This is a genomic window from Serratia sp. Nf2, from assembly GCF_003028435.1.
Lineage (GTDB): Bacteria > Pseudomonadota > Gammaproteobacteria > Enterobacterales > Enterobacteriaceae > Serratia > Serratia marcescens_L.
The window spans coordinates 170525-399416 of the sequence record NZ_PYTW01000001.1; the positions used below are offsets into that span (position 1 = coordinate 170525).

210 protein-coding genes, 4 pseudogenes, 1 riboswitch and 1 other annotated feature (2 of these 216 cut by a window edge) are annotated in these 228892 nt (G+C 59.6%); of the genes and pseudogenes, 114 read left to right on the top strand and 100 right to left on the bottom strand.

The features are described from left to right. The 3 genes from C9411_RS00765 to C9411_RS00775 all read right to left on the bottom strand — a co-directional run. A protein-coding gene (locus C9411_RS00765) for a diguanylate cyclase (protein WP_063989927.1) crosses the window boundary here: on the bottom strand, positions 1 to 1412 show its 5' portion. It extends 31 nt beyond the left edge of the window; the window shows 1412 of its 1443 coding nt (coding positions 1-1412); it begins with the start codon at positions 1410 to 1412; its stop codon lies beyond the left edge, outside the window. Between the two features lie 320 nt (positions 1413 to 1732). Next, a complete protein-coding gene (locus C9411_RS00770) occupies positions 1733 to 2194 on the bottom strand; it encodes a GNAT family N-acetyltransferase (RefSeq protein ID WP_107226235.1) in 462 nt (153 codons plus the stop codon). Between the two features lie 54 nt (positions 2195 to 2248). Beyond that, complete coding sequence (locus C9411_RS00775; protein WP_107226236.1) at positions 2249 to 3064, bottom strand: alpha/beta fold hydrolase; 816 nt, start codon at positions 3062 to 3064, stop codon at positions 2249 to 2251. Between the two features lie 129 nt (positions 3065 to 3193). On the opposite strand from C9411_RS00775, the gene C9411_RS00780 reads away from it, so the two are divergent. Next, a complete protein-coding gene (locus C9411_RS00780) occupies positions 3194 to 3361 on the top strand; it encodes a hypothetical protein (RefSeq protein WP_233221854.1) in 168 nt (55 codons plus the stop codon). Between the two features lie 47 nt (positions 3362 to 3408). Here the strand turns inward: C9411_RS00780 and C9411_RS00785 are convergent, their stop codons facing one another. After that, a complete protein-coding gene (locus C9411_RS00785) occupies positions 3409 to 5838 on the bottom strand; it encodes a DUF3772 domain-containing protein (protein ID WP_063990351.1) in 2430 nt (809 codons plus the stop codon). A gap of 450 nt (positions 5839 to 6288) precedes the next feature. On the opposite strand from C9411_RS00785, the gene C9411_RS00790 reads away from it, so the two are divergent. The 3 genes from C9411_RS00790 to C9411_RS00800 all read left to right on the top strand — a co-directional run bounded on the left by C9411_RS00790 (position 6289) and on the right by C9411_RS00800 (position 9418). Further along, positions 6289 to 8019: an ABC-F family ATP-binding cassette domain-containing protein gene (locus C9411_RS00790; RefSeq protein ID WP_107226237.1), complete on the top strand. Its 1731-nt coding sequence runs from the start codon at positions 6289 to 6291 to the stop codon at positions 8017 to 8019. A 46-nt stretch (positions 8020 to 8065) separates the two neighbouring features. Continuing rightward, positions 8066 to 8506: a GNAT family N-acetyltransferase gene (locus C9411_RS00795; protein ID WP_107226238.1), complete on the top strand. Its 441-nt coding sequence runs from the start codon at positions 8066 to 8068 to the stop codon at positions 8504 to 8506. Between the two features lie 66 nt (positions 8507 to 8572). Continuing rightward, positions 8573 to 9418, top strand: a complete 846-nt coding sequence (locus C9411_RS00800) for an inositol monophosphatase family protein (RefSeq protein ID WP_107226239.1) — start codon at positions 8573 to 8575, stop codon at positions 9416 to 9418. On the opposite strand, the gene C9411_RS00805 is transcribed toward C9411_RS00800, so the two are convergent. From C9411_RS00805 to C9411_RS00825, 6 genes are all read right to left on the bottom strand, one after another. Further along, positions 9361 to 10737: a cation diffusion facilitator family transporter gene (locus tag C9411_RS00805; RefSeq protein WP_107226240.1), complete on the bottom strand. Its 1377-nt coding sequence runs from the start codon at positions 10735 to 10737 to the stop codon at positions 9361 to 9363. The two genes, C9411_RS00800 and C9411_RS00805, sit on opposite strands and share 58 nt — an antisense overlap. 26 nt (positions 10738 to 10763) lie before the next feature. Beyond that, positions 10764 to 10943, bottom strand: coding sequence for a hypothetical protein (locus C9411_RS00810; RefSeq protein WP_025302915.1), 180 nt, complete (start codon positions 10941 to 10943; stop codon positions 10764 to 10766). A 107-nt stretch (positions 10944 to 11050) separates the two neighbouring features. Continuing rightward, positions 11051 to 11143, bottom strand: coding sequence for a protein MgtS (gene mgtS / locus C9411_RS25455; RefSeq protein ID WP_004938109.1), 93 nt, complete (start codon positions 11141 to 11143; stop codon positions 11051 to 11053). A gap of 132 nt (positions 11144 to 11275) precedes the next feature. Next, complete coding sequence (locus C9411_RS00815; protein ID WP_063989935.1) at positions 11276 to 12298, bottom strand: magnesium transporter; 1023 nt, start codon at positions 12296 to 12298, stop codon at positions 11276 to 11278. 73 nt (positions 12299 to 12371) lie between these two features. Next, positions 12372 to 12545: riboswitch (M-box (ykoK) riboswitch) on the bottom strand. A 142-nt stretch (positions 12546 to 12687) separates the two neighbouring features. Further along, entirely contained in the window at positions 12688 to 14307 is a 1620-nt protein-coding gene (locus tag C9411_RS00820) for an ABC transporter substrate-binding protein (RefSeq protein ID WP_063989936.1), read from the bottom strand. A 175-nt stretch (positions 14308 to 14482) separates the two neighbouring features. Continuing rightward, a complete protein-coding gene (locus tag C9411_RS00825; RefSeq protein WP_033643162.1) occupies positions 14483 to 14752 on the bottom strand; it encodes a hypothetical protein in 270 nt (89 codons plus the stop codon). Between the two features lie 709 nt (positions 14753 to 15461). Here C9411_RS00825 and C9411_RS00830 point away from each other — a divergent pair. From C9411_RS00830 to C9411_RS00850, 5 genes are all read left to right on the top strand, one after another. Further along, positions 15462 to 16037 carry a hypothetical protein gene (locus C9411_RS00830; RefSeq protein WP_107226241.1) on the top strand — a complete coding sequence of 192 codons (576 nt, stop codon included), beginning with the start codon at positions 15462 to 15464 and terminating at the stop codon, positions 16035 to 16037. Between the two features lie 275 nt (positions 16038 to 16312). Continuing rightward, a complete protein-coding gene (locus C9411_RS00835; RefSeq protein ID WP_063989938.1) occupies positions 16313 to 17329 on the top strand; it encodes an iron ABC transporter substrate-binding protein in 1017 nt (338 codons plus the stop codon). Positions 17330 to 17361: 32 nt separating this feature from the next. Further along, on the top strand, positions 17362 to 18945 hold the full coding sequence (locus C9411_RS00840) for an iron ABC transporter permease (protein WP_107226242.1): 1584 nt from the start codon (positions 17362 to 17364) through the stop codon (positions 18943 to 18945). After that, entirely contained in the window at positions 18942 to 19979 is a 1038-nt protein-coding gene (locus C9411_RS00845) for an ABC transporter ATP-binding protein (protein WP_107226243.1), read from the top strand. Before C9411_RS00840 ends, C9411_RS00845 begins: the two co-directional genes overlap by 4 nt. Positions 19980 to 20194: 215 nt before the next feature. Next, positions 20195 to 20740 (top strand): cysteine hydrolase family protein, encoded by a 546-nt coding sequence (locus C9411_RS00850; RefSeq protein ID WP_107226244.1) that lies wholly within the window; start codon positions 20195 to 20197, stop codon positions 20738 to 20740. 50 nt (positions 20741 to 20790) lie between these two features. On the opposite strand, the gene C9411_RS00855 is transcribed toward C9411_RS00850, so the two are convergent. After that, entirely contained in the window at positions 20791 to 22287 is a 1497-nt protein-coding gene (locus C9411_RS00855) for an alpha/beta hydrolase (RefSeq protein WP_107226245.1), read from the bottom strand. A 221-nt stretch (positions 22288 to 22508) separates the two neighbouring features. On the opposite strand from C9411_RS00855, the gene C9411_RS00860 reads away from it, so the two are divergent. Beyond that, positions 22509 to 22757, top strand: a complete 249-nt coding sequence (locus C9411_RS00860; RefSeq protein WP_107226246.1) for a DUF883 family protein — start codon at positions 22509 to 22511, stop codon at positions 22755 to 22757. Between the two features lie 278 nt (positions 22758 to 23035). Here the strand turns inward: C9411_RS00860 and C9411_RS00865 are convergent. From C9411_RS00865 to tssB, 3 genes and pseudogenes are all read right to left on the bottom strand, one after another. After that, a pseudogene (locus C9411_RS00865) lies at positions 23036 to 25711 on the bottom strand (AAA domain-containing protein). Positions 25712 to 25926: 215 nt separating this feature from the next. Then, positions 25927 to 26565: pseudogene (locus C9411_RS00875) on the bottom strand (type VI secretion system contractile sheath domain-containing protein); the annotation flags it as partial. A gap of 31 nt (positions 26566 to 26596) precedes the next feature. Then, the gene (gene tssB / locus C9411_RS00880; RefSeq protein WP_063989950.1) at positions 26597 to 27094 is read right to left on the bottom strand and encodes a type VI secretion system contractile sheath small subunit; all 498 of its coding nucleotides are present in this window, start codon (positions 27092 to 27094) and stop codon (positions 26597 to 26599) included. 860 nt (positions 27095 to 27954) lie between these two features. Between tssB and fusA the strand changes: the two genes are divergently transcribed. Further along, positions 27955 to 30060, top strand: a complete 2106-nt coding sequence (gene fusA / locus C9411_RS00885; protein WP_063989951.1) for an elongation factor G — start codon at positions 27955 to 27957, stop codon at positions 30058 to 30060. 27 nt (positions 30061 to 30087) lie between these two features. Here fusA and C9411_RS00890 read toward each other — a convergent pair whose 3' ends face one another. Both C9411_RS00890 and C9411_RS00895 read right to left on the bottom strand, forming a co-directional pair. Continuing rightward, positions 30088 to 31056 (bottom strand): DMT family transporter, encoded by a 969-nt coding sequence (locus tag C9411_RS00890; RefSeq protein ID WP_063989952.1) that lies wholly within the window; start codon positions 31054 to 31056, stop codon positions 30088 to 30090. Positions 31057 to 31154: 98 nt separating this feature from the next. Beyond that, positions 31155 to 31982 (bottom strand): AraC family transcriptional regulator, encoded by an 828-nt coding sequence (locus C9411_RS00895; protein WP_063989953.1) that lies wholly within the window; start codon positions 31980 to 31982, stop codon positions 31155 to 31157. Between the two features lie 196 nt (positions 31983 to 32178). On the opposite strand from C9411_RS00895, the gene C9411_RS00900 reads away from it, so the two are divergent. Further along, positions 32179 to 33612 (top strand): NAD-dependent succinate-semialdehyde dehydrogenase, encoded by a 1434-nt coding sequence (locus tag C9411_RS00900; RefSeq protein WP_063989954.1) that lies wholly within the window; start codon positions 32179 to 32181, stop codon positions 33610 to 33612. A gap of 48 nt (positions 33613 to 33660) precedes the next feature. Here the strand turns inward: C9411_RS00900 and C9411_RS00905 are convergent, their stop codons facing one another. From C9411_RS00905 to C9411_RS00915, 3 genes are read right to left on the bottom strand one after another with little or no spacing between them, the layout of a single operon-like run. Beyond that, entirely contained in the window at positions 33661 to 34563 is a 903-nt protein-coding gene (locus tag C9411_RS00905; RefSeq protein ID WP_033653098.1) for an alpha/beta hydrolase, read from the bottom strand. After that, positions 34550 to 35446: an alpha/beta fold hydrolase gene (locus tag C9411_RS00910; protein ID WP_107226247.1), complete on the bottom strand. Its 897-nt coding sequence runs from the start codon at positions 35444 to 35446 to the stop codon at positions 34550 to 34552. The genes C9411_RS00905 and C9411_RS00910 overlap by 14 nt, the downstream gene beginning before the upstream one ends. A gap of 25 nt (positions 35447 to 35471) precedes the next feature. Next, positions 35472 to 36527, bottom strand: coding sequence for a sugar phosphate isomerase/epimerase (locus tag C9411_RS00915; RefSeq protein WP_107226248.1), 1056 nt, complete (start codon positions 36525 to 36527; stop codon positions 35472 to 35474). A gap of 140 nt (positions 36528 to 36667) precedes the next feature. Between C9411_RS00915 and C9411_RS00920 the strand changes: the two genes are divergently transcribed. Then, positions 36668 to 37258, top strand: coding sequence for a TetR/AcrR family transcriptional regulator (locus C9411_RS00920; protein ID WP_107226249.1), 591 nt, complete (start codon positions 36668 to 36670; stop codon positions 37256 to 37258). On the opposite strand, the gene C9411_RS00925 is transcribed toward C9411_RS00920, so the two are convergent. Next, positions 37255 to 37557, bottom strand: coding sequence for a cupin domain-containing protein (locus C9411_RS00925; RefSeq protein ID WP_107226250.1), 303 nt, complete (start codon positions 37555 to 37557; stop codon positions 37255 to 37257). The two genes, C9411_RS00920 and C9411_RS00925, sit on opposite strands and share 4 nt — an antisense overlap. 78 nt (positions 37558 to 37635) lie before the next feature. Next, the gene (locus C9411_RS00930; protein ID WP_101426960.1) at positions 37636 to 38568 is read right to left on the bottom strand and encodes a LysR substrate-binding domain-containing protein; all 933 of its coding nucleotides are present in this window, start codon (positions 38566 to 38568) and stop codon (positions 37636 to 37638) included. A 169-nt stretch (positions 38569 to 38737) separates the two neighbouring features. Between C9411_RS00930 and C9411_RS00935 the strand changes: the two genes are divergently transcribed. The 9 genes from C9411_RS00935 (at position 38738) to C9411_RS00975 (ending at position 46170) form a co-directional block, all read left to right on the top strand. Then, positions 38738 to 39688, top strand: a complete 951-nt coding sequence (locus tag C9411_RS00935) for a branched-chain amino acid ABC transporter permease (protein ID WP_063989960.1) — start codon at positions 38738 to 38740, stop codon at positions 39686 to 39688. A gap of 10 nt (positions 39689 to 39698) precedes the next feature. Beyond that, positions 39699 to 40811 carry a branched-chain amino acid ABC transporter permease gene (locus C9411_RS00940; RefSeq protein WP_107226251.1) on the top strand — a complete coding sequence of 371 codons (1113 nt, stop codon included), beginning with the start codon at positions 39699 to 39701 and terminating at the stop codon, positions 40809 to 40811. After that, on the top strand, positions 40808 to 41578 hold the full coding sequence (locus tag C9411_RS00945; protein WP_063989962.1) for an ABC transporter ATP-binding protein: 771 nt from the start codon (positions 40808 to 40810) through the stop codon (positions 41576 to 41578). Before C9411_RS00940 ends, C9411_RS00945 begins: the two co-directional genes overlap by 4 nt. Next, positions 41571 to 42284, top strand: a complete 714-nt coding sequence (locus C9411_RS00950) for an ABC transporter ATP-binding protein (protein WP_107226252.1) — start codon at positions 41571 to 41573, stop codon at positions 42282 to 42284. The genes C9411_RS00945 and C9411_RS00950 overlap by 8 nt, the downstream gene beginning before the upstream one ends. An 82-nt stretch (positions 42285 to 42366) precedes the next feature. Then, positions 42367 to 43470 carry a branched-chain amino acid ABC transporter substrate-binding protein gene (locus C9411_RS00955; RefSeq protein ID WP_369919365.1) on the top strand — a complete coding sequence of 368 codons (1104 nt, stop codon included), beginning with the start codon at positions 42367 to 42369 and terminating at the stop codon, positions 43468 to 43470. Positions 43471 to 43488: 18 nt separating this feature from the next. Then, the gene (locus C9411_RS00960) at positions 43489 to 43980 is read left to right on the top strand and encodes an L-2-amino-thiazoline-4-carboxylic acid hydrolase (protein ID WP_107226254.1); all 492 of its coding nucleotides are present in this window, start codon (positions 43489 to 43491) and stop codon (positions 43978 to 43980) included. Then, the gene (locus tag C9411_RS00965; protein ID WP_107226255.1) at positions 43977 to 45203 is read left to right on the top strand and encodes a Zn-dependent hydrolase; all 1227 of its coding nucleotides are present in this window, start codon (positions 43977 to 43979) and stop codon (positions 45201 to 45203) included. Before C9411_RS00960 ends, C9411_RS00965 begins: the two co-directional genes overlap by 4 nt. A gap of 82 nt (positions 45204 to 45285) precedes the next feature. Beyond that, positions 45286 to 45633 (top strand): helix-turn-helix transcriptional regulator, encoded by a 348-nt coding sequence (locus C9411_RS00970; RefSeq protein WP_004938187.1) that lies wholly within the window; start codon positions 45286 to 45288, stop codon positions 45631 to 45633. Between the two features lie 3 nt (positions 45634 to 45636). Continuing rightward, positions 45637 to 46170, top strand: a complete 534-nt coding sequence (locus tag C9411_RS00975) for an SRPBCC family protein (protein WP_015377962.1) — start codon at positions 45637 to 45639, stop codon at positions 46168 to 46170. Here C9411_RS00975 and C9411_RS00980 read toward each other — a convergent pair whose 3' ends face one another. Further along, a complete protein-coding gene (locus tag C9411_RS00980) occupies positions 46171 to 47199 on the bottom strand; it encodes a transporter (RefSeq protein WP_107226256.1) in 1029 nt (342 codons plus the stop codon). 184 nt (positions 47200 to 47383) lie between these two features. Here C9411_RS00980 and C9411_RS00985 point away from each other — a divergent pair, with 184 nt between their 5' ends. From C9411_RS00985 to pbpG, 4 genes are all read left to right on the top strand, one after another. After that, positions 47384 to 48994: an inorganic phosphate transporter gene (locus C9411_RS00985; protein WP_107226257.1), complete on the top strand. Its 1611-nt coding sequence runs from the start codon at positions 47384 to 47386 to the stop codon at positions 48992 to 48994. A 26-nt stretch (positions 48995 to 49020) separates the two neighbouring features. After that, positions 49021 to 49935, top strand: a complete 915-nt coding sequence (gene ppk2, locus C9411_RS00990; RefSeq protein WP_107226258.1) for a polyphosphate kinase 2 — start codon at positions 49021 to 49023, stop codon at positions 49933 to 49935. 120 nt (positions 49936 to 50055) lie between these two features. Beyond that, positions 50056 to 50481 carry a nucleoside triphosphatase NudI gene (gene nudI, locus C9411_RS00995; RefSeq protein ID WP_063989971.1) on the top strand — a complete coding sequence of 142 codons (426 nt, stop codon included), beginning with the start codon at positions 50056 to 50058 and terminating at the stop codon, positions 50479 to 50481. A 93-nt stretch (positions 50482 to 50574) separates the two neighbouring features. Further along, positions 50575 to 51411, top strand: coding sequence for a D-alanyl-D-alanine endopeptidase (gene pbpG / locus C9411_RS01000; RefSeq protein WP_063989972.1), 837 nt, complete (start codon positions 50575 to 50577; stop codon positions 51409 to 51411). A 12-nt stretch (positions 51412 to 51423) separates the two neighbouring features. Here pbpG and C9411_RS01005 read toward each other — a convergent pair whose 3' ends face one another. After that, entirely contained in the window at positions 51424 to 52515 is a 1092-nt protein-coding gene (locus C9411_RS01005; RefSeq protein WP_107226259.1) for a Zn-dependent alcohol dehydrogenase, read from the bottom strand. Between the two features lie 356 nt (positions 52516 to 52871). Here C9411_RS01005 and C9411_RS01010 point away from each other — a divergent pair, with 356 nt between their 5' ends. Continuing rightward, positions 52872 to 53858, top strand: a complete 987-nt coding sequence (locus tag C9411_RS01010; RefSeq protein WP_107226260.1) for an MsnO8 family LLM class oxidoreductase — start codon at positions 52872 to 52874, stop codon at positions 53856 to 53858. Here the strand turns inward: C9411_RS01010 and C9411_RS01015 are convergent. Continuing rightward, positions 53855 to 55159 carry an aminotransferase class I/II-fold pyridoxal phosphate-dependent enzyme gene (locus C9411_RS01015; protein ID WP_107226261.1) on the bottom strand — a complete coding sequence of 435 codons (1305 nt, stop codon included), beginning with the start codon at positions 55157 to 55159 and terminating at the stop codon, positions 53855 to 53857. The two genes, C9411_RS01010 and C9411_RS01015, sit on opposite strands and share 4 nt — an antisense overlap. 66 nt (positions 55160 to 55225) lie before the next feature. Between C9411_RS01015 and C9411_RS01020 the strand changes: the two genes are divergently transcribed. The 3 genes from C9411_RS01020 to pdxY are packed head-to-tail and all read left to right on the top strand — an operon-like array spanning position 55226 to position 57039. Next, positions 55226 to 55480: a hypothetical protein gene (locus tag C9411_RS01020; RefSeq protein WP_063989974.1), complete on the top strand. Its 255-nt coding sequence runs from the start codon at positions 55226 to 55228 to the stop codon at positions 55478 to 55480. Then, positions 55477 to 56193, top strand: a complete 717-nt coding sequence (locus C9411_RS01025) for a glutamine amidotransferase (RefSeq protein WP_107226262.1) — start codon at positions 55477 to 55479, stop codon at positions 56191 to 56193. The genes C9411_RS01020 and C9411_RS01025 overlap by 4 nt, the downstream gene beginning before the upstream one ends. Positions 56194 to 56196: 3 nt before the next feature. After that, positions 56197 to 57039 carry a pyridoxal kinase gene (pdxY, locus tag C9411_RS01030; protein WP_063989976.1) on the top strand — a complete coding sequence of 281 codons (843 nt, stop codon included), beginning with the start codon at positions 56197 to 56199 and terminating at the stop codon, positions 57037 to 57039. 43 nt (positions 57040 to 57082) lie between these two features. On the opposite strand, the gene C9411_RS01035 is transcribed toward pdxY, so the two are convergent. From C9411_RS01035 to C9411_RS01050, 4 genes are all read right to left on the bottom strand, one after another. After that, on the bottom strand, positions 57083 to 57796 hold the full coding sequence (locus C9411_RS01035) for a flagellar brake protein (protein WP_025302950.1): 714 nt from the start codon (positions 57794 to 57796) through the stop codon (positions 57083 to 57085). A gap of 76 nt (positions 57797 to 57872) precedes the next feature. Then, complete coding sequence (locus tag C9411_RS01040) at positions 57873 to 58655, bottom strand: N-formylglutamate amidohydrolase (protein WP_063989977.1); 783 nt, start codon at positions 58653 to 58655, stop codon at positions 57873 to 57875. A gap of 101 nt (positions 58656 to 58756) precedes the next feature. Continuing rightward, a complete protein-coding gene (gene olsF, locus C9411_RS01045) occupies positions 58757 to 60478 on the bottom strand; it encodes an ornithine lipid synthase OlsF (protein ID WP_025302952.1) in 1722 nt (573 codons plus the stop codon). A gap of 155 nt (positions 60479 to 60633) precedes the next feature. After that, positions 60634 to 62304: a DUF4091 domain-containing protein gene (locus C9411_RS01050; protein WP_107226263.1), complete on the bottom strand. Its 1671-nt coding sequence runs from the start codon at positions 62302 to 62304 to the stop codon at positions 60634 to 60636. A gap of 465 nt (positions 62305 to 62769) precedes the next feature. On the opposite strand from C9411_RS01050, the gene C9411_RS01055 reads away from it, so the two are divergent. The 13 genes from C9411_RS01055 to uspE all read left to right on the top strand — a co-directional run bounded on the left by C9411_RS01055 (position 62770) and on the right by uspE (position 75889). Further along, a complete protein-coding gene (locus C9411_RS01055) occupies positions 62770 to 64023 on the top strand; it encodes a sugar ABC transporter substrate-binding protein (RefSeq protein ID WP_107226264.1) in 1254 nt (417 codons plus the stop codon). A gap of 78 nt (positions 64024 to 64101) precedes the next feature. After that, positions 64102 to 65043 carry a carbohydrate ABC transporter permease gene (locus C9411_RS01060; RefSeq protein ID WP_107226265.1) on the top strand — a complete coding sequence of 314 codons (942 nt, stop codon included), beginning with the start codon at positions 64102 to 64104 and terminating at the stop codon, positions 65041 to 65043. 10 nt (positions 65044 to 65053) lie between these two features. Then, complete coding sequence (locus C9411_RS01065) at positions 65054 to 65872, top strand: carbohydrate ABC transporter permease (protein ID WP_004938251.1); 819 nt, start codon at positions 65054 to 65056, stop codon at positions 65870 to 65872. Positions 65873 to 65893: 21 nt separating this feature from the next. Further along, positions 65894 to 67006 carry an ABC transporter ATP-binding protein gene (locus C9411_RS01070; RefSeq protein ID WP_060439858.1) on the top strand — a complete coding sequence of 371 codons (1113 nt, stop codon included), beginning with the start codon at positions 65894 to 65896 and terminating at the stop codon, positions 67004 to 67006. Positions 67007 to 67025: 19 nt separating this feature from the next. Beyond that, positions 67026 to 68309 (top strand): Gfo/Idh/MocA family protein, encoded by a 1284-nt coding sequence (locus C9411_RS01075; RefSeq protein ID WP_107226266.1) that lies wholly within the window; start codon positions 67026 to 67028, stop codon positions 68307 to 68309. Between the two features lie 17 nt (positions 68310 to 68326). After that, on the top strand, positions 68327 to 69232 hold the full coding sequence (locus tag C9411_RS01080; protein ID WP_063989982.1) for an ROK family protein: 906 nt from the start codon (positions 68327 to 68329) through the stop codon (positions 69230 to 69232). A 332-nt stretch (positions 69233 to 69564) separates the two neighbouring features. Next, positions 69565 to 70335 (top strand): transcriptional repressor AgaR, encoded by a 771-nt coding sequence (agaR, locus tag C9411_RS01090; protein WP_038880262.1) that lies wholly within the window; start codon positions 69565 to 69567, stop codon positions 70333 to 70335. A gap of 25 nt (positions 70336 to 70360) precedes the next feature. Beyond that, positions 70361 to 71527, top strand: coding sequence for an SIS domain-containing protein (locus C9411_RS01095; RefSeq protein ID WP_107226268.1), 1167 nt, complete (start codon positions 70361 to 70363; stop codon positions 71525 to 71527). A 9-nt stretch (positions 71528 to 71536) separates the two neighbouring features. Beyond that, positions 71537 to 72391, top strand: coding sequence for a tagatose bisphosphate family class II aldolase (locus C9411_RS01100; protein ID WP_063989984.1), 855 nt, complete (start codon positions 71537 to 71539; stop codon positions 72389 to 72391). A gap of 307 nt (positions 72392 to 72698) precedes the next feature. Then, the gene (locus tag C9411_RS01105) at positions 72699 to 73010 is read left to right on the top strand and encodes a hypothetical protein (RefSeq protein ID WP_107226269.1); all 312 of its coding nucleotides are present in this window, start codon (positions 72699 to 72701) and stop codon (positions 73008 to 73010) included. A gap of 219 nt (positions 73011 to 73229) precedes the next feature. Next, a complete protein-coding gene (gene ogt / locus C9411_RS01110) occupies positions 73230 to 73754 on the top strand; it encodes a methylated-DNA--[protein]-cysteine S-methyltransferase (RefSeq protein ID WP_107226270.1) in 525 nt (174 codons plus the stop codon). 281 nt (positions 73755 to 74035) lie between these two features. After that, on the top strand, positions 74036 to 74800 hold the full coding sequence (locus C9411_RS01115; RefSeq protein WP_004938278.1) for an FNR family transcription factor: 765 nt from the start codon (positions 74036 to 74038) through the stop codon (positions 74798 to 74800). Positions 74801 to 74926: 126 nt separating this feature from the next. Then, positions 74927 to 75889 (top strand): universal stress protein UspE, encoded by a 963-nt coding sequence (uspE, locus tag C9411_RS01120; RefSeq protein WP_063989987.1) that lies wholly within the window; start codon positions 74927 to 74929, stop codon positions 75887 to 75889. A gap of 55 nt (positions 75890 to 75944) precedes the next feature. Here uspE and C9411_RS01125 read toward each other — a convergent pair whose 3' ends face one another. The 3 genes from C9411_RS01125 to pntA all read right to left on the bottom strand — a co-directional run bounded on the left by C9411_RS01125 (position 75945) and on the right by pntA (position 80399). After that, positions 75945 to 77132 (bottom strand): MFS transporter, encoded by a 1188-nt coding sequence (locus tag C9411_RS01125; RefSeq protein WP_107226271.1) that lies wholly within the window; start codon positions 77130 to 77132, stop codon positions 75945 to 75947. A 332-nt stretch (positions 77133 to 77464) separates the two neighbouring features. After that, a complete protein-coding gene (gene pntB, locus C9411_RS01130; RefSeq protein ID WP_049198296.1) occupies positions 77465 to 78859 on the bottom strand; it encodes a Re/Si-specific NAD(P)(+) transhydrogenase subunit beta in 1395 nt (464 codons plus the stop codon). A gap of 10 nt (positions 78860 to 78869) precedes the next feature. Continuing rightward, the gene (gene pntA / locus C9411_RS01135; RefSeq protein ID WP_063989988.1) at positions 78870 to 80399 is read right to left on the bottom strand and encodes a Re/Si-specific NAD(P)(+) transhydrogenase subunit alpha; all 1530 of its coding nucleotides are present in this window, start codon (positions 80397 to 80399) and stop codon (positions 78870 to 78872) included. Positions 80400 to 80936: 537 nt separating this feature from the next. On the opposite strand from pntA, the gene ydgH reads away from it, so the two are divergent. The 4 genes from ydgH (at position 80937) to C9411_RS01155 (ending at position 84655) form a co-directional block, all read left to right on the top strand. After that, positions 80937 to 81887, top strand: coding sequence for a DUF1471 family protein YdgH (ydgH, locus tag C9411_RS01140; protein ID WP_004938291.1), 951 nt, complete (start codon positions 80937 to 80939; stop codon positions 81885 to 81887). Positions 81888 to 82131: 244 nt separating this feature from the next. Beyond that, a complete protein-coding gene (locus C9411_RS01145) occupies positions 82132 to 83523 on the top strand; it encodes an amino acid permease (protein WP_107226272.1) in 1392 nt (463 codons plus the stop codon). Positions 83524 to 83740: 217 nt separating this feature from the next. Next, positions 83741 to 84226, top strand: a complete 486-nt coding sequence (locus tag C9411_RS01150; RefSeq protein ID WP_107226273.1) for a hypothetical protein — start codon at positions 83741 to 83743, stop codon at positions 84224 to 84226. Between the two features lie 33 nt (positions 84227 to 84259). Continuing rightward, entirely contained in the window at positions 84260 to 84655 is a 396-nt protein-coding gene (locus C9411_RS01155; protein WP_038880295.1) for a pyridoxamine 5'-phosphate oxidase family protein, read from the top strand. Positions 84656 to 84754: 99 nt separating this feature from the next. Here the strand turns inward: C9411_RS01155 and C9411_RS01160 are convergent, their stop codons facing one another. Beyond that, the gene (locus tag C9411_RS01160) at positions 84755 to 85165 is read right to left on the bottom strand and encodes a hypothetical protein (RefSeq protein WP_033634653.1); all 411 of its coding nucleotides are present in this window, start codon (positions 85163 to 85165) and stop codon (positions 84755 to 84757) included. A gap of 184 nt (positions 85166 to 85349) precedes the next feature. Between C9411_RS01160 and folM the strand changes: the two genes are divergently transcribed. The 4 genes from folM (at position 85350) to C9411_RS01180 (ending at position 89708) form a co-directional block, all read left to right on the top strand. Continuing rightward, on the top strand, positions 85350 to 86072 hold the full coding sequence (gene folM / locus C9411_RS01165) for a dihydromonapterin reductase (protein WP_063989991.1): 723 nt from the start codon (positions 85350 to 85352) through the stop codon (positions 86070 to 86072). A 75-nt stretch (positions 86073 to 86147) separates the two neighbouring features. Continuing rightward, a complete protein-coding gene (gene rstA, locus C9411_RS01170) occupies positions 86148 to 86873 on the top strand; it encodes a two-component system response regulator RstA (protein ID WP_049198289.1) in 726 nt (241 codons plus the stop codon). Beyond that, entirely contained in the window at positions 86870 to 88174 is a 1305-nt protein-coding gene (rstB, locus tag C9411_RS01175) for a two-component system sensor histidine kinase RstB (RefSeq protein ID WP_019452643.1), read from the top strand. Before rstA ends, rstB begins: the two co-directional genes overlap by 4 nt. A gap of 34 nt (positions 88175 to 88208) precedes the next feature. Continuing rightward, positions 88209 to 89708, top strand: a complete 1500-nt coding sequence (locus C9411_RS01180) for a carboxypeptidase M32 (protein ID WP_107226274.1) — start codon at positions 88209 to 88211, stop codon at positions 89706 to 89708. 167 nt (positions 89709 to 89875) lie between these two features. Here C9411_RS01180 and C9411_RS01185 read toward each other — a convergent pair whose 3' ends face one another. Then, positions 89876 to 90781, bottom strand: coding sequence for an alpha/beta fold hydrolase (locus C9411_RS01185; protein ID WP_063989993.1), 906 nt, complete (start codon positions 90779 to 90781; stop codon positions 89876 to 89878). 186 nt (positions 90782 to 90967) lie between these two features. Here C9411_RS01185 and asr point away from each other — a divergent pair, with 186 nt between their 5' ends. Further along, the gene (gene asr / locus C9411_RS01190) at positions 90968 to 91186 is read left to right on the top strand and encodes an acid resistance repetitive basic protein Asr (protein ID WP_107226275.1); all 219 of its coding nucleotides are present in this window, start codon (positions 90968 to 90970) and stop codon (positions 91184 to 91186) included. 294 nt (positions 91187 to 91480) lie between these two features. Further along, positions 91481 to 92293 carry a serine protease gene (locus C9411_RS01195; RefSeq protein ID WP_063989995.1) on the top strand — a complete coding sequence of 271 codons (813 nt, stop codon included), beginning with the start codon at positions 91481 to 91483 and terminating at the stop codon, positions 92291 to 92293. A 35-nt stretch (positions 92294 to 92328) separates the two neighbouring features. Here the strand turns inward: C9411_RS01195 and C9411_RS01200 are convergent, their stop codons facing one another. Further along, complete coding sequence (locus tag C9411_RS01200) at positions 92329 to 93108, bottom strand: helix-turn-helix domain-containing protein (RefSeq protein ID WP_107226276.1); 780 nt, start codon at positions 93106 to 93108, stop codon at positions 92329 to 92331. A gap of 101 nt (positions 93109 to 93209) precedes the next feature. Here C9411_RS01200 and C9411_RS01205 point away from each other — a divergent pair, with 101 nt between their 5' ends. Further along, complete coding sequence (locus C9411_RS01205) at positions 93210 to 94367, top strand: MFS transporter (RefSeq protein ID WP_107226579.1); 1158 nt, start codon at positions 93210 to 93212, stop codon at positions 94365 to 94367. On the opposite strand, the gene hrpA is transcribed toward C9411_RS01205, so the two are convergent. Next, a complete protein-coding gene (hrpA, locus tag C9411_RS01210) occupies positions 94345 to 98232 on the bottom strand; it encodes an ATP-dependent RNA helicase HrpA (protein ID WP_107226277.1) in 3888 nt (1295 codons plus the stop codon). The genes C9411_RS01205 and hrpA overlap by 23 nt on opposite strands. Positions 98233 to 98501: 269 nt before the next feature. Here hrpA and azoR point away from each other — a divergent pair, with 269 nt between their 5' ends. Further along, the gene (gene azoR / locus C9411_RS01215) at positions 98502 to 99107 is read left to right on the top strand and encodes an FMN-dependent NADH-azoreductase (RefSeq protein ID WP_015377994.1); all 606 of its coding nucleotides are present in this window, start codon (positions 98502 to 98504) and stop codon (positions 99105 to 99107) included. On the opposite strand, the gene C9411_RS26160 is transcribed toward azoR, so the two are convergent. From C9411_RS26160 to C9411_RS01240, 5 genes are all read right to left on the bottom strand, one after another. Further along, positions 99104 to 99241 (bottom strand): hypothetical protein, encoded by a 138-nt coding sequence (locus C9411_RS26160; RefSeq protein WP_107226278.1) that lies wholly within the window; start codon positions 99239 to 99241, stop codon positions 99104 to 99106. The two genes, azoR and C9411_RS26160, sit on opposite strands and share 4 nt — an antisense overlap. Next, positions 99226 to 99549 carry a YdbL family protein gene (locus C9411_RS01225; protein ID WP_063989997.1) on the bottom strand — a complete coding sequence of 108 codons (324 nt, stop codon included), beginning with the start codon at positions 99547 to 99549 and terminating at the stop codon, positions 99226 to 99228. Before C9411_RS01225 ends, C9411_RS26160 begins: the two co-directional genes overlap by 16 nt. Positions 99550 to 99557: 8 nt before the next feature. Continuing rightward, a complete protein-coding gene (locus C9411_RS01230) occupies positions 99558 to 99755 on the bottom strand; it encodes a YnbE family lipoprotein (protein WP_004930472.1) in 198 nt (65 codons plus the stop codon). After that, entirely contained in the window at positions 99752 to 102364 is a 2613-nt protein-coding gene (locus tag C9411_RS01235; RefSeq protein ID WP_107226279.1) for a YdbH family protein, read from the bottom strand. The genes C9411_RS01230 and C9411_RS01235 overlap by 4 nt, the downstream gene beginning before the upstream one ends. Positions 102365 to 102687: 323 nt before the next feature. Beyond that, positions 102688 to 103512: a LysR family transcriptional regulator gene (locus tag C9411_RS01240; protein WP_107226280.1), complete on the bottom strand. Its 825-nt coding sequence runs from the start codon at positions 103510 to 103512 to the stop codon at positions 102688 to 102690. 140 nt (positions 103513 to 103652) lie between these two features. Here C9411_RS01240 and C9411_RS01245 point away from each other — a divergent pair, with 140 nt between their 5' ends. From C9411_RS01245 to hslJ, 3 genes are all read left to right on the top strand, one after another. Then, positions 103653 to 103943: a putative quinol monooxygenase gene (locus C9411_RS01245; protein WP_063990000.1), complete on the top strand. Its 291-nt coding sequence runs from the start codon at positions 103653 to 103655 to the stop codon at positions 103941 to 103943. Between the two features lie 142 nt (positions 103944 to 104085). After that, on the top strand, positions 104086 to 105078 hold the full coding sequence (locus tag C9411_RS01250) for a 2-hydroxyacid dehydrogenase (protein ID WP_063990001.1): 993 nt from the start codon (positions 104086 to 104088) through the stop codon (positions 105076 to 105078). Positions 105079 to 105128: 50 nt separating this feature from the next. Continuing rightward, positions 105129 to 105557: a heat shock protein HslJ gene (hslJ, locus tag C9411_RS01255; protein ID WP_107226281.1), complete on the top strand. Its 429-nt coding sequence runs from the start codon at positions 105129 to 105131 to the stop codon at positions 105555 to 105557. Positions 105558 to 105586: 29 nt separating this feature from the next. On the opposite strand, the gene C9411_RS01260 is transcribed toward hslJ, so the two are convergent. Together C9411_RS01260 and ssmE are read right to left on the bottom strand one after the other, a co-directional pair. Then, the gene (locus tag C9411_RS01260) at positions 105587 to 105841 is read right to left on the bottom strand and encodes a DUF333 domain-containing protein (RefSeq protein ID WP_015377999.1); all 255 of its coding nucleotides are present in this window, start codon (positions 105839 to 105841) and stop codon (positions 105587 to 105589) included. 499 nt (positions 105842 to 106340) lie between these two features. After that, positions 106341 to 106673: a multidrug efflux SMR transporter SsmE gene (gene ssmE, locus C9411_RS01265; RefSeq protein WP_025302985.1), complete on the bottom strand. Its 333-nt coding sequence runs from the start codon at positions 106671 to 106673 to the stop codon at positions 106341 to 106343. 238 nt (positions 106674 to 106911) lie between these two features. Here ssmE and nifJ point away from each other — a divergent pair, with 238 nt between their 5' ends. From nifJ to C9411_RS01280, 3 genes are all read left to right on the top strand, one after another. Next, positions 106912 to 110445 (top strand): pyruvate:ferredoxin (flavodoxin) oxidoreductase, encoded by a 3534-nt coding sequence (nifJ, locus tag C9411_RS01270; RefSeq protein WP_107226580.1) that lies wholly within the window; start codon positions 106912 to 106914, stop codon positions 110443 to 110445. Positions 110446 to 110674: 229 nt separating this feature from the next. Further along, positions 110675 to 111613 carry a tRNA 2-thiocytidine(32) synthetase TtcA gene (gene ttcA / locus C9411_RS01275; RefSeq protein ID WP_107226282.1) on the top strand — a complete coding sequence of 313 codons (939 nt, stop codon included), beginning with the start codon at positions 110675 to 110677 and terminating at the stop codon, positions 111611 to 111613. A gap of 146 nt (positions 111614 to 111759) precedes the next feature. After that, a complete protein-coding gene (locus C9411_RS01280; protein ID WP_004930496.1) occupies positions 111760 to 112158 on the top strand; it encodes a VOC family protein in 399 nt (132 codons plus the stop codon). 218 nt (positions 112159 to 112376) lie between these two features. Here the strand turns inward: C9411_RS01280 and zntB are convergent, their stop codons facing one another. Next, entirely contained in the window at positions 112377 to 113360 is a 984-nt protein-coding gene (gene zntB, locus C9411_RS01285) for a zinc transporter ZntB (RefSeq protein WP_107226283.1), read from the bottom strand. A 155-nt stretch (positions 113361 to 113515) separates the two neighbouring features. On the opposite strand from zntB, the gene C9411_RS01290 reads away from it, so the two are divergent. The 3 genes from C9411_RS01290 to C9411_RS01300 all read left to right on the top strand — a co-directional run bounded on the left by C9411_RS01290 (position 113516) and on the right by C9411_RS01300 (position 115706). After that, positions 113516 to 114220, top strand: coding sequence for a hypothetical protein (locus C9411_RS01290; protein ID WP_107226284.1), 705 nt, complete (start codon positions 113516 to 113518; stop codon positions 114218 to 114220). Next, positions 114172 to 115263, top strand: a complete 1092-nt coding sequence (locus C9411_RS01295) for a hypothetical protein (protein ID WP_107226285.1) — start codon at positions 114172 to 114174, stop codon at positions 115261 to 115263. The genes C9411_RS01290 and C9411_RS01295 overlap by 49 nt, the downstream gene beginning before the upstream one ends. A gap of 194 nt (positions 115264 to 115457) precedes the next feature. Further along, entirely contained in the window at positions 115458 to 115706 is a 249-nt protein-coding gene (locus C9411_RS01300) for a hypothetical protein (protein ID WP_004930507.1), read from the top strand. Positions 115707 to 115863: 157 nt separating this feature from the next. Here C9411_RS01300 and C9411_RS01305 read toward each other — a convergent pair whose 3' ends face one another. After that, positions 115864 to 117498, bottom strand: a complete 1635-nt coding sequence (locus C9411_RS01305; RefSeq protein ID WP_060439841.1) for an ABC transporter substrate-binding protein — start codon at positions 117496 to 117498, stop codon at positions 115864 to 115866. A gap of 159 nt (positions 117499 to 117657) precedes the next feature. Next, positions 117658 to 118008 (bottom strand): hypothetical protein, encoded by a 351-nt coding sequence (locus C9411_RS01310; protein WP_063990008.1) that lies wholly within the window; start codon positions 118006 to 118008, stop codon positions 117658 to 117660. 206 nt (positions 118009 to 118214) lie between these two features. Between C9411_RS01310 and mpaA the strand changes: the two genes are divergently transcribed. After that, entirely contained in the window at positions 118215 to 118922 is a 708-nt protein-coding gene (gene mpaA / locus C9411_RS01315; RefSeq protein WP_063990009.1) for a murein tripeptide amidase MpaA, read from the top strand. A 3-nt stretch (positions 118923 to 118925) separates the two neighbouring features. On the opposite strand, the gene ycjG is transcribed toward mpaA, so the two are convergent. Then, positions 118926 to 119900 (bottom strand): L-Ala-D/L-Glu epimerase, encoded by a 975-nt coding sequence (gene ycjG / locus C9411_RS01320; RefSeq protein WP_063990010.1) that lies wholly within the window; start codon positions 119898 to 119900, stop codon positions 118926 to 118928. A 225-nt stretch (positions 119901 to 120125) separates the two neighbouring features. Here ycjG and tpx point away from each other — a divergent pair, with 225 nt between their 5' ends. Then, positions 120126 to 120629, top strand: coding sequence for a thiol peroxidase (gene tpx / locus C9411_RS01325; protein WP_063990011.1), 504 nt, complete (start codon positions 120126 to 120128; stop codon positions 120627 to 120629). 57 nt (positions 120630 to 120686) lie between these two features. Here tpx and tyrR read toward each other — a convergent pair whose 3' ends face one another. The 7 genes from tyrR to pspA form a co-directional block, all read right to left on the bottom strand. Next, positions 120687 to 122258, bottom strand: coding sequence for a transcriptional regulator TyrR (tyrR, locus tag C9411_RS01330; RefSeq protein WP_063990012.1), 1572 nt, complete (start codon positions 122256 to 122258; stop codon positions 120687 to 120689). A gap of 312 nt (positions 122259 to 122570) precedes the next feature. Beyond that, positions 122571 to 123632, bottom strand: coding sequence for a YcjF family protein (locus C9411_RS01335; RefSeq protein ID WP_107226286.1), 1062 nt, complete (start codon positions 123630 to 123632; stop codon positions 122571 to 122573). Then, positions 123629 to 125026: a YcjX family protein gene (locus tag C9411_RS01340; protein WP_107226287.1), complete on the bottom strand. Its 1398-nt coding sequence runs from the start codon at positions 125024 to 125026 to the stop codon at positions 123629 to 123631. The genes C9411_RS01335 and C9411_RS01340 overlap by 4 nt, the downstream gene beginning before the upstream one ends. Further along, a complete protein-coding gene (pspD, locus tag C9411_RS01345; protein ID WP_107226288.1) occupies positions 125007 to 125273 on the bottom strand; it encodes a phage shock protein PspD in 267 nt (88 codons plus the stop codon). The genes C9411_RS01340 and pspD overlap by 20 nt, the downstream gene beginning before the upstream one ends. Positions 125274 to 125369: 96 nt before the next feature. Further along, positions 125370 to 125729, bottom strand: a complete 360-nt coding sequence (gene pspC, locus C9411_RS01350; RefSeq protein ID WP_004930552.1) for an envelope stress response membrane protein PspC — start codon at positions 125727 to 125729, stop codon at positions 125370 to 125372. Then, complete coding sequence (gene pspB, locus C9411_RS01355) at positions 125729 to 125956, bottom strand: envelope stress response membrane protein PspB (RefSeq protein ID WP_004930553.1); 228 nt, start codon at positions 125954 to 125956, stop codon at positions 125729 to 125731. Before pspB ends, pspC begins: the two co-directional genes overlap by 1 nt. Positions 125957 to 126018: 62 nt before the next feature. Next, positions 126019 to 126684: a phage shock protein PspA gene (pspA, locus tag C9411_RS01360; RefSeq protein ID WP_025303000.1), complete on the bottom strand. Its 666-nt coding sequence runs from the start codon at positions 126682 to 126684 to the stop codon at positions 126019 to 126021. A gap of 184 nt (positions 126685 to 126868) precedes the next feature. Here pspA and pspF point away from each other — a divergent pair, with 184 nt between their 5' ends. After that, entirely contained in the window at positions 126869 to 127876 is a 1008-nt protein-coding gene (gene pspF / locus C9411_RS01365; protein ID WP_063990015.1) for a phage shock protein operon transcriptional activator, read from the top strand. A 157-nt stretch (positions 127877 to 128033) separates the two neighbouring features. On the opposite strand, the gene C9411_RS01370 is transcribed toward pspF, so the two are convergent. The 5 genes from C9411_RS01370 to folE2 form a co-directional block, all read right to left on the bottom strand. Next, positions 128034 to 129164, bottom strand: coding sequence for an MFS transporter (locus tag C9411_RS01370; protein ID WP_107226289.1), 1131 nt, complete (start codon positions 129162 to 129164; stop codon positions 128034 to 128036). A 30-nt stretch (positions 129165 to 129194) separates the two neighbouring features. Then, on the bottom strand, positions 129195 to 130154 hold the full coding sequence (locus C9411_RS01375; RefSeq protein ID WP_107226581.1) for an SDR family NAD(P)-dependent oxidoreductase: 960 nt from the start codon (positions 130152 to 130154) through the stop codon (positions 129195 to 129197). Positions 130155 to 130540: 386 nt separating this feature from the next. Beyond that, the gene (zigA, locus tag C9411_RS01380) at positions 130541 to 131728 is read right to left on the bottom strand and encodes a zinc metallochaperone GTPase ZigA (RefSeq protein ID WP_107226290.1); all 1188 of its coding nucleotides are present in this window, start codon (positions 131726 to 131728) and stop codon (positions 130541 to 130543) included. 10 nt (positions 131729 to 131738) lie between these two features. Further along, on the bottom strand, positions 131739 to 132299 hold the full coding sequence (locus tag C9411_RS01385; protein WP_049202409.1) for a carbonate dehydratase: 561 nt from the start codon (positions 132297 to 132299) through the stop codon (positions 131739 to 131741). Continuing rightward, the gene (gene folE2, locus C9411_RS01390; RefSeq protein WP_107226291.1) at positions 132289 to 133215 is read right to left on the bottom strand and encodes a GTP cyclohydrolase FolE2; all 927 of its coding nucleotides are present in this window, start codon (positions 133213 to 133215) and stop codon (positions 132289 to 132291) included. The genes C9411_RS01385 and folE2 overlap by 11 nt, the downstream gene beginning before the upstream one ends. 204 nt (positions 133216 to 133419) lie before the next feature. Between folE2 and sapA the strand changes: the two genes are divergently transcribed. From sapA to sapF, 5 genes are read left to right on the top strand one after another with little or no spacing between them, the layout of a single operon-like run. Beyond that, positions 133420 to 135069, top strand: coding sequence for an ABC transporter substrate-binding protein SapA (gene sapA, locus C9411_RS01395; protein ID WP_107226292.1), 1650 nt, complete (start codon positions 133420 to 133422; stop codon positions 135067 to 135069). Next, positions 135066 to 136031 carry a putrescine export ABC transporter permease SapB gene (gene sapB / locus C9411_RS01400; protein ID WP_004930575.1) on the top strand — a complete coding sequence of 322 codons (966 nt, stop codon included), beginning with the start codon at positions 135066 to 135068 and terminating at the stop codon, positions 136029 to 136031. Before sapA ends, sapB begins: the two co-directional genes overlap by 4 nt. Next, positions 136018 to 136908 (top strand): putrescine export ABC transporter permease SapC, encoded by an 891-nt coding sequence (gene sapC / locus C9411_RS01405; RefSeq protein ID WP_004930580.1) that lies wholly within the window; start codon positions 136018 to 136020, stop codon positions 136906 to 136908. The genes sapB and sapC overlap by 14 nt, the downstream gene beginning before the upstream one ends. Then, positions 136908 to 137900: a putrescine export ABC transporter ATP-binding protein SapD gene (gene sapD, locus C9411_RS01410; protein ID WP_019452674.1), complete on the top strand. Its 993-nt coding sequence runs from the start codon at positions 136908 to 136910 to the stop codon at positions 137898 to 137900. The genes sapC and sapD overlap by 1 nt, the downstream gene beginning before the upstream one ends. Position 137901: 1 nt before the next feature. Continuing rightward, entirely contained in the window at positions 137902 to 138714 is an 813-nt protein-coding gene (gene sapF / locus C9411_RS01415) for a putrescine export ABC transporter ATP-binding protein SapF (RefSeq protein WP_033648455.1), read from the top strand. 149 nt (positions 138715 to 138863) lie between these two features. Here the strand turns inward: sapF and C9411_RS01420 are convergent, their stop codons facing one another. Further along, a complete protein-coding gene (locus C9411_RS01420; RefSeq protein WP_063990022.1) occupies positions 138864 to 139121 on the bottom strand; it encodes a hypothetical protein in 258 nt (85 codons plus the stop codon). A 17-nt stretch (positions 139122 to 139138) separates the two neighbouring features. Between C9411_RS01420 and C9411_RS01425 the strand changes: the two genes are divergently transcribed. Continuing rightward, positions 139139 to 140323: a peroxidase-related enzyme gene (locus tag C9411_RS01425; protein WP_063990023.1), complete on the top strand. Its 1185-nt coding sequence runs from the start codon at positions 139139 to 139141 to the stop codon at positions 140321 to 140323. A 454-nt stretch (positions 140324 to 140777) separates the two neighbouring features. Then, positions 140778 to 141326, top strand: a complete 549-nt coding sequence (locus C9411_RS01430) for an inclusion body family protein (protein ID WP_033648460.1) — start codon at positions 140778 to 140780, stop codon at positions 141324 to 141326. Between the two features lie 88 nt (positions 141327 to 141414). Here the strand turns inward: C9411_RS01430 and C9411_RS01435 are convergent, their stop codons facing one another. Both C9411_RS01435 and dacD read right to left on the bottom strand, forming a co-directional pair. Beyond that, complete coding sequence (locus C9411_RS01435) at positions 141415 to 142320, bottom strand: LysR family transcriptional regulator (protein ID WP_107226293.1); 906 nt, start codon at positions 142318 to 142320, stop codon at positions 141415 to 141417. A 64-nt stretch (positions 142321 to 142384) separates the two neighbouring features. After that, positions 142385 to 143554, bottom strand: coding sequence for a serine-type D-Ala-D-Ala carboxypeptidase DacD (gene dacD / locus C9411_RS01440; RefSeq protein WP_107226294.1), 1170 nt, complete (start codon positions 143552 to 143554; stop codon positions 142385 to 142387). Positions 143555 to 143836: 282 nt separating this feature from the next. Here dacD and C9411_RS01445 point away from each other — a divergent pair, with 282 nt between their 5' ends. Next, a complete protein-coding gene (locus C9411_RS01445; RefSeq protein ID WP_107226295.1) occupies positions 143837 to 146143 on the top strand; it encodes an FdhF/YdeP family oxidoreductase in 2307 nt (768 codons plus the stop codon). 15 nt (positions 146144 to 146158) lie between these two features. Here the strand turns inward: C9411_RS01445 and C9411_RS01450 are convergent, their stop codons facing one another. Continuing rightward, entirely contained in the window at positions 146159 to 147013 is an 855-nt protein-coding gene (locus tag C9411_RS01450; protein ID WP_063990027.1) for a LysR family transcriptional regulator, read from the bottom strand. Between the two features lie 99 nt (positions 147014 to 147112). Here C9411_RS01450 and gloA point away from each other — a divergent pair, with 99 nt between their 5' ends. Both gloA and C9411_RS01460 read left to right on the top strand, forming a co-directional pair. Beyond that, positions 147113 to 147640, top strand: coding sequence for a lactoylglutathione lyase (gene gloA / locus C9411_RS01455; protein ID WP_107226296.1), 528 nt, complete (start codon positions 147113 to 147115; stop codon positions 147638 to 147640). 187 nt (positions 147641 to 147827) lie between these two features. Continuing rightward, positions 147828 to 149762 carry an exoribonuclease II gene (locus C9411_RS01460; RefSeq protein WP_107226297.1) on the top strand — a complete coding sequence of 645 codons (1935 nt, stop codon included), beginning with the start codon at positions 147828 to 147830 and terminating at the stop codon, positions 149760 to 149762. A gap of 65 nt (positions 149763 to 149827) precedes the next feature. Here the strand turns inward: C9411_RS01460 and C9411_RS01465 are convergent, their stop codons facing one another. Then, the gene (locus C9411_RS01465) at positions 149828 to 151138 is read right to left on the bottom strand and encodes an MFS transporter (protein ID WP_107226298.1); all 1311 of its coding nucleotides are present in this window, start codon (positions 151136 to 151138) and stop codon (positions 149828 to 149830) included. 29 nt (positions 151139 to 151167) lie between these two features. Further along, positions 151168 to 152331, bottom strand: a complete 1164-nt coding sequence (locus tag C9411_RS01470) for a M20 aminoacylase family protein (RefSeq protein ID WP_107226299.1) — start codon at positions 152329 to 152331, stop codon at positions 151168 to 151170. A 385-nt stretch (positions 152332 to 152716) separates the two neighbouring features. On the opposite strand from C9411_RS01470, the gene C9411_RS01475 reads away from it, so the two are divergent. After that, positions 152717 to 154783, top strand: a complete 2067-nt coding sequence (locus tag C9411_RS01475) for a carbon starvation CstA family protein (RefSeq protein ID WP_048234130.1) — start codon at positions 152717 to 152719, stop codon at positions 154781 to 154783. Between the two features lie 52 nt (positions 154784 to 154835). On the opposite strand, the gene fsa is transcribed toward C9411_RS01475, so the two are convergent. Further along, positions 154836 to 155501 carry a fructose-6-phosphate aldolase gene (fsa, locus tag C9411_RS01480; RefSeq protein ID WP_063990032.1) on the bottom strand — a complete coding sequence of 222 codons (666 nt, stop codon included), beginning with the start codon at positions 155499 to 155501 and terminating at the stop codon, positions 154836 to 154838. Positions 155502 to 155650: 149 nt separating this feature from the next. On the opposite strand from fsa, the gene C9411_RS01485 reads away from it, so the two are divergent. From C9411_RS01485 to osmB, 4 genes are all read left to right on the top strand, one after another. After that, on the top strand, positions 155651 to 156550 hold the full coding sequence (locus tag C9411_RS01485; RefSeq protein WP_107226300.1) for a glycyl-radical enzyme activating protein: 900 nt from the start codon (positions 155651 to 155653) through the stop codon (positions 156548 to 156550). 4 nt (positions 156551 to 156554) lie between these two features. Continuing rightward, positions 156555 to 158987, top strand: coding sequence for a formate C-acetyltransferase/glycerol dehydratase family glycyl radical enzyme (locus C9411_RS01490; protein WP_107226301.1), 2433 nt, complete (start codon positions 156555 to 156557; stop codon positions 158985 to 158987). Positions 158988 to 159037: 50 nt separating this feature from the next. Next, positions 159038 to 159784 carry a DNA-binding transcriptional regulator YciT gene (locus C9411_RS01495; protein ID WP_004930631.1) on the top strand — a complete coding sequence of 249 codons (747 nt, stop codon included), beginning with the start codon at positions 159038 to 159040 and terminating at the stop codon, positions 159782 to 159784. Between the two features lie 271 nt (positions 159785 to 160055). Further along, positions 160056 to 160274 carry an osmotically-inducible lipoprotein OsmB gene (gene osmB, locus C9411_RS01500; RefSeq protein WP_004945176.1) on the top strand — a complete coding sequence of 73 codons (219 nt, stop codon included), beginning with the start codon at positions 160056 to 160058 and terminating at the stop codon, positions 160272 to 160274. Positions 160275 to 160464: 190 nt separating this feature from the next. Here osmB and yciH read toward each other — a convergent pair whose 3' ends face one another. Together yciH and pyrF are read right to left on the bottom strand one after the other, a co-directional pair. Then, positions 160465 to 160791 carry a stress response translation initiation inhibitor YciH gene (gene yciH, locus C9411_RS01505; protein WP_063990035.1) on the bottom strand — a complete coding sequence of 109 codons (327 nt, stop codon included), beginning with the start codon at positions 160789 to 160791 and terminating at the stop codon, positions 160465 to 160467. Positions 160792 to 160801: 10 nt separating this feature from the next. Next, a complete protein-coding gene (pyrF, locus tag C9411_RS01510; RefSeq protein WP_199200106.1) occupies positions 160802 to 161530 on the bottom strand; it encodes an orotidine-5'-phosphate decarboxylase in 729 nt (242 codons plus the stop codon). 329 nt (positions 161531 to 161859) lie between these two features. Between pyrF and C9411_RS01515 the strand changes: the two genes are divergently transcribed. Together C9411_RS01515 and C9411_RS01520 are read left to right on the top strand one after the other, a co-directional pair. Further along, complete coding sequence (locus tag C9411_RS01515) at positions 161860 to 162120, top strand: YdgH/BhsA/McbA-like domain containing protein (protein ID WP_016927533.1); 261 nt, start codon at positions 161860 to 161862, stop codon at positions 162118 to 162120. A gap of 172 nt (positions 162121 to 162292) precedes the next feature. Beyond that, on the top strand, positions 162293 to 162592 hold the full coding sequence (locus tag C9411_RS01520; RefSeq protein WP_015378033.1) for an Arc family DNA-binding protein: 300 nt from the start codon (positions 162293 to 162295) through the stop codon (positions 162590 to 162592). Positions 162593 to 162660: 68 nt separating this feature from the next. On the opposite strand, the gene lapB is transcribed toward C9411_RS01520, so the two are convergent. From lapB to pgpB, 3 genes are all read right to left on the bottom strand, one after another. Continuing rightward, positions 162661 to 163833, bottom strand: coding sequence for a lipopolysaccharide assembly protein LapB (gene lapB, locus C9411_RS01525; RefSeq protein WP_025303023.1), 1173 nt, complete (start codon positions 163831 to 163833; stop codon positions 162661 to 162663). Positions 163834 to 163839: 6 nt separating this feature from the next. Further along, on the bottom strand, positions 163840 to 164142 hold the full coding sequence (locus tag C9411_RS01530) for a LapA family protein (RefSeq protein ID WP_004930650.1): 303 nt from the start codon (positions 164140 to 164142) through the stop codon (positions 163840 to 163842). A gap of 297 nt (positions 164143 to 164439) precedes the next feature. Beyond that, positions 164440 to 165204 carry a phosphatidylglycerophosphatase B gene (gene pgpB / locus C9411_RS01535; protein ID WP_063990036.1) on the bottom strand — a complete coding sequence of 255 codons (765 nt, stop codon included), beginning with the start codon at positions 165202 to 165204 and terminating at the stop codon, positions 164440 to 164442. A 279-nt stretch (positions 165205 to 165483) separates the two neighbouring features. On the opposite strand from pgpB, the gene ribA reads away from it, so the two are divergent. Beyond that, complete coding sequence (gene ribA, locus C9411_RS01540) at positions 165484 to 166077, top strand: GTP cyclohydrolase II (protein WP_019452695.1); 594 nt, start codon at positions 165484 to 165486, stop codon at positions 166075 to 166077. A 53-nt stretch (positions 166078 to 166130) separates the two neighbouring features. Here the strand turns inward: ribA and acnA are convergent, their stop codons facing one another. The 5 genes from acnA to topA all read right to left on the bottom strand — a co-directional run bounded on the left by acnA (position 166131) and on the right by topA (position 173910). Then, complete coding sequence (gene acnA, locus C9411_RS01545) at positions 166131 to 168803, bottom strand: aconitate hydratase AcnA (RefSeq protein WP_107226303.1); 2673 nt, start codon at positions 168801 to 168803, stop codon at positions 166131 to 166133. A 223-nt stretch (positions 168804 to 169026) separates the two neighbouring features. Beyond that, positions 169027 to 169278 carry a hypothetical protein gene (locus C9411_RS01550; RefSeq protein WP_074181211.1) on the bottom strand — a complete coding sequence of 84 codons (252 nt, stop codon included), beginning with the start codon at positions 169276 to 169278 and terminating at the stop codon, positions 169027 to 169029. Next, positions 169271 to 169798: a DUF2778 domain-containing protein gene (locus C9411_RS01555; protein WP_072270247.1), complete on the bottom strand. Its 528-nt coding sequence runs from the start codon at positions 169796 to 169798 to the stop codon at positions 169271 to 169273. Before C9411_RS01555 ends, C9411_RS01550 begins: the two co-directional genes overlap by 8 nt. Positions 169799 to 169977: 179 nt before the next feature. Beyond that, on the bottom strand, positions 169978 to 170952 hold the full coding sequence (cysB, locus tag C9411_RS01560) for an HTH-type transcriptional regulator CysB (protein ID WP_004930690.1): 975 nt from the start codon (positions 170950 to 170952) through the stop codon (positions 169978 to 169980). Positions 170953 to 171312: 360 nt separating this feature from the next. After that, positions 171313 to 173910: a type I DNA topoisomerase gene (gene topA / locus C9411_RS01565; protein ID WP_004930691.1), complete on the bottom strand. Its 2598-nt coding sequence runs from the start codon at positions 173908 to 173910 to the stop codon at positions 171313 to 171315. A 427-nt stretch (positions 173911 to 174337) separates the two neighbouring features. Between topA and C9411_RS01570 the strand changes: the two genes are divergently transcribed. Further along, complete coding sequence (locus C9411_RS01570; protein ID WP_063990040.1) at positions 174338 to 174589, top strand: YciN family protein; 252 nt, start codon at positions 174338 to 174340, stop codon at positions 174587 to 174589. 51 nt (positions 174590 to 174640) lie between these two features. Here the strand turns inward: C9411_RS01570 and sohB are convergent, their stop codons facing one another. Beyond that, positions 174641 to 175687, bottom strand: coding sequence for a protease SohB (gene sohB, locus C9411_RS01575; RefSeq protein ID WP_004930703.1), 1047 nt, complete (start codon positions 175685 to 175687; stop codon positions 174641 to 174643). Positions 175688 to 176046: 359 nt separating this feature from the next. On the opposite strand from sohB, the gene C9411_RS01580 reads away from it, so the two are divergent. Both C9411_RS01580 and cobO read left to right on the top strand, forming a co-directional pair. Continuing rightward, entirely contained in the window at positions 176047 to 176808 is a 762-nt protein-coding gene (locus C9411_RS01580) for a YciK family oxidoreductase (protein ID WP_063990041.1), read from the top strand. Positions 176809 to 176821: 13 nt separating this feature from the next. Further along, positions 176822 to 177412: a cob(I)yrinic acid a,c-diamide adenosyltransferase gene (gene cobO, locus C9411_RS01585; protein ID WP_063990042.1), complete on the top strand. Its 591-nt coding sequence runs from the start codon at positions 176822 to 176824 to the stop codon at positions 177410 to 177412. A 38-nt stretch (positions 177413 to 177450) separates the two neighbouring features. Here cobO and rluB read toward each other — a convergent pair whose 3' ends face one another. The 5 genes from rluB to C9411_RS01610 form a co-directional block, all read right to left on the bottom strand. Further along, positions 177451 to 178356, bottom strand: coding sequence for a 23S rRNA pseudouridine(2605) synthase RluB (gene rluB, locus C9411_RS01590; protein WP_025303042.1), 906 nt, complete (start codon positions 178354 to 178356; stop codon positions 177451 to 177453). A gap of 162 nt (positions 178357 to 178518) precedes the next feature. Then, a complete protein-coding gene (locus C9411_RS01595) occupies positions 178519 to 179316 on the bottom strand; it encodes an alpha/beta fold hydrolase (RefSeq protein WP_063990043.1) in 798 nt (265 codons plus the stop codon). A gap of 149 nt (positions 179317 to 179465) precedes the next feature. Beyond that, positions 179466 to 179825 carry a Rap1a/Tai family immunity protein gene (locus tag C9411_RS01600; protein ID WP_046898939.1) on the bottom strand — a complete coding sequence of 120 codons (360 nt, stop codon included), beginning with the start codon at positions 179823 to 179825 and terminating at the stop codon, positions 179466 to 179468. Between the two features lie 115 nt (positions 179826 to 179940). Continuing rightward, positions 179941 to 180561: an L-threonylcarbamoyladenylate synthase gene (locus C9411_RS01605; RefSeq protein ID WP_063990044.1), complete on the bottom strand. Its 621-nt coding sequence runs from the start codon at positions 180559 to 180561 to the stop codon at positions 179941 to 179943. A 46-nt stretch (positions 180562 to 180607) separates the two neighbouring features. Further along, a complete protein-coding gene (locus C9411_RS01610; RefSeq protein WP_063990045.1) occupies positions 180608 to 181489 on the bottom strand; it encodes a PHP domain-containing protein in 882 nt (293 codons plus the stop codon). A 252-nt stretch (positions 181490 to 181741) separates the two neighbouring features. Then, positions 181742 to 181845 (top strand) — a sequence feature (Trp leader region). 24 nt (positions 181846 to 181869) lie between these two features. On the opposite strand from C9411_RS01610, the gene C9411_RS01615 reads away from it, so the two are divergent. From C9411_RS01615 to C9411_RS01645, 6 genes and pseudogenes are all read left to right on the top strand, one after another. Beyond that, positions 181870 to 183432: an anthranilate synthase component 1 gene (locus C9411_RS01615; RefSeq protein ID WP_107226304.1), complete on the top strand. Its 1563-nt coding sequence runs from the start codon at positions 181870 to 181872 to the stop codon at positions 183430 to 183432. Continuing rightward, positions 183432 to 185028 (top strand): annotated as a pseudogene (trpD, locus tag C9411_RS25935) (bifunctional anthranilate synthase glutamate amidotransferase component TrpG/anthranilate phosphoribosyltransferase TrpD). Before C9411_RS01615 ends, trpD begins: the two are co-directional and overlap by 1 nt. Positions 185029 to 185031: 3 nt before the next feature. Continuing rightward, positions 185032 to 186393, top strand: a complete 1362-nt coding sequence (gene trpCF / locus C9411_RS01630; protein WP_199200115.1) for a bifunctional indole-3-glycerol-phosphate synthase TrpC/phosphoribosylanthranilate isomerase TrpF — start codon at positions 185032 to 185034, stop codon at positions 186391 to 186393. A 41-nt stretch (positions 186394 to 186434) separates the two neighbouring features. Beyond that, positions 186435 to 187625: a tryptophan synthase subunit beta gene (gene trpB, locus C9411_RS01635; RefSeq protein WP_060439813.1), complete on the top strand. Its 1191-nt coding sequence runs from the start codon at positions 186435 to 186437 to the stop codon at positions 187623 to 187625. Continuing rightward, positions 187625 to 188431 (top strand): tryptophan synthase subunit alpha, encoded by an 807-nt coding sequence (gene trpA / locus C9411_RS01640; RefSeq protein WP_060418860.1) that lies wholly within the window; start codon positions 187625 to 187627, stop codon positions 188429 to 188431. Before trpB ends, trpA begins: the two co-directional genes overlap by 1 nt. Before the next feature lie 217 nt (positions 188432 to 188648). After that, positions 188649 to 188963 (top strand): BON domain-containing protein, encoded by a 315-nt coding sequence (locus tag C9411_RS01645; RefSeq protein WP_025303053.1) that lies wholly within the window; start codon positions 188649 to 188651, stop codon positions 188961 to 188963. Positions 188964 to 189007: 44 nt separating this feature from the next. Here C9411_RS01645 and ompW read toward each other — a convergent pair whose 3' ends face one another. Continuing rightward, positions 189008 to 189640 (bottom strand): outer membrane protein OmpW, encoded by a 633-nt coding sequence (ompW, locus tag C9411_RS01650; protein ID WP_016927514.1) that lies wholly within the window; start codon positions 189638 to 189640, stop codon positions 189008 to 189010. A gap of 286 nt (positions 189641 to 189926) precedes the next feature. On the opposite strand from ompW, the gene C9411_RS01655 reads away from it, so the two are divergent. Then, a complete protein-coding gene (locus C9411_RS01655; protein WP_063990051.1) occupies positions 189927 to 190367 on the top strand; it encodes a YkgJ family cysteine cluster protein in 441 nt (146 codons plus the stop codon). Positions 190368 to 190401: 34 nt separating this feature from the next. Next, positions 190402 to 191154 carry a YciC family protein gene (locus C9411_RS01660; RefSeq protein ID WP_063990052.1) on the top strand — a complete coding sequence of 251 codons (753 nt, stop codon included), beginning with the start codon at positions 190402 to 190404 and terminating at the stop codon, positions 191152 to 191154. A gap of 52 nt (positions 191155 to 191206) precedes the next feature. On the opposite strand, the gene C9411_RS01665 is transcribed toward C9411_RS01660, so the two are convergent. Continuing rightward, the gene (locus tag C9411_RS01665; RefSeq protein WP_107226306.1) at positions 191207 to 192910 is read right to left on the bottom strand and encodes a SulP family inorganic anion transporter; all 1704 of its coding nucleotides are present in this window, start codon (positions 192908 to 192910) and stop codon (positions 191207 to 191209) included. A 221-nt stretch (positions 192911 to 193131) separates the two neighbouring features. Between C9411_RS01665 and C9411_RS01670 the strand changes: the two genes are divergently transcribed. Together C9411_RS01670 and yciA are read left to right on the top strand one after the other, a co-directional pair. Further along, the gene (locus C9411_RS01670) at positions 193132 to 193671 is read left to right on the top strand and encodes a septation protein A (RefSeq protein WP_063990054.1); all 540 of its coding nucleotides are present in this window, start codon (positions 193132 to 193134) and stop codon (positions 193669 to 193671) included. Positions 193672 to 193747: 76 nt separating this feature from the next. Further along, complete coding sequence (gene yciA / locus C9411_RS01675; protein ID WP_004932085.1) at positions 193748 to 194176, top strand: acyl-CoA thioester hydrolase YciA; 429 nt, start codon at positions 193748 to 193750, stop codon at positions 194174 to 194176. Between the two features lie 67 nt (positions 194177 to 194243). Here the strand turns inward: yciA and tonB are convergent, their stop codons facing one another. Continuing rightward, positions 194244 to 194987 carry a TonB system transport protein TonB gene (gene tonB, locus C9411_RS01680; RefSeq protein ID WP_016927510.1) on the bottom strand — a complete coding sequence of 248 codons (744 nt, stop codon included), beginning with the start codon at positions 194985 to 194987 and terminating at the stop codon, positions 194244 to 194246. A gap of 236 nt (positions 194988 to 195223) precedes the next feature. Continuing rightward, positions 195224 to 195877 carry an epoxyqueuosine reductase QueH gene (locus C9411_RS01685; protein ID WP_025303057.1) on the bottom strand — a complete coding sequence of 218 codons (654 nt, stop codon included), beginning with the start codon at positions 195875 to 195877 and terminating at the stop codon, positions 195224 to 195226. 175 nt (positions 195878 to 196052) lie between these two features. On the opposite strand from C9411_RS01685, the gene C9411_RS01690 reads away from it, so the two are divergent. Beyond that, positions 196053 to 196349, top strand: a complete 297-nt coding sequence (locus C9411_RS01690) for a YciI family protein (protein WP_063990055.1) — start codon at positions 196053 to 196055, stop codon at positions 196347 to 196349. A 172-nt stretch (positions 196350 to 196521) separates the two neighbouring features. After that, positions 196522 to 197472: an amidohydrolase family protein gene (locus tag C9411_RS01695; RefSeq protein WP_063990092.1), complete on the top strand. Its 951-nt coding sequence runs from the start codon at positions 196522 to 196524 to the stop codon at positions 197470 to 197472. A gap of 208 nt (positions 197473 to 197680) precedes the next feature. Here C9411_RS01695 and C9411_RS01700 read toward each other — a convergent pair whose 3' ends face one another. Next, positions 197681 to 199564 carry a hypothetical protein gene (locus C9411_RS01700; protein ID WP_063990093.1) on the bottom strand — a complete coding sequence of 628 codons (1884 nt, stop codon included), beginning with the start codon at positions 199562 to 199564 and terminating at the stop codon, positions 197681 to 197683. A gap of 173 nt (positions 199565 to 199737) precedes the next feature. Next, positions 199738 to 200067 (bottom strand): annotated as a pseudogene (locus tag C9411_RS01705) (substrate-binding domain-containing protein); the annotation flags it as partial. Between C9411_RS01705 and C9411_RS25940 the strand changes: the two are divergent. Further along, complete coding sequence (locus C9411_RS25940) at positions 199961 to 200224, top strand: amidohydrolase family protein (protein WP_233221857.1); 264 nt, start codon at positions 199961 to 199963, stop codon at positions 200222 to 200224. The pseudogene C9411_RS01705 and the gene C9411_RS25940 overlap by 107 nt on opposite strands. 12 nt (positions 200225 to 200236) lie before the next feature. Here the strand turns inward: C9411_RS25940 and C9411_RS01715 are convergent, their stop codons facing one another. After that, complete coding sequence (locus C9411_RS01715) at positions 200237 to 201103, bottom strand: LysR substrate-binding domain-containing protein (protein WP_107226307.1); 867 nt, start codon at positions 201101 to 201103, stop codon at positions 200237 to 200239. Between the two features lie 91 nt (positions 201104 to 201194). Here C9411_RS01715 and C9411_RS25945 point away from each other — a divergent pair, with 91 nt between their 5' ends. Beyond that, positions 201195 to 201644: a DMT family transporter gene (locus C9411_RS25945; RefSeq protein WP_233221858.1), complete on the top strand. Its 450-nt coding sequence runs from the start codon at positions 201195 to 201197 to the stop codon at positions 201642 to 201644. A 41-nt stretch (positions 201645 to 201685) separates the two neighbouring features. Continuing rightward, positions 201686 to 202150, top strand: a complete 465-nt coding sequence (locus C9411_RS25950; RefSeq protein ID WP_233221859.1) for a DMT family transporter — start codon at positions 201686 to 201688, stop codon at positions 202148 to 202150. 24 nt (positions 202151 to 202174) lie between these two features. Here the strand turns inward: C9411_RS25950 and C9411_RS01725 are convergent, their stop codons facing one another. Next, the gene (locus C9411_RS01725; RefSeq protein WP_063990097.1) at positions 202175 to 203176 is read right to left on the bottom strand and encodes a LacI family DNA-binding transcriptional regulator; all 1002 of its coding nucleotides are present in this window, start codon (positions 203174 to 203176) and stop codon (positions 202175 to 202177) included. 70 nt (positions 203177 to 203246) lie between these two features. Next, positions 203247 to 203801, bottom strand: coding sequence for a D-lyxose/D-mannose family sugar isomerase (locus C9411_RS01730; RefSeq protein WP_063990098.1), 555 nt, complete (start codon positions 203799 to 203801; stop codon positions 203247 to 203249). 228 nt (positions 203802 to 204029) lie between these two features. Here C9411_RS01730 and C9411_RS01735 point away from each other — a divergent pair, with 228 nt between their 5' ends. The 5 genes from C9411_RS01735 (at position 204030) to C9411_RS01755 (ending at position 210183) form a co-directional block, all read left to right on the top strand. Further along, positions 204030 to 205064: an NAD(P)-dependent alcohol dehydrogenase gene (locus tag C9411_RS01735; RefSeq protein WP_033634775.1), complete on the top strand. Its 1035-nt coding sequence runs from the start codon at positions 204030 to 204032 to the stop codon at positions 205062 to 205064. Between the two features lie 4 nt (positions 205065 to 205068). After that, positions 205069 to 206586 carry a xylulokinase gene (xylB, locus tag C9411_RS01740; protein WP_107226308.1) on the top strand — a complete coding sequence of 506 codons (1518 nt, stop codon included), beginning with the start codon at positions 205069 to 205071 and terminating at the stop codon, positions 206584 to 206586. Further along, positions 206583 to 208088 carry a sugar ABC transporter ATP-binding protein gene (locus C9411_RS01745; RefSeq protein WP_107226309.1) on the top strand — a complete coding sequence of 502 codons (1506 nt, stop codon included), beginning with the start codon at positions 206583 to 206585 and terminating at the stop codon, positions 208086 to 208088. The genes xylB and C9411_RS01745 overlap by 4 nt, the downstream gene beginning before the upstream one ends. 76 nt (positions 208089 to 208164) lie before the next feature. Continuing rightward, positions 208165 to 209142 carry an ABC transporter permease gene (locus C9411_RS01750; RefSeq protein WP_016927501.1) on the top strand — a complete coding sequence of 326 codons (978 nt, stop codon included), beginning with the start codon at positions 208165 to 208167 and terminating at the stop codon, positions 209140 to 209142. 33 nt (positions 209143 to 209175) lie between these two features. Then, positions 209176 to 210183 (top strand): substrate-binding domain-containing protein, encoded by a 1008-nt coding sequence (locus C9411_RS01755; protein ID WP_063990102.1) that lies wholly within the window; start codon positions 209176 to 209178, stop codon positions 210181 to 210183. A gap of 139 nt (positions 210184 to 210322) precedes the next feature. Here the strand turns inward: C9411_RS01755 and C9411_RS01760 are convergent, their stop codons facing one another. Next, positions 210323 to 210886 carry a TetR/AcrR family transcriptional regulator gene (locus C9411_RS01760; protein WP_063990103.1) on the bottom strand — a complete coding sequence of 188 codons (564 nt, stop codon included), beginning with the start codon at positions 210884 to 210886 and terminating at the stop codon, positions 210323 to 210325. Positions 210887 to 211012: 126 nt separating this feature from the next. On the opposite strand from C9411_RS01760, the gene smfY reads away from it, so the two are divergent. Together smfY and C9411_RS01770 are read left to right on the top strand one after the other, a co-directional pair. Continuing rightward, positions 211013 to 212485, top strand: a complete 1473-nt coding sequence (gene smfY / locus C9411_RS01765; protein WP_107226310.1) for a multidrug efflux MFS transporter SmfY — start codon at positions 211013 to 211015, stop codon at positions 212483 to 212485. Between the two features lie 200 nt (positions 212486 to 212685). Next, complete coding sequence (locus C9411_RS01770) at positions 212686 to 213177, top strand: Dps family protein (protein ID WP_063990105.1); 492 nt, start codon at positions 212686 to 212688, stop codon at positions 213175 to 213177. A gap of 45 nt (positions 213178 to 213222) precedes the next feature. Here C9411_RS01770 and C9411_RS01775 read toward each other — a convergent pair whose 3' ends face one another. After that, on the bottom strand, positions 213223 to 213399 hold the full coding sequence (locus C9411_RS01775) for a YciY family protein (protein WP_025159792.1): 177 nt from the start codon (positions 213397 to 213399) through the stop codon (positions 213223 to 213225). A 242-nt stretch (positions 213400 to 213641) separates the two neighbouring features. Here C9411_RS01775 and cls point away from each other — a divergent pair, with 242 nt between their 5' ends. Then, positions 213642 to 215102 carry a cardiolipin synthase gene (cls, locus tag C9411_RS01780; RefSeq protein ID WP_038877257.1) on the top strand — a complete coding sequence of 487 codons (1461 nt, stop codon included), beginning with the start codon at positions 213642 to 213644 and terminating at the stop codon, positions 215100 to 215102. A gap of 56 nt (positions 215103 to 215158) precedes the next feature. Next, on the top strand, positions 215159 to 215482 hold the full coding sequence (locus tag C9411_RS01785; protein WP_063990106.1) for an HI1450 family dsDNA-mimic protein: 324 nt from the start codon (positions 215159 to 215161) through the stop codon (positions 215480 to 215482). Between the two features lie 73 nt (positions 215483 to 215555). On the opposite strand, the gene oppF is transcribed toward C9411_RS01785, so the two are convergent. The 7 genes from oppF to C9411_RS01820 form a co-directional block, all read right to left on the bottom strand. Beyond that, positions 215556 to 216557 carry a murein tripeptide/oligopeptide ABC transporter ATP binding protein OppF gene (gene oppF, locus C9411_RS01790; RefSeq protein ID WP_025303071.1) on the bottom strand — a complete coding sequence of 334 codons (1002 nt, stop codon included), beginning with the start codon at positions 216555 to 216557 and terminating at the stop codon, positions 215556 to 215558. Next, complete coding sequence (locus C9411_RS01795; RefSeq protein ID WP_033634782.1) at positions 216554 to 217570, bottom strand: ABC transporter ATP-binding protein; 1017 nt, start codon at positions 217568 to 217570, stop codon at positions 216554 to 216556. The genes oppF and C9411_RS01795 overlap by 4 nt, the downstream gene beginning before the upstream one ends. Positions 217571 to 217581: 11 nt before the next feature. Then, positions 217582 to 218490, bottom strand: coding sequence for an oligopeptide ABC transporter permease OppC (gene oppC / locus C9411_RS01800; RefSeq protein ID WP_063990107.1), 909 nt, complete (start codon positions 218488 to 218490; stop codon positions 217582 to 217584). A 14-nt stretch (positions 218491 to 218504) separates the two neighbouring features. Further along, entirely contained in the window at positions 218505 to 219425 is a 921-nt protein-coding gene (gene oppB / locus C9411_RS01805) for an oligopeptide ABC transporter permease OppB (RefSeq protein ID WP_004932150.1), read from the bottom strand. Between the two features lie 83 nt (positions 219426 to 219508). After that, complete coding sequence (oppA, locus tag C9411_RS01810) at positions 219509 to 221146, bottom strand: oligopeptide ABC transporter substrate-binding protein OppA (RefSeq protein WP_107226311.1); 1638 nt, start codon at positions 221144 to 221146, stop codon at positions 219509 to 219511. 148 nt (positions 221147 to 221294) lie between these two features. Next, the gene (locus C9411_RS01815) at positions 221295 to 222932 is read right to left on the bottom strand and encodes an ABC transporter substrate-binding protein (protein WP_107226312.1); all 1638 of its coding nucleotides are present in this window, start codon (positions 222930 to 222932) and stop codon (positions 221295 to 221297) included. Positions 222933 to 223628: 696 nt separating this feature from the next. After that, positions 223629 to 224273, bottom strand: coding sequence for a YchE family NAAT transporter (locus C9411_RS01820; RefSeq protein ID WP_015378089.1), 645 nt, complete (start codon positions 224271 to 224273; stop codon positions 223629 to 223631). Positions 224274 to 224804: 531 nt separating this feature from the next. Between C9411_RS01820 and adhE the strand changes: the two genes are divergently transcribed. Further along, the gene (gene adhE, locus C9411_RS01825; protein WP_033634787.1) at positions 224805 to 227477 is read left to right on the top strand and encodes a bifunctional acetaldehyde-CoA/alcohol dehydrogenase; all 2673 of its coding nucleotides are present in this window, start codon (positions 224805 to 224807) and stop codon (positions 227475 to 227477) included. Between the two features lie 119 nt (positions 227478 to 227596). Here adhE and C9411_RS01830 read toward each other — a convergent pair whose 3' ends face one another. After that, positions 227597 to 228181 carry a thymidine kinase gene (locus C9411_RS01830; RefSeq protein ID WP_063918455.1) on the bottom strand — a complete coding sequence of 195 codons (585 nt, stop codon included), beginning with the start codon at positions 228179 to 228181 and terminating at the stop codon, positions 227597 to 227599. A 699-nt stretch (positions 228182 to 228880) separates the two neighbouring features. Between C9411_RS01830 and hns the strand changes: the two genes are divergently transcribed. Beyond that, on the top strand, positions 228881 to 228892 hold the 5' end (the start) of the coding sequence (gene hns / locus C9411_RS01835) for a histone-like nucleoid-structuring protein H-NS (RefSeq protein WP_004932170.1). Its footprint extends 396 nt past the window's final position; only the first 12 of its 408 coding nucleotides appear in the window; its start codon is at positions 228881 to 228883; its stop codon lies off the right edge, out of view.

Genomic DNA, 228892 nt, shown 5'->3' on the forward strand with positions numbered 1-228892 from the left:
TCCGGCGTGGCAACCCGGTTACGGCCGGCGTTTTTCGCTTTGTATACCGCCAGATCCGCCAGTTTGAGCAGGTCGGTCAGGCTGTGGCCGGAACCGCCCAGACAGGTCACCATGCCGATGCTGACGGTGATCTGCAGCGGATGGCCGGCCGGCATGGTGATCGATTCCGTCTCAATGCGTTGCCGCAGCCGTTCAGCCAGCAGCAACCCCTGTTGCGGCTGGCCGAGCGTCGAGACGATGGCAAACTCTTCCCCACCCATGCGGCCGAACAGGTCATCGACGCTCAGATCGGCGGCGATGGCGCGGGTAAAGGCCATCAGCGCCTGATCGCCACCGTCGTGGCCGAAACGGTCATTAATCGATTTGAAATAGTCGATATCGAGCATCATGACGCACACCAGCTCACCCTTTTGATCAATCACCCGCTCGCCGCGCTGCATAAACGCATTGCGCGTCAGCACGTGGGTCAGCGCATCGTGATTCGCCACGTGCTCCAGCGTGCGCAGCAGCGCATTGCGCGCATAGTTCATGCTGGCGACGGCGATCGGCCCTAGCGCCAGCAGCGCGATGCCCAGGCGCATCGATACCGTGTTCTGCAGCACCTTCATGTCGAGCGTCGTGCTAAGCAACCCGAAATCGATCGCCAGATGGCACCACAGCACATAAACCAGCACCGCGATCATGGTGCTGAACAGCGAAAAGGACATCGCCAGCCACAGCAGCACCGGCATTGGAAAGATCACTGCGCCGGGGCCGCCGATCAGCACGCTGCAGACCGCCGCCAGCGCCAGCAGCGCCAACACTGCCAGTTTCCCCCCCGCATGCGGCCATTGGCTGCGCTGCATCAGCATGGCGCAGGTCGCGCGCAGGCGATGCCGCCAATCGGCGGGAAACGCCAGAATGAACGGCATCAGCGTGACGTAGTTGGTAAATTCGGACGAGAACCACAGCGCCAGCGAGGTCAAATAGGGCCTGCCGAACAGCCACTGCGAGGCCGCCGCGCCCACCACGCCGGTCGCGGCGGCGGCAGCCAGGCAGATACCGAACAGGTACATGCTGGAGGCGCCACGCTGCAGCGTGCGCGCCGATGGCGACAGCCGCATGAACAGCAGATGCCCCACCACCACGCCGGTCAGATTGGCGGCGTTCAGCAGCAACGCTTTTTGCAGCGAACTGCCGGTCAGCAGATCCGCCGCCAGATACCCCAGCACCGCCATGCCCCAGCCGGCGCGCGTGGCCCACTGCGGACGGCGCACCAGAACCGCCAGCAATACGGCGTTGACCGGCCAGAATACCGCCAAAAATCCGACGGGACGGCTGACGATGCCCAACAGGCAAACTGCGAACACCAATAAAAAGACGGTGAGTGCGGGCCAGATTTTCCGGGTATCGGACAACGAGGTGGTTTGCATCTTGGATCCAGAGACTTCTGCTGCGTAAGGTGACAATTTGTTCGTGTCACAACCGTCGACGATGAGGAGAAGATAAGCGGCCGACCCGCCTATTATTGCCAGTTTTGGCGGCCCGAGCACCTGTTTATTCATTAAGGGAAAATACATTTGTGTATCAATGTATTGATAGCAGTTACTCGTCTGGCGCAGAAACTGCTGAAGCGGCCGCGCCACTCTGAGCATTCCGCGCCCCAGCCGGCCTGTTACCGGCAAAAATCGCCGCCTTTTTCATAAAAAATAAAATAAGATTGGGCAATGAGCGGAGATTTTTTCACCCCACGTCAAAGCGCCTTGCGGTACATCACAAAACCGGGGCGCTCCGCCACCTTGTCGTACAGCCGCATGGCGGTCTGGTTGGTTTCGTGGGTATTCCAATAAACGCGCGGCAACCCCAGCTGCTGCGCACGCTCGTAGACCGCCGCGATCAGCGCCCGTGCTACGCCTTTGCCGCGCACCGTCTCCGCAGTGAACAGATCCTGCAGATAACAGTTAGGCTGCAGTTGGGTGGTACTGCGGTGCAGGAGATAGTGCGTCAACCCGACCACCTGACCCTGATGCTCCGCGACCAGCGCAAACATCGGTTCGTAGGCGTCGAAAAAACGCCGCCAGGTGGTCTGCGTCACCTCGTCCGGCAGCGCCGTTGCTCCCTCACGGCCGTAAAATGCGTTATACCCTCGCCACAGCGCCAGCCAGACGGCGTAATCCCGCGCTTCCAGCGGCCTGACCACGATGCTTTCGCTCATGATGTCCTCTCGATGGTGTCAAAATGCCCCGCCTCCAGCATAGAACAGCGCACGTCAACGCGCAGGCGGCGGCATCACATCGGCGAGAAAATCCAGCAGCACGCGGTTGAACACCGCCGGCCGCTGCAGCGGCGCGAAGTGGCTGACGCCCGGCAGCGTCACCAGACGGGCGCCGGGGATGCTGTCGCTCAGGTAGGCAGCATGCTCGGCGCGGATAAACTCATCGTGTTCGCTGTGAACGACCGTCACCGGCACGCGTATGGTCCCCAATGCCTGCGCGGTGTAGTTTGGCTGGCTGCTCATCATCAGACTCACGGCAGCGACGAATTCATCGAATTCCTCCGGCGTCGGCGACAAGGCGGCATAGTCCTGCACGTGGCGCGCGAAGCAGCGCTCGACGATCGGGTTGGCGGCCGGCGGTTTAACGCCGCTGGGATCCATATTGCAGCCGAAGAAAAAGACGCTGTCCACCCGCTGCGGCGCCCGATGGGCGACGATAAGCGCGACACAGGCACCGTCGCTCCAGCCCGCCAGCGCGGCGTGCGGGATCCGCAACGCGTCCATCACCGCCAACAGATCATCGGCCATGCGATCGTAACGGTAAGGCCGGGCGTCGCGCGTGCTGCGCCCGTGCCCGCGGCTGTCGATGACCAGCACGCTATACCCGGCGGCCAGCAGCGTCGGCAGCTGATGCCCCCAGTTGCCGCTGTGGCCCAGGCCGCCGTGCAGCAGGATCACCGTAGGAGCCGCGCCATAGGCGGCATACCCGATGCGCGCGCCGTCATGTTCGACAAATCCTTGCCAGGAAGTGGGCGGTAACGGCGGCGCGCCCTGCGCAGCAAAGTGGGTCAAATCGTCGTCGGTTTGCATCTTTCCCCCCTCGTTCGCCGGCGCGGTGCGGCGAAACGGTATCAAAGGAGTATAGATAGCACCGGCGAGCGGTGCCGTTCGCTTTCCCGACATATACTTAAAGAAGGAATTGCTATGGAGGACGGTGAGATGAAGAAACTACTTCTCGTGTTTTTGATGCTGATGCTGAGTGGGTGTATCGGCGGTGGCGGCGGCCCGTCGAATGCGCCGTCGGCATCGCCGAATGAGCCTTATACCTGCACCAAATCCAGCGCCAACAGCGACTGCTCGCAATCGGTGGAGCCGTCGATGTACTAGCCGCGTTCGGCGGGCCTTCGCTTAATGGCCCGCCGCCTTAGGAAGGACTAGGAGGAGTGTTCCTCTTCGTTGGCCTGATATCGCGTCGCCTGCTGTTTCATAAACACCACTTCCTGCGGGCTGGACAGGCTCACTTCCTGCGCGCGCAGCAGCTTGAGGATATTGAACAGCAGTTCGCTCTTGGTGGCGCCGACCATGCGCGGGCTCGGCACGTAGCCGGTCACGCTCAGGATAATGCCGTCCGGCCCCAGCTGGCTAAAGCGCACGTAAGGCGCCGGCGTTTCCAGAATGGTTTCGTAGTCGTTATAGGCGCTGAGCAAGATATTGCGCACCTGCTCCGGATCGATAGAGGTCGGGAACGTCAGCGCGATGGTCACTACCCCTTGCGCGTTGCCCATGGTGGCGTTGCGCACGTTCTGCGAGATCAGCTGCGAGTTCGGTACGATCATGGTGGAACGGTCGCTGAGCTGGATTTCGGTGGCGCGCACGTTGATGCGCCGCACGTCGCCTTCCACGCCGCCGATGCCGATCATATCCCCTACCTTCACCGGGCGTTCGGTCAGCAGGATCAGGCCGGAAATAAAGTTCTTCACGATCTCCTGCAAACCGAAACCGATACCGACCGACAGGGCGCTGACGATCCACGCCAGGTTGCTCCACTGGATGCCCAGCGCCGCCAGGGTGATCAGAATCACCAGCACATAGCCGATATTGCTGAACAGCGTCACCAGCGAGGCGCGGATGCCGACGTCCGAGATGGTTTTCGGCAGCAGTTCAGAACCCAGCCAGCGCCGCACCGCGCGCAAAATATAGATGCCGATCGCCAGGCAGATCACGGCGTTGAGCAGGTTACCGGGCACGATGTTGAAACGCTGCAGCCCTTCACCGGTCAGGATGGAGACGATTTTCTCCATCAGCGAGCCCGGCGTGGTGCTGCCGAATGAGCCGTTGAACAACGCGACGATCATCAACAGCAGCAGCGAACATTTGGCCAGCGCGGTGGTGATGATCGCCATCTGCTCCAGATGGCGATCCTTGAAGCTGAGCGTTTTCTTCAGCATCTTGCCACTGACGGTCTGCGGCGAAAACAGCGCGGCGCACAAATCGGTGGCGAACAGCACCATAAAATAGAACGCCATCAGCACCAGCACCACCCAGATCAGCTGGTAGGTCAGGAAGCGGGCGAAAGCGATATAGCCGATGAGCAGAGAAAGCAGGATCACCACCGAACAGACCAGGGTGACGATGTGCACCAGCCCGCCGACCAGCGTGCGTTTTTCCAGGTGCGCGCCCTGCTGTTCCAGCCGGCGACGAATGCGCTGGCCGCGCAGCGGCGCCGCCAGCAACACCATGCCGATCAGCCCCGCCACCAGGCCGTTGCCGAAGATGGTGGTGGCCAATGAGGCGCTGACGACGTTGTTGATCAGCTCCACGGTGCCGAACGCCATCGCCAGGCCGGCCAGCAGCGGCGAGAAGTAACGCAGCCCGGCGGCCACCTCATTGTCCAGCGAAGCCAAACGCCACGACGGGCGATTCAGCGACAGCGCCGCACGCCCCAGCCCGGCGATCAGCGCGCAGAAAATCCCCAGACGGTTGAAGCCTTCGGCGAAGTCTTCCAGCATCACCGGCAGCGGCTGCACGCGAACAAAGACGTAATACAGCAGGTTCAGCGCAATAGAGGTGGTGATCACCGTCACCACCACGGTGACGAGCGCCATAAAGCTGCGGCGCAGACGACCGTCCGGCAGGAAACGGATGCTGACCCAGGCGAGGAAACGCTCGGAGAAATAGCGCCCCCAGGACCAGACAATCACCGCCAGCGCCAACAGCGCCAGCGTGCCGTAACGCCACTCCTCCTGCCAACTGGCATCCCAGGCCGCTTTCATCTCGGCGTTGAACTGATCCAACCGCTGCACGTCATTCTCGGACGGCTGCAGCACCGGCGCCCAGAATTTGATGCCCAAAATGCTGCCGGTATTCAGCGCCAACTGGGTTTTAAAGGCCACCCGGCGCAGATCGCCGATCTGTTGCCCCAGATCGAAAGCGCTGGTCTTGATGGCCTGCGCGCGTTTTACCGCATCGTCCAGCTGTTTCTTGCTGTTGTTCAGCGCGTTGCGCTGCTGGGCTACCGCCGGGGTTTCCGGCAGCGCGCCGGCCGCCGGGGCCGGCCCCAGGACGTCCAGCTGCGCTTTCAGTTTGTCCTGCTCGGGCTGCAGATCGGTGGCGAGCTTTTCCATGCCGGCGACCAGATCGTCGGTCGCCAGCCGCAATTTGCTGAGCTGGGTATCGGTGGTCGCTTTGGAAACCAGCTGCTTCATGCTGTCCAACTGCTTTTGCGCGGCTTTCAGCTGCGTGGCGGGATCGGGCGCGCTTTCGGCAGCGGGATCATCCTGGGTGGCGGCGACGGCGGCGAGCGGCGTCAATTGCAAACCCAACAGCAATAACAACAACAGCAGGAACGGGCGAGGCTTTAACATAAATTCAGTGCTCAGCATCATTATCTGATAGACAGACGAACAGGCGGCGGATGAACCGTCGCTTAACCATAAACGCTAATTATAATAGCTGCTTAATGTCGGCCGAAATACAGTAATTATTCCCATTGTGTGCCACGCGCCCCCGTCGTACTTAGCTTGCTGATTATTCAGGCGCTTTTACACTGGCGGCGCGGCGCAAAGCGCTCTATACTCCTGCCACCGATTAACCTGCAACCAATAAAAGGAGACTGACTATGCTGACGTGTGAATTGTTTTTTCACTCACACTTCTTTGGTAATCGTCGCCGCTCAAGCATTACCGGTATCGTGCTGCGATAACCCAGCTTGAGCGAAGCTTACTAAAATCCAGGATCTTCCCTCCGGCTTACCGGGTTGTCGTCAGCGATGTTTGACGATAGGCATTGTCATGCCTGTAACTCTTGAGTAAGCAATGAGCACACTACTGTCTGCACAATCTGTCGGTTACGACAACGCGTTCGGCACCCTGCTGAGCGAGATTTCCTTCAGCCTGAAAAAAGGCGATCGCATCGGTTTGATCGGCGACAACGGCTGTGGCAAAAGCACCCTGCTGCAATTGCTCAGCGGCGCCCTGCCCATCCACAGCGGAACGGTGACATTGTCACACCAATGCCTGATGGCGCGCATCGAACAACACCTGCCGCCTGAGCTGCACGCCAGCACCCTGCTGGATGCGGTACTGGCGCAGTTGCCCGCGGGCCAACACCTCAGCGAACGCTGGCGCTGTGAAGCGCTGCTTGCCGAACTGGGATTTGAACCAGTGAGCTGGACGTTGACCGCCGGCACCCTCAGCGGCGGCCAGCACACCCGCCTGCTGCTGGCGCGCGCGCTGATCCGTCAGCCCGATCTGCTGCTGCTCGACGAGCCCAGCAACCACCTGGATCTACCCACGCTGCTGTGGCTGGAGCAGTTCTTGCGCAGCTGGAGCGGCAGCTTCGTGCTGGTGTCGCACGATCGCTATCTGCTCGATCAGGTGACCAACTGCACCTGGATCCTGCGCGACAAAACGCTGCAGTTCTTCCGTTTGCCCTGTTCCGCTGCGCGCGCCGCACTGGCGGAACAGGACGCTGCGGACGAGCACCGTCGCCAGGCCGAGCAAAAAGAGATCGATCGGGTGGAAAAAAGCGCCAAACGCCTGGCAACCTGGGGCAAGGTCTACGACAACGAAGATCTGGCGCGCAAAGCCAAGCAAATGGAAAAGCGCGTCGATCGGTTGAAAGACGAACAGACCACCCTGACCGCCGGCAGCCCGTGGCGGCTGCGGCTGCAGGGAGAGGCGCTGGACGCCGATCGCCTGCTGGCGCTGCCGCAATGGGCCGTGCGCCCGGCGCCGGATGCGCCGGTGCTGTTCAGCCTGGAACATCTGCGCGTCAAAAGCGGCGATCGCATCGCCATCGTCGGGCGCAACGGCTGTGGCAAATCGTCGCTGCTGCGCTTGCTGTGGCAGGCGTATCCGCTTCCCTCGGAACGCCCGGCGATCTTCCATCCGCGCGTGCGCATCGGCTATTACGATCAGAGCCTGCAACAGCTGCACGATGAGGACACGTTGAGCGAAGCGCTGGCGCAGTTTGCGCCGCTGACCGAGGAACAGCGGAAAATGGCGCTGATCGGCGCCGGTTTCCCTTACCTGCGCCACCATCAGCAGATCCGTTCGCTGAGCGGCGGCGAGCGTTCACGGTTGCTGTTCGTCGGCCTTACGCTGGCCAACCATTCGTTGTTGCTGCTGGACGAGCCCACCAACCACCTGGACATGGCGGGCAAAGAAGAGCTGGCGGAAACGCTGCGCCAGTTCGCCGGCGCCGTCATGTTGGTCACCCACGACCGGATGCTGATCGAACAGAGCTGCAACCGCTTTTGGCTGATCGACCAGCAAAAACTGGAGGAGTGGCACGATCTGGCGCCAGTGTATCAGCGCCTGGCGGGTGAAGCGCCGACGTTGCCGGCGACGGGCAAGGCCAACGCAAACGCCCCAACGCCACATGAGCGACCGGAAAGCGAAGAAGCGCTGTTGACCGCCCTGTTTGCCCTCGAAAGCAAACTGGAGGACGACCTGGCGCGCAAGCCGAAGCACCAGAAACCGGCGCTTCAGGCGCGTTGGCGCCGCGAGATTGCCGACATCACCGCCCGGTTGAATCTGGGCTAACCCCACAGGCCGCCGAACGGCGGCCTGTTTTTTGACGGAGTGCAACATGACATTTTCCCTGGAGCAAGCCTCGCTCGCGCAGCGGCCGCTGCTGGCGGTCATGCTGTCCGATTGCCTTCACGAGCTGGTCGCCGATGGCGATTACCCCTATTTGCCACTCTACTGGCGCGAGGCCGGCCGCTACCCCTATTTGATTTTGAGCGATCGGCAAACGGCCGGTTTCGCTTTGGTCCGGCGCCTGGACAGCGCCACCGTCGAAATGGCGGAGTTCTACATCAAGCCCGAATGGCGGCGCACCGGGCTGGGGCAACGGGCCGCCCACGCCTTGTTCGCGCAGCACCCCGGCAGTTGGTCGCTGTCGGTCAGCCCGGATAATCCGCGCGGGCTGGCATTTTGGCGCGCGGTAATACCGGCCGGGGCCACGACCGAACCGCTTTCGGCCCCCGATGCCTTGATACAGCTGCGTTTTTCATCCCCGCCGCGCTGAGCGACACATTACCTTCATCCTTTTATGGCAGGGTAAACCGATTCGTTCTTTGCTATCGAGCCTGCCATGACTTCACTTTCCCCACGGGACATCGAGGCGCGCTACCGCTTTGCGCGTGAGATCGCCCGCGCCGCCGCCGATCTCGCCTTCAGCTTTTATCAACGGCGGCAAAGCCTGGCGGTCGACTTCAAACAGGGGCTGCAGGACGTGGTCAGCGAGGCCGATCGCCGCGTCGAGGCACTGATCCGCCGCATGATCAGCCGCCGCTTCCCCCAGGATGGGTTTCTCGGCGAGGAAAGCGGCAGCACCGGCGAAAACGCCGCCTGCGTTTGGGTCGTCGATCCGATTGACGGCACCGCCTGCTTCCTGAACGGATTGCATACCTGGTGTATCGCGATAGGCGTGGTGATCGACGGCGAGCCGACGATCGGCGTGATCTACGATCCCAATCACCGCGAGATGTTCCGCGCCTGCCGTGGCGGTGGCGCCTTCCTCAACGGGGAACCGATCGGCGTGCATGCCGGGCGCAGCGTCGCGGATGGCGTGATGGGCGTCGGGATTTCCCCGCGCGCTTCGGCTACGGAATTCAGCGGCTTTCTCTGTCGCCTGCTGCAGGCTGGAGGGATGTTTGTGCGCAGCGGCTCCGGCGCGTTGATGACCGCCCAGGTGGCCGCCGGTCGGCTGCTGGGCTATTACGAACCGCACATGAATGCCTGGGACAGCCTGCCCGGGTGGGTGCTGACGCTCGAAGCCGGCGGCGTGGCGAATGACTTTATGCACAACGACGGGCTGCGACGCGGCAACCCGCTGCTGCTGGCCAACGCGGCGCTCTATCCACAGTTGGCCGAGCTGATTCAAATGCCGGGCTTGATCGGCTCGACGTGCCCTATCGCGCGCGTGATGGCCGGATAAAGCGAGCGCAGCCGGCGCTCGACCCGATCGACCGCATCGTGCGCGGCGGCGATGGTGACCGCCGGCGACACCCGGCAGTGGAAGTTGACGATGATGCCGCCGTCGCTCTTGCGCGCGCGGACGTTGTGTACGTCTTGCACGCTCTCCCCCTGCTCCAGCGCCGACTGCAGGATGCGACGAATATCGGCCAGCTCCGGCGCATCGACATCCTCGCTGGTCAGCCAATGCGGCGTCTGCGGTTCCAGGTGCGTCTCTATCTCGGTGTCTTCACCGATCGCCTGGCGCAAGATCCCTTCTATCTCCGTGGCGATGTCATGCGCCTGCGCCACGCTGGCGTTGGCCGGCACCGCCAAATCCATGCCGATCGCCATGCGCGTCGGCAGCTGCTGCAAGGTCACATTCTGCACCTGCGCGCCGTGGTTGGCGGCGATCGCCCGAATGCGTGTCGCCATGTCTTCATCGCTGCGGGTCTGCGGCACCGCGATGACGGTGAATTCCGCCCTGGCGTACAGCTCCCGCAGTTGCTCGACGATCTCTCGCTTCAGCGCGTCGATGCGTTCCAGGGGCAAGGTGCGGCACACCGCCACCGTGATTTCGACGAACAGCACCGCGCCGGCGTTGCGAATGCGCACGCTGTCGCAGGCCAGCACCGCCGGAAAACGCGCCAGCGTGGCGCGGATCGCCTCGGTAGCCCCGGCGGGCGCGGCATCCATCAGCGAGTCGAAGGAGCGTTTACCCAGTTTGATCGCGGCGACGAAGATAAAGCCGGCGACGATCAGCGCGGCAATGGCGTCCGCGCGGCCAAAGCCCAGCAGCACAAACACCATACCCAGCAGCACCACGCCGGACGAAAGCATATCGGAGAAGAAATGCAACGCATCCGCTTCCAGCGCCGCGCTGTCGGTCGCTTTGGCGACGCGGTTGAGCGCCCGCACGCGGAAGAAATCGACGCAGATGGAAATCAACAGCACCGCAATCACCACCGGCGCCGCGACGATCTCATGCGGTTGCCCGAGCAGGCTGCTGCCGGCCTCATAGACAATCCAGCCGGCGGCGCCCAACAACAGCAGCACCTCGAACAGCGCCGCCAGGTTTTCCACCTTGCCGTGGCCGAAGTGGTGATCGTCATCGGCGGGTTTATCGCTGATGCGCACCGCCAGCCAGGTGATGCTGGTGGCGATAAAATCGGTAAAAGAGTGGATCCCTTCGGATATCAGGCCAATACTGCCGGTAAAAATGCCGGCGACGAACTTGCCCGTAGCCAGCAACCCGCTGGCAATCATCGAGTTTCTGGCCACGGCCTGTTTTTCATTTTGCATGATGCTGCTCACATTCGAACGGTGATTTATTTTTTTACTTTAGCGGATAATTGCCAGACAAAGGCGATCAGCAGCATACTGCCAGAGAATGTCAGCATGAGGCTAGTAAGAAAATTGGATTTTCCGGTGGAATAAAAATAAATCTCATTAACGCCCACCGAGATCATTAAAATGGCGTAGAGCAATCCCAAAATAAGAATCGTCATTATTATCAACTCCCGTATCAGGCCGCGCGTTCAGCGCGCCACTAAATCCTCCCCATAATAAATAGCGGCTACGGGGAGGATGCATCTAGGCGGATCTTTAGCGTTCATCAATCATCCCATTTGGTGCTCATATAGGCTGCCAACAGGCCCAGCGAGCTGATCATTGCCAGGAATCCCATAAAAATAGTCATGTTTCCCATTATTTTGTCCTCAGGTTAAATGTTATCGATAAAAGCCCCTTGCGTTAAATATCGGGGTTGGTCGGTATCCATGGCTTTTTAACGCCCTCCTCTTTTTTGTCACATTCCCGCCCTGTTTAGTGCGGGAACCGTTTAAATCCCCAAAACGTGCTGGGCGATTTTGAAATAAATAATCAGGCCGGTGCCGTCGATAAAGGTGGCGATAAACGGCGCCGATACCACCGCCGGATCGATGCCGAGCCGTTTCAGCAGCATTGGAATGATCGACGAAACAATGGCGCTCCACACGGTGATCGCCACCAGCGACAGGCTGACCACCAACGTCACCTCCATGCCGACGCCCATGATCCAGGCGCGCACCCAGGCCGCCAGGCCAATGGTGACGGCGATCAGCAGCGAGGTCGTGACCTCTTTGCGGATCACCGCGCCCAGATTGCGCAGGCTGACCTCGCCCAGCGCCATGGCACGCACCAGCGTCGAGGTGATCTGGGTGCCGCTGTTGCCGCCGGTGCCGATCAGCAGCGGGATGAAGAACGCCAGCGCAATCGCCGCTTCGAGCTGTTCTTCGAATGCCTTCAGCACGTTGCCGGTATAGGCTTCGGCGACGAACAGCATCAGCAGCCACACCGAACGTTTACGCCACAGCGCCCACGGGCTGGTCTCCAGATAAGGCTTGTCCAGCGGCAGGCTCGCGCCCTGGCGCTGCGCGTCTTCGGTATTTTCATCCTCGACCAGCCGGGCAATCTCGCGCTCACCCAGTACGCCGACCAGCGTGTTGTTCGCCACGACCGGCACCACGTCCAGGCCGCCCTTGCCGAGCAGATGCGCCACGTCGTTGCGATCGTCGTCGGGTGAAACCTGGAAATAGCTGTGATCCATCATCACGCCGACCGCTTTATCCTGCTCGTCGCACTGCAGCAGTTTTTTCACCGACAGCGTGCCGCGCAGATGATAATCGTCCGCGGTAATAAATACCCGGGTGGGAATTTCGTCCGTTTTAAGCTGTGAAAGTAAATATTCCCGGGCATGATTGACCGTCATCGTCGCGGGAACAGTAATAAAATCGGCGTTCATATAGCCGGCGACCGATGTCTCGTCGAGAGTTTCAGTCGCGCTCAGCGCCGGAGAAGAATAATGTTGATGTGACTTGATCATTGTCAGTCCCTATTTCTGTTTTGAACTTCAACAGCGAATCGCATAGGGGCGTAACCACAGAGGGAGTGCAGACTGCCTATCTCCGCGTCCAGGTTTTAGCACTATACAACGTATCCGAATTGTTGCTCGGAAGTTACTTTGGGCTGAACCTTAATCCGATAAAGCCTGTCTTAACCTTGGGCATCTCTCGATGTCGTCAGATCAGTAACCTGTGTTTGTATAGGAGCCTCGCCAAACGAGATACTGCATATAAACTACCGGCGCAGTATAGGCGGTGTTTTCTTCAGCGGGAAGAAAAGATTGCCCGTCGTTTATGGAGTATTTAGGATAATGTTATTAAACACGAATCTATAAAAGCGGCTGATATAAATCAGCCGCTTTTTTATTTCTCAGTGCTCAAGAATATAGACATTTTTATCGTATAGCGCGCCCTGACGGGTAAAATCGATCCCCTTCACGTAGGGTTTGACCAGCGTGGCGTTGGCCTCGTAGTACACCGGCGCCACCGGCGTATCGGCGGCCAGCACCGCCTCGGCCTGCTGGAAATATTGCTGCACCTGCTGTGGCGTCTGCGCCGCCGTCGCCTGGTGCAGAATGCGGTCATAGTCCGGGTTACGGTATTTGGCGCTGTTCTCGCTGCTGTCGGAACGGAACACGTTCAGGAAAGTAGACGGATCGTTGTAATCCGCCAGCCAGCGGGTAAAGGCCACGCCATACTGCCCGCGGTTGATATTATCCAGCGTCACTTTACGCTCCTGGCTTTGCAAGCTGGCCTCTACCCCAAGGTTCTTTTTCCACATGGCGGCGGCGGCGATGACGATCTTCTTGATGGTGGCGTCGTTGCTGTACAGCACGGTAAAGCGCAGCGGATTTTCGGCGTTGAAACCGGCCTGCGCCAGCAGTTGTTTCGCCTGGGCGTGCCGCTGTTCCGGCGTCCAGCCGGCTGCGGCGCCGGGCTGCAGGCTATAGCCTCCCGCGCCGGTTGGGGTAAAGGTCCAGGCCGGCTGTTGGCCATATCCCAGCACCTTGCCGGCGATAATCTCTTTGTCCAGCGCCAGATTCAGCGCCTGACGCACCCGCAGGTCGTTAAACGGCGCCTGGCGGTTGTTGAAGGCGAAATAGCTGGTAGAGAGCAGCGGATAGGTCACCAGCTGCTGCTCGCCGAGCGTTTTTTTCAGCTGCTGATACAGCTCCGGCGGCGTGGTATACCCCAACTCAACCTCGCCGGCGCGAAAACGCGCCACTTCCGGGAAGCCCTGTATCGGCAAAAACGTCACCTTGTTGAGCACGGTGTTGGCGTTGTCCCAATACTGCGGGTTACGCTCCACCACCACCTTTTCGTTTACCACCCACTGGCTGAGGCGGAATGCACCGTTGCCGACAAAATGCGCCGGTTGAGTCCAGTTCTTGCCGTACTGCTCCACCACCTTACGGTTAACCGGCAAGACCGGGAAATGCACCAGCTGCTTGAGCAGGTAGGAGTTAGGCTCCGACAGCGTCACCTGCAGGGTGTGCGCGTCCAGCGCCTTGACGCCCAGCGCGCTCGGCGGCTTGCTGCCGGCGTTGATCGCCGCGGCATTCAGCACGTAGGCCGAAGCCAGATAGCTGCCGTACGGCGACGCGGTTTTCGGATCGGTGAGGCGCCGCCAGCTGTAGACGAAATCGTCGGCGGTCACCGGATCGCCGTTCGACCATTTGGCCTGCGGCCGCAGATGGAAGGTCCAGACGTTGCCCTGATGCTCCCATTTCTGCGCCAGCGCCGGGATCGCTTCGCCGTCTTTCCCGACGCGCAGCAGGCCTTCGAACAGATCGTTGAAGATGTAGAACTCCACATTGCTCTCGGCCAGATTCGGATCCAGCGTCGCCGGTTCATACCCGTTGGCGCGCACCAGTTCTTGCACCGCCGCCAGTTTAGCGCCCGCCGGCACATCGGCCGCCTGTGCGACCGTCGCGTTAAAAGCCAGGAGGATTAAACCAGCCAAATTCTTGCCATTAAATGAATATTTCACGTCGATATCCCTGTTAAGTGTTTTATCGCGTTCAATATGCAATGTGGCAGTGGAATAAATTAAATCATTAATCGCTATGAGTCATAACCAAAAGCGGTGTTGAATTTCTTTCATTATCAAAGGAATATCCCTCACCGCGCTTTTCGCTTTCAAACCCAATGTGCGTTACCGTCCTCTACTTGATGTTCACGGTCGTGATACCAAACAGCGGCAGGCCTTTAACCGGCTCTGGGCCGGGTTCTCCCCATACCATTAAGGATTTGCCGCTCGCCTGCGCCTGGATCGCCAGATTCACCAGCAATTTCGGATAGGGTTCATTAGCCGCTACCGACAGCGGAAACACGTTTTCGTATAATCCCCCATCGATCGCCATTTCCACATGCACGCAATCATTAGCTACATCGATGACCACGATAGGATTGGTATAAAACGGTCCATTAGACATAGGCACCTCTCTCACGATTTTTTACTGAATATGGCTCGTCATTCGCGTTGACAGTCCGAGTTATTAATACCTGAACGAGACGCTGAAGAACGATATGAAAAGACTGAAGAAAAAGAACGCCAATCGATAACAAGACGTCAACATTGCAACTGCTTAATTGCCATTACAGCGTTGACAAGAAACTGATGTAAGTCAAATGTAAACCCACACTTAACTGTCACCTCCATGAATACACTGACAATATTTAAAAAATAATACACAAAAAAATAATTCAATAAAAATCAACAGGATGAAATATAACAATCAATTAACTCATATTAATTAATTGGTTGCAGAAAAAGATTAACAGTAAAATAATGGACAAGGTAAATCAGTAGCATTTCAATTTAAAAATAACATTAAAAACCTCACTTGATATCTCCATGACACCTAACTACCTTTAAATGGCTTCGAGATATACATGAAGCTACTGCCGGTTGTAAAATCAATAACTGGCGAATGATTGAATCAAAAATAATTACCGAAAGAGCAAACCGGAAATATAAACGCTTGCCGTGAGGATAAGATGCAACGGTCTGCTTGCCATACCGTTTTTCTTTCGAAGGCAATGACTATTTCCATTCAGATGCAATTACCTGTCTGGTGGCTAACCGGATTCAGCGTGATATGCACTTCAGACTGACTCAGCAAAAATAACAGGAGTTTACCTATGCCTTCATTGCAAGATATTACGCCTGAACAGGCTAACGCATTGAATAAACAATCACGTGACGCCTATAGCGCGGAAGTGCAGAGCCGACGGGCGCTGCTCAACCAACATCCGCAATTGAAACCGGCGTTCAACCAGCAAGTGCATCCGCAATCCTTGTGTGGATGCGGGTGCCAACAAAATATCTGCGGCTACTTCAGCTTCCAGGGCTGTGGATGCGGGTGTGGCTGCGCGCCACATGCGGAGACCGTGCAAATTTCCGCACAGCTCGCCAATATTGGTCCCAATGCCCCATCAAGCGGTACATCGGTGCGTTTTATCGGCCAGGCCACCGGCACTGGCTCAGGCGGTAACATCAACATCCCGACGATCTATCTACAAGGCACCGTGCCCGATGCCGAAAATCTGATCGGCGTGCCGTTAACCCTGCAATTGGCCATCAACCCCGGTTCGATCGTCCTGACGCTGCTGGAGAATGGTCGGGTGCTGGCCTCTTTGGTTCATCCGCCGCAGTACGCGGGCAGCATCAACGGGCAATTCTTCGGCGTCGGCAACGGTGAGTTCGTGCCGGCGTGACAAGAAGCAAGCCTGACGGGCGGCCGCCTGCGATGGCAGGTTGGCCGCTCACTGTGAGATAACACGTCCCAATTCTATTCAGGCAATCAATACAGATTATTCCAGCCGAAACTTAACTTATCCTTAGGGCAATTCACTTTGTGAGCGATCGTCAAAAATAATTTAATACGAATCGTTTTCACTATCATTATTGATGTTCTTGGCTAAAATCGGCCTGCTTGCGCTTGCCAGGCGATATTCGTTTTCCTCATTCGAACGCTAAAAAGGATAACTGCATGAAGCTGCGTATTTCATCTCTCGGCCCCGTCGCCCTGCTCGCCTCCTCGATGATGCTGGCCTTCGGCGCTCAGGCGGCCTCCGCCGACCAGGGCATCGTCATTTACAACGCCCAACATGAAAACCTGGTGAAATCCTGGGTCGATGGGTTTACCAAAGATACCGGCATCAAGGTCACGCTGCGCAACGGCGGTGACAGCGAGCTGGGTAATCAGCTGGTGCAGGAAGGCAGCGCTTCGCCTGCCGACGTGTTCCTGACGGAAAACTCCCCGGCGATGGTGTTGGTGGATAACGCCAAGCTGTTCGCCCCGCTGGATGCCGCGACGCTAGCCCAGGTGGAACCGCAGTATCGCCCTAGCCACGGCCGCTGGACCGGCATCGCCGCCCGCTCTACCGTGTTCGTCTACAACCCGGCCAAACTGACCGACGCGCAGCTGCCGAAGTCGCTGCTGGATCTGGCCAAGCCGGAATGGAAAGGCCGCTGGGCCGCCTCGCCGTCGGGCGCGGATTTCCAGGCTATCGTCAGCGCGCTGCTGGCGTTGAAAGGCGAGAAAGCGACGCTGGAATGGCTGAAAGCGATGAAAACCAACTTCACCGCCTATAAGGGCAACAGCACGGTGATGAAAGCGGTCAATGCTGGCCAGGTCGACAGCGGCGTGATCTATCACTACTACCCGTTCGTGGACGGCGCTAAAACCGGCGAAAACAGCAACAACATCAAGCTGTATTACTTCAAACATCAGGATCCGGGCGCGTTCGTCAGCATCTCCGGCGGCGGCGTTCTGGCTTCCAGCAAGCATCAGCAGCAGGCGCAGGCGTTCATCAAGTGGATCACCGGCAAACAGGGCCAGGAGATCCTGCGCACCAACAATGCCTTCGAATACGCCGTCGGCGTCGGCGCGGCCTCCAACCCGAAACTGGTGCCGCTGAAAGATCTGGACGCGCCGAAGGTAGACGCCGCGCAGCTGAACAGTAAAAAGGTGGTCGAACTGATGACCGAGGCGGGCCTGCTGTAAGGCCCGCGGCAAACCGAGAGTAGTTGATCGTTATGTCAAACCTGAGTACCCACGCCGCGCAGACCGCGCGGCGTTATTCTGTTCTTCCCCGTCACCCGCGGCCGGGGGCGATCGTGGTGGCCAGCGCCGTGCTGCTGTCGCTGCTGGCGCTGTTACCGCTGGGATTCGTTATCGGCGTGGCGTTTGAAACCGGCTGGCAAACGGTCAACGCTCTGGTTTTCCGCCCGCGCGTGGCGGAACTGCTGTTGAACACCCTGCTGTTGGTGGTGCTGACGCTGCCGATCTGCGCCGTGCTGGGCGTGGCCCTAGCCTGGTTGACCGAACGCACCACGCTGCCGGGCCGCCGTCTCTGGGCGGTATTGGCCACCGCGCCGCTGGCGGTGCCGGCCTTTGTGCAAAGCTATGCCTGGATCAGCCTGGTGCCGTCGATGCACGGCCTGAGCGCCGGCGTCTTCATCTCGGTGCTCGCCTATTTCCCGTTCATTTACCTGCCGGCCGCCGCCGTGCTGCGCCGTCTGGATCCCGGCATCGAAGACGTCGCTACTTCGCTCGGTTCCCGGCCACCGGCGGTGTTTTTCCGCGTGGTGCTGCCGCAGCTGAAGCTGGCGGTCTGGGGCGGTTCCCTGCTGATCGCATTGCACCTGCTGGCGGAGTATGGCCTGTACGCCATGATCCGTTTCGATACCTTCACCACCGCGATCTTCGATCAGTTCCAGTCGACCTTCAACGGCCCGGCGGCCAACATGCTGGCCGGCGTATTGGTGCTGTGCTGCCTCGGGTTACTGCTGCTTGAGGCTCTCAGCCGCGGCCGCGCGCGCTATGCCCGCGTCGGTTCCGGCAGCGCCCGCAGCCAAACGCCGCGTCACCTTTCACTACCGCTCGCCGCGCTGGCGCTGCTGCTGCCGATTTCGCTGACCGCGCTGGCGCTGGGCGTGCCTTTCATCACCCTGGCCCGCTGGCTGTGGCTGGGGGGATTGGAGGCGTGGCGCAACGCCGAACTGTGGCCTGCGCTGTGGCAAACGCTGTCGCTGTCCGCCGCCGGCGCGCTGCTGATCACGCTGTGCGCCATTCCGATGGCCTGGCTGTCGGTGCGCTATCCGGCCCGGCTGTACCGCGTGCTGGAGGGCTGTAACTACGTGACCAGCTCGCTGCCCGGCATCGTGGTGGCGCTGGCGCTGGTAACCATCACCATTCACAGCTTCCGGCCGATTTACCAAACCGAAATCACCCTGCTGCTGGCGTATCTGCTGATGTTTATGCCGCGGGCGCTGATCAATCTGCGCGCCGGCATCGCGCAGGCGCCGGTGGAATTGGAAAACGTGGCGCGCAGCCTCGGCAAATCGCCGGCGCAGGCGCTGTGGAGCACCACCTTGCGGCTGGCGGCGCCGGGTGCCGCGGCGGGCGCCGCGCTGGTGTTCCTGGCGATCGCCAATGAGCTGACCGCCACGCTGTTGCTGGCGCCGAACGGCACCCGCACGCTGGCCACCGGATTTTGGGCGTTGACCAGCGAGATAGACTACGTCGCCGCCGCGCCTTATGCGCTGATTATGGTGGCGCTGTCATTGCCGCTCACCTGGCTTCTTTATTCTCAATCTAAACGCACGGCGGGACTATGAGCACGCTCGAACTGCACGGTATCGAAAAATCTTATAACGCCATCAGGGTGCTGGAACACATCGACCTGCAGGTTGCCGCCGGCAGCCGCACGGCGATCGTCGGCCCTTCCGGCTCCGGCAAAACCACCCTGCTGCGCATCATTGCCGGCTTTGAAATCCCCGACGGCGGCCAGATCCTGCTGCAGGGGCAAGCTATGGGTAACGGTGGCGGCTGGGTGCCGGCGCATCTGCGCGGCATCGGCTTCGTCCCGCAGGATGGCGCGCTGTTCCCGCACTTTACCGTCGCCGGCAACATCGGTTTTGGCCTTACAGGCAGCAAGCGTGAGAAACAGCGGCGCATCGAGGCGCTGATGGAGATGGTGGCGCTGGATCGCCGTCTGGCCGCGCTGTGGCCGCACGAGCTGTCAGGCGGGCAGCAACAGCGGGTGGCGCTGGCGCGCGCCCTGTCGCAGCAACCCCGGCTGATGCTGCTGGACGAACCGTTCTCGGCGCTGGATACCGGCCTACGCGCCGCCACCCGCAAAGCGGTCGCCGAACTGCTGACGGAGGCCAAGGTGGCGTCAATTCTGGTCACCCACGATCAGAGCGAGGCGCTATCGTTCGCCGATCAGGTGGCGGTGATGCGCAATGGCCGGCTGGCGCAGGTGGGCGCGCCGCAAGATCTCTATCTGCGGCCGGTCGATGAGCCGACCGCCAGCTTCCTTGGCGAAACGCTGGTGTTGACCGCCGAACTGGCGCACGGCTGGGCCGACTGCGCATTGGGGCGCATCGCCGTCGACGATCGGCAACGCAGCGGCCCGGCGCGCATCATGCTGCGCCCGGAGCAGATTCAAATTGGTTTGTCCGATCCGGCGCAGCGCGGCCAGGCGGTGATCACCGGCATCGATTTCGCCGGCTTCGTCTCTACGCTCAACCTGCAAATGGCCGCCGGCGGCGCGCAAATCGAGATCAAAACCGTCAGCCGCGAAGGCCTGCAGCCCGGCGCTCAGGTCAATCTCAACGTGATGGGCCAGGCGCATATTTTCGCCGGCTGACATTGGGGGGAGCCTCTTGACGTCCCCCTCACCACCGCGCATTATCAACGCGATGAAACACTTCGTGCACGTCCTCGCTACCACCACCGCAACCGCCACACAATGGCGGGCTGCACGGGTGCGCATCAGCTAACGATGTATCCCTAAGCCCCGCCAGCCATGGACGGGGTTTTGTTTCTCCGTACTTGCCGGCAATTTCATGACGGAGAATCCCAATGACAACCCTCCCCGCACCGCGCAGCGCCCTGCTGCTTATCGACATGCAGGTCGGCCTGTTTGCCTCACCGAACGATCCGCCGTTCGCCGCCGAAACACTTCTGGCGAAGACCAATGCGTTAATACGCACCGCGCGCTTGGCAAATGCAACCGTGGTGTTTATCCGCCATACGGGGCCGGCAGGTTCCCCCATCGCCGCAAACAGCCCGCTATGGCAGGTTCACCCCAACCTGGAAACCGCCGCGGGTGCCGACTGGTTCATCGATAAAACCCACCCCAGCTGTTTTTACCAGACTGGCCTGGCGGAACGGCTAAAGCACGCCGGCATCGGCCGGCTGGTGATTTCGGGAATGAAAACGCAATACTGCGTGGACACCGCGTGTCGTCGCGGCGCGGAATTGGGATTTGACATAGTGCTGGCCGCCGACGCTCATAGCTGTTCGGACACGGAGGCGCTCAGCGCCGAAGCCATTATCCGCCACCATAACCAGACCCTGTCGGGCCCATTCGTGACGCTGGCGTTGGCGGAAGATGTGAAATTCTAAAACACGGGGCGACTTACTTACCGGTCAGGCCGGGCGGAAGCCCGGCCTCCTCAACGGCAAATCCTGTCGTGGCGCGGCTTTTTCGGCGCCAGCAGATAATCCACCACGCTTTCGTCAACGCAGCTGTCGATGCCGTTCAGCGCCAGCGTATGCCCGTCGCGTTCGCGGGTGATCAGCGGGCTTTTAAAGGCGGCGGCCATCACCTGCGCGTTGCGGTACGGCGTGGTCGGATCGTAGCGCTGCGCGACGAACAGCAGCGGCGGCAACGCGGCGGACGCCACCGGCGTGTGCGGCCGATCTTTGCCGCGGTACGGCCACAGATCGCACATTTCCAGCGGGTATTCGTGCAACGGCAGATAGTGGGCATACAAAGCGGCGGTATTGATCTCCTGCCGCTGCCGGCGCAACAGCTGCGGATCGGCCGTCGGGTTGGCGACGTCGGCGCAGGTGATGACGTTCAGGGCGTCATCGGCATCCGGCGAATAGCTTTCGTCGATCAGATCGGAAACCTGCTGCCCGGCAATGCCGGCATCGAGTTGGCGCAGCACGGTCGCCAACTCGTGCCAGCGCTCCGGCCACAGCAGCAGCGAACGCGTGACCGTCAGCACGTCATCAGCGGAGATTTCATAGCCCGCCGCGGTAACGAACGGCTGCTCATGCAGCTTGCGCAGCAAAGCGTGATAGCGCTGCAGCGCCTGATTGGCGCCCCCGCCCAGCTGGCAGCTGTCGGTTTTGCCGCAGTAGGCGGCGAAGCGCAGGAAGCTCTGCTGGAAGCCTCGCTCCTGATTCATGCGCTGGGTGAAATCGTCCTCCGCCAGGTCCACCACCCCGTCGAGCACCAGCGCGCGCGTCTTCTTCGGAAAACGCTCGGCATACAGCGCCGCCACCTTGGTGCCGTAAGAGTACGCCACCGCCGTCAGCCCCGGTTCGCCCAGCGCGTGGCGGATCGCGTTCAGATCGTTGACCGCTTCGTCGGTGCCGATATGTTGCAGCACGTCCGCGCCGGTCTGTTTGATGCAGGCGGCAATCAGGGTGCGCGTCTGATTCTCCGCGCCGGCCACGTCGTTATCGTCCGGCGTCGGGGTTTCGTCGCCTTCGGCCAGCTGACAAGAAATTTTCGGCGTCGACTGACCGACGCCGCGCGGATCGTAACCGATGATGTCGTAGGATTTTCGCAGTCTGGCGACGTGGGCGTCGTTGCCCAAATAAGGATTGATGCCCGGCAGGCCCGGCCCGCCGCTGATCACCACCACGCTGCCCTTTTTCGGCCCGGTGGCGGGCAGCAGGGTCAGCGCCAAACGCACGGTCTGTTCGCCCGCCTGCGCCGCATGAGCGGGCGGCGTGGCGTAGGCTAACGGCACCTCGAGGTAACCGCAGCGCAGCCCCGCCGGCGGCACCTCATCGAACCACCGTTGAAAACCGCTGTTTAGACAAGATTGCCAACGAATGCCGTTCTCGGCCGTCGCGCCGTGGAGCGCAGGCTTGGCCTGGGCGGGCAAAGCGGCGGCGGTTGCGGCGAGCAACGCCAGAATACGCAGTACTGACATGGGGAGTCCTTTCAACTCAACGAATCGGTCAAAGGTTAACGATACCCGGTTAAACCGCTAGCCAATAGAACACAAAAAGCCGCGCGGGTGAAGCCGTCACCGCGCACCCGGCAAGACGTTTCTCTGCTCGGATTGCTCTTATAACGCACAGAATGCTGCAAAAATTACCGTTCACCTGCTAGGCTTAGGGTTCGTTAACCCACAAGGAACAGGAGAGCAGCATGTTTGGTAAAGCGGAAGACAAAACCAATGAAGCCGCAGGCGCGGTAGAAGAAGCGTTCGGCAAAGCCGTTGATTCGCCGGAACATCAGGTGCGCGGTGCGGCGCGCAAATACGCCTCCCAGGCCAGCTATGCCGCCCGAGACGCAGCGGACAGCGTAAGAACCCAGGTGGAAGCCAACCCGCTGGCCGGCGTGGCCGTTGCGGCAGCGGTCGGCATCGTTTTCGGCTTCTTGCTGGGACGCAAATAAGCGGCGAAGGCGCCGCTCGACAACAGGCCGCTGGCCGTAATCGCCAGGGCCTAAAGAAAAGAGACCGGCATAGAGTTTTGCGTTCTACTGATTACGCTAGCAAAATCAATAAAATCGCTTCTATGCCTGTTTGCGCATCTAGCCTGAAATTTTCAGTGGGGGTTTATCCCCCCTTTTCATCTGTAGCGACAGAATGCCGGGTAATGCCGGACAGCATGATGACCTCCATCGATGTTGGCGCGAACACGCGCCTGGTGTGCCGCGCTTTTGATCCGATTTTAATCCGACAGGCCTGACAGAAATGAATCCAGCTTTCCTGTTATGTCACTGTCTATCGTACGAAGTCTGAGCAGTGGCAGATCGCATTTCTTCAGTATGTCGTTCTTAAGTGCATCGCGCTCAATCTGGGTCTTTTCCCGATGGTAACCGCCATCCACTTCGATAACGCCTAGTGGGATCTTTCCAACCTTATAGTAAATAACAAAATCACAGCTGGCCCCGTTATGCATAAATGAGCGTTCTCTGGGGGAAAAATCCCCTTGCGCCAACGATACCAACTGGTTAAGTGCTATCTGTGAATGGAACATCATGCCTTGGTAGCGCTCCTGCGACAGAATATCCCTTAACAAACTGGCAGTGATCTGCTCTGACTTAAAACGCGAATCATCTGGATTTAACCGACTATTCAGCCGCTCCAATGATTTATCATACTCGCTGTATAACAAATCAAACGCGGATATCACCGGGCTCTCGAAAACCTCTCCGTCGTTAGCGTAGTATTTGATGTAACGAATCAGTGCGGCAATATGCCTACCCTGACTTGCAAAAACATCATCGCCGGTCACCAGCGTAAATTTGTTTCTGGCCCTGGAAACAGCCACGTTCACCAAATTAGGATCATCAACAAATGCGATGTTCCGACTTTGCCGGCTAGCGTATTTTTTATCCAACACGGTAGAAAACACGATTTCATCGCACTCTCGCCCCTGGAATTTATGCACCGTTGACTTTACAAAATCGGCCGGCAGCACCGCCTCCGCCAAATTAACCTGTGCATTATAGGGCGCAATGTACCCTCTGCTACTACCCTCATCCCAGTAATGCCCTTCTATGGATTCAAGCTCCCTGAGGTTTGAAAAATTACGGGTATGATTTCCTTTTGCCGTGATCACTAAAGATAATGAGGCTTCGCCAGAATCTATCGTCAGTGGGATCAGTGCATTGTCATAAAATTGCTTATTACAGAACTGGATGATTTTAGGATGGCAGCGATAGTGCTCTTTCAGCAGCGTAACAGGCGCCGTCTCCCTGAATAACATGCAGAGAGAGTCCAGCAGGCTGTATTTTACGCAATCATAGTGCTCAGCCGGAGGCGTGCTCGGATGTAAGATCGGAACATGTGGGAGTTGTTTGCGATCGCCGACAATAATCACATTACGTGCACACCCCAACCCAAGGATGCCGGGAACAATATCCTGTTGAGAGGCTTCATCGATAATGACATAGTCAAAAATCGCACCTTGACCGATAGAGTTAATAATTGAATGCGTGCTACTGCCGATAACCGGAAAGCGTTTTATAAAACTATCAAAATCATGCCGATATGTATCCGCCAAAAATGAGGTTGCCGCTGGAATGCTCTCCCGAAAATGTCGTTTCAAATAAAGCATGGACAACGATGTCAGCTGCTCCAGTAAAAAATTAAAATCAGCCGACGCCAATAATCCATTGCACTCAGCCAGAGCCTTTTTCTTTTCCTGGATGGCTTTTTCATAATAAAACAGTTGAAGGGAAGTAAAAAGCGCCAGCCTTTTCTCCTGATTGGCTAACGGCTTCACTTTCAAGATCCTGAAATTCAACAGCAAGTCAATCCTGTTTTTCAACCCAATCCGGCGATCGGAAAGATAATGAATGTAAGCCATCAGATCGGTTGTTTTACGGGTGGATAAGCGGTAACTGCCGGCAAAGGAACCTTCCGCCCAAGGATTCTGTTCCTGCCATTGCTGCAGGTATTCATATTCAACACGCAGCTCATTAATTTCGGCCTGCAACGAAGCAACCTGGTTAAGGGTACTTAGGTGTTTTTTCACTTTTTGAAGCACATCATCAATTGCTTGTGCCGGCGGTGAATCTGATAATATCTCATCAAAAAGCGAAGCTGGCGTGGCAAAAAACTGTTGTCTATTCTCTGCGCTCCCCAGCCGGGCTATCAGATACCCCAGCCTGTGCTTGTCCATCTTTTCATAAATGTTACTGACCGCAGTATTATTATTGGATAAAATCGCCACTGTTTTATTCTGAATCAAAATATTGGCGACAATATTGAGAATAGTCTGTGTTTTGCCTGTACCCGGGGGGCCTTCGATAACTGAAACCTGCGAAGAAAATGCCCGTTCTACTGCGAGCAACTGGCTTTCATTAAGACCAAACGGAAAAATCATCTCTCTCGGAGGCTCACGTTTTTTACTCTTCCCTGTACAGTATGCATGCAGAGCCGTATCCGGATGGGGAATAATCTTATTGAGCTGCCGAAGAACATTCTCAGCGATACTCCTGTCGTTTCCAGCGGCATGGGAAATGCGGTCGTTAGCCACACGGATGAAATAATTAAACGCGGCTTGCTCTGTAAATTCAGAGCACACCTGAAAATCGAGCCCTAGCGTTTTCATTACGTAGGGTCTGTTATTTCCAGGGTAATAAACAACCGCATATTTATCGCCATAAACAATCACTCTCTGAGCCAATGAGGTGACAGAGCCCCCCTTCCGCTCGAGTCAAACATTTTGCAGGGGTCTGGTCGGTGTTATCTGGCAGACAGAAAGCGGGCGTGTATATTTTTTCCCGCTACGAAAACGACAGCTCAGCATGAGCTCTCCGCTCTCTTTTCCTGGCCATAACGTCCAGTCCGTAATTTGGTGGGTTTTATTTTCCCCATCGACGCAAATCGTAACCATGTTATTACCCAATAATCGTTGTTTAACGTCAGAAAATAACCGTTAAGGGCACGTCAGGTGCCTTGATATCAGTCACGGTGCCTTTCCTGAGCCAGCGAGTAGATTTGCGCCCGTAGGTGCTGCTCAGCTTGCAGGATCTGCTGCTGGCGCAGCGGTGAATCTTCAGGTAACTGTCTCAACTGTCGAAACCGCTCTTCCACCGGAACGGCCTGTCGGAAACTCGTCTGGGCGGCGGCAGACACTTTCGAGATATTGCGCAACAACGCTACATCCTGCGCAGACGCATCAAACTCGTAAGCGGAAAGCAGCGCAGCAATCGGCTCTCCCCCCGGGGAATCGTATTCTGCGGTATAGGTGTGCTGGTACAATCCGCTCTGAATGATCTCCGGCGCGTCTTCAAAGTCCTGACGCAAGTCCTCCTTTGACAGGTCAAGCAGTTCGATTTTGACGTTCTGACGAAAATCGGTTTTATCAACCAAAGACTTCAGGCCACGCCACAGGCTTTCTATCGCCTGAAAGTCCTCATGGTGCATCACCGCATCCAGCTGGCGACTAATCTGGTGATCCAGCTCCGCGATATGATGGTCAATCAGGGTTTTGTCGAGCTTTTCGACTTTCGAACCTGCTTTGGTCAGGCACTCCAGAAACACCTGCATCCCGGCCGTTAACCGCTCGTCTGCCGTTGCATCCGACATCGCCTGCGCATCCTGCCAGATATCCAGCGCACTCAGCTCAGACACCGGGCTCAGGTTAATTTTTTCAAACAGGGAGGTATACACGCCTCTGGCTTGCGACCGCTCCAACACGATGCTTTCGCCACCCACGGCATTCTCATTTTTTACAGACATCAGCATTTCCTTATTAATCCGTTAAATATCGCGACCGTTATGGCTGCTTCGGCGCCAGCGCGGACAGCTCACTGCGCAGTTCAGCGCTGAGCATCGGGTCGAGCAGGATTTTTTCCAGCGCTTTGCGGAAGGCCTGGTTGTCGAGCAGGTTGGCTTTGAGGTCACGCAGGAGATTGCGCATGGCCAGCATGGCTTTAAGCTGTGGAATTTGACGGGCAACCTGCTCCGGCGTGAAATCACTCATCTCACGGAAGGCCAGGCTGACATTTTCTTCACTGCCATCGCCGGCCAGCGTATTTTCAACGGCCAGGTTTACAGCAGGAGAGAATTCTGCCAACACACTGTCAAAATTGTTTTTATTGACATTGACCTTTTCACGCTCGGACACCGTACGTTGTTCGGCACCGTTGCTGTAATCTCCCACGACCATCAGTTTAAGGGGCAATTCGACCTTCTTCTGAGCACCGCCGGTGTGCAGATCGAGTTTGATATTGACGCGAGCCTTGGGGATCTCGGACTGATAGGAATTAGACATGGCTGTCCCTGTTCTATGAATTAATAGATACGGTCAATGCAAGTGAGAAAAAAATAAGAAAGGCTAATATTGCCACAACAACACCCCGAGTCACGTTATCCAACGCGAATTAAAACTTCGGAGAAAAAAAGCAAGCGCATTCCATTCACTAGCAAGATGACACGATATTTTATGGCATTTTTCTGAAATGAAAAATTCAGATAAAAACCGATAGGCAGGGAGTGTAGAAACATTAGTTAAGCGAGTAAAAATAAAAATATGTAACAAAAATTTACAAAAAATGCATTTAACAAAAAAAAGATCATCCTTATGATTTATAAGATTTTCCTTACTCACCCACTTCAAGCCCCGCGGGACAAAGGTGTTCGCAAATTGATCAATTTAGCTTTGAAATGAGGGTGTGCAAAATACCGTCAGCTGCGTGAGGTTTTTATTTTTTTATTTTTATCAAAAATGAGAGATTGAACATCATCAATATCCATGGGAAATTGACAACACACCTAGAATTTCACTCTCTTTATTATTCAGTTAAATGATGCTTACCTATTGCAATAAATATTATTGATATCAATTGACGGTTTCTTGTCTGCCAATACCCAATGGACTTCATCGGCCTCTCTGTATTTCAACGACAAATGTAGCTGCCGTATGATCATTATCGCCCTTTCCCCCACCGGCACCGTTATGCACGCAAACTTCCATCTATCACAGCCATCGCTTAAAAAAACCAACGCCTTCAACTACGATTAGTTTGTGACCAGAGCGAGGCTCTGCGATCCGGCGGATAACCCTATGAGGATTATCACCATTATTCATGCTGTTTAAGCCGCTCTCCTTCACGCGGCTAAGAAAGGTTGATTATGGCTCGCACCACCCCTATCGAACGTTACCGCAATATCGGCATCTCCGCGCATATCGATGCCGGCAAGACCACCACCACCGAGCGGATTCTGTTTTACACCGGGGTCAGCCACAAGCTGGGCGAAGTGCATGACGGCGCGGCGACCATGGACTGGATGGCGCAGGAACAGGAGCGCGGCATCACCATCACCTCGGCGGCCACCACCTGCTTTTGGAACGGCATGCAGCATAATTATCCGCAGCACCGCATCAATATCATCGACACCCCCGGGCACGTCGATTTCACCATTGAAGTGGAGCGTTCGATGCGCGTGCTGGACGGCGCCGTGATGGTCTATGACTCGGTGGGCGGCGTGCAGCCGCAGTCGGAAACCGTCTGGCGCCAGGCCAATAAATACAAGGTGCCGCGGCTGGCATTCGTCAACAAGATGGACCGCATCGGCGCGGACTTTTTCCGCGTGCGCAAAATGATGATCGAGCGCCTGAAAGCCAATCCGGTGCCGATCGTTATTCCGATCGGTGCCGAAGATCACTTCAGCGGCGTGGTGGATCTGGTGCGGATGAAGGCCATCCTGTGGGACGAGGCCTCGCAGGGCATGAGCTTCAGCTTCGAAGAGATCCCGGCCGAGCTGCGCGATTCGGCGCAGGAGTGGCGCGAAAACATGATTGAGGCCGCCGCCGAAGCCTCGGAAGAGCTGATGGAGAAATACCTCAACCAGGTGCCGCTGAGCGAAGAGGAGATCGTCCACGGGCTGCGGGTGCGCACCGTCGCCGGCGAAATCCAGCCGATGCTGTGCGGCTCGGCGTTCCGCAACAAAGGAGTGCAGCGCATGCTGGATGCGGTGATCGAACTGATGCCCTCGCCGCTCGACGTGCCGCCGATGGAGGGCCACGGCGAACACGATGAAATCATCACCCGCAAAGCCGACGACAACGAAAAATTCTCGGCGCTGGCGTTCAAGCTGATGACCGACCCCTTCGTCGGCCAGCTGACCTTCGTGCGCGTCTACTCCGGGGTGCTGGCCAAAGGCAGCAGCGTTTACAACCCGATCAAGGGCAAAAAGGAGCGCATCGGCCGCATCGTGCAGATGCACGCCAACGATCGTAAGGACATCGACGAGCTGCACGCCGGCGACATCGCCGCCTGCGTCGGCCTGAAGGACGTCACCACGGGCGATACGCTGTGCGACCCCGGCGCCATCATCACGCTGGAACGCATGACCTTCCCCGAGCCGGTGATCGCCCAGGCGATCGAGCCGAAGACCAAGGGCGACCAGGAGAAAATGGGCATCGCGCTGCAGCGCCTCTCTTCGGAAGATCCGTCGTTCCGGGTACGCACCGATGAAGAATCCGGCCAGACCATCATCTACGGCATGGGCGAGCTGCACCTGGAGATCATCGTCGATCGCATGCGCCGCGAGTTCGGTGTGGAGACCACCACCGGCAAGCCGCAGGTGTCGTACCGCGAAACCATCCGCAAGCGGGTGGCCGACGTGGAAGGCAAATTCGTGCGCCAGTCCGGCGGTAAAGGGCAATACGGCCACGTGGTGCTGACCGTCGAACCGAACGAACCCGGCAAAGGCTTCGAGTTCTTCGATGAGATCAAGGGCGGCGTCATTCCGGGCGAGTTTATCCCGGCGGTGAAAAAAGGCGTGCTCGAGGCGCTGAACAACGGCGTACTGGCCGGTTATCAGGTGGTAGACGTCAAGGTGCACCTGACCTTCGGTTCTTACCATGATGTCGACTCGTCGGAACAGGCGTTCCGCATGGCGGCGATCTTCGGCTTCAAGGAAGCCTGCCGCCTGGCGGATCCGGTGATCCTTGAGCCGATCATGTCGGTGGAGGTGGAAACACCGGAGGATTACGCCGGCAACGTGATGGGCGACCTCTCCTCACGCCGCGGTCTGGTGCAGGGTATGGAAGAGATACCGGGCGGCGGCGGCAAGGAAATTCGCGCCAAGGTGCCGCTGTCCGAGATGTTCGGCTACTCGACGACCCTGCGCTCGATGTCGCAGGGCCGCGCCACCTATACCATGGAATTCAGCCACTACGCCGAAGCGCCACGCAACGTGGCCGAAGAGATCATTCACCACAGCAAGCGTTAACCCTCGCGCCCGCCTTCGCGGCGGGCGTCACCCCGGCTTGTCCTCCAACGCCACCACCACCGGCTGCGGCTTGATGCGCATGGCGTACACCACGCCGGCGATCAGGCAGACGATGCCGGCCAGCGTCAGCAGCGGCGGCCAGGCCTGGCGCAGCAGAAAGGTATAGGCCAACCCCGCCAGAATTTCGAACACGATGAGCGGCCCCACCAACACCGTCGGCAGGCGCTGGCTGGCTTCGTTCCAACACAGTGCCCCCAGCCAGGAGCAGAACACGCCGATGATCAGCATCAGCGGGATAAATACCTCAGGGCGCGGGCCGAACGGCAAGGCGAACGCCGGTTCGCTCAGCGCCAATTGGCCGCAGACCGCCAGATAGCCCAGCAGCGCCAGCGGCAGCGTCACCAGCCCCTGCGCCGTGGCCCAGGTGGCCGGCCGCTGCGTCGGGTTCTCCCGCAGCCAGCGCGAGTTGCGTAGCGGGAACCAGGTCCAGCACACCACCGCCAACAATGCCAACCCGAGGCCACTGAGATAGCGCCAGCCATCGACCGGCAGCGCATTGCCGCGCAGCTCGGCGACGTTCACGCACGCTAACCCGCAGACGATCAGCAACAGCGCCGGCGCCAGCTTGCCCCAGGCCAGCCGCCCGTCGTGCCGACCGTAAAACAGATTGGCGCAGAGGGCGATCACCACCGGCAAGGTGCCGATGATCATGGTCGATACCGGTGCGCCGGTACGCTGAATGGCGCTGGCCAGGCACAGGTAGTACAGCAGGTTACCGATGGCCGTCAGCTTGAGCGCCTCCAGCCAATCCTGGCGCCGCAGCTTGCGCAGGCGGCGGCGATCGAGCCAGGCCAGCGGCAAGGTGATCAGCCCGAAGGCCAGATAGCGCCCGGTGGACTGCAGCGCGGCGGGATAATCCGGCACCAGCAGCGGGCCGACGAAGATCAATCCCCACATCAGCCCGGCGGCCAGGGCAAACACAACGCCAATGAACATAACGACTCCGACAAACGGCCGGTGCGGCCAACCCGCCCGACGAGACAGCGGCAGAGTAGCGAAAACGCGGGAAGGAATTATTGTAGCAGGTTGCTGTTTTAGCCCAATTTCACCTGTTTCTGGAAACGCACTGGCGTGACGCCGTAACGATTGGCGAAGGCGCGCGTCAGGTGCGCCTGATCGGTCAGCCCCGCCGCCGCCGCCACCTGTGCGGCGGGCATGCCGCGCTCCAGCATGCGTTTGGCCTGCGACAGCCGGATCGCCATCAGCATCTGCTGCGGCGAAACGTGGTATTCGGCCTTGAACTTGCGCAGGAAATGGTACGGGCTGAGCGACACCAGCTCGGCCAGCTGACTGAGGGTCACGGCCTCGGCGAAGTTGTCGTGCAGGTAGCTTTTCACCACCTCGAAACGGTGCGCCGCCTCGGCTTTTTCCCGCTGCCCGGTGCGGATATGCGGGTGCAGCAGCTCGACCGCCTCCAACAGCAGGCCGTCGAGCGTGAGCGGATCGTCGGTTTGCCACAGCGTGGCGAGAATGGCGGACAGGCGCTGCGCCGCCCGCGGATCGTGGCGCACCGCATCGGTGAACCACTGGCTCCGATCGCCGGACAGCTGCTCCAGCGCCTCGGGCGCCAGATAGAGCATGCGATAACACCAGCCGCCCGGCGTTTCGGCTTCGCCGGTATGCAGCTCGTCGGGGTTCATCAGCACCAGCGCGCCCGGTGCCGCCAGGTGCTGCGTGCCGCGATAGCGGAAACGCTCCGCCCCGGTGTCTACGGTGCCGATGGCGAAGGCGTCGTGGGTATGCGGCTCGAAGGCATAGCGTTCGATATGCGCCTGATAAAGTTCGACGCCCGGCAGATGCGACAAATGCCGGAACTGCGCGCAATCCTTCTCGAACGGAAACTGTTGTGGTACCCCTTGCACCCGACCTCCTCGTCCGTGCTGACAATCTGCTCAGCATAGCCAAAACATCGCCGGTTGAGTAGCCGCCCTGGCGCTTTCGTGCCCCTCGCCTGGACGATCGCCGCCATTCGGCGTAGGGTTAAGGTCCCTGTCCCTTTCAGGCGAGCCGCATCGCGAAGCTCATCGGCCCCTGACACTCCGCAAACAAGAGGCAACAATGTATCCGGATACTCAACTGTATATCGATGGACAATGGCGCAACGCACTGGCCGGGAAAACCTTGCCGGTCACCAACCCCGCCACCGACGAAGTAATCGGTCAGGTGGCGCACGCCGCCGCAGAGGATCTCGATCTGGCGCTGGCCGCCACCGAGCGCGGATTTAGCGTCTGGCGCGACACCGCTGCGCACCAGCGCGCCAACCTGATGCGCAAAGCGGCGGCGCTGCTGCGCGAACGCGCCAACGCCATCGCCGCCGTCATGACGCAGGAACAGGGCAAACCGGTGGCACAGGCCAAAGTCGAAATTCTCAACGCCGCCGACGTCATCGACTGGTTCGCCGGCGAAGCCACCCGCACCTACGGGCAGATCATTCCGTCCCGCGCCCGCGACGTGCAGCAGCAAACCCTCAAACTGCCGGTCGGCCCGGTGGCCGCCTTCACACCGTGGAACTTCCCGATCAACCAGATCGTGCGCAAGCTGTCCGCCGCGCTGGCCGCGGGGTGTTCCATCATCGTCAAAGGCCCGGAAGAAACGCCGGCCTCGCCGGCTGAGCTGATCAAAGCCTTCGCCGACGCTGGGATCCCGGCCGGGGTGATCGCGCTGGTGTACGGCACCCCGGCGGAAATCTCGGAATACCTGATCCCACATCCGACCATTCGCAAGATCTCCTTCACCGGCTCTACCCGCGTGGGCAAGCATCTGGCGGCGCTAGCCGGCCAGCATATGAAAAAGGCCACCATGGAGCTGGGCGGCCATGCCCCGGTGCTGATCTTCGACGACGCCGATCTCGACGCGGCGGCCAAAGAGCTGGCGCAGTCCAAGTTCCGCAACGCCGGCCAGGTCTGTATCGCCCCGACCCGCTTCCTGATCCAGCAAGGCGTTTATGAAGCCTTCGTGGAGAAATTCACCGCCGCCGTGCGTGAGCTCAAACTCGGCAACGGGCTGGAAGACGGCGTGACCATGGGGCCGATGGTGCTGGGCCGCAGCGTCGACAATATCGAGGCGCTGGTGCAGGATGCCGTCGCCCACGGGGCAAAAGCCTGCACCGGCGGCAAGCGCGTGGCGGGCAAAGGCAACTTCTTCGAGCCGACGGTGCTGCGCGACGTACCGCTGAGCGCCCGCGCCATGTCGGAAGAACCATTTGGCCCGGTCGCCCTGCTGCGCCCGTTCGCCACCTATGACGAGGCGATCGCCGAAGCCAACCGCCTGCCGTACGGGCTGGCCGCCTACGCTTACAGCCGCAACATCGCCACCGTCAATGCGCTGGGGCGCGACGTGGAGAGCGGCATGCTGAGCATCAACCACATCGGTTTCGGCCTGCCGGAAACGCCGTTTGGCGGCGTGAAAGACTCCGGTCACGGCACCGAAGGCGGCAGTGAAGCGATCGAGTCCTACCTGGAAACCCGCTTCGTCACCGTCGCCGGCCGTTAACCGCGTGTCGGATGAATGGCCAAAAGCCCCGCTGTGCGGGGCTTTTTTTTACTCGCGAGCCAGTTCGAACAGCCGCCGCGCCGCCGGGGTCAGCCCCAGCATGTGAATGCAGGCATGCACCATGCCCGGCAACCGTTCGCAGCGCACCGGCACGCCCGCCTCGCGCAGCCGCTGCGCATACTGCTCGGCCTCATCGCGCAGCGGATCATATTCGCAGCTCAGGATGGTGGCCGGCGGTAACCCGCGCAACGTGGCGGCGTGCAGCGGTTCGGCGCCGGGATCGCGCCGCTGGGCCAGATACTGCTGCCAACAAAATACCATCGCGTCGCGCGTCAGAAAGTGCCCCTCGGCAAACTCGCGATAACTGGTCGTCGCCATCTCGCGGCTGAGCGCCGGGTACAGCAGCAGCTGGCGCTCGATGTGCGGGCCGCCGCGATCCCGCGCCAGCAGCGCGACCGCCGCCGCCAGATTGCCCCCGGCGCTGTCGCCGCCCACCGCCAGGCGCTGCGCGTCGATCCCCAACTGCGGCGCCTGTTGCGCCACCCAGCAGAGCGCCTGATAGACATCTTCCAGCGGCTGCGGAAACGGGTATTCCGGCGCCAGACGGTAGTCGACCGACAGGATCACCCGGCCGGTGGCGTTGGCCAGCGCCTGACAGGGCCGATCGTACAGCGCCAGCGAACCGAGGCACCAACCGCCGCCGTGGGCGAACAGCATCGCCGGCTGCGCGGCGGCGCGGTTTTCCCCCGCTGGGAGATAGGCGCGCAGCGCGATCCGATACCCATCGGCGGCGACCACCGTAACGTCTCTGACGCCGCCGCTCGGTTCCGCCTCGCCCTGCAGCTGGCGTAAACCGGTTTCCGTGGCCGCGCGCATTTCCGCCAGCGACGCGGGAGGCGGCGCATCGGCCGATGCCGTCAAAAAAGCGGCAATGCGTTCATCGAGCGGCATGCGGCTCTCCTGCCAAGAACGGCGTAATCAGTGTGATAAACGCCTCGTGACACTCCTCGGTAATGAAATGCCCGCAGCCGGCGACCGTTTCGCCCCGCAGATCGTGCGCATTGCCCCGCAGCGTCGTCAGCGGCGCGTCGCCGGTGGCGTGCTCGGCCCCCACCGTCAACACCGGCATCGTCAGGGGCCTGGCGGCGCGCAGGCGGTTCTGCCGCACGGTCTCCGGGATCGCCCGGTAATAGTCGAACCCGGCGCGCAGGCCGCCAGGCGCTGAGTAAGCCGCGATATACACCTCCGCCGCCACCCGATCGCGCCGATAGGACCAGCGGTTGAAGATATAGCCAAGATACTCCCGCTCACGCCCCTGGGTCAGGGTCTCCGGCAAATCCGCCAGCTGATTGAACATGAAATGCCACAGGAAAATGTTCTCCTCCGGTGCGACGAAAATCGGCGGCGGCGGCGCCAGACCGGGGATCACCGCCTCCGTCAGCACCAGACGCTCCACCGCCTGCGGGAAATCGCTCGCCATGGCGTATCCGATCCACATGCCGATGTCGTGGCCAACCAGTCGGTAACGTTCATGGCCCAATTGCGCCATCATCGCGTGCAATGTCGCACCGATGCTGCCGGTGTCATAGCCGCCAGCGGGCTTGTCAGAATCGCCGATGCCCGGCGGATCGACGGCGATCGCCTGAAAACCAGCCGCCGCCAGTGCTTGCATCACATGGCGCCAGGTGTACCAGGTTTGCGGCCAACCGGGGATCAGCAGCACCGGCCGCCCTTCACCGGCCACCACGCAGTGAATGCGTCGGCCGTTGACCTGGAGATAGACGTGTTCCGCCGCGAGATCCGCCAACGGGACCTCGTTCTGTAGGTATTGCATGGGGTGACTCCCTGAAGGATTAGGCTCAGCGAATGCCGAGCAAGGCATTGATCTGTTGTGGGTTGACCGGCGCGCCGGCGAAGTCGTCGAACACTTTGTCGGTGACGCGGATAATGCGATCGCGAATGAAAGCTGCGCCTTCGCGCGCGCCGTCCTGCGGGTTTTTCAGGCAGCATTCCCACTCCAGCGCCGCCCACCCCGAATAGCCATACTGCGTCAGCCGTGAAAAGATGCCGTTGAAATCGACCTGGCCGTCACCCAGCGAGCGGAAGCGGCCGGCGCGATCGATCCAGGATTGATAGCCGCCGTAAATGCCCTGGCGACCGGTCGGATTGAACTCGGCGTCCTTGACGTGGAACATGCCGATAACCTCTTTATAGATATCGATAAACTCCAGATAGTTGAGCTGCTGCAGCACCATATGGCTCGGATCGAACAGCACCCGGCAGCGCGGATGATGGCCGACGCGCTCATGGAACATCTCGAACGTCACGCCGTCGTGCAGATCCTCGCTCGGGTGAATTTCATAACACAGGTTGATGCCCTGCTCGTCGCAGGCGTTGAGCACCGGCAGCCAGCGTTTGGCGAGCTCGTCGAACGCGGTATCGATCAGTCCTTCCGGGCGCTGCGGGAACGGGAACAGATAGGGCCAGGCCAGCGAACCGGAAAAGGTGCCCAGCTCGCTGAGCCCGAGCCGCGCCGACGCCTTCACCACCAACAGCATTTGCTGCCGCGCCCACTCGCCGCGCGCCTGCGGATTGCCCTGCAGCGCCGGCGGCGCAAAGCTGTCAAACAGCGCATCGTAAGCCGGGTGTACCGCCATCAGCTGGCCGAAGATATGGCTGGTCAATTCGCTGACCACCAACCCCTGTTCCGCCAACATGCCGGTCAAATCATCGCAGTAGGTTTGGCTTTCCGCGGCGGTGGCCACGTCGAATAAACGCCGATCCCAGGCCGGGATCTGCAGCGCGCTAAAGCCGGTCTGCGCCGCCCACTCGGCGATGGCGGGCAGGCTGTTGAATGGCGCGTTCTCATCGCTGAACTGCGCGAGATGCAGGCTTGGACCTTTGAGGGTTTTCATCGTAAACTCCTATTGGTTGTCGATTAACAAACAATAGGAGCAAAGTGCGATGACCGCAAGCGAAATTTATAAAGACATTGGTATTCCCGCCGATTTAAGCGATCCTATGTCGCTGAATGGCCGGTAAATTGGAGCAGCGAATGGCAGGCAGACCGCGCGAGTTCGATCGCGAACAGGCGCTATTGAAGGCGCGAAACTTATTCTGGCGCCAGGGTTACGAAGGCACCTCGATGTCGGATCTGGTGGCGGAATTGGGCATTGCTTCCGCACGCATCTACAAGGCGTTCGGTTCCAAAGAACAGCTGTTCCGCGAGGCGATAGCCAGTTATGAAACCGAGGAAGGCGGCTTCGCCGATCGCGCCTTCGCGCAGGAAAGCGGCATTCGCCCGGCGATCAAACGCCTGCTGGAAGACGCCGTGCGGCTCTACAGCCGGCCGGATCTGCCGCAGGGCTGCATGGTGGTCTCCTCCGCCGCCAGCGTCAGTGCGGAAAACGACGGGCTCAAAACCTGGCTGGCTGAGCATCGGTTGCAGCGCACCCAGCAGATCGTCGAACGGTTGCGGCAGGCGGTGCAAGCCGGCGAACTGCCGGCCGGCACCGACGCCGATAGCCTGGGGGACTTTTTCGCCGTCTTCCTGCACGGCCTGTCGATTCAGGCGCGTGACGGCGTCACTGAAACGCGACTATTGGCGGCGGTGAACGTGGCACTCACGGCCTTGGGCGGCGCTTAATCCTCCGGCAGATCGACAATCACCAGCGTGCCTTCGCTGCCCGGCAACACGCGGTGCGGCACGCCGGCCGCGGCCTGATACAGTTGACCGGCCCGCACCACCACCTCTTCCCCCGCCACCTGCAGCCGCAGGTGGCCGCTGATCACCAGCAACCCTTCGCTGTAATCATGCACTTCATCCGCAATGCTGCGCTCATCCATGCGCAGCACTTTGATATTGGCCGCACCGACGCGGCCCAGCACGGCAGAACGCCAGGCCTCGGGCAGTTCGGCCGCCTGCTGGTTTAAGTCGAACAGCATCGTCATACCTTATCGCTACAGAGGAACCGGCACTTTACTGCAAAGCCGCCAGGTGCTGAAAGACGCGTTGGTTGTAGATTATGCCCCGGCGTTCTGAGCCACCGCCTCACGCCGCAGCCATTGCCGCAGGTTTTCGCCCTCCTGCGACAATTCGCTATCCAGGCGGGCGCATAGGTAATAATCGCGGCCGTCGTCGATCGGCAGATCGAACATTTTGATTAACTCACCGCTCTCAAGGTACTGGGCGATTAACGGCTCGCGCATCAGCGCACACCCCAATCCCGCCTGCACCGCCGCCAGCGTCAGCAATCCGTCTTCGAACATCGGCCCGATGCTGCGCAGCGGGCGTTTAACGCCGGCCTGCTGAAACCATTGCATCCAGGTATTGCGCTCTTCGTCGTGCAGCAACGGCAGCGTCGTCAGCTGATCCGGCGTATCGAGCAGACCGTGCAGTTTGCTGAATGCCCGGCTGCACACCGGCACCATTTGGCCGGACATCAGCTTTTCGCTGCGATAGCCGCTCCACTGCCCAACCCCGAAGCGGATCGACAGATCGGCGGCGTCACTCAGGTAATTGCGGTGGTTGGCGTAAACCACATTGATATCGATATCCGGATTCTCGCGCAGAAAGCCGCGCAGCCGCGGAATGAACCAACCCATGCCGAACAGCGGGATCAGGCTGATGGTGACCTGCCGCGACGCGGACTGCTCGCGCACGTGTTCGGTCGCCTGGCGCAGCACGTTAAACGCCGAGCGGATCGAGCGGTAATATTCCCGCCCCTCGCTGCGCAGCACCAGATGGCGCCCCTGCCTTTCGGTCAACGGCATCTGTAAAAATGCCTCCAGCGTTTTCAGCTGATGGCTGACCGCCGAAGGCGAAATCATCAGCTCCTTCGCCGCCGCGCTGATGCTGCCCAGGCGCGCGATGGCCTCGAACGCCCGCACGGCGCGCAGCGGCGGATCGTTCGGCAGCATCGGCAACGGCTCATCGTACTGTTCTGTTTTTTTCATATATCGATTGTTTTATAGAAAATTAGGAAGAAGGGTTTATTTAATATACATAAAAATCAACGCATTAAAATCACTTGTTTTTTGTATAAGAAAGTATTTTTCCGTATTTTACAATTTTTTTAAATTCTCTACTGTGAGCCTCCTGACTCATTATCTCCGGACTCTCCCTATGGATACGCTGGTACAGCAGACCGTCAACGGTTTGATGCTCGGCAGCATCTATGCGCTGATCGCGCTCGGCTACACCATGGTGTACGGCATCCTGCGCATCATCAACTTCGCGCACGGCGACGTGCTGATGGTCGGGGCGCTCAGCGCGCTGTCGGCGATCGGCGTGTTGCAGCATCATTTTCCCGCGCTTTCGCCCTACGCCACGCTGCTGCTGGCGGCCCTGTTCGCCATGGCCGTCTGCGCCATCACCTCGATGGCGATCGAACGTCTGGCCTATCGCCGGTTGCGCACTGCGCCGCGCCTGGCCCCGCTGATCAGCGGCATCGGCGTCTCGCTGCTGCTGCAAACCCTGGCGATGCTGATCTGGTCACGCAATCCCCTGATGTTTCCGCAGCTGTTGCCGATGACGCCCATCGCCCTGACCGCAGGCAGCGCCGAACATGCACCGGCGGTGATCACCGGCACCGCGATCGTCACGCTGACGGTGGCCGTGGCGGTCATGGCCGGCCTCTGGCTGCTGGTCGAACACAGCCGTTTCGGCCGCGCCATGCGCGCCACGGCGGAAAACCCGCAGGTCGCCGGCCTGATGGGCATCAGTCCTGACCGCATCATCGTTCTGACTTTTGCGCTCGGCGGCGCGCTGGCGGCGGTAGCCGGCATCATGATGGCCAGCAATTACGGCAACGCCGGTTTCTCGATGGGCTTTTTGCCCGGCATCAAAGCCTTTACCGCCGCCGTGCTCGGCGGCATCGGCAACCTGCGCGGCGCGATGCTCGGCGGATTGCTGCTGGGACTGTTCGAATCGCTGGGGACCGGCTATCTCGGCGAGCTGACCGGCGGCGTCTTCGGCAGCAACTACCAGGACGTATTCGCGTTTCTGGTGCTGATCGCCGTGCTGGTCTTCCGCCCCTCCGGGCTGTTGGGCGAACGCATCGCCACGCGCGCATAAGGACATCACGATGACCGTTTTAACTTCCACGCTTCCCCTGGCCACGCCTCGGCGCGCCAGGCTGGGGCTCACGCTGTTCATTCTCGCCCTGCTGCTGGCACCCTGGGTAGCGGGCGCCGCCGGCGGCAACTACTGGGTGCGCGTCGTCGACTTCGCGCTGCTGTACCTGATGCTGGCGCTCGGGCTGAACATCGTGGTAGGCATGACCGGATTGCTGGACATGGGCTTTATCGCTTTTTACGCCGTTGGCGCCTATCTGGCCGCGCTGCTGTCGTCACCGCATCTGACGCAGCAGTTCCCGCTGCTGCTGCAGGGGTTCCCCGACGGGCTGCACCTGTCGATGCTGTGGCTGATCCCGCTGGCGGCACTGCTGGCGGCCGTGTGCGGCATTCTGCTTGGCGCGCCGACGCTGCGGCTGCGCGGCGACTATCTGGCGATCGTCACGCTCGGTTTCGGCGAGATCGTGCGTATTTTGATGCGCAATCTCGATCGCCCGGTCAACCTCACCAACGGCCCCAAAGGCATTTCCGGCATCGATCCGGTCAGCCTGTTCGGCCTGAAGTTTTCCGGCATGCATGAGTGGTTCGGCGTGCGCTTCTCCGGCCTGTACCTCTATTACTACCTGTTCGCCGCGCTGCTGCTGGCGATCCTGTTTATCAGCCTGCGGCTGCAAAACTCGCGCATTGGCCGCGCGTGGACGGCGATCCGCGAAGACGAGGACGCCGCGCGGGCGATGGGCATCAACACCCGCAACTTCAAGCTGCTGGCCTTTGCCATCGGCGCCACCTTCGGCGGCGTGGCCGGCGCGCTGTTCGCCGCGTTTCAGGGCTTCGTGTCGCCGGAATCGTTCACCCTGCAAGAGTCGATCGCCGTGCTGGCGATGGTGGTGCTCGGCGGCATGGGGCACATCCCCGGCGTGATCTTGGGCGCGCTGCTGCTGGCCGCCCTGCCGGAGCTGCTGCGCAGCAGCATGGGGCCGCTGCAGCAGGCGCTGTTCGGCCAGGTGCTGATCGACCCGGAAATTATCCGCCAACTGTTTTACGGCCTGGCGCTGATCCTGGTGATGCTGTATCGCCCGGCGGGCCTGTGGCCGGCCCGTCACCTAAGAGGAAACGCCGCATGACGCCTTTGCTCGCTTTACACCACGTCAGCAAACGCTTCGGCGGCCTGACAGCGGTGGATGACGTCAGCATGAGCATCCGCCAGGGGGAGATCTACGGCCTGATCGGACCGAACGGCGCCGGTAAAACCACCTGCTTCAATCTAATCACCGGCCTGTACCGTGCCGACGAGGGCGAGTTTCGCCTGTCGGGCCAGCGCTACAGGCCCCAGGCGATCGATAAAGTGGCGCAGGCCGGCATCGCCCGCACCTTCCAGAACCTGCGGCTGTTCAACGAAATGAGCGTGCTGGAAAACGTGATGGTCGGCTGCCACGTACGTACCCGCAACGGCCTGTGGGCGGCGATCGCCCGCCATCGCCGCGCCAGGGAGGAGGAACAGGCGGTGCGCGACAAGTCCCATGCGCTGCTGGAGTATGTCGGCATCGGCCAATTCGCCCATTACCGCGCCGGCGATCTCGCCTACGGCCACCAGCGCCGTCTGGAGATCGCCCGCGCGCTGGCGACCGAGCCCCGGCTGCTGGCGCTGGACGAACCGGCGGCCGGCATGAACGCCGGAGAAAAAGTGGCGCTGCGCGAACTGCTGCTGCGCATTCGCGACAGCGGCAAAACGCTGCTGTTGATCGAACACGACGTCAAGCTGGTGATGGGCCTGTGCGATCGCCTGACGGTGCTGGATTACGGCAAAGCGATCGCCGAAGGCGAACCGGCGCAGGTTCGGCGTGAACCGGCGGTCATTCAGGCCTATCTGGGAGGCAGCGCGCATGTCTGAAGCCCTGCTGAGCGTTAAACAACTCAACGTGTCTTACGGCGGCATCCATGCGGTCAAAGGCATCGATTTTACGGTCAACGCCGGCGAACAGGTCACGCTGATCGGCGCCAATGGCGCGGGCAAGACCTCCAGCCTGCGGGCGCTGACCGGGCTGCAGCCGTTCGAGGGCGACATCCTGTTCGACGGCCGTTCGATTCGCGGCGTGCCGCCGCACCGCTTGCTGCAGCAAGGGCTGGTGATGGTGCCGGAAGGACGCGGCATTTTTACCCGCCTGACAGTGCGAGAAAACCTGCAGCTGGGCGCCTATGCGCGCCGTGACAAACCGGCGGTGCGGCACGATTTCGAACGGGTATGCGCCACCTTCCCACGCCTGAACGAACGCCTGCATCAACCGGCCGGGCTGCTTTCGGGCGGCGAGCAGCAGATGGTGGCGATGGGCCGCGCGCTGCTCAGCCGCCCGCGCCTGTTGATATTGGACGAACCGTCGATGGGACTGGCGCCGATTGTGGTGGAGGCCATTTTTTCGGTCATCAAACAGTTAGCCCGTGACGGCGTCACGCTATTGCTGGTCGAGCAGAACGCCCGCCTGGCGCTGGAGTCTACCGATCGCGCCTATGTGTTGGACAGCGGTAGCCTGAGCCACAGCGGCCGCTCCGCCGACATGCTGGACGATGAAAAAATCAAACAGATCTATTTGGGTGAATAACCGTTGTTACCTTTAACCGCACCAGGAGTATGACATGCAGCAGAACTTTCGCATCAAGCCGTTGGCGCTGGCCGCCGTGACGATGATCCTGAGCCTCTCGGCGCTGGCGGACGACACCGTGCTGATCGGCCTGGCCGGGCCGCTGACCGGCCCTTCCGCGCGCATCGGCAAAGATCTCGAAAACGGCGCGCGGCTGGCGATCGCCGACGCCAACGCACAAAAGCCGACGCTGAACGGCAAACCGGTCACCTTCAAATTGCTGTCCGAGGACGATCAGTCCGATCCGCGCACCGCCGTGGCCGTCGCGCAGCGTTTGGTCGATGAAGGCGTGGCCGGCGTGGTCGGCCACTGGAATACCGGCACCAGCATCCCGGCGGCGCGCATCTACCACGACGCCGGCATCGCCCAGGTGGCACCGGTCGCCACCGGCCACGGCTACACGCAGCAAGGCTTTGACACCAGCTTCCGCGTGATGGGCCACGACGACGACGGCGGCAACTATGCCGGGCAGTATGCGGTGAAAACGCTGAAAGCCCAGCGCATCGCGGTGATCGACGATCGCACCGCCTTCGGCCAGGGCCTGGCGGACGAGTTCATCAAATCGCTGCAGGCCCAGGGCGTGCAGCCGGTCACCCGCGAGTATGTCGACGACAAGACCGTCGATTTCAGCGCCGTGCTGACCACCGTGCGCAGCAAAAACGCCGATCTGATCTTCTTCGGCGGCGTGGACTCCCAGGCGGCGCCGCTGGCGCGCAAACTGAAACAGCTGGGCATGAACGCGCAGCTGATGGGCGCCGGCGGCTTTGTCAGCCAGACCTTCCTGACGCTGGCGCAGCGAGAAGGCGAAGGCGTGGTGGCGCTGGAGCCAGGGCTGCCGCTGGAACAGATGCCGGGCGGCAAGGCGTTTGAACAAGCCTACCGCGATCGTTACCACACCCACATCGAACTGCATGCGCCCTTCGCCTACGACGCCACCCGGGTGCTGATCGCCGCCATCGAACAGGCCGGCTCGGCCAATCCGGCCGATTACCTGCCAACACTGCGCGCCATACATTACCAGGGCGTGACCGGCGCCATTGCCTTCGATGCGCAGGGCAACCTGCAACAGCCGAGCTTCACCCTGTACCGGGTAGTGGACGGCAAATGGCAGCCGCAAACCGTGTTGGGCGGCGCCAAACCACAATAAATCAAGAGGAGCAAGGCGATGAGCTGTGCAAACAACGAATTGGGCATTTTGGCCCGCAGAAAGATCGAAGCGGAGATCATCAAACCCATCTACCAGATTCTGGTGCGTGAAATCGGCAAGGTGCGCGCTCAGGCGGTGATCGGCGAAGCCATCGAGAATGCCGCCATCGAGGCGGGTAAACGCTTCGCCGCGCAGGAGCCTGGCGGCGCGGATCTGCGCAGCTTCGCCGCCTTGCAGTACCTGTGGGAAAAAGATGATGCGCTGCGCGTCGAGGTGATCAACCAGGATGAACAGCACTTCGACTATAACGTCACCCGCTGCCGCTATGCCGAGATGTATCACGAGATGGGGCTGGGGGAAATCGGCCACCTGCTCTCCTGCGCACGTGACAGCCAGTTTATCGTCGGCTATGCCCCGGAGGTCGAGCTGCAGCGCAGCCAAACCATCATGTCCGGCGCCCCCTGCTGCGATTTCCGCTACACCGCCAAAACGCCGGGAGAAGAGCAATGACGTATCGGGTCAACGGCGAGCGCCTGTGGCAAAGCCTGCACGTGATGGCGCAGTTCGGCGCCATCGCCGACAACGGCGTCACCCGGCTGGCACTCAGCGAAGAGGACCGGCAGGCGCGCGACCAGCTGCGTCTCTGGGCGCTGGAGGCCGGTTGCAGCGTGCGCGTCGATCGGATGGGCAACATGTTCCTGCGCCGCGAAGGCTCGCGGCCCGAGCTGGCGCCGGTGGTTACCGGTTCTCACGGCGACTCGCAGCCCCGCGGTGGCCGTTTCGACGGCATCTACGGCGTGCTGGCCGGGTTGGAGGTTATTCGCAGCCTTAACGATCGGCAGATCGTCACCGAACGCGCAATTGAAGTGATCAACTGGACCAACGAAGAAGGCGCGCGCTTCGCGCCGGCGATGATCGCCTCCGGGGTGTTCGCCGGGGTCTTCGATCTCGAGTACGGCCTGTCGCGCCGCGACGAGCATGGCGTCAGCCTCGGCGACGCGCTGGAACGCATCGGCTACGCCGGCGAACACCCGGTGGGCGGCACGCCGATCCACGCCGCCTTCGAGCTGCACATCGAACAGGGGCCGATTCTGGAAGCGGAACACCTCGATATCGGCGTCGTGACCGCCGCACAAGGGCAGCGCTGGTACGAGCTGGATGTCGTCGGCTTCAGCGCCCATGCCGGTACCACGCCGATGGATCGCCGCCGCGACGCCCTGCTGGGTTTCACCGAGCTGGTGACGGCGGTCAACCGCATCGGCTGGGATTTTGCGCCCGATGCGCGCGCCACGGTGGGCATGGCGCACATCACCCCCAATTCACGCAACGTGGTGCCGGGCCGGGTCTTTTTCAGCGTCGAATTCCGTCACCCTGAGGAGACTACCCTGGAGCAGATGGAGCAACGCCTGCTGGCGGCGGTAAACCAAATCAACGACGGAGGCCTGACCGCTCGCGTCGAGCGCATCTTCCAATATCCCCCGGTCGCTTTCGATCGGGGCTGCATCGGCAGCGTACGCCACGCCGCGCAAGCATTAGGCTATCGCCATCGAGACATGATTTCCGGCGCCGGCCATGATGCCTGTTATCTTAATCGCGTCGCCCCGACCGCCATGATTTTCATCCCCTGCGTGGACGGCATCAGCCACAACGAACGGGAAGACATTACCCCCGACTGGGCCGCCGCTGGTGCCGACGTCTTGCTGAACGCACTGCTGGCGCACACCGGCGCCTGATCCTCGCCCCGGTTTTTCGCCGGGGCAAAAAATATTCAACAAAACGGTTGAATATTAGCCCGCCTGTTCTATATTCAACCATATGGTTGAATTATCTTCCTCACAGCTGGACGCCATTTTTCATGCGCTGGCCGACCCGACCCGCCGCTCGATGTTACGCGCGCTGGCCGGCGGTGAACGCAGCATCGGCGAACTGGCCGCGCCGTTGCAGATGTCGTTCGCCGGCGCCTCCAAGCACGTGAAAGCACTGGAACATGCGGGCCTGGTGCAACGCACCGTGCAAGGAAGAAACCATATCTGCCGGCTCGAACCCGAGCCTATGGCGCAGGCCATGCACTGGCTGCAAACCTATGAACATTTCTGGACTGAACGGCTGGATGCGCTCGAACAGGCGCTGCTGCAGCCCGAACAGCTTCCTCCCAAGGAGTGAACCATGAATGATTACGGCATGATTATCGAACCCGGCACGCTGCGCATCCAGCGCTTGCTGCCCGGCCCCATCGAGCGGGTGTGGGCTTACCTGACCGAATCCGACAAGCGCGCCACCTGGCTGGCGGCCGGCGCCATGAAGCTGGAGAACGGCGCGCCGCTGGAGCTGGAGTTTCGCAACTCCGATCTGGCGGGCGAGCATGAACCACCGCCGGCCAAGTACAAACAGCACGGCGGCTGCGTCAGCAACCGCGGCCACATCACCTGCCTGTTCCCGCCGCGTCTGCTGAGCTTTACCTGGGCCGAGCAGGATCAGGGCCGCCCTTCCGAAGTGACCTTCGAACTGACGGAACAGGGAAACGCGGTGCTGCTGACGGTCACCCACCGGCGCTTGGCCAACCGCGACGAGATGCTCAGCGTCGCCGGCGGCTGGCACACCCATCTGGATATCCTGCTGGATCGCCTGCACGATCGGGCGCCGCAGCCGTTCTGGAGCACCCATGCCCGGCTGGAAGAAGAGTACCGCGCCCGCCTGTAATTACGTCTCGTCCCTGCGCCTGAACGCCAGATAACCGGCGATCAGCGTAAAACTGCCGACCAGCAACACCAGCAGGATAAAACCGTGGTGATTGCTGGCCAGCGGGATCCCCCCCACGTTCATACCGAAGAAACCGGCGACGATATTGATCGGCAGCGCCAGCACGGTGATCACCGTCAACGTATAGAGCGTGCGGTTATTCTGCTCCATCAGCTTGGCGCCCAGCTCCTCCTGCAGCAGCCGGATGCGTTCGGTCAGGCTGGCGAGATCGTTCAACACCACGGTGAACTCTTCGGTAAACTGCCGCAGATCCTGCACCACCTCACGGCTCAGCCAGGCTGGCGGGCGGTTCAACAGGCGAAACAGCGCGGCCGGCTCCGGCGCCAGCAGGCGCTGAAAGCGCAGCAACATGCGGCGCATGCGCCCCAACTCGGCGCGGTTGCGTTTGACGCGGCGGGTCAACAGGCGATCCTCAATGGTATCGACATACTGGTTGGCCTGCCGCACCACCTGCTCCAGCACGTCCTCCTGCTCTTCCAGCAGGTGCGCCAGCAGTTCGGTGGACGAGGCCAACTGCAGCGCCGTCAGGCGGCCGAGCAGCCGTTCAATGAGTCGCACCGGTTTGTGACGCACGGTCACCACCAGCCCGCGGCAGCAATAGAGCCACAGCGTCGCCGTTTCCGGGTTGCTCTCCTCAGGGTGGAAGATCACATCGTTGAGCACCGCGAACAGATCGTCGCCCTGGCGCTCGATGCGTGTGGTGTGGGAGCCGTGGCGGATCTCGTGAAAGAAAAAATCGGAAATGGCGAAATGGTTTTTCAGCCACTTCTCCGCCGCCGCGTGGTTGAGATTGAGGTGCAGCCAGATAAAACCGTCGCCGGGCGGCAGTGCCTGATAGGCCTGACAGACCTGCTGTGAGTTCAGCCGCGCCGGCGGCTCACCGGAACGAAACACGTGGCCGTAGATCAGCCCGGTCACTTCATCATCAAAATCCAGCTTGTGCATCTTTTCTGCTAACATTTGCGCCATAACGCGTTATCTCGCTTACCGCCGTTAACCCAACACTCTCCGCTGTTATAGCAATCTTTAATTGCCTGCGTTAATTCTTTTCATCTTTCTCGATGATTAATATTTTCGTCATAAAAAAGCCACATTCATTCAGAATACTTTTCAGGCGAAAGATACCGCATTCAAACATCTCGGGAAGGTCATTATGAGCGATAACAGCGCCGTTCAAACGGGTGTGCCGGCCGCCTCCAGCCTGCCTAAACTGCATCAAAAGAACAGTCGACTCACTGTTCTTTTTTTTGTGTTCTTATTAATTCTGGGGATCGCGTTCGCCGGGGTGAACTTATTTAACGACGTCAGCGATGCCGGCGCCGTCTATACCAGTTACATTCCGTTTTTATTATTGGGGCTGGCGCTATTGATCGCGCTGGGCTTTGAATTCGTCAACGGCTTCCACGACACCGCCAATGCGGTCGCGACGGTGATTTACACTCATTCGCTCTCGCCGATGGTCGCCGTGGTGTGGTCCGGTTTCTTCAACTTTCTCGGCGTGTTGCTCTCCAGCGGCGTGGTGGCCTTCGGCATCATTTCGCTGCTGCCGGTCGAGCTGATCCTGCAGGCTGGCACCGGCAACGGTTTCGCCATGGTGTACGCCCTGCTGTTCTCCGCCATCATCTGGAACCTCGGCACCTGGTGGCTCGGGCTGCCCGCCTCGTCGTCGCATACGCTGATCGGCTCGATTATCGGCGTCGGCGTCGCCAACGCCCTGATCCACGGCCGCACCGGCACCAGCGGCGTGGACTGGGGCCAGGCGATCAAGGTGGGCTACGCGCTGCTGCTATCGCCGGTGATCGGCTTCGTGTTCGCCGGCCTGCTGCTGCTGGCGCTGAAGCTGTTCGTCAAGAACCGCCAGCTGTACAGCGCCCCTAAAGGCAATACCCCGCCGCCGCTGTGGATCCGCGGGCTGCTGATCCTCACCTGCACCGGCGTTTCCTTCGCCCACGGCTCCAACGACGGGCAGAAAGGCATGGGCCTTATCATGCTGATCCTGGTGGGCACCATGCCGATCGCCTACGCCCTGAACCGTTCGATGCCGCCGGAGCAAATTCCCCGGGTGGCGGCATTGGCGGAGGTGACTAAAAACCAGCTGCTGCACCAGTTCCCGGCCGGCGGCCAAACGCCACCGCGCGAGGTCCTGACCGGCTATGTGCGCACCAGCGAGCTGACGCCGGAGGTGGTGCCGGCGTTGGCGCAGCTGACCGGCGCGATCGGCGATCAAATCCGCCAATACGGATCGGTCGACAAGATCCCGGCGCAGGCGGTGTCAAACACCCGCAACGACATGTATCTGGCGTCCGAGACCATCAAGCACCTGAAGGCAGAGCAACAGCTGCAGATCAATCCTGACGCGCAGCGCAACCTCGACGCGCTGAAGGGCGAACTCGACAACGCCACCCGCTTCATTCCCTTCTGGGTGAAGGTGGTGGTGGCGATTGCGCTGGGGCTCGGCACCATGGTCGGCTGGCGCCGCATCGTGGTGACGGTGGGCGAAAAGATCGGTAAATCGCACCTGACCTACGCCCAGGGCGCCAGCGCCGAACTGGTGGCGATGACCACCATCGGCGCGGCCGACGCCTTCGGCTTGCCGGTTTCGACCACGCACGTCCTGTCGTCCGGCATCGCCGGCACCATGGCCGCCAACCGCTCCGGCCTGCAGATGGCCACTCTGCGCAATCTGCTGATGGCCTGGGTGCTGACGCTGCCGGCCTCGGTGCTGCTGTCGGCGGTGCTGTACTGGATCTTCAACCATTTCTAACACCGGGCTGATACGGAGAAAATCTGATGACCATGCATGAATTCAACCGCGATGACGGTTTCAACCAGCGCCTGCTGCAAGAATTTTACGACAGCTACGACGAAGAGCTGGAAATGGAGCTGGACGATCTGCGCTTCGACGCGACGGAAGTGGACAGCGACCAGAAAAAGGCCTGGCGCAAGCATTACTTCCGCGAGCTGCTGCGCCTGCAGGGCGAGCTGGTGAAACTGCAGGATTGGGTGATGCGCACCGGCCACCGGCTGGTGATCCTCTTTGAAGGCCGCGATGCCGCCGGCAAAGGTGGCGTGATCAAGCGCATCACCCAGCGCCTCAACCCACGCACCTGCCGCGTAGCGGCGCTGCCGGCACCGAACGATCGCGAACGCACCCAGTGGTATTTTCAGCGTTATATCGCACATCTGCCCGCCGCCGGCGAAATGGTGCTGTTTGACCGCAGCTGGTATAACCGCGCCGGCGTGGAGCGCGTGATGGGCTTTTGCAACGACGAAGAGTATGAGGAGTTTTTCCGCAGCGTGCCGGAATTCGAAAAAATGCTGACGCGCAGCGGCATCCAAATCGTCAAATACTGGTTTTCGATCACCGATGAGGAGCAGGAGCTGCGTTTCCTCAGCCGCATTCACGATCCGCTCAAGCAGTGGAAGCTCAGCCCGATGGATCTGGAAAGCCGCCGCCGCTGGGAAGACTACACCGAGGCCAAAGAAATCATGTTAGCGCGCACTAACATTGCCGAAGCGCCCTGGTGGGTGGTTCAGGGCGTCGACAAGAAAAAGGCCCGTTTGAACTGCATCACCCACCTGCTGCAGCAGGTGCCTTATGAGGAAGCTGAAGGCAACGTCATCACGCTGCCGCAGCGCAAACGCAGCCCGGAGTACCACCGCAGCCCGGTGCCGGACAACATGGTGGTGCCGGAAATCTACTGACCTTAGCGCAGAGAGGCGGTTGCCGCTTCTCTGCGCAAATACAACGCGTTGATTTCTCTCATGCTAACGGGCCAAACCCCATGTTAAAGTGGTTGCTTTCCATTTTGACCGGAGTCCTCCATGCGCCAACGCATCATTGTCTGCCCGCTGATTGAAAACGATAACGCCTTCCTGCTGTGCAAAATGGCGGCGCACAAGGGCGTGTTTCCCGGCCAGTGGGCGCTGTCCGGCGGCGGCGTCGAGCCGGGTGAACAAATAGAACAGGCGCTGCGGCGCGAAGTGCGCGAAGAGCTGGGCGCCGGGCTGATCCTCGACAGCATCACGCCCTGGACCTTCCGCGACGACGTGCGCATCAAAACTTACGCCGACGGCAGCCGGGAGCAAATCTACATGATTTACCTGATTTTCGACTGCCAGGCCGCCAACCGCGACGTGACGATCAACGACGAGTTCGACGACTACGCCTGGGTGCCGCGCGAGCGTCTCGCGGACTACGATCTGAACGAGGCCACCCGCTTCACGCTGCGACAAAAGGGATTGTTGTAACAGTTTGAGCGATTATCGCCCTATTTTCTTCACATTTGCCGGGCAGACTCTTTTGATATTTTTTAATCACTTAGGGTCACTATTGCCGCCGTTATGCTTTTATCTCACGCTTTTCTCCGTCTGCCTGCCCGGCGCTTCGGCGCCGCTCTCCTGTTCAGCCTGCTGTTCGTTTTGGCGCCCGTGCATGCCGCTGCACCGCCGCTGGTGCTGAATGCCAAATCGGTGCTGGTCGTCAATCAACGCACCGGAAAGACGCTCTATCAGAAGCAGCCAAACCGCGTGCTGCCGATTGCCTCGCTCACCAAGCTGATGACCGCCATGGTCGCCCTGGACAGTAAACGCCCGATGGGCAGCAGGCTGAAAGTCACCGCCGCCGATCGCGATCTGCTGAAAAAAACCCATTCGCGCCTGACCATCGGCTCGGTGCTCAGCCGCCGCGACATGCTGCACATCGCCCTGATGTCTTCGGAGAATCGCGCCGCTGCGGCGCTGAGCCGCAGTTATCCCGGCGGGCGCAAAGCCTTCGTGGCGAAAATGAACCAGAAAGCGCGCGCCATCGGCATGAAACGCAGCCGCTTCTACGATCCGACCGGGCTGACGCCGCGCAATGTGGCGACCGCCAACGATCTGCTGAAGATGGTCAATCACGCCTATCGCTATCAGTCGATTCGCCGCTTCAGCACCGACAAGCAGCAGATCGTGCGCCCTGGCCGCGGCCAGCTGGTCTACCGCAGCTCCAACGGCCTGATCAACAATCCGGCCTGGAAAATTCAGCTGCAGAAAACCGGCTTTACCGACGAGGCCGGCCACTGCCTGGTGATGCGCACCACCATCAAAGGGCAGCCGGTGGTGATGATCCTGCTCGGCGCGCAGCCGCGCTACGGCCACTACCGTGACGCCATTCGTCTGAAGGCCTGGCTCGAGGGGTGACGGTTCGGCGCGCTAGAATGACGTGATGATGCTGCGGGCGATGGTGCCGCTCTTCAGCGCTTCATAAGCGTCGTTGATCTCGGCGATATTGATCTCTTTCGAGATCAGATCGTCGAGATTAAAACGCCCCTGCAGGTAAAGATTGGCGTACATCGGTATGTCATGTTTAATGTTGGTCGAGCCCATATAAACCCCAGTGACCGATACCTGATTCAGTAAGAGATCGTTCAACACCTCGACGTTAATGGTCGAACCCGGTTTATGGACGCCGATAAGAAAAGCGCCTCCGCCCTTACGCGCCATTTTGATCGCCTGTTCCGACGTCGACTTGAGGCCGATCACTTCGAATGCATGATCCACGCCCCCTGCGGTCAAGGCTCGCACTCGCTCCACCACATCGCCATCACCGGCATTAATGAAATCGGTAGCGCCAAATTTGCTCGCCAATGCCTCCTTCGCCGGCTGCATATCGATGGCGATGATGCGGCCGGCACCCGCCAATCGCGCGCCGGAGATCACATTGAGCCCCACACCGCCGACACCTATCACCGCCACCGTGTCCCCCGCCTTGACGTTGGCCGTATTGATCGCTGCACCGGCGCCGGTCACGCAGCCGCACCCCAGGATGGCCGCCTGCGGAAACGGTAATTCATCCGGCACTTTGACCAGTTGGTTTTCGTGTACCAGCGTAAACTCGGCAAATGCCGATGTGCCGAACACCGGCGTAACAGGCTGCCCATCGCGGCTCAGCCGTTGCCCCTCAGCCTCGTCGCGCAGAGTCTCTTCGGGATGCTCGCACTGGTACGTACGGCCATCTATACAGGCTTCGCAATGGCCGCAGTATTGAATCAGCGAGCCGACAACGTGATCGCCAATCTTGAATTCACGCACGTCGGGGCCGATTTCTTTCACCACCCCGGCCAGCTCATGGCCGAATACGGCCGGCAAGGGCACCCCGAAGTCGCTCTCGGCCATATGCAGATCCGAGTGGCACAGGCCCGACGCCTTCACTTCCACTAAAACTTCGCGCCCTTTCGGTTTATCTATCTGGATATTTTCAACGCTAAATATCCCATTACTCGCATTCAATACGGCAGCTTTCATTCAGCATCTCCTTTACTCATTATTTTCTCCAACGCGTGAACATTGGTCGAATACGGGCACAGAAAGATCCCCCGAGACAGGAACAGCAGGCATAACGATATCCAGGTTAGAGGTTCTTTGCCCCATGAGTAAAGCGGGAAAATATAACATTTTCGCAACAAAAAATGCTTATAATGATAATTATTTTATTGTTAATCATGGAATCCCGCGGCGTGAAGCCCGCGCTTGTTTTACCGTTCTGCGCATATCCAAATTCGTTTTGGATCAATGGAATATCCTATCGCCAATCAGTATTAAGGCGCACGCCGTCCGCATGGTATTTGTCAGGCATATCTGATGAGGAAAGGAGCGGGAAAATGGCTTATGCCTTGAGCATATTGGAAAAGAGTCCGATCGCCGACGGGGAAAGCGCCGCGCAGGCGCTGGCGCGCACGCTGCATCTGGCGCAGCAGGCGGAACGCTGGGGCTACCGACGTTTCTGGCTGGCGGAGCACCACAACACGCAGCAGCTCGCCTGCCCGTCGCCGGAAGTGCTGATCGGCTACCTGCTCGGCCAGACGTCGCGCATTCGCATCGGCTCCGGCGGCGTGATGCTGCAACACTACAGCGCCTACAAGGTGGCCGAAAACTTTAACCTGCTGGCGGCGTTGGCGCCGGGGCGCGTCGATCTCGGGGTGGGCAAAGCGCCCGGCGGGCTGCCGCTCGCCACCCAGGCGCTGCAGGCCGCCCATGACCGGCAACACAAACCGGCCTTTCCACAGCAGCTGTCGCAGCTGACCGCCTATCTGAACGACGACGCCGAACCGGGCCTGAGCGCCACGCCGCTGCCGCCGCATGCCGCCCAGCGCTTCCTGCTCGGCGCCAGCAAAGAGAGCGCGACGCTGGCGGCCGAATCCGGCTGGGCCTTCGTGTTCGCCGCGCATCTGAACGGCAATCCGCAAGATATCCGGGAGGCACTGGCGCACTATGCCGCACTGAGCGGTGGCCGCAAGGCGCTGCTGGCGGTAGCGGCGATCGTGGCGCCAAGTGCGGAACAGGCCGCGGCGCTGGCGGCGGATATACAGCAATACCGCGTACATGTCGCCGGTGAGCAGAGCGTGACCGTCGGCAGCCTGGCGCAGGCGGAAAGTTTCGTGCAGCAGGCCGGCGCCACCGACTACCGCATCGAGCCGCGAGAAAACCATATCCTGCTCGGCACCGCGCAGCAGGTGCATCAGCAACTGGCGCAGCTGCAGCTGCAGTACGGCGTGGACGAGTTCATCATCGACACGCCGATCGCCGAACCGACCGCCCGGTTAACCTCACTACGACAGTTGGCGGAGGAGAACCTGACGCCGGCCTAGTTGATCGCCGCGCGGATCCGCATGGCGTCGGCCAGATCCTGCGCCAACGACGCCAGCTGCGTCGGCACCACGTTGGCCAGGCTGACGCGGATCGCAGGATCGCCCTTCAGGCGGAAAGGCTCGCCGCCCTGCACCAACCACCCCCGCTGCGCCATCAGCTGCGTGGCGGCGGTTTCCGACCGCACCGGCAACCACAGATGCAGCCCTTCACCTACCGCCAGCACCGTATGATTCAGCGCATTGAGCCGCCGCACCAGTTCATCCCTTCTGGCCTGATACGCCTGTTGCGCCCGCTGCAGCTGCCCTTCCTGCAAGGCCTGCCCCCACAGTCTGGCGGCAATCTGCTGCAAGATATGGCTGACCCAGCGCTCGCTGATGTACTGATCGGCGCGCATCGCCTGCAGCAACGTCGGGTTGCCGCAGGCCAGCGCGATGCGCAGATCCGGGCTGAGAAACTTGCTCAGCGACAGCACGTACAGGCCGCCATCGCCGTCGAACGGCAGATGCAGCGGCTGTTGCGACAGCGGCCCCCAGAAGTCGTCGACGATCGCCAGACACTGCGGATTTTCGCTGAGAAAACGCCGCCACTGCTGCGCGCGCTGCGCAGAGAGCGAGGCGCCGGTCGGATTGTGGGCGCGCGGCGTCAGGATCACCGCGCCCGCCGCTCCGCTTTCCGGCAACCGGCACCCCTGTTCATCCATCGCCAGCGGCAGTGGCCGCAGACGCAGGTGGCGCAGCAGCGTCAATAGCGGCGGCCAGCAGGGATCTTCCACCCATACCGCCGCGCCCGGCTGCACATGGCAGCGCAGCGCCTTTTCCATCGCGTCCAGCGCGCCGGAGAACACCGCCGGTTCCCCCAGGCTAACGCCCTGGCGGCCGAGCCACTCACGCCCCAGACCGGTCAATACCGGCAGATCGCCGCTGATGTCATAGCCGTTTTGCTGCGGGAACACCTCCGTCGCACCCAGCGCCAACGCCGGCAACAGGGCGGCATCCAGGTTGCCGCTGGCCAGATCGCACATCCCCGCCGGCACCTGACGCGGCACATAGGCCGCACTCACCGCCGCCAGCGGCGGTTCCAGCACCACCGTTCCCGCCCGCCCGCGCGTCGCCACCAGGCCGGCATCACGCAATCGGGCATAAGCGCTGGCGACGGTATTCGGGTTGACCTCCAGCTCCGCCGCCAGTTGGCGTACCGGCGGCAACAGCTCGCCCGGCCGCAGTGCGCCGTCTTTGATGCGTGCGGCGATCTGCTCGGCAATCTGGACAGCGCCGCCGCCTTTTGCATACAATGAAGTCATACATAAATCCTTTTGTACTAGTTCAAAATAGATTACCCGTTTCCGCGGCCAAAAGTAAGGGGTTCCATGGATAAACATTACGTGCTCGACATTCAGTATGCAGGAAAAGCCTTTGCCCGCCTGCAGATGTTCACGCCCTGGGCGGCCGATCAGCTGGAGCAGGCGTGCGCGCTGTTTCCGGCCGCGCAGGGGTATCAGGTGCAGCTCAGCCAGATCAGCGAACGCCGCATCGTCTACCAGAGCGGCGCGCAAGGCATCACCGTACTGGGCGAGTCGCTGGCGCTGACGCCGTTCACCCACGCTCACGAGGTTAAACAATGAAAAAAGCCGTCGCTATTCGACACGTCAATTTCGAAAACCTGGGCATCCTCGGTTCCCTGCTCTCGCTGCGTGGCTATCAAATCGACTATTACGATGCCGGGCGTGATGATATTCGTGCTATCAATAATGAAGAGACCGATCTGTTGGTGGTGCTCGGCGGGCCGATCAGCGCCGCCCAGCACTTTTCCGGCGCGCTGCGCTATGATTTTCTCGACCATGAATTGGCGCTGGTCAAACAGCGCCTGGCGCAGCGGCGCCCGACCCTCGGGGTGTGTCTTGGCGCCCAGGTGATCGCTCAGGCGCTGGGCGCCGACGTGATCTCGCTCGGCGTCAAAGAGATCGGCTTCGCCCCGCTGACCACGCTCACGGCACAAGACGACTCGGTGCTGGCGCCGCTGGCCGATACGCCGGTGCTGCACTGGCACGGCGATATGTTCATGATCCCGGAGGGCGCCCGCTGCCTGGCCGGCACGGCGGTTTGCCCGCATCAGGCCTTTGACTATCAGGGGTTCGCGCTCGGCCTGCAGTTCCATCTGGAGGCGGATCATCGCGATATCGAACGCTGGCTGATTGGCCATGCCTGCGAGCTGGAACTGGCCGACATCGCGCCCCAGAGCCTGCGCGAACAGGCGGCGCGCCACGGCGCACAGCTGGAACAGCGCGCGCGGCAGGTTTTCGCACGCTGGCTGGATAATAACGAACCAAGGATGTAACTCATGCAACAAACTGCTCCCTTGCGATCACCGTCCATCGATGTGATCAGCATTCAATCTCAGGTGGTCTACGGCAGCGTCGGCAACGGTATCGCCTACCGCGCCCTGTTAAAAAAGGGGCTGGAAGCGCTGCAGGTGCCTAGCGTACTTTTCGGCTGCCCGCCCTATTACGGCAAGCCGCACGGCGGCGTCATCTCCGGCGAGTGGTTCGGCGGCTTTCTCGACGATCTGATCGCCCGTGGCGTGATGAAGCGCACCCGGGCGGTGATTGTCGGCTATCTGGGCGACGCGATGCAGTGCCATATTCTGGCCAACTGGCTGCAGCGGGTGCGCTCGATCAATCCCCAAATAAAAATCTATATCGATCCGGTGATGGGCGATTACGGCGAAGGGATCTACGTGGATGAGCGCATCGTCAGCTGCTATCGCTCGCCGTTCCTGCGGCTGGCCAACGGCCTGACGCCGAACGGCTTCGAACTGGAACAGCTGTGCGGCCGGCAACTGAGCAGCCAAGAGCAGACGCAGCACGCCGCGCAGGCGCTGTTGAACGACACCACCGAATGGGTGCTGGTCACCAGCGCGCCGGGCGTCGCGCAGCACGAAGACGAGGTGGGATTGATGCTGGTCACCCGGCAGGAAACGCAGTGCTTTACCCATCCGAAGGTGAAATCGGCGGTCAAAGGCACCGGCGATCTGTTCGCCGCCTTGCTGGTCAGCCATCTGCTGCACGGCGCCGCGCTCGACGCAGCCGTGGTCGCCGCCGGCGGCGAAGTGTGCGACGTGCTGGCCGAAGCGGCGCATTTCGGTTGGGAAGAAATCGGCAGCCTGCGGGCGTTAAAACCGTAAGGCCTGTGGAGAGTCAGGGGCAGCGTGCCGCCCCTGATAAATATCAGCGTTTTTTCTTTTTGTTGAAATCCAGCTCGAAGGCGAACACCGCGCTCTGAATTTTGCGCTCCATCGCCAGCCCCAGCTTGAGGAAGCGGCACGACAGGCGCGAGAAGTGCACCACCTGGTCGTTATCGTCGGTTTCCTGATCGTCGTTGACCACCACCAGCTCCATGTTGACCTTGAAGCTGCCGTAGCTGCCCAGATCCAACTCCGCTTTCTTGAACTGCAGACCCGGCTGAAAGAAATCCGGCAGCGGGCCGTCGAAACGCAAACCGACGCCGCCGGCGGACAGATCGTGGATCCGCAGCTCATAAGGCGTGCCGTCCGGGTATTCGCCGGTACAGAAGAATTGGCGCCAGTGCGGCGTGGTGATGCGGAACTGGCGACGGCGCTGGATGTAGACCAACTCCTGCGGCAGCCGAGTCGAGCAGGCCTGGACGCCCTGATGTTCGGTCAGTTCCGCCTGGCCGACGGAAAACTCAATTTTGGCGTCGTTGCTTTCAATCACGATGGTGCAGGCGCCGTCGATGGCGTTTTCCGCCTCCTCACCGCTAAACACGATATTGTCCGGCCCGACGCTCAATAACAGACTTTGAAACCGGTGCTGCTGATTTTCTACGCGCAGCGGCGTGCGTTGTTTGCAAATTTCACGCAGAATCGCCAGAACTTCAAAACGCTCCCGTTTGATAAACAGTCCGTTATCGCTGTGCTCCACACGTCTCTCCTGACTTTTTTTCTAATGACGTATTACGTATTCCTTACGGTTATCATCTCTGGGAATATTCCTAAAGTCAAATTTGCCAACGCTGCCAAGCCTGCGGCAACAGGCGTGCGAAACGTTTCGCCCACGCCTGTTGCCCGCGTTCGTCGGCGATCAGATCCTGGCGGATTTCGATGCCGACATAAGGCAAACCGCGACGTTCTGCGTGGACCGGCAACGTGTAGTCAGTGGCGTCGGTCATCGCATAGGGTTCGTTGATCCCCACCTGCAAATCCCCCTCTTCGCGCAACAACTCGGCCAGCAGATGGGCAAATTCCGGGTAGCGGTTAAACAGCAGCCCCACCTGCCAGGGGCGCGATGCCCCTTTGAACACCGGCGTAAAACTGTGCATGGCGATCACCGCCGTCGGCAGTTCGCGCAGTTGGCGTTGCCCCAGATGATCGTCGATGGCGTGGTGATACGGCAAAAACACCTCGCGCTCGCGCGCCAGCGCGTGTTCGGCGTCGATACCGATATTGCCGGGGATCGGCGTCAGCTCGGACAAATGCGGGATCGAGCTGGCAATGCCGGGTGCCCGGTTGCAGTCGATCACCAGCCGTGAGTAACGCTGGTGGATCAGCGTGGCGTCCAGCTGACGGCTCAGATGGCGCGACACGCACAGCGCGCCGATATCCCAGCCGATGTGGCGTTCGATCTCCCCCGGCGGCAAACCGAGATCGCCGAGGGATTGCGGTATCGCCTTGCCGGCGTGATCGCACAGCAGCAAAAAGGGCGCTTTGCCGCGCGGGATTTCAACGGCAGCGGCAGAAGGTTCATCGGCGGACAATAACGGCGGGATAAACGAGTGAGGCATGACGGGCTCCGGCGGTGGAAAGCAAAGCGTTTATCGTAGCGCTATCCCGTCGCCGGCCCCAAGGTCGTGCTTAGATCAAAAAGGCATGAGTCAGACTGTAGTCATGCCGTCTCGGCTGGCTGCGGCTGGTGCACCGCGATATAACGCTGATACCGCGACGGCTTGAGCCGAGTGGTATCCACCAGCACCAGCCCGTCGATGCAGTTGTTGAACGCCGGATCGGTGCCGAAGTCGATAAACTGCACCCCGCCCGGCTCGCACAATTCGGTGTACTGTTTGTACAGCGTCGGGATCGAGCAGCCGATGTTGCTGAGCAGGCTCTTCAGCCGCACCAGATCTTCCTGGTAGTTGTCCCCGGCAAACTGCGCCAGCACCTGCGGCAGCGATGCGGGATAAGGCCGACGCGACTGCGCGAACGCGTGATCCGGCGAGAAATAGAGCCGATAGAAGGCGATCAGCAAATCGCGCGCCGCCAGTGGCATGCCGCCGGAGATCGACACCGGGCCGAACAGATAGCGATACTGCGGGTATTTCGACAGGTAGGCGCCGATGCCCAGCCACAAATAGTCCAGCCCGCGCTTGCCCCAATAGGCCGGCTGAATGAAGCTACGCCCCAGCTCGATGCCCTGTGCCAGGATCGGTTCCATATCGCGGTCGTAGTGGAACAGGCTGTTGCTGTAGATGCTTTCCAGCCCTTTGCGTTCGATTTGTTCGGCGGTGGGGATAAAGCGATAGGCGCCGACGATCTCCAGCTCCTCCTCATCCCACAGCACCAGGTGATAATAGTCGTCGTCGTAGCTGTCCAGATCGCGGCGGCGACCGGAACCTTCCCCTACCGCGCGGAAGGCGATCTCGCGCAGACGCCCCAGCTCGCGCAGGATCGGCGTGCGCGCTTCGTCGCGGCGGCGATAGAGGTAGATGGTTTTACCGTCCGGCGTTACCCCCAACCGTTCGCAGTTCGCCAACGCCTTTTTCAGCTCCAGACGCTCTTCCGGCAGCGCGATCGGCGACTCGCTGGCGAACAGCCCCGGTTTGCCCTGGCCCAGGCGATACACGTGGCGGCGAAAACGCTCCGCCAGATCCTTGGCGCTGGTGTGGCCGTCGTGCCAGCTGGCGAACGGCACACGGCCGCCGACGCGGATCTTGATGCGTCCGCCCCGCTGCTGGAACATTTCACGCACCAGCAGCAGCGTCGACAGCGGCCGGTAAACCAGCGAGGTAAAGTAGAACAGGTTGCTGTTGCGCGCGCTGATGTGGATTGGCACGATCGGCGCGCGCGCCTTGGCGGCCAGGCGCAGAAAGCCGGTATGCCAGTGGCCGTCGCGTATACCCTTCGGGCTCATGCGCGACACTTCTCCGGCCGGGAACAGGATCAGCGCGCCCTGATTGTCCAGCTGCTGCTGCATGCCTTCAATCTGCTTGCGGCTGGTTTTATAAGCGACGTTATCCACCGGCACGAACAGGTTGCGCAGCGGTTCGATGTAGGTCAGCAGTTGGCTGGCCACCACTTTCACATCCGGACGCACCGCTGCGACGGCACGCAGCAGCACCAGGCCGTCGAGCGAGCCGATCGGGTGATTGGCGACGAGCACCACTGGCCCCTGGCTCGGAATGTTTTCCAGATCGCCGTCCACCAGCTCGCAGCTGAGGTTGAAGTAGTCCACCACCTGCTCGATCAGATCGAGCCCTTTCAGGTGGGGATAGTCGGCGGCGAACTGTTTGAATTCTTTTTCGAAGAGAAGGGTTCTTAGCAGGCTGCGCTGCCAGGCAGGGGTATTGCGGTGTGGAAATGCATCTTGCAACAGAGAATCCAGGCTGAACATCGCGTTATCTCCTGACGTAGTCGCTGCAAACTTAAGCCAGAGCCGTGACTCTGACGTGTCAGTTACATGACAATAAAATGAATCCATCGACTATCAGGTATAGCAAAGTAATGGCGATTTGGGGGCGAAAGACGCATTTTCGCCCCCACTTGCCCTCACATCGGCGCCAGCAACGCTTCGATGCGGCGGTTCACCGTTTCGCGCAGACGCAGCAGCGGCCCCGCCTGGTGCGGATAACGCTTGAAGGTGATGCGCATGCCCAGCTCGCGTTCGATCAGCGCCTCCACCGTCGCCCGGTCGGTCAAACTCTCCAGCAGCTGCAGCGCGCGCATGTCCTGCAGCCCCTGGTGCAGCACCCGCAGGCGCAGCGACTCCACCGGCTGCAGATCCTCGCCCGGATAGACCACGAACGGATCGCCGGAGGGAAACGCATGGCCGCTGTCGGTCACCGCGTACGGATTGATACGCTCGCGCGAATGGGCGCTGTTATAGAAGTTGAATCCCCAATGCAGAAAGCCGGCGATGCGATATAGATACAGCTGCACGCCCAATATGCGGTTGCGCGCCGAAGGCTGGGCGAAGAACCGGTTGGCGACCTCGGTCTTCTGCACGCAGCAGTAATAGGCCCACAGGCCGGGCACCCGGTGTTCGATAAAGGGATCGATATGGTCGGTAGCGGCAACCGGGGTTTCCACCAGGCCTTGCTGATAGAAAGCGAAATCCGACAGCGCGTCGAAGGTGCGGAAGCCGTCCAGCAACGGCCGCAGCGCGGCGGCGGCGCACCGGTAGGCCGCCAGGTTGTCCAGCGTCGGCTCATCGGAAACATGGAACCACACCTGCCGTTCCAGCCCTCGTTCGCGGAACCAGGCGGTCAACGCCGGCAGCAGCGCCTGCAGAAAACGCTGATACGCTTCGCCCTGCGCATCGGTATGCCAGCCGAACAGCCGTTGTGGCTCACCCTGCTCTTCCACCTCGATCTTCGGTGCATGCGCCGCGCCCCATTGGGTAAACAGCGGCGCGATTTCGAAGTGCTCGATGCCCTCTTCCTGCGCCAGCGCCACCCACTGCGCCAGGCGGCTGAAATCGAAGCCATACCCCTGCGCCGATCGCGTCACCCTCACCAGCTGCACCGTGGTGCGCTCACCGCCGACGGCGGTATCCAGCGGCGGCGTAAACAGCGGCGTCAGCAGCATATTGACCCCGGCCCGCACCGCACAGCGCACAAAGTGGCGCACCGCGCGCCAGTAATCCGGGCTGAACACCGCCAGACGGTAGTAATCCGCCAGGCAGTCGGTGTGCAACCACTCGGTGTGCAACAGCGTTTGCGGCGGCAACGCCACCGGCACCAGATGCAGCGTGAGCGTGGCCTCGGCCAGCGCCTCGCCGCTCTGGGCATCCAGCAGCCGCAGGGTCAACGGAAAGTCGCCGGCCAGTTGCGCGTCGGCCGGCGGCGTCAGGGTCAACCACAGGCTGCCATAATAGCGGCAGGCGGCGAAAAAACGCCGTTGCGGCAGCGGTATCAGCGGATCGGGAAATAAGCCCGGCTCGGTCGTCAGGTAATTCTCGTCGGTCTCGCGATAACAGGGAAACCCGCTCGGCACCGATTGCACCTGGCGCACGCTGATATACTCCGCCAGCGGCCCGTCGAGTTGATAACACAGCTCATGGCGGGTTTCGTTACCCGGCGTTTGCAAACAGTACACCGCCTGCCAGGAAAGCACCTCGTTATTTAACCCGCTCAGCCGTTCCTCCACGGAAATAGATGGCACGCTGTGGCGGTGAAATACTTTCTCCAGGCAATGGGTAAATACCAGAGACAGGTGCATAATGTTCTGCCCTCTTTATTTTGGACGAATAAACACGGTGAAATTCAGGCTAGCGCCTTTTATCGCCACAGACAATAGCCGGTAATAAAAATCGTTCCCACGCCCTTCTTTGACTGCCGCAATCCGATTTTTTTGTTTATTTGCATCACAAAAATGAAAGAAGCTGATGCTTGCACAATAAAAATGTTTTTAATCCCCATTATGGTGCAAGGGTTATCAGTTATTCCTATGCCGGCGAGGGCCGCTAAATGCCGCGACAGCAGGGAGAAAACCCACCAGCAGGTTAACGAAATGTGAACAAAACAACCTTTCACTTGGCCGTGAAAGCCTTTCGGTTTTAACAACAGTGAAACATTCGCGCCCCATTTTTGGGCATCCGGGGGTGTATTGACACATTGAAAGTTAAGGGATAGAAAGAATTTATGTTGCGAAAAACGTTATTCGTCGCTCACCGAGGGGAAAGCAATGTCACCGATAAAAAATACCGGACGCCTGCTGGCGCACTCTATTCTTGCCAGCGCATTATTATTACCTACCCTGCTCCACGCCGCAGATAAAATAACATTGCGCTATGCCGTTTGGGACAGAAACCAATTACCTGCCGAACAGGAAATCGCCAAACGCTTTGAACAGGCCAACCCGGATATAAAAATAGAAATAGAATTAACGCCCTCTGCGCAGTATTTCGTTAAATTGGATTCTGCTGCCGCCGGCGGCGTGGCGCCGGATATATTCTGGATCAATATGCCTTATTTTGTGCAATACGCCAAAAACGGCATTATGGAGCCGCTGGCGCCCTATATTAAGGACAGCGACCTTAAACTGGACGACGTGGTCGCCAGTTCGGTGAAAGCCTACCAGTACGACGGCCAACAGATGGCCATTCCGCGCGACGTCGACTCCATCGCCGTGTGGTACAACAAAAAACTGTTCGATCAGGCCGGCGTCAGCTACCCCACCAGCGACTGGCGCTGGGACGACCTGAAAAGCAAGGCTACCGCGCTGAAAAATGGGTTGAAAGGCGCCGCCTTCCCGCTGGTGATGGATCTCAGCATCGACGGCCAGGACAGCTACATGAACCTGCTGTTCCAAAACGGCAATCACATCGTGCCGAAAGACGGCCAGCCCACCGACATCGCCAACGACAAATCCATCTGGGTCTACCAGCAGCTGCAGGGCATGATGAAAGACGGCCTGATGCCGAGCGCCCAGCAAATGAGCGAAGTCAAAACCGAGAACATCTTCCAGTCCAACCGCGCCGCGATGGTCTATGCCGGTTCCTGGCTGGCGGCGCCGTTCGCCAACAACCCGCTGATCAACGATCACATCGGCGTGGTGATGATGCCGAAAATCGAACGGCAGTCCGGCGTAGCGCACAGCCTGGCCTTCGCCATGTCGGCCAAAAGCGCCCACAAGCAGGCCGCCTGGAAATATATCGCCTTCATGAGCAGCGAAGCCTCGCAGGCGGAGCTGGCCAAGGTGGTGATCCCGGCCAACAAGACGGCGGCCAAGGTCTGGGCGCAGCAGATCCAGAAAGTCGACGTCTCGCCTTACATCCAGACCCTTGAAGTGACCCAGGCTTACCCCACCGCCGGCACCAATACGCCGAAATGGCAGAACATGTGGATCGCCAGCCTGAAGAAAATCTTTATGGGCGCGGACGCCAAGCAGGAAATGGACAAGTCGGTCAAGAAGATCGCGCGCGTCATGGAGCAGTAATCGCCCCGCTGCGGCGCGCTGCCCCGAGCGTGCGCCGCGGTGGACCCACGCTGAAAGTGATAGGTGAGGAATGGCAACATGTCGCTGGCAGAAACGGCTACGGTCACCCTGAAATCATCCCGGCGCACCGCCCGCCCCGCGCTCAATCGGCTCGAACGCGCCGAACGCTTCTGGGGCTGGGTGATGATCCTGCCGCTGCTGTTAGGGGTCACGGTGTTTTACCTGGTCCCCTTTTTGCAGAACATTTTTTACAGCTTTACCGATCTGAACCAGTTCATGCGCTGGAGCAGCATCAGCGTCGATAACTATCTCAACCTGTTCGAAGACGACGACTTCTACACCGCCGCCGCCAACACCCTGTTCTACGTGGTGGTGTGCGTACCGATCAGTCTGAGCCTGTCGCTGCTGCTGGCGATCGGCCTCAACCAGAACATCCGTGGCAAAGGCCTGCTGCGCACCCTGCTGTTCCTGCCGGCGGTCACCATGCCCGCGGCGGTGGCCATGGTGTGGCAATGGCTGTTCAACAAGGATTTCGGCCTGATCAACCAGGCGCTGGGCCTGCTGCACATTGCGCCGGTCGCCTGGCTGTCCGATCCGGACGTGGTGCGCATCAGCGTGTCCATCATCATCATCTGGTCGTCGCTGGCGCTGAAGATCATCATTTTGCTGGCCGGGCTGCAGAGCATTCCGCGCCAGCTGTATGAGGCGGCGGATATCGACGGTATCGGCACCCTGCGGCGCTTCTTCTGCATCACGCTGCCGATGATGGTACCGACGCTGTTTTTCGTGTCGGTGATGAGCTTTATCGAGATCCTGCAAGTCTTCGACGTGGTGTTCCTGATGTTCGACCGCGCGCTGGTGGAAAACGACGTGATGACCGTCACCAACCTATTCTACAAGTACGCGTTTTACCTGCAGGAAAAAGGCTACGCCTCCGCCATCACCGTGGTGCTGTTCGCCGTCACGCTGGTGATCACCCTGATTCAAATGGCGATCGGCAAGCGCCTGAAAGTCAGCTGAGGAGCTGCTCATGAACGCAAGCAAGAAAACGCTGGTGTACCTGTTTATGGGGCTGGCGGCGCTGGCCTCGGTGGTGCCCTTTATCTGGATGCTAGTGACCTCGTTGAAAACCCAGGCCGAAAGCATCCAGATCCCGCTGACGCTGCTGCCGGCGCACCCCAGCCTGCAGGCCTACGGCCGGGTGATGCACGAAATCCCGTTCGCCGGTTTTTATCTCAACTCGCTGCTGGCGACCTTCTTCACCGTCACTCTGCAGATGGCGATCGCCACCCTGGCCGCCTATGGCTTCTCGCGCCTGCATTTTCGCGGCCGTGACGCGGTGTTCCTGGTGTGCGTGTCGATCCTGATGGTGCCCGGCCAGGCGTTTCTGATCCCGCAATTCCTGGTGGTACAGAAGCTGGGGCTGGTCAACAGCATCACCGGGTTGGTGCTGCCGGGCATTTTCAGCGTCTACGCCACCTTCCTGCTGCGCCAGTTCTTTCTGGCGGTGCCGAAGGAGATGGAAGAAGCGGCCTTGATCGACGGCTACAGCTACTTCGCCATCTTCTGGCGCATCATGCTGCCGCTGATCCGGCCGGGCATTATCGCCTGCGTCATCATCAACGGCCTGTGGAGCTGGAACAACCTGATGTGGCCGCTGATCGTCAATACCACCACCGAGAAGCTGACGCTGCCGGTTGGCCTCGCCTCGCTCTCCAGCCGCGCCGGGGTGGAATACCCGTTGCTGATGGCCGGGGCGCTGATGGCGGTGATCCCGATGCTGATGCTGTTCATTATTTTCCAACGCTATTTCATCCAGGGCATCGCCAGCGCCGGGGTGAAAGGCTAACGCGCAGACAAGGTAAACGACATGGCCGGAATTCAGTTAAACAGCGTTAAAAAAGTCTACCCCAACGGTTTCCACGCGCTGCACGGCGTCAATCTGGACATTGAGGACGGGGAATTTATGGTGTTCGTCGGCCCGTCCGGCTGCGCCAAATCCACCCTGTTGCGGATGATCGCCGGGCTGGAGAGCGTCAGCGAGGGGCAAATCCTGATCCACGATCGCTGCGTCAACGACAGCATGCCGAAGGATCGCGGCGTCGCCATGGTGTTCCAGAACTATGCGCTGTACCCGCACATGACGGTGTACAAGAACATGGCGTTCGGCCTGATCGGCAAAGAGAGCAAGGCCGAGATCGATCGCCGGGTGCGCGACGCGGCGGAAAAACTGGAGATCACCAACCTGCTGCAGCGCAAGCCGGGCCAGCTCTCCGGCGGCCAGTGCCAGCGGGTGGCGGTCGGCCGCGCCATCGTGCGCAAGCCCAAGGTGTTCCTGTTCGATGAGCCGCTGTCCAACCTCGACGCCAAGCTGCGGGTGTCGATGCGCGTGCAGCTGATCGAACTGCACAACCAGCTGAAGCAGGAAGGCGCCGCCGCCACCATGGTGTACGTCACCCACGATCAGGTCGAGGCGATGACCATGGGCGATCGCATTTGCGTGATGAACCGCGGCGCCATCATGCAGGTGGATAAGCCGATCAACCTGTACCACCACCCCGCCAACCGTTTCGTTGCCGAGTTTATCGGCAGCCCGTCGATGAATTTGCACGATCTGGCGATCGTGCGCGACGGCCAAACGGTGCGGCTGCGCATCGGCCTGCAGCACCCGCTCGAGCTGCCGCCGGCGCTGCAACGGCAGTTGGCGGACTATCCGCATGCGCGGGTGTGCCTCGGTATCCGGCCGGAGTCCCTGCGGCTGTGCGCGCCCGGCAGCGCCAATTGCTTCCCGGCGCAGATCGTCACCATCGAGCGCATGGGCAACGAAGAACTGCTGCACTGTGAGCTGGCCGACCTGCGTTTCGTGCTGCGCATGGCGTCGTTGCCGGACTGGGAGCCGCGTCTCGGCGAAAGCGTTCATCTGGCATTCGATCTGACGCGCGCGCATTTGTTCGACGAGCTCAGCGGCCAAAACCTCAAATAACAACAGCGGAGTATCAGCAATGTCGTCAACACAACCCAACAACGTTGCCCAGCGCCCGGTACGGGTGCTGGTGGTCGGCGCCGGCGCGCGCGGTGAAATCTACTCGCGCTATGCGCTGGCGCACCCCGATTTGATGCAGGTGGTGGCGGTGGCGGAACCGCGCGACGCCTACCGCGAGCCGTTCGTGGCGCAGCACGCCATCGCGCCGGAAAACGTCTTCACCGACTGGCGCCAGGCCGCCGATGCCGGCAAGCTGGCCGACGCGGTGCTGATCTGCACTCAGGATCAGATGCACCTGGAACCGGCGCTGGCCTTCGCCCGCCAGGGCTACGCCATGCTGCTGGAAAAACCGCTGTCGCCGGACGCCGACGAGTGCCGCGCCATCGTCGCCGAGGTGGTGCGCCAAAAGCTGATCTTCTCGGTCGGCCACGTGCTGCGTTACACCCGCTATACCCAAAAGCTCAAGCAGTTGCTGCGCGACGGCGCGATCGGTGACATCGTCAGCCTGCAACACCTGGAGCCGGTCGGCTACTGGCATCAGGCGCACTCCTTCGTGCGAGGCAACTGGCGCAACGATCGGCAGGCCGCGTTTATGCTGTTGCAGAAATCCTGCCACGACATCGATTGGATCCGCTACGTGATGGAACAGCCCTGCGAGCAGGTCAGCTCCTTCGGTAACCTGCGCCACTTCCGCCGGGAAAACCAACCGGCTGGCGCGGCGGACAACTGCCTGGATTGCGCAGTGGAGGCGTCCTGCCCCTATTCCGCCAAACGCATCTATCTGGGCGACGACCACAAGGCCACGCCCGGCTTTCTGCGCGTGCTGACGCCGGAACCCGACCAGACGACGCTGCGGGCGGCGCTGCGCGACGGGCCCTACGGCCGCTGCGTCTACCGCTGCGACAATAACGTGGTCGATCATCAGGTGGTCAACATGCAGTTCGCCGGCGGCCGCACCGCGTCGTTCACCATGACGGCCTTTACCCGCCACGAAGATCGCCACACCCGCATCTTCGGCAGCCGCGGCTGCCTGGAGGGCGATGGCCGCCATATCCGCATCACCTCGTTCCTCGACGACGGTGAAACGCATTACGACACCGACGCCGGCCAGGATCTGCACGCCATGGCCGGCCACGGCGGCGGCGACTACTACCTGATGCAGCACTTTATCGCGGCCATTCGCGCCAACGATCCGAGCCAGGTGCTGGCCGGCCCGGCGGAAGCGCTGGAGAGCCACCTGATGGTGTTCGCCGCCGAACGCGCGCGCCGCGAAGCGGCGGTGATCGCCCTGAACGGAGCCTGACCATGAGCACGAGAGAGATGCGTTACGGTTTCGACATCGGCGGCACCAAGATCGAAATGGCCGCTTACGATCGCCGGCTCAATCAGGTACTGCTTCAGCGCGTGCGCACCCCAACCGGCGATTATGGCGAGTTCGTGGCCTGCATCGCCGGGCTGGTCGAGCAGGCGGACCGCGAGCTGCATACGCGCGGCAGCATCGGCATCGGCCTGCCGGGGATCACCGATCCCGTCAGCCGCCGCCAGCTGGCGGTCAACGTGCCCTGCCTGACCGGGCATTGCCTGGCGGATGATTTGACGCAGGCGCTGGCGCGGCCGATCGCCATCGAGAACGACTGCCGCTGTTTCGCGCTGTCGGAAGCCAGCACGCCGCAAACCGCCCATCTGCCGCTGGTGTTCGGCGCCATCATCGGCACCGGCGCCGGCGGTGGTCTGGTGGTGAACCGGCAATTGCACAAGGGGCGCAACGGGCTGGCGGGCGAATGGGGCCATATGCCGATCTCGGCCCAGCTGGCGCAGCGTTACGATCTGCCGCTGTTCGGTTGCAACTGCGGGCTGATCGGCTGCTTTGAACGCTACGTCTCCGGCAGCGGGCTGCTGGCGCTGAGCCGCCACGTTGCCCATCCCGCCGCCGACGTGCCGGCGCTGGTCGCCAGCTACCGCGCGGGGGATCCGCTCGCACAGTGGCTGATGACCGTCTACGTCGACATTCTGGCCAGCGCGCTGGCCGGTTTGCAGCTGCTGCTGGACGTCGATGCCTTCGTGTTGGGCGGTGGGTTGTCGAACGTCGGCGAGCTGTATCGGCTGCTGCCGACGGCGATGCGGCGCTGGCTGCTGCCAGGCGTGGAACCGGCAGCGGTATTCCCGCCGGTGCACGGTGACAGCAGCGGCGTGCGCGGCGCGGCGCTATTACAGGCGGCGGCATAAAAAAACAGTGAAAGCCCGGCGGCTACCGAATTATCGCTGCGGCTTTCGCCGCCGCAGGGCCGAATAAAGCCATCGCGAGAATTGTCGACTGAAAAATAACGAATTTGCCGTTTTCACTTTGCGTTGACACCGCTTTCGGTTGCCGCTCAATCGAAAGCAAAATAAAATATAACCAACTGATAGATATAGATATTTTAAAATTAATCAATTGCATTTCAGTGTTTCGTTTGCTGTAATTCGCCACGAACAACTGAAAGCGCTCCGGTCGGTATCGCTGCGGCTTATTAAGCCGCGGTCGGGCACGGCTACAGGTAAATCAGGAGTCTGCGTTAATGATCAATACCGCAAAACGCCGGGAATTAATTATCGACCAGCTGTGCCGCGAAGGCTCGGTGCGCGTGGAACAGCTCAGCCAGCAGTTTTCGGTGTCCAGCGTCACCATCCGCAGCGATCTGCGCCAGCTGGAAAAGCACGGCTGCGCGGTGCGCGCTTACGGCGGCGCCATGTTGAACAAACAGTTCGCCTTCGATCGCCCGCTGCAGGACAAGGGCCGCATCAATCGCGATGTAAAACACGCCATCGCCTGCGCGGCAGCGGCGCTGATTGAAGACGGCGACGCCGTCATCCTCGACTCCGGCTCCACCACCAGCCAGATGGCGCCGCAGCTGGCGGGGAAAAAGGATCTGGTAGTGATGACCAACGCGCTGAACATCGCCTTCGAGCTGGCCAACAACGAGCAGATCGATCTGATGGTGGTCGGCGGCAGCGTGCGCCGCAAGGCCTGGTCGCTGTACGGCCCCGCCGCCGAACAGCAGCTGCGCCAATACCGGTTCGACAAACTGTTTCTCGGCGTCGACGGTTTCGATCTGGCGGGCGGCATCACCACGCCGGATCCGGGCGAAGCGCAGCTGAACCGCGTGATGTGCGAGGTGGCGCGCGAAGTGATCGCCATCGCCGACGCCAGCAAATTCGGCCGCACCAGCTTTTGCATGATCCGCGAAATCGGCCAGATCCACCGCCTGGTCACCGACAGCCGCATTCCGGAACACTATCTGCAGGCGCTGCACCATTTAGGGATCGACGTGATTATCGCCGACCGTTAACCGAGGCTTTTAAGGAGTTGTCATCATGAACGCGTATTTCTCTTACGAGGCGGATTGGCTGAAGCAGCGCAACGCCTGGCACACCGCCGCAGAGATTTGGCAGCAGCCGGAGCTGTGGGCCGCGCTGCACCGGCAATTGCAGGATCAACAGGCGCAGTGGCAGCCGTTCCTGGCGCCGCTGCTGGCCAATCCGCGCCTGCAAATCGTGCTGTGCGGCGCCGGCAGCTCGGCGTTCGCCGGCCGCGCCCTGGCACCCTGGCTGCGCGAACAAACCGGCCGCGACGTGGCGGCCTACGGCACCACCGATATTGTCGCCAACCCGCGGCAGTATCTCGATCCTGAGCGGCCGACGCTGCTGGTCTCCTTCGCCCGCTCGGGCAACAGCCCGGAAAGCGTGGCGACGGTGGAGCTGGCCGACCAACTGCTGCCGGAAAGCTACCACCTGATGCTGGTCTGCAACCCGGACAGCAAGCTGGCGCAGTATGCGCATCGGCGCGACAACGTCTGTTCGCTGGTGATGCCGCAAGGCTCCAACGATCAGAGCTTCGCCATGACCTCCAGCTTCAGCTGCATGATGCTGAGCGCCGCGCTGCTGCTCGGCCCGCTTTCGCTCGAGGCCGCTCAGGCGCCGTTAAACGCCATGGTGCAGCGCTGCCGCGCGCTGCGCGAAACGCTGCAGCCACAGGTAAAGGCGCTGGCCGCCAGCGGTTTCCGCCGCTATATCACCCTCGGCGGCAGCTGCTTTACCGGCCTGGCGGAAGAGGCCTCGCTCAAGATGCTGGAGCTGACCGCCGGGCGCATCGTTACGCGCTACGACTCGCCGCTCGGCCTGCGCCACGGCCCGAAATTCATGGTCGACGGCCAGACGTTGGTGGTGCTGATGTTCTCCCACGGCGACTATGCCCGCCAGTATGACCGCGATCTGTGGAACGAACTGCAGCGCGACGGGCTGGCGATGCAGTTGGTCGGTTTGACCGGCGAACGCCAACCCCTTTCCGGTGCCCTGCTGCATATGCACGACGCGGCTGACGATATCTGGCTGCTGTTCCCGTACCTGCTGTTCACCCAGATGCTGGCCTTCGAGAGTTCGCTGGCGCTGGGGCTGACCCCGGACAACCCTTGCCCGACCGGCGAGGTCAACCGGGTGGTGAAAGGCGTGACGATTTACCGTTTTCCTTCCCCAGAGCTGTAAGGAGATCCCATGTATCTGATAGCCAACCGAGAAATGCTGCTCAAGGCGCAGCGCCAGGGTTACGCCGTCCCGGCGTTTAATGTCCACAATCTGGAAACCGTGCAGGTGGTGGCGGAAACCGCCGCCGAGCTGCGCTCACCGGTGATCATGGCCGGCACGCCCGGCACCTTCAGCTATGCCGGAACCGACTACCTGATCGGCATTTGCCAATCGGCCGCGCACCGCTACGATCTGCCGCTGGCGCTGCATCTGGATCATCACGAAGCGCTGGACGACATCGAGCACAAGGTGAAAAGCGGCATCCGCTCGGTGATGATCGACGGTTCCCATCTGCCGTTCGAGCAGAATATCGCCAAGGTGGCCGCCGCAGTGGCCCTGTGCCACCGCTATGGCGCCAGCGTGGAGGCAGAACTGGGCCGCCTGGGCGGGCAGGAAGACGATCTGATCGTCGATACGGCGGACAGCTTCTATACCGACCCGGTGGCGGCACGCGAGTTCGTCGCCGCCACCGGCATCGATTCGCTGGCGGTGGCGATCGGTTCCGCCCACGGCCTGTATCACGGCGAGCCGAAACTGGACTTCGAGCGCCTGGCGCTGATCCGCGAACAGGTGGACGTGCCCCTGGTGCTGCACGGTGCCTCCGGCATTCCGGAAGCAATGGTAAAGCGCGCGATCTCGCTCGGCGTCTGCAAGGTCAACGTCGCCACCGAATTGAAAATCGCCTTCGCCGATGCGGTGAAAAGCTACTTTTCACAGCACCCGGATGCCAACGACCCGCGCAAATACATCGTCCCCGGCAAGCTGGCGATGAAAGAAGTGGTGGCGGAAAAGATCCGCATCTGCGGCAGCAGCGGCATGCTGTAAGCCCGCTCTCGCCCCCGGTTTCTGCGGCCGCACCACGGGGGCGAAAACATCCCGCCATGCCCTGCTTTCCTGAGAGAGCGATCACAGCCTTTTACCCTGCCCGCGCCGAAAACCATTAACCGCTCTTCACTATGATCCAAATCATGGTTTTGCTCACCCTACCTCCCTATTATCAAATTCATTGGATGCAGGCAGTAGGAATTTTGCCCATTCGTTTTTATTTCGCCAGGCGAAATAGCTTATTTGATGAAAACAAGCGCGCTTGTTTTTTAATTGGCAGTATTTTTCACTCTAAGAGGAACAGCGTATGAACCATTACTTAGCTGTATTAAGCGCATTGGTCATTCTGCCCTTCGCTCTGCAAGCAAAACCGCTTTCCGGCAGCCAGGTCGCCTCCGGTGTCGTGCGCTTCACCGGCGCCATTACCACCCCGGCCTGCACTATCACACATCAGGATGAACAGCTTATCTCCAACTGCTTCGGTAAAGTGACGGAATATCAGAACGGGTATATTTCCTCTTCGTTAAAATCGATGCCAAAAGAATTAGTCTCTGCCGTCACCAGCGAAATAGTGAATAACGATCCCCATTTAAAGCGCGTGACCATCAGCTATAAGTGACGCCAAAGCGTTAATGTCTGATGAAATAATAAACAAGACACAACTTGCCTTGATGACTTATAAATTTATTTTATAAATTTAACGTGCAATGACTCCCCGGCTTACCCTGAGCCAGCTATTTGGGCAGCCCTGCGGTTGCCCATCAGCATGTCCGAAATCCGCCATCGCTTCCCCCGCTTTCATGCGATAATCGCCACACCAAACCGAGGAGTGATCCAGATGCAGACTTTTTTGATTGATCGTACCGCCACGCCGGTGGGAGAACTGGTGCTGATTGCCGATGAACAGGGGCGCCTGCGGGCGATTGACTGGACCGATCACGAAGCGCGCCTGATGAAGCTGCTGAATACCCACTACCGCGCCGATCGCTTCACCCTGCGCGAGCAGCGCGATCCCAACGGGCTGACCGACGCGATGCAACGCTATTTCGCCGGTGAACTGGGCATTATCGATCGGTTGCCGGTGATGACCGCCGGCACCGAGTTCCAACGCACCGTGTGGCAACAGCTGCGCCAAATCCCCTGCGGCGAGATCCTGACCTACGGCCAACTGGCGCAACGCATCGGTCGTCCGACCGCCTCGCGCGCAGTCGGCATGGCCAACGGTTCAAATCCGATCAGCATCGTGGTGCCCTGCCACCGGGTGATCGGTTCGCAGGGCGCGCTGACCGGCTATGCCGGCGGCGTACAGCGCAAGCAGTGGCTGCTGCAGCACGAAGGTTACCTACCGAAAAGTTTGCTGTAGCCGCGGCGATGAGCTCATCCAGCGCCATTGTTTGGCGCTGCTTAATAAAGCACGTTGCTCTACGCCGCGCTCGTGCCCGCTTTGGCACTATCAATAACCTGTGTGAATAAAACGCATAAGTCACAAATAATACTCATAACTTCAGTCCGATACAGAATAATCGGCGGCATGTGTGCGCAAAATTCGCACACAATACCCCTATTCATGCTAATGCCACCCTTATCAGCTGCAGCAAAAGATGTTAAAATTGACTCATATCAATTATTGAATGAGCGTAATCTATGATCCCGGAAAAACGCGTGATTCGTCGTATCCAGTCTGGTGGTTGTGCGATCCATTGCCAGGACTGCAGCATCAGCCAGCTGTGCATTCCTTTCACCCTTAATGCCCACGAGCTGGACCAGCTCGACAACATTATCGAGAGGAAAAAGCCCATCCAGAAAGGCCAGACCCTGTTCAAGGCCGGCGACGAGCTGAAGTCGCTGTACGCGATCCGTTCCGGGACCATCAAAAGCTACACCATCACCGAGCAAGGCGACGAGCAGATCACCGGCTTCCACCTGGCGGGCGATCTGGTGGGCTTCGACGCCATCGGCGGCCTGAAGCACCCGAGCTTCGCTCAGGCGCTGGAAACCTCGATGGTGTGCGAGATCCCGTTCGAAACCCTCGATGACCTGTCCGGCAAAATGCCTAATCTGCGTCAGCAGATCATGCGGCTGATGAGCGGCGAGATCAAAGGCGACCAGGACATGATCCTGCTGCTGTCGAAGAAAAACGCCGAAGAGCGCTTGGCGGCGTTCGTTTACAACCTGTCGCGCCGCTTTGCGGAGCGTGGCTTCTCGCCGCGCGAGTTCCGGTTGACCATGACCCGCGGCGACATCGGTAACTACCTCGGCCTGACGGTGGAAACTATCAGCCGCCTGCTGGGCCGCTTCCAGAAAAGCGAAATCCTCAGCGTGAAAGGCAAATACATCACCATCGAAAACGCCGACGCCCTGTCGGTGCTGGCCGGTACGCCACGCATCAACGTGACCGTCAACGCCTGATTCCCCTGCCGGATCAACATTTCACCGAAATTGTTGATCCGGCACGCTTCTGTTGTTGTTCTGTTTTTCAATGTTGGGTTACTCTGTAAATTAACAGACTGTTGATTTCAGCTGTAAGGAGGCCCTATGGCGAAGTATCAGAATCTTCTGGTGGCTATTGACCCCAATCAGGACGATCAGCCGGCATTGCGCCGCGCCGTGTACCTGGTGAAACGGAACGGCGGGCGCATCAAAGCCTTCCTGCCCATTTATGACTTCTCTTACGAAATGACGACCCTGCTCTCCCCGGACGAAAGAACGGCGATGCGGCAAGGTGTGATCAGCCAACGCGCCGCCTGGATCAACGAGCAGTGCCGCTTCTATCTCAACGACGGCGTGCCGATCGAAATCAAAGTGGTCTGGCATAACCGCCCCTTCGAAGCCATCATTCAGGAAGTGCTTTCAGGCCAGCATGACCTGCTGCTGAAAATGGCGCACCAGCACGATCGGCTGGAATCGGTGATCTTCACCCCCACCGACTGGCACCTGCTGCGCAAATGCCCTTGCCCGGTGTGGATGGTAAAAGACCAGCCCTGGCCGGAAGGCGGAAAAGCGCTGGTGGCGGTCAATCTGGCCAGCGAAGAACCCTATCACGACCCGCTCAATATCAAACTGGTGCAAGAAACCGTCGAACTGGCGGAAAACGTCAACCAGACCGAGGTTCACTTGGTTGGCGCCTATCCTGTCACCCCGATCAACATCGCCATCGAGCTACCCGATTTCGATCCGAGCGTCTACAACGACGCCATCCGCGGCCAGCATCTGATCGCCATGAAGGCGCTGCGGCAGAAATTCTGCATTAAGGAAGAGTTCACCCACGTGGAAAAAGGCCTGCCGGAAGAGGTGATCCCCGATCTGGCCGAACACCTGCAGGCCGGCGTGGTGGTTCTGGGCACCCTGGGCCGCACCGGCATTTCGGCGGCCTTTATCGGCAACACCGCGGAACATGTGATCGACCATCTGAAATGCGATCTGCTGGTGATTAAGCCGGAGAACTTCAACTGCCCGATCGAGGCGGATGAAGACGATGAGCACGACGACGAAGATTAGCCTGCATAAACGCTGCTTACGCCCCGCAAGCGCACTGCTTCCGGGGCGTTGCAGTTCAATGATCGTTTTCCCGTGACCGCGTCAACATTAAGGCGGCGCTCAGCGCAATTCCGGTCACGATCAACGCACCAGCTAAAATCAGAAACATGACGTTATATCCCCATCTCGATACCAACGGTTGACTCACCAGCGGCGATAAAAACTGCCCGGCAAAGAGCGATGACGTGATCACCCCTGCCACAACGCCACGCCGGCCTGGAGACGCAGCATGGAGCGCGGTCGCCATAAACGCGGGCATCACGAAACCGATCCCCGCACCGGCCAACCCGGCCGAGACGCCCAACCCGCCGATTGAGTGGGTCAACGCCAATCCGGCGAACCCCGACGCCACCAGCAAATAACCGCTCGACAGCGTCACAATCTCCCCCAAATGCGTACGCATGGCCCCATAAAGTACGCCCGATATGCCACCGGTTATCATCAGTGTTCCCAAGACCCAACCCGCCGCTTCTGGATGAGTAAATCCGCGATTCACCAAGTGATAAGGTATTTGCGTAGGAACGACATAATAAACCAGCATCGTAATCAGCACGCCGACTGCCATCATTGCTACGATAAAATAGCCGTTGGATTTACCCTCTAACTCATTCCTGGGTTGTTTTTCATCGTGTCGATGATGGTAAAACTCGGGCAATGCCTTTATAAAAAATGGCAGTAATAATATCGCCAGACCATAAATCCAAAATGGCGCCCGAGGATCATGCGCCGCCAATAATCCGGCGACCGTCACGAAAAGCAAACCGCCAAAATGACTGGCACCCGTCTGATAACCGATAAAACGGCCTCGCATATGCGCTGAGAAATAATCGCCAATCAATGCGGATTGCGCCGTCATAATCGCCGCGACGGCGAGACCGAGTCCCAATCGACTACCTAGAATAGAATATAAATCAGGGAGATATAGACCTGCCGTGCCGCACAATGCATAGAGCAACGTACCGATTAGCAACAGTTTTTTTCGACCAACGTTGTCGACTAATACGCCCATAAACGGCGCCGTCAGCGCCACCACGAGCGAAGGAGCGGGTACCAGTAGGCGTGTCAATAATTCCGCCTGAGGTTGACTGGCGAACAGCGCTTGCAACCCCGGTAACGCTGGAGCGATGGTCGCATTTGACATGATAGTCAAGCTGGCCGCGGCCAATAACGCCCAGGCGCGCGGATCTTTAAAAAGGTTACTCATGGTTTCATGGCCTTTTATTTACTCATCATCAGCGTGTTATAAAAAATATCGAAGGACAACGCATTGGCTGCATAAGCACGACGATCCAGACGTGCTGTGGATCGGCCAGGTATGTCTTGCAGCAAGAAAGACTCACTTGAAGCGCAATGCCATCGGGCGGGTTATGTCAGGGATTTATAAAACCAAATTTCAGGAGTGACTATCTTTTTTTATTTCTTAGGCACGAAATAGAACAAACAGCACGCATACATATGACACGAACGTGTAGTGGAAATTATAAAAAAAATGCCGGCTTAATGGCTTGCCGGCATAAATCACTTTTTCTTAAAACGCTATTTCTGCAATGCCCGCAGAATCGCTTCCACGCTGTCTTTGGCGTCGCCGAACAGCATCTGGGTGTTCTCCTTGAAGAACAGCGGGTTCTGCACGCCGGCGTAGCCGGTGTTCATCGAGCGTTTAAACGCGATCACGTTCTGCGCCTTCCACACTTCCAATACCGGCATGCCGGCGATCGGGCTGCGCGGATCTTCCAGCGCCGCCGGGTTCACCGTGTCGTTGGCGCCAATCACCAGCACGGTGTCGGTATCCGGGAAATCTTCGTTGATTTCATCCATCTCCAGCACCACGTCGTACGGCACCTTCGCCTCCGCCAGCAGCACGTTCATGTGGCCCGGCAAACGCCCCGCGACCGGGTGAATGCCGAAGCGCACCTTCACGCCGCGCGCCCGCAGTTTCTCGGTGATTTCCGCCACCGGATATTGCGCCTGCGCCACCGCCATGCCGTAACCCGGGGTGATGATCACCGAGGTGGAGTTCTTCAGCTGCTCGGCCACCTCTTCCGCCGTGGTTTCACGGTATTCGCCCATCTCTTCGGCGTCGCCGGTGGACGAACCGTCACTGCCGAAACCGCCGGCGATCACGCTGATAAACGAGCGGTTCATCGCCTTGCACATGATGTAAGACAGGATCGCACCCGAAGAGCCCACCAGCGCGCCGGTGACGATCAGCAGATCGTTGCTCAGCATGAAGCCCGCCGCGGCCGCCGCCCACCCCGAATAGGAGTTGAGCATCGACACCACCACCGGCATGTCCGCGCCGCCGATCGAGGCCACCAGATGCCAGCCGAACGCCAGTGCGATCGCCGTCATCAGCAGCAGCGTCACCACCTGCCAGCCCACGCTGTCGGTACGCACGAACGCCACCAGCAGCAGGAACGAGATCACCAGCGCCGCCAGATTCAGCTTGTGGCGGTTCGGCAGCATCAGCGGCTTGGAAGAGATGATGCCGCGCAGCTTGCCGAAGGCGACGATCGAGCCGGTGAAGGTCACCGCACCGATAAAGATGCCGAGGAACACTTCGGTCAGATGGATATTCGCCATCACCGGCTCCATCGGTGCGCCGTGATCCAGGTAGCTGTTGAAGCCGACCAGCACCGCGGCCAGGCCAACGAAGCTGTGCAGCACCGCCACCAGCTCCGGCATTTCGGTCATCTCGACCTTCTTGGCCAGATAGACGCCGATCGAGCCGCCGATGATCATGGCGATGATGATCCAGCCGACGTTGCCGGAATCCGGCCCCAGAATGGTGGCGATCAGCGCGATCGCCATACCGGCGACGCCGAACAGGTTGCCCTGCTTCGACGTTTCATGGCGCGACAGGCCCGCCAGGCTGAAAATAAACAAAATAGCGGCAACAATGTATGCAGCTGTAACCAATCCTCCAGACATTTGTTACCCCTTAGTTCTTGCGGAACATCTTCAGCATGCGCTGAGTGACGGTGAACCCACCGAAAATATTGATGCTGGCGATCAGCACGGCGATAAAGGAGAGGAAACTCACCCAGCCACCATGGCCGATCTGCAACAGCGCACCGACCACGATAATCCCTGAGATCGCATTGGTGACCGACATCAACGGGGTATGCAGCGCATGGCTGACGTTCCAGACCACGTAGTAACCGACCACGCAGGCCAGCGCGAACACGGTAAAGTGCGACAGGAACTCTTTCGGCGCCGCATCCGCCAGCCAGCCGAACAGCAGGATCGCCAGGGCCATCAGGCCGTACTTCAGCCACGGCGAGGTCGGTTTGGCTTCAGGTTTGGCGACCGGTGCGGCGGCGGGCGCCGCTTTCGGCTGGGCGGAGACCTGGATCGGCGGCGCCGGCCAGGTGATTTCACCGCTGCGCACCACGGTAACGCCGCGGATTACCGTATCGTCGAAATCAATGTCGATCTCGCCGTTTTTCTCTTTCGACAGCAGCTTCAGCAGGTTGACCAGGTTGGTGCCGTAAAGCTGCGAAGATTGGGTCGGCAAGCGGCTCGGCAGGTCGGTATAGCCGATGATTTTCACGCCGTTGTCGGTCACGCTAATGGTGTCGGCCACCGTCAGTTCGCAGTTGCCGCCGGTTTGCGCCGCCAGATCGACGATCACGCTGCCCGGTTTCATCGATGCCACCATCTCTTTGGTGATCAGTTTCGGCGCCGGTTTACCCGGGATCAGCGCGGTGGTGACGATGATATCCACCTCCGCCGCCTGCGCGGCGAACAGCGCCATCTCGGCCTTGATAAAGGCTTCAGACATCACTTTGGCGTAACCGTCGCCGCTGCCCGCTTCCTCTTCAAAATCCAGCTCGAGGAATTCCGCGCCCATGCTCTGCACCTGCTCTTTCACTTCCGGGCGGGTATCGAAGGCGCGCACGATGGCACCGAGGCTGCCCGCCGCGCCGATCGCCGCCAGGCCGGCCACGCCGGCCCCGATAATCATCACCTTGGCCGGCGGCACTTTGCCGGCGGCAGTGATCTGGCCGGTGAAGAAACGGCCGAACTCATGCGCCGCTTCGACGATCGCGCGGTAGCCGGCGATGTTGGCCATCGAGCTCAGCGCATCCATCGACTGGGCGCGCGAGATGCGCGGCACCGAGTCCATCGCCAGCGCGGTGACGTTGCGCGCCGCCAGCTTGGCCATCAATTCGGGGTTTTGCGCCGGCCAGATAAAGCTGACCAGCGTGCTGCCTTCGCGCATCAAGGCGATCTCGTCGTCTTGCGGCGCATTGACTTTCAGGATCAAATCCGACTGCCACACTTCGCTTTCGTCGACCAGTGCCGCGCCTGCGGCTTCGTAGGCGACGTCCTCAAAACTGGCCAGTTTGCCCGCCCCGCGTTCAATCGCGACGGTAAAACCCAGCTTCAGCAGTTGTTCCACCGTTTTCGGCGTGGCTGCGACCCGGGCTTCATTGGCCAACCGCTCTCTTGGTACACCAATACGCATAATGTTCCCTTCTCACCTGTCTTGGATGATGTTTATTATTTTCCTGCCCATAGCATGACGCCGCCGGCGAGCGAGGGGTTAACTTGCCCACACTGATTTCAGACGCCAACTATAACCTACTGAAAATAAGGTCGATGATCCATAATTGCTTACGCATTCAGCTCTGTTTTTACATAAAAATGCCGCGCGTGATATGACAAATCGCAATTTACCGTGAAAAAATCCATACATAACAGCATATTCTGCGTGACAAGAGGTTTACGCCCGGCGTAACGATTTATGGCCACGCGCGGCGAAGAAGCATAAAAGTTATCATTTTGTGAATAATTAACATTAATGACACCAGAGCCTTTATTATGGAAACTTATGACGATGGCGCCATCCGTGCGCCCCGTGTCACCGTCGGCGATTTGTCGCACGGGATAACATAAAATGCTGAGACAGTTTTCAGAATTACATGTAATAATCGACGGCTGAATTACACTTAAACAGTTCAGTACGTTATAAACGTTAATGCGCTAGGCGAAAGGATTTTTTATGAAGCTGAAGACCACGATCATCGCGTCAGCCTTGTTATCACTCACCGCGCTGTCTGCTCATGCGGCGCAAGAGTTAACTCCTGAGAAAGCAGCGGCGCTGAAGCCGTTTGATCGCATCACGATTACCGGCCGCTTCAATGCCATCAATGAAGCCGTCGACGCCGTATCCCGCCGTGCAGACAAACTGGGTGCCGATTCCTTCTATATCCAGGACAGCAACAACAGCAACAACGGCGGCAACTGGCGCGTCACCGCAGACCTTTATCATAAAGATGCGCCAGAAGTGAGCAAAACACCAAAATACCGCGTATTTAACGGCGTGAACGAACTGCCTAAAGAGGAAGCCTATCTGCTGGAGCCTTACGATACCGTGAGCGTCAGCGGTTTCTACCGCAGCCAGCCGGACATCAACGACGCCATCTCCAAAGAAGCGAAGAAAAAAGGCGCGGCCTCGTTCTTCATCGTGCGCCAGGTTGACGCCAACTCCGGCGGCAACCAGTTCGTTACCGCCTACATCTATAAGGCCGATGCGCCAAAACGCCGCGTGCAGAGCCCGGATGCCATTCCGGCCGATTCTGACGCCGGCCGCGCCGCACTGGCCGCCGGCGGTGCCGCTGCAGCAAAAGTCGAAATTCCTGGCGTCGCGTCTTCCGGTTCGCCAAGCCGCGAAGTGGGCCGTTTCTTCGAAACCCAGTCCTCTACCGGCCAGCGCTATACCGTCACGCTGCCTAACGGCACCAAAATCCAGGAAGTGAACAACGTGACCGCCGCGCAGATGGTGCCGTTCGATTCCGTCACCTTCACCGGCCACTTCAACAGCATGACCGACGTGTCCACCGAAGTGGCGAAACGCGCGGCCGAGAAAGGCGCCAAGTACTATCACGTCACTCGCCAATGGCAGAACAAGAGCGGCGGCAACCTGACCGTCAGCGCCGATCTGTTCAAATAAAACCCGCTTTTCGGTTTACCATCGGGCAGCCCTTGAGCTGCCCGTTTTTATTGCCATTCTTTTCACCACTCGTTGAATAGTTTTTTGTAAATTCCGCATATTCAATCATTGCATCTCTAAGCATCCCTCCGTAGAATTTGCGCCAATTTTTAGGGCTATTGTCTATTCGCGCAGTGGTTGTTAATACATTGTTGCCGCCAAGCAGTTCCCTTCCAGTTGTTTATTCTGCGTTCAGGATCCGTCATTGGAAAAAAAACTCGGTCTTACCGCGCTAACCGCTTTGGTGCTCAGCTCAATGCTGGGCGCCGGCGTGTTCAGTCTGCCGCAAAACATGGCGCAGGTCGCCAGCCCCGCCGCACTGCTGCTGGGTTGGGGGATCACCGGCGTCGGCATTCTGTTTTTGGCGTTCGCCATGCTGTTGCTTACGCGTTTGCGTCCGGATCTGGACGGTGGCATCTTCACCTACGCCAAAGAAGGGTTCGGCGAGCTGATGGGCTTCTGCTCCGCCTGGGGTTACTGGCTGTGCGCCGTGATCGCCAACGTCTCGTATCTGGTGATCGTGTTCGCGGCACTGAGTATTTTCACCGATCGCGGCGGCAACGTTATTCTCGGTGACGGCAATACCTGGCAGGCGCTGATCGCCGAATCCGCCCTGCTGTGGATCGTGCATGCGCTGGTGCTGCGCGGCGTGCAAACTGCCGCCAGCATCAATTTGGCGGCCACCCTCGCCAAGCTGCTGCCATTGGGAATGTTCGCCGTTCTGGCGGCGATCGCCTTTAAAATGGACGTATTCACGCTGGATTTCAAAGGTATCGCCCTCGGCAAGCCGGTGTGGGAACAGGTCAAGGACACCATGCTGATCACCCTGTGGGTGTTTATCGGCGTGGAAGGCGCCGTGGTAGTTTCCGCCCGCGCCCGCAATAAGAAAGACGTAGGCCGCGCCACCATGCTGGCGGTGCTGTCGGCGCTGGCGGTGTATCTGATGGTCACGCTGCTGTCGCTGGGCGTGGTGCCGCGCAGCGAACTGGCCGACATGCGCAACCCGTCGATGGCGGTACTGATGGTGGAACTGATCGGCCCGTGGGGGGACGTGATCATTGCCGCCGGCCTGATCATTTCCGTGTGCGGCGCCTACCTGAGCTGGACCATCATGGCGGCGGAAGTGCTGCTGCTGGCCGCGCAGCACGGCGCGTTTCCGCGCGTGTTCGGCAAGCAGAACCGCCATCACGCCCCGTCCTCTTCGCTGTGGCTGACCAACATCGCGGTGCAGCTGGCGCTGGTGCTGATCTGGCTGACCGGCAGTAACTACAACTCGCTGTTGACCATCGCTTCAGAAATGATCCTGGTGCCTTACTTCCTGGTCGGCGCGTTTCTGTTCAAGGTGGCTTATCGCCGCCGCGACAAGCGCCTGATCTTCGCCGCGACCGGTGCCTGCGTCTATGGTTTGTGGCTGTTGTACGCGTCCGGGCTGATGCACCTGCTGATGTCAGTGCTGCTGTATGCGCCAGGGCTATTGGTGTTCATGTATGCCCGTCGCGGCCATCGGGATATCAATCTGCTCAACCGCCTGGAAAAGAGCAGCATCTTCTTGCTGCTGGTGGCCACGCTGCCTGCCGGCTGGTTTATGCTGCACTAACATCGCCTGCCAATGTGGCTGCCCGTCAGCCGCATTTCGCTTCCCCTCTTTCCACTTTTTACCTCTCTCCCCGCTGTTGATCGGTCAATTTCCACGCTTGCGATCTTAAATGCAATTAATTATCATTATCATCTAAGTATTAACGGTAAGACGCGAGTGCCCCTGGCGAAAAGCGTCAGGCGGCGGATGAAGACTGGCTGAAAATGGAAGGCATTTCATGGCTGAGAAACTGCTGCACGCATTACCCTTGTTTGCCGCCTGGGAAGCGTTGATCGCCGAGGGCAACACGGAATTCAATCAGCGGCGCGATCGCCTGGCAATGACGCACTATCAGCAGGCGCTGGATGTCGCTCAGGCGATCCTCGCCGAGAAACCCTGGCTGAATGCGGACTATGCCGCCAGATTTGAAGCACTGAATATTTTCGAGTCTGCCCTTGCCGCGCTGATCGTCACGTTCAACAACATGACCCATCTGCGCCTGCGGCAAAAGCCCCTGCGCGGCGTTGAGCCGCACGTGCATCAGGCCCGGCTCGCCATCGAGCAGGTGATGGACGATACCTCGCTGTGCGAACAGATGCAGCAGGTCGCCGAACGGCACCTGCTGCGTTTCCGAATAGAGACGCTGCAGGTGCTGCGCGAGCACCGGCTGCCGGAAACCAGCGTCTGCGCACCCTCGGCAAACCATTCCGCCAACGTGCATTAACAACGACACCACGACCTGAGGGACAATCTGCCAATGAATGAATTGAATGACGACATGAAGAAAATGCTGGCCAAACAGCTGCCTGTGCAGGCAACCAGCAGCCCGAGCGGCGTGCCCGATATCGGCCCCAAGCGTTCTCTGCGCCTCTATGATGACCGTACGCTGATTTACAACGAAAATACCGGTGGCCAGACGCTGCAAAATATCAGGGAAGGATCGAAAATGGCCGTCGTGGTCATCGACCGCGAGGCGCTGGACGGTTACCGCTTCGTCGGCACTCCGGAACTGTTCCTGGCGGGCAAGCCGTTTGACGATGCGCTGGCATTTGCAGAAAAAAATGGAATGAAGCCGCCGAAATACGCGGTGCTGATTCATATAGACAGCATTTATACCCTGCGCTCCGGCCCCAATGCCGGGACCCGACTTTAGAGGCCGAGCGCTACGCGGCGCGGAATATCACGTTCATGGTTAGGCTATCGCGCGAGGTCAATTGCCTAACCATGAACGGGCGGCCGGGTTGATTCCCGGTCAGCTTTTAGAGGGAATGGTGACGGTCATACGCTCACCCACCAGGGCAATCGCGATGCCTTCCGCGCACTCTTTCTGAATGGCCGCCAGCTGTTGCGCTTCCAGCGCATAGGGCAGCTGAATATCAAACACCGTCAGGCCCTGCTGCTGCGCCAGGTCAATCAGGCGCACGATATTGGTTTCATCGCTGACCTGCGTCGACACTACCTGCAGCGCCAGCTCTTTCAACTGCTCTTTGCGCGTTTGTGACGTGGTCACGCGCGATTTCAACACCATGCCGAAGATCGGCATCACACCATAAATAGCATCAACAAAGCGCCAGTGCTTCCTGCACGATGCGGACAGAAAATCCATGTAGTCGAAACAGATTTTCTCACTGCGCGCGATGGATGCAAGGTGATTGCTGTTCATCCCCTTATTCCTCTCATGGCCAGTGTTAACCCGTGGTCTTTCAAGCCGCCGCCGGACGGCAACCTGAAATGCATTGGGGATCTTACATCCAGAAATGGATAATCATGCGAAGCTTTAACGACTTTCCGCCGTATGATGGCATAATTCCCCTATTGTTTGCCAGTCTGTCCAGGAGCTTTAATCAATGGAACACCCCAACTCTGCCCCGGTGCTGATTACCGGCGGCGCGCGGCGCATCGGGCTGGCGCTCGCCAGAGCGTTTCTCGAGCGCGGCGTTCCCGTCATCATCGCCTACCGCAGCGAATATCCGGCGATGGCCGAGTTGAAGGCCCTGGGCGCCTGCTGCATTCAGGGCGACTTTTCCACGCACGAAGGTATCTACCGTTTCGCCGACCAGGTGCGGCAGGTGGCCCCCAAACTGCGCGCGATGATCCATAACGCCAGCGCCTGGCAGGCCGAGTCGCCGGAGGTCCCGCCGGAGCAGGTGATGGCGGCGATGCTGCAAATTCACGTCTACACGCCCTATTTGCTCAATCAGCTGCTCGAATCCTGCCTGACCGGCCAGGGCCAGGCCGGCGCCGATATCATCCATCTGACCGACTACGTGGTGGAAAAAGGCAGCGACAAACACATCGCCTACGCCGCCAGCAAGGCCGCGCTAGACAATATGACCCGATCGTTTGCCCGCAAGCTGGCGCCGGAGGTCAAGGTCAACGCCATTGCGCCGGCGCTGATCATCTTCAATGCGGGCGACGATGAAGCCTATCGCCAGCAGGCGCTGGCGAAGTCGCTGATGAAGGTCGCGCCGGGCGAGAGCGAAGTGGTGAATCTGGTGAACTACCTGCTGGAGAGCCGCTACGTGACCGGCCGCACCCACGGCGTCGACGGCGGGCGGCCGCTGCGCTGAGGCAAAGATCCGCATGGCGCATCCCTGCGGGCCGCGCTATGCTGAAATCCGCTTTTATTATTAAAACACGGGCATATGCATAAAATTGTTTTTGTGGAAGACGATCCTGAAGTCGGCAAGCTGATCGCCGCCTATCTGGGCAAACACGACATCGAGGTGCTGATCGAGCCGCGCGGCGACAGCGCGCAAGCGCGCATCGAGCGCGAGCAACCCGATTTGGTGCTGCTGGACATCATGCTGCCCGGCAAAGACGGCATGACGCTGTGCCGCGATCTGCGCCCCACCTTCCCCGGCCCGATCGTGCTGCTCACCTCGCTCGACAGCGACATGAACCATATCCTGTCGCTGGAGATGGGCGCCAACGACTATATCCTGAAAACCACGCCGCCGGCGGTGTTGCTGGCACGCCTGCGTTTACACCTGCGCCAACACAGCCAACAGCCGAAAGAAGAGTCGGTTCAGCCGCTCACCCAGCACAACGCGCTGCATTTCGGGCTATTGTGCATCGATCCGGTCAACCGGCAGGTCACGCTGGGCGAAGAAACTGTCACGCTGTCCACCTCGGATTTCGATCTGCTGTGGGAGCTGGCGACCCACGCCGGGCAGATCATGGATCGCGAGGCGCTGCTGCAAAACCTGCGCGGCGTGAGCTATGACGGCATGGACCGCAGCATCGACGTGGCGATCTCCCGCCTGCGTCGCAAGCTGTACGACAACGCGCTGGAGCCGTTCCGCATCAAGACCGTGCGCAATAAAGGCTATCTGTTCGCCCCTAACGCCTGGGCATCGGTGCAACAATGAGAAAACTTTTCGTCCAGTTCTTCCTGCTGCTGTTCGTCTGTTTTCTGGTGATGGCGATGCTGGTCGGCCTGGTGTACAAGGTGACCGCCGAGCGCGCCGGCCGCCAGTCGATGGACGATCTGATGAAAAGTTCGCTGTACCTGATGCGCAGCGAGCTGCGCGAAATCCCGCTGAAAGACTGGAACAAGACCATCGCCACGCTGGATCTCAACCTGTCGTTCAAGCTGCATATCGAACCGCTCGGCAAACAGGAGCTGAGCGAGGATTTGAAAAAACGGCTGCGGCTGGGGGAAATCATCGCCCTCGACGATCAGTACACCTTTATGCAGCGCATTCCGCGCAGCCACTACGTGTTGGTGGTCGGTCCCATTCCTTATCTGTTCTATCTGCACCAGATGCGCCTGCTGGATCTGGTGTTACTGGTGTTTATCGGCATGTCGCTGGCGCTGCCGGTGTTTCTGTGGATGCGGCCGCACTGGCAAGACCTGCTCAAGCTGGAAAACGCCGCCCAGCGGCTCGGCGCCGGGCATCTGGATGAACGCACCCACTTCGATCCCACCTCCAGCCTGAGCCGGCTCGGCGTGGCGTTCAACCAGATGGCCGACAACGTCAACACCCTGATCGCCAGCAAGAAACAGCTGATCGACGGCATCGCGCACGAACTGCGCACGCCGCTGGTGCGCCTGCGTTACCGGCTCGAAATGAGCGATAACCTGTCTGAAAGCGAGCAGCAGGCGCTGAACCGCGATATTGGCCAGTTGGAGTCACTGATCGACGAGCTGCTGACCTATGCCCGTCTGGACCGTCCGCAGGTTGCGTTAAACATTGAACCCATCGATCTGCCAAAGTGGCTCGAGGACAAGGTCGATGATATCCGTCTTATTCATCAGGAACGCGACATCCAGCTCGATATCCCGCACGTTGGCGACTTTGGCGGCGTCGATCTGCGCCTGATGGAGCGCGTGCTCGACAACCTGGTCAACAACGCGCTGCGCTATTCCGAACAGCGCCTGCGCGTTGGCCTGTGGTTTGACGGCGACCTCGCCTGCTTGCAGGTCGAGGATGACGGGCCGGGTATTCCGCCGGAAGAACGCGAACGGGTGTTTGAACCTTTCGTCCGTCTCGACCCCAGCCGCGATCGCGCTACCGGCGGCTGCGGGTTGGGGCTGGCCATCGTCCATTCCATCGCCGTCGCCTACCAGGGACAGGTGTTCGTCGAAGGCAGTTCGCTCGGCGGCGCCAGCTTCCGTTTCTGCTGGCCGGTGAAGCCGACATTCAGTTTAAAAGCCGATCTGGCGTAATGCCGCCGGACCTTCTCATTGGAGCCGAATAATAATGACATCTGCACATTCCAACACGTCTGCTTACGATCACCTGCGCGCCCTGTTCAGCCGGCTGTCGCGTTTCGGCCACCTGTCCGCCATCGCCGGTTGGGACATGCAAACCATGATGCCGCCGGGCGGCAGCAAGGCGCGCTCCGAAGCGTTGGCCGAGCTGAGCGTGCTGCAGCACCAGATTTTAACGGCACAAAGCACCGGCGCGCTGTTGGATCGCGCGCAGCAAGAGACGCTGGACGAACTCGATCGCGCCAACCTGCGCGAAATGCGCCGCCAATATGAAGACGCCGTGCTGTTGCCGGCGTCGCTGGTCGAAGCCAAGTCGCTCGCCGGCGCGCGCTGCGAACACGCCTGGCGCGCCCAGCGCCCAGCCAACGACTGGGACGGCTTCGCCGAGAACCTGCGCGAGGTGGTTAAGCTGAGTCGGGAAGAAGCGCAGATCCGCGCACAGGCGGCCGGCACTAGCCGTTACGACGCCCTGCTCAACCTGTATGAACCGGGCATGCGCAGCAGCGATCTCGACCGCATCTTCGGCGATCTGAAAACCTGGCTGCCGGATCTGCTGCAGCGCGTGGTGGCCAAACAGGCCAATGAAGCTTGCCAGACGCCTCAGGGGCCGTTCAATGTGGACACCCAGCGCCAGCTGAGCCTCAGCGTGATGAAGCTGCTCGGTTTCAACTTCGACAACGGCCGCGTCGACGTCAGCGCCCACCCATTCTGCGGCGGCGTGCCGGAAGATGTGCGCATCACCACGCGCTACAACGAGAAAGAGTTTTTGACCGCGCTGCTCGGCATCGTGCACGAGACCGGCCACGCCCGCTACGAGCAGAATCTACCGCGCGATCTGCTCGGCCAGCCGGTCGCCCTGGCCCGCTCCACCGCCATCCACGAATCGCAGAGCCTGCTGTTCGAAATGCAGCTGGCGCGCGGCAATGAATTCCTGAAAATCTTGCGCCCGCTGGTCACTGCGCAGTTTGGTGAACAGCCGGCGCTGGAAGAAGCCAACTTCATTCGCCTCAACCAGCGCGTTAAACCGGGCCTGATCCGCGTCGACGCCGACGAGGTGAGCTATCCTGCCCACGTCATCCTGCGCTACGAGATTGAAAAAGCGCTGATCGAAGGCGAGGTCGAAGTGGAAGACATTCCGGCGCTGTGGAATGAGAAGATGCATGCTTACCTCGGCCTCGACACCATCGGCAATTACCGCAACGGCTGCATGCAGGATATTCACTGGACCGACGGCGCTTTCGGCTACTTCCCGACGTATACGCTCGGCGCGATGTACGCCGCGCAGCTGTTCCACAGCGTGCGTCAGGCGTTGCCTTCGCTGAACGAGGATATCGCCGCCGGCAACCTGCAGCCGCTGTTCCACTGGTTGCAGCACAACATCTGGCGCCACGGCAGCCGTTTCCCGACCGAGACGCTGATCGCCAACGCGACCGGCGAAGCGCTCAACCCACACTACTTCCGTCAGCATTTGGAAAACCGCTACCTGTAATCTCCCCTGGCGCGGCTCTGCCGCGCCCTTTTCCCGCCTGCAAGACCGGATAATGCTTCATAACGCACGTTCTGTGCCGACATCGCCTTGGCCGCAGAGTGGCGGGTAGCCACTCACCATTAGTATGTTGTAACTAAAATAGTGAAAGACGCCGGCGACCCGATCTCTCATCCCAGCGCATGACGGGCGACCATCGCCGCCAGCTGCGGCCTCAACGGAGCAGGCAGGTCATGCCCCATGCCCGGCATAATATGCAATTTGGCGTTGACGACCGTGCGGGCGATCGCGACTCCCCCCGCCTTACGTACCAGCCGATCGCGATCGCCGTGAATGACCAGCGTCGGCGCGGCAATACGCCGGCTGTAGCGACGCAAATCGCCGCTGCCGAGCAACGCGGAAAGTTGCCGCTGCATGCCTTCCGGATCCACGCCCCGCTTCAACAGCCGATGCACCAACGCATCCAGTTCCGCCTCCTCCGGCGGGTAAAATCGGGTACCGAGCGCACGCAGGAAGGTTTTCATCCCCTCGTGGCGCTGCTGCAGCGTCAAATCGGCCGCCGGTCGGCGCACCAACAGCCACAGCAGCGAAGGTGCCGGCGGCGGCAACAGCGGCTGATTGGTGCTGGAGAACAAGATGCATAACGAGGCGACGCGCTGCGGGTATTCGGCGGCCAGCACCTGGGCGATCATCCCCCCCATCGAAGCACCCAGTACGTGAGCCCGCGGGATGCGCAAGTGATCGAGCAGATGCGCCGCGTCCGCCGCCATGTCCGCCAGGGTATAAGGCACCGGCGTTTGCCAACCGAGCTGGGCGCGCAGCATCAGCAGCCACAACGGCTGCGTGCGTTGCGCCTGCGTTTTGCCGGAAAGGCCAACATCGCGGTTGTCATAACGGATCACCCGAAACCCCTTGGCCACCAGTGCGCGGCAGAAGTCGTCAGGCCACAGCAACAGCTGCGCGCCGATGCCCATGATGAGCAGCAGCGGCGGGTGCGCCTCATCGCCCCAGTCCTCATAGGCCAGCGGCACCTCGCCCTGTTCGGTCACGCCACAACGAATCGTTATCTCGTTCATTTTAAATCCCTTTTATCGCGCCTGGCGGTCATTATAGCAGCAATCCCCCTTGCCGCCGCCGCCCTGTACATTAGGTTACAAGCCGAAACCAATCACTCACGGAAAGCCGGGCGCCGTTTGCCTACTATCCTCTCAACGGCCCCGCAGTGGGGTTGATACCCAAAAAGTCATGTTGAGGATTCTGCGATGAAAAAAGTATTAGCTCTGGTTGTTGCCGCTGCAATGGGTCTGTCTTCCGTGGCTTTCGCTGCCGAGGCGGCCACCACCGCACCTGCGGCTACCGCAACCACCGCCACCGCTGCGCCGGCTAAAGCTCAGGTGAAACACCACGGCAAGAAAGCCCCGGCTCAAAAAGCCCAGGCGGCAAAAAAGCACCACAAAAAAGCCAGCCACAAAAAAGCATAATGACGTGAGGGTCCCCTCACCGCTTCAGGCTTGACGTTTACGACACCCGGTTCGCCGGGTGTTTTTTCATCGGGGGATTCTCATTGATGCTGCGCCGCTACCTGTTTGAGATCGTTCTGACCGCCCTGATCCTTTGCGGACTGATCGCCGTCTTTTTTTACCTGTAGCCCGCCGCGTTGACGGCGGGAAATTATTGAAAAATCAATTATTGCCCATCCACATGGCTGCTAAATCAGTCTATAGTTAGCATTCAGTGTGTTTATGGATGATCCGTATTTGTCAGGCAAGAGATCTATGCGCATATCCGTTTTACTGTTGCTGTGCTCACTCCCGCTCATCGCTGCTCAGGCGGCACGCGCCGACGGCCCGTCCAAGGCCGAGCAAACGCGTCTGTTTTTCGGCAAAGATGAACGAATCAAGGTCACGGATACCGCCGCCCAGCCGTGGCAGGCCATCGGCCAGGTCGAAACCGCCAGCGGCAATCTGTGTACCGCCACGCTGATCTCCCCGCACCTGGCGTTGACCGCCGGCCACTGCGTGCTGGCGCCGCCCGGACAACTGGATAAAGCCATCGCTCTGCGCTTCGTGGCAGGCGATAAATCCTGGCAGTATCAAACCGGCAATATCGAGACCCTGGTCGACAGCAAGCTGGGCAATAAGCTGAAGCCGGACGGTGATGGCTGGATCGTCCCGCCCGCCGCGGCCGCTTATGACTTTGCGCTGATCCGTCTGAAAGACAAAAAGCCGCTGCCGATCGCACCGTTGCCGCTGTGGCAAGGCGACAGCAAGGCGCTGACCCAGGCCCTGAAACAGGCCAAACGGCTGATAACTCAGGCGGGTTACCCGGAAGACCACCTGGATGACCTCTACAGTCACCAAAACTGCAAGGTCACCGGCTGGGCCCAGCAAGGCGTACTGTCGCACCAATGTGATACCCTGCCCGGCGACAGCGGCTCACCGCTGCTGTTGAAAACCGCCGACGGCTGGCAATTGATCGCCATCCAAAGTTCGGCGCCGGCGGCGAAAGATCGCTACCGCGCCGATAACCGCGCCCTGGCGGTGCCCGGCATCCGCGAAGCGCTGGACGCCCTGGCGGCAGGCAAATAACCCTCTCACAACGGCGCATTATGCGCCGTTGTGCTTTATCGGCCCCCTTGCATATAGCGCCGTGGCGTGGTGCCGGTGAACTGGCGGAAAAAAGCGATAAATGCGCTGTCGCTGGAAAACCCCAACCGCTGCGCCACCGCGCTAACCGACGGCAACGTCGCCAGCAGTTCGATCGCGCGCATTAGCCGCCACTGCTGGCACCACTGCTGATAGCTCAGGCCGGTTTCCCGCACAAACAGCCGCGTCAACGTTTTGGCGTGCAGATTCAAGCACTGCGCCAACGCCGCCAACCCCGGCAATTCGTCGCGCTCCGGCAGCGTCGCCAGCCAGGCGGCAAGACGCCTATCCTGCGGCAGCCGCAGCTGGGTATTCTCGCGCTGCGCCTCGCTCAGCTCATTGATCAGCACCGCCAGCAAATCGCGCGCCTGGGGCTGCGCCAACGCATAGTCCAGCGGCCAGTGCGCGATGCGCTCGACGATCGCCGCCAACAGCGGGTTCACCGCCAGCGCCGCAGCCTGTGGCGGCATGGCGGCCGTCAGCGCCGGATCGAAATACAGCGAGCGATACGCGACGCGGCCGCGCAGTTGCACCCGATGCGCAATGCCGCCCGGTATCCAGACGCTGCGCGTCGGCGGCAGAATCAACCACTGCTGCGCCAGCGTGACCGTCATGCACCCCTGCGGCGCATACAGCAGCTGCGAACGCTGATGCCAATGCAGCCCGGAGTCGTGCTCCGCCAGTTCAGCCGCAATGCCGAGCACCGGGGCCGGCAGCCGATCCGGGTCGAACGGGTGATGCTGTTGAATCAGCGCCATCAAATTGTCCTATATCTGTTATTTTTTGTCCTAATGATTGTAATCGCACAAAGCGCCGCTCCCTATACTGGCCGCATTAACTTTTAGGGAGAATGTGCATCATGCAACGCTTATCTTTACCGCTGCTCGTCACCGCCATCATGACGCCGCAGATCCTGGAAACGCTGTACAGCCCGGCGCTCACCGCCATCCGCAGCGATTTCGGCATCAGCGCCGCGCAGGCCGGGCAGACGTTATCCATCTATTTCTTCGCCTTCGCTCTCGGCGTCGCCTTTTGGGGAGCCTTCTGCGATCGATTCGGCCGCCGTCCGGCGATGCTGGCCGGCCTGGCGCTTTATCTCGCCGGCGCCGGCATCGCCCTACTGAGCGGCAGTTTCACGCTGTTGCTGGCCGCCCGTGCGCTGATCGCCTTCGGCGCAGCGGTCGGCTCAATCGTCACGCAAACCATGCTGCGTGATGTCTATCAAGGCCCGGCGCTGGGGCGCATGTTCGCGCTGGTCGGCGTCGCGCTCTCCGTCAGCCCGCTGCTGGGAATGTTTGCCGGCGGCGCGCTGGTCGCCTGGGGCGGCAGCGCGGCGATTTTCACCGCGCAGGCGGTCTGGGCGCTGGCGCTGCTGCTGTGGAGCTACGGCACATTGCCGGAAACGCGGCAGCGGCAAACCGCAACGGCCGCCGCACCGGGTATTGCCCTGATGACGATGCTGCGCGATCGGCACATCTGGTGTTCGGCGCTGCTGGTCGCCAGCTTCAATATCATGGTGTTCAGCTACTTCAGCCTGGCGCCGTTCATGTTCGAAAGGCTGGGGTTGAGCAGCCAGCAGTTTGGCTACTCGGGGGTGATGCTGGCTTTAGGCAGCATGGCGGGGGCGCTGTTGAACCGCCACCTGCTGGCGCGCAGCGTCAGCGCCAAACGTCAGATCCTGCTGGGCGGGTTGCTGGCGGTGGCCAGCGGCGTGGCATTATTCTGGTGGCAACACAGCCTGTGGATGCTGCTTCCCTGCGCGCTGGTGATGCTGGCGTTCGGGTTGGCTATTCCGAATGTGCTGAGCCAGGCGCTGAGCCGCTACCGGCAGCAACTCGGCACCGCCGGCGCGTTATTCGGGCTGTTGTACTATCTGCTGATCGGCCTGGGGCTGACGATCGCGGCGCGCGGGCAGGATTTGGCCGCCACGCTGCTGCTGTGCGGCCTGTTGAGCCTGTGGTGCGCCGGCCGCTTGCCGGCCGGTGCGCCCGAGCTTAACCCGAAAGCTGCTCGATAGTTTGCAAAATGCGCTTGTCGGAGATCGGGTAAGGCGTGCCCAGCTGCTGCGCGAACAGGCTGACGCGCAGCTCTTCGATCATCCAGCGCACCGCTTTCACCTCTTCCTCCTGCTGTCGCTTCGGCGGCAGCTTGTTCAGCCACTGCTGCCAGGCCTGCTGCACCTGCTCCACCCGCAGCATCTGCGCGCGATCGCGGTGCGGATCGATAGCCAGTTTTTCCAACCGGCGCTCGATCGCCTGCAGGTAACGCAACGTGTCCGGCAGGCGTTTCCAGCCGTTGCCGGTCACGAAGCCGCGGTAAACCAGCCCGCCGAGCTGGGTCTTGATATCCGACAGCGCCAGCGCCAACGACATGTCCACCCGGCCTTTCAGTCTTTTGTTGATGTTGAAGACCGCCGTCAGGATCTGCTCAACCTGCTTGGCCACCTCGACGACCGTGTCGTTCAGCTCGGCGCGGATCTGCTCCTGCAGGCGGGCAAAGCCTTCCTCTTGCCAGACCGGGCCGCCGTGTTCGGCGATCAGCTTATCGATGCCACACGAAATGCAGTCGTCGATCAGCTCCAGCACCTTGCCGTACGGGTTGAAATAGAGCCCCAGCTTGGCCTTGTTCGGCAGCTTTTCATGCAGGTATTTGATCGGCGAAGGAATATTCAGCAACAGCAGGCGGCGAGTGCCCTGCCACATCGCCTGTTGCTGCTCGCTTTCGCTGTCGAACAGCCGGATCGCCACGCTGTCCTTTTCATCCACCAGCGCCGGGTACGCCTTCATCGAATAGCCACCGCGCTTCTGCTCGTAAAACGCCGGCAATTGGCCAAAGCTCCAGACATGCAGGTTGCTCTGCTCCAGCCCGTCGTCGGCCACCGCCGACAGCGTCTCCTGCACCTTCTCTTTCAGCTGCAGGCGCAAGGCCGCCAGGTCTTTGCCTTCGCGCAGCGTCTGGTTTTTTTCGCCCACTACGCGGAAGGTCATCTTCAGGTGATCGGGCACCTGATCCCACTGCCAGTCATCACGTGACACGGTCACGCCGGTCATGCGTCGCAGCTCGCGCTCCAGCGCGTCTAGCAGCGGCAATTCCAGCGCCGTTACGCGGCCAAGGAACGCTTCTGCGTAGTTCGGCGCCGGCACGAAGTTGCGGCGCACCGGCTTCGGCAGCGACTTGATCAGCGCAATCACCAGCTCGCGGCGGATGCCGGGGATCTGCCATTCGAAGCCCTGCTCCTCCACCTGGTTGAGGATCGGCAGCGGAATGTGCACCGTCACGCCGTCGGCGTCGGTGCCCGGTTCGAACTGGTAGCTCAGCCGCAGCTTGAGGTTGCCCTGATGCCAGAAGTTCGGGTAGTCGAGCGCGCTGATCTTGTTGGCGCCATCTTTGATCAGCATCTCTTTTTCGAAGTTCAGCAGGTCGGGCTGCTGTTTGGCGGCGCTCTTCCACCAGCTGTCGAAATGACGGCCAGAAACCACGTCGTTGGGGATGCGGCGATCGTAGAAGCCGAACAGCGTTTCGTCGTCCACCAGAATGTCGCGGCGGCGCGATTTATGCTCCAGCTCTTCCACTTCGGCGCGCAGCTTTTGGTTTTCGCGGAAGAAGGCGTGGCGCGTCTGCCAGTCGCCCTCCACCAGCGCATGGCGGATAAACAGCTCGCGGCACAGCAGCGGATCGATGGCGCCGTAGTTGACCTGGCGCGCCGCGACGATCGGCAGACCGAACAGCGTGACCTTTTCGCTGGCCATCACCGCCCCCTGCGACTTCGACCAGTGCGGCTCGCTGTAGCTGTGTTTCACCAGGTGCTGAGCCAGCGGCTCGATCCATTCCGGTTCGATACGTGCGGCGATGCGCCCCCACAGGCGGCTGGTTTCCACCAGTTCGGCCACCATGGTCCACTTCGGCGGCTTCTTGAACAGGCCAGAGCCGGGGAAGATGGAGAAACGGGCGTTGCGCGCGCCGGTAAATTCCTGTTTGTCCGCATCCTTCTGGCCGATATGCGACAGCAAACCGGTCAGCAGCGCGGTGTGTACGCTGCGGTAGTCGGAAGGCGTGCTGTTGATCGGCAGCCCCAGCTCTTTCACCACCTGGCGCAGCTGGGTATAGATATCCTGCCACTCACGCACGCGCAGGTAGTTGAGGAAATCGTTGCGGCACAGCCGGCGGAACTGGCTGGAAGAGTTCGCCTTTTGCTGCTCCTGCAGATAATCCCACAGGTTGACGAACGCCAGGAAGTCCGAGTCTTTGTCGGCGAAGCGGCGGTGTTTCTCATCCGAGGCTTGCTGCTTGTCCATCGGGCGCTCACGCGGATCCTGAATCGACAGCGCGGCGGTGATGATCATCACCTCGCGCACGCTGCCGCTCTTCTGCGCTTCCAGCACCATGCGCGCCAGACGCGGGTCGATCGGCAACTGCGCCAGCTGGCGGCCCTGCGGCGTCAGCTGGTAATGGCCGTTGTCGGCGGTGGTGATCGCCCCCAGCTCTTCCAGCAGGCGCACGCCATCCTGAATGTTGCGCTTGTCCGGCGCCTCGACGAACGGAAACGCGGCGATATCGCCCAGTCCCAGCGAGGTCATCTGCAAAATAACCGACGCCAGGTTGGTGCGCAGAATTTCAGGATCGGTAAACGCCGGCCGCGAGAGGAAATCCTGCTCGGAGTACAGACGGATGCACACCCCTTCCGACACGCGGCCGCAGCGCCCTTTACGCTGGTTGGCGGAGGCCTGCGACACCGGTTCGATCGGCAGGCGCTGCACCTTGGTGCGGAAGCTGTAGCGGCTGATGCGCGCGGTGCCCGGATCGATAACGTACTTGATGCCCGGCACCGTCAGCGAGGTTTCCGCCACGTTGGTGGCTAGCACGATGCGCCGGCCGTGGTGCGACTGGAACACCCGGTTCTGCTCGCTGTTCGACAGGCGCGCATACAGCGGCAGCACTTCGGTGTGCGGCAGATTGAGGCGGTTCAGGGCGTCGGCGGTATCGCGGATCTCGCGCTCGCCGCTCATGAAGATCAGAATGTCGCCCGGTCCTTCGCGCCCAAGCTCGTCCACCGCATCGAAAATCGCCTGCAGCTGGTCGCGATCGGTATCGTCGCCGTCGTCGACCACCGGGCGGTAGCGCACCTCTACCGGGTAAGTGCGGCCGGAAACCTCGATGATTGGCGCATTGTTGAAATGGCGCGAGAAGCGCTGCGGATCGATGGTCGCCGAGGTGATGATCACCTTGAGATCCGGGCGCTTCGGCAACAGTTCACGCAGGTAGCCGAGAATAAAGTCGATGTTGAGGCTGCGCTCGTGCGCTTCATCGATGATCAGCGTGTCGTACTGCATCAGCAGGCGGTCCTGCTGAATTTCGGCCAGCAAGATACCGTCGGTCATCAGCTTGACCAGGGTATTTTCTCCCACCTGATCGTTGAAGCGCACCTTGTAGCCGACGCTGCCGCCGAGCGGGGTTTCCAGCTCGTCGGCGATGCGGTTGGCGACGGTGCGCGCCGCCAGGCGGCGCGGTTGGGTATGGCCGATCAGCCCTTTCACCCCGCGCCCCAGTTCCAGGCAGATCTTCGGCAGCTGGGTGGTTTTCCCCGAGCCGGTCTCCCCGGCGACGATCACCACCTGGTGATCGCGAATGGCGTTTAAAATGTCCTGCTTTTTTTGGCTGACCGGCAGGCTTTCCGGATAGGTAATACGCGGGCAAGACGCGGCGCGCGCCTGCACTTTTTGCCGCGCCGCCGCGATGTCGCTTTCTACTTCGGCGGCAACCGCCAGCTGAGCATCGGGATTTTTGATTTTTCGTGCGCCCTGCAGGCGACGACGCAGGCGTTGTTGATCGCGGAGCATCAGCTCACCCAGTTGGGCCGGCAGTGCCTCGAGCGGAGATTTCACGTTCGGTGTTCCTTGTTTCTTCGCCGCCAAGGCCAGGCTTGGCAACGGTTTGGTGTTTTTTTAGCGATTTTTTTGCTTTAGCCGTACAGCCTATCACAAACGGCTTTCTCCCCCTACTTCCGCGAGTAAAGCGTCGCCATGTCATTCAATAAAATCGAACGAAGGTCTCGAAATATTGCGCTATCACTGTGGGGGGAATGTGAATAGCATGTAGTTCATGCAAGGGACGCTGAGTCCTGATGTCACTGTCACAACGTAAGGAATTATCGATGAGCAACGTATTGGTTCTGAAATCAAGCATCCTGGCGACCTACTCTCAGTCTAACCAACTGGCCGATTTCTTCGTAGAGCAATGGAGCAACGCCCACAGCGGCGACACCATCACCGTGCGCGATCTGGCCGCGCAGCCAATTCCGGTGCTGGACGGTGAACTGGTCGGCGCGCTGCGTCCTTCCGATGCGCCGTTGACTCCACGTCAACAAGAAGCGCTGGCCCTGTCGGACGAGCTGATCGCCGAGCTGCAGGCCAATGACGTCATCGTGATTGCCGCACCGATGTACAACTTCAACATCCCGACCCAGCTGAAAAACTATTTCGACCTGGTTGCCCGCGCCGGCGTGACCTTCCGTTATACCGAAAACGGTCCGGAAGGCCTGGTTAAAAACAAACGCGCCGTGATCCTGACCAGCCGCGGCGGCATCCATAAAGGCACCCCAACCGACCTGGTAGAACCTTACCTGCGTCTGTTCCTGGGCTTCATCGGCATCACCGACGTGGAGTTCGTCTTCGCGGAAGGTATCGCCTACGGCCCGGAAGTGGCGACCAAAGCACAGGAAGACGCGAAAGCGGCCCTGTCTCAGGTGGTTGCTGCCTAAGACTCTGCGCAGGGGCGCCAAGCCCCTGCCGGACAAGAGGCAAGTCCTGTCAAACCTGCACTACCCTCATAATAATCATCTATCCGTATCTTTTGGCGCGCCAGACGGCGCGCTTTTTTTATTTCTTCAGCCACTGGCCGTTGATGCCGCGCACATACTCGCCGCTCTGCGCGCGCGTCACCAGCTTCTGCCCGGCCATGCGCGCCACTTCGTCGACGGCGATATGGTTGCCGTCCGCCACTTCCTGATACTTCTCGGTGCGGCCGGCGTTGATGCGCTTCACCAGCGCCAGCGTTTCCGCGTCCTGCTTCACCGGCGCGATGTAGCCGCTCAGGGTTTCGCCCACCCGCCCTTGCTGCTTCGCCTCATCCAGCGTCAGCGCCATCGCCACGCTGCTGAACAACCAGGCGGCGCCGGCCAGCCACAAATAACGTTTTTTCATGTCGGCTCCTAGAACAGACCGCTTTGGGTTTTCAGCAGGTTTTCGACGTCCTTATCCACTTTGATATGAATTTCATGCTCGATCTTGACGTTCATATTGATGGTGATCGGATCCTTCGGCGTCGCCACCTCGATGCGCGGCACGCAGCCGCTCAGCAGCGAAACGCACAGCACCGCTGCCAGCGCCGACACACTCATGATTTTCATTGTTGCTCCCCAGGTTGTGAGAGGGCCTGCTCCAGCCACTCCTGTAAATTGTCGCCGAAGCGCAAACTGCGCCACAGCTGAAACACGTTTTCCTGATGGCGATAGTTCAGGATCACCTCACGCTTGGCGCTCTTCTGCGGGTTGATACCGTCGATGCGCGCGCTCAGCGTCAACTCACCCAGGTTGTCGAGGTCGACCCGGGCGTGCGAACGGTTGATTTCCATATAGCGCAGCCAGTCGATCGCCGCGCCGGTCGCCAGGTTGTTGCTGCCGATGGCGTCGGCCATGTCTTTGTCCAGCCGCAGCGTCAACGTGCCGGCATTGGCGATCCAGCCGTTTTGCACCAGCCACTTGGGGTGGTTCAGGAACAGCGGCAGCTCGCCGTCGACGCGGCCGGACATGGCGAACTGCTTCGGTTTCAGGGCGGTGAACAGCGCGCTGAGATCGACCTTGTCCAGTTTCAGCACCGCAGCGTCATGCTGCGGCAACCGCAGCGCCGACAGGCTGATATGCCCGTTGAGCATGTCCACGCCGACGTTGCTCAACGTCAGCGGCTGCCTTTCGCTATAAGGATAGGTGCCCTGCAGATCGGCGGAAATGTTCTGCATCTCGAACAGGTTGCTGAAAGACTTGATGCGCAGCGACACCGGCTGTTTGGCACCCAGCAGCCACTGATGCTGCTTGAACCGGTACGACAGGATGAAGTCCAGGCCGCTCATCTCGCCGTCCTTCAGCCACATGCCGCCGTTTTTCACCACCCAGTGGCCGCCGGCCTCGAAGCCTTGTTCACGGGCAGCGGAAAACGCCGACTGCGCGTAAAACTCGCCGTCGCGCAGCGTGAGATTGAGATCCGGTGCCAGCAGCGGCTGGAAGACCTTCAGCGACTGTTTCGGCCACCAGGCTTCGCCGCGCAGGCGTTCGCCGTCCCAGCGGCCGCGCAGCGCGATCGGCCCGATCTGCTGCGCCTGCAGTTTGCCCTGCAGCTGGAAACTGTCCGGCGAACGGCCGCTCAGCTGCAGCGCCAGCACCGGCGCCGGCAGATGGCCGCCGTCGCTGAAGCTGACCTTATCCGCCGCCAGCTGGAGTTCGCCGTTGAGCTGCGGGCTTTGTTCATCACGCTGCCAGCGCAGCGGTTGGTTGAGGCTCAGGCGCGGCGCGGCGACCGTCACCAGACCGTACTTCAACTTGTCGAAGCCAGTGGAGAGCTTGTCGAGCACCAGCTCGCTGTCCTGCCAGCGGCCGCTGCCGGCGACGTCCCAGGCAGCCTGCAGCGGCGGCAACCGGCCGTTGCCCCAGTAACGCCACTGCCAGTCGCCCTTGTCCGGCCAGAAATCCTGCGCCTGGCCGTCCAGGTGCAGCTTGAAGCGCCCCCAATAACTGTCGCTGGCGCTCAAAATCGCCTGCAGGCGGCCGGTGATGCCGGCGGCGGTCACCTTCACGCCCGCCAGCGGCAAACGCGCCTCTTCCAGCGTCATTTCCGGCGTCACCTTGCCCCACAGACGGAGCAGCGAACCTGGCTGAAGCACCAGCGTCGGATTAAGAATGCTGCCGCCGATCACGCCCGGGATTGACGCGGTGGTGGAGAAGTCGGCCAGATTGGCCTGGCCGGTCAGTTGGAAGCGCAGATCGCTGTCGGTCAACCCTACCTTGCCCGGCCCGAGGGTGAGCACCGCATTGCCCTTGCCGTTGTGGCCGGCGGTGATCACGTTCAGCCGCGCGCTGATCTCCGTTTCATCCCACCCTTTGCTCCAGTCGTGCAGTGCGATGTTCAGGCCGCCGTTCAACGGCTGCCCGCTGTATGGCCAACGCCACTCGCCCTGCTTGATGCTGACCCGCTGCGGGGTCACTTCCCACGGCAACACCGCCAGCGGCCGATCGTCGCCTTTTTCGCTTACCGTCAACACGCCCTGCTGCTGTTGCCAGCGCATGTCCAGCAATACCGGTTTTTCCAGATAGGCGGTCTGCATTTCCCCCTGCAGCGCGCCCTGCGTCGGCAGGCTGGCCAAATCCAGCGGAAGAGTTATCTTGCCGGCGAGGTGCAGCGGTTGCGCGCTGTTGGGTGGGACGACGCTCAGGCTCTGCAACGTCAGCTGCTGTTTTTCATCCAGCTGTGCCTCGGCGCTGAGATTCGGCCCCCGATAATGCAGGCGTTGCCCGTCAGGGCCGGAGGAAAGCTGCAGCTTGCCGGCATAGCGCTGCCAGGGAATGAGCGTCAGATCATTAATGGTGAGATCCAGCGCCGGCAGTTGCCGCTGCAATTGATCGAGCGCCAGCGGCGCGCTGTTGGCGTCGCCGCTCGGCAGTTTTGACAAACAGGCGCTATCGACGCTGACCTTATCGCTCGACAGCTGCCAACGGCCCTGGCGGTAAGCCAGCCGCGTCGACCCGACGTTGGCCAGCAGGCAATCTTGCGCGGTGAAACGCGCCCCCGCCAGCGTCAGGCCGCCCTGATGCCAATGCAATTTATCCTGCAACTCCAGGCGGCTCCCCGCCGGCAACCAATGCGATAACACCCCCGGCAGCCAGCGCGGCAAAGTTTGCCACAACGCCAGCACCAGAATTGCGCAGCCCGCCACCGTCCCTATGAATACTTTCAATCGCCTGGTCATTAAATGATTGCTTCGTTCCTGAGTTAGGCATCCATTAAGTCTATGCCTGAATTGACAATAATGATGGCACGAATTTGACATAGGGTGAAGCTGAGTGCGGTCGCAGAAGCGATTTGCACCTTTTTGGCGCAAACGTGTGCGGGTTGTAGATTTTCGTTACATATACATCACATAAATAGGACAGTTTTCAGACTTTTGTTATTGTCGTTACCGTTGATGATTAATAGTCTTGCAACCATTCTAATAAAAGTTCAGCTGCTAGCTAACTGTGTACTAGAGAAGCCATTCCCCACACCCCCGTGGGGATTTTTTTGCCGCTAATTTCAAATCACGGCCTCAATAAAAGCCTGTACTATGTGGCTGTCGCTCGCTTTACGCCAGATAGCATAAATATCGCTGCGCATTTCATTCCCGCACTCGATATACGCAACCTCTCGCTGTCGCGCCAGGCTTTCAGGGACAAACGCATACCCCAACCCCGCGGTGACGCAGGCGAATATCACGTCGTAGCATTCCACCTCCAGCAGCGCGGCGGGGATGAGTTGCTGCTTCTGCAACCAGGTATCCACCAGATGGCGATAGTGGCATTGCCGCGAATAAACATAGAGATCGCTTTTTGCCAACAACGCTGGCTGATACGCCCCGCCAATGAAGACCAAACGCTCCTGAAAAGCACGACGGCTCTGCAACTGCGGATGTTCTATCGGCCCATCAGAAAACACCACGTCCAGCGTCCCTTTTTGCAATTGAAACTCCAGATCCAGCGAATAGCCCTGCACCACACTCAACTGAACACGGCGGTTCTGCGCACGGTAATGCGCCAACTTTTGCGGCAGATGATGGCTCAAGGCGATATCCAGCGCGCCAAGCTTCAGTTCACCCTGCACCGGATCCTGTTCAAGCTGCGCTCGCGCCCGCTCTTCGATAGCCAAAAAGCGCTTGGCCTTATGGTAAAGCGCTCGGCCTTCCGGCGTAAGCGACAACCGATTGCGCTCACGATCAAATAGCGTAACGCCACACGCCGTTTCCAACTCTTTTAATTTCTTGGTCACGTTAGAGGGCACGCAAAACAGCCTCTCCGCCGCTGCCGTCAGACTCTCCGACTCCACCACCATGCAAAAGGTGGCTAACTGGGCACGTTTAAACATATCAAGCCTTCACCAAAAGTGAATAACTCACGAACTTTATTTCACTTTTAGTCAGTCATCAAGCCCGTAAAATCCTCGCTGTCAGCACAATGCTGCCCCCTGGAGATATCCAGTTTCATTCCCGACCGAGGAAATAAACCATGATCACGCTTAACGTCTTTTTTCAGGTCAACCCGGCCAAGCGACCCGCGTTTCTCAGCCTGCTCAACACCATGGTGCAGGAATCCAATAAAGAAACCGGCTGCTCTTTTTACCAGCTTTGGCAATGCCAGAACGATGAAAACAGCTATGCGCTGATTGAAAACTGGGACGATAAGGCGTCGCTTGCGGCGCACCAGAAAACACCGCATTGGATCGCCTTTAACGATGCCGTCAACGGGTATTTGACCCATGACTACGATGAGCATCATTACACGGAAATCGCTCGCTAACATCGCGTGAACCGGCCCAATGCGGGCCGGTTTCATTCCGCTGTCTGATCGAACAAACCCCGCACTGGACAAACTGCTAACCAATTGTCGAATTTACTAAAATCTGTTAAATTGATCACAAAATCACGGTGGAGAAACCACGATGAAATTGGCGATATACAGTACCAAACAGTATGACCGTAAATATCTCGAACTGGTGAATCAGCAGTTTGGCTATGAGCTGGAATTCTTCGACTTTTTACTCAGTAAAAAAACCGCCAAAACGGCCGCCGGTTGCAAGGCGGTGTGCCTCTTCGTCAACGACGACGGCAGCCGTGAAGTGCTCGAAGAACTGGCGGCGCTGGGCGTCGAAATTCTCGCCTTGCGCTGCGCCGGTTTTAATAACGTCGATCTGGACGCCGCCCAAGAACTGGGCATCAAGGTGGTGCGCGTGCCGGCCTACTCGCCGGAAGCTGTGGCAGAACACGCGGTAGGCATGATGATGTGCCTGAACCGCCGTATTCACCGCGCCTATCAACGCACGCGCGACGCCAACTTCTCGCTGGAAGGGCTGATCGGCTTTAACATGCACAACCGCACCGCCGGCGTGATCGGCACCGGTAAAATCGGCGTGGCGACGATGCGCATTCTGAAAGGCTTCGGCATGAAGCTGCTGGCCTACGATCCGTTCCCGAGCGAACAGGCGCTGGAACTGGGCGCGGAATATGTCGATCTGAAAACGCTGTACGCGCAGTCCGACGTGATCACCCTGCATTGCCCGCTAACGCCGGAAAACCACCATCTGCTGAATGCCGACGCCTTCGCGATGATGAAAAACGGCGTGATGGTGATCAACACCAGCCGCGGCGCGCTGATCGACTCCACCGCCGCCATCGATGCGCTGAAACAGCAGAAAATCGGCGCGCTGGGGATGGACGTTTACGAGAATGAACGCGATCTGTTCTTCGAAGACAAGTCGAACGACGTGATTCAGGATGACGTGTTCCGCCGCCTCTCGGCCTGCCACAACGTGCTGTTTACCGGCCATCAGGCTTTCCTGACCGAAGAGGCGCTGACCAGTATTTCGCAAACCACGCTGCAGAACATCAGCCAGTTGGATCGCGGCGAAACCTGCCCGAACCAGTTGAACGCCTGAGCGTAACCTCGGGGCGCCCTTGCGGCGCCCTGTTTATTTGAGAGCGCGCGATGAGAAAAACCACGGTAGCCGCCCTTGCGGCGCTGGCCTTAGCGGGGTGCAGCATGAAACCACACACGGCCGTCACGCCAGGCGATCTGTTGCATCACAACTTCGTGTTGCAAAGCGTGGATGGCGAAACGGCGATGTCACCGGCGGGCGGCGGCCTGCTCAATCTGGAGTTCGGCGAGAGCCTGCATGTCTCCGGCGCGATGTGCAACCGCTTCTTCGGCCAGGGGCAATTACGCGACGGCGTGCTGACGGTGAAACCGCTGGCCTCGACCCGCAGGCTGTGCCCTGATGAACAGCGCAACCGCTGGGATCGGGTGATCGGCACCGTGCTGGAAAACGGCGCCGAAGTAACGCTAAACGCCCAGCAACTGACGCTCAACGGCAGCGGCCACACGCTTATCTATACCCTGCGCGATTGGGTGTATTGATCCTGCACGCCAGGCCTGGCGCCGCGGGCTTACCCGGCGCAGCTGCCCAGGCCCAGCGTGCGTTCTTCGCACTGCTTGCCGTTCGGCATCTGGCACATGCGCAGCGCTTCACCGTTCAGGTTGTGCGCGATGGTGGTGACGCCGCCGACCGCCGCGCAACCGGCGCTGGTCTGCAACGTATTGATTCTGGCACTGTTGCCCTGCTGTACTGGCTCTTCGTTATTGCTGCTGCACGCGGCTAAAAGCAGCACGGCGCTGGCAAGCAGCCATTTTGATGTCGTCATTATCCCACTCCTGAACCCGGAACTGCGCTGTGTAAAATCGCCATTGCTGATAACGCGCGTCACTTGGCGGACACGTTTCGCTATCTTTGATGCAAACTTGTTTAATCTAGCTCGATATATAAATAATGAAAATATATTCCAGCCATTATTTGTCATTTTTTTGCACCGGCCGAACATTTATTTTGTTTGCAGAATATTTCCGCACCGGCGCGCGGTGCCAAACGTGACGGCGCCACCCGCTGCCAGGCCCCTGCCGCACGCAGAAAGTGATAACGTCACCGCTGCCGATGAGGAAGTTTCTCTCGCGATATCGGTATTCATTATCTTCGCGTGCTTTGAGTAAGACGGCGCATTTTTTGCTACCGGAGAGAAGGATATTTACGTCTATGCTGGCGGCGCTAAGTAATTAGCATTCCACTATTTTCAGTGAATGATGGCTGAATTCTTCAACCGGCGCGACTTACTGTCACGCCGGCCTTTTTTTACATTAAAATAACACTCAGTGTACCGAGGCTTTGGACAGTAAATTAATCACCAGCACGCCGGCAATAATTAATCCCATGCCGACGATCGCCGGCCAATCCAATTTTTGCTGATAAACGAATACCGCGGCGATCGATACCAGCACAATCCCCATGCCCGACCAAATCGCATACACGATGCCCAGCGGCATGCTCTTGACCACCATCGACAGCCCCCAAAATGCCACGCCGTAGCCCAGCACCACCAGCAGCGACGGCCACAGGCGGGTAAAGCCCTCGGAGGCTTTCAACATGGTGGTGGCGATCACTTCCGCGACTATCGCCATCGTCAAATACATAAATGCGCTCATGGTTTTCTTCTGTCAGTTTGCTGATGCGCAATTATGACGCGCCGGAAATAAATTGTCTTTAAACGGTGAAAACAATTTATTGCCGCCGGTCCCCAATCGGCGAGGAAATACGCCCTTGGCGATTTATCACCCGCCACACAAACACGATAAAGCCACGTTCAAACCCTCTGTTAGACTTTTTCCCATTACTGCGGAAGTGCGCTTTCGCGGCTTTGTGAGCAATGAAAAGGTAATGTCGATGATAACTACAGATGGTAATAACGCAGTCGCTTCCGTGGCCTACCGCACCAACGAAGTGATTGCCATCTACCCTATCACGCCAAGTTCTACCATGGCGGAGCAGGCGGACGCCTGGTCCGGCGATGGCCGGCAAAACATCTGGGGCGACATCCCGCGGGTGGTGGAAATGCAGTCGGAAGGTGGCGCGATCGCCACCGTGCACGGCGCCTTGCAAACCGGCGCGCTGTCGACCTCGTTCACGTCATCGCAGGGTCTGCTGCTGATGATCCCGACGCTGTACAAACTGGCCGGCGAGCTGACGCCGTTCGTGCTGCACGTCGCCGCGCGCACCGTGGCCACGCACGCGCTGTCTATCTTCGGCGACCATTCTGACGTGATGGCGGTACGCCAGACCGGCTGCGCCATGCTGTGCGCCGGCAGCGTGCAGGAAGCGCAGGACTTCGCGCTGATCTCGCAGACCGCCACCCTCAACGCGCGCGTGCCGTTTATCCATTTCTTCGACGGCTTCCGCACCTCGCACGAGATCAACAAGATCGTGCCGCTCAGCGACGATACGCTGCGGCAAATGTTGCCGCAGGCGGCGATCGACGCTCACCGCAGCCGGGCGCTGTCGCCGGATCATCCGGTGGTGCGCGGCACTTCCGCCAACCCGGACACTTATTTCCAGTCGCGTGAAGCCACCAACCCGTGGTATGACGCCACCGGCCAGCACCTGATCGACGCCATGGCGGCCTTCGCCGCCCTTACCGGCCGCCACTATCGGCCGTTCGACTATTACGGCCATCCGCAGGCCGAACGCGTGGTGGTGGTGATGGGTTCCGCCGCCGGCACCTGCGAAGAGGTGATCGACACCCTGCTGACCCGCGGCGAGAAAGTCGGCGTGCTGAAAGTCCGGCTGTTCCGGCCGTTCTCCGCCAAATACCTGCTCGACGCCCTGCCGGACAGCGTGCGCAGCGTCGCGGTGCTCGATCGCACCAAAGAACCGGGCGCGCTGGCCGAGCCGTTGTATCTGGACGTGATGACCGCGCTGGCGGAAGCCTACAGCCGGGGTGAACGCGCCACGCTGCCGCGGGTGATCGGCGGCCGTTACGGCCTGTCGTCGAAAGAGTTCGGCCCCGACTGCGCGCTGGCGGTGTTCCGTGAGCTGGTCCAGCCGCAGCCGCGCCCGCGCTTTACCGTCGGCATCTTCGATGATGTCACCGGGCTTTCGCTGCCGCTGAGCGACGAAATCCTGCCGCAGCGCGCCTCGCTGGAAGCGCTTTTCTACGGTTTGGGCAGCGACGGCTCGGTCTCGGCCACCAAGAACAACATCAAGATCATCGGCAACGCCACGCCGCTGTATGCCCAGGGCTATTTCGTCTACGACTCCAAAAAGGCCGGCGGCCTGACGGTGTCGCACCTGCGCGTCAGCGAGCAGCCGATCAATTCGGCTTACCTGGTCAGCCGCGCGGACTTCGTCGGCTGCCACCAGCTGCAGTTTATCGATAAGTACCAAATGGTCGAACGCCTGAAGCCCGGCGGCACCTTCCTGCTCAATACCCCTTACGGCGCCGACGAGGTCTGGTCAAGCCTGCCGCAGGAGGTTCAGGCGCTGTTGCACCAACGCCAGGCGCGTTTCTATATCATCAACGCCGCCAAGCTGGCGCGCGAATGCCGGCTCGGCGCGCGTATCAACACCGTCATGCAGATGGCGTTTTTCCACCTGACGCAGATCCTGCCGAGCGACGTGGCGCTGCAACAGCTGCAGGACGCCATCGCCCGCAGCTACAGCAGCAAGGGCCAGGAGATCGTCGAACGCAACTGGCAGGCGCTGGGCGCCACCCGGGCCGCGCTGACCGAGATCCCGCTGCAGCCGATCGACGCCAGCAGCCCGATGCGCCCGCCGGTGGTCTCGGACGCCGCGCCGGACTTCGTCAAAACCGTTACCGCCGCGATGCTGGCCGGGCTGGGCGATGCGTTGCCGGTTTCCGCCTTCCCGCCGGACGGCACCTGGCCGGTGGGCACCACCCAATGGGAAAAGCGCAACATCGCCGAAGAGATCCCGATCTGGCAGCCCGACCTGTGCACCCAGTGCAACCACTGCGTCGCCGCCTGCCCGCACTCCGCCATTCGCGCCAAGGTAGTTCAGCCGGCGGAGATGGAGCACGCCCCCGCCTCCCTGCAGTCACTGGATGTCAAAGCGCGCGATATGCGCGGCCAGAAATACGTGCTGCAGGTAGCGCCGGAAGATTGCACCGGCTGTAACCTGTGCGTCGAGGTCTGCCCGGCGAAAGATCGCCAGAACCCGGAGATCAAGGCCATCAACATGGCTTCCCGCCTCGATAATCTGACGGCGGAGAAAGACAACTACGACTTCTTCCTGCAGCTGCCGGAAATCGATCCGACGCAGCTGGAGCGCATCGATATTCGCACCTCGCAGCTGATCACGCCGCTGTTCGAGTACTCCGGTGCCTGCTCCGGCTGCGGTGAAACGCCGTACATCAAGCTGTTGACCCAGCTCTATGGCGACCGCTTGCTGATCGCCAACGCCACCGGCTGTTCGTCGATCTACGGCGGCAATCTGCCGACCACGCCGTACACCACCAACGCCGAAGGGCGCGGCCCGGCGTGGGCCAACTCGCTGTTCGAAGACAACGCCGAATTTGGCCTGGGCTTCCGCCTGACGGTCGATCAACATCGCGCGCGGGTGCTGCGCCTGCTGAATTCGCTGGCACCGCAGCTGCCGGAGCAGTTGGTCAATGCCCTGCAGATGGAAGATGTGGCGCCGGAGCCGCGCCGTAAGCAGATCGCCGAACTACGCGCGCTGCTGGCAAGTCTCGAAGGCGAAGACGCACGCCAGCTGGCGGCCGACGCCGACTACCTGGTGGATAAATCCATCTGGCTGATCGGCGGGGACGGCTGGGCCTACGACATCGGCTTCGGCGGTTTGGATCACGTGCTCAGCCTGACGGAGAACGTCAACGTGCTGGTGCTCGACACCCAGTGCTACTCCAACACCGGCGGCCAGCAGTCGAAGGCCACGCCGCTCGGCGCGGTGACCAAGTTCGGTGAACACGGCAAGCGCAAGGCACGCAAGGATTTGGGCGTCAGCATGATGATGTACGGCCATGTCTACGTCGCGCAGATCTCGCTGGGGGCGCAGCTTAACCAAACGGTGAAAGCGATTCAGGAGGCCGAAGCCTATCCGGGCCCGTCGCTGATCATCGCCTACAGCCCGTGCGAAGAGCACGGCTACGATCTGGCGCTCAGTCACGATCAGATGAAACAGCTGACCGCCACCGGCTTCTGGCCGCTGTACCGCTTCGATCCGCGCCGCAGCGCCGAGGGCAAGGCCGCATTGGCGCTGGACTCACGGCCGCCGAACAGCAGCCTGACGGAAACGCTGCTGAAAGAACAGCGTTTCCGCCGCCTGAACTCGCAGCAGCCGGAAGTGGCCAGCGCGCTGTATCAGGCCGCCGAGAAAGAGCTGAAGGAGAAATACGACTTCCTCAGCCTGCTGGCCGGCAAGGCGGAAAAATCCGCCACTGAGTAATCCCCTTCAGGGCGCGAGCGATTCGCGCCCTGTTCTTTTACCGCCGGCGTAAGCCGCAGCAATAAAACCTGCTGGCATTCCTGCGCGCAATCCGTACCATACAGGCCTCGCGTCGGGCGCGTGGCGGCAGGATGATGAATAATGATCAAAATCGGCCGGTTGAATGGTAAACTCGCGGTCTACAACGCCATGCCCCTAGTGCCCCCCATTGAGAATGAGCACGATTTAAATGTCAGAAAAGCAATCCGTTAGCCAAAAAGAGCAGTACAACCTGAACAAATTGCAAAAGCGCCTGCGCCGCAACGTAGGTGAAGCGATCGCCGATTTCAATATGATTGAAGAAGGCGACCGCATCATGGTCTGCCTGTCCGGCGGTAAAGACAGCTACACGATGCTGGAGATCCTGCGCAACCTGCAGCAGAGTGCGCCGATCAACTTCTCGCTGATCGCGGTCAATCTCGATCAGAAACAGCCCGGCTTCCCGGAGCATATTCTGCCCGCCTACCTGGAAAGCCTGGGGGTAGAGTACAAGATCGTCGAAGAGAACACCTACAGCATCGTCAAAGACAAGATCCCGGAAGGCAAAACCACCTGTTCACTGTGCTCGCGCCTGCGCCGCGGCATTCTGTACCGCACCGCCACCGAACTGGGCGCCACCAAGATCGCGCTGGGCCACCACCGCGACGACATTTTGCAGACGCTGTTCCTCAACATGTTCTACGGCGGCAAGATGAAAGGCATGCCACCCAAGCTGATGAGCGACGACGGCAAGCACGTAGTCATTCGTCCGCTGGCCTATTGCCGCGAGAAAGACATCGAGCGTTTCTCGATCGCCAAAGCCTTCCCGATCATTCCGTGCAACCTGTGCGGCTCGCAGCCTAATCTGCAGCGCCAGGTGATCGGCGACATGCTGCGCGACTGGGACAAGCGTTACCCAGGCCGGTTGGAAACCATGTTCAGCGCCATGCAAAACGTGGTGCCTTCGCACCTGAGCGATATCAACCTGTTCGATTTCAAAGGCATTCACCACGGTAGCGCCGTGGTGGACGGCGGCGATTTGGCCTTCGATCGTGAAGACATCCCGATGCAGCCGGTCGGCTGGCAGCCGGAAGACTCGGACGACGCGCTGCCTGCGCCGGAGCGGTTGAACGTGCTGGAAATCAAATAAGCCCCCTCGCCGCTAGCCATCCTGCGAGCGGCGACATTTCCCTCTCTCGACGATCTCGATCCTGTTCACAGTTTGCGCAAAATTTACTGGGCGGTGCCGTTTTTACCCTATACTGTTTATTTATACAGTCACTTGGAGAGCGCGCAATGAATATTACCCCCTGCCTGTCCCACGTCTCGCTAGGCTCCAACGATTTCGAGGCCGCCGCGGCCTTTTACGATCGTGCGCTGGCCGCCTTGGGTTGCCGACGCGTGTTGGAACATCCTGGCGCCATCGGTTACGGCCGCGATTACCCGGAGTTTTGGCTGCAGGTGCCGATCGACGGCCGCCCGGCCTCGCCCGGCAACGGTACGCACGTCGGTTTTTTCGCCACCAGCAAGCAACAGGTGGATGAATTCCATCGTCAGGCGCTGCTGGCCGGCGCCGTCGATGAAGGCGCGCCCGGTTCGCGGCCGCACTACGGTGAGGCTTACTACGGCTGCTTTGTTCGGGATTTGGATGGGCACAAGATTGAAGCCAGCTTCTGGGATGAAAGCGCGGCCTGAAGAAGTGTGGAAGCCGAATAAAAAAATGCCGGTGATTAAACCGGCATTGTACGAATCAAATGTGCTATGCAGTAATTCAAAAATAAGAAAGTAAGACAATTATGGAGCGCAACGCCCATCGCTTGACGTTGCATTCACCTGCGAGAGAGATCATGCCCCATTTCCCCCAGCTAAATGTTGATATTGCTCAATGTTAACCGGGTTTTCGTCATTTTTGCCTACAGCCAGCGGCTGCGCTTCAACCACCAGGCGACGCCAAGCACCAACCCGACCAGCATCAGGCAAAATGCCGCAAATCCGAGGGGATTACCGCCGCCCGGAATACCACCAAGGTTGACCCCGAACAACCCGGTCAGAAAGGTGGTCGGCAGAAATACCATCGCCAACAATGACATGGTGTAAGTGCGGCGGTTCATCGCGTCGGCCATCACCGTGGTGATTTCGTCGGACAAGATGGCGGTGCGCGCGATGCTGCCGTCCAGATCGTCTAATCCCCGCCCCAGACGGTCGGCGATGTCCTGCATGCGGCGGCGATCGTCATCGCTCATCCACGGCAGGCGGTCGCTGGCCAACCGTGCGAAGACGTCACGCTGCGGCGCCATGTAACGGCGCAACACGATCAGCTGTTTACGGATCAACGCCAGCTGGCCGCGCTCCGGCACCTGCTGCTCCAGCAAGGCGTCCTCCAGATCGATAATCTTGTCGTGCAGATCCTCGATAAATTCGCTGGTGTGATCGGTCAACGCATCGGAAATCTCCACCAACCAGCTGCCGCTGTTGGTCGGCCCGGCGCCACTTTGCAGATCGTTCACCACCTGATCGATGGAATACACCTTGCGGTGCCGCGTGGAAATAATCAGTTTATCGGTGATGTATACGCGGATGGTGACCAGCTGGTCCGGCCGTGAGTTGGCGTTGAAGTTGATGCTGCGCAGGGTGATCATCGTACCTTCGCCCTGGCGGCTGACGCGCGGCCGTGAGCTTTCGCCGGAGAGCGCTTCGCGCACCGAGTCCGGCAGCAGCGGCGTGGTACTCAGCCATTCAGCGCTGGCCGGGTGCGCGTAATCAAGATGCAGCCAGCACGGCGCGTCGCAGGTGATCTTGTCATCCTGCTCGATCGGCGTTACGCCCCCCTTACCGTCCAGCTGATAAGCGTAAACCGCATCGGCGATCTGCAGCTCGCTCCCCTCAATCACATCCATTCATTTATCCCCTCAGTCTTGCTTATGTTGCTGAGTCTAGCGTTAACGCCTTGGAGATCAAAGGCCAAGCTGTAACGCCAGTTTTCACATTGTCCTATAAGCGTGGTCTATACTTCTGCCGCAAGGAACGCAAGACAGCCCGAGAGGAGACTCGCATGTTACAAATCAGCGCCGCAGATATCTTGAAAATCGTCTTACCGACCGTCATTACGCTGTTTATCGCCGTCGTCAAAACCCCTTTTCGCATTCGGCGGGAAAACCACGATAAGCTGCTAAACCTGCTCGAATCCGTCGAGAAGCCCCAAAGCGCTCCCATACGCCTGTTGCGCTTTCGCGACTATATCGGCAACAGCAGCGCCGGCCTTGTTGCGCTGCAGCTGCTGCTGGCATTGCCGGACAGCGTAGCGGCGCTGGAACGCTATCGTTTCACCGGTGGCCGCCAGCAAATCTTGCGCGCCACGTCCGCAGGCTTCGTTTTGCGGCCAAGCGCCAATAACGCTTTCAAACGTTTCCTGCTTTCCTGCCGCTACTTTTTGCTGTATTTGGTGTTCGTTACGCTGCTGGTACTGTTCCCCGCTTTGACTCAATGGGGACTCCAGCAGTTAGGGGTATTGATTACGCCCTATTCACTCAGCTATCTGCCTAATGCACGCATAACCAACGGCTGGCAGCTGCTGTTCCCTGGCTTATTATTTATTATCATTATGCTCAGCCTGACATATCTGACCTTCAGGCAGTTGGCACGCGCGGGTAACCTCAGCTCGGAACGCGCCTTTTATCGCTACTATCAACGAGCGCGTGAGGAACAACGATGCCGGGAGGTTCTGAAACAAATGCGCACTGCGCTGCGCCGGACCTGACGAGGATGCGCCGCCTGCGCTGCATCGCAATGGCCGCTCTGTTGTTGTTGAGCCAATCGGTTCGTGCAGAGCCGCTGTTGGAGCGTCTCGCCACGCCCTATCACGCGCCGACGGCGGCGGGTTCACTGCCTTATTTTGTCGCTCACGCTCAATCCCCCCAGCCACGCACCGCACTGGTGGTGATGCACGGGCATCCACGCGACGCCGCCAAGTCGTTGCAAGCGGCGATCGACGCCGCGCAGGGAGCGGGAGACAACGGCTTGCTGGTCGCCCCGCTGTTCCCGGTGCCGGAAAAACTCGCCGCCCACTGCCATTCCGCCGGTCTGCCCCAGCCGCAAGACGGCGACGCTCTGTGGCGCTGCGGCTCCTGGATCGCAGGCGGTTTGGATAATGACGGCAAAACCGGCTCGTTCAACGCCATGGATAGCCTGCTGGCCGACCTGAAACGGCGCTGGCCGTCGCTGCAGTCGATAACCGTGGCCGGTTTTTCCGCCGGCGCCCAGTTCGTGCAGCATTATGTCGGCTTTGCCCATCCGCCAGGCGGAGTGCGTCTGCGCTATGTGGTAGCCGACCCCGGCAGCTGGCTCTACTTTGATAATCTGCGCCCCCAGCCAACCAACGGGGAGCGCTGCAGCAGTGAAAAAACGTGTCGATTCCGCTGGCAAACGGTGAACGCCGGCCAGTGCCCACAGGCCAACCGATGGAAATACGGGCTGGAAGCGCTTCCCGCTCACCTGCAGCGCACCGCAAACGCGGCCCGCCTGCGCTATGTGGCGGCCGATATCACCTATCTGGCCGCCGCCGAGGATACCGGTACCGCGCCGGGCGCCTACTATCGAGTACTCGACAAATCCTGCGCCGCCCAGCTGCAGGGCCCCTACCGTTTACAACGCGCCCTGGCCTACGCCGACTACGATCGGCGTTATCTGGCGCCGGAGAAGCCGCATCGGTTAACGATCGTTCCCGGCTGCGGGCACAACGTCGCCTGCGTATTTCCCGCCCCGGCGGCCAGGCGGGCACTTTTCCCCATTAATGCAGACTAATAATAACGGCAATGAAATAAACCCTTGCCGATAAATCAGACAATATCGCCGATAAAGCGCTGGCAATGCCGTTATTATTATGACTTAACATATTGCTATCAATTTTAATTCAAAATGATAATAATAAATCAACACAAAGCTGTTTCAGCGCAAATTTTAGGGGCATATACTTTTCTCACTACGAGGAGGTAGTTATGTTACGCGACCATTTAAAAATAAACGCCAGTGACACGCTGGAAAAAATCAGCAATATCCATTTGCAAAACCAGGGCCAGGAAGAGATCAGTGAGTTTGTGGTGAAAAACGCCGCCGGCCTGCAGATTGGCAAGGTCTCCGTCCACGATCGTTTCAGCACTCGCCGCTCTTATCCCACCAGCTATCGCATCACCCAAACCGACATGAGCGGCCGGGTGGTAGTGGATGCCATGCGGGACTGTCTATAAGCGTAACCACTCTCTGAAATAGCGAAAATAATGTGATGATGGCAACCCTGTTTATTATTAAACGGGGTTTATCGCGTGGAGAAATTAATTACCCTCTTCGTTGCACCGTCGAAAAAATAAAGCCCCCGCATTACGCGGGGGCGGAAAATAAGCCCAATCAGTGTTTGATAATATACATCGTTTGGCTATAGGCCACGTCTTCCGGATTGGTGATCGGGTAGCCTTTTACCCACGGTTTGATCAGGCGGCCGTTGGTGTACTGGTAAATCGGCGCGATCGGCGCCTGATCGGCAATGATCTGCTCCATCTTGTTGTAATCGGCGGTCACCGCCGCGGGATTGGTTTCCCGCCCCGCCTGCGCCAGCAGCTTGTCGTAGTCCGCATTCTTGAACTTGGCGATGTTGCCGCTGTGGGTGGAGGTCAGCAGCGACAGGAAGGTCGACGCTTCGTTATAGTCACCCACCCAGGAGGCGCGGATCACGTCGAAATTGCCGGTGTTGCGGCTATCGATATAGGTTTTCCACTCCTGGTTTTGCAGCTTGACGTCAATGCCGAGCTTCTTCTTCCACATCGAGGCCACGGCGATGGCGATCTTCTGGTGGCTTTCCGAGGTGTTATACAGCAGCGTCAGCTTCAGCGGGTTGTTCGGGCCGTAGCCGGCCGCCTGCAGTAACGCCTTGGCCTGCGCGTCCAGTTCCGCCTGCGATTGCTGTTGCAGCAAACTCGCCTCCGGTTTGAACCCGGCGGTCACGTCGGGCGTGAAGTGATAGGCCGGTTTTTCGCCGGTGCCCAACACTTTTTCCGCGATAATCTTGCGATCGATGGCGTAGGACAAGGCCTGGCGCACCCGCACGTCGTTGGTCGGCGCGCGCTGGGTGTTGAACGCGTAGTAATAGGTGCCGAGCTGGTCCGGCGTGTACACCTGCCCCGGAATGTCTTTCAGCAGCTTCTGATACATGTTTTTCGGGAAGGATTCGGTGATGTCGATGTCACCCGCCAGGTAACGCTTGGTGGCGTTGGATTCCTGGTTGATCGGCACGAAGGTCACTTTGGTCAGCACGGTATGCGCATGATCCCAGTAATGATCGTTAGGCGTCAGCACCAGCTTCTCGTTCACCACCCGCTCCTGCAGTTTGAACGCGCCGTTGCCCACCAGATTGCCGACCTTGGTCCAGTCGTTGCCGTATTTTTCCACCACCGCCTTATTCACCGGGAACAGACTGAAGTTGGCCGTCAGGCTGACGAAGTAAGGCACCGGTTTGTCCAACTGCACTTTAAGCGTGTAGTCGTCCGGCGCCGACACGCCCAGGCGATCGGCCGGCAATTTGCCGCTGATGATCTGTTCGGCGTTCTGGATCCCCGCCAGCTGTGCGAACCAGGCGAACGGCGACAGATTTTTCGGCTCTACCAGCCGCTGCCAGCTGTAGACGAAATCCTTCGCCGTGACAGGGTCACCGTTTGACCATCGCGCGTCTTTGCGCAGATGGAAAATGTAAGTCTGGTTGTCGCTGGTCTGCCAGCGTGTGGCGACGCCGGGGATCACTTTCCCGTTGGCGTCCTGATTGACCAGCCCTTCGAACAGATCGCGCGCCAGCTGGGCCTCCGGCAGGCCAACCGCTTTGATCGGATCGAGCGAGGCCGGTTCGTCTTTAATGTGGCGCACGATTTCCTGTTTGGCCGCCAGCGCGGTGCCCGGGGGAACCTGCGCCGCCATGGCGCTGCTCATACAGGCGCCGATCGCCGCCGCGCAAAGCGCCAAACGAAAACCCCGTTGCATTTTTCTTCCCGTCATTATGATGTTCCCCCGTTAACCATCTGAATTTTTTATCATATAGCACAAGATCCGTCCGGCCTAGCGCTCACGGCCGAGAAGTTGCAAAAAGTGCGATTCAGGCGATAAAAAAACCCGTGCGGCGCAGGGCGGCACGGGCGGTGTTTGCAGCAGCGACCGTCAGTCGTACAGGTGGATGCTGTCGATGCGGTAGCTGAACTCTTCGCCCTCTTCTTCATCGAACACGGTGAAAAAGCCTTTCTCAGCCAGCGGACGGGCCGAAATATCGGTTTTTTGCAGCTGACGCGCGTCGGCGTCGTCGTAGCCGTAATCAAGGTAGAAGACATCTTTCTGGTAATCGATATGCAGGGTGAACGGATAGTTCGATTCGTCCCCGCGCCCGTCGTCGTTTTTCACCACGCCGAACCACTCCCCCTGGCGGATCTGGTTTTCAGCGTCCACGCCGCACAGCAGCGTGATGGTATCATTTTCATTTTCGCTATAGCTGGCGATGATTCTGGCTACTGGCATGTTAAATCCTCTTGCGGGTGATTGGCTTAGCACTGCCGTTAGTATAACAACAGCGTCAGGCCAGGTGCGGTTTAATTGGCGTTTTCGCCGCCGCCGCGTCACAGATCGCGCAAACGCCGCACAATTGCGATGGGAAAGATGCCTCAAAGCGTAATACACTGAATAAAATGACAATGACTCTCGGCCTTTTACTCAGGGACAACACCATGACCGAACATCGACCGCGCAGTGAACGTGGCCAGTTGGCCGTCGCAGGAGAGAATTACGGCAGCTCGCTGCTGGGCGCGCCGCTGCTCTATTTCCCGGCGGCGGTCAGCGGCCCGGAGACTGGGCTTATCATCGCCGGCACCCACGGCGATGAGAGCGCCGCCATCGTGACCCTGTCCTGCGCGCTGCGCAGCATTGCGCCCGAGCAACTGCGTCACCACGTGGTGCTGGCGGTCAACCCCGACGGCTGCCAGCTGGGGCTGCGCGCCAATGCCAACGGCGTCGATCTGAACCGCAACTTCCCGGCCGCCAACTGGCGCTCCGGCGACACCGTCTACCGCTGGAACAGCGCGGCGCCGGTGCGCGACGTCAAGCTTTCCACCGGCGGGCGCCCCGGTTCCGAACCGGAAACTCAGGCGCTGTGTCACCTGATCCATCGCCTGAAGCCGCACTGGGTGGTGTCGTTCCATGAGCCGCTGGCCTGCATCGAAGATCCCGCCAGCTCGCGACTCGGCGTTTGGCTGGCGCATAAGTTCGAGCTGCCGCTGGTGACCAGCGTCGGTTATGAAACGCCCGGTTCGTTCGGCAGCTGGTGCGCGGATCTGTCGCTGCCGTGCATCACCGCCGAATTCCCGCCGATCTCCGCCGATGCCGCCAGCGAGCGCTACATCGACGCGATGACCGAGCTGCTGACCTACCCGAATTAATCCCTACGGGGCGATATCGACGATCGCCCCGCATTCGAACGCCAGGCCCGGTTCGACGTCCCGCGCCAGCCAGGTTGGGCCGTCCAGATCGACGAAGCGGGCCGCCGGCGCCAGCGGCAAGGCGGCAGATATCGCCCGCGACGTGCACAACATGCAGCCGAGCATGATAGCGAATCCTTGTTCGCGCGCGGCCTGCGCCAGCGCCAACGCCTCGGTCAAGCCGCCGGTTTTGTCCAGTTTGATATTGACCATCTGATAGCGCTGCGCCAACCGCGGCAGATCGGCGCGGGTGTGGCAGCTCTCATCGGCGCAGATCGGCAGCGGATGAATAAAGTGCTCCAGCGCGGCGTCGTCACCGGCCGGCAGCGGCTGCTCCAGCATCGCCACGCCAAGATCGGCCAGCAACTGACAGCGCGCCGCCAGCCCTTCTGCCTGCCAGGACTCATTGGCGTCGACAATCAGCGTCGCCTGCGGCACCGCAGCGCGGATCGCCACCAATCGTTCGCTGATATAGTGATCGTCGAGTTTGATCTTCAGCAGCGTGGCGCCCTGCTGCTCCAGTTCACGCGCGGCGAAGGCCATCGCTTCCGGCGTGCCGATGCTGACGGTCTGCGCCATACGGATATGCGCCGGGGCCGTCACGCCGCTGCGCTGCCACAGGCTCTGCCCGTGCAGGCGGCACTCCAGATCCCACAGCGCCGAATCCAGCGCGTTGCGGGCGGCGCCCGCCGGCATCTGCACCCGCAGCTGTTCGCGGGTCATGCCTTGTGCGATCGCCGGCGCCATCTCTGCCAGCTGTGCCATCACCGATTCCTCGCTCTCGCCGTAGCGCGGGTACGGCGTGCATTCACCGATGCCGCGCACGTCCTGCTGTTCGATTTCGACCACCACCACCCGGGCTTCGGTGCGGCTGCCGCGCGCAATCACGAAGGCGGTATGCAGCGGCCAGGCTTCCGGGTAAAAACGCATGTCTCTCATAACGGCTCCTGAGCGAAAACTGCGCATTCAGCCAGGCTGATGCGCCGGTGATGTTTTATAGAACAGCCTAATATATACAACTATTTAGCAAACTTTGATATCCAATCCGCCCCGGTTGTCATAAACTGGCGCCAGGGTGTGAACCTGATGTTAAATGCCGTTACCGGCGCACCGTTTCATCAGGTTCATACCCTTTGTATAAACACCTGTAAAAGGAATCTAGCAATGACTCAGACAGTACATTTTCAAGGCAATCCGGTCAGCGTAGCGGGCAAGCTGCCACAGCAGGGCGAACAGGCCAAGGCCTTCTCACTGGTTGCCAAAGACCTGTCAGACGTGGCGCTGAGCAGCTTCGCGGGTAAACGCAAAGTCCTGAACATCTTCCCTAGCATCGATACCGGCGTCTGCGCGACTTCGGTGCGTAAATTCAACCAGCTGGCCAGCGGCCTGGATAACACCGTGGTGCTGTGCATCTCCGCCGATCTGCCGTTCGCGCAGTCTCGCTTCTGCGGCGCGGAAGGCCTGAGCAACGTGGTTACCCTGTCCACCCTGCGCGGCACCGAATTCAAGCAGGCGTACGGCGTCGAAATCGCCGAAGGCCCGTTGGCAGGCCTGACCGCGCGTGCGGTCGTGGTGCTGGATGGCCAGGATAACGTGCTGTACAGCGAGCTGGTGAACGAAATCACCACCGAGCCGGACTACGACGCGGCGCTGGCTGCGCTGAAATAACAAAGCCGGCGTTCGCCGGCTTTGGATACCCATTAAAGGCGCCGCACGGCGCCTTTCTTATTCCTCGCCCTCAGCGCCGCCTTTACGGCTGCTCAGGCCATACTCGCGCAGCTTGTTGGCGATGGCAGTATGGGAAACGCCCAGTCGCTTCGCCAGCTTGCGGGTGCTGGGATAGGTGCGATACAGGCGCGTCAGCACCGAGCGCTCGAAACGCTTGCTGATGTCGTCCAGCGAGCCGTCCAGCACCTCGTCGCCCAACGACATCTCCACCTCGAACTCCGGCAATACGATATCCTGCGGCCGCAGCTCGTAGCCTTCGGTTTGCGTCAACGCGCGGTAGATGGCGTTTTTCAGTTGGCGTACGTTGCCCGGCCAGCCATATTTGCTGAGGAAACCGCCCAGATCGTTCGCCAGCTTGGGCCGCGCCACGCCCTGTTCATCGGCGAAGCGCGCCACGAACAGCTCGGTCAGCGGCATGATGTCCTGCGGACGCTCGCGCAATGGCGGGATGGTGATGGTCAGCACGTTGAGGCGATAATAGAGATCTTCGCGGAATTCGCCGCGCTGCACCAGCTCGGTGAGGTTTTTCTGGGTAGCGCAGATCACGCGCACGTCGACGTGCACCTCATGTTCTTCGCCAACGCGGCGGAAGGTGCCGTCGTTGAGGAAACGCAGCAGTTTGGTCTGCATGCGCGGCGACATTTCACCGATCTCATCCAGCAGCACCGAGCCGCCGTTAGCCTGCTCGAAGAAGCCCTTCTTGCCTTCCAGCGCGTTGGGATAAGCGCCCGGCGCATGGCCGAACAGTTCGCTCTCCACCACGTCATCCGGCAGTGCGGCGCAGTTCAGCGCCAGGAACGGCTGTTTGCCGCGCGGGCTGCGCAAATGGCAGGCGCGGGCCAGAATATCCTTGCCGGTACCGGTATCGCCGACGATCAGCAGCGGCGCATCGAGCATCGCCAACTTGCGCGCCTGCTCCAGCACGTGACGCATCTTGGCGCTCACCGCGACGATGTGGTCGAATTCAGTATCGTCGTTCACCGACAGATTTTGCAGCTGGCGGCCCATGCGTGCGGTGGACTTCAGCATCACCACCGCGCCGACCGCGGCCGGCTGCTGCTGTTCGTCTTCCAGGTAGATAGGCGTGATGTCCATCAGGAAGTCCTGGCTGCGGATCACCACCCGCTCGGAATGCGGCGCCGTATGCTCGCTCTCCAGCCAACGGCTGAAGTTATAGCCGCCGATCAGCGCCCCGGCGGTCTGGTTTCGGATCTTGTCTTCGTTCAGGCTGAACAGCGCCTGCGCCGCCGGGTTGGCCAGCTCGACCTTGCCCTTCATATCGATAGAGAACACCGGTTCCGGCATCGATTCCAGCAGCGCACGCAGCGCGCGATGCTCGCGTTCGGAAGGCATAAAGCTGACGGTGCGCACATCGGTCACGCCGGCGATGCGGCGTATCTCCGCCATCAGCGCGCGGAAAGTATCGAAATCCAGCTGGGAGAAATTGAGGTAAATGCGGCCGATGGGATCGATTTCGATGCCACGCAAGTCAATGCTGCGCGATACCAAAAGATCGAGTAATTCTCGAGTGAGACCGAGGCGGTCTTCGCAAAATACTTCCAAACGCATCAGTGTTGGCCTTATCTCTGCAGGTGCGGGATCGTTGACGATGATGATACTCCCTCGCACCGGGCGGTAGAAGCAGTCTGTCAGCAAAAGTTGACAGAACTCCGATTTATTGCCGTGGTTGCTGATTTTAAACGCAAGCGGATAACAGCATCGGCGTCATTTTAGCCTACAAACAGAGAGTTATCACAACCAGAATTAATTTTGCAGAGATTTATCACGCACTCACAGGGGGATCGACTTTCGTCAAGTCTCGATTACGTCCGGCGTTGGCGCCGTTGAGAAAACGGCGCCCTGATAGCGCCGTCGTGGGGGTTATTTGGCTTTGCCGTCGCTCTTTTTCAGCGTGTCTTTCAACTGGCCGATCAGCTGGCTGCGGAAATCGCCAAGCTTCGGTTTTTCCCCTTCCAGCCACGGCAGCGGGCGGCACAGTTCCATCGCCTTGATGCCCAGCCTCGCGGTCAACAACCCGGCGCCGATGCCCTGCGCCGCGCGCGCCGACAGCCGCGCCGCCAGATCCTGCGACATCCAGTCCATGCCCACTTCGCGCACCAGCTCGGAAGCGCCGGCGAAAGCGATGTTCAACAGCACCAGTCGGAACAGACGAATGCGGCTGAAGTAGCCCAGTTCAATGCCGTACAGCGCGGCGATGCGGTTGATCAAACGGATGTTGCGCCAGGCGATGAACGCCATATCCACCAGCGCCAACGGGCTGACGGCGATCATCAGCGTCGATTCGGCGGCGGAGCGGCTGATTTCGCGCCGCGCCTGGTTGTCGAGCACCGGCTGCACCAGTTTGGCGTACAGCTCCACCACTTCACGATCGTTTTGCGTTTCATGCAACGAGGCCTGCCAACGCTGCAGCGCAGGATGCCCCTGATCCAGCCCGGCCTGGCGCGCCAGCTTCTCGCAGAATTCGCGCCCTTGCCCCAGCCCGTGGCTGTGCAACAGCTCGCGCGCCACGTCGCGCTCTTCTGCGCGCTGGCGCAACCGATACAAACGCCGCCACTCGGTGACCACCGAACCGACGCCGGCGAACACGATAAGGCCGCCGGCCACGCCGCCGCCCATGGCGATCCAGTCCTGCTGCACCCAGGCGGTATGCACCCACTGCACGCCCTGCGCCACCACGCTGACGCCGAACAGCGCCAGGCCGGCGCTGACCATTTTGCGCCACAGGCTGCGTTTAGGTTTCAGCGCGGCGTTGATGATGCCTTCGGCGCGCCCTTCTTCCTCTTCCTGCTGCAGCTCCGGCGCCGCCGGGAAAAAGCTTTCCGCCTGCTCGGCATCGAAAGCGACGCCGGCGCGCAACGCCGGTTCCTGCGGCGGTTGCAGCGGTTCGTCAAAATCGATACGCGGTTTGATCGGCTCGCTCATCGCAATTTGTCTCCCAGTAAAAACTCCATCACCGCATCCAGACGGATGTGCGGCAACGGGCTGTCCACGCTCATGGCGCGCGGACGAAACTCATCGAAGTGGAACCCCTGGCTCTGCCAGAACGCCGGCCCCGGCAGGCGGGCGGGCACTTCGCCGGGGAACACCGTCAGCGGTGCGCCGTCGCTCAGGCGGTTGCCCTTCAACGCCGGAATGCGTTGCCCCTGATGATCGACGATGCCGCTCTCGGTCGCCTGCACCGAGGCCAGGCCGACGCAATCCATGCTGATGCCCTCGAACGCCGCGTTTTGCCACGCCTCCTGTACCAGCTGTTGCAGCAAGGACACCAGATTGGCGTGCTGATCGGCGGTGATATGGTCCGCCTTGGTGGCGGCGAACATCAGTTTGTCGATGGTCGGCGAAAACAAGCGGCGAAACAGCGTGCGTTTGCCGTAATGGAAGCTCTGCATCAGCTGGGTCAGCGCCAGACGCATGTCGTTGAATGCCTGCGGGCCGCTGTTGAGCGGCTGCAGGCAGTCGACCAGCACGATTTGCCGATCGAAACGGACGAAATGTTCTTTGTAGAAGTTTTTGACGATCGACTGGCAGTAGTAGTTGAAGCGAGCGCGCAACATGCCGATGTTGCTGTGTTTGTCGGCCTGCGCCAGCTTCGATTCGCCGATCGTGGCCACGTCGGGCCACGGGAAAAACTGCAGCGCCGGCGCGCCGGCCATATCGCCCGGCAGCACGAAACGCCCCGGCTGAATGAAGTGCAGCCCTTCGCTTTTACAGCGCAGCAGATAATCGGTGTAAGCCTGGGCGATCGCCGCCAGGCGGTTTTCATCGGCCGGGGCCAGCGGATCGCAGGCCTTGCACAGCTCAAGCCAGGGCTTGGCCCATTCGGCGCGTTCGCCCTGCAGCAGCCCGGTCATCTGGCGCGACCAGGCCAGGTAATCCTGCTCGAGCATCGGCAGATCCAGCAACCATTCACCGGGATAATCGACGATCTCCAGGTACAGCGTGGAAGTGTCTTTGAAATGGCGCAGCAGCGAGTCATTGGAACGGTAACGCAGCGCCAGACGGATTTCGCTGACGCCGCGCGTCGGCGTCGGCCAGGCCGGCGGCGTGCCGTACAACTGCGCCAGCCCTTCGTCATAGGTGAAACGCTGGATGCCGAGATCGCGCTGCGGGATGCGTTTGACGCCCAGCAGGCGCTCTTCGCGCACCGGTGAAAACAGCGGCATACGCGCGCCGCTGTGCACATGCAGCAGTTGGTTGACGAAGGCGGTGATAAAGGCGGTTTTGCCGCTGCGGCTCAGGCCGGTCACCGCCAGGCGCAGATGGCGATCCATTCCGCGGTTGACCAGCGAGGTTAACTCATTTTGCAGTCGTTTCATTGCTCTCCTTGACGTAACGCCCGAATGCCTTGTTCAGGCCTTTACGGAACAGCGGTTCCAGCACCAGCGCCAGCACGAAGCGCACCGGTTTGCGGCCGATGGTCTTCAACAGCCAGCCGGCGGCGCCCGCCGGGCCATAATTCAATAACGCTATGATGATGACTTTAGCCAATGTCTTCAACATTGCCGCCGCTCCTCGTTTAAATCCACCCGTTCTGGCGGTGTTCGCGACATCGATTTTATTCATGACAATGCCCTCCGGCACAAGACGATTAAGGTTACATTCACGGGATTACGGCGGCGAAGATGCCCGGCCTGCCCAGGCCGGGTCTCGCAAGAAGGGTTACAGCTTGCGGAAACGGCTCTGTACGCCGAAGGTATCGGACGTCACGTAGCGCTCGACCTGACGCAGCTGCTGCTCGCCGCTGCCCAGCTCATACTCCAGCTGATCGAGCAGCTGGCGCGGCGTCTTCTGATGCTCGCCTTCGAAGCGGCTGGCCGGCGCTTCGTCCAACACGAACACCAGCGCGATATAGGCCACCAGCGTGAAGAAGAACAGCCCGAAGAACAGCGACAGCACCACCATCACGCGGATCAGGCGTACCGGCACGTCGAAATAGTGGGCCAAACCGGCGCAGACGCCTTTCACCATGCCTTCTTCGGGAACGCGATAAAGCTTTTTACTGCCCAGCGTCGTGCTCATCAGGACTGTCTCCAGTTCGGGTGTTCCGCATCGAGGATCTCTTCCAGCGCCTGAATGCGTTCACGCATGCGTTTGGCGTCTTCCGCCAGCTGCGCCAGGCGCTGCATTTCTTGCTGACTCAGCTGGATGCCGGTCTGTTGCCGATTGCTGTAATGCAGCCAAAGCCAAATCGGCGCGACAAACAGCACGAAAATTGTCAGCGGAATGGCAAGTAATAAAGCACTCATTGTTATTCCTTCTTATCGGGTCCTGAATTGGCGGCCACCTCCGCGTGTGGCCGCGGTTCGCCTTACTCGGAGCGGTTCATCTTAGCCTTCAGCGCCGCCAGTTGCTCACTGATGGCGTCGTCGGCCTTCAGCTCGGCAAACTCTTGGTCCAGCGACTTCTTTTTACCGATGCTGATGCTTTCCGCTTCGGCTTCCATGTGGTCGATACGGCGCTCGAACTGTTCGAAACGCGCCATCGCCTCATCCAGCTTGCCGCTGTCGAGCTGGCGGCGCACGTCACGGGAAGAAGACGCGGCCTGATGACGCAGCGCCAGCGCCTGCTGCCGCGCGCGGGTTTCGGTCAGCTTGTTTTCCAGCTCGCCGATTTCGCTCTTCATGCGCGCCAGCGTTTCTTCCACGGTCGCCACTTCCTGCGTCAGCGTGGCGATCAGATCGGCCACCTTTTGTTTTTCGATCAGCGCCGCACGGGCCAAGTCTTCTTTATCTTTGCGCAGCGCCAGTTCGGCTTTTTCCTGCCAGTCACTTACCTGGTTTTCACCCTGCTCGATGCGACGCAGCAGCTGCTTTTTCTCCGCCAGCGCGCGCGCCGACGTAGAGCGAACTTCAACCAGCGTGTCTTCCATCTCTTGGATCATCAAGCGCACCAGCTTCTGCGGATCTTCCGCCTTGTCCAGCAGGGTGTTGATGTTGGCGTTCACGATGTCGGCAAAACGAGAAAAAATACCCATAATTCACTTCCTCTTGGTTCTGATGGCGTCTGAAGCGCCGCGTTAAGTCGTACAGCTTGCCCAAAGATATAATCAAAACCCGTGCCAACTTTTATCTTACTGAAAAATAACAAATATTATTTTTTGACTCTCTGCATGCTTGCTGTAGAGTGATTATTTTAACCAAACATTGGCGAATTTCATCATGAACGAGCAGCCAGAGAATTTGTTGGGCGAGGCAAACGCCTTTGTCGAAGTCTTGGAGCAAGTCTCCCAGGTCGCCAAGCTGAACAAGCCGGTGCTGGTGATCGGCGAGCGCGGCACCGGCAAGGAGCTGATCGCGCACCGTCTGCACTACCTCTCCAACCGCTGGCAAGGGCCGTTCATCTCGCTTAACTGCGCGGCGCTGAATGAAAACCTGCTGGACTCCGAACTGTTCGGCCACGAGGCCGGCGCCTTTACCGGCGCCCAAAAGCGCCATCTGGGGCGTTTCGAGCGCGCCGACGGCGGTACGCTGTTCCTCGATGAGCTGGCGACCGCGCCGATGCTGGTGCAGGAGAAATTGCTGCGGGTGATCGAATACGGCCAGTTGGAGCGCGTGGGCGGCAGTCAGCCACTGCGGGTGGATGTTCGCCTGGTGTGCGCCACCAACGACGATCTGCCGGCGCTGGCGGCGGCGGGCAAATTCCGCGCCGATCTGCTGGATCGGCTGGCGTTCGACGTGGTGCAACTGCCGCCGCTGCGCCAACGGCGGCCCGATATCATGCTGTTGGCCGAGCATTTCGCCATTCAAATGTGCCGCGAGCTGGCGCTGCCGCTGTTTCCCGGCTTTACCGAACGCGCCAGGCAAACGTTGCTCGAGTATGGCTGGCCGGGCAACGTGCGTGAACTGAAAAACGTGGTGGAGCGTTCCGTCTATCGCCACGGCGACAGCGACAGCCCGCTGGATGAGATCGTCATCAACCCGTTTGCGCCACGCGAGGCCGCGCCGGTCGCGCCCGTTCCTGAAGACGCCGGCGCGTTACCGCCGCTGCCGCTGGATTTGAAACACTGGCAGTTGGAGCAGGAGAAGGCATTAATCGAAGCGGCGCTGCAGCAGGGGCGGTTCAATCAGCGCAAGGCGGCGCAGCTGCTGGGGCTCACCTATCACCAGCTGCGCGGTATGCTGAAAAAGCATGCGCTGCTGCAAAACGGCGAAGCGGACGAGGAATAACAACGTGAAGATGGGGTGCCGGTCTTTCCCGGCCGTCAGCTATTAACCCCAGGTTGAGAGATGTGGCCTGAGAACGGCCGCCTGGAGATGTCGGTCTTTCCCGACGGTCACTTCACTGCGCGGGGATGTCCCGCCGATGAATCACCTTCTTGCAAGATCACTGCGGTATTTTTCCTGCCCGGTAAATGACGCCGAGCGACAACGCGACGCAGACCAGAAAGGCATAACGCAGACCGAAAGTTTCGGATAAGAACCCGATTAACGGCGGCCCGATCAGCGTGCCCAGAAAGCCGATGGTCAGCACCGCCGCGATGGCGGCGCTTGGTGCCATGGAAGAAGACCTTGCAGCCGCCCCCGCAACCAGCGGAATTATGGCGCAAATGCCCAGGCCGACCAGGAAAAAACCGATTATCGATGTCACCAACCCCGGTAACCAGGTCGTTAGCGTCATGCCGATGAACGCCAGCATCCCGCCCCACTGCAACGTTCTTCTCACTCCTATCCGATCAACGAACCGGTTCAACATGAGCCGGCCGATGGTCATGGCAGCCATAAATACCGTAAAACCCAGTCCGATGTATTTTCGATCGACCGAGACGACATCCTGAAAATAAACGACGCTCCAGTCGTACATGATGCCCTCACAAGCCATCGAGCAGAAAACGATCAGGCCATAGTTGAACAACGATCGGTCAGGAATGGCAAAAGCACGCCCGGTCTGTTCCAGCTCCGGTTTGTCGAACAACGCACGCCGGCACAGCAAGGCGGATATCAACGCCACCGCCGCTATTCCCACAAAGTGCAGCGGCAAGGCGACATCCCGGCCGATCATTAATGCCCCGATCCCTGCGCCGACAAACCCGGCCACGCCCCATATGCCGTGAAAAAAGGGCAACCTGGTTTTACCGCTGACCGCCTCGGCGATGCTGGCCTGCATATTGTTCGAGACATTGACCGCGCTATAAGCGAACCCGGAGAAAAACAGCAATGCCGCCAGTTGAGGGACCGTCGCGGCGAAGGGCACCAGAAGCAAAAGCATGGCGTTGATCAGAATGGCCGCGACGCCGACCACCCTGCTGCCAAGTTTGGCGATCGCCCATCCCGATATCGGCAGAGACAAGACCACCCCGGCCGACATGGCGAACAGTACGCTGCCGAATACGCCGTCAGACAACGCAAGCCCTCCTTTGATCGTCGCCATCCTTGAGCTCAAACTACCGAAACACAGCCCCAGCATGAAAAACATGCTGGATATCGCCAAGTTTTTTTCTTTCATCATCGACATCATGATCGCCCCCTTATCCGATTAGCGGCCTGGTCAGGCGAAAGCATCAATGCCGGTCAGCGATGCCGAAAGCGCCCACAAACGCTGCGCCTGTTCCGGGTCGATCGCGTATTCCTTCACGCCGACCAGCGCCTGGCTGTCGTGCGCGGCGATGCCGGCAATATCGCCATCCTCACAGTAAAGGCCCCCCAAACCTTGCAATTGCGGTGAAGTGGCGGCCCACACCTGAGTAGCGGCCCCCTGCTGAGGCGTTTTAAGAGCGTCGGGATCGGCCGGATTGCCGTCTTCGTCCATCCAGCCCAGGGCTATCATCTCTGCTCTCGATATGTGCCGTTGCAGCGGCGTGGCGATACTGCCAGGGTGAAGGCTAAATGCGCGGATCCCCCGCGAGCGGCCCAGAAGATCCAACCTGACGGCGAACAGGGCATTCGCCGTCTTCGACTGACCGTACGCCAGCCACTTGTCGTAACCGCGTTCGAACTGCACATCTTCCCAACGGATCGCCGAATGGTGATGCCCGGCGGAGGAGACGGTGACCACCCGCCCTCCATCGGCAATGGCCGGCCACAGCAAGTTGGTCAGCGCATAGTGGCCGAGGTGGTTGGTGGCGAACTGTCTTTCCCAACCTTGCCCCACCCGCGCCTCCAGGCATGCCATCACTCCGGCGTTGTTGATGACAATATCCGCCCGTAGGCTCGATGCGGAAAAGTCAGCGGCGAAGCGGCGCACGCTGTTCAAATCGGCGAGATCGAGTTCGGCGATCTCGACGCCGGCGCTCTGTCCTAACACCTCTTTGGCTGCCGCCGGTGCCCGGCAAGCAACGATGACACGTGCGCCGGCACCGGCCAGCGCCAGCGTCGTCTCCAGACCGAGACCTGAATGACCACCGGTGACGATGGCCTGCGAGCCTGACAGATCCAGGCCTGCGAGCACCTCGTCGGCGGTCGTTTTGGGCCCAAATCCTGACTTGATGGGGGTTTGTTGGGTAATCACAGGCATTCTCCTCACGGTTAACAGTGACCGGCCAAACGCAGCCAGCGCGTCGATGAGAAGAAGTATGAAATTCCGTCACGTGACTGTGAATGCATGAAACCCCGAACTTCTGTCGAGATCGTCCAGGTTACGCGGCGCAAAGAGAAGAGAAGTGGATCATGGCGGCTCGCCAAGCGAGATTTCCGGTCTTAGACAGGCAAAAAAAAAGCCAGCACCCGAGCTGGCTTAAAAAACACTGGAAGCAATGTGAGCAATGTCGTGCCTTCCACATCAGAGCCGCAAACTGTGGCCTTCCGTGAACTGCCAGGCGATGATAATAGTTATCAGTATCGTCTGTAAAGCACTTTGTTGAGAATTTTTCTCATTTCCACACGAAGATTGCGCAATTACCACTCAGGGAACGGGTCTGCCATGTCCAGCCAATAGTCCACGCCGGCGGCCATTTCATCGTCGCTCAGTAGGCAGTCGTCCAGCAAACGTGCGATCGTCGCCTGCTGCAGATGCTGTCCGATAAACACCAGCTCCTGTCGCATGTCGCCGAACGGCTCTACCCATTTTTCCTGAATATGCGCCCGCGCTTCGGGATCCTGCGGCCAATTGTCTTGCGGGATAGCGCGCCAAAAGGTGCCCGCGAGACCGTAATGGGCGATGCCGCCGGCCTGGCTCCACTGCCCGGCCTGCCGCGGCCGCGTCGCCAGCCAGAAAAAGCCTTTCGAGCGCAGCAGCTTACCGCCGCCCCAGTCGCCGTTAATCACGCGGTAAAATTTGTCCGGCGCAAACGGCCGCCGCGCCTGATAGACGAAGCTGCTGATGCCGTAGTTTTCCGTTTCCGGCACGTGTTCGCCGCGCAGCTCTTTCAGCCAGCCGGGCGCCTGCTGCGCCTTTTCAAAGCTGAAGCTGCCGGTATTCAGCACCGCTTCCAGCGGCAGTTTGCCCGGCGCGATCGGCACTATGCGGGCATCGGGGTTCAGGCTGGCCAGCAGCGCCATCACTTCGCCCTGCTGGGCTGGCGTCAACAGATCGGTCTTGCTGACCAGGATCACGTCGCAGAATTCAATTTGCTCAATCAATAGATCCGCCACGCTGCGCAGATCGTCCTCGCCCAGGCTTTGGCCGGCCTCCTGCAGGCTTTGTGCCTGCTGGTACTGCTGGATGAAATTCACCCCGTCGACCACCGTCACCAGGGTATCCAGCCGGGCGAACTGCGACAGGCTTTCGCCCTTTTCGTCCTCAAAGGTAAAGGTTTCCGCCACCGGCAACGGCTCGGAGATGCCGCTCGATTCGATCAGCAGGTAATCGAAACGCCCGTCCTGCGCCAGTTCACGCACCGAAACCAGCAGGTCTTCGCGCAGCGTGCAGCAAATGCAGCCGTTGCTCATCTCAACCAGCTTCTCTTCCTGGCGATCGAGATGCACTGCATTTTCAACCAATGCGGCGTCGATGTTGACTTCGCTCATGTCGTTGACGATCACCGCCACGCGCATGCCCTGCCGGTTGTTCAGGATGTGGTTCAGCACCGTGGTTTTGCCGGCGCCGAGAAAGCCGGAAAGCACGGTCACGGGAAGTTGTTTCATGGGAGCCTCATTAAAATTCATTGCGTAATGCCTGGTAACCGCGCACCAGTTCGACGTTGGTGGCGGCCACTTCTTCCGAAAACTGCAGCGCGCCGCGATCGACCTGGGAATAGCGCGACAGGTCGCTGTCCGGCCCTACGCGCTCGGTCGAGGGGATATAGCGATTTTCCGGCAGCGTCACGCCGTCCACCACCGCGTTGTAACGCACCACGCAGCCGGACTGGATGTGGCAGTTGAACAGCACGCTGTTGAAACCGATAAACACCCGATCGTCGATGCGACACGGGCCGTGGACGATGGCGCGATGGGCGATCGAACTGTAACGGCCAATGGTGACCGCCGCCCCGCTCTTGGAGTGGATCACCACGCCGTCCTGAATATTGGAGTGCGAGCCGATGACAATCGGCTCCATGTCGCCGGCGGCGTTCAATTCGTCGGCGCGGATCACCGCATAAGGGCCGACGTAGACGAAATCTTCGACGATCACCCGGCCGCAAATAATGGCGGTGGGGTCGATGTAGGCCAGCGGCGAGACCTGCGGCAGATGGCCGCTGGGATTTTTACGCAGCATGATTTTCTCCCCGCCAGCTCAGCTCCGCCACCGCATTGTGGGCATGCAGGCTCTCCTGATGCTCGACGCGCAGTGAAAAGGCGCGATAATCGCACTGGCTGCGCAGCATGCGATACAGACGGCGCGCCGCGTCTTCGCAAAACATCAGGTTCTGTCCGTTGGCCAGCGCGAAGGCCTGCTCGTCGCGGCGTTTCACCAGCGTTTGTACCGGCGTGCCCAGCGCGTGTTCGATGCGGTCGACCAATTTCACCGGTTCGAACGCCCGTTCATTCTCGGGCGTCACGGTGACCCAGGCCCAGCTGCGTTGGCTGTGAGGGGTGGCCGGCATTCCCTGCTCCAACAGCCACTCGCTCACCTGGCGTTGGCTGACCCGCTCCGCCGCCTGTTCGAAATCAAACTGAAACTGTTGCTGCGCCAACTGACGGCTGAGCGCCGCCGAACTCGGGCAGGTAGAGGAGTAAGGTACGCCGACGGTCAACGCCAGCGTCAGCGTGTTCGTCAGGGTCGCCTCGATGCGCAGCGGGTAAGCCTTCCAGCCACGCTGCGGCGACAGTAAAGCCGGGCGCGACAGCAGCAGCTCGCCACTGATCGCCAGGCTGGCGCGATCGCTGTGTTCCGGCTGCGAATCCAGAAAGGCTTGCAGCGTTCGGCCGATGCGCTGCGGCGTCAGCTCGCCCTGCGTCAATTCGTCCAGCGCCAGATACAGCCGCGACATGTGAATGCCGCGTTCGCCCGACGCTTCGGCGCGCAGGTTGATGCCGGCGTCGACTTTGGCCATCAGTGGCTTGCCGGCCAACTCCAGCGGCAGTGCGATCCCTTGCATCCCGACCCAATCGAGCCCGACATCACTCATTTCGCCGCGCCATGCCTGAGCGTCCGGCAGCGAACGACGTGGTGGAAGTGCAACTTCGTTCATACATCCCCTTGCGTTATTGTGACTTTGCCGAGGAACGGTAACATGATTTTGTTATGTTATAACATATCAAATAAAATTTTTTTCACGCCGTTGGGCGACCTGATTAATCAAGTCGCAGAAAACTCAGCGATTTTGTTCAATGGATTGGGCTGTCGGTCAGAGTGCGATACACTAACGCTATTGCTGATTAACCCATGAGCCTCTATGCGTGGTTTACCCCTTTGGATAGTGTCGTTGTGCTTTACCGGTTCCGCCCTGGCCGCAACCACACCGCCCGCGCCCGCCGCGGCGCCGCTGCCGGACATTCGCCAGAGCGGCTTTGTCTATTGCGTCAGCGGCATACTGAATACCTTCAACCCGCAAATGGCCAGCAGCGGCCTGACGGTGGATACCCTGGCCGCCCAGCTGTACGATCGCCTGCTGGACGTCGATCCCTACACCTACCGGCTGATCCCCGAGCTGGCGCAAAGCTGGGAAGTGTTGGACAACGGCGCCACCTACCGCTTCCATCTGCGCAAGGACGTGCCGTTCCAGACCACCGCCTGGTTCAGCCCCACCCGCAAGATGAACGCCGACGACGTGGTGTTCAGCTTCGCGCGCGTATTTGACCAAAAACACCCGTATCACGACGTCAACGGCGGCGAATACCCCTATTTCGACAGCCTGCAGTTCGGCGATTCGGTGCAGAGCGTGAGAAAGCTCGACGACTACACGGTGGAGATTCGCCTGCAGTCGCCGGACGCCTCGTTCCTGTGGCATCTGGCAACGCATTACGCGCCGGTGCTGTCCGCCGAATACGCCGACACGCTGACGCGCGAAGGCCATCAGGAGCTGATTGACCGAGAGCCGGTCGGCAGCGGCCCGTTCCTGCTCAACGAATACCGCTCGGGGCAATATATTCGCCTGGCGCGCAACGCCGCCTACTGGAAAGGCCTGCCGCGCATGCCGCAGGTGGTGATCGATCTGGGCGCCGGCGGCACCGGTCGCCTCTCCAAGCTGCTGACCGGCGAGTGCGACGTGCTGGCCTATCCGGCGGCGAGCCAGCTGTCTATCCTGCGCGACGATCCGCGCCTGCGCCTGACGCTGCGCCCGGGGATGAACATCGCCTATCTGGCGTTCAACACCCGCAAACCGCCGCTCGACAACCTCAACGTGCGCCAGGCGATCTCTCTGGCGATCAACAACCAGCGGTTGATGCAGTCGATCTATTACGGCACGGCGGAAACCGCCGCCTCGATCTTGCCGCGCGCCTCCTGGGCCTATGACAACGACGCGCACGTCACCGAGTACGATCCGGCCAAATCGCGCGAGATGCTGCGGCAGGCCGGCGTCGGCCATCTGAACCTGAAGCTGTGGGTGCCGACCGCCTCGCAGTCTTACAACCCGAGCCCTCTGAAGACCGCCGAGCTGATCCAGGCCGATCTCGGCCAGGTAGGCATCAACGTCACCATCGTTCCGGTAGAGGGCCGCTTCCAGGAGGCGCGCCTGATGGAGATGAACCACGATCTGACCCTGACCGGCTGGGCCACCGACAGCAACGACCCGGACAGCTTCTTCCGGCCGCTGCTGAGCTGCGCGGCAATCCGTTCGCAAACCAACTATGCTCACTGGTGTGACCCGGGCTTCGACGAGGTGCTGCAGAACGCACTGTTGTCGCAGCAGCTATCTCAACGCATCGACAGCTACCGCAAGGCGCAGAAGATCCTCGAGCAGCAACTGCCGGTGCTGCCGCTGGCCTCTTCCCTGCGGCTGCAGGCCTACCGCTACGACATCAAGGGATTGGTGCTGAGCCCGTTCGGCAACGCCTCGTTCGCCGGGGTGTACCGTGAATCCGCGCCGGAGGTGAATAAGTGATTATCTTTACCCTGCGCCGCATTCTGCTGCTGCTGATCACGCTGTTCTTCCTGACGCTGGTCAGCTTCAGCCTGAGCTATTTCACGCCGCGTGCGCCGCTGAACGGCGCCGCCCTGCTGGACGCCTATCAGTTCTACTTTGTCAGCCTGCTGCACTGGGACTTCGGCGTCTCCAGCATCAACGGCCAGGCGATCAGCGAACAGCTGCGCGAAGTGTTCCCGGCCACCATGGAACTGTGCCTGCTGGCCTTTGCTCTGGCGCTGTTTATCGGCATTCCGCTGGGCATCATCGCCGGCGTGCTGCGCGGCAAATGGCAGGACACCGCCATCAGCACCTTCGCGCTATTGGGCTTTTCGATGCCGGTGTTCTGGCTGGCGCTGCTGCTGATGCTGTTCTTCTCGCTACACCTGGGCTGGCTGCCGGTTTCCGGCCGTTTCGACCTGCTGTATCAGGTGAAGCCGATCACCGGTTTCGCGCTGATTGACGCCTGGCTGTCGGACTCGCCATACCGCGCCGAAATGATCGGCAGCGCCCTGCGCCACATGATCCTGCCGATCGCCGCGCTGGCGGTGGCGCCCACCACCGAAGTGGTGCGCCTGATGCGCATCAGCACCGACGACGTGCTGAGCCAAAACTACATCAAGGCCGCCGCCACCCGCGGCCTGTCGCGCTTCACCATCATTCGCCGCCACGTGTTGCACAATGCGCTGCCGCCGATCGTGCCCAAACTGGGGCTGCAGTTCTCCACCATGCTCACGCTGGCGATGATCACCGAAGTGGTGTTCAGCTGGCCGGGCCTCGGCCGGTGGCTGATCAACGCCATTCGCCAGCAGGATTATGCGGCGATCTCCGCCGGCGTCATGGTGGTCGGCACGCTGGTGATTACCATTAACGTCCTGGCCGACATTCTGGGTGCGGCAACCAACCCGCTGAAACATAAGGAATGGTATGCCCTTCGATAACGTATACCGCGAGAAAAAGATGCCGAGCCCGCTGCGCTACACCTGGCGGATTTTCTACGGCGACGCGCTGGCGATGATCGGTTTTTACGGCGTGATCGCCCTGCTGCTGCTGTCGCTGTTCGGCAGCCTGCTGGCGCCCTACGCGCTGGATCAGCAGTTCCTCGGTTATCAGCTGCTGCCGCCGTCCTGGTCGCGCTACGGCAACGTGTCGTTCTTTCTCGGCACCGACGATCTCGGGCGCGACATCCTCAGCCGCCTGTTGACCGGCACTGCCGCCACCTTCGGCTCGGCGCTGGCGGTGACGCTGGCCGCAGCGTTCTGCGGGGTGATCCTCGGCGTGTTCGCCGGCGTCACTCACGGGCTGCGTTCGGCGGTGCTCAACCACATCCTCGATACCCTGCTGTCCATTCCGTCGCTGCTGCTGGCGATCGTGGTGGTGGCGTTTATCGGCCCCAAACTTGAACACGCCATGCTGGCAGTGTGGCTCGCCTTGCTGCCGCGCATGGTCCGCACCATCTACAGCGCGGTGCACGACGAGCTGGAGAAAGAGTACGTGGTGGCGGCGCGGCTCGATGGCGCTTCCACGCTGCAGATCCTGTGGTACGCCGTCATGCCGAACATCGCCGCCGTGCTGGTGACCGAGTTCACCCGCGCGCTGTCGATGGCCATTTTGGACATCGCCGCGCTCGGCTTTCTCGATCTCGGCGCGCAGCTGCCTTCGCCGGAATGGGGAGCGATGCTCGGCGATTCGCTCGAGCTGGTGTACGTCGCACCCTGGACGGTGATGCTGCCCGGCGCGGCCATCCTCGTCAGCGTGCTGCTGGTTAACCTGTTAGGCGACGGTATGCGCCGCGCAATCAATGCCGGGGTGGAATAATGCCGTTACTCGATATCCGCAATCTGACGATTGAATTTATGACCGCCGAAGGGCCGGTCAAGGCGGTCGATCGCGTCAGCATGACGCTGACCGAGGGCGAGGTGCGCGGCCTGGTGGGCGAATCGGGCTCCGGCAAGAGCCTGATCGCCAAAGCCATCTGCGGCGTAACCAAAGACAACTGGCGCGTCACCGCCGACCGTTTCCGCTTCGACGACATCGATCTGCTGCAACTGAGCCCGCGCGAGCGGCGCAGGCTGGTGGGCCACAACGTTTCGATGATTTTCCAGGAGCCGCAGTCCTGTCTCGATCCTTCCGAGAGTATCGGCCGCCAGCTGGCGCAGGCGATCCCGGGCTGGACCTACAAGGGCCGCTGGTGGCAGCGCTTCAACTGGCGCAAACGCCGCGCCATCGAACTGCTGCACCGCGTCGGTATCAAGGATCACGACGACATCATGGGCAGCTTCCCGTACGAGTTGACCGAGGGCGAGTGCCAGAAGGTGATGATCGCCATCGCGCTGGCCAACCAACCGCGCCTGCTGATCGCCGATGAACCAACCAACGCCATGGAGCCGACCACCCAGGCGCAGATTTTCCGCCTGCTGGCGCGCCTCAATCAGAACAACAACACCACCATCCTGCTGATCAGCCACGATTTGCAGATGATGAGCAAATGGGCCGACCGGGTGAACGTACTGTACTGCGGGCAAACGGTGGAAAGCGCCCAGTGCGAAGAGCTGCTGGCGGCGCCGCACCACCCTTACACCCAGGCGCTGATCCGCGCCATGCCGGACTTCGGCCGCTCGCTGCCGCACAAGAGCCGGTTGAACACGCTGCCGGGCGCCATTCCTTCGTTGGAACACCTGCCGATCGGTTGCCGCCTGGGGCCGCGCTGCCCTTACGCGCAGAAGAAGTGCATCGAAACGCCGCGCCTGCGCCCGGTCAAAAACCACTTCTTCGCCTGCCACTTCCCGCTGAACATGGAGGAGCAATAACATGGAAACGCTGTTGGAAGTGCGCAACCTGAGCAAAACCTACCGCTACCGCACCGGGCTGTTCCGCCGCCAGCACGTCGAGGCGGTGAAGTCGGTCAGCTTTACCCTGCGCGAAGGCCAGACGCTGGCAGTGATCGGCGAGAACGGCTCCGGCAAATCCACGCTGGCGAAGATGCTCTCCGGCATGGTGGAACCGACCGCCGGCGAACTGCTGATCGACGATCATCCGCTGGAATTCGGCGATTATCGCTATCGCAGCCAGCGCATTCGCATGATTTTTCAGGATCCGAGCACCTCGCTCAACCCACGCCAGCGCATCGGCCAACTGTTGGACGCGCCGCTGCGGCTGAACACCAGTCTGGAGCCCGCCGAGCGCGAACAGCGCATCAACCAGACGCTGCGTCAGGTCGGCATGCTGCCGGATCACGCCTACTACTATCCGCACATGCTGGCTTCCGGGCAAAAACAGCGCGTCGCGCTGGCGCGTGCGCTGATCCTGCAGCCGAAGGTGATCGTCGCCGATGAGGCGCTGGCCTCGCTGGACATGTCAATGCGCTCGCAAATCATCAACCTGATGCTGGAGCTGCAGGAAAAACACGGTATTTCCTATATCTACGTCACTCAGCACCTCGGCATGATGAAGCATATCAGCGACCAGGTGCTGGTGATGCACGAAGGGGAAATCGTCGAACGCGGCAGCACCGCCGAGGTATTGGCGGCGCCGCTGCACGAATTGACCAAGCGCCTTATCGCCAGCCACTTCGGTGAGGCGCTGACCGCCGACGCCTGGCGACGCGACGGCGGCCGTTTTTGATCCACGTCCTGGCCTGCAACAAACCCGCTGCGGCGGGTTTTTTATTGCCGTACACGCCTGCCGTTTAGCAAGAAAGCGCACATACAAATTACATTCTTGTTATATATCCTTATATTTTATTCCTTTCAGTTATTGATTAGTCCGTAACATTATTTTATCTCGCCTGGGCGATCGGTGAGGATATCCCCTACGTTGAGCCTCTCATACGACAGGATATCGCACTGATGAACAGCCTTCGCCATCGCCGCCTCACGCAGTTTCTGCTCACGCTGGCCGCCGGTTTCTCTGTTTACGGCCACGCGCTGTACTGCGATGAGCTGCGCTAAATCCGCCTTTCGCCCCGCTTGCGGGCATGTTGCCTCTTTGTCCAGCCGCCGCTGCCGCACGCAGCGGTGGTTGTTGATCATGATTAAGGATTGACCCTATGGAACGACTCCGTCGACAACATAATGCCCAGTGGTATCACGAAACCCAAAGCAGCGTGCGTGGCGATGCGCCGCTGGAGCCGCAGGCGGCTACCCTGCGCGATCGTTTTCTGCTGGGGCTGGGCGCCTTCGCCGATGAAGCGTTAAACAGTGCGCTCATCGCCCGCGCCGGGGTATTTAACGCCTCGCTGGCCGGTTACCACGCCCTGTTTCCCGACCAGGTGTCGCTATCACGACACGTGACATTGTCACCCTACGATCGCCTCAGCACCGCGCTGACCGTCGCTCAGGTAACGGGCGTGCAGTCCCTCTGTAGCCACTACGCCGCCCGCCTCGCCCCGCTGCACAGCCCGGACGCCTCCCGGGAAAGCAATATCCGTCTCGCCCAGATCACCCAATATGCCCGCCAGCTTGCCAGCCAACCCACGCTGATTTGCCGCAAGGCGCTGCAACAGCTTGTCGACGTCGGGCTGAGCCCAGCGGATATCGTCACCTTTTCGCAAATCATCGGTTTTGTCAGCTACCAAGCGCGCGTGGTGGCGGGCATCGCGGCGTTGGCCGGCCGACCGGCGGTGGTGGTGCCCGGTTTCCCGAACGTCGAAGACGCCGATGGCGTCGCTTTCAGTGCCGAAGAGTTGAGCTGGACTGCGCGTCTGCCGACAATCGACACGGAAGCCGCCGCCGCCGAACAGCTTGACGTGCTGGATCAGAGCCACCCGCAGGCGCGCGCCGAATCTTACTATCTGCTGCTGGCGCACGATGCCGCCGCACTGCGCGAGCGCAACGGGGTGTTCAACGGCATCAATGCCGAAGGGTATGGGTTATCGAGCCGCCTGAAAGCACTGGCGACCCTGGTGGTCTCGCGCATCAACGGCAGCCGCTACTGCGCGGCTACGGTGGCGCAAGAGCTACAGGACGACGAGCTGGCCCAGGCGCTGTTCACCGGGCTGGCTCAGGGGCTGGCATTGACCAAGGATGCCGTCAAACGCGCGGTGATCCACACCGCCGCAGAGCTGACGCGCGCACCGGAGAAATTTACCCCGCAGAGCGTGCAGCCGTTGTTCAACAGCGGCCTGAATCAGGCGCAGGCGCTGGAAGTGATCCTCACCGCCGCACTCTACGCCTGGGAAAATCGCCTGCGCCAAACGTTGGGCGATGCGGAACCGACACTGCCGGCGCTGTAACCTCTCACTGAGTTAACGGTTAACTTCGCCGTTAACTCACCCTCTTCTATTTTGGCTAAAAACTTCACCAAAAGATGAACCCGTAAACTAAAAATCCGAAAAATCAAAATTTATTAGAATTATGATTCATTTTATTCTGCCACCCGCGAAAATAACGGATCGTCAAAATTATGTCTGCAAACAACGCAATAGGCAGATTGCGCCATCGCTCAATTATGTAACCATTCTCATCGCAGAAGCAGTAAAACAAGGTTTTAACCCTGCTAATTAATAGGAAAACACATTAACACCTCTAACTTTTCAACAGTGGTCGCCTTGCTATTTAGTTTCTATGATTAAGCCGATAGCGACGTTGTGATTGCCCATTTAAAATATTCACAAAAAATAAACGTTCGCCGTCAACCCCATTATTTTTTATTTTCCATCACAGCAAAAAATATTGTGAGGTAACCGTATGTCTGAGCAAGAACTTAAATCCAGCAACAGTATCGTTAACGTGATTGTCGTCATCGATACCGATGCCCTGATAGAAGCATTCGAGAATAACAACCCCAGTCAGGACTCCGGCAACCCAACAGGTATTGGCCATCAATACGCCTATATGGTCGTCACCTCCGATCAGGTGATCGGCGGCTCCGGCACGGCAGACCTGAACTTTAAAGCCAATGTCGGCGACGTCATTCGCTGGACTGGCACCTCAGAATCCGCCAATTTCGACGCCAGTGTGCTGATCTACGGGCTGCCGCAGTTCGGCAGCGGTACCCAGGTCTTTTCCAACCCGACCTTCAAAATGTACACCCGCAGTTCGATGATGCCGGCGCAAAATACCGTGTTCCCCGTCACCTTCACCAACCAAACCTATTGGTTCATACAGGCGGACATCAGCAATACCGGCACGGAAAATTATTGCATCCAATTTGGCCTTTATTATCGGCCAAACGGCGGCGATCAAAAATTACTGGGTTATTTCTATTGGGATCCGACCATTACCATCAGCAATTAACCTTATTCCGTCGACCGTTAGACAACGAATGATTATGGCCCCGCGGGGCCATAATCATTGCGGAAACATCGGGTAAACTTAAACGTCTCTATTCATTTCGCCGACGCAGCCACTCGCTGGCGGCGTCAAAGAATTTTTGCGCCAACGGCGTGGCGCGCTCCGCCATATCGACCACTACCGCTGCATGCCGCGGCATGGCGCCGATAGCTACCGGACGGCGCTGCAACGCCGGCATCAGCGGCGATTGCAGCTGGCCGCGCGGGAACAGCCCACAGCCCAGGCCGACGAAAACCCCCTCCAGCAGTTGGAAGATCGAGGCGGTCTCCAGCCGTGTGTGCAGCGTCAACCCGGCGTCGCGGAAGTGTTGATCGAGATAGCGGCGAAAATAACGCGTCGGCTCGGCGAGGCACAGCGGCAAAGCGGCCACCGCTTCCAGCGGCATTGGCGTATCGCCCACCAGCTTCGGGAAGTGTTGCGGATGAAATACCAGCTCGACGCCGGTTTCCACCAGCGGTTGCGATTGGAAATGCAGCTCCTTTAAGGTCGACAGCTCGAAAAAGCCGATGCCGATGTCGACGGTATGCGCCGTCAGCGCCTCCAGCAGCTGATCGGCGCTCAGCACCGCCAGCCGGTAATCGAGATGCGGGTAACGCTCGCTGACCGCCTTGAGCATTTCCGATACCGAAATACTGCACTGCGGCACCACGCCAAGGCGCAGCGTGCCGTGCAAGCCGTGCTTGAGCGACTCCACCTCCAGCTTCAGCCCTTGGTAAACCGAGACGATCTCACGCGCCCACGCCAGCACCCGCTCGCCTTCGGCGGTAAAACCGCCGAAATGGTTGCCGCGGTTAATCAGCGATACGCCCAGCTCTTTTTCCAGATTTTTCAATCGCATGGATAGCGTCGGCTGGCTAACAAAGCTGGCCTCCGCCGCCCGGCCGAAGTGGCGTTCTCGTTCTAAATTACACAAATAAATCAGTTGTTTAATATCCATAGCGCGGCTCAATGATCGGCATTCGCACCAGTATACCACCGGGCGCCGTCGCCCGCCCGGCGAGTCAGAGCTTCAGCTTCACGTAATCCACCAAGCGCGAGAACACGCCGCCCTGCGGCACCGCCTGCAGCGCTACCAGCGGCAGGGTTTTCACCACCTGGCCATTGTCGCTGATGCGGATCTCGCCAACGGTCTGCCCTTTGCCAATCGGCGCTTCCAGCCGCGCGGCATTGATCACGTACTGCGCCTTCAGCTTGTCCGCTTCGTTTTTCGGCAGGCTGAGCGCCTGCTCTTGCGCGCTACCGACCGGTAACCGGTGATCCTCGCCGTACCAGACCGGCTCTTCCCCCAGGCTCTGGCCGGCGCTGAACAGGTGTACGGTGGTAAAGTCGCGCAGCCCCCAAGTCAACAGCTTACGCGCCTGCTCCTCACGCCCTTTGGCACTTTTGCCGCCCATCACCACGGCGATCAGGCGGCGATCCCCTTCGGTGGCGGAGGCGATGATGTTGAAGCCGGCCGAGGCGGTGTGCCCGGTTTTCAGCCCATCGACGTGCAGCGTCTTATCCCACAGCAGGCCATTGCGGTTCTGCTGCGTGATACCATTCCAGGTCAACGACTTCTCGCTGTACATATGGTATTCCGCCGGTTCACTCATGATGATGGCGCGCGCAATCACCGCCAGATCGCCGGCGGTGGTGAACTGCCCCGGCGCATCCAGCCCGTGTACCGTTTCGAAATGGGTGTTCTGCAGGCCCAGCTGCGCGCTCTTCTCGTTCATCAGCTTGACGAAGTTGGCCTGGCTACCCGCCACATAGTCCGCCATCGCCACGCAGGCGTCGTTGCCGGAATCGATGATGATACCGCGGCTGAGATCGCGCACCGTGACCCTGTCACCTAGTTTCAGGAACATCAGAGAGGAGCCTTTGAACACCGGGTTGCCCTGCGCCCAGGCGTCTTTCCCCACGGTGACGATATCGTCGAGGCCAATCTTGTGCTGGTCGAGCGCGTGGTCGATCACCAACCCGGTCATGAGTTTGGTCAGGCTGGCCGGATTGCGCCGTTCGTCGGCATTGCCGGCGGCCAACACCTGGCCGGTGGTGTAATCCATCAAAACGTAAGAGGCGGCGTCTATCGCCGGCGGGGTCATGGTAGGAAAATTGGGCGTCGTTTCCACCGCCTGCGCCGCTAAAGGCAGCAATATGCCGCCGATTACCACTGATACTGAACGCTTCACGCTGTGTTCCTCAGGCCCGCAGGCTGAATAAAATGCCAATATAATCCGCGAGATAGACTGCATTAATTCACTTTCAGACGAAACCATTACTCTTTTGCAGCGGGTGTCTTTATGCAACCATTTGTTTACGGCACCGCTCGCCGGCGATAGATGCGCTCTATGCCGCCATTGCCCCATTCGATTAGACGCCAGCCCGCAGCGCCCCTAAACTTGTGACATAAATACGCAAGACGCATAAAAAAGCGTTTACTTTTTAGCTACAACCACCTGCGAAGTGTCACCATGAAATTCAAACCGTCAATCAAGCCTTATACCGGCCCGGCGGGCGGCTGGGGTTCGCTTGAAGCCACCACCCGCTTTGTCCTCGACAGTAAACAAACGCTAAAAAACATGCGCAACCTGATGCGCGTCAACAAGGCTCGCGGCTTCGACTGCCCCGGTTGCGCCTGGGGCGACGACAATCACAGCACCTTCAGCTTCTGCGAAAACGGCGCCAAAGCGGTCAGTTGGGAAGCGACGCGCAGTGCCGTGGAACCGGAGTTCTTCGCCGCCCACAGCGTCAGCACCCTGCAGCAGCAGAGCGACTATTTCCTCGAGTATCAGGGGCGCCTCACCCACCCGATGCGTTACAACGCCGAAACCGACCACTATGAACCCATCCATTGGCCGGATGCGCTGGCGCTGATCGCCAAACACATCAACGGCATGGACAACCCGAACCAGATCGAGCTGTATACCTCGGGCCGCGCCAGCAACGAAGCGTCGTATCTTTATCAGCTGTTCGGCCGCATGCTCGGCACCAGCAACTTCCCCGACTGCTCCAACATGTGTCACGAGGCGAGCGGCGTTGGGCTGAAACAGAGCATCGGCGTCGGCAAAGGCACCATCCGCATCGATGACTTCGAAAAGGCCGATGCCATCTTCGTGTTCGGTCAAAACCCCGGCACCAACCACCCGCGCATGCTGCACAGCCTGAAAAACGCCGCTCGACGCGGCGCGCGCATCGTCAGCTTCAACACCCTGCGCGAGCGCGGGCTGGAAAGGTTCGCCGATCCGCAGGATCCGGTGCAGATGCTGACGCCAAAATCCTCGCCGATCAGCTCTTCCTATTACCAACCGAATCTGGGCGGCGATATGGCGGCGGTGCGCGGCATGGTGAAAGCCCTGCTGGAAACCCACCGTCAGCGCCTGGCCGCCGGCGAGCCCGCCCTGTTCGACCTGGCGTTTATCGAACGGCACAGCGTCGGCGTAGAGGCTTACCTGGCGCAGGTAGACGCCACCGAGTGGCAGACCATTACTGCGCAGTCGGGCCTGAGCGAGGCGCAGCTGCGCCAGGCGGCGGCCACCTATCAGGGCGCCGAACGGGTGATCTGCACCTGGGCGATGGGCGTGACGCAGCATAAACACTCTATTGCGACGGTGCGTGAAATCACCAACCTGCAGCTGCTGTTCGGGCAGTTGGGCAAACCGGGCGCCGGCCTGTGCCCGGTACGCGGCCACAGCAACGTCCAGGGTAACCGCACCATGGGGATCGACGAGAAGTCGCCCAAAGCGCTGCTCGACAGCCTGGAACGCCACTTTGACTTCACCGCCAACCGCGCGCTGGGCCACAACACGGTGGAAGCGATCGAAGCGATGCTGCGCGGCGAAGTGAAAGTGCTGATCGCGCTGGGCGGCAACCTGGCCGCCGCGGCGCCGGACACCGAGCGCACCGCCCGCGCCCTGCGCAACTGCGATTTGACGGTGCATATCAGCACCAAGCTTAACCGCAGCCACCTGGTGACCGGCAAAGATGCGCTGATCCTGCCGACACTCGGCCGCACCGAACTGGACATGCAGGCCAGCGGCTCGCAGTACATTACGGTCGAGGATTCGTTCAGCATGGTGCACGCCTCGGAAGGCATCGGCAAGCCGCTGGCGGAGACCCAACGTTCGGAGACGGCGATCGTCTGCGGCATCGCCGACGCGGTGCTGGGTACCCAACAGCTGGATTGGCTGGAATTGGCCGACGACTATTCGCTGATCCGCAATCACATCGCCGCCACCATTCCCGGCTTCGAAGATTTCAACCGGCGCTGCGACCAGCCCGGCGGTTTCTACCTCGGCAATGCCGCCGCCGAACTGCGCTTCGCCACGCCGAGCGGCAAGGCAGAGTTCAGCGCCGCCGCGCTGCCGACCACCCTGTTCCCTCAGCTGGGCAGCGAGAAAGCGCCGTTCACCCTGCAAACGCTGCGCTCACACGATCAGTACAACACCACCATCTATGGTCTGGATGACCGCTACCGCGGCGTTTACGGTCAGCGTGAAGTGTTGTTCATCCATCCGGAGGATCTGGCGGCGCTGGGCCTGCAGGATGGCGAACGGGTAGAGATAGAAACCCTGTGGAACGACGGCGTGGTGCGCAAAGTGGATGGGTTCAAGCTGGTGAGTTACGACATTCCGCGTGGCAACCTGGCGGCCTACTACCCGGAAACCAACCCGCTGGTACCGCTGGCCAGCTTCGGCGACGGTACCGGTACCCCGACCTCGAAATCGATCCCGGTAGTGATTCGCCGCAGCGAACAGCAACCTTCACTGCGCATCGCCTGAAAACGCGCGCCCGGTTCACGCCGGGCGCGCCAATATCGCCAGAATGGTCTGCAGCTCGTCCGACAGCTGATGCCGTCGCCAGACGAAATACAGGTCGCTCACCCCCTCCTCGCCCATTTCCACCACCTTCAGCCCCGGTGCCGGCAAGATCAGCGGCAGCAACGAACCGGGGACGCAGGCGACGCCACAACCGGCCTGCACGCAGGCCGCCATCGCGGCATAAGACTCCATTTCCAGCGTCATGCGCGGTTTCAGCCCGCGCGAGGCCAACCAGTGATCCACCTTCAGGCGAAACGAACATTCGCGACTGAAGGTGTAAAACTCCAGCGGTGCCAGCGTCGCGGCGTCGGGTTCCCCGGCATCGGCCGGCATCAGCAATACCAGCCGTTCATCGAATGCCTGTTGGCTGGCCAGCAGCGGATGTTCAATCGGGCCGTCGGTGATCGCCAGGTCAAGATCGCTGTCGATCAGCATGCGTTCCAGCACCAGCGAGTCGCGGCTCAGCACGTTGATGTGCAGATGAGGCTGTAAACGGCGCAGCCGGGCAATGCGCGCCGGCAAATGGCTGACCAGCGAGAAATCCAGCGCCCCGAGGTTCAGCAGCCCATGCTGATGCTCGCCGGCGAACAGCTGCTTGCTGCGCTCCGCCTGCGCCACAATGTCGCGCGCCTGCTGATAGAACAGCCGCCCTTTGGGATTGACGTACAGCCGGTTCTTGTCGCGGAAAAACAGCTCGCCGCCCAGCGACTCCTCCAGTTCGCGCAGCCGCAGCGTGACGTTGGAAGGCACGCAGTGCAGCTCGCGCGCGGCCGCGGCGATGGTTTTGTGCTCCACCACGGTGCAGAAAAACTTCAGCTGGCTCAGCTTCATCCATCATTCACTTTTAGTTAGTGTTTTAGTTAAAAACAATCACTTTAGATTAGCATCGATTTCACCTACAGTCTGCTGACACCCTGAGGAGGATCTCTGATGCCACTGAATGATCTACTGACGCTGCCCGGCGTGGCGGCCCAACCGGACGCGGTAACCGACGGTTACGTGTTCAACCACACCATGATCCGCGTGAAGGATCTGACCAAAGCGCTGGATTTCTACACCCGCGTGCTGGGCTTTACCCCGGTCTATCTGGAAACGTTCGAAGAAGCCGCGTTTACCATCTGCTACCTGACGCGCAGCCCGCATGAACAGATCCCGCTGGACGACGACGAGCGCAAACGCTGGGCGCTGAGCCAGCCGGGCATTCTCGAGCTGACCCATAACCACGGCACCGAAAATCAGGCCGATTTCCACTACCACAACGGCAACGGCGAGCCGCGCGGCTTTGGCCACCTGTGCGTCACGGTGCCAGACGTGCGCGCCGCCTGCGAGCGGTTTGAGCGCCTCGGCGTCACCTTCCAAAAGCGCCTGCATGAAGGCCGCATGAACTACGTGGCGTTCATTCGCGATCCGGACGATTACTGGATTGAAATCCTGCAGCCAACGCCGCTGCAGGATTGATAGTCTCCCGCCCCTCACCCCGGCCTTCGCGCCGGGGTTTTCCCTCGATAGCACTCCGATTGACCATTCTTGCGCAAAATCGCGCGGCAACGCGGGGTTCCGTGACGTTAGGCTTGCTCGCAGCGGGTGATTCGCGTAAAACTGTCAGCCGCAAATCTTGCCACTCACAACCCATTCACTGGACGATATGTTTCAAGATAACCCGCTGCTGGCGCAGCTTAAACAGCAACTTCACTCTCAGACCCCGCGCGTTGAAGGCGTCGTGAAAGGGACTGAGAAAGGCTTTGGCTTTCTTGAAGTAGACGGTCAAAAAAGTTACTTCATTCCGCCGCCGTACATGAAGAAAGTCATGCACGGGGATCGCATTATCGCCACCCTTCACACCGAGAAAGAGCGCGAAATCGCCGAGCCGGAAACCCTGGTCGAGCCGTTTCTGTCGCGCTTTGTCGGCCGCGTGCAAAAGCGCGACGACCGTCTGTCCATCGTGCCCGATCATCCGTTGCTGAAAGATGCGATTCCGTGCCGCCCGGTGCGTGAATTGACCCACAACTTCCAGGCCGGTGACTGGGCGGTGGCGGAAATGCGCCGTCATCCGCTGAAAGGCGATCGCGGCTTCAACGCCGATCTGACTCACTTTATCACTGAAGGTGAAGACCATTTCGCCCCGTGGTGGGTGACGCTCGCACGTCACAACCTGGAGAAAGAGGCGCCGGAGATGCAGGCTCTCAGCGAGCCGGCCGCTGGGCTGGTGCGTGAAGACCTGACCGCGCTCGAATTCGTCACCATCGATAGCGCCAGCACCGAAGACATGGACGATGCGCTGTATGTGACCGACAACGGTGACGGTTCGCTGCAGTTGACTATCGCCATCGCCGATCCGACCGCCTACGTCGAGCAAGGCAGCAAGCTGGATGATATCGCCCGCGTGCGCGCCTTCACTAACTACCTGCCGGGCTTCAACATCCCGATGCTGCCGCGCGATCTGTCGGACAACCTGTGCTCGCTGCGCCCTAACGAGCGCCGACAGGTGCTGGCTTGCCGCGTAACCATCGCCGCCGACGGCGCGCTGGGCGACGATATTCAGTTCTTCGCCGCCGAGATCGAATCCAAAGCCAAGCTGGTGTACGACGAAGTCTCCGACTGGCTGGAAGGCATTGCCGGCTGGCAGCCGCCGAGCGATGCCATCACGCAACAAATCACCCTGCTGAAACGCGTTTGCGACGCGCGCAACGCCTGGCGCCATCAGCATGCGCTGGTGTTCAAAGATCGCCCGGACTACCGCTTCGTGCTGGGTGAAAAAGGCGACGTGCTGGAGATTGTTACCGAGCAGCGCCGCAGCGCCAACCGCATCGTTGAAGAGTGCATGATCGCCGCCAACGTCTGCGCCGCCATCGTGCTGCGCGATCGCCTGGGCTTCGGCGTGTACAACGTGCACACCGGTTTCGATCCTGCGCTGGTCGAGCAAGCGGTCACCGTATTGCAGGCCAACGGCGTGGAAGCCGAAGCCGACAAGTTGCTGACCCTCGACGGTTTCTGCGAACTGCGCCGCCACCTGGACGCGCAGCCGACCCAGTTCCTCGACAGCCGCATCCGCCGCTTCCAGACCTTCGCGGAGATCAGCACTACGCCGGGGCCACACTTCGGTCTGGGTCTGGAGGCTTACGCCACCTGGACATCGCCGATCCGTAAATACGGCGACATGGTCAACCATCGTCTGCTGAAGGCGATCATCAACCAGCAGCCGGCAGAAAAACCGCAGGATGACGTCACGGTGCAGCTGGCGGAACGCCGCCGCCTGAACCGCATGGCGGAACGCGACGTCGGCGACTGGCTGTACGCCCGTTTCCTGCAGGACAAGGCTGGTACTGACACCCGCTTCAACGCCGAGATCATCGACGTGACCCGCGGCGGCCTGCGCGTGCGCCTGCTGGACAACGGTGCGGTCGCCTTCATCCCGGCACCGTTTATTCACGCGGTGCGCGACGAGATGCAGTGCAGCCAGGAAACCGGCACCGTGCAGATCAAGGGTGAAGTGGTTTACCGCCAGAGCGACACCTTGCAGGTCACCATCGCCGAAGTGCGCATGGAAACCCGCAGCGTGATCGCCCGTCCGGCGGCCTGAACGCCAGCCTGAAACGGCAGCAACGCAAAACGCCGACGGTGAAAACCGCCGGCGTTTTTTTTCGGCTAGCGCAGCGGCTCGCCGCCGGTTTCACGCAGCAAGGGCAGCACCGCCAATGAAGCCAGCGTCGCCAGCATCAGATAGACGGCGGGCGCCAGCAGCGAGCCGCTCAGCGCGATCGACTGGGAGGCAATGTACTGGGCGAAGCCGCCGAAGATCGCCCCCCCCAGGCTGTAGACCAAGGCAAACCCCAGCGCGCGAATGCGCTGCGGGAACAGCTCCGAAATCATCAGCATGGTCGGTACCGACCCGAGCGTGGTCAACCCGACCAGCACCGCGACAATCAGCAGCAGCACCGCCGGGTGCGGCATCGCGCTCAGCCACCAAAATGCCGGCAGGGCCACAATCAGAATCGCAATCCGCGAGCCGCGGATCAGCGGCAAACGGCCGTAACGATCGCACCAGTGCCCGATCAGCAGACTGCCGACGAAGGTGACGAGCCCCGCCAGCAGCATCGCGGCATAGCCGTAGGCCTGCGCCATTCCCAAGTATTTCACCGCGTAGGTGCCGAGATAATACATCGAGATGTAAGTGGCGACGGTGGCGCCGATGGTCAGCATCACGCCGAGCACCACCGCCCGCGAGTGCTTGCGCAACTGCGCAGGCGGCTCGTGAGCCCGCGACACCGATGGCCGATCGCTTTCCAACCCGAGACGCAGCCAGCAACCGAGCGGCGCCAGCGCCACACCGATAAAGAAAGGAATCCGCCATCCCCACTCGGCCATGGCGTTCGGCTCGCCGGAAAGCACCGGCAAGGCCGCGCTGAGCGCCAGCGCGGTCACGCCGCCAACCACGGTGGCGATGCCCTGCGTCGCCAGCGACCAGCTGGAATAGAAGCCGCGCCGGTTGGGCGGCGCCGACTCCACCAGCAACGACATCGATGCCCCCACCTCGCCGCCCGCCGCCACGCCCTGGATCAGGCGCGCCGCCACCAGCGTGACGGTTCCCCAATAGCCAGCGCTGGCGTAGGTCGGCGCAAAGCCGATCATCGCCGTGCCCAGGCTCATCAAGGAAATCGTCAGGATCATCGCCGGCTTGCGGCCATGGCGATCGGCATAGGCGCCAATCAGAATGCCGCCCAGCGGCCGCATGAAGAAGCTGACGCCGAACGTGGCAAACGCCAACAGCAACGCCAGATGCGGATCGCTGGACGGCGGAAAGAACAATACGCTGATGTAAATAACGAAGAAGTTATAAATACCGAAATCGAAAAACTCCAGCGCATTGCCGAAGGAGGCGGCGAATATAACCTTTTTGCCACCGGCTCTCGGGGCCGATATTATTTCCGCCTGAGTTTCAGCCGTATTTTCACTCATCATTACCTTCCCTGTTATTATTTTCGAGTTTATTTCAAATACGCTTCCGCCAACGCTCCCCAATACTGGCTGCCGGTCGCCAGGCAGCCGTCGTTAAAGTCATATCCCGGGTTATGCACCATGCAGCTGCCTTCGCCATCGCCGTTGCCGATGATCAGGTAGCCGCCCTGCGGATGCGCATCGAGCATGAAGGCGAAATCTTCACTGCCCATCAGCGGCCGGGCGCCGTAGTGCGCGCGCGCGGCGCCGAACTGCTGTTCCGCCACGCAGTGGGCGAAACGGGTCATCGCTTCGTCGTTGACCAGCACCGGCGTGCCGTTAACGTGTTCCACCACCGCGTGCGCACCGAAGCTTGCCGCCTGTGCCTCGATCAGCGCCGGAATGCGCGCCAGCAAAGTGGCGCGCGCCTGGCGATCCAGCGAGCGCACGCTGAGCTTCATCTCCGCGCTGTCCGGGATCACGTTGGCCGCCTCACCGGCCTTGATGCTACCGACGGTGATCACCGCCGCCTCCAGCGGATCGATATTGCGCGAAACGATGCTCTGCAGCGCGACGGTGATATGCGAAGCCACCAGCACCGGATCGACCGTCAGCTGCGGGATGGCACCGTGGCCGCCGCGCCCCTGCACCCGGACGTTGAACTGATCCATCGAGGCCATAAACGGGCCGTGCTGGAAGAAGAACTCGCCGAGCGGCATCCCCGGCATGTTGTGCATGGCAAAGATGGCGTCGCAGGGGAAGCGCTCGAACAGCCCCTGTTCCACCATGCGCGCACCGCCGTTCAGCATCTCTTCCGCCGGTTGGAAAATCAGGTGCAGCGTGCCGTTGAAGTTGCGCGTTTGCGCCAGGTAACGGGCGGCACCGAGCAACATGGTGGTGTGACCATCATGGCCGCAGGCGTGCATGCGGTTGGCCACGCTGCTGCTCCAGGGCTTGCCGTTGTTCTCCTCGATCGGCAAGGCGTCCATATCGGCGCGCAGTCCGAGGCGTTTAACGCCGTCACCCACCCGCAGCGTGCCCACCACGCCGGTTCCCGCCAATCCGCGGTGCACCTCATAGCCCCACGAACTCAGATAATCCGCCACCAGATCGCTGGTGCGAAACTCTTCGAAACCCAATTCAGGGTGTTGATGAATATCGTGCCGAATGGCCGTGAGCTGCGGTAAATACCCTTCGATGATTTTATTTATCATAATTAAATTCCTTTCGTAGATTTATTATTTATTTGATGAATGATTAAACCTGCGGGTGAAAATAAAGGTATAACACGGCATGGATGATTTTATTTCGGCACGCCTCGACAGATAAAATAATAATCCGCCAGACACCGTGCCCAGATAAAAAACGACGATGATTCGCTGTACGCAGCGTGAAAATGCAGAATGAATAACTGCCGGGGATTGCGTGGGCGACAGCCTGCGCCAACGCGGTTTCATCACGTTGTTTTTACACTAAAACCCCACCTGCTTCACATTTCTCATCCGACCTGCCGCGGTTCGGCGGCAAAACTTCTACTGTTAAAACGTCATTCCTAATAACAACGTCGATTTTTACCTCTGTACGCCAAGGAGTTGTTTCATGAAAAACATCAGGTCAGGACTTATCTGGCTGCTGGTGGCGTTGGTCGGCGCCTTCGCCTTCGCCATGCTGGCGCTCAGCCGCGGCGAACACGTCAACGCCGTCTGGCTGGTGGTCGCCGCCGTCGCCTGCTACAGCATCGCCTACCGCTTCTACAGCCGGTTCATTGCCGACAAGGTCTTTGAACTGGACGACCGCCGTCTGACCCCGGCAGAACGCCACAACGACGGCCTGGACTACGTGCCCACCAACAAATGGGTGCTGTTCGGCCACCACTTCGCCGCCATCGCCGGCGCCGGGCCGCTGGTGGGGCCGATTCTGGCCGCGCAGATGGGTTTCCTGCCGGGGACCATCTGGATCCTGGTCGGCGTCATGCTGGCCGGCGCGGTGCAGGATTTCCTGGTGCTGTTCATCTCCACGCGCCGCGACGGGCGTTCGCTAGGGGAAATGGCCAAGCAAGAACTGGGCGCATTCGCCGGGGTAATCACCATGCTTGGCGCGCTGGGGGTGATGATCATCATTCTGTCGGCGCTGGCGCTGGTGGTGGTAAAAGCCTTGGCCGACAGCCCGTGGGGGCTGTTCACCATCGCCGCCACCATCCCGATCGCCCTGTTCATGGGCATCTACATGCGCTTTATCCGGCCGGGCAAGATCGCTGAAATTTCGGTGATTGGCTTCGTGCTGATGCTGCTGGCGATCATTTACGGCGGCAACGTGGCGCAAGATCCCTACTGGGGGCCGTTCTTCACGTTGCACGGCACCACCCTGACCTGGGTGCTGGTGATCTACGGCTTCGTCGCTTCGGTGCTGCCGGTGTGGCTGCTGCTGGCACCGCGCGACTACCTTTCCACCTTTATGAAAATCGGCGTCATCATCGGCCTGGCCATCGGCATCGTCTTCGCCATGCCGGAGATGAAAATGCCGGCGGTCTCGCGCTTCATCGACGGCAGCGGCCCGGTGTTCGCTGGCGCCCTGTTCCCGTTCCTGTTCATCACCATCGCCTGCGGCGCCATTTCCGGCTTCCACGCGCTGGTCTCCAGCGGCACCACACCCAAGCTGGTGGAACGTGAAAGCCACATTCGCTTTATCGGTTACGGCGCCATGCTGATGGAGTCTTTCGTCGCCATCATGGCGTTGATCTGCGCCTCGGTGTTGGATCCGGGCGTTTACTTCGCCATGAACTCCCCGGCGGCGCTGATCGGCACCACGGTGGAAAATGCTTCGCAGGTCATCAATAGTTGGGGCTTTATCGTCACGCCGGAAACGCTGGCGCTGATAGCCAAAGAGGTAGGTGAGAACTCCATCCTGTCGCGCGCCGGCGGCGCCCCGACATTCGCCGTGGGCATGGCGCACATCATCAGCGAGGTGTTCAACAGCCGGGCGATGATGGCCTTCTGGTACCACTTCGCCATTCTGTTCGAAGCGCTGTTCATCCTGACCGCCGTCGACGCCGGCACCCGCGCCTGCCGCTTTATGGTTCAGGATCTGGTGGGCGTGGCGGTGCCGCAGCTGGCCAACAACCGTTCGTGGTTCGGCAATCTGGCGGGTACCACGGTGGCCGTGGCCGGCTGGGGCTTCTTCGTGTATCAGGGCGTGGTCGATCCGCTCGGCGGCATCAATACCCTGTGGCCGCTGTTCGGCATCGGCAACCAGATGCTGGCGTCGATGGCGCTGATCCTCGGCACCGTGGTGCTGTTCAAGATGAAAAAACAGCGTTATGCCTGGGTTACGATCCTGCCGACCGCCTGGCTGTTCGTGACTTCCATGACCGCCGGCTGGCAGAAAATCTTCCACGAGAAACCGAGCATCGGCTTCCTGGCGCAGGCGAAGAAATTCTCCACCGGCATCGAGCAAGGCACGATCATTGCGCCGGCCAAGTCGCTGAAAGACATGGAAACCATCGTGTTCAGCAACCAAATCAACGCCGCGCTGTGCGGGTTCTTTATGCTGGTGGCGGTAACCATGCTGATCGCCGCCTTCTTCGCGATCCGTCGGGCGCTGCGTGCCGAACACCCAACGGCGCATGAGGTCAGCGCCGCGCTTAGGGAAGAAACCGGCCGCAGCTAGCGTTTCGATCATCCAGCAAGGGCGCCGCGGCGCCCTTTTTACTGGCCAGGCTTTAACCCAGCAGCGTGGAGCCGAAAGCTCCCTGCCAATCCTGCTCGAACTTCTCGACCGCAGCCTGCACCGCCGGCGCGCCAAGGAACTGCTCCGCCACATCCACCGGCAGCGTGATGGCCTGGCAGCCCGCCAGCAGGCATTCCAGCGCCTGACGCGGCGTTTTGAAGCTGGCGGCCAGCACCTGCGCCGACGGCGCATGCAGGCTCAGCAACTGCTGCAGCTCGTGCACCATTTCGATACCGTCGCCGCCCTGCGCGTCTACCCGATTAACGTAAGGCGCCACATATTCCGCCCCGGCCAAGGCCGCCAGCAGCCCCTGCCCGGCGCCGTATACCGCCGTGCCCAGCGTCGGGATGGACATCGTTTTAAGCTTCTTGATCGCCGCCAGCCCTTCGGCGGTCGCCGGGATCTTGACCACCAGCCCCGGTACGCGCTGGCTGAGCAGCGCCGCCTCCGCCACCATGCGCTCGGCATCGGTCGCCATCACCTGCGCGAACAGCTTGCCGGTGCCGCCGAGGGCGTCACGCAGCGCGGGCAGCACTTCCCAGATCGGCTTGCCTTCTTTCGCCACGATGCTCGGGTTGGTGGTGACGCCGTGCAGCGGCAGAATGCGCGCCAGTCGTTTTACCGCAGTCACATCGGCGGTATCGAGATAAAGCTCCATCACGGACTCCTGTGTCATGTTGTGTGGGCGGATTCAAACTCTGATCATCATAAGGCAAAAACCCCGCCAACTTTTGATCAAAATCAATTCAACTTTCATTCGAAACATCTTTAATGGCGAAAGATTCAGCAACGCCAAACGGGTGACTCATGTACTTCAATCTGCAGCGCTACTCGACCCATGATGGCCCCGGCATCCGCAGCGTGGTCTTTCTAAAAGGGTGCCCGCTGAGCTGCCGCTGGTGTCAGAACCCGGAAAGCCGCTCGCGCCACGCAGATCTGCTGTTTGACCAGCGCCTGTGCCTGAGCGGCTGTACGCTGTGCACCGAGCGCTGCCCGCAAGGTCTGTGGCGTGACGAGGGAGCATTGACGCTGCGGCGCGACGTCATCAGCGCAGACGACTACGCGGCGCTGGCCGCCGCCTGCCCGACCGGCGCGCTCAGCCTGTGCGGCAGCGCGGTCAACCTCGACGATATCATGGCCGAGGTGATGCGGGATAAGCCTTTCTACCTGCGCAGCGGCGGCGGTTTAACGCTGTCCGGCGGCGAGCCCTTTATGCAGCCGGAAGTCGCGGCGGAGCTGCTGCGGCGCGGCCGGGAAGCCGGCATCCACACCGCCGTCGAATCCTGTCTGCACGTTCCCTGGCGCTACATCGCCCCTTCGTTGCCCTGGCTGGATCTGCTGTTGGCCGATCTCAAACACACCGATGAAGCGCGTTTCAAAACCTGGACCGGCGGCTCCGCCCGCCGGGTGATGAACAATTTCCGCCGGCTGGCGGCACACGGCGTGCCAATGACCGTGCGCGTGCCGCTGATCCCCGATTTCAACGCCGATCGCCACGCTGTCCGCGCGATTGTCGACTTCGCCGCCGACGAGATCGGCGTATCGGAGATCCATTTTCTGCCATACCACACGCTGGGCATCAACAAGTATCACCTGCTCGGCGAGCCCTACTGCGCCGCCAGCACGCCGCTGGACGCGCCCGATCTGCTGGCCTTCGCCGAAGCGTACGCCGGCGCCAAAGGCCTGACCGCCATTTTGCGAGGATAACGCCATGACCACATTGGATTTGACCACCCTCAGCGCCCGTATTCAGGCGCATAAGAATGCGCTGATCCACATCGTCAAACCGCCGGTGTGCACCGAACGCGCACAGCACTATACCGAAGCCTATCAACAGCATCAGGATCGGCCGCTGCCGGTGCGCCGTGCGCTGGCGCTGGCCAACCACCTGGCGAAGCGCAGCATCTGGATCGCCAACGATGAGCTGATCGTCGGCAACCAGGCCAGCGAGCTGCGCGCCGCGCCAATCTTCCCCGAATACACCGTCGGCTGGATAGAAAATGAGATAGACCAGTTGGCCGACCGGCCGGGCGCCGGCTTCTCGGTCAGCGAAGAGAACAAAGCGATTTTGCACCGTCTTTGCCCCTGGTGGCGCGGCCAAACGGTGCAGGATCGCTGCTACGGCATGTTTACCGACGAACAAAAGGCGCTGCTCGCCACCGGCATCATCAAAGCCGAGGGCAACATGACCTCCGGCGACGCCCACCTGGCGGTCAACTTCCCGCTACTGCTGGCGCTTGGCCTCGACGGCCTGCGTGAAAAGGTGAACGCGCGCCGCAGCCGCCTGCACCTGACCGAATGGGAAGATCTGCACAAAGCGCAGTTTCTCAACGCCATCGACATCGTACTGGCGGCGCTGAGCGAGCACATCCTGCGCTTCGCTCGCCTGGCGCGCGACATGGCGCAACGCGAACCCCGCGACTGGCGGCGCACCGAGCTGCTGGCTATCGCAGACAACTGCGACCTGATCGCCCATCGCCCGCCGCACACCTTCTGGCAGGCGCTACAGCTGTGCTATTTCATCCAGCTGACGTTACAGATCGAATCCAACGGCCATTCGGTTTCCTTCGGCCGCCTCGACCAATATCTCTATCCCTGGTATCGGCGCGACGTCGAGCTGGAGCAAAACCTGGCGCGGGAAGACGCCATCGAGCTGCTGCACAGCTGCTGGCTGAAGCTGCTGGAGGTCAACAAGATCCGCTCCGGCTCACACTCCAAGGCCTCCGCCGGCAGCCCGCTGTACCAGAACGTCACCATCGGCGGCCAAAAACTGATCGACAGCAGGCCGTGCGACGCGGTCAACCCGCTGTCCTACGCCATTCTCGAATCCTGCGGCCGCCTGCGCTCCACCCAACCCAACCTCAGCGTGCGTTACCACGCCGGAATGAGCGCCGATTTCCTCGACGCCTGCGTGCAGGTGATCCGCTGCGGCTTCGGCATGCCGGCGTTCAACAACGACGAAATCGTCATTCCCGAGTTCATCAAGCTGGGGGTTGAGCCGCAGGACGCCTACGACTATGCCGCCATCGGCTGCATAGAGACCGCCGTCGGCGGCAAATGGGGCTATCGCTGCACCGGCATGAGCTTCATCAACTTCGCCCGCGTGCTGCTGGCGGCGCTGGAACAGGGGCGCGACGCCACCTCCGGGCAGATTTTCCTGCCGCAGGAACAGGCGCTGTCCAAAGGAAACTTCGCCGATTTCGAGCAGGTAATGGCCGCATGGGATCGGCAAATCCGTTACTACACGCGCAAGTCAATTGAGATCGAATGCGTGGTGGACAGCGTGCTGGAGGAGAACGCCCACGATATCCTCTGCTCCGCGCTGGTGGATGACTGCATCGAACGCGGCAAAAGCATCAAGCAAGGCGGCGCCAAGTACGACTGGGTTTCCGGCCTGCAGGTCGGCATCGCCAACCTCGGCAACAGCCTGGCGGCGGTGCGCAAACTGGTGTTCGAGCAAGGGACAATCGGCCAGCAGCAGCTGGCGGCGGCGCTGGCCGACGACTTCGCCGGGTTAGATGGCGAACAGCTGCGCCAGCGGCTGCTCAACGCCGCGCCCAAATACGGCAACGACGTGGACGACGTCGATCGACTTCTGGTGCGCGCCTACCAAACCTACATTGAGGAACTGAAGCAATATCGCAACACCCGCTTCGGCCGCGGGCCGATCGGCGGCGGCTATTACGCCGGCACGTCGTCGATCTCGGCCAACGTGCCCTTCGGCGCTGCCACCCTGGCCACCCCGGATGGCCGTAAGGCGCATGCGCCATTGGCGGAAGGCGCCAGCCCGGCGTCCGGCACCGATCACCTAGGGCCGACGGCGGTGTTCAATTCGCTCGCCAAGTTGCCGACCGAGGCGATCCTCGGCGGCGTGCTGCTCAATCAAAAGCTGAACCCGACGACGCTGGACAACCCGCGCGATCGGGAAAAGCTGATGCTGATGTTGCGCACCTTCTTCGAGAGCTACCGCGGCTGGCATGTGCAGTACAACATCGTGTCGCGCGAAACGCTGCTGGCGGCGAAGCAACACCCTGACCAATATCGTGATTTAGTGGTTCGCGTAGCTGGCTATTCCGCCTTCTTTACCGCATTATCCCCTGAAGCGCAGGATGATATTATTGCGCGCACAGAACATACTCTTTAAACCTTTGACTCTTAGCGGCCGCGCCTTGGCGGCCGCATCATCAGGCCGATATGAATTTACGACAACAGACCATATTGCAGTTGGTTAACGATCGCCGGCGGATCAGCGTCAATGAGCTGGCGCGTGCCTCGGGCGTCTCGGAAGTCACCATCCGGCAGGATCTCAACCTGCTGGAAAAGCGCAGTTATCTGAAGCGGGTACATGGCTCCGCCGTGGCGCTGGAAAGCGATGACGTCGACGCCCGCATGATGTCCAATTTCACTCTCAAGCAACGGCTGGCGCAATACGCCGCCGCGCAGGTCAACGACGGCGAGACGATATTTATCGAGAGCGGCAGCGCCAACGCCCTGTTGGCGCGCTACATCGCCGAACGCAAGCGCATTACGCTGATCACCGTCAGCCACTACATCGCCAACCTGCTCAAAGAAACCGATTGTGATGTGATTGTGCTGGGCGGCATGTACCAGAAGAAAAGCGAGACCGTGGTCGGCCCGCTTACACGGCTGTGCATTCAGCAGGTGCATTTCAACAAGGCGTTTATCGGCATTGACGGCTTTCAGGCCGAAACCGGCTTTACCGGCCGCGACATGATGCGCGCCGACGTGGTCAGCGCGGTGCTGGCCAAGGGCGTGGAGAATATCGTGCTGACGGACTCCAGCAAATTCGGCCAGATCCAGCCCAATCCGCTGGCGCAGCCGGGCCAGATCAGCCGGGTGATCACCGATTCGCGTCTGGCGCTGGAGTATCAGCATCAGCTGAAACGCCAGGGCGTTCAGGTGGAGTTGGTCAACGAATAGCGCAGACCACCACCGCACCGCGCGGGCTACACCGCGCGTCTTTCCCCTTGCACCGCAGGATTTTAAGACTATTTACCTGTTTATCCCTCCCGAGAAACCTATACTCAGTTTTGGCGACTTTTGGGCCGTAACTTGCTAATTATTCGGCCGTTAACAAAAAATGCCATTTTTTATATCGATACTGTATGGGAATCAACAGCAGGCCTGATTTATGGTTAACGCCTATACTTATAGGGCACTTCCATATAGCCAATGCTAAGGAGAAGTCATTATGATGATTATCAATAAACGTTTCGCCACCGCGGCTCTGGCACTGACTCTGGCGTTTTCACTCAGTGCTTGTTCCAACATGTCCAAACGCGATCGCAACACCGCTATCGGTGCCGGCGCCGGTGCAGTCGGCGGCGCAGTGCTGACAGACGGCAGCGCGTTGGGCACGCTGGGTGGGGCTGCGGTAGGGGGCATCATCGGTCACCAGGTTGGCAAATAACCTGACCGAGAGACCTCAGCCGACAGGCTGGCAAAAGCGTTTCGGCGCTTTGACGTATTAACCAGAATAACGATGATTTCAGGTCTGTTTTACTTTAAGTCTATGGTTCTTTTGCCGTTAACGGGCTAACCCCCGGCAGCAACAACCTCAAGCCATGCCACGGCATTGCACCGCGGCATGGCGATTCACCTCATCCACCCGCCAGTTTGACCTTCATGCCTTTGGCTTCCAGCAGCTGCTTGAGCAGATCGCGTTTATCGCCCTGGATCTCGATGACCCCGTCTTTCACCGAACCGCCGCAGCCGCATTTCTTTTTCAGCTCTGCCGCCAGTTTGTCGAGCGCAGCATCATCCAGATCGACGCCGGCGATCAGGCATACGCCCTTCCCCTTGCGGCCGCTGGTCTGACGCTGGATGCGCACGATGCCGTCGCCCTTGGCGCGTTGTGGTTTAGCCTCTTCCTGTTTGATACGGCCGGTGTCCGTGGAATACACCAGGCGGCTGTTATCGTCATTCATCGGCGGTTCCTCAGGCCAAAGAGGCGCGGATCGCGCGCAGCGTCGCGGCCGGATCGGCAGATTGGGTGATCGGACGCCCAATCACCATATAGTCCACGCCGGCGGCCTGCGCCTGCACCGGCGTCATGATACGGCGCTGATCGCCCGCCGCGCTGCCTTCTGGGCGGATCCCCGGCGTAACCAGTTGGAAAGCCTGCCCGCAGGCCGCTTTCAGCCGCTGCGCTTCGTGTGCCGAACACACCACGCCGTCCAGCCCACAGTCGCGGGTCAGGCGCGCCAGCCGCTCGGCGTGATCCGCCGGGCTGGCCTCAATGCCGATGCCGCGCAGGTCTTCCGCTTCCATGCTGGTGAGCACGGTTACGGCGATCAGCAGCGGCGCATCCGCCCCGAATGACGCCAGCGCTTCTTTAGCGGCGGTCATCATGCGCGCGCCGCCGCTGGCGTGGACGTTGACCATCCAAACGCCCAGCTCGGCCGCCGCCGCGACCGCATGCGCGGTGGTATTGGGAATATCGTGAAATTTCAGGTCGAGAAACACGTCGAAGCCGCGCCCATGCAGATCGCGCACCAGCTGCGGCCCAAACAGCGTGAACATTTCTTTGCCCACTTTCAGCCGGCAGTCTTGCGGATCGATACGGTCGGCGAACGCCAGCGCAGCGTTCTTATCGGCGTAATCTAACGCCACAACGAGTGGAGATGATTTTAAGTCATTGTTATTAGCGTTATTTTCAGACTTCATTTCTTCTACCTTCTGTAAAATAGACATAATCAGGGACTCACCCGCGAAACTGACCGCCGCATTCTACCTGTCGGGGGCCAGAAATCCCAGCCGCAGCGCACATCGGCGCTCCGTCATGTTACCTCTCACCTTTGTCATGGCGCGTCAACGAAAGCGCGTCAGCGATAAACCACGCAGCGTAAAACGCCGTAAAGATGCGTAAATTATTAATCAAATATTTTGAATGATTTGCTCAGCATTATCAGATTTTCAATCGGCGTAGATGCTTTATTATTCAACCCATCGGAAGCGAACGGCTTCCTTCCTAAATAAACAGACTGGAGTCACCTATGAAAACCATCAAATATTTTGCAACCGCTGCCGCTATCGCACTGACCTCTTTCGCCACTTTCGCCGCTGAACCGATCAACAGCCAGCAAGCCGATAACCTGACCGCCACCGGCATCGTTTCCGCAGGCCACGCGACCACCCTCAGCAGCCTGGAGAAAAAGCTGGCCGCTAAAGCCGACGCTCAGGGCGCCAGTAGCTACCGCATCATCTCCGCCGGTGGTAACAACATGCTGAGCGGCACCGCGATCATCTACAAATAATGTTTCCGGTACAGGGCCCGCACGCTCGGGCCCTGCCTCTGTTTCTCGCCTAAAAAACCCGCGTTTGCCTCGCGCTCATTTGTTACAGAAAAATTAAATTTTTATTACACACTAGACACCCGATCGCCAGTGGCTTAGCTTGAAGGCATCTTCCTGCAGAAAGGCTTTCAAAATGAGCGAGATATCGACACTTACCATTAAAATTCCTCTGGAACTCAAGGAAAAAATCCGCGCCGCCGCCGCTGAAAACGAATTTTCGTTGAGCGTGGAAGTGTGCCAGCGACTGGAAAGCAGCTTCAGCGCGCCCGCCACCAAAGCAGAAAAACCGGCCAAAAAGGCGGATGAGCTGCACCACGGCGAGATCGACAATCAAAGCACCGAAGAAGAAATTGAACAGCCGCTGAGCCAGAAAGAGCTGAAGAAACTCCGCCAGCTGTTGAAAACCGGCGCCAAAGGCGGCAAGAAAAAGTAAGCGACGAACAGACGAACATAAAAAACGGGGCGATAAATCGCCCCGTTTTGTTTTGTCGCGCCGCCGCGTTATTGGCCGTCCAGACCACGGATCGGTTTGACCGATGACCAGGCGCGGCACGACGGGCAATGCCAATAGAGCGAGTGCGCGGTGAAGCCGCATTTGTGACAGCGGTAACGCGGTTTGGTGCGAATTTGCTCGCCGACCATATCGCGCAACAGCAGCAGGCTCTCTTTCGCCCGGCCGTCTTCGGCGTCCGCCAGGTGATAATCCATCAGCCGGTAAAACACCCGCATGGTCGGATGGCGTTGCAGCTGGCGGTTGATATAGACCTGTACCACGTCGCGCCCTTCGTGCTGCTCGATGATCTCGGCCAGCATCAGATCGGCGGTGGCGCCGGTATTCTCTTCCACGCAGCGCTTCAGGAATTCAGCCCAGTTGTGCTGTTGTTCCGGCAGATGCGTGTAGCATTCCTGCAGCATCGGCAGCGTTTCGCTGACCAACTCTTTATCCTGGCTCAGTACGCGTTGCAGCGACTCTGCCGCTTTGGCGTAGTCGTTTTGCGCCATGTAGATGCGCCCAAACATGATGGATACGCGCGCACACTGTTTATCGGCTGCGTCCGCCCGCTTGAGCAGGCTCATCGCCCGATCGAGATCGTCGCTGCCCATCGCCTGCAGCGCCAGTTCACAATAGAAGTGTGCGATTTCGACGCGTTGTTTCTCTTTACCCAGCTTGACCAATTTTTCCGCCACGTCGATCGCTTTTTGCCAATCGCTGGTGGCCTGATGGATCACCAGCAGTTGCTGCAGCGCCGATACGCGAAAATCCGCTTCGTCAGTCAACTGGCTGAACATGTCTTCCGCGCGATCGTACAGCCCGGCCGCCATATAGTCGCGGCCCAACTGCTGTACCGCCAGCAGGCGCTGTTCGAAGGTCAGGGAGGCGCTTTCCATCAAGGCCTGATGGATGCGGATGGCGCGGTCGACTTCACCGCGCGAACGGAACAGGTTACCCAGCGTCAGGTGGGCTTCTACGGTGTTGCTGTCCTCTTTCAACATGTCGAGGAACAGATCGACCGCCTTGTCCTGCTGGTTGGAAAGCAGAAAGTTCACCCCTGCCACGTATTCGCGCGACAGGCGGTTGGCTTCTTGCTGTTTATCCTGCTGAGCGCTTCTGCGCCCCATGTACCAACCGTACGCGGCAGCCACGGGCAGCAACAGAAACAGCAGTTCTAACATAGAGGATTATTCCTTGCTGACAACGGGCTGAGCCGCCGGTTCAGCGGGCTGCTCAAGCTGCAGCTCCAGCCTTTTGATCTTGCGCTCGGCGCGGCCCAGCGCAATGCGCGTGCGCAGATAGAACAGACCGCAAATGATCCAACCGAGAACGAAACCGGCGCCAAACAGCGTGGCCAACAGGGTCGATACGCGATAATCGCCCTGCGCAACCAGATAGTTAAAATTGACCACCTGATCGTTATGCGCACCCAAGGTGACGGAAATCACGAAGATCACCAGAACCAACAAAAAAATCAGCAAATATTTCACATTCTTTCCCGCGATGCCGAGTGAATCGGATGAACGATGCCAAAACGTGGCGTCCCTAACCCTTAAGTTAGCATTTCCCGTTGCGGCAGGGAAACCCTGCGGCACGATAAAACCACATATCTGCTGGCATATTCGGCAGTAAACGGCCTTAGCGAACAAATTGATGAGAAAGCTTCTCAAAACGTCGAATTTATAAGGATATGGGGGCGACCGGGCGGATTGCAATGGCGGGAAAATGTAAGCGGTTAATGCGGCGCCAATCCGACGCCGCCTTTTTGTGACATAGTCACATAGCGATCATATCTCCGGCTTGCGTGCCGCGATTTCCTGCTGCTCTTGCGGCGGCGGCGTCAGCGGGCCGAACCAGCGCTGCGCCAACCAGCAGGTGACCACCACCAGCAGCCAGCTGATCAGCGTAGCCATCGCCAGATCGCGCGGCCAGTGCATGCCCAACAGCAGGCGGCTGCCCATCACGCCGGTCGCCCACACCATCAGCAACGCGACGGTTTTATAATGGCGGCGCGGCCACAGCAGCCCTACGCCCAACAGCGCCCAGGTGGCGGCGAACATGGTGTGCCCCGATGGGAAAGCGAAGCCGGTTTCAAACTGCCAGTGCTTGCGCAGCCAGTTCGGCACCAGCGTCTGATCCTGCAGTTGCTCGCGCACCAGCGCACTGCGCTCTTTGCGATGCAGCGAATAGAAGTATTTGCCGTCCACGCCGTGGGTTTGTTCCAGCCATACCACAAACGGCCGCGGTTCCTGCACCCGATCCTTGATTAACGACTTGACCCCCTGCCCGATCACCAGCGCGGCGAAAAGCAGGAGCGCCAGACCGATGGCCGCTTTCAGCCGAAAGCGCAGGCACCACAAAAACCAACCGCAGAGGATAGCGCTGGTCAGAATGCCCCACGGCGAGGTCACGGTTTCGGTCACCCAGTACAGCGCTTTGAGCAGCGGCTCATTGCCGCCGGGCTGCCAGTGCCAGCCGGATGCCCAGACGACCAGCGGCATCAACAGCAACAGCAGCGCGCCGCCCGCCGTACGTTTTGCTATCTCATACATTCCTGTTTTCCTCTGCGTGAATCAGGCTGCAGTGTAACAAGAGTGTAATCTTGATAACACGCGAAAAATTAAACAGATAGGCAACCTATCGCAATAATAGGCGGCCGGAAAACGCCATCTGCTGGTTTGCTGAGCACCGCCCGGCAAGAAGTTGTGGCAAAATAGCCGATAATTAACGAAATAGAGATCGGCGTAGCACGTTTTAGTCTTGGTCAATTTACCGAACCGGACTTAGGATGCGCGACAATGATTGGATCGTACGCTTTTGTGGAGAGTGACATGCAGCTTAAACGGGTGGCAGAGGCTAAACTGCCGACACCTTGGGGCGATTTCCTGATGGTAGGATTCGAAGAACTGGCGACCGGGCATGACCATCTGGCGCTGGTATTCGGTGATATTTCCGGCGAAGCGCCGGTGCTCGCGCGCGTGCATTCCGAATGTCTGACCGGCGATGCCCTGTTCAGCCTGCGCTGCGACTGCGGTTTTCAACTGGAAGCCGCGCTGGAGCAAATCGCCGAAGAAGGCCGCGGCATCCTGCTTTATCATCGCCAGGAGGGCCGCAATATCGGCCTGTTGAACAAGATCCGCGCCTATGCCCTGCAGGATAAGGGCGCAGACACCGTGGAAGCCAACCACCAGCTCGGCTTCGCCGCCGACGAGCGCGACTTCACCCTGTGCGCCGACATGTTCAAACTGCTGGGCGTCGACGCGGTGCGTTTGCTGACCAACAACCCGAAAAAGGTCGAGATCCTGACCGAAGCCGGCATCAACATCAGCGAGCGCGTGCCGCTGATCGTCGGCCGCAACCCGAAGAACGAGCACTACCTGGCGACCAAGGCCGCCAAAATGGGCCATTTGCTCGACCAGAAGTGATCGCCGCCGCGGAAACAATCAGGGCGCCTTGCGGCGCCCTTTTTATTGCTTAATTACAGCATTTTCCTGATCACATAGTGCAGGATGCCGTCGTTTTCGTAGTAGGTCAGTTCATTGCCGGTATCGATACGGCAACGGGTGTCGATCACTTCCTTGCGCCCGTCGGCATAGGTGATGTGCACCGGCACCGTCTGGCCCGGCTGCAGCTGCTGCAGGCCGCCGACGCTGATCTGCTCATCCCCGGTCAGCCCCAGGGTTTTGCGCGTCACCCCTTGCGGGAACTCCAGCGGCAAAATCCCCATGCCGATCAGGTTGGAGCGGTGGATACGCTCGAAGGACTCGGCAATCACCACCCGCACGCCCAGCAGGCGCGGCCCTTTCGCTGCCCAGTCGCGGCTGGAGCCGGAACCATACTCTTTACCGGCGATCACCGCCAGCGGCACCTTTTCCTGCTGATACTGCATGGCGGCGTCGTAGATAGACAGCTGCTGCTGCGACGGGATATGGCGGGTATAGCCGCCTTCCACGCCCGGCACCATTTCGTTGCGGATGCGGATATTGGCGAAGGTGCCGCGCATCATCACTTCGTGGTTGCCGCGGCGCGAGCCGTAGGAGTTGAAATCCTGCGGCGCCACGCCGTGCTCGCTCAGGTAACGCCCCGCCGGGCTGTCGCGCTTGATGTTACCCGCCGGCGAGATGTGGTCGGTGGTCACCGAATCGGCCAGAATCGCCAGAATACGCGCGTCTTTGATGTCCTGCACCGGGTCCGGCTTCACCTTCATGGTGCTGAAGAACGGCGGATGGCGGATATAGGTAGAATCCTCCTGCCACTGATAGGTTGCCGAACCGGTCACCTGGATCGCCTGCCAGTTGGCGTCGCCGTCGAACACTTCGCCGTATTCCTTGTGGAACATCTCGGTGCGCACTTCTTCCACCGCCCGAGCGATGTCCTGGCTGCTCGGCCAGATGTCCTTCAAATAGACCGGCTGACCGTCGTTGCCCTCGCCCAGCGGCTCTTTAGTCAGGTCAGTCTTCATGCTGCCCGCCAGCGCATAAGCCACCACCAGCGGCGGCGAGGCCAACCAGTTGGTTTTCACCAGCGGGTGGATGCGCCCTTCGAAGTTGCGGTTACCCGACAGCACGGCGCCCACGGTCAGATCGCCCTCTTTGATCGCCTGCTCGATCGGGTCCGGCAGCGGGCCGGAGTTACCGATGCAGGTGGTACAGCCATACCCCACCAGGTTGAACCCCAGCTCTTCCAGATAGGCGGTGAGTTTGGCGCTATCGAAGTAGTCGGTCACCACTTTGGATCCCGGCGCCAGCGAGGTTTTTACCCAGGGCTTGCTGCGCAGCCCTTTCTTGACGGCGTTTTTCGCCAGTAGGCCGGCCGCCATCATCACGCTCGGGTTGGAGGTGTTGGTGCAGGAGGTGATCGCCGCGATCACCACCGCGCCGTCGCGCAGTTCGTGCTGCTGCCCGTCCAGCGTAAAGATTTTGCTGTCGGTATTGGCCTTGTGCCCCCCGATATCCAGCTCGGTGGCGGCCTTGAACGCCTGTGGCACATTCGGCAGCGCAACGCGATCCTGCGGGCGTTTCGGCCCGGCGAGGCTGGCTTCCACCGTCGACATGTCCAGCGCCAGCGAGCTGGTGAAGACCGGTTCATCACCCGGGTTACGCCACATGCCCTGCGCTTTGGCGTAGGCTTCCACCAGCGCGATTTGTTCGGCGCTGCGGCCGCTAAGCTTCATATAGCCGAGCGTAACGTCATCCACCGGGAAGAAACCACAGGTGGCGCCGAACTCCGGCGACATGTTGGCGATGGTTGCCCGGTCCGCCAGCGGCAGATCGGCCAGCCCATCGCCGTAAAACTCGACGAACTTGCCGACAACGCCGTGCTTGCGCAGCATTTGGGTAACGGTCAGCACCAGGTCGGTGGCGGTAATCCCCTCGCGGAGCTTGCCGGTCAGCTTGAAGCCGACCACGTCCGGGATCAGCATCGACACCGGCTGGCCCAGCATCGCCGCTTCCGCTTCGATGCCGCCGACGCCCCAGCCGAGGATGCCGAGACCGTTGATCATGGTGGTGTGGGAATCGGTGCCCACCAGGGTATCGGGATAAGCCACGCGGCGGCCGCTTTCGTCGCTGTGCCAGACCGTTTGGCCAAGGTATTCAAGGTTAACCTGGTGACAGATGCCGGTGCCCGGTGGCACCACGCGGAAGCGGTTGAAGGCTTTCTGCCCCCAGCGCAGAAAGGTGTAGCGCTCGTGGTTGCGCTGCATTTCGATACGTACGTTGTCTTCAAAGGCGTTGTCATCGCCAAATTCATCAACGGTAACCGAGTGGTCAATCACCAGATCCACCGGCGACAGCGGGTTCACCTGGTCGACGTTGCCGCCCAGCCGCCGTACCGCTTCGCGCATCGCCGCCAGATCCACCACCGCTGGAACGCCGGTAAAATCCTGCATCAGCACGCGCGCCGGACGGTAGGCGATCTCACGGTCAGCATGGCCGGTTTGCAGCCAGGCGACGATGGCCTTGAGGTCGTCAACCTGCACGGTGTCGCCATCCACATGGCGCAGCAGGTTTTCCAACAGCACTTTCATTGATTTCGGCAACCGGTCGATATCACCCAGCTGCTTCGCCGCCAGCGGCAGGCTGTAGTAGTAATACTCGCTATTCAGCGCAACCAGCTTATCCAGACTCGTTTCACGAAGATCGGACGACATAGCTCCTCCATTTCTTATTGTGACTAAAACAGGGTAATCAGTGAGGTCTTGTTTAAAGATACCACAAAGATAAGTTAACGTTTTGATAACAACACGATTTGATCACAACGATAGGCGGGAACAATCAGCAGGAAGGAAGTACGAGCGCCGCCAAGGGGTTAGGCAATGCGCCAACAAAAACGCCGCAACGAGGCGGCGTTTTGGCAGGGAAAATCCCGCGGCTTTAGCGGGGTTTACGCACTAAGCGTTTGACGACGGCCATTAAAATAAATGTCGCGAGCAACATATAGGTTATCACCACGGGGAGAAACGCTGGATCAAACTCTCCATCACTTTTCGCTATGTTAGCGGCATTCATCCAGTCACCAACCTGATTTACAGTAATATCAACCAGATTTTTAAGCACCGGGATTTTGTTAAGAATAAAAAACGACGCTATGAAACAAGTTGCAAACAGCATCAAATTCTTAAACATCGCAAGCCTCGTAGTTAGTTGAACCCGTAACATCTACCCTACCATAGGACATGATACCTACACGTGAGCCGGGGATTTTGAATTTTCTACGTTGGACGAGTGCGTGTCGAAATCGATTAAAATCAGCAATATGGTAGAAGGTAATGCAACCCCATGATTCTCCTTCGCCATTAGGTCTCAATGGATGAATGCGAAAGCCGCCTCGATCTTGTCCATTAATCCACAAATTATCGGTAAGCGTTTGGAAACTGAACAAACCAAGCCACGTAGAATGGTTTGTTCCATGCCATATGTCTTTACCTAATGATTCCAGCTGGTTTCGTATACTCCCATGAGGGCGATCAACAATCCAATACTGCCCCGGGGGTAGCGCCCCTTTGTCTCTGAAAGAGCAATCAGGACGATTTAGCATACTCGGCTTGCCTGAAAACACCGGAAACGTCCCCACCCCGTAGACGTGGAGTTTCAGCACGCGGCGGTCTGGAGAGGCATCGTTGTAGTTAAGTCTGCATATCTGCATAACGTTGAATTTCCCTATTCAATGATCCGAACGTTTGCACTCTACTCAGACGCTAACGGGTTGAAAAGAGGGCAGCGACTTTTCAGGATGATCCTGAGAAACAAGATGGCACGGATTTCCGGGCAAAAAAAACCGGTTAGGCAGGCACCTAACCGGGATTGACTTGATATCGTCAACGGTTACTTAATCGGCAGCTTGATGTCCTTGAACATCGCCTCGATTTCTTCGTTGGAGCGCAGCGCCACCGCGCTGTCGACCACGTCGCGCGTCAGGTGCGGCGCGAAGCGCTGAATGAAGTCGTACATGTAGCTACGCAGGAAGGTGCTGCGGCGGAAGCCGATCTTGGTGGTGCTGTAAGTGAAGATATCGCGCGCATCCACCGTCACCAGATCCGGATCCTGCACCGGATCCACCGCCATGCTGGCGATCACCCCCACCCCCAATCCCAAACGCACGTAGGTTTTGATCACGTCGGCATCGGTGGCGGTAAAGACGATGCGCGGCGTCAGGCCGGCACGGTTGAAGGCGGTGTCCAGCTCCGAGCGGCCGGTAAAGCCGAAGGTGTAAGTGACGATCGGGTAAGCCGCCAGCTCTTCAATGCTGATGCTGCTTTTGCCCGCCAAAGGATGATCGGGCTTCACCACCACCGCACGGTTCCAGTGGTAGCACGGCAGCATGATGAGATCGTCATACAGATGCAGCGCTTCAGTGGCGATGGCGAAATCGGCGGTGCCCTTGGAGACCGCTTCGGCGATCTGCGTCGGTGAGCCCTGATGCATGTGCAGCGAGACACGCGGGTAACGCTCGATAAAGCCCTTGATCACGTTGGGCAAGGCGTAGCGAGCCTGCGTATGCGTGGTGGCGACGTACAGCGAGCCTTTGTCCGGGTAGGTGTGTTCACCGGCAACGGCTTTGATGGCGTCCACTTTGGACAACACTTCACGCGCAATGCGAATGATTTCCTGGCCGGCCGGGGTGACCTGGGTCAGGTGTTTGCCGCTGCGGGCGAAAATCTGGATGCCCAGCTCATCTTCGAGCATACGCACCTGTTTACTGATGCCGGGTTGCGAGGTATAGAGCCCTTCTGCCGTCGAGGAGACATTCAGGTTGTGGTTAACCACTTCCACAATGTAACGAAGCTGCTGCAATTTCATATCTTATACCATCCTAGGTTAAACACTGCGGCTTACCCGCAGCCAGGTATATCGGTGTCGCCCCGGTATGCTGAAACTCACAAGCCATAAACACCGTGTTCTACCCTGATGGTGAAGAAAGCGCCGTTGTTAATAAGCTTTAATAATAAAAAAACTTTTTATATAACCACTATACCACGTTGCAGCTTCAAGTATAGATCCGCGTCACACTATGATAACGATTATTTTGCATTGGTATCAACGTGAAACGACGGTAGCGGAGGGATAAAAACAGCAAAGGATAGATCCGTTTGCCGCTTTTCACCAATAAAAAACCAGCCACCAGGGCTGGTTTTTCATCTTGCAGGCAGGGCTGCGGCCTTACTTCTTGCCTTCGACCCACTTGCCGTCCACGTAAAACGCAGACCAACCGGTCGCCTTGCCGTCTTTTTCAGAGGAGACGTACTGCTGTTTGGTTTTACGGCTGAAACGCACCAGCGTTTTATTGCCTTCGGCATCCGCCACCGGCGCATCGGCCAGATAGCGCAGCTTCTCCGGCAGGCGATCCTTGAAGCGAGCCAGCTCTTCCACCAGCGGCGCACGGGTCTCGCGCGATTTAGGGAAGGTGTTGGCCGCCAGGAACACGCCGGCAGCGCCGTCACGCAGCACGAAATAGGCGTCGGACTTCTCGCACGGCAGCTCCGGCAACGGCACCGGATCTTCCTTCGGCGGCGCGACATCGCCGTTGCGCAGGATCTTGCGGGTGTTTTTGCAGTTCTCGTTGGTGCAGCCCATGTACTTGCCGAAGCGCCCCATTTTCAGGTGCATTTCCGAGCCGCACTTGTCGCACTCCACCACCGGGCCATCGTAGCCTTTCAGGCGGAACTCGCCCTCTTCAATCTCATAGCCGTCGCACGCCGGGTTGTTACCGCAAACGTGCAGTTTACGCTGGTTGTCGATCAGATAGCTGTCCATCGCCGTACCGCATTTCTGGCAGCGGCGGCGGGCGCGCAGCGCGTTGGTTTCCGCGTCGTCGCCTTCGAGGATGTTGAGCACTTCCGCTTCCGGCACCAGGTTGATGGTGGTTTTGCAGCGCTCCTTCGGCGGCAGCGCGTAGCCGGAACAGCCGAGGAACACGCCGGTGCTGGCAGTACGGATACCCATCTTGCGGCCGCAGGTCGGGCAGTCGATGCTGGTCATCACCATTTGGTTAGGCCGCATGCCGCCTTCTTCCGGATCCTTCTCCGCCGTTTCCAGCTGCTCGCTGAAGTCGACGAAGAACTCGTCCAGCACCGCTTTCCACTCGGCCTGGTTGTTGGCGACCTCATCGAGACCGTCTTCCATGCGCGCGGTGAAGTCATAGTTCATCAGCTCGCGGAAGTTTTCTTCCAGGCGATCGGTGACGATTTCGCCCATTTTCTCGGCATAGAAGCGGCGGCTTTCCACCCGCACATAACCGCGATCCTGAATGGTCGAGATGATGGAGGCGTAGGTGGACGGGCGGCCGATGCCGCGTTTTTCCAGCTCTTTCACCAGTGAGGCTTCGCTGTAGCGCGCCGGCGGCTTGGTGAAGTGCTGGCTCGGGATCAGTTTCTGCAGATCCAGCTCGCTGCCGATTTCGACGTATGGCAGGGTGCGATCTTCATCGCCCTTGCGCAACGCCGGCATCACCTTGGTCCAGCCGTCAAAGCGCAGCGTACGGCCCTTGGCGCGCAGCTGATAATCGCCGGCTTTCACCGTCAGCGTGGTGGAATCGTATTGCGCCGGCGTCATCTGGCAGGCGACGAACTGGCGCCAGATCAGCTGATACAGCTTCTGCGCGTCCGCTTCCATGTCTTTCAACTGCTCGGCGAGCACGTTCACGTCCGAAGGTCGGATCGCTTCGTGCGCTTCCTGCGAATTCTCTTTGCTGCTGTACTGATTCGGTGCCTTCGGCAGGTATTTGTCGCCGAAGTTGTCGCCGATGTAGCCACGCACCATGTTGAGCGCATCCTGGCTCAGGTTGGTGGAATCGGTACGCATATAGGTGATGTGGCCGGCTTCATACAGCCGTTGCGCCATCATCATGGTTTTCTTCACGCCGAAGCTCAGGCGGGTGCTGGCGGCCTGTTGCAGCGTGGAGGTAATGAAAGGCGCGCCCGGTTTGCTGCTGGTCGGTTTGTCTTCGCGATCCAGCACCGTGTAGCGGGCTTTTTCCAGCAGCTTGACCGCGGCGTGAGTCTGCTCGCGATTGACCGGCTTGAACGGTTTGTCGTGCGCGTGGGTCACTTCCATCTGCAGCGCGGTTTCACCCTTCGCCAGCAGATCGGCATGCAGCTCCCAGTACTCTTCCGGCACGAAGGCCTTGATGTCGCGCTCGCGCTCAACCACCAGGCGCACCGCCACCGACTGCACGCGGCCAGCGGACAGGCCGCGGGCGATTTTCTTCCACAGCAGCGGCGAGACCATATAGCCCACCACGCGGTCCATGAACCGGCGCGCCTGCTGCGCGTTGACGCGGTCAATGTTCAGCTCGCCCGGCTGTTTGAACGCCTGTTGGATCGCGTTTTTGGTGATTTCGTTAAACACCACGCGGCTAAAGCGTTTGTCATCCCCACCGATCACTTCCCGCAGGTGCCAGGCGATGGCTTCCCCTTCGCGGTCAAGGTCGGTTGCGAGATAAATGTGGTCGGCGTTTTCCGCCAACGATTTTAACTCGGCGACCACTTTTTCTTTACCCGGCAAGATTTCATAATGCGCTTTCCAGCCGTGGTAAGGGTCGACGCCCATGCGATTTACCAGTGCCGCCTTCTCATCTTTTTTAACTTTTTTCTTGGCTTTGTCTTCGGTTGAGTCAGCGCTCTTTTTGCTGGCTGAGCCACTGGTCGGCAAATCACGGATATGACCGACGCTGGACTTCACCACGTAGTCACTTCCTAAATATTTATTAATAGTTTTGGCTTTTGCCGGGGACTCAACTATTACGAGAGCTTTACCCATATTTACCTTTACCTAATTTATTTCTTCTAAAAAGAAGTCTTTTATCTCGCCGTGCCGCGGCAATTCGTGTCTCTTTTTTTATATTGCGGCAGTCTGGCAAGAGATCAACAGATTTTTTTCTTTTGGTTGCCCAACTGCTCAACCTGAACGCAAGTTGTTGATCCTGCCTGCTATTCACTCATGCCCCAGAAGTATGGCTGTGTGAGTTTTATTCATGGCGTAAACAAAACCTTCCACCCGACGCCGCAAAATCCCACACTGTACCTGATAAAAAGCGTCACGCAACCTAATTAGCACGGAAAGACCGATTTCGCCAACCGGCGGCCGCCCGTGGCCATCCAGACGGCAAATAAACCTTAGTCGGTTTGCGGATAAAAGCGAACCGGCGTTAGAATATGCGCAGAGTTTTTAGTTTGGAGTCTAATAAATGCACACGAATACTGCCCCTATCGGCCGCGAGGCCCTGCTGGCGGAAGCAAATAACATCATCCGCCAACACGAAGATTATCTGCACGGCATGATCGCCACTGATGTTGAACAAAAAAGCGGCGTTTTAGTTTTCCGCGGCGAATACTTTTTGGATGCCGACGGATTGCCCACCGCCAAAACCACCGCGGTATTTAATATGTTTAAACATTTGGCCCATCTGCTTTCGGAAAAATACCACCTGGTCGATTGAGAAAAGAAAACGGGGGCACCTGGCCCCCGTTGATTCACGCTATCGCCGCCGTTACAGCAGCGGCTTTTCTCCACGCTGCCACCAGCGCAACAGCAAGCGATCGACGCTTTCCGCCGCGCTGCCGGTGAAGCGATCCATCAAGCGTTTGCGGCGCGTATAGCGCACGGCGATCACTTCATGGTTATCCAGCTCGGCGATCAGCAAGTCATCGCTGGTGCCGATGGCGTCGATCAAGCCCTTCTCTTTCGCCTGTGAACCGAACCAGTGTTCACCGGTGGCGACGCTGTCGATATCCAGCGACGGGCGCTGCTCATGCACAAAGCGCTTGAACAGCTCGTGGGTTTCGTTCAGATCTTCGCGGAACTTCTCGCGCCCCTGTTCGGTGTTTTCACCGAACAGCGTCAGCGTGCGTTTGAACTGCCCGGCGGTGTGCAACTCTACGTCGATGTCATTCTTTTTCAGCAGGCGGTGGAAGTTCGGGATCTGCGCCACCACGCCGATGGAGCCGATGATGGCGAACGGCGCCGCCACGATGCGATCCGCGACGCAGGCCATCATGTAGCCGCCGCTGGCCGCCACTTTATCCACCGCTACCGTCAGGCGAATGCCGCCTTTGCGCAGGCGCTCCAGCTGCGAAGCCGCCAGGCCGTAGCCGTGCACCACTCCGCCAGGGCTTTCCAGGCGCAGCAGGACTTCATCCTGCGCCGACGCCACCGCCAACACCGCCGAGATTTCTTCGCGCAGTGAGGTTACCTCGTGCGCGTCCATGCTGCCTTTGAAATCCAGCACATACAGACACGGCTTGGCCACTTCCACCGCGCCGGACTTGGCGCGCTGTTTCTTCAATTTGTCATCCGATTTGGTCTGCTTCTTGAACTGTTTCAGCCAAACCTTCTGTTCGGCGGCATCCATGCGCGCCAGGCGCATATCGCGTTGCATCTCACGATACTGTTCGCCGAGATCGGTCAGCTGCAGCTCCCCTTTCTGGCGGCTCTTGCGTTGCCCCAAACTGACCGCCAGGATGGCCAACGCGGCGATGGCGAGCACCACCGTGGCGACCTTGGCCAGAAACAGGCCATAAACAGATATAAACTCCACAGATTCCGCCTTTATTTACAGGTTGTTAGTATGCTTATTTCCATTTTAGCCAACCGCAGCGGCTGCTGTCGCGGCTAAATGAAAATTCATTGCGCACAGAGCATCACTATGGGGACGATTTACGGTCGAACCAAGGCGCCGCTGCCGCGCTTTTGTTACAAAAGAATGCCATTTCAGCCTGCTACGCATTGAAAATGCCCGCGGATTAAGGCATATAACACCCATTATTCATCAATATGATGAGACGGATTCGCTGCGCGGCCCGCAGACGGTCGAGCCTTCGCTCCCGCCCCGGCCGCGCGTTTCACCCTTGCTCCCCGATATCTGCGGGAGAACAGCCACCCAGGCGAGGATTTATCGTGCATTACCAACCCAAACAAGATCTGCTCGAACAACGTATTATTTTGGTCACCGGCGCCGGCGACGGCATCGGCCGCGAAGCGGCGCTGACCTACGCGCGCTTCGGTGCCCAGTTGGTGCTGCTGGGGCGCACCGAGAGCAAACTGCTGGCGGTACAACAAGAGATCGCGGTCCAGGGCGGCGCCCCGGCCCGGGTAGTGACGCTGGACTTACTGCACGCCACTCAGGAGCAATGCCGGCAGATAGCCGACGATCTGGCGCGCCAGATCCCCCGCCTTGACGGCGTGCTGCACAACGCCGGCCTGCTCGGCGACATCGCGCCGATGGCCGACCTGTCGATGACCATGTGGCAAGAGGTGATGCAGGTTAACGTCAACGCTACCTTTATGCTGACTCAGGCGCTGCTGCCGCTGCTGCTGAAATCCCACGCCGGTTCGCTGGTGTTCACCAGCTCCAGCGTCGGGCGCACCGGCCGCGCAGACTGGGGTGCCTATGCGGTGTCGAAATTCGCCACCGAAGGCATGATGCAGGTGTTGGCCGACGAGTATAAAAACCGTAATCTGCGGGTGAACTGCATCAATCCTGGCGGCACCCGCACCAAAATGCGCGCATCCGCCTTCCCGCACGAAGACAAGAACAAGCTGAAAACTCCGGCCGATATCATGCCGCTGTACCTGTATCTGATGGGCGAAGACAGCCGCCGGAAAACCGGCATGAGCTTCGACGCGCAGCCGAACCGTAAACCCGGCGCGGCCGAATAATAAGGAGCGTTTCATGGCGGAAGATCGTCATCAACAGCGTCAGCAGCGCCTGAAAGAACAGGTCGATGCCCGCATCGCCGCGGCGCAGGACACGCGCGGCCTGCTGCTGGTGTTTACCGGCAACGGCAAGGGTAAAACCACGGCCGCCTTCGGCACCGTCACCCGGGCGGTTGGCCACGGCATGCGCGCCGGGGTGATCCAGTTCATCAAGGGCGAGTGGCCCAATGGCGAAAAAAACCTGCTGCAGCAACACGGCGTTGAATTCCAGGTGATGGCCACCGGTTTTACCTGGGAGACGCAGAACAAGGCCGGCGATACCGCCGCCTGTCAGGCGGTGTGGCAGCACGGCAAACGCATGCTGGCCGACAGCAGCCTGGATCTGGTGCTGCTGGACGAAGTGACCTACATGCTGACCTACGGCTATCTGGAACTGGAAGAGCTGAAGGAAGCGCTCCTGCGGCGCCCTGCGCACCAAACGGTGATCCTGACCGGGCGCGGTTGCCATCGCGATCTGCTGGAACTGGCGGATACGGTCACGGAGATGCGGCCGGTGAAACACGCGTTCGATGCAGGCGTGAAGGCACAACAGGGGATCGATTGGTAACACAAAGTTCTGGCCCCGAACGGGGCCAGAATGAGAGATTAGCTGCGTTTGCTTGGCTTGCCCGGTTTACCCGGCTTGCTGCCTGGCGCACTGCGGCGGCCGCTGCCGGCCACCTGTGAGTGTCGCTTGACCGCACGGCGGATCTGGTTGGCCTTCACGCGGCGGCGCTCACGCTCCACCGGCATTTTGCTGACCGTTTCCGGTTTCAGTTCCACCAGCTCGCGCAGGTAGTTGATCGCCGGCAGATCCAGTTCGGCCCAGCCTCCGCGCGGCAGGCCTTTCGGCAGATCGATGTCACCGTAGCGCACGCGGATCAGGCGGCTCACTTGCACGCCCACCGCTTCCCACAGGCGACGTACTTCACGGTTGCGGCCTTCGGTCAGGGTCACGTTGTACCACTGGTTGAGGCCTTCCCCGCCCTGGAAGCTAATGGTGCGGAAGGCAGCCGGGCCGTCTTCCAGCTGCACGCCCTTGCTCAGCTGCTTCACTTTCGCATCATCAACCTGGCCAAACACGCGTACCGCGTACTCGCGCTCCACTTCACGGCTCGGGTGCATCAGACGGTTGGCCAGTTCGCCATCAGTGGTGAACAGCAGCAGACCGGAGGTGTTGACGTCCAGGCGCCCTACCGCCACCCAGCGTGAACCGCGCAGCTTCGGCAGACGATCGAACACCGTCGGGCGGCCTTCAGGATCGCTGCGGGTACACAGCTCGCCTTCCGGTTTGTAGTAAGCCAGCACCCGGCAAACCACCTCTTCGGATTCTTTGATCGACAGGACATGACCGTCCAGACGAATTTTCATCGCCGGCGTCACTTCAACGCGATCGCCCAGCTTGGCGACCTTGCCGTCGACGCTGACGCGCCCGGCTTCAATCATGGTTTCGATTTCACGACGCGAGCCATGCCCGGCGCGCGCTAAAACTTTCTGTAACTTTTCGCTCATTGAGCAACCTCTAATGTCGCCTTCACAGGCGTCGGGGGGATACCGCCGCGGCCAAGCGCCACAACGGTCATAATACGTTTATCAGGATCGAACCGCGTATTATACAGGCTTTCTAAGGTGTTGAAACCCACTTTATCGGCGGTGGCCCCCTTCAGACGGCGTTCACGGCGCCAAAAAATCCTCCACCGCCCACAGCACCGCGTCAGGCCGTTCCAGAATGCCGAGGTGAGTGCGAGCCTCTCCTAGGCGCACCACGGAGAAAAACGGCTGCTCGGCGGCAAATGCCTGCTGCTGCCGCAGATAGTCGTCGCGGCGATCCAACGAGTAGATATGTCGGCACGGCGGCGGCGCGCTCATGCCCGCCAGGCGTTGCAGCGGCGAGCCGAATTGCCGGTAGGCCTGTTCGATGGCCACGCCGGCGGCACGCCAGAGCCGGTAATCCTCCTGCGCCATCTCGACCTCCAAATGGCGTTTGACCCGATCGTGGCGGATGCCGCCCTGCCAGAAGTCGAACAAGGCATCGCGCGCCGCCAGCCACTGCTGCGGCTGCTGCATGCGGCTCACCGCCGTAAAGAACGCCGGTTCCGGCTGCGTCATGATCCAGTCGAGAAACACCATGCCCCGCACCCGCTGCGGCAACGCTTCGGCCAACGCCACCGCCAGCCAGCTGGCGTGCGCCACCGACAGGGTGACCACGTTATCCAAACGCAGCGCCGTCAGTAGCTGACGCACATCTTCCAGCAAATCGTCCGCCGCCAGCGACATCTCCGCCGCTTTTGACGACAGGCCGTGGCCACGCCAGTCGATGCTGATCACCCGATAGCGTTCGGCCGCCAAGGCGATAAACGGTTCGAATACCGTTTTCGGTTCGCACCAGCCGGGCAGCAACACCAGCGTGAGTGGCCCTGAGCCGATATCCTGATAGTCGAGCATCATGTTGGCACTGTGAAATGCGGTCATATTACCTCCTGCGCGTCTCTCCCCGACCCGTTCGGGAAATACCGACGGGGATAAGGTGACAGCGCAGCAGGCATTGATCTATTGAAGTTCGTGCGGAAAGCGTCCCGAGCGCACCTTATGAAAAAATGCGCACTAATTGGAATGGGAACTTAATGGCGCACGCAGGGATAGGCGGCGCTTAACGCCAGCATGATCACCGACGGTGCGGAATAATGCAGTTGTTCAGGATGCTCGTTCAAATACTGCATCACCGCGTCGGCGGCTACGCCGATGCTCATCCCGGCCGCCGGGCAGATATTGCGATTGCCCTGCATGGAATAGGTATCGAATACGCCGGCGACGTATCCCATGAACATGCCGCCATTCAGCGCTTCGGCCACGGTGGCTTCACCGCTTTTATTTTTTACGTAACCACCGGATTCGGCCAGCAAACCGCTGCCCGAATAAAACCCCGCATTTGCCATTGAGGAAAATAATAAGGCCGCTAAAAAAGAAACCTGTTTAATCATTGCTGCGCATCCTGCCCATTATCAATTCTGAAGTAATCAAGAATAGCGGCTTTCACGCGAAATAGCGTCGCTTCAGCCGATTTTCAGACAATGGGCAAGGTGGCAACCTTTGACATCAGCGGAAAGGCGCCGCGTCGCCCGCCCCTTCGCGCACCACTTCCGGCGAGGATTCGGTCAGATCGATAACCGTAGTCGGCTGTTGGCCGAGGAAGCCGCCGTGGATCACCAGATCGACCACCTTGCCCAGGTGATCGTTGATCTCTTCCGGATCGGATTCGGCAAAATCATTGCCCGGCAGCATCAGGGTGGTGGACATCATCGGCTCGTTCAGCACCTCCAGCAGCGCCAATGCGATCGGGTTCGACGGCACGCGCAGGCCAATGGTTTTGCGCTTTTCATTCATCAGGCGGCGCGGCACTTCTTTGGTCGCTTTCAGAATGAAGGTGTAGTTGCCCGGCGTATTGTTTTTGATCAGGCGGAACGCCGTATTATCGACGTGCGCATAGGTCGACAACTCGGACAGATCGCGGCACATCAGGGTAAAATTGTGGCTGCCGTCCAACTGACGGATACGGCAAATGCGCTCCATCGCCGCCTTCTCTTCCAGCATGCAACCCAGCGCATAGCCGGAATCGGTGGGATAAACGATCACCCCGCCCTTGCGAAGCACCTCGACCGCCTGGTTAATCAAACGCGGCTGCGGGTTGTCCGGGTGAATATAAAAAAGCTGACTCATGACTTGCTCCTAAATGATGCTCGCGCGCGTTGCCACGCGCGTAAAATCAGACCGCCTGGCCCGGCTGCGACCAATCGCGCCACACCGGCTCGACGCCGCCCGGTAGCCACAGCTTGCGCCCCAGTTCGATCCACGAACAAGGCTGATGAAAATCAGAACCTTGCGAGGCCAACAGGCGATAGTCCTGGGCGTATTTCGCCAATTGCGAGCGCTCATGCGGTGCCTGCTGACACTGCGCCACTTCCATGGCGTCGCCGCCGTGTTCGGCGAAATGCGCCAGCAAACGTTTCAACCACTTCGCGGTCAGATCGTAACGGCCGGGATGCGCTACCACCGCCTGGCCGCCCGATTGATGAATCGCATCAATGGCTTGTTCTATTGTACACCACTGCGGCGGCACGTAGCCGGTTTTGCCTTTGGCCAGGTATTTCTTGAACACCTGCGCCATGTTGTCCGCTACGCCAATCTCCACCAGGTAACGGGCGAAATGGCCGCGGGTTACCGCGCCGTCGCCCGCCAGCCGCTGGGCGCCGACATAGGCGTCGGGAATGCGCGCTTTACCCAGGCGCACGCCGATCTCCTGCGCCCGCCGATTGCGACGTTCGGTTTGTTCCGCCAATAGCGCCACCAGCGCCGGGTGCGCGACGTCCATGCCCAAGCCAACGATATGAATTTCATGATTTTCCCACAGCGTCGAGATTTCCACCCCGTTGACCAACCGCAGCGGCAACGCCTGCTCCGCAATGGCGGCGGCGGCCTCGGCCAAGCCTGCGGTGGTGTCGTGATCGGTGATCGCCAGCACGCCCACGCGCATCTCGACCGCCCGCAGCACCAGCTGCGTCGGCGTCAGATAGCCGTCGGAGGCGGTCGTGTGGCTGTGGAGATCGTACAGAGTAAAAGCGGTAGATGGGGAGTTACTGTCTGTCAAAACGGCTATCCGGCAATGGCTTGGTTTCCTATCATACCCGTTATCGGCGGCCGGACGGAAATCTATTCTGTCCTGGCCACAGGCGCCAGGTGGATGATGAATAGAATTCACGCTGACCGCTAAAACATTGTGCAAAAAGAGGGTTGACTTTGCCTTCGCGAACCAGTTAACTAGTACACAAGTTCACGGCAACGGCCGTGTCGGATGAGCGTTAACAGAGAGAGTCTGCAAATGAACAACTACATTTCTCTTCACGGTTGGTGGCGTACCTCCCTCTTGCGGGCGGTGTAATCGCGCATAGCTGTCATCTGACAATGCAGATTTCCTGAGCCCGCACCTGATGCGGGCTTTTTTATGGACAGAATTCACTGGAACCACCGATGATGAACACCAAACCACAACTGACATTGCTGAAGGCGCAAGCCAGCTACCGGGGCGACCCCACCACCATTTTCCACCAGCTGTGCGGCGCCCGTCCGGCCACTCTGCTGCTGGAATCGGCGGAAATCAACAGCAAACAGAATCTGCAGAGCCTGCTGGTGATCGACAGCGCGCTGCGCATTACCGCACTGGGCCACACCGTCAGCGTGCAGGCGCTGAGCGCCAACGGCGCGGCGCTGCTGCCGCTGCTGGACGAAGCGCTGCCGCCTGAGGTGCGCAATCAGGCACGCCCCAACGGCCGCGAGCTGACCTTCCCGGCGATCGACGCGGTGCAGGACGAAGACGCCCGCCTGCGTTCACTGTCGGTGTTCGACGCACTGCGCACGCTGCTGACCCTGGTGGACTCCCCGGCGGACGAGCGCGAAGCCGTGATGCTGGGCGGCCTGTTCGCCTACGATTTGGTCGCCGGTTTCGAAGACCTGCCGGCGCTGCGCCAGGATCAACGCTGCCCGGACTTCTGCTTCTATCTGGCAGAAACCCTGCTGGTGCTTGATCACCAACGCGGTACGGCCCGTCTGCAGGCCAGCGTCTTCAGTGAACAAGCGAGTGAAGCGCAGCGTTTGCAGCAACGTCTGGAACAACTTCAGGCCGAATTGCAACAAACCCCACAGCCGATCCCGCACCAAACGCTGGAAAACATGCAGCTGAGCTGCAACCAGAGCGACGAAGAGTACGGCGCGGTGGTCAGCGGGCTGCAGGACGCGATCCGCCAGGGCGAGATTTTCCAGGTGGTGCCGTCGCGCCGCTTCTCCCTGCCGTGTCCGGCGCCGCTGGCGGCCTACCAGACCTTGAAAGACAACAACCCCAGCCCGTACATGTTCTTCATGCAGGATGATGACTTCACTCTGTTCGGCGCTTCGCCGGAGAGCGCGCTGAAATACGACGCGGGCAATCGCCAAATCGAAATCTACCCGATCGCCGGCACTCGCCCGCGCGGTCGCCGTGCCGACGGTTCGCTGGATCTGGATCTCGACAGCCGCACCGAGCTGGAAATGCGCACCGATCACAAAGAGCTGGCCGAGCACCTGATGCTGGTCGATCTGGCACGCAACGATCTGGCACGCATCTGCCAGGCCGGCAGCCGCTACGTGGCCGATCTGACCAAGGTGGACCGCTATTCGTTCGTCATGCACCTGGTTTCCCGGGTGGTGGGCACGCTGCGTGCCGATCTCGACGTGCTGCACGCCTACCAGGCCTGCATGAACATGGGCACTCTGAGCGGCGCGCCGAAAGTGCGGGCTATGCAGCTAATCGCCGCCTCCGAAGGCGCGCGCCGCGGCAGCTACGGCGGCGCAGTAGGCTATTTCACCGCCACCGGCGATCTCGATACCTGCATCGTCATTCGTTCCGCCTACGTTGAAGACGGCATCGCCACCGTGCAGGCCGGTGCCGGCGTGGTGCTGGATTCCGTCCCGCAGGCGGAAGCCGACGAAACCCGCAACAAAGCCCGTGCCGTGCTGCGTGCCATCGCCACTGCGCACCATGCCAAGGAGGTGTTCTGATGGCCGATATCCTGCTGCTCGACAACGTCGACTCCTTTACCTATAACCTGGTCGATCAGCTGCGCGCCAGCGGCCACCAGGTGGTGATTTACCGTAACCAGATCGCCGCCGAGGTGATCATCGAACGCTTGGAACACATGGCCCAGCCGGTGCTGATGCTGTCGCCCGGCCCCGGCACGCCGTCCGAAGCGGGCTGCATGCCGGAGCTGCTGCAGCGCCTGCGCGGCCGGCTGCCGATCATCGGCATCTGCCTCGGCCACCAGGCGATCGTCGAAGCCTACGGCGGCCAGGTCGGCCAGGCGGGCGAGATCCTGCACGGCAAAGCCTCGGCGATCGTTCACGATGGCGAAGGCATGTTCGCCGGCATGGCCAACCCGCTGCCGGTGGCGCGCTACCACTCGCTGGTCGGCAGCAATATTCCGGCCGATCTCACCGTTAACGCCCGTTTCGGCGAGATGGTGATGGCGGTGCGCGACGACCAACGCCGCGTGTGCGGCTTCCAGTTCCATCCGGAATCGATTCTGACCACCCACGGCGCACGCCTGCTTGAGCAGACCCTCGCCTGGGCGCTGGCGAAGTAATATAAGGAACACGACGATGCAACCTATTCTTGAGAAACTGTACCGCGCCGAGTCGATGAGCCAGCAGGAAAGCCAACAGCTGTTCAGCGCCATCGTGCGCGGCGAACTGGAGCCGAGCCAACTGGCAGCGGCGTTGATCAGCATGAAAGTCCGTGGCGAGCGCCCGGAAGAGATCGCCGGCGCCGCCAAAGCGCTGTTGGAAGATGCTCAGCCGTTCCCGCGCCCTGACTACCCGTTCGCCGATATCGTCGGCACCGGCGGCGACGGCACCAACAGCATCAATATTTCCACCGCCAGCGCCTTTGTGGCGGCGGCCTGCGGTGCGAAGATCGCCAAACACGGCAACCGCAGCGTCTCCAGCCGTTCCGGCTCGTCGGATCTGCTGGCGGCGTTCGGTATCCGCCTGGATCTGCCGGCGGAAGAAGCGCGCAAGGCGCTGGACGATCTCGGCGTGTGCTTTCTGTTCGCACCGCAGTACCACACCGGTTTTCGTCACGCCATGCCGGTGCGCCAGCAGCTGAAAACCCGCACGCTGTTCAACGTGCTGGGTCCGCTGATCAACCCGGCGCGCCCGCCACTGGCGCTGATCGGCGTTTACAGCCCGGAACTGGTGCTGCCGATTGCCGAAACCCTGCGCGTGCTGGGTTATCAACGTGCGGCGGTGGTTCACGGCGGCGGCATGGACGAGGTGGCGATCCACGCCCCGACGCACGTAGCGGAATTGAACAACGGCGAAATCAGCAGCTACCAGCTCACGCCGCAGTCCTTCGGATTGGAAACCTATCCGCTGGAAGCCTTGCTGGGCGGCACGCCGGAAGAAAACCGTGACATTTTGGCGCGGCTGTTACAAGGTAAAGGCGAGCCGGCGCACGCTGCGGCGGTCGCGGCCAACGTCGCGTTGCTTCTGAAGTTATTCGGACATGAAGACCTGCGCCAAAATGCGCGGCAGGCACTGGATATGATCAACAGCGGGCAGGCCTATGAGCGTGTCATCGCACTGGCGGCAAGAGGATAAATGATGCAGGAAACCGTGCTACACAAGATTGTCCGCGACAAAGCGCAATGGATCGCGGCGCGACAACAGCAACAGCCCCTGGCCAGCTTTCAGAATGACATCGCGCCGAGCGAACGCAGCTTCTATCACGCGCTGCAGGGCACCCGGACGGCTTTCATTCTCGAATGCAAGAAGGCCTCGCCTTCCAAGGGACTGATTCGCGAGAACTTTGATCCGGTAGAAATCGCCACGGTGTATAAAGATTTCGCTTCGGCGATCTCGGTGCTGACCGACGAGAAATACTTTCAGGGCAGCTTCGATTTCCTGCCGCTGGTCAGTAAAACCGTCAGCCAACCGGTGTTGTGCAAAGACTTTATCATCGATCCCTATCAGATTTACCTGGCGCGCTACTATCAGGCCGATGCCATCCTGCTGATGCTGTCGGTGTTGACCGACGAGCAGTACCGCCAACTGGCCGCGGTGGCCCACAGCCTGAATATGGGCGTACTGACCGAAGTGATCAGTGAAGAAGAGCTGCAGCGCGCGATCGCGCTGGAAGCGCGCGTGGTCGGCATCAACAACCGCGATCTGCGCGATTTGAGCATCGATCTGAACCGCACCCGTCAGCTGGCGCCGCGCGTGCCGCATGGCGTGACGGTGATCAGCGAGTCAGGCATCAACAACTACGGGCAGATCCGCGAGCTGAGCCATTACGCCAACGGCTTCCTGATCGGCAGCGCGCTGATGTCGGAACCCGATCTGCGCGCCGCCGTGCGCCGCGTGGTCCTGGGCGACAACAAAGTGTGCGGTCTGACCCGTCCGCAAGACGCCGCCGCCGCCTATCAGGCCGGCGCCATCTACGGCGGGCTGATTTTCGTCGGCCGTTCGCCGCGCTATGTGGACATCACCCGCGCCCGCGAAGTGATCTCCGGCGCGCCGCTGAAATACGTCGGCGTGTTCTGCGACGCCCAGGTCGATACCGTGGCGTTGACCGTTGAGCGCCTCGGGCTGCATGCGGTGCAATTGCACGGCGCGGAAGACCAGGCCTATATCAGCGCCCTGCGCGCCCGCTTGCCGGCCGACTGCCGTATCTGGAAGGCGCTGAGCGTGAAAGATCGGGTGCCGGCGCGCGATCTGCAGCATGTTGACCGTTATCTGCTCGACAACGGTGCCGGCGGCACCGGCCAACGCTTCGACTGGTCGGTGTTGCAAGACGAAGATCTGACTAACGTGATGCTGGCGGGCGGCCTGCGCGCCGACAACTGCGTCGAAGCGGCCAAGCTCGGCTGCGCCGGGCTGGACTTCAACTCCGGCGTGGAAAGCGAACCGGGCATCAAAGATCCCGCGCGCCTGGCCTCGGTCTTCCAGACCCTGCGCGCCTACTGAATACGGCTCTATATTAATAACGGATAATAACGGGAACTCTCATGACGCTGCTTAACCCCTACTTCGGCGAATTTGGTGGCCAGTATGTGCCGCAAATTCTGATGCCGGCCCTGAAACAACTGGAAGAAGCCTTTGTCAGCGCTCAGCGCGATCCGGCATTTCAGGCTGAATTTATCGATCTGTTGAAGAACTACGCAGGCCGCCCGACGGCGCTGACGCTGTGCAAAAACCTCACCGCCGGCAGCAACACCAAGCTCTACCTGAAGCGCGAAGATCTGCTGCACGGCGGCGCGCACAAGACCAACCAGGTGCTGGGCCAGGCGTTGCTGGCCAAGCGCATGGGCAAAACCGAGATCATCGCGGAAACCGGCGCCGGCCAGCACGGCGTCGCGTCGGCGCTGGCCTGCGCGCTGCTCGGCCTGAAGTGCCGCATCTATATGGGCGCCAAAGACGTTGAGCGCCAGTCGCCGAACGTATTCCGCATGCGGCTGATGGGCGCGGAAGTGATCCCGGTGCACAGCGGCTCCGCCACCCTGAAAGACGCCTGCAACGAAGCGTTGCGCGACTGGTCCGGCAGCTATGAAACCGCCCACTATATGCTCGGTACCGCCGCCGGCCCGCACCCGTATCCCACCATCGTGCGTGAATTCCAGCGCATGATCGGCGAAGAAACCAAAGCGCAGATGCTGGAGCGCGAAGGCCGCCTGCCGGATGCGGTCATCGCCTGCGTCGGCGGCGGCTCCAACGCCATCGGCATGTTCGCCGACTTTATCGATGACGCTGACGTTGGGCTTATCGGCGTGGAACCCGCCGGCCTGGGCATCGAAACCGGCCAGCACGGCGCGCCGCTGAAGCACGGCCACGTCGGCATCTACTTCGGCATGAAAGCGCCGATGATGCAGACCGCCGAAGGCCAGATTGAAGAATCCTATTCAATTTCCGCCGGGCTGGACTTCCCGTCCGTCGGGCCGCAGCACGCCTACCTGAACAGCACCGGCCGCGCCGAATACGTGTCGATCACCGACGACGAAGCGCTGGAAGCGTTCAAGGCGCTGTCGCGCCATGAAGGCATCATCCCGGCGCTGGAATCCTCGCACGCCCTGGCGCACGCGCTGAAAATGATCCGTGAAACGCCGCAGAAAGAGCAGATCCTGGTGGTCAACCTGTCCGGCCGCGGCGACAAAGACATATTTACCGTTCACGACATTTTGAAAGCACGGGGAGAAATCTGATGGAACGTTATCAGCAACTGTTCACGCGTCTGGAAAGCAGCAAGGAAGGCGCCTTCGTCCCGTTCGTGACGCTAGGCGATCCTAATCCGGCGCTGTCGCTGCAGATTATCGACACCCTGATCGAAGCCGGCGCGGATGCGCTGGAGCTGGGTATCCCCTTCTCCGATCCGCTGGCGGACGGCCCAACCATCCAAAGCGCGACGCTGCGCGCCTTCGCCGCCGGCGTCACGCCGACCCAGTGCTTCGAGATGCTGGCGGCCATCCGCCAGAAGCACCCGACCATTCCCATCGGCCTGCTGATGTACGCCAACCTGGTGTTCCATAAAGGCATCGATGCGTTTTACCAACGCTGCGCCGAAGTGGGCGTGGATTCAGTGCTGGTCGCCGACGTGCCGTTTGAAGAGTCTGCGCCGTTCCGCGCCGCCGCCGCGCGCCACGGTATCGCACCGATCTTCATCTGCCCGCCGAACGCCGATGACGATCTGCTGCGTGAAATCGCGTCGCACGGCCGCGGCTACACCTACCTGCTGTCGCGCGCCGGGGTGACCGGCACCGAAAGCCGGGCGCAGCTGCCGTTGCATCACCTGGTGAACAAGCTGCGCGAGTATCACGCCGCGCCGCCGCTGCAGGGCTTCGGCATCTCCGAACCCGAGCAGGTAAAGGCCGCGCTGCAGGCCGGGGCCGCCGGCGCGATCTCCGGCTCGGCAATCGTCAAAATCATCGAACAGCACCATGCCAACCCGGCGGAGATGCTGACCAGGCTGGCGGCCTTCGTCAGCAATATGAAGCGCGCCACCCGGGCGTGATCCTCTTTAGCGAGCGCCCTGCCGGCGCTCGCTTTAACAGCTTGTTTCCCCTCAAAGTTTGTTCCATTTATTTACAGCAAAAATTTGAACAAACCCAGGTCTTGTCTCACAATGAACGTTGTTCGCTATGCATTTCTTCGTTTGATTTGGGGAATGCGCTCGCTGCGGCGATAAACCGTAGCGAATTTCAACCATAACATTGCATGGAGAGTAATTTATGAAGCTGTTTAAAACCCTTTCGGCCTTGTGCATGGCAGCCGTTGTGGCGGTCGCGGTGAGCGCTTGTGCGCCGACGGCAAAATCTGAGGGAACGGGCGGTTATATCGATGACACGGTGGTCACTACCAAAGTGAAATCGGCACTGCTGGCGGATAAAAACATCAAGTCACGCGAGATCAGCGTGGAAACCTTTAAAGGTCGCGTGCAGCTGAGCGGCTTCGTGACGTCCAGCGATGACGCTAACCGTGCGGTGCAGGTCACACGCGGCGTGGCCGGTGTGAAATCGGTTGAAAACGTAATGCAGATTAAATAATACCGACACAGGGAGGCGCAACGCCTCCCTGATTGCGGCCTTCATCAGAAGCGATAACCCGCCCCGAACATGAACACCCACGGATCCAGACGCGTATCGAAGCTGTGGTGCCCGCCATTCGCATCGTTGAAGCGAGTTTTGGTTTCGATGTTCATCCACCACACCGACATGTTCAGCATCCAGTGCTCATCCAGGTTGTAATCCAGGCCAGCCTGCGCCGCCACACCCCAGGAGTCTTTCAGATCGAGGTCGCTCAACCCGGCGCTTTTGCCGTAATCGTTGAACTTCTCGTCGAAGAAGGTGGTGTAGTTAACGCCGACGCCCAGGTAAGGACGCAGTTTGTCCTGCTTGTCGCCGAAGTAGTATTGCGCCATCAGCGTAGGCGGCAATTGGTGAACGGTCGCCAGATCGGTGCCGCCCAGCGTAACCTTATGGCGGAATGGCGTTGCGGCCAACAACTCAACGCCGATGTTGTCCGTCACCATGTAACCGAAGGTCAGACCGAGCTGGGTGTTGTTTTTCGCATCCAGCGACCCCAACCCCAACACGTTGTCCGAACCTGCATTTGGACGCACCGTCGCAGTTCCCGCGCGGAACAGGAAATCACCGGCCTGATGCGCACTTGCCAACATAGGCGCCATCATCGTCGCCAATACCATCAGAGTTGTCTTTTTCATTATCCATTCCATTTGTGTGGTTAATCGCTCGAGGGGGAATATACCTACTTTCGGGTATTTGTGATCCCATCGAGATCACATCTTATGTGTAAAAATTTAAAATCCCACTAAAAACAAGGTTACCTAACCGCCTAATAAATCAAGGATTGATCTGCATCAAAAAATCGATTTTGTTGCAAATTATCTACATGTTCAAATTTCGGTTGCGGAGAAAAATGCGGCTGAGGTAATTTCATTTTCCGTGTTGGTTTTGGTTGGTGCCGTGAGGAGTCGGTGGGCAATCAAGATGAGCGAAATCCTTAATCCCTGTGTCAGCTGCGGCGCATGCTGCGGTTATTTTCGAGTGTCATTCTATTGGGCCGAAGCCGAAGACGGCGGCGGCATCGTCCCCCTTTCCCTGACGGAGCCTTTAACCCCGTTCCTGCGCTGCATGCAGGGGACCAACAGCAAGTCCCCCCGCTGCAACGCGCTGGATGGCGAGATTGGCAAAGCCGTGTCCTGCTCGATCTACCTCAATCGGCCCAGCCCGTGCCGGGAGTTCGATCAGTCCGGTGAAAACGGCCTGCGCAACGAAGCCTGCGATCGCGCTCGCGAACGCTACGGCCTGCCGCCCTTGCCGGTGCCCCTGCCGCTCTCGCTGCCTGAGACGACGATCGTTGAAGAAATAGGCGTAGTGCAATTCGCGGGGTGCCACAGCGGCGTGGAACAGGGTACAATCACCCACTGATTTATCTCTGTTTTCCCGACGCCAAGGAGTCTGCATGCCTATCACGGCCAACGCTTTGTACCGTGACAGTTTTAACTTTTTACGCAACCAACTGGCCAGCATCCTGATGCTGGCGCTGTTGACGGCGTTTATCTCCGTGCTGCTGAATCAGGCCTTCAGCCCCGATGCCGAACAGTTGGCGACGCTCGCTGCCACCACCAGCGATTTCGCTTCGTCTACCGGCATGGGCATTCAGGAAGTGATCCAGCAGATGACGCCGGAACAGCAGATGGTGTTGCTGAAAGTGTCGGCGGCCGCCACCTTCTCCGCGCTGGTCGGCAACGTGCTGCTGGTCGGCGGGATGCTGACGCTGATCCGTCTGGTGTCGCAAGGTGAACGCACCAGCGCCCTGCGCGCGCTCGGCGCCTCGGCGCCCGATCTGCCGCGTCTGTTGCTGCTGCTGTTTATCTGCACCCTGCTGATCCAGCTCGGCCTGACGCTGTTTGTGGTGCCGGGCGTGCTGATGGCTATCGCCTTCGCGCTGGCGCCGGTGATCGCCTCCGTCGACAAAAAAGGCGTGTTCGCTTCGCTCAAGCTGAGCAGCAAATTGGCCTTCGCCAATGCGCGCGTGCTTGTGCCGGCGATGATGCTGTGGCTGGCGGCCAAACTGCTGGTGCTGTTTTTGGTGAGCCATCTGTCGGTGCTGACGCCGAACGTCGCCAGCGTGGTGTTGACCGCGTTGAGCAACCTGGTATCTGCCCTGCTGCTGATCTACCTGTTCCGCCTGTACATGCTGTTGCGCGGCTAACGCCGACGCAACCAAAACCCAAGGGGCACGCTTCGGCGCGCCCCTTTTTTGTTTACCCCGCCGTGGCGGCTTCCGCCTGCTCCTTACTCTGAATCAGCTTCAGCGCCAGATACAGGTCCGGCACCAAAATCAGCTCTTTGTCGCGTCCTAAGCGGTTAATACGGAACCAGCGCGTCAGCTCGGTGCGGCGCCCCGCCAGCACCAGCTTAACGTTACGCTGTAACAAGTCACGTTTCAGTTCGTCGATGGCCGCCAGCACGCTGATATCGGCATGGGTAAAACTGGCTACCGCATCCACCACCACCCAGCGCGGCTGGAACGGCGTGCCGTCGACCAAATTGAGAATACGGCGTTTGAAGTACGCCACGTTGAAATAGGTCAGCGGCGAATTGAAGCGGTACATCATGACGCCAGGCACCGCCTTCACCCCATTGTTGTTGCCCATGGAATGGATCATGCCTTCGTCGTTGACGCCCAGCAGCTGTTCCGTCGGCCGGAAGACGGTGCGCAGAAATTGCATCAGCCCCAGCAACACCGCCAGCCCGATGCCGCTGATCACCCCCACCAGAAGCACGCTGAGGAAGGTAAACAGCGCCAGGCGGAACGCCTGCGCGTTGCGGCGGCGCAAGATCCAGATGCCACGGATGTCCAGCAGCGACCAGGCCGCATACATCAGCACCACGCCCAATCCTGCCACCGGGATAAACTGCAGCGGCGCCATCAGGAACAGCAAGACGAAGGCGATTACTGCGGCGGCGATGACCGACACCAGCTGGCTCTTGCCGCCGTTGGCGTCATTCACCGCAGTGCGCGAATCCGCACCGCTGATGGCGAAACCTTGCGACAGCGCGGAGACGATATTCACCAGCCCCAGCGCACGAAATTCGGCGTCGGCGTTCACCTCATAACCGTTCTTGGCGGCGAAGCTGCGGGCGGTGAGCATCATGCTGACAAAGCTCACCACCGCCAGGTTGAGCGCCGGGATCACCATGTCGCGCAGCAAACCGGGCTGGAAGTCCGGCCACTGGACGATCGGCAACACGCCGCTGAAACCGCCCACCGTCACCACGCCATGCTGTTGCAGGCCGCCGGCCCAGGTCACGAACGCCGCCAGCACGATGGCGAACAGCGGCGCCGGCCAGTTAGGCCGCCATTTTTTAAATCCGAGCAGCGTCACCAGCGTCAACAACGACACCGCCATCGTCAGCCAGTCGCTGTGCAGCAGGTTACCGGGCAGCGCGTAGATGCGCTCGATCAGCTGCGCCGGGCGCACCGTGAATCCCAACACCTTGCCGATCTGATCGACGATAATGGTGATCGCCACCCCGTTCAGCAGCCCGCTGAGGATCGGCCTCGACAGCAGATCCGCCAGCGCCCCCAGCTTGAACCGGCTGGCCAGCAGGCACCAGCCGCCCATCATCGCGGTCATCATGATGGTCAGTTGCCAATGGCGCTCCATATTGCCCGCCGCCAACGGCGTCACCACCGCGGCGATCACCGCACAGGTGGCGGCGTCGGGCCCGACGATCAGCTGGCGCGACGAGCCGAACAGCGCATAGGCCACCATCGGAAAAATACAGGAATAGAGCCCCACCACCGGGCTGACCCCGGCCAGTTCGGCGTAGGCGATGGCCACCGGCAAGGCGACGGCGGCGACGGAAAGGCCGGCGCGAATATCCGGCTTGAGCCAGCTGCGTTGATAGCCCAATAAATGCGTCAAACCCGGCGTTAGGGCCTGGAGAGATTTCCACTGCATGCTGTTTTCCGCGGTAAATTATCTGGTTATTATGATACTTACTATGCGGCCTGCGGCCCGCGCTGGCAATGCGCCCGCGCTTTCTCGCGTAAGTTTATGCAAATTCCTGCTTTCGCGGCAGAAATCCGCCGGCCAAACGCCGATAATCGGCAACGCCCGGCGGTACACAGAGCTCGCCGAATCCGGTATAGTCGGCCGATGAACAGATGATGGATTGATTTATGAAGCAGTTTCTTGATTTCCTCCCGTTAATTGTCTTTTTCGCTTTTTACAAGCTGTACGACATTTACGTCGCTTCCGGCGCGTTAATTGTCGCCACCGCGCTGGCACTGGTGTTCACCTGGGTGAAATACCGCAAGGTCGAGAAGATGACGCTGATCACCTTCCTGATGGTGCTGGTGTTCGGCACCCTGACGCTGGTGTTCCACAACGATTTGTTCATCAAATGGAAGGTCACGGTGATTTACGCGCTGTTCGCGCTGGCGCTGCTGATCAGTCAGTGGGTGCTCAAAAAACCGCTGGTCCAGCGCATGCTGGGCAAAGAGCTGACGCTGCCGGACAACGTGTGGAGCAACCTCAACCTCGCCTGGGCGGTCTTCTTCCTGGCCTGCGGCCTGGCGAACATCTATGTCGCCTTCTGGCTGCCGCAAAGCGTCTGGGTCAATTTCAAAGTCTTTGGCCTGACGGTACTGACATTGGTCTTCACCCTCCTCAGCGGTATCTATATTTACCGGCACATGCCGGAAGAACAGAAAAAATAGTTACAAAATTGTTAATGCCTGCGGCGCTTGCCGCGGGCAGTATGATGTTATTCCCTCCTTTTAAAAGCAGACTGCTATGACACAACAACGACCTTTACCCAGCGGCGAGCTGGTGCTGCGCACGCTGGCGATGCCGGCCGATACCAATGCCAACGGTGATATCTTCGGCGGCTGGCTGATGTCGCAAATGGATATCGGCGGCGCCATCCAGGCAAAAGAGATCGCCGAAGGGCGCGTGGTGACCGTGCGCGTGGACGGCATGACCTTCCTGAAACCGGTGGCGGTAGGCGATGTGGTTTGCTGCTATGCGCACTGCATCCGTACCGGGCGCAGCTCGATCACCATCAATATCGAAGTGTGGGTCAAGAAAGTCTCCTCCGCCCCGATCGGCCAGCGCTACCGGGCGACCGAAGCGGTGTTCACCTATGTGGCGGTCGATGCGGAAGGCAACTCGCGCGCGCTGCCTGAGGGCAAAATGAATTTCCGTGTCGGCTTCGAAGAATAAACTGACGCTACGCCGCAAATGCAAAAAGGGTCGCCGAGGCGACCCTTTTTTTTGGTGGAGACCAAACTCAGTTCAATTCGGTCGTGCCGTTCAGCTTGAAGCGGATAGTGACGGTACGATCTTTCGCTTCTTTGGCCTCATAGCGCCATTTACGCATCGCCTGCTTCACTTCACGCTCAAACATGTTGCGCGGTTCGGCCGACAAGATACGCACGTTGCTGACGCGCCCATCGCTGTCGATATCGAACTGTACCCGCACGTTGCCTTCGATCTGCAAAGCCTGGGCCCGCGGCGGATAGAGCGGATTGGCGCGGCTGATCGGCCTTGGCCCGACCTCGCGCGAGTTGCCCTGCACCGGCGCGGCAGGCGCCTGTTTCACCGGCGCTTTATCGATCGGTTTGGCCGGTGAATCATTGTTGAACGGCGAAGGCTCGCGCGGCTCAACCTTCTTCGGCTCCGGTTTAACCTGTTTTTCGACCTTTGGCTTCGGCTTAGGTTTCGGTTTCGGCTTGACCGGCTCCGGCTTCACGATCGCCTTCGGCGGCGGCTCCACGATAGGTTCCGGTTCTGGCTCCGGCTCAGGTTCGACCTGTGGCGGCTCCGGCTCGGCCGGCGCCGGTGGCGGCGGTTCGGCCATCGCGGCGGTGTTGACCATCATGACGCTGATCGGCGCGTCCTCTGGCTTCGGCAACTCCACCACTTCTTTTACCGAAGCGTAAAGCAATCCCGCCACCAGGGCGCTGTGCAGGCCTACGGACAAGACGAAAGGCACGGATATACGGCGATTAAGGAACATCTTTTTTAGCGGCATAATGATTCTGTTTCCTCTGGTTCGCCAAGTTTAAATGCAAATAGCAATCATATTCAATAACGAAAGGCAAACTATCGCTTTAATCGTCAGTATGCGCGGCTAAAACCAGCAAACTCATAAGGATATTAACCTGGCCGTTGCTTTTTTATCGCCAGGACGACACGCTTGATTAACGTTTGGCCGGGCGTCAAAAAATAAAAAACCCGCCGTAGCGGGTTGATTGCGGTGATTAAGCGTTATTCTTCATCGCCATAGTAAAGCACGCCCAGCTTAATAAGCGGCCGACCTTGTGCCTTGCGGTGCAGGTTGGTGTCGCGCAACGAATAGACGCAGCCGCAGTATTCCTGCTGATAGAAACGTTCGCGTTTGCTGATCTCTATCATGCGCGACGAACCACCCTTCTTGCGCCAGTTGTAATCCCAGTACACCAGATCGGGATATTTTTCCGCCGCCCGGATGCCGCAGTCGGTGATCTGCTGCATGTTCTTCCAGCGCGAAATGCCCAGCGAGCTGGAGATAGTGTCGTAACCGTGCTCATGCGCATACAGCGCCGTGCGCTCGAAACGCATGTCAAAACACATGGTGCAACGAATGCCTCGCTCCGGTTCATTCTCCATCCCCTTGGCGCGGGCGAACCAGTTGTCGGTGTCATAATCGGCATCAATGATCGGCACCCCGTGCTGCTCGGCGAAACGGATGTTCTCTTCCTTGCGCAGCAGATACTCTTTTTGCGGGTGAATGTTGGGGTTATAGAAGAAAATGGCGTACTCGATCCCGGAGGCCTGGATCGCTTCCATCACCTCGCCGGAACACGGCGCGCAGCAAGAGTGCAGCAGCAGTTTACTTTTGCCCGCCGGCAAATCGAGTTTTTCCCTTACCAGTTCCGTCATATCCTCACCTCAATGGCATATCAGTTTAAGCGCGCCGCACTATACGAATAAAAAGTAGCGGCTTCAAGGCATAAGCGCCAATCCGCCGGGAAATTCGCCGCGCACCGTTCCCCTGCTGCGCCTTTTGCGTTACCTTGGTAGCACCGTTTTATTGCCATGATTTTAAAGGTGAAACATGCTTTATCTGATCTACGCGCAAGACGTCCCCCACTCGCTGGAAAACCGTCTGGCGGTGCGCCCGGCACACCTGGCGCGTCTGCAGGCGCTGCGCGACGCCGGTCGCCTGGTGGTCGCCGGCCCTAACCCGGCCATCGACAGCAACGATCCCGGCGCGGCCGGCTTTACCGGTTCGACGGTGATCGCCGAATTCGAGTCGCTGGCGGAAGCTCAGGCCTGGGCGCAGCAGGATCCTTATATCGCCGCCGGCGTCTACGCCGACGTGACGGTGAAGCCGTTCAAACAGGTGTTCTGATCTCCAGCCCGCCCAATACCGGGAACGCCCGTCCGCGCGCCGTTCCCGGATCAATGCGTGCTCTCATCCTAACCCGTCGGTAGAAAAAATGCCCTCCCGCCAGGGGCTGCCGCGTCGCCCGCCTATACTCTCCTGAACCCGCGGCATCGCCGCGAACTCCGGAGATCGACCGATGCGACTCGACGTACACGCTCACCTGTGGAGCACAGAGTATCTGGATCTTTTGCAAGCGCATGGCGTGCACGAAGTCGCCGCCTATCGGCAATTGGGCGCCGGCCGCAGCGAGCGTGAACTCAACGCGCGCTTCGCCCTGCTGGACAGCGCCGGCATCGACATGCAAATCCTGTCGGCGACGCCGCTGTCGCCGCATCTGGAAGACGAACAGGCGGCCGTTGATGCCGCGCGCCGGATCAATGATGAATATGCGGAACTGGTAGCGCGTTATCCCACCCGCTTTCGGGCTATCGCTTCCTTGCCGCTGCCGCATATCGACGCTGCGTTACGCGAGCTTGAAAGGGCCCTTACCCAGCTCAATATGCTGGGCGCCTGCATCACCACCTCAGTGCTCGGGCTGTCTATCGCCAACCCGCTGTTTGAGCCGCTCTATCAGGAACTCAATCGCCGCCACAGCGTGTTGGCCATTCATCCCGCCGGCCGCGGCGCGCACTCGCCGCTCATCGCCGATTACGCCTTGACCTGGTCGATCGGCGCGCCGATCGAAGACACGGTCGCCGCCATGCACTTTATCCTCAACGGCATCCCCCAACGCTTTCCGGAGATGAAAATCATTGTGCCGCATCTGGGCGGCCTGCTACCGATGACGCTGGAACGCCTCGACCAAACCGTCGCGTGGGAGGCGCCGAATACGCCGGAACCCCCAAGCCGCGCCGCCCTGCGCATGTGGTACGACACGGTAGGCCACGATCAGGTGCCCGCGTTGCAAGCGGCGGCAGCGACTTTCGGCACTGAGCGGCTGCTGTTCGGCACCGATTTCCCGTTCCAACCGGGCGAACTGTTTCAAACCACGGTGGACTACATCCGGCGCGCGGGTTTGCCGGAGGAAGATGTGAACGCCATTTTGGATCGCAATGCGGCTGCGCTGTTTGGGCTGGGCGCTGACTGAAGATCCGTCCTCATTCAGTAACAGGCAGGAGACCCCATTCCGGCCCCGGATTTCGGCTAGCCCAAGTGGGTTTTATGCGGTTCTTTCACGTTGCGCTTCACGCAGGCCAGCGACAGCCGCGCAAAACGCTGCGTCCTCAATGTCGCCCCCCCCTCGTAATAACGGGATGTGCGACATGTCGTGAACCGGTCAATGTTGGGAAACTGCGTCAGACCTGTCGCAGGTAAACATCCGTAATGCGCAGGTCAAAGTTGCTTTTCATTTCGGTGACGTCAATAAGCAAGAAAGCGTGCGTAGCCCAGTCTGGCGCTCGCTCGAAGGCGGGAGGCTGCGTAGGATAGCCCTGCATTTGGCCTGGGATGATAACGCTCTTCAGATCAGATTCATTGCCGCTAAATTGATAGGTGTAAACGTGACCGGTTTGCTGCTTGAGAATTTGGGGTTCAACGTCTTGTTGCGGACCATATTCGCGCAGTTTCGCCCATAGGATTTTGACCTGGCAGCGTTGCCCATCACCCGCGTAAGTGTTGGCGCGAACATGGTGAATAACGCTGCCATAGCCTTTCAGGCTGACGGTTCCCAGCACCGCCTGGAACACACCATTACCAGCCGCCGCGTTGCGCCCCAATGAAACGAAATCGGCCTGGCGGATAAGGCTGAAATTGGTGCTGTTAGTCGTACCCCACCCGTAGCGAGATTTGCGTACCGTATTAACGCCTCCCGGCGGCAGAACCCAAACTTCCTCAGTCCATTTGTCGCTACCGTTGCTATACGTCGTGCCATCCAGCCAATTGTCCTGTACAGCGGTATCGGTTCGCACCTGAGTTAACAGATAAGGCCAGGCGATAGGCAATTGCGTATTACGCAAAGAGACAGAACCCGTGCCATCAATCCAACCACTGACGTTGGTGTCACCACCTTGTTGCATCTGACCGATATTGACTTTATCAAATACCACTCGCGCCAAATCACCCACATAGAATGGGTTAGAGGTTGTCGGATAGGCCGTTGGGCTACCGCCGGCTTTGAAGGTAAACAGACCGCCGATAATGTTGACCTTGCACCGTTTAGCATCCGGAATGTTCAGGATGTAATTTTGTGGGCCATAGCCTTCAACGTGACAATCGCGGAAAATATGTTGCCCACCCTCGATATGCATATACTTTCCGACATGGCTGGAGGAGGCTTGCGGCCCGTTCTTACCGTAAATGTAATCAAAGGAACAGTTTAAGAAATAGCTGTAGCCCCCCTGTAGTTTCACACCGCAATTGCTCTGAGCGAAAATACAGCTGTGGAAATTCATCTCTTCACCGGAATTGGAAGTATTGTCGGGGAAGTAATAGCAAATGTCGCAGTGATTGAAACTAAAGCCATACATACGCAGGAAGTAGAAATCGGTAGTGCCGGTTATGCCATAGGCAAAACCTTCGATCCCACCGCCGATAAAGGTCAGCGAATTGCGGCCATAGCTAGCCGAGAGCGAAGTAGAAAACGTCATGCCATCGACAAATGAATTGGCGCCAGGGCCAATCATACGCAAATTTTTCACGCTGAGATTGCCCTGGGTATAACCGGCGTTGTTTTGCCATTGAATCGCGACTTTACGGTCGGTGGCGTTGCCCTGTGTCATGGCGCTAAAATCCAGCAAGGCGCCGGAGAAATCGTAATCGACGGTTTTCAAATCCAGCTTCAGCGTTTCCGTACATTTAAATTGCCCGCTCCCGAACTGCAGATTCCCGTTTTTCAATACGCGTGAACCGCTGGATACAGCCTGCGAACTGGCATAATCGTGAGCGGCTTGAATGGCAGCGGCATCCTCTGAAATACCGTCACCTTTCGCGCCGAACATATAAGGCGACACCGTGCCAGCAACATCCAAGACGCGCACCCACAACCAAGCAGCGTTGGGGCGGATGAACATCCCGCCATCATCCATCGGTGTCGATTGTGCTTTGGCGACGAAGATACCGCCGCCGATGGGTTGACGATTGCCGGCATTCCAATCGCCGTAGTATGCGGTCACGGCGATCAATTCGCCGACTGCGCCAGGAAGAGTGTTTCGTAACGTAGCGATATCAGGGCAGGTATTCATCATATTATCCTCACAGAGTTACTGTATTTATATACAGCCATATAACTCTATGAACGAATGAATCCTGCATCAATAGCGGGAGTGTTGTTCTATTGCCCACCGAACATACCGGCCTATTGGATGTAACGCCTCCTTCTGCTCCTTTTATCCCCCATACAAAAGCAGAGATGCCGTTACGCGGCGAGTTTTCCCCGCAACACCACCTTGCCCGGCTTGATCTCGGGATCGGCAATACGGCGGATCGCCAGATTCAACGCTTACCAGGCGATCTCTTGCAAATTGTGTGACACGCAGGGGAAATGAAAACCGTAGATCTCGGCATGCGAAACCTCATCGATGCTGAACAGCGACACGTCCTGCATCAACGGCAGCCGATGTTCGATACAGGCCTTGATGATGCCCAGGGAGATCTGGTTATTGCAGACAACGAAAAAGTCCGGGGCGCGGTTATTGGCCAGCCAACGGCTCGTCTCTTGCCAGGCGACGTCCATTAAGAAACTGCTGTTCGGCACCGATTTCCCGTTCCAACCGGGCGAACTGTTTCAAACCACGCTGGACTACATCCGGCGCGCGGGTTTGCCGGAGGAAGACGTGAACGCTATTTTGGCTCGCAATGCGGCTACGCTGTTTGGGCTGCAGGATGTGAAGCGGCCCACATAGGTTTGGCCGCGTTTACTGCACGATGTGTTCACCGCCCTGAAAATACTCGCCGATGACTTTCTCCAGCATCGCCGTCGCGGGCTCGCCGTCGGCGGCGACAGATCGCAGCAGTTGCACCTCATACGGCGCGACCGGTGGCAACGCTTCGAGTATCCGCATCGCACCAGAGAGTCGTGCCCGATCGAGCAACGTGACGGCTAGCCCCGCCTCTACGCAAGCGGCCACCACGCTGGCCGAGGGACTGCTTAAAATGACCCGCCATTGTCGCCCCGCCGACGTCAACGCCTCGAGCATCGCTTCGCGATAAGGGCAGTCGGCGGCATGCAACGCCAGCGGCAGCGGCCGGTTAGCCTGCAGCGCCAGCGAACGGCCTCCGGCCCACACGGGTACTGTCACCGCGACCGGTGTCTGACAGTGTCTCCCCGAGGGTTGAACCACCAGCGCGAGATGCAGCCGATTACGACCAATTTGGTCCACCAGCGCCTGACTGGCAGCGGTAGAGACCTCCAACTCCACCGCGGGAAAACTGTCGGCAAACCGCGGCAAAATATGACGTATCACATGAGAGGCGTACTCATCAGGCAATCCCAATTTGATATGGCCGCTTAGCGGCGCGCCCTGCAGTTCCCGCAGAATATCGTCATGAGCGCTCAGCAGCCCGAGCGTCGAGGCCAGCAGCTTGCTTCCCAGCGGCGTCAGCACCACGGACTGATTGTCACGCTCCAGCAGGCGCCCGCCCACCACCTGTTCCAGGCGCTGGATATGCACGCTCACGGCGGCGGGGCTGCGATTGACAAATGCCGCCGCCGCGCGGAATTGCCCCAAACGTGCAATGGCATGAAAAGTGCGCAAGAGATCGATATCCAATGTCGGTCGCATGATTTAACTCCATTAAACAACGGAACGAAAATTATTCGATTTATTAAACTATAGCCACACACTACCATCGGGCGGAAAGGAGGTGACCATCATGTCCCTGCCATCATTTCGCCCCTCTTCCCACTGCGGCAAACATCACGGCAAAGCCTCCCTCTGGCTGGCTGTGGCCGAGGTCCTGCTGATCGTGGCCTGGAGCTCCGGCTTCGTCGGCATTCGCTTCGCCGCCGATTACGCGCCGGTGTTGCTGGTGGCGTTTTGGCGCTGCGTGGTGGTCACGTTCGCGTTGCTGCCGTTTAGTCTGAGCGCCATCAGGCGCGCATCTCCGCTGACGATAGCTGTTCACGCCGGGATTGGGTTGCTCGCCATGACTGGTTACCTGACCGGCGTCAGCAAAGGCATCGAATATGGCGTGCCGGCCGGGTTGGCCGCACTCATCGCCGATTTGCTCCCTCTCGGCACGGCACTGCTGAGCATGTTGTTGCAACGCCGCCTGCCCGATGGTCGCGTTTGGTCCGGTTTAACCTTGGGGTTAGCGGGGTAACGCTGGCGACCGGCAGCGCCATCTCATGGGGAGACGCCCCATTGTGGAGTTACCTGTTGCCGCTGGCGGGGATGCTATCGCTCGCGCTGGCAACGCTGTGGCAGGAACGGCTGCCGCGGGCGCACGTAATGAGTTTGCCGGCCACGCTGGGGATACAAAGCGCGGTTTCCGCGCTGGCTTTCGCCGCGCTGGCCGGCAATGAAGGCCCGCTGCTGCCAACGGTAACGACGGGGTTTGTGTGCGGCGTGCTTTGGACCGCGCTACTGGCGACGCTGGCCGGTTACGGCCTGTACTGGTTGTGTCTACGGCTCACTTCTGCGCTGCGCGTGACGAGCCTGCTGTTTCTCAGTCCCTTCGTCACCTTCTGCTGGGCGGGGTTAATGTTCAATGAACCCCTTTCCTGGCCCATGCTGCTAGGCGCGGCGACGGCAGGAAGCGGTTTGTGGCTGCTCATCCGTCCCGCCGGGCGGAATGAGCCAAAAATAGTGCAACGCGCTGAAAAATGACGGATAAGGCGAACGGCGGCGCCGTTACGCGACGAGTTTTCCCCGCACCACCACCTTGCCCGGTTTGATCTCGGGGTCGGCAATACGACGGATCGCCAGATTCAACGCTTGCCAGGCGATCTCTTGCAAATCGTGCGACACGCAGGGGAAATGAAAACCGTAGATCTCGGCATGCGAAACCTCATCGATGCTGAACAGCGCTACGTCCTGCATCAACGGCAGCCGATGTTCGATGCAGGCCTTGATAATGCCCAGAGAGATCTGGTTATTGCAGCCGACGAAAAAGTCCGGCGCGCGGTTATTGGCCAGCCATCGGCTCGTCTCTTGCCAGGCGACATCCATAAAGAAATCGGCATACAGCACTTCAAGCGACGCCACTTTCCCTTGCAGTGCCGCCTGCAGCCCTGTGACCCTGTCCCGTGCCACGTTGGAGTTCTCCGGCCCGGATACCACCACCACCCGCTGCGCTTTCTGTTCCAGCAGCCAGCGCCCCGCCTGGAGGCCGCAGTCCAGGTTATCGATGTACACCCCGCTGCAGTGGCGATTATCCAGCTCCCGATCGATCAGCACCACCGGGATATTCAATGTTTCCAACCGTTTTAGATAGGAAGGCTGGTACAGATGATCGTTGGAAATAACCGAGAGAATGATCGCATCGACGTTGTAGCCAATCAGTTTGTCGATGATTCTGTCTTCGCTTTCCTGAGACTCATAGGAGTCGAACACCAGGGTGTCATACCCCATTTTTTGCGCTTCAAGCGTCATCAAGCGTGTCAGGCCGCCAAAGAACGGGTTGGCCATATCAGGGTTGACGATGCCGATGGTTCTGCTGCTTTTCGCACGCAGGTTACGCGCCGCGGCATTGACCACATAACCGAGTTCGGCAGCGGTCTCCCGAATGCGGCGCAGCGTTTCCGGATGAACCTTGTCCGGCTGTGAAAATGCCCGCGACGCGGTGATTTTACTGACGTTTGCCTGTGCGGCCACGCTAGCCAGCGTCGCTTTCCGTCCTCGACCCACTGCCAAATGCAGCTCCTTAGCTTAGAGTATCATTTTGTACCATTAACAACATCATGACAGAACTTTCATCGTGGCGCTAATGGTTTACGCCTGCCAGGCGGTTAATCCGGGGATCGGTAAAGATATCCAACTCATCACGGCTCTCGGAAGAGAACTCGGACACCACCGCCCCGCGCTTTCCAGCCTGAAACCAGTGCCGGGTATTGGGCGCGATGGTGTATTGTTCGCCAGGCCGCAGGAGGATATAGCGATTGCAGGTATACCAAGGCTCCGCCCCCTCTGGCACCCGGCATACCGGTTCGCCGCCGGCGTCATTAAGCGTCAGGTTTTCATCATCGACAAACAGAAACACCTCGCCCCAGCGGCAGCGGAACGTCTCTTGCTTGCCGGGCGTGCCGGCGAAAGGAGGATGCAAATGTTCCGGGCAGGTTTGCCCCGGAAACAGCACTAACTCTTTCGCACAATACCGAGGTGAGTTGACATAGGTCAGCAGCTGCAGCCCTGAGACGGGATAGTCAGCCAGGCCAAATGTCGCAATTTCAATACGTTGCTGTTCTTCTTCGGTCAAAACAATGTCCGCCTCGCGCAAATATTCCAGCGTAGCGGCTATGGCACCTTGTTGTTTTTTCATCACTTCCCCTGCAAAGTAACGGTATCGATATCAACATGCTGATATTAAAACCGTCATTGCCCCGCCGATTTTGTGATCTTCATCCCTATATTGAATAACAACCCACCAGCAAAATTAACTCCCGTCGAGTAATTCCAACATCGATCACAGTTTAACCACCCGCTTTAGCTCACTATCGCCGCATTGAAATGATACCGTTACCATAAAAATGATTCACCAGGAGGCAATATGAAAGCATTAGTGTTGGCTAAAGCGGGGGAAATCGCTATCGAGGACGTCCAGCTTGCCGAAACGCTGGGGCCCGATGATGTGCAGATAAAAATTCATTCCGTGGGCATCTGCGGCAGTGATGTTCACTATTATCAGCATGGACGCATTGGCCCGTTCGTGGTTAATGCTCCGATGGTGCTCGGCCATGAGGCCTCCGGGGTGGTGCTCGCGACAGGTAAAAACGTCACTCACCTCAGCATCGGCGATCGCGTTTGCATGGAGCCCGGCATTCCCGATCTCAACTCGGCGCAGACGCGCGCCGGTATTTATAACCTTGACCCGGCCGTTCGCTTCTGGGCAACGCCGCCGGTGCACGGCTGCCTGCGCGAAACCGTCATCCACCCTGCCGCCTTCACGTTCAAATTGCCGGACAACGTCAGTTTCGCTGAAGGCGCCATGGTGGAACCCTTAGCTATCGGCATGCAAGCGGCCACCAAAGCCGGGATCAAACCCGGCGATATCGCGCTGGTGATCGGCGCCGGGCCGATCGGCGTGGTCACCGCCCTCGCGGCGCTGGCGGGCGGCTGCTCGGACGTCATTATTTGCGATCTGTTCGACGAAAAACTCGCCGTGGCGGCCAGTTACGAGGGGCTGCACGCCGTCAATATCAAAACCGGCGACCTGGCGGGGAAAGTGGCTGCGCTCACCAGCGGCAATGGCGCCGATGTCGTGTTTGAATGCAGCGGCGCAAAACCGGCTATTGCAACGCTGGCCGAACATGCGGCGCCAGGGGCGACCGCCGTGCTGGTCGGCATGCCGATAGATGCTGCGCCGCTGGATATCGTCGCCGCACAGGCCAAGGAAATCACCTTCAAGACCATTTTCCGCTACGCCAACATGTACCCGCGCACGCTGCGGCTGTTGAGCAGCGGCAAGTTGCGCGTCCAGCCGTTGATAAGCCAAACCTACAAGTTCTCCGACAGCGTAGCCGCCTTCGAGCGCGCGGCGGCGGGACATGCCTCAGACATCAAAATCATGCTGGAAATGGAGTGATCCTATGGCGCTCTATGCTGGCATAGACTGCGGTACGCAAGGCACGAAAGTCGTGATTGTCGACAGCGCACAGGACGTGATCCTCGGTGAGGGCAATGCCCCTCACCGCCTCATCAGCCAAGCCAATGGCCGGCGCGAACAAGAGGCCGACTGGTGGATAGAGGCGTTAGTCATCGCTTTTCGCCAAGCCGTGACTAACGCCGGCGTTGATGCACGGGAGATTCATGCTCTGGGGGTCTCTGGCCAACAACATGGGTTTGTACCGCTGGACGCAGACGGCAACGTGCTGCACAGCGTCAAGCTGTGGTGCGATACCGAAACCGCAGAGGAAAACGAACGGCTCCTGCAACAGCTCGGCGGGGCCAACGGCTCGCTGGAAACACTCGGCCTGCGGATCGCCACCGGTTATACCGCGTCAAAAATCCTTTGGTTCAAGACGCACCATCCGGCGTTGTGGGCACAACTGCATACCGTGTTGTTGCCCCATGACTACTTGAACTTCTGGCTGACCGGGGAGCGCGTAGCGGAGTATGGCGACGCTTCCGGCACCGGGTTGTTCGATGTGCGCACCCGTCGCTGGAGCAAAACCGCCGTCGATCTCATCGACGACAGCGGCCGCCTGTGGCATGCCCTGCCGCCGCTCAAAAGCGCGGACTGCTGCATCGGCACGGTGCGCCCCGCTGCCGCAGAGAAGCTCGGCCTCGGCCCGGCAGTTCGGGTCTCGACCGGCGGCGGCGACAACATGATGGCGGCCATCGGTTCCGGCAACATCGAGGCCGGCACCCTCACCCTGAGCCTGGGCACCTCCGGCACGCTATTCGCCTGGTCCGCCGCCCCCGTCACGGCGGAATCGGACATGATTGCCGGCTTCTGCTCCAGCACCAACGGGTGGCTGCCATTGATTTGCACCATGAATGTCACCTCGGCCACCACTGCGGTACAAACGCTGCTGGACGAAGACCTTGCCGGCTTTAACGGTTTATTGGCACAGGCTTCGCCCGGCGCAGGCGGTGTTGAGATGCTGCCGTTCTTCAACGGCGAACGCGTTCCACCATTGCCCCACGCGCGCGCCAGCCTGCATAACCTCGATAGCGACAATTTTACCCGCGCCAATCTCTGCCTGGCGGTGGTCGAAAGCGCCACCTACGGCCTGCGCTACGGCATCGAGCTGTTTCGCCGTCAGGGCATCGAAGCGCGCGAGATCCGCCTCACCGGCGGCGGCGCCCGCAGCACCGCTTGGCGACACATCGTCGCGGACGTAATGGGGTGCCCGGTGGTCTGTCTGAAAGCCAAAGAGACCGCCGCGCTGGGCGGCGCCGTTCAGGCGATGTGGGCGACGATGTTGGCCGACGATCCGCGCCGGAACGCCGGCGCGCTGCTGGCCGAACTGTGCCAACGCTTTGTTGCGCTGGATGAAGCCACGCGCACACGGCCAAACGCCGACAGACAGGCGCAATACGAAACGCTTTATCAACGTTACCTGCAACGCTTGCAGCAGACCTACCCGGAGGTGCAACTGTGACGCGAGATCCCCATACGCCAGCGCCCGCCTATCTGCTGGAGGTCAGCGGCGTCAGGAAAGCCTTTGGCCCGGTCGTGGCGCTGAAGAATGCGGAGTTTTGCCTGCGGCGTGGATCCATTCATGCCCTGTGCGGCGGCAACGGCGCGGGTAAATCCACCTTTCTCAGCATTCTGATGGGCTTTATTCAACCCGATGGCGGCGACATTTTTATCAATGGCGAACGCTGCGAATTTCATCATCCTCGGGAAGCCCTCAATGCCGGCATCGCCATCGTGCAGCAGGAACTGAGCGCGATCCCGGATTTGACGGTGGCCGAAAACATTTGGCTGGGCCGTGAGCCGCGACGCCTGGGATTCGTCGACTTCACAACGCTCAACCAGCGCACGACCCGCCTGCTCAAAGAACTTGATTTCAAGATCGACGCACGAGAAAAAATGCGCAACCTGAGCGTCGCCGAGCAACAGCTGGTCGAGATCGCCAAGGCGCTGTCGCATGCCAATGCCGACATCATCATCATGGATGAACCCACCTCGGCGATTGGCGAAGAGGATGCGCAAAAAATCTTTCAGACGCTTCAGCAACTGGCGGCGAAAGGTAAAGGCATTATCTATGTCTCCCACCGTTTGTCAGAGATATTCCAAATCGCGGACAGCTACACCATCTTCCGCGACGGCGCCTATATCCATGAAGGTTATATCGCCGACATTACTCGTGAACAGCTGATCGAACACATTATTGGCGGCGAGTACGACAGCGAGTTCGCCAAATTCAATCAGCCCGGCGAAGAGATCTTGCTGGAGATCAACAACCTGTGTTGGCGCAGCAAGATAAAAGATATCAGCCTGCAACTGAAGCACGGTGAGATCCTGGGCATCTATGGGCTGGTGGGATCGGGCCGCAGCGAGTTTCTCGATCTTATCTTCGGCGTTCAGCATGCCGACAGCGGCACGATCCGCGTGGGCGACAAGACGCTGAACCGCCATTCTCCGCGCAAGGCCATCGACAGCGGTATTGCCTACGTGACGGAAGATCGCAAGGAAACCGGTCTGGTGCTGTGCCGCTCCGTCAGTGAAAACATCAATATCGCCTCTTTTGCCACCATCAGCCGGATGGGGTTTGTCAGCGAGAAACGGGAGCAGGCGCGAACCCGCGACATGATCCAGCGCTTCAACGTTAAAACCCACGATGGCGAACAGCCCGTGGGCAACCTGAGCGGCGGCAACCAGCAAAAGGTCGTGCTGGGCCGTTGGGCGCTGCTGGATCCGGAGGTTTTGCTGCTCGACGAGCCGACGCGCGGTATCGACGTCGGGGCCAAGAAAGAGATCTATCGATTTATGTCGGAGTTCGCCCTGCAAAACAAAGGGATCATTATGGTTTCCTCCGAGCTTTCGGAAATTATCGGCATGAGCGATCGCATATTGGTGTTTCGTGACGGGCAGTTGGCCGGCGAGCTTTCGGCAGCCGATGCGACCCAGGCAGCACTGATGAAACTTGCGGTTTAACAGAGAGAGAAAAAAAATGAGCAGCGCCCACTCCTTATCACCAGGAATTTCATTTTTCACCCGCAATAAGCGCCGTATGCACAAATACGGCATTATCATCGCCTTTTTCGCACTGTGCCTGATCGTGGCGCTGATTGGCGAATATCAGGTCGCTCAGGGGGCCTGGAGCAGCAACTATTTTCTCAGCAATGAAAACACCCTGATCGTCCTGCGCCAGGTATCGATCAACGGCATTCTGGCCATCGGCATGACCTTTGTCATCATTACGGCCGGTGTCGATCTCTCCGTGGGCTCGGTGCTGGCCTTAAGCGGGATCGTCGCCGCCCGCTTCGCCACCAACAACAGCGGATTGGCTATCGGCGACACCGCGACCGCCGTCATGGCGCCGCTGATTGTGGCGCTGGGTATCGGCATCGTTTGCGGCCTGGTGAACGGCACCGTGTTGGCGCGCTACCGGCTGCAGCCGTTTATCGTCACCATGGGCATGCTCTCCGCGGCGCGCGGTTTAACCATGTTGACCACCAACGGCAATCCGGTATCGCAATTGAACAGCGATTTCCGCTGGTTAGGCAATGGCTATGTCGGCGGCGTTCCTGTGCCCGTCATCATCTTCATCGTGCTGTTCGCCCTCGCCTGGCTCGTGCTGAATAAAACCCTCTTCGGGCGCTACATCTACGCCGTCGGCGGCAACCCGAAAAGCGCGCGCACCTCGGGGATTAACGTGACCCGCATCAAAATACTGGTGTATACGCTGTGCGGCGCGCTGGCCGGTATCGCCGGCCTGATCCTCACGGCGCGCACCGGTTCGGCGCAGACCAACGCCGGCGCAGGGTATGAGCTGGACGCCATCGCGGCGGTAGTGATCGGCGGCACCAGCATGGCCGGCGGCGTCGGTACGCTGGTCGGCACCTTCTTCGGCGTGCTGATTATCGGGGTGATGAATAACGGCCTCGATCTGCTCGGCGTGCAATCGTATTACCAACAAATTATCAAAGGCGCATTGATCGTCCTTGCCGTATTGCTCGACCCCTCGCGTAAGCAACAGCGCGATTAATAACATCAGACCCAACTCTACCAGGAGAAAACCATGAATAAGACCAAGATAGCGTTGTTTGCCTCTGCCCTGATGCTGGGCAGCCTGTCGGCTGCTCAGGCCGCCCCGGTTAAAATCGCGGTATTGATGTACGGCAACAAAGCCGAGTTCGTGCAATTGATGGAAAGGTTCGGGAAGGAACACCCGGCGGTGAAAAGCGGCGAAGCCGTGCTGACGTTCTACGATGGGCGTTATGATGCATCGGTGCAAAACGATCAGGCCGCCACCGCTATCCAAACGCGCGCCGATGCCATTATCGTCAACCCTATGGATTTTGAAGCCAATATCGATATCGTCACTAATGCCAACGAAGCCAAAATCCCGGTGGTGGTCACCAACGCGCGCCTGAACACGGACGCGATGACGTCTGAAGTGGTGTCTAATGACGAGTTGGGGGGGTATCTGGAAGCCAAAGCCGTACTGGACAAACTCGACTGCAAGAACCAGAAGGTGAACGTAGTGATTATCGAAGGCCCGAAAGGCGGCAGCGGCGAGATCCAGCGCGGCAAGGGTAACGATAAAGCGATTGCCGAGTGCGGCGCCGGCCAGGTCACGGTACTTGAGCGCAAAACGGCCAACTGGTCACGCGCGGAAGCGCAGCCGTTGATGGAAAACTGGCTGCAGAAACACCGGGGTAAAATCAACGGCGTGATTGGCCAAAACGACGAGATGGCGCTGGGCGCTATCGAGGCAATTAAAGGCGCCGGCCTGAATGTGAAGGACTTCGCAATTGCCGGCGTTGACGGCGTTTCCGACGCGATTCATGCGGTACAGGCCGGTGAAATGGTCTCTATCCTGCAAGATGCCAAAGGCCAGATGCAGGGTTCCATTGACGTCGCGCTGCGCGCCGTGAAAGGTGAAAGCTATCAACCACAGTCGGACATCTGGAAGCAGTACGCCAAGGATCTGAAATGGGAGGGTGGCACGCAGAAGCATTACTACATTCCGTGGACCGTCGTTACCGCAGAAAACGCCCAGGCGCTGTTGGACGCCCGTAAATAACCCCCCCGCCCCCTGGCTCCAGGGGGCCCTGCCTGGGCGCTTGCCTGCAAAAAAAAAAGCCAGCACGGAGTGGCTGGCTTAAAAGTTCTTCGAGGGAATATCTTGTTCGATAAACATACGCCTTTCACTGCGGGCTTTGCTAGCTATCAGTGCGATAGGCACCCTCAGTTAAAATCAACGCCTGCATATCGGTAAACATCGTTTCCCATTCCGCCTGGCTGATATCCATCAAACCAAAGTAACGCAGCATAAAGGCGCCTTCGGTGGCGAGAAACGCCAGGCGCGCGCGCTTGCCTTCTTCCGTCGTCAAATCCAAACCGGCGATGCGGCTGCGATACCATTCGCGCGTACTCGCCAGATGCTCCGGCGTTTGGATCAGCGTCGCCATCAGCCCGGCGGCCTTGGCGCTGGCGGTCTGATCCGAACTGTGGGTGGCCAGCATATGCGCCCGCACGGCGGTCTGCGGCGAAGGATCGTCGCCGGCGATAGCGGCGAACAGCGCCTCGTAGGCACTGCCCCAGCGATCGAACATGGCATCGATAAGCGCGTCTTTGCTGCCGAAGCAATACTGCACCCCGCCCTTGGAGATCCCCATCGCTTTGGCGACAGCGTCGATGGTCAAGCCGGCGGCACCCTGGGTGGCGACGATCTCTTCGGCGGTGTCCAAAACCTTGTCGCGATCGATGCTGCGTTGACGTCCCATTAAGAAACCCTTCTTTTCAATACGAACGTATGGATATATATTATCATCAGTATACCACCCGGCGTCGCCGGTGGCTTACCCGAATGGCGGCGCCTCCGCGCCGCCCACGTTAACTGGATATGAATTATGTACGCCAAGAACCGCTGGTTGATCCTGACGATGGTCGCCAGCGCCCTGTTCCTGATCGTCATCGATATGACGGTGTTATATACCGCCCTGCCGCGCTTAACCCAGGCGCTGGACGCCAGCGCCTCGCAAAAACTCTGGATCGTCAACGCCTATCCGCTGGTGGTGGCCGGCCTGCTGCCCGGTGCCGGCATGCTGAGCGATCGCATCGGCCATAAACGGCTGTTTCTCGCCGGGCTACCGGTGTTTGCCGTCGCGTCGCTGTGCGCCGCGTTCTCGCCCACCGCCGAGTGGCTGATCGCCGCCCGGGTGTTCCTCGCCGTTGGCGCGGCGATGATGATGCCCGCCACGTTGTCCATCGTGCGCCACGTCTTTACCGACGAACGCGAGCGCGCGCTGGCGATCGGCATCTGGGCCTCGGTGGCCTCCGGCGGCGCGGCCATCGGCCCGGTGGTCGGCGGCCTGCTGCTGGAGTATTTCTGGTGGGGTTCAGTGTTCCTGATCAATGTGCCGGTCGTGCTGCTGGTCTGGCCGCTGGCGTGGAAACTGATCCCGCGCTGCGGTGGCGATAACCCGCGCCCTTCGGACATCGTCGGCTCGGTGCAGATCATGATTGGCCTGGTCGGCGCTATCTATGCGCTGAAGGAGCTGAGCAAGCCAACGCCTGATGCGATCGCCCTCCTCGTGGCGGCCACGATCGGCGTGTTGTTCCTGGTGCTGTTCGTGCGTCGTCAGCAGCGCAGCGCCCACCCGATGATCGATTTCGCCCTGTTCCGCAACCGGTTGTTCGCGGGCGGCATCGGCGTGGCGTTGCTGTCGATGGTGGCGCTGATCGGCGTCGAGCTGGTGCTCAGCCAACGCCTGCAGCTGGTGCTCGGCCTCAGCCCGCTGCAGGCGGCGCTGTTTATTTTGCCGATCCCGCTGGCCTCGGCGCTGGCGGGGCCCGTAGCCGGCCTGCTGTTGCCGCGCTACGGCGAACGCAGCATCATCCTCGGCGGCTTTGTCCTGACTACCCTCGGCATCGCCGGTCTTGCCGCGTGGTACCAGAGCGGCATGGCGCCGCAATTGGTCAGCCTGGCGCTGGTGGGCTTTGGCCTCGGCGGCGTGATCACCGCCGCCTCCACCGCCATCATGCTGAACGCGCCGGAAGAGAAATCCGGCATGGCGGCATCTATCGAAGACGTCTCCTACGAGCTGGGCGGCGTGCTGGGCGTGACGTTGCTCGGCGGGTTGATGACCGCGGTTTACAGCCACAGCCTGGCGCTGCCGGCGGAGTTGCCGGTCAGCGATTTGGCCTACGACAGCATCGACGAAGCTTTGCGGCTGGCGGCCGGGCTGGCGGCCGATCGCGCGCAGCAGCTGACACAGCTGGCGCGCTTGGCCTTTGATCGCGCCTTTATTACGGTGCTGATCGCCGCCGCGCTGTTAATGGCGCTGGGCGCCGGCGCGGTAAAACTGGCGCTGCGCAAGTAACCGATAAAAGCGGCTTTTTTCGCCTGCGGAACCTGCGTAAACTGATTCGGCAATTTGCTCGACGGATTTATCGTCATCGGTTTGAGCGATGGCAATAATGCCTGTTATCGTGTTTAACCCTGCGATAAATCCGGTTACTGTAACAGCTATGGAAATTGATTCTGTCTACTATCGGAACAAATAATCAGGAGAAGATTATTATGGCAACGGCAAAGAAAGCAGCGAAAACCCATATCGGCCTCGACAGTAAACAATCGGCAAAACTCGCCGAGGCGCTGAATGCGCTGTTGGCGAACTATCAGGTGCTGTATATGAATGTGCGCGGCTATCACTGGAATATTACCGGCCCGCAGTTCTTTGAACTGCACGCGAAATTCGAAGAGACATATAACGATCTGCTGACCAAGGTGGATGAGCTGGCGGAACGCATTCTGACGCTGGGCTCGCAGCCGCGCCACGCTTTCAGCGACTATCTGAAAACCGCCGACATCAAGGAACACACCAATGTGACCGATGATAAAGGCACGCTGCGCGGCCTGTTGGAAGGGTATTCAGTCTTGCTGCAACAGCAGCGTGAGCTGCTCGCGGTCGCGGCAGATGCCGGTGACGAAGGCACCGCGTCGCTGATGAGCGATTACATCAAAGAGCAGGAAAAACAGGTCTGGATGCTCAACGCCTATCTGGGCAAATAACCCAGGCGCCATAACAAAACAGTCCCTCACGGGACTGTTTTCGTTTTACCACTCGCAGGATACCGCAAACAGCAGCGCGCGCCGATGCTGATCGTCCAGGCGGCGGCGCACCCGGATAATATGGCGATTGCTGCACGACTGGCGTTCCAGCCAGCGATGCCGGCGGCGTTGGCTCTGCCGCAACATGCGCCAGCGACCCACTTCATTTCTACTGCGTCTCATAATTCCGTCACTCGTTCGTCTAATGCCAACCGCGGGCATTATAGCCCTTTCCGCCCGTGATCCAAGCCGCAGTTATCGGCGGCACAGCGGGCGCCGTGCGGGAAAAAACCGCCCTTTCATTTTCAGCAAGTGCCTTAACTTCATCATATTTATGTAACATAAGCGCCGATAAAAGGTTTCGCCTTGCCCGATCTGTGCGTACACTCATCATTGGTGGTTTGCGAACGGGATTTTTCGCCTTTATGACAACATTTTATACCGTAATCAGTTGGCTCATGGTGTTCGGCTACTGGCTGCTGATCGCCGGCGTGACGATGCGCATTTTGATGAAACGCCGTGCGGTTCCCTCAGCCATGGCCTGGCTGCTGGTTATCTACATTCTGCCGCTGTTCGGCATCGTGGCCTATTTATCGTTCGGCGAGCTGCATCTGGGCAAACGCCGGGCCGAGCGCGCCAAGGCCATGTGGCCGTCGACCGCCCGTTGGCTGAAGGAGCTGAAAGAGAGCCGCCGCATCTTCGCCACCGAGTACAGTGAGGTCGCCGAACCGCTGTTCCAGCTTTGCAACCGCCGCCAGGGCATCGACGGCGTCAAGGGCAACCAGCTGCAGCTGCTCACCACCACCGACGACACGCTGAAAGCGCTGATCCGTGACATCGAGCTGGCGCGCCACAACATTGAAATGGTGTTCTATATCTGGCAGCCCGGCGGCCTGGTCGATCAGGTGGCCGAATCGCTGATGGCCGCCGCCCGGCGCGGCGTACACTGCCGCCTGATGCTCGACTCCGCCGGCAGCCTGCAATTTTTCCGCAGCCCCTACCCGGCGATGATGCGCAATGCCGGCATCGAAGTGGTCGAAGCGCTGAAGGTCAACCTGCTGCGCGTGTTCCTGCGCCGCATGGATCTGCGCCAGCACCGCAAGGTGGTGCTGATTGACAACTACATCGCCTATACCGGCAGCATGAACATGGTCGATCCGCGCTACTTCAAACAGGATGCGGGCGTCGGCCAATGGATCGATCTGATGGCGCGCATGGAAGGCCCGGTGGCCACCACCATGGGCATCGTCTATGCCTGCGACTGGGAGATTGAAACCGGCAAGCGCATTCTGCCGCCGCCGCCGGACGTCAACATCATGCCGTTCGAGCAGGAGAGCGGCCATACCATTCAGGTGATCGCCTCCGGCCCCGGTTTCCCCGAGGAAATGATCCACCAGGCGCTGCTGACCGCGGTTTATTCCGCACGCGAGCAGTTGATCATGACCACGCCGTACTTCGTGCCGAGCGACGATCTGCTGCACGCCATCTGCACCGCCGCCCTGCGCGGCGTCGAGGTCAGCATCATCGTGCCGCGCGACAACGATTCGATGATGGTGCGCTGGGCCAGCCGCGCGTTCTTCTCCGAGCTGCTGGAGGCCGGCGTCAAGATCTATCAGTTCGAAGGCGGTCTGCTGCACACCAAGAGCGTGCTGGTGGATGGGCAACTCAGCCTGGTCGGCACCGTCAATCTGGATATGCGCAGCCTGTGGCTGAATTTCGAGATCACGCTGGTGATCGATGATGACGGCTTCGGCAGCGATTTGGCCTGCGTGCAGGAAGATTACATCGCCCGTTCCCAGCTGCTGAACGCCAAAGAGTGGCTGAAGCGGCCGTTCTGGCATCGCCTGGTCGAGCGCCTGTTCTACTTTTTCAGCCCGCTGCTGTAAAAGCCGCGGCGAGCGTGCTTTAATAGCGCCAAATCATTTGTTATCAGGATTTTTTTATGGATTTGAATAACCGCCTTACCGAAGACGAAACGCTGGAACAGGCCTACGACATTTTCCTCGAATTGGCCGGCGACAATCTGGATCCGGCGGATATTCTGCTGTTCAATCTGCAGTTTGAAGAGCGCGGCGGCGCCGAGCTGTACGACCCCTCCGAAGACTGGCGCGAGCACGTGGATTACGACCTGAACCCGGACTTCTTCGCCGAGGTGGTGATCGGTCTGGCGGACAGCGACGGCGAGCCGATCAACGACGTGTTCGCCCGCGTGCTGATCTGCCGCGAGAAAGACCACAAGCTGTGCCATATTCTGTGGAAAGAGTGATTCGCCGATAGCATATCGGATAAAAAAAGCCCCGCTTATTCAGCGGGGCTTTTTGTTGCCGGCTAGCGGCGGATTACAGCGGATCGACCTTCAGGCAGGACACTGCGTGGCGGAAACTGCCCTCCAGCAGTGGGCGCGTCTTGGCGCACTCCGGCCCGGCGATCGGGCAACGGGTGCGGAACACGCAGCCGGTCGGCGGGTTGATCGGCGAAGGCAGCTCCCCTTCCAACAGCTGGATCTGCTTTTCCTTCTCCTTGTCCGGATCCGGGATCGGCACCGCCGACATCAGCGCTTTGGTGTAAGGGTGCTGCGGATTGTGGTACACCTCGTCATAGGTGCCCAGCTCCACCGCATGGCCCAGGTACATCACCAGCACGCGATCGGAAATGTGCTTCACCACCGCCAAATCGTGGGCGATAAAGATTAATGACAGCCCCATCTCACGCTGCAGCTGCTGCAACAGGTTCACCACCTGCGCCTGAATCGACACGTCCAGCGCGGAGACCGGCTCGTCGCAGATCACCAGCTTCGGCTCGAGGATCAGCGCGCGCGCGATGCCGATACGCTGGCACTGGCCGCCGGAGAACTCGTGCGGGTAGCGGTTGATCAGGTTAGGCAGCAGGCCGACCTTCAGCATCATCGCCTTGACCTTGTCCTTCACTTCCTGACGCGGCATTTTTGGGTAGTAGGTGCGCAGCGGCTCGGCGATGATCTCCCCGATGGTCATGCGCGGGTTGAGCGACGCCAGCGGATCCTGGAAGATCATCTGGATATCGCTGCGGGTTTTCCGCCAGTCGGCGTCGCTCATTCCCAGCAGATCTTTCCCCAGCCAAGCGACGCGCCCGCTGGTGGCCTTCACCAGGCCGATGATGGCGCGCGCGAAGGTGGATTTGCCGCAGCCGGATTCGCCGACCACGCCCAGAGTTTCCCCCTCGAACAGCCGCAGCGTGACGCCATCGACCGCTTTCAGGGTTTTCGGCGGCTGCCAGAACCACTGTTTATCGTCATGAATGTCGAAGTGCACTTTCAGATCGGCCACTTCGAGCAGCACTTTCTTGTCGGTTACCGCTGTCATACCAACGCCTCCACCGGTTTAAAGCAGGCGCGCAGGCGCCCTTCCCCAAATTGCTCCAACGGCGGAGCGCTCGCGCACTGCTCCATGGCGTACGGGCAGCGCGGCTGGAACGGGCAGCCTTTCGGCAACCGCAGCAGGTTCGGCGGATTGCCGGGAATGGTCAGCAACGCTTCGCCTTCGGCGTCGAGGCGCGGCACCGCGTTCAACAGGCCGATGGAGTACGGGTGGCTCGGCTGGTAGAACACCTCGCGCGCGCTGCCGTATTCCATGGTGCGGCCGGCGTACATCACCAGCACCTTGTTGCAGATGCCGGCCACCACGCCCAGGTCGTGGGTGATCATGATGATAGCGGTGTTGAACTCGCGCTTCAGCTCGTTGAGCAGCGTCATGATCTGCGCCTGGACGGTCACGTCCAGCGCGGTGGTCGGCTCGTCGGCGATCAGCAGCTTTGGCCGACACAGCAGCGCCATGGCAATCATCACGCGCTGGCGCATGCCGCCGGAAAACTCATGCGGATACATGCGCATACGCTTGCGCGCTTCCGGCATTTTCACCGCGTCGAGCATGCGTACCGACTCTTCAAAGGCTTCGCTTTTACTCATTTTCTTATGCAGCATCAGCACTTCCATCAGCTGTTCGCCAACGCGCATATAAGGGTTGAGCGAGGTCATCGGGTCCTGGAAGATCATCGAGATTTCTTCGGCCCGCAGCTTGTTGAGCTGATTTTCCGGCAGGTTGAGGATTTCACGTCCGTTGAATTTGGCCGAGCCGCCGATGCGGCCATTGCTGGCCAGCAGCCCCATCAGGGCGAACGCGGTCTGCGATTTGCCGGAACCGGATTCACCGACGATACCCAGCGTTTCGCCGGCGCGCAGGTCGAAGTTCAGATCGTTCACCGCCGTCACGTCGCCGTCCGGGGTGGAGAACGTGACGCGCAGGTCTTTCACGTCCAGCAGCGGCGACGTTTTGACCCCGGCGCCGGTTTGCAGTTGAGGATGTTCAATGGTGCTCATGATTGCACTCCTTAACGATCTTTCGGGTCGAGGGCGTCACGCAGGCCATCGCCGATAAAGTTGAAACAGAACAGAGTGACAACCAGGAAACCCGCCGGGAACAGCAGCAACCACGGTGAAACTTCCATTGAGTTGGCGCCGTCGCTGAGCAATGCGCCCCAGCTGCTGAGCGGCTCCTGCGTGCCCAACCCCAGGAAGCTGAGGAAGGATTCGAACAGGATCATGCTCGGCACCAGCAGCGACGCGTACACCACCACCACGCCGAGCACGTTCGGCACGATATGCCGCAGCACGATATTGCGCGTGGAGACGCCGCACACCAGCGCGGCCTCGATGAACTCCTTACGCTTGAGACCGAGGGTTTGGCCGCGCACGATGCGCGCCATATCCAGCCACGACACCATGCCGATCGCCACGAAGATCAACAGGATATTCTGGCCGAAGAAGGTCACCAGCAGGATCACGAAGAACATGAACGGGAAGGAGTTGAGGATCTCCAGCAGACGCATCATCACCGAGTCGATCTTGCCGCCCAGATAGCCGGACATCGCGCCGTACAGCGTGCCGACCACCACCGCCACCAGCGCCGCCGCCACGCCGACCATCAGCGAGATGCGCCCGCCGATCGCCACGCGCACCAGCAGATCGCGCCCGGAGGAGTCGGTACCGAAATAGTGCCCCGATTCCAGGCTTGGGGCGGCGGACATCATCGCCCAGTCGGTATCGTCGTAGGCAAACTGCGACAGCATCGGCGCCAGCACCACAAACAGCGTGATCAACACCAGAATGAACAGGCTGCTGACCGCCGCACGGTTGTGCATAAAGCGCCGGCGCGCGTCTTGCCACAGGCTGCGTCCTTCCACTTCCAGCTTCTCGCTGAAGTGTTCCAGAGCTTCGCTGTTCTTTTTAGTCAACATCATTCGCGTGCTCCAGATTAATAACGGATTTTCGGATCGATGACCGCATACAGCACATCGACGATTGCGTTGAACAGAATGGTCAGAGCGCCCACCAGAATGGTCAGGCTCAACACCAGGGAGTAGTCGCGGTTCAGCGCGCCGTTAACGAAAAGCTGGCCGATCCCTGGCAGACCGTAGATGGTTTCGATCACCATCGAACCGGTGATGATACCGACGAACGCCGGCCCCATGTAGGACAGCACCGGCAGCAGCGCCGGCTTCAGCGCGTGGCGGAAAATGATGCGACGCATCGGCAAGCCTTTGGCGCGCGCGGTGCGGATGAAGTTGGAGTGCAGCACTTCAATCATCGAACCACGCGTAATACGGGCGATGCTGGCGATATAGGCCAGCGACAGCGCCACCATCGGCAGGATGATGAACTTAGGCGCGCCGCCGTTCCAGCCGCCGCCCGGCAGCCATTTCAGCGTGATGGCGAAGATCAGCACCAGCAGCGGCGCCACCACGAAACTGGGTATCACCACCCCGGTCATGGCAAACCCCATCACCGTGTAGTCCCATTTGGTGTTCTGATTCAGCGCGGCGATCACGCCGGCGCTCACCCCCAGCACCACCGCCAGCAGAAACGCGGCCAGGCCGAGTTTGGCGGAAACCGGGAAAGAGCTGGCGACCAGATCGTTCACCGAATAGTCCTTGTATTTAAAGGACGGGCCGAAATCTCCCTGCGCAAGCTGCGCCAGATAATGACCATACTGTTTCCAGATCGGGTCGTTCAAATGATATTTGGCTTCGATATTCGCCATAACTTCCGGCGGCAATGCGCGTTCCCCGGTAAATGGACTGCCGGGCGCCAGGCGCATCATGAAGAATGAGATGGTGATAAGGATAAATAGTGTCGGGATCGCTTCCAACAAGCGACGAAGTATAAATTTAAGCATTGCCCTAACCCTGTGCGACAGCCTGATGACGGCTTATTATTCTCAACATGGGCCGGCGGCCTGCGCCGCCGGCTCTTACCGTATCAATGCTTGATGATGTACAGGTTTTTGTCGTACACGTTATCAAGCGGGTCTTTGCCGGTGTAACCACCGACGTAAGGTTTCACCAAACGGGCGTTCACGTAGTAATACAGCGGAACGATGGCGGAATCTTTATCCAGCTGAACTTCCGCTTTCTGATACAGATCGGCGCGCTCGTCTTTGCTCTTCGCGGTCAACACGTTGGCCATCAGCTTGTCGAACTCGGCGCTCTTATAGTGCGGGGTGTTACTGCTGCTGTCGGACAGCATCATGTTCAGGAACGAGCTCGGCTCGTTGTAGTCGGCGCACCAGCCGGCGCGCGCCACGTCATAGGTACCCTGATGGCGGGTATCCAGGAAGGTTTTCCACTCCTGGTTCACCAGCTTCACGTCCACGCCCAGGTTTTTCTTCCAGATGGAGGCGGCGGCGATCGCCAGCTTCTTGTGCAGGTCTGAAGTGTTGTACAGCAGGGAGAAGGTCAGCGGTTTACCCGGGCCATAGCCGGCTTCCGCCAGCAGTTTCTTCGCCACTTCGTTGCGTTTTTCCTGCGTCCAGCCAAACCACTCCGGCGGGCTCAGCTTGGCGCCGTCGGTGTATGGCGGCGTAAAGCTGTAGGCCGGCAGATCGCCCTGGTTTTTCACCTTGTTGACGATGATGTCGCGGTCCATGCCCAGCTTCAGCGCTTCACGCACGCGCGCATCGGTGAACGGCGCCTTCTGGTTGTTGATTTCGTAGTAATAGGTGCACAGGTAAGGATCAACATGCACCTCTTTCGGGATCTCTTTTTTCAGCTTCTGGAACAGTTCGATCGGCATGTTGTTGTAAGTCATGTCGATTTCACCGGTGCGGTAGCGGTTGACGTCGGTCACTTCCGACGAAATAGGCAGGAACGTCACTTTATTGATGATGGTTTTGGCGTTATCCCAATATTCCGGGTTGCGTTCCAGTACGATGCGCTCGTTGACAATCCAGTCTTTCAGTTTGTAGGCGCCGTTGCTGACGTAGTTGGCCGGCAGCGTCCACTTCTCACCAAACTTCTCCACCGCGTCTTTGTAAACCGGCTTCATGGCGTAGTGTGGGGTCATTTCAACCAGATAAGGCACCGGCTCGCTCAGGGTCACCTGGAAGGTGTGGTCGTCGATGGCCTTCACGCCCAGCGTCGACTTGTCTTTTTTACCGGCGATGATGTCATCGACGTTTTCCACATGGGCGTACTGCAGGTAGCTGGCGTAAGGCGACGCGGTTTTCGGATCCACCACGCGCTGCCAGCTGTAGACGAAATCTTGCGCCGTCACCGGCTTGCCGTTGGACCATTTTGCGTCTTTACGCAGGTGGAAGGTCCAGACTTTGAAATCCTTGTTATCCCAGCTTTCCGCGACGCCCGGCACGATGGAACCGTCCGGGCTGTTGTTCGCCAGGCCTTCCATCAGATCGCGCGTGACGTTGTTTTCCGGCACGCCCTCGATTTTGTGCGGATCCAGCGACTGCACTTCGGAACCGTTGTTTTTGACGATTTCTTGCTTGTCGGCCAGCTGCACGCCCGCCGGGACGTCAGCGGCGAAAGCGCTGGTGGTTGCTGTGATACCCAGCGCGGCGATAACGCCGGCGGCAATGAGCGTTTTCTTCGTGATGTTGGTCATACTTATCGACTCCAGTTTTTTATTATCACAGGCTCTTCGTGGAACCTGCGTTGCCCGTAAGCGGACTCTGTTTTCCCGCCGCCGCGGAACGAATGCGGCGGCCGGCCTTCCCTATATTCCCCAGCGCCTCGGCGTGAGGAATACCCCTTTACTGCTTGATAATGTAAAGATTTTTAACGTCGGTATAGTCCAGCGGATCTTTGCCGGTGAACCCGCCCACCGTCGGCTTGATCAACCGCGCGCTGACGCGGTAATAAACCGGGACCAACGCGGAGTCTTTGTCCAGCTGCGCTTCCGCCTGCTGATAAAGAGCGGCGCGCGCGGCCTCATCCGGCGCCTTCAGCGTGGCGGCCATGATGGCGTCGAACGCCGGGCTCTTATAGAACACGGTATTGATGCTGCTGTTGGACAGGACCAGGTTCAGGAACGCGCTGGGCTCGTTGTAATCCCCGCACCAGGTGGCACGCGCCACGTCGTATTGTCCCTGATGGCGGCTCTCCAGCGACGTTTTCCATTCCTGGTTGCGCAACGTGACCTCGGCACCCAGGTTCTTCTTCCACATCGACGCGGCGGCGATCGCCTGCTGTTTGTTTTGATCGGAGGTGTTGTACAGCAGCGAGAATTTCAGCGGTTTGGCATCGCTGTAGCCCGCTTCCGCCAGCAGCTTCCTGGCTTCGGCGTTGCGCTGTTCCTGGCTCCAGCCGGCCCACGCCGGCTGCGTGAAGTTGGCGCCTTCCGTGAAGGTCGGCGTGAAGCTGTAGGCCGGGATCTGCCCCTGGCCCATGATCTTGTTGGCGATGATGTCGCGATCCAGCGTCATCTTCACCGCCGTACGCACGCGCGGATCGGTGAACGGCGCCTGTTTGTTATTGAGCTCGTAATAGAAGGTGCACAGATAAGGGTTCACGTGCAGCTGTTCAGGCATTTCGCGCTTCATCTTGACGTACAGATACGGCGGAATGGCGCTGTTGGTGATGTCGATCTCGCCGCTGCGGAAGCGGTTAACGTCGCTGACTTCCGAGGTAATCGGCAGGAAGGTCGCCTGATTGATCACCGTCTGCTTGTTGTTCCAATAGCTTGGGCTGCGCTCCAGCACGATGCGCTCGTTCACCACCCACTCTTTCAGGCGGTAAGCGCCGTTGCCGACGTAGTTGGCGGGCAGCGTCCATTTGTCGCCGAATTTATCCACCACCGCCCGTTTGACCGGTTTGAGCGACGTGTGGCTCAGCATGCTGATGAAATACGGCACCGGCTCGCTCAGCGTCACCTGCAGCGTCTGGTCGTCCAGCGCCTTGACGCCGAGGGTCTGCGGAGGCTTCTTACCGGTCAGGATGTCGTCGATATTTTCAACTTTGGTGTATTGCAGGTAGCTGGCATAGGGCGAGGCGATTTTCGGATCGGCCAGACGCTGCCAGCTGTAGACGAAATCTTGCGCGGTCACCGGGCTGCCGTCGCTCCACACCGCGCCGGGACGCAGGTGGAAGGTCCATTGCTGATAATTCTGGTTTTCCCAGCTCGCCGCCGCCGCCGGCACCACATGCCCGTTGGCGTCGGTGCTCACCAGCCCTTCCAGCAGGTTAAGAATGATATTGCTTTCCGGTACGCCCTCGACTTTATGCGGATCCAATGAAGCCACTTCACTGCCGTTGTTGATCACAATATTTTGCTGCTGCGCCAATTGGACGCCGGCCGGAACCTCTGCCGCCAAACTGCTATTTACGGCGCCGGCGCCCAACGCGCCGCTAATCAACAAGGTCAAAGAAGTACGCTTCAGGGTTTGCTGCATAATCGAGGCTCCTTTTCACCGACAAGCACCGCTTATCGAAGTTTGTGCAGTGTTTATAAGAATTCTAAATAAACGGATACCAGCAAAAATCATTCCCGTTTTTATGGCGCATTTCAGTTAATTGACCACGGGAAAGTTGCTCGGAAATTAGCAGAAGCCAAATTCCATAGCCAATAAATTTTACGAAAATGTTAAGCAATTCTCTTTTATCGCACGAAGCCCGATCCGTCCCCCGAGGTCGGGGCCACAGAAAAGCAAAATCATCACTTTGATTTTAAAGATAAAAAAACAGAAATCATTTCGTTTGAAACCCTCGGCGCAATCTCATCGCCGCACAAAGAAACATTCAGTTAACAATCCAGCCATTCAAAGAACAAACACCTGCCTATAGTCGGTTAATCACTAATAACACCTGGATGAAAGTGAGACAAGCCCCACAGAATGATGTGATTAATTTAACAACAGCTTTACCGTTGAACGGGGACAAAATGCGCGGAAATGGGGGAGGAAAAGTGATTGAAATAACGCTTAGCGTTTTTTTTGCACAGCAACATGAGATTTATGCAACATAAGAGTGCAACCGCATAAATTTTATTCATCCTCTGCACTATAATAATGCGAACCAATAAATAATTTAAACTTTAAAATTAATTTTAGCCGCGCTAACGCGAAAGGTGCGCGGCTAAACAAAGAGTATTACAACAGGCCGGGGAATATCGCCTTAATGCCGGTAACGATAAACTCGATCCCGAGCGCCATCAGCAACAGGCCCATGATTCGGGTGATCACGTTGATGCCGGTCTGCCCAAGCAAACGCACCAACAGCGGCGCGGCGCGGAACAACAGCCAGCAGCAAAAGGCGAACAAGGCGATCGCCACCGTAAAGCCGAGCAGGCTTTGCCAGTTGTGATAACGTGAACTCCACACGATGGTAGAACTGATCGCCCCCGGCCCCGCCATCAGCGGCAGCGCTAACGGCACCACGCCGATGCTTTCGCGGATCGCGCTCTCCGATTTCTCCTGTTTGTTCTGTTTGTCTTCCCCCAGCTTGCCGCTGATCATCGACATGGCGATGGTCACCACCAAAATACCGCCGGCGATGCGGAACGAATCGATAGAGATGCCGAACATCCGCAAGATCCCTTCGCCCAGAAATAGCGACGTCCACAGAATGATGGCGACCGACAGGTTGGCGGTCAGGTTGGTTTTGTTGCGCCCCGCTTCCGCCTGGTAGCTGGTCATGCTGATAAACACCGGCAAGATGCCCACCGGGTTGACCAGCGCAAACAGACCGACAAAGAACTTGATAAAGCCGGAAAGATCCAGCAGAGATTGGCCCACAGATGGCTCCGCGTTAAGTGCTATAAGAAGGTGTGCTGCCTATGCGCGCTAATGTAATGGAATTGCCGCGGGTAATCCATCCGGCCAGAGCAGCATTTTTGACTGTCAGCAGGTTATGCAACAAAACAAATGTCCTTTGTTAAAGTGATGTGTGGCCTTTTGATTTTTTATGTTGAAAAAAGAGTCTTTGCTCACAGTTATCGAGAATGATTCCCAACACCAGCGAGCTGAAAGGTGTCAGCTTGCAGTTTTCATGATTTAGATCACAAATCAACTACCCAACAGTAGGTAAGCTCTTAGTCGTAGTCAGGGAGTAGAACAAAATCGGCAGCAGCATCGCCGGTTCCTTTCTCCTCACTGCCTGCCCCTCCGGTTGGCGTAGGGTGAAGCTCTTTAAGCAAATCAGCAGCATGCGCAGAAATAACGCGGGAAAGCCCCGGTATTCGAATCACCGTTTATCCCCGTTACGACTATACTAGTGGCTCGCACGGCTTATTTACTGAAAGAGTTTAACATTATCAGGAGAGCATTATGGCTGTAACGAATGTCGCTGAACTGAACGAGCTTGTCGCACGTGTCAAAAAAGCCCAGCGCGAATATGCCAACTTCACTCAAGAGCAGGTGGATAAAATCTTCCGCGCTGCCGCCCTCGCCGCTGCTGATGCCCGTATCCCGTTGGCCAAAATGGCCGTGGAAGAATCCGGAATGGGTATCGTCGAAGACAAAGTGATCAAAAACCACTTCGCTTCCGAGTACATCTACAACGCCTATAAAGATGAAAAAACCTGTGGCATCCTGTCTGAAGATGACACCTTCGGTACCATCACCATCGCCGAACCTATCGGCCTGATTTGCGGTATCGTTCCTACCACCAACCCAACTTCTACCGCGATCTTCAAAGCGCTGATCAGCCTGAAAACCCGTAACGGCATCATCTTCTCGCCGCACCCGCGTGCGAAGAATGCCACCAATAAAGCCGCCGATATCGTGCTGCAGGCCGCTATCGCCGCCGGCGCGCCGAAAGACATCATCGGTTGGATCGACCAACCGACCGTCGAGCTGTCCAACCAGCTGATGCACCACCCGGACATCAACCTGATCCTGGCCACCGGTGGCCCGGGCATGGTGAAGGCTGCCTACAGCTCCGGCAAGCCGGCCATCGGCGTCGGTGCCGGCAATACCCCTGTCGTGGTAGACGAAACCGCAGACATCAAGCGCGTGGTCGCCTCTATCCTGATGTCCAAAACCTTCGACAGCGGCGTTATCTGCGCTTCCGAACAGTCGGTTATCGTCGTCGACTCTATTTATGATGCGGTACGCGAACGCTTCGCTTCCCACGGCGGCTATCTGCTGCAGGGTAAAGAACTGAAAGCGGTTCAGGACATCATCCTGAAAAACGGCGGCCTGAACGCGGCCATCGTCGGCCAATCCGCACCAAAAATCGCCGAGATGGCAGGCATCAAAGTGCCGGCCAACACCAAAGTGCTGATCGGCGAAGTGAAGCTGGTCGACGAGTCCGAACCTTTCGCCCATGAAAAACTGTCGCCTACCCTGGCGATGTACCGTGCCAAAGACTTCGAAGACGCCGTCGCCAAAGCTGAAAAACTGGTCGCCATGGGCGGTATCGGCCACACCTCCTGCCTGTATACCGACCAGGACAACCAAACGGCTCGCATCGCCTACTTCGGCGATAAAATGAAAACGGCTCGCATCCTGATCAACACCCCGGCGTCTCAGGGCGGTATCGGCGACCTGTATAACTTCAAACTCGCGCCTTCGCTGACGCTGGGTTGCGGCTCCTGGGGTGGTAACTCCATCTCTGAAAACGTCGGACCTAAACACCTGATCAACAAGAAAACTGTAGCGAAGCGAGCAGAAAACATGTTGTGGCATAAACTTCCGAAATCGATCTACTTCCGCCGGGGCTCGCTGCCTATCGCGCTGGAAGAAGTGGCGACCGACGGGGCGAAACGCGCCTTCATCGTGACCGACCGTTTCCTGTTCAACAACGGCTATGCCGACCAGATCACCAAGGTTCTGAAGTCTCACGGCATCGAAACCGAAGTGTTCTTCGAAGTGGAAGCCGACCCGACGCTGAGCATCGTGCGCAAGGGCGCAGAGCAGATGAACTCCTTCAAACCGGACGTCATCATCGCGCTGGGCGGCGGCTCGCCGATGGACGCCGCGAAAATCATGTGGGTGCTGTACGAACATCCTGAAACCCACTTCGAGGATCTGGCGCTGCGCTTCATGGACATCCGCAAGCGTATCTACAAGTTCCCGAAAATGGGCGTGAAAGCGAAAATGATCGCCATCACCACCACGTCAGGCACCGGTTCGGAAGTCACGCCGTTTGCCGTCGTAACCGACGACACCACCGGACAGAAATACCCGCTGGCCGACTATGCGCTGACCCCGGACATGGCAATTGTCGATGCCAACCTGGTGATGAACATGCCGAAATCCCTGTGCGCCTTCGGCGGTCTGGATGCGGTCACCCACGCGTTGGAAGCCTACGTCTCGGTGCTGGCGAACGAATACTCCGACGGCCAGGCGCTGCAGGCGCTGAAACTGTTGAAAGAGTATCTGCCGGCCAGCTATAAAGAAGGCGCGAAAAATCCGGTTGCCCGTGAACGCGTGCACAACGCCGCCACCATTGCCGGTATCGCTTTCGCCAACGCCTTCCTCGGGGTTTGTCACTCCATGGCGCACAAGCTGGGTTCGGAGTTCCACATTCCGCACGGCCTGGCCAACGCGATGCTGATTTCCAACGTCATTCGCTACAACGCGAACGACAATCCGACCAAGCAGACGGCCTTCAGCCAGTACGACCGCCCTCAGGCGCGCCGCCGCTACGCTGAAATCGCCGACCACCTCGGCCTGAGCGCACCGGGCGACCGCACTGCGCAGAAGATTGAGAAACTGCTGGCCTGGCTGGACGAGCTGAAAACCGAGTTGGGCATCCCAACCTCCATCCGTGAGGCGGGTGTGCAGGAAGCGGACTTCCTGGCGAAAGTCGACAAGCTGTCGGAAGACGCGTTCGACGACCAATGCACCGGCGCCAACCCGCGCTATCCGCTGATTGCCGAGCTGAAGCAAATCATGCTGGATACCTTCTACGGCCGCGAATTCAGCGAAGCGGTCGAAGAGGAAGCGGCGGCTCCGGCTGCCGCCAAAGCCGCGGTAAAGAAGCCCAAGAAATAACGGTTCCGTGAACCGATAAAAAAACCCGCCAAACGGCGGGTTTTTTATTGCGCCTGCGGCGCTGCATTTCGACTCATGCCGCCAAAACGCCCCAGCGGGCTTTGGCGGCGTTTTCTCCCCTACTCCAGGGAGTGAATCGCCTCTTTATAATGTTTGCGGCAGACAGAGACATAGCTCTCGTTACCGCCAATCACCACCTGCTCACCGGCATGCATCGCTTTGCCATTCTCGTCCAACCGCAACACCATATTGGCTTTGCGCCCACAGTGACAGATGGTCTTCAATTCCACCAGCTTATCGGCCCAGGCCAGCAAATATTGGCTGCCGATGAACAACTCACCGAGAAAATCGGTACGCAGGCCGTAGCACAATACGGGAATGTCCAGTTGGTCCACCACATCGCACAATTGCTCAACCTGCGCCTTGGTCAGGAACTGGCTTTCATCCAGCAGCACACAATGCACCGGCTGCTGTTGATGCTCTTGCTGAATCATGGCGTATAGCATCGAGTCGTTGTTATAGAGCTGGGCCTGCGAGGATAAACCGATGCGCGAGCTGACTTTACCCACGCCAAAACGGTGATCGATCTCCGCGGTGAACACCAGCGTGCGCATACCACGTTCTTGATAGTTATATGAAGACTGTAGCAACGCGGTGGACTTGCCGGCATTCATCGCAGAGTAATAAAAATAAAGTTGAGCCATGGCCCCGCAACTCCGATGGTATAAGAAATATTCAAATGTTGATTAGGACGGCAAGTGTACCATAAGCCGCCCCCCGGCTCAGCCCAAAGCGAAAGAATATTGCGTTCGCGGTAATAATGCGCTTTCAAGCGAAACATATCGTTCTGTCGGCCCGTTCTTTTTACAGCTATTTACAGGATAATGTATGCCTGTCATCACTATTAATTCTTGCTAATGGTTAACCGCGATCATTTGCCCATTAATGCATAGTCACCCTTTCACCGCGGCAGGTGCCGCAGCCGCAGCGGTGCGCTAGTCTATTATACACGGGGCCAACACAGGGCATTTAATCACCTTCACTGTCCCCGACGTTTACTGACGCAATCTTTACCTATATACCCCTATTGTTTACAATGTCTGCCTTGCCATGACGTGATTAAGCCCACAGAACCCATTGTAATATTGATATAAATTACGTCGATAACTTATCGATGAAAGCCTTGCGACGCGCGCCTTTTAAAGCATGCCTGCTGAAATTTTGACTTAAGTGCAGCGAGGGTAATAGTTAACAGCCCTTCCTATATTAGTCGGGCAGATCCGATTAACGGTTTTTTAAAAGGTAAATTTGAGTATTCAAGTCAATTTGGCTATTGCAGAAAAGAAAATAGCACTCTATTATTATCGAGACGCCCCCCACCAATATAATTTGAGACTAGGACAATGAGCGAAGCA

Bases quoted from the DNA above. Each gene is read 5' to 3' on its own strand.
- C9411_RS00770 (WP_107226235.1), bottom strand. From the start codon at position 2,194: ATGAGCGAAAGCATCGTGGTCAGGCCGCTGGAAGCGCGGGATTACGCC.
- C9411_RS00775 (WP_107226236.1), bottom strand. From the start codon at position 3,064: ATGCAAACCGACGACGATTTGACCCACTTTGCTGCGCAGGGCGCGCCG.
- C9411_RS00780 (WP_233221854.1), top strand. From the start codon at position 3,194: ATGAAGAAACTACTTCTCGTGTTTTTGATGCTGATGCTGAGTGGGTGT.
- C9411_RS00785 (WP_063990351.1), bottom strand. From the start codon at position 5,838: ATGTTAAAGCCTCGCCCGTTCCTGCTGTTGTTGTTATTGCTGTTGGGT.
- C9411_RS00790 (WP_107226237.1), top strand. From the start codon at position 6,289: ATGAGCACACTACTGTCTGCACAATCTGTCGGTTACGACAACGCGTTC.
- C9411_RS00795 (WP_107226238.1), top strand. From the start codon at position 8,066: ATGACATTTTCCCTGGAGCAAGCCTCGCTCGCGCAGCGGCCGCTGCTG.
- C9411_RS00800 (WP_107226239.1), top strand. From the start codon at position 8,573: ATGACTTCACTTTCCCCACGGGACATCGAGGCGCGCTACCGCTTTGCG.
- C9411_RS00805 (WP_107226240.1), bottom strand. From the start codon at position 10,737: ATGCAAAATGAAAAACAGGCCGTGGCCAGAAACTCGATGATTGCCAGC.
- C9411_RS00810 (WP_025302915.1), bottom strand. From the start codon at position 10,943: ATGACGATTCTTATTTTGGGATTGCTCTACGCCATTTTAATGATCTCG.
- mgtS (WP_004938109.1), bottom strand. From the start codon at position 11,143: ATGGGAAACATGACTATTTTTATGGGATTCCTGGCAATGATCAGCTCG.
- C9411_RS00815 (WP_063989935.1), bottom strand. From the start codon at position 12,298: ATGATCAAGTCACATCAACATTATTCTTCTCCGGCGCTGAGCGCGACT.
- C9411_RS00825 (WP_033643162.1), bottom strand. From the start codon at position 14,752: ATGTCTAATGGACCGTTTTATACCAATCCTATCGTGGTCATCGATGTA.
- C9411_RS00830 (WP_107226241.1), top strand. From the start codon at position 15,462: ATGCCTTCATTGCAAGATATTACGCCTGAACAGGCTAACGCATTGAAT.
- C9411_RS00835 (WP_063989938.1), top strand. From the start codon at position 16,313: ATGAAGCTGCGTATTTCATCTCTCGGCCCCGTCGCCCTGCTCGCCTCC.
- C9411_RS00840 (WP_107226242.1), top strand. From the start codon at position 17,362: ATGTCAAACCTGAGTACCCACGCCGCGCAGACCGCGCGGCGTTATTCT.
- C9411_RS00845 (WP_107226243.1), top strand. From the start codon at position 18,942: ATGAGCACGCTCGAACTGCACGGTATCGAAAAATCTTATAACGCCATC.
- C9411_RS00850 (WP_107226244.1), top strand. From the start codon at position 20,195: ATGACAACCCTCCCCGCACCGCGCAGCGCCCTGCTGCTTATCGACATG.
- C9411_RS00855 (WP_107226245.1), bottom strand. From the start codon at position 22,287: ATGTCAGTACTGCGTATTCTGGCGTTGCTCGCCGCAACCGCCGCCGCT.
- C9411_RS00860 (WP_107226246.1), top strand. From the start codon at position 22,509: ATGTTTGGTAAAGCGGAAGACAAAACCAATGAAGCCGCAGGCGCGGTA.
- tssB (WP_063989950.1), bottom strand. From the start codon at position 27,094: ATGTCTAATTCCTATCAGTCCGAGATCCCCAAGGCTCGCGTCAATATC.
- fusA (WP_063989951.1), top strand. From the start codon at position 27,955: ATGGCTCGCACCACCCCTATCGAACGTTACCGCAATATCGGCATCTCC.
- C9411_RS00890 (WP_063989952.1), bottom strand. From the start codon at position 31,056: ATGTTCATTGGCGTTGTGTTTGCCCTGGCCGCCGGGCTGATGTGGGGA.
- C9411_RS00900 (WP_063989954.1), top strand. From the start codon at position 32,179: ATGTATCCGGATACTCAACTGTATATCGATGGACAATGGCGCAACGCA.
- C9411_RS00905 (WP_033653098.1), bottom strand. From the start codon at position 34,563: ATGCCGCTCGATGAACGCATTGCCGCTTTTTTGACGGCATCGGCCGAT.
- C9411_RS00910 (WP_107226247.1), bottom strand. From the start codon at position 35,446: ATGCAATACCTACAGAACGAGGTCCCGTTGGCGGATCTCGCGGCGGAA.
- C9411_RS00915 (WP_107226248.1), bottom strand. From the start codon at position 36,527: ATGAAAACCCTCAAAGGTCCAAGCCTGCATCTCGCGCAGTTCAGCGAT.
- C9411_RS00920 (WP_107226249.1), top strand. From the start codon at position 36,668: ATGGCAGGCAGACCGCGCGAGTTCGATCGCGAACAGGCGCTATTGAAG.
- C9411_RS00925 (WP_107226250.1), bottom strand. From the start codon at position 37,557: ATGCTGTTCGACTTAAACCAGCAGGCGGCCGAACTGCCCGAGGCCTGG.
- C9411_RS00930 (WP_101426960.1), bottom strand. From the start codon at position 38,568: ATGAAAAAAACAGAACAGTACGATGAGCCGTTGCCGATGCTGCCGAAC.
- C9411_RS00935 (WP_063989960.1), top strand. From the start codon at position 38,738: ATGGATACGCTGGTACAGCAGACCGTCAACGGTTTGATGCTCGGCAGC.
- C9411_RS00940 (WP_107226251.1), top strand. From the start codon at position 39,699: ATGACCGTTTTAACTTCCACGCTTCCCCTGGCCACGCCTCGGCGCGCC.
- C9411_RS00945 (WP_063989962.1), top strand. From the start codon at position 40,808: ATGACGCCTTTGCTCGCTTTACACCACGTCAGCAAACGCTTCGGCGGC.
- C9411_RS00950 (WP_107226252.1), top strand. From the start codon at position 41,571: ATGTCTGAAGCCCTGCTGAGCGTTAAACAACTCAACGTGTCTTACGGC.
- C9411_RS00955 (WP_369919365.1), top strand. From the start codon at position 42,367: ATGATCCTGAGCCTCTCGGCGCTGGCGGACGACACCGTGCTGATCGGC.
- C9411_RS00960 (WP_107226254.1), top strand. From the start codon at position 43,489: ATGAGCTGTGCAAACAACGAATTGGGCATTTTGGCCCGCAGAAAGATC.
- C9411_RS00965 (WP_107226255.1), top strand. From the start codon at position 43,977: ATGACGTATCGGGTCAACGGCGAGCGCCTGTGGCAAAGCCTGCACGTG.
- C9411_RS00970 (WP_004938187.1), top strand. From the start codon at position 45,286: ATGGTTGAATTATCTTCCTCACAGCTGGACGCCATTTTTCATGCGCTG.
- C9411_RS00975 (WP_015377962.1), top strand. From the start codon at position 45,637: ATGAATGATTACGGCATGATTATCGAACCCGGCACGCTGCGCATCCAG.
- C9411_RS00980 (WP_107226256.1), bottom strand. From the start codon at position 47,199: ATGGCGCAAATGTTAGCAGAAAAGATGCACAAGCTGGATTTTGATGAT.
- C9411_RS00985 (WP_107226257.1), top strand. From the start codon at position 47,384: ATGAGCGATAACAGCGCCGTTCAAACGGGTGTGCCGGCCGCCTCCAGC.
- ppk2 (WP_107226258.1), top strand. From the start codon at position 49,021: ATGACCATGCATGAATTCAACCGCGATGACGGTTTCAACCAGCGCCTG.
- nudI (WP_063989971.1), top strand. From the start codon at position 50,056: ATGCGCCAACGCATCATTGTCTGCCCGCTGATTGAAAACGATAACGCC.
- pbpG (WP_063989972.1), top strand. From the start codon at position 50,575: ATGCTTTTATCTCACGCTTTTCTCCGTCTGCCTGCCCGGCGCTTCGGC.
- C9411_RS01005 (WP_107226259.1), bottom strand. From the start codon at position 52,515: ATGAAAGCTGCCGTATTGAATGCGAGTAATGGGATATTTAGCGTTGAA.
- C9411_RS01010 (WP_107226260.1), top strand. From the start codon at position 52,872: ATGGCTTATGCCTTGAGCATATTGGAAAAGAGTCCGATCGCCGACGGG.
- C9411_RS01015 (WP_107226261.1), bottom strand. From the start codon at position 55,159: ATGACTTCATTGTATGCAAAAGGCGGCGGCGCTGTCCAGATTGCCGAG.
- C9411_RS01020 (WP_063989974.1), top strand. From the start codon at position 55,226: ATGGATAAACATTACGTGCTCGACATTCAGTATGCAGGAAAAGCCTTT.
- C9411_RS01025 (WP_107226262.1), top strand. From the start codon at position 55,477: ATGAAAAAAGCCGTCGCTATTCGACACGTCAATTTCGAAAACCTGGGC.
- pdxY (WP_063989976.1), top strand. From the start codon at position 56,197: ATGCAACAAACTGCTCCCTTGCGATCACCGTCCATCGATGTGATCAGC.
- C9411_RS01040 (WP_063989977.1), bottom strand. From the start codon at position 58,655: ATGCCTCACTCGTTTATCCCGCCGTTATTGTCCGCCGATGAACCTTCT.
- olsF (WP_025302952.1), bottom strand. From the start codon at position 60,478: ATGTTCAGCCTGGATTCTCTGTTGCAAGATGCATTTCCACACCGCAAT.
- C9411_RS01050 (WP_107226263.1), bottom strand. From the start codon at position 62,304: ATGCACCTGTCTCTGGTATTTACCCATTGCCTGGAGAAAGTATTTCAC.
- C9411_RS01055 (WP_107226264.1), top strand. From the start codon at position 62,770: ATGTCACCGATAAAAAATACCGGACGCCTGCTGGCGCACTCTATTCTT.
- C9411_RS01060 (WP_107226265.1), top strand. From the start codon at position 64,102: ATGTCGCTGGCAGAAACGGCTACGGTCACCCTGAAATCATCCCGGCGC.
- C9411_RS01065 (WP_004938251.1), top strand. From the start codon at position 65,054: ATGAACGCAAGCAAGAAAACGCTGGTGTACCTGTTTATGGGGCTGGCG.
- C9411_RS01070 (WP_060439858.1), top strand. From the start codon at position 65,894: ATGGCCGGAATTCAGTTAAACAGCGTTAAAAAAGTCTACCCCAACGGT.
- C9411_RS01075 (WP_107226266.1), top strand. From the start codon at position 67,026: ATGTCGTCAACACAACCCAACAACGTTGCCCAGCGCCCGGTACGGGTG.
- C9411_RS01080 (WP_063989982.1), top strand. From the start codon at position 68,327: ATGCGTTACGGTTTCGACATCGGCGGCACCAAGATCGAAATGGCCGCT.
- agaR (WP_038880262.1), top strand. From the start codon at position 69,565: ATGATCAATACCGCAAAACGCCGGGAATTAATTATCGACCAGCTGTGC.
- C9411_RS01095 (WP_107226268.1), top strand. From the start codon at position 70,361: ATGAACGCGTATTTCTCTTACGAGGCGGATTGGCTGAAGCAGCGCAAC.
- C9411_RS01100 (WP_063989984.1), top strand. From the start codon at position 71,537: ATGTATCTGATAGCCAACCGAGAAATGCTGCTCAAGGCGCAGCGCCAG.
- C9411_RS01105 (WP_107226269.1), top strand. From the start codon at position 72,699: ATGAACCATTACTTAGCTGTATTAAGCGCATTGGTCATTCTGCCCTTC.
- ogt (WP_107226270.1), top strand. From the start codon at position 73,230: ATGCAGACTTTTTTGATTGATCGTACCGCCACGCCGGTGGGAGAACTG.
- C9411_RS01115 (WP_004938278.1), top strand. From the start codon at position 74,036: ATGATCCCGGAAAAACGCGTGATTCGTCGTATCCAGTCTGGTGGTTGT.
- uspE (WP_063989987.1), top strand. From the start codon at position 74,927: ATGGCGAAGTATCAGAATCTTCTGGTGGCTATTGACCCCAATCAGGAC.
- C9411_RS01125 (WP_107226271.1), bottom strand. From the start codon at position 77,132: ATGAGTAACCTTTTTAAAGATCCGCGCGCCTGGGCGTTATTGGCCGCG.
- pntB (WP_049198296.1), bottom strand. From the start codon at position 78,859: ATGTCTGGAGGATTGGTTACAGCTGCATACATTGTTGCCGCTATTTTG.
- pntA (WP_063989988.1), bottom strand. From the start codon at position 80,399: ATGCGTATTGGTGTACCAAGAGAGCGGTTGGCCAATGAAGCCCGGGTC.
- ydgH (WP_004938291.1), top strand. From the start codon at position 80,937: ATGAAGCTGAAGACCACGATCATCGCGTCAGCCTTGTTATCACTCACC.
- C9411_RS01150 (WP_107226273.1), top strand. From the start codon at position 83,741: ATGGCTGAGAAACTGCTGCACGCATTACCCTTGTTTGCCGCCTGGGAA.
- C9411_RS01155 (WP_038880295.1), top strand. From the start codon at position 84,260: ATGAATGAATTGAATGACGACATGAAGAAAATGCTGGCCAAACAGCTG.
- C9411_RS01160 (WP_033634653.1), bottom strand. From the start codon at position 85,165: ATGAACAGCAATCACCTTGCATCCATCGCGCGCAGTGAGAAAATCTGT.
- folM (WP_063989991.1), top strand. From the start codon at position 85,350: ATGGAACACCCCAACTCTGCCCCGGTGCTGATTACCGGCGGCGCGCGG.
- rstA (WP_049198289.1), top strand. From the start codon at position 86,148: ATGCATAAAATTGTTTTTGTGGAAGACGATCCTGAAGTCGGCAAGCTG.
- rstB (WP_019452643.1), top strand. From the start codon at position 86,870: ATGAGAAAACTTTTCGTCCAGTTCTTCCTGCTGCTGTTCGTCTGTTTT.
- C9411_RS01180 (WP_107226274.1), top strand. From the start codon at position 88,209: ATGACATCTGCACATTCCAACACGTCTGCTTACGATCACCTGCGCGCC.
- C9411_RS01185 (WP_063989993.1), bottom strand. From the start codon at position 90,781: ATGAACGAGATAACGATTCGTTGTGGCGTGACCGAACAGGGCGAGGTG.
- asr (WP_107226275.1), top strand. From the start codon at position 90,968: ATGAAAAAAGTATTAGCTCTGGTTGTTGCCGCTGCAATGGGTCTGTCT.
- C9411_RS01195 (WP_063989995.1), top strand. From the start codon at position 91,481: ATGCGCATATCCGTTTTACTGTTGCTGTGCTCACTCCCGCTCATCGCT.
- C9411_RS01200 (WP_107226276.1), bottom strand. From the start codon at position 93,108: ATGGCGCTGATTCAACAGCATCACCCGTTCGACCCGGATCGGCTGCCG.
- C9411_RS01205 (WP_107226579.1), top strand. From the start codon at position 93,210: ATGCAACGCTTATCTTTACCGCTGCTCGTCACCGCCATCATGACGCCG.
- azoR (WP_015377994.1), top strand. From the start codon at position 98,502: ATGAGCAACGTATTGGTTCTGAAATCAAGCATCCTGGCGACCTACTCT.
- C9411_RS01225 (WP_063989997.1), bottom strand. From the start codon at position 99,549: ATGAAAAAACGTTATTTGTGGCTGGCCGGCGCCGCCTGGTTGTTCAGC.
- C9411_RS01230 (WP_004930472.1), bottom strand. From the start codon at position 99,755: ATGAAAATCATGAGTGTGTCGGCGCTGGCAGCGGTGCTGTGCGTTTCG.
- C9411_RS01235 (WP_107226279.1), bottom strand. From the start codon at position 102,364: ATGACCAGGCGATTGAAAGTATTCATAGGGACGGTGGCGGGCTGCGCA.
- C9411_RS01240 (WP_107226280.1), bottom strand. From the start codon at position 103,512: ATGTTTAAACGTGCCCAGTTAGCCACCTTTTGCATGGTGGTGGAGTCG.
- C9411_RS01245 (WP_063990000.1), top strand. From the start codon at position 103,653: ATGATCACGCTTAACGTCTTTTTTCAGGTCAACCCGGCCAAGCGACCC.
- C9411_RS01250 (WP_063990001.1), top strand. From the start codon at position 104,086: ATGAAATTGGCGATATACAGTACCAAACAGTATGACCGTAAATATCTC.
- hslJ (WP_107226281.1), top strand. From the start codon at position 105,129: ATGAGAAAAACCACGGTAGCCGCCCTTGCGGCGCTGGCCTTAGCGGGG.
- C9411_RS01260 (WP_015377999.1), bottom strand. From the start codon at position 105,841: ATGACGACATCAAAATGGCTGCTTGCCAGCGCCGTGCTGCTTTTAGCC.
- ssmE (WP_025302985.1), bottom strand. From the start codon at position 106,673: ATGAGCGCATTTATGTATTTGACGATGGCGATAGTCGCGGAAGTGATC.
- nifJ (WP_107226580.1), top strand. From the start codon at position 106,912: ATGATAACTACAGATGGTAATAACGCAGTCGCTTCCGTGGCCTACCGC.
- ttcA (WP_107226282.1), top strand. From the start codon at position 110,675: ATGTCAGAAAAGCAATCCGTTAGCCAAAAAGAGCAGTACAACCTGAAC.
- C9411_RS01280 (WP_004930496.1), top strand. From the start codon at position 111,760: ATGAATATTACCCCCTGCCTGTCCCACGTCTCGCTAGGCTCCAACGAT.
- zntB (WP_107226283.1), bottom strand. From the start codon at position 113,360: ATGGATGTGATTGAGGGGAGCGAGCTGCAGATCGCCGATGCGGTTTAC.
- C9411_RS01290 (WP_107226284.1), top strand. From the start codon at position 113,516: ATGTTACAAATCAGCGCCGCAGATATCTTGAAAATCGTCTTACCGACC.
- C9411_RS01295 (WP_107226285.1), top strand. From the start codon at position 114,172: ATGCCGGGAGGTTCTGAAACAAATGCGCACTGCGCTGCGCCGGACCTG.
- C9411_RS01300 (WP_004930507.1), top strand. From the start codon at position 115,458: ATGTTACGCGACCATTTAAAAATAAACGCCAGTGACACGCTGGAAAAA.
- C9411_RS01305 (WP_060439841.1), bottom strand. From the start codon at position 117,498: ATGACGGGAAGAAAAATGCAACGGGGTTTTCGTTTGGCGCTTTGCGCG.
- C9411_RS01310 (WP_063990008.1), bottom strand. From the start codon at position 118,008: ATGCCAGTAGCCAGAATCATCGCCAGCTATAGCGAAAATGAAAATGAT.
- mpaA (WP_063990009.1), top strand. From the start codon at position 118,215: ATGACCGAACATCGACCGCGCAGTGAACGTGGCCAGTTGGCCGTCGCA.
- ycjG (WP_063990010.1), bottom strand. From the start codon at position 119,900: ATGAGAGACATGCGTTTTTACCCGGAAGCCTGGCCGCTGCATACCGCC.
- tpx (WP_063990011.1), top strand. From the start codon at position 120,126: ATGACTCAGACAGTACATTTTCAAGGCAATCCGGTCAGCGTAGCGGGC.
- tyrR (WP_063990012.1), bottom strand. From the start codon at position 122,258: ATGCGTTTGGAAGTATTTTGCGAAGACCGCCTCGGTCTCACTCGAGAA.
- C9411_RS01335 (WP_107226286.1), bottom strand. From the start codon at position 123,632: ATGAGCGAGCCGATCAAACCGCGTATCGATTTTGACGAACCGCTGCAA.
- C9411_RS01340 (WP_107226287.1), bottom strand. From the start codon at position 125,026: ATGAAACGACTGCAAAATGAGTTAACCTCGCTGGTCAACCGCGGAATG.
- pspD (WP_107226288.1), bottom strand. From the start codon at position 125,273: ATGAATAAAATCGATGTCGCGAACACCGCCAGAACGGGTGGATTTAAA.
- pspC (WP_004930552.1), bottom strand. From the start codon at position 125,729: ATGAGCACGACGCTGGGCAGTAAAAAGCTTTATCGCGTTCCCGAAGAA.
- pspB (WP_004930553.1), bottom strand. From the start codon at position 125,956: ATGAGTGCTTTATTACTTGCCATTCCGCTGACAATTTTCGTGCTGTTT.
- pspA (WP_025303000.1), bottom strand. From the start codon at position 126,684: ATGGGTATTTTTTCTCGTTTTGCCGACATCGTGAACGCCAACATCAAC.
- pspF (WP_063990015.1), top strand. From the start codon at position 126,869: ATGAACGAGCAGCCAGAGAATTTGTTGGGCGAGGCAAACGCCTTTGTC.
- C9411_RS01370 (WP_107226289.1), bottom strand. From the start codon at position 129,164: ATGATGTCGATGATGAAAGAAAAAAACTTGGCGATATCCAGCATGTTT.
- zigA (WP_107226290.1), bottom strand. From the start codon at position 131,728: ATGAAACAACTTCCCGTGACCGTGCTTTCCGGCTTTCTCGGCGCCGGC.
- C9411_RS01385 (WP_049202409.1), bottom strand. From the start codon at position 132,299: ATGCTGCGTAAAAATCCCAGCGGCCATCTGCCGCAGGTCTCGCCGCTG.
- folE2 (WP_107226291.1), bottom strand. From the start codon at position 133,215: ATGAACGAAGTTGCACTTCCACCACGTCGTTCGCTGCCGGACGCTCAG.
- sapA (WP_107226292.1), top strand. From the start codon at position 133,420: ATGCGTGGTTTACCCCTTTGGATAGTGTCGTTGTGCTTTACCGGTTCC.
- sapC (WP_004930580.1), top strand. From the start codon at position 136,018: ATGCCCTTCGATAACGTATACCGCGAGAAAAAGATGCCGAGCCCGCTG.
- sapD (WP_019452674.1), top strand. From the start codon at position 136,908: ATGCCGTTACTCGATATCCGCAATCTGACGATTGAATTTATGACCGCC.
- sapF (WP_033648455.1), top strand. From the start codon at position 137,902: ATGGAAACGCTGTTGGAAGTGCGCAACCTGAGCAAAACCTACCGCTAC.
- C9411_RS01420 (WP_063990022.1), bottom strand. From the start codon at position 139,121: ATGATCAACAACCACCGCTGCGTGCGGCAGCGGCGGCTGGACAAAGAG.
- C9411_RS01425 (WP_063990023.1), top strand. From the start codon at position 139,139: ATGGAACGACTCCGTCGACAACATAATGCCCAGTGGTATCACGAAACC.
- C9411_RS01430 (WP_033648460.1), top strand. From the start codon at position 140,778: ATGTCTGAGCAAGAACTTAAATCCAGCAACAGTATCGTTAACGTGATT.
- C9411_RS01435 (WP_107226293.1), bottom strand. From the start codon at position 142,320: ATGGATATTAAACAACTGATTTATTTGTGTAATTTAGAACGAGAACGC.
- C9411_RS01445 (WP_107226295.1), top strand. From the start codon at position 143,837: ATGAAATTCAAACCGTCAATCAAGCCTTATACCGGCCCGGCGGGCGGC.
- C9411_RS01450 (WP_063990027.1), bottom strand. From the start codon at position 147,013: ATGAAGCTGAGCCAGCTGAAGTTTTTCTGCACCGTGGTGGAGCACAAA.
- gloA (WP_107226296.1), top strand. From the start codon at position 147,113: ATGCCACTGAATGATCTACTGACGCTGCCCGGCGTGGCGGCCCAACCG.
- C9411_RS01460 (WP_107226297.1), top strand. From the start codon at position 147,828: ATGTTTCAAGATAACCCGCTGCTGGCGCAGCTTAAACAGCAACTTCAC.
- C9411_RS01465 (WP_107226298.1), bottom strand. From the start codon at position 151,138: ATGAGTGAAAATACGGCTGAAACTCAGGCGGAAATAATATCGGCCCCG.
- C9411_RS01470 (WP_107226299.1), bottom strand. From the start codon at position 152,331: ATGATAAATAAAATCATCGAAGGGTATTTACCGCAGCTCACGGCCATT.
- C9411_RS01475 (WP_048234130.1), top strand. From the start codon at position 152,717: ATGAAAAACATCAGGTCAGGACTTATCTGGCTGCTGGTGGCGTTGGTC.
- fsa (WP_063990032.1), bottom strand. From the start codon at position 155,501: ATGGAGCTTTATCTCGATACCGCCGATGTGACTGCGGTAAAACGACTG.
- C9411_RS01485 (WP_107226300.1), top strand. From the start codon at position 155,651: ATGTACTTCAATCTGCAGCGCTACTCGACCCATGATGGCCCCGGCATC.
- C9411_RS01490 (WP_107226301.1), top strand. From the start codon at position 156,555: ATGACCACATTGGATTTGACCACCCTCAGCGCCCGTATTCAGGCGCAT.
- C9411_RS01495 (WP_004930631.1), top strand. From the start codon at position 159,038: ATGAATTTACGACAACAGACCATATTGCAGTTGGTTAACGATCGCCGG.
- osmB (WP_004945176.1), top strand. From the start codon at position 160,056: ATGATGATTATCAATAAACGTTTCGCCACCGCGGCTCTGGCACTGACT.
- yciH (WP_063990035.1), bottom strand. From the start codon at position 160,791: ATGAATGACGATAACAGCCGCCTGGTGTATTCCACGGACACCGGCCGT.
- pyrF (WP_199200106.1), bottom strand. From the start codon at position 161,530: ATGAAGTCTGAAAATAACGCTAATAACAATGACTTAAAATCATCTCCA.
- C9411_RS01515 (WP_016927533.1), top strand. From the start codon at position 161,860: ATGAAAACCATCAAATATTTTGCAACCGCTGCCGCTATCGCACTGACC.
- C9411_RS01520 (WP_015378033.1), top strand. From the start codon at position 162,293: ATGAGCGAGATATCGACACTTACCATTAAAATTCCTCTGGAACTCAAG.
- lapB (WP_025303023.1), bottom strand. From the start codon at position 163,833: ATGTTAGAACTGCTGTTTCTGTTGCTGCCCGTGGCTGCCGCGTACGGT.
- pgpB (WP_063990036.1), bottom strand. From the start codon at position 165,204: ATGTATGAGATAGCAAAACGTACGGCGGGCGGCGCGCTGCTGTTGCTG.
- ribA (WP_019452695.1), top strand. From the start codon at position 165,484: ATGCAGCTTAAACGGGTGGCAGAGGCTAAACTGCCGACACCTTGGGGC.
- acnA (WP_107226303.1), bottom strand. From the start codon at position 168,803: ATGTCGTCCGATCTTCGTGAAACGAGTCTGGATAAGCTGGTTGCGCTG.
- C9411_RS01550 (WP_074181211.1), bottom strand. From the start codon at position 169,278: ATGTTTAAGAATTTGATGCTGTTTGCAACTTGTTTCATAGCGTCGTTT.
- C9411_RS01555 (WP_072270247.1), bottom strand. From the start codon at position 169,798: ATGCAGATATGCAGACTTAACTACAACGATGCCTCTCCAGACCGCCGC.
- cysB (WP_004930690.1), bottom strand. From the start codon at position 170,952: ATGAAATTGCAGCAGCTTCGTTACATTGTGGAAGTGGTTAACCACAAC.
- topA (WP_004930691.1), bottom strand. From the start codon at position 173,910: ATGGGTAAAGCTCTCGTAATAGTTGAGTCCCCGGCAAAAGCCAAAACT.
- C9411_RS01570 (WP_063990040.1), top strand. From the start codon at position 174,338: ATGCACACGAATACTGCCCCTATCGGCCGCGAGGCCCTGCTGGCGGAA.
- cobO (WP_063990042.1), top strand. From the start codon at position 176,822: ATGGCGGAAGATCGTCATCAACAGCGTCAGCAGCGCCTGAAAGAACAG.
- rluB (WP_025303042.1), bottom strand. From the start codon at position 178,356: ATGAGCGAAAAGTTACAGAAAGTTTTAGCGCGCGCCGGGCATGGCTCG.
- C9411_RS01595 (WP_063990043.1), bottom strand. From the start codon at position 179,316: ATGACCGCATTTCACAGTGCCAACATGATGCTCGACTATCAGGATATC.
- C9411_RS01600 (WP_046898939.1), bottom strand. From the start codon at position 179,825: ATGATTAAACAGGTTTCTTTTTTAGCGGCCTTATTATTTTCCTCAATG.
- C9411_RS01605 (WP_063990044.1), bottom strand. From the start codon at position 180,561: ATGAGTCAGCTTTTTTATATTCACCCGGACAACCCGCAGCCGCGTTTG.
- C9411_RS01615 (WP_107226304.1), top strand. From the start codon at position 181,870: ATGATGAACACCAAACCACAACTGACATTGCTGAAGGCGCAAGCCAGC.
- trpCF (WP_199200115.1), top strand. From the start codon at position 185,032: ATGCAGGAAACCGTGCTACACAAGATTGTCCGCGACAAAGCGCAATGG.
- trpB (WP_060439813.1), top strand. From the start codon at position 186,435: ATGACGCTGCTTAACCCCTACTTCGGCGAATTTGGTGGCCAGTATGTG.
- trpA (WP_060418860.1), top strand. From the start codon at position 187,625: ATGGAACGTTATCAGCAACTGTTCACGCGTCTGGAAAGCAGCAAGGAA.
- C9411_RS01645 (WP_025303053.1), top strand. From the start codon at position 188,649: ATGAAGCTGTTTAAAACCCTTTCGGCCTTGTGCATGGCAGCCGTTGTG.
- ompW (WP_016927514.1), bottom strand. From the start codon at position 189,640: ATGAAAAAGACAACTCTGATGGTATTGGCGACGATGATGGCGCCTATG.
- C9411_RS01655 (WP_063990051.1), top strand. From the start codon at position 189,927: ATGAGCGAAATCCTTAATCCCTGTGTCAGCTGCGGCGCATGCTGCGGT.
- C9411_RS01660 (WP_063990052.1), top strand. From the start codon at position 190,402: ATGCCTATCACGGCCAACGCTTTGTACCGTGACAGTTTTAACTTTTTA.
- C9411_RS01665 (WP_107226306.1), bottom strand. From the start codon at position 192,910: ATGCAGTGGAAATCTCTCCAGGCCCTAACGCCGGGTTTGACGCATTTA.
- C9411_RS01670 (WP_063990054.1), top strand. From the start codon at position 193,132: ATGAAGCAGTTTCTTGATTTCCTCCCGTTAATTGTCTTTTTCGCTTTT.
- yciA (WP_004932085.1), top strand. From the start codon at position 193,748: ATGACACAACAACGACCTTTACCCAGCGGCGAGCTGGTGCTGCGCACG.
- tonB (WP_016927510.1), bottom strand. From the start codon at position 194,987: ATGCCGCTAAAAAAGATGTTCCTTAATCGCCGTATATCCGTGCCTTTC.
- C9411_RS01685 (WP_025303057.1), bottom strand. From the start codon at position 195,877: ATGACGGAACTGGTAAGGGAAAAACTCGATTTGCCGGCGGGCAAAAGT.
- C9411_RS01690 (WP_063990055.1), top strand. From the start codon at position 196,053: ATGCTTTATCTGATCTACGCGCAAGACGTCCCCCACTCGCTGGAAAAC.
- C9411_RS01695 (WP_063990092.1), top strand. From the start codon at position 196,522: ATGCGACTCGACGTACACGCTCACCTGTGGAGCACAGAGTATCTGGAT.
- C9411_RS01700 (WP_063990093.1), bottom strand. From the start codon at position 199,564: ATGAATACCTGCCCTGATATCGCTACGTTACGAAACACTCTTCCTGGC.
- C9411_RS25940 (WP_233221857.1), top strand. From the start codon at position 199,961: ATGCCCAGGGAGATCTGGTTATTGCAGACAACGAAAAAGTCCGGGGCG.
- C9411_RS01715 (WP_107226307.1), bottom strand. From the start codon at position 201,103: ATGCGACCGACATTGGATATCGATCTCTTGCGCACTTTTCATGCCATT.
- C9411_RS25945 (WP_233221858.1), top strand. From the start codon at position 201,195: ATGTCCCTGCCATCATTTCGCCCCTCTTCCCACTGCGGCAAACATCAC.
- C9411_RS01730 (WP_063990098.1), bottom strand. From the start codon at position 203,801: ATGAAAAAACAACAAGGTGCCATAGCCGCTACGCTGGAATATTTGCGC.
- C9411_RS01735 (WP_033634775.1), top strand. From the start codon at position 204,030: ATGAAAGCATTAGTGTTGGCTAAAGCGGGGGAAATCGCTATCGAGGAC.
- xylB (WP_107226308.1), top strand. From the start codon at position 205,069: ATGGCGCTCTATGCTGGCATAGACTGCGGTACGCAAGGCACGAAAGTC.
- C9411_RS01750 (WP_016927501.1), top strand. From the start codon at position 208,165: ATGCACAAATACGGCATTATCATCGCCTTTTTCGCACTGTGCCTGATC.
- C9411_RS01755 (WP_063990102.1), top strand. From the start codon at position 209,176: ATGAATAAGACCAAGATAGCGTTGTTTGCCTCTGCCCTGATGCTGGGC.
- C9411_RS01760 (WP_063990103.1), bottom strand. From the start codon at position 210,886: ATGGGACGTCAACGCAGCATCGATCGCGACAAGGTTTTGGACACCGCC.
- smfY (WP_107226310.1), top strand. From the start codon at position 211,013: ATGTACGCCAAGAACCGCTGGTTGATCCTGACGATGGTCGCCAGCGCC.
- C9411_RS01770 (WP_063990105.1), top strand. From the start codon at position 212,686: ATGGCAACGGCAAAGAAAGCAGCGAAAACCCATATCGGCCTCGACAGT.
- C9411_RS01775 (WP_025159792.1), bottom strand. From the start codon at position 213,399: ATGAGACGCAGTAGAAATGAAGTGGGTCGCTGGCGCATGTTGCGGCAG.
- cls (WP_038877257.1), top strand. From the start codon at position 213,642: ATGACAACATTTTATACCGTAATCAGTTGGCTCATGGTGTTCGGCTAC.
- C9411_RS01785 (WP_063990106.1), top strand. From the start codon at position 215,159: ATGGATTTGAATAACCGCCTTACCGAAGACGAAACGCTGGAACAGGCC.
- oppF (WP_025303071.1), bottom strand. From the start codon at position 216,557: ATGACAGCGGTAACCGACAAGAAAGTGCTGCTCGAAGTGGCCGATCTG.
- C9411_RS01795 (WP_033634782.1), bottom strand. From the start codon at position 217,570: ATGAGCACCATTGAACATCCTCAACTGCAAACCGGCGCCGGGGTCAAA.
- oppC (WP_063990107.1), bottom strand. From the start codon at position 218,490: ATGATGTTGACTAAAAAGAACAGCGAAGCTCTGGAACACTTCAGCGAG.
- oppB (WP_004932150.1), bottom strand. From the start codon at position 219,425: ATGCTTAAATTTATACTTCGTCGCTTGTTGGAAGCGATCCCGACACTA.
- oppA (WP_107226311.1), bottom strand. From the start codon at position 221,146: ATGACCAACATCACGAAGAAAACGCTCATTGCCGCCGGCGTTATCGCC.
- C9411_RS01815 (WP_107226312.1), bottom strand. From the start codon at position 222,932: ATGCAGCAAACCCTGAAGCGTACTTCTTTGACCTTGTTGATTAGCGGC.
- adhE (WP_033634787.1), top strand. From the start codon at position 224,805: ATGGCTGTAACGAATGTCGCTGAACTGAACGAGCTTGTCGCACGTGTC.
- C9411_RS01830 (WP_063918455.1), bottom strand. From the start codon at position 228,181: ATGGCTCAACTTTATTTTTATTACTCTGCGATGAATGCCGGCAAGTCC.